At 68.7% G+C, this 226248-nt stretch carries 202 protein-coding genes and 1 other RNA gene (2 of these 203 cut by a window edge); 87 read left to right on the top strand and 116 right to left on the bottom strand.

Features of this window, described 5'->3' with window-relative positions; translation table 11 throughout:
- The 3 genes from AC07Q9_RS02385 to AC07Q9_RS02375 form a co-directional block, all read right to left on the bottom strand.
- A protein-coding gene (locus AC07Q9_RS02385) for a putative 2-aminoethylphosphonate ABC transporter permease subunit (RefSeq protein WP_495307126.1) crosses the window boundary here: on the bottom strand, nt 1–1625 show its 5' portion. 100 nt of this gene lie to the left of the window's left edge; the window shows 1625 of its 1725 coding nt (coding positions 1–1625); it begins with the start codon at nt 1623–1625; its stop codon lies beyond the left edge, outside the window.
- Complete coding sequence (locus AC07Q9_RS02380; RefSeq protein WP_095744307.1) at nt 1622–2764, bottom strand: putative 2-aminoethylphosphonate ABC transporter ATP-binding protein; 1143 nt, start codon at nt 2762–2764, stop codon at nt 1622–1624. The genes AC07Q9_RS02385 and AC07Q9_RS02380 overlap by 4 nt, the downstream gene beginning before the upstream one ends.
- Nucleotides 2765–2841: 77 nt before the next feature.
- Nucleotides 2842–3879: a putative 2-aminoethylphosphonate ABC transporter substrate-binding protein gene (locus AC07Q9_RS02375; protein WP_159277872.1), complete on the bottom strand. Its 1038-nt coding sequence runs from the start codon at nt 3877–3879 to the stop codon at nt 2842–2844.
- Nucleotides 3880–4039: 160 nt separating this feature from the next.
- Here AC07Q9_RS02375 and AC07Q9_RS02370 point away from each other — a divergent pair, with 160 nt between their 5' ends.
- The 5 genes from AC07Q9_RS02370 to AC07Q9_RS02350 are packed head-to-tail and all read left to right on the top strand — an operon-like array spanning nt 4040 to nt 9457.
- A complete protein-coding gene (locus tag AC07Q9_RS02370) occupies nt 4040–4786 on the top strand; it encodes a phosphonate utilization associated transcriptional regulator (RefSeq protein ID WP_062468781.1) in 747 nt (248 codons plus the stop codon).
- 1 nt (nt 4787) lies between these two features.
- Nucleotides 4788–6014 (top strand): phosphonoacetate hydrolase, encoded by a 1227-nt coding sequence (phnA, locus tag AC07Q9_RS02365; protein WP_495307124.1) that lies wholly within the window; start codon nt 4788–4790, stop codon nt 6012–6014.
- Between the two features lie 21 nt (nt 6015–6035).
- Nucleotides 6036–7484: a phosphonoacetaldehyde dehydrogenase gene (gene phnY, locus AC07Q9_RS02360; protein ID WP_159274605.1), complete on the top strand. Its 1449-nt coding sequence runs from the start codon at nt 6036–6038 to the stop codon at nt 7482–7484.
- Nucleotides 7485–7486: 2 nt separating this feature from the next.
- A complete protein-coding gene (locus tag AC07Q9_RS02355) occupies nt 7487–8059 on the top strand; it encodes a phosphonate degradation HD-domain oxygenase (RefSeq protein WP_070063972.1) in 573 nt (190 codons plus the stop codon).
- Nucleotides 8060–8068: 9 nt separating this feature from the next.
- Nucleotides 8069–9457, top strand: a complete 1389-nt coding sequence (locus AC07Q9_RS02350) for an FAD-dependent oxidoreductase (RefSeq protein WP_495307122.1) — start codon at nt 8069–8071, stop codon at nt 9455–9457.
- Nucleotides 9458–9472: 15 nt separating this feature from the next.
- Here the strand turns inward: AC07Q9_RS02350 and AC07Q9_RS02345 are convergent, their stop codons facing one another.
- Complete coding sequence (locus tag AC07Q9_RS02345; protein ID WP_095744313.1) at nt 9473–10990, bottom strand: CoA-acylating methylmalonate-semialdehyde dehydrogenase; 1518 nt, start codon at nt 10988–10990, stop codon at nt 9473–9475.
- A 22-nt stretch (nt 10991–11012) separates the two neighbouring features.
- Nucleotides 11013–12368 (bottom strand): omega-aminotransferase AptA, encoded by a 1356-nt coding sequence (gene aptA, locus AC07Q9_RS02340; RefSeq protein ID WP_495307120.1) that lies wholly within the window; start codon nt 12366–12368, stop codon nt 11013–11015.
- Nucleotides 12369–12474: 106 nt separating this feature from the next.
- Between aptA and AC07Q9_RS02335 the strand changes: the two genes are divergently transcribed.
- A complete protein-coding gene (locus tag AC07Q9_RS02335) occupies nt 12475–13455 on the top strand; it encodes a LysR family transcriptional regulator (protein WP_062468761.1) in 981 nt (326 codons plus the stop codon).
- 20 nt (nt 13456–13475) lie between these two features.
- Nucleotides 13476–13934, top strand: coding sequence for a GNAT family N-acetyltransferase (locus AC07Q9_RS02330; protein WP_495307118.1), 459 nt, complete (start codon nt 13476–13478; stop codon nt 13932–13934).
- A 12-nt stretch (nt 13935–13946) separates the two neighbouring features.
- Here the strand turns inward: AC07Q9_RS02330 and AC07Q9_RS02325 are convergent, their stop codons facing one another.
- Entirely contained in the window at nt 13947–14711 is a 765-nt protein-coding gene (locus AC07Q9_RS02325) for a FadR/GntR family transcriptional regulator (protein WP_062468755.1), read from the bottom strand.
- 214 nt (nt 14712–14925) lie between these two features.
- Between AC07Q9_RS02325 and AC07Q9_RS02320 the strand changes: the two genes are divergently transcribed.
- The 9 genes from AC07Q9_RS02320 to AC07Q9_RS02280 all read left to right on the top strand — a co-directional run bounded on the left by AC07Q9_RS02320 (nt 14926) and on the right by AC07Q9_RS02280 (nt 23915).
- Nucleotides 14926–16131: an ABC transporter substrate-binding protein gene (locus AC07Q9_RS02320; RefSeq protein WP_159274611.1), complete on the top strand. Its 1206-nt coding sequence runs from the start codon at nt 14926–14928 to the stop codon at nt 16129–16131.
- Nucleotides 16132–16219: 88 nt separating this feature from the next.
- Nucleotides 16220–17080 carry a branched-chain amino acid ABC transporter permease gene (locus AC07Q9_RS02315; protein WP_062468750.1) on the top strand — a complete coding sequence of 287 codons (861 nt, stop codon included), beginning with the start codon at nt 16220–16222 and terminating at the stop codon, nt 17078–17080.
- Nucleotides 17081–17087: 7 nt separating this feature from the next.
- Nucleotides 17088–18047 (top strand): branched-chain amino acid ABC transporter permease, encoded by a 960-nt coding sequence (locus AC07Q9_RS02310; RefSeq protein WP_489062444.1) that lies wholly within the window; start codon nt 17088–17090, stop codon nt 18045–18047.
- Nucleotides 18044–18811: an ABC transporter ATP-binding protein gene (locus AC07Q9_RS02305; protein ID WP_495307115.1), complete on the top strand. Its 768-nt coding sequence runs from the start codon at nt 18044–18046 to the stop codon at nt 18809–18811. The genes AC07Q9_RS02310 and AC07Q9_RS02305 overlap by 4 nt, the downstream gene beginning before the upstream one ends.
- Nucleotides 18808–19515 carry an ABC transporter ATP-binding protein gene (locus AC07Q9_RS02300; protein WP_070063982.1) on the top strand — a complete coding sequence of 236 codons (708 nt, stop codon included), beginning with the start codon at nt 18808–18810 and terminating at the stop codon, nt 19513–19515. Before AC07Q9_RS02305 ends, AC07Q9_RS02300 begins: the two co-directional genes overlap by 4 nt.
- 27 nt (nt 19516–19542) lie before the next feature.
- Nucleotides 19543–20823 (top strand): Zn-dependent hydrolase, encoded by a 1281-nt coding sequence (locus AC07Q9_RS02295; protein WP_495307113.1) that lies wholly within the window; start codon nt 19543–19545, stop codon nt 20821–20823.
- Nucleotides 20820–21956, top strand: coding sequence for an ABC transporter substrate-binding protein (locus AC07Q9_RS02290; RefSeq protein WP_495307111.1), 1137 nt, complete (start codon nt 20820–20822; stop codon nt 21954–21956). Before AC07Q9_RS02295 ends, AC07Q9_RS02290 begins: the two co-directional genes overlap by 4 nt.
- Nucleotides 21953–23446: a M81 family metallopeptidase gene (locus AC07Q9_RS02285; protein WP_495307109.1), complete on the top strand. Its 1494-nt coding sequence runs from the start codon at nt 21953–21955 to the stop codon at nt 23444–23446. Before AC07Q9_RS02290 ends, AC07Q9_RS02285 begins: the two co-directional genes overlap by 4 nt.
- A 91-nt stretch (nt 23447–23537) precedes the next feature.
- Nucleotides 23538–23915: a nuclear transport factor 2 family protein gene (locus AC07Q9_RS02280; protein ID WP_159274618.1), complete on the top strand. Its 378-nt coding sequence runs from the start codon at nt 23538–23540 to the stop codon at nt 23913–23915.
- Nucleotides 23916–23928: 13 nt separating this feature from the next.
- On the opposite strand, the gene AC07Q9_RS02275 is transcribed toward AC07Q9_RS02280, so the two are convergent.
- Nucleotides 23929–25068: a helix-turn-helix domain-containing protein gene (locus AC07Q9_RS02275; protein ID WP_495308210.1), complete on the bottom strand. Its 1140-nt coding sequence runs from the start codon at nt 25066–25068 to the stop codon at nt 23929–23931.
- A gap of 190 nt (nt 25069–25258) precedes the next feature.
- On the opposite strand from AC07Q9_RS02275, the gene AC07Q9_RS02270 reads away from it, so the two are divergent.
- The 7 genes from AC07Q9_RS02270 to AC07Q9_RS02240 all read left to right on the top strand — a co-directional run bounded on the left by AC07Q9_RS02270 (nt 25259) and on the right by AC07Q9_RS02240 (nt 32908).
- Nucleotides 25259–25756: a (2Fe-2S)-binding protein gene (locus tag AC07Q9_RS02270; protein WP_495307107.1), complete on the top strand. Its 498-nt coding sequence runs from the start codon at nt 25259–25261 to the stop codon at nt 25754–25756.
- A 13-nt stretch (nt 25757–25769) separates the two neighbouring features.
- Nucleotides 25770–28154 carry a xanthine dehydrogenase family protein molybdopterin-binding subunit gene (locus AC07Q9_RS02265; RefSeq protein ID WP_495307105.1) on the top strand — a complete coding sequence of 795 codons (2385 nt, stop codon included), beginning with the start codon at nt 25770–25772 and terminating at the stop codon, nt 28152–28154.
- A gap of 34 nt (nt 28155–28188) precedes the next feature.
- A complete protein-coding gene (locus AC07Q9_RS02260; RefSeq protein ID WP_070063988.1) occupies nt 28189–28980 on the top strand; it encodes an FAD binding domain-containing protein in 792 nt (263 codons plus the stop codon).
- Nucleotides 28981–29044: 64 nt separating this feature from the next.
- On the top strand, nt 29045–29947 hold the full coding sequence (locus tag AC07Q9_RS02255) for an AAA family ATPase (protein WP_095744327.1): 903 nt from the start codon (nt 29045–29047) through the stop codon (nt 29945–29947).
- A 19-nt stretch (nt 29948–29966) separates the two neighbouring features.
- Entirely contained in the window at nt 29967–31181 is a 1215-nt protein-coding gene (locus AC07Q9_RS02250) for a vWA domain-containing protein (protein WP_495307102.1), read from the top strand.
- Between the two features lie 34 nt (nt 31182–31215).
- A complete protein-coding gene (locus tag AC07Q9_RS02245) occupies nt 31216–31869 on the top strand; it encodes an SRPBCC family protein (RefSeq protein WP_495307100.1) in 654 nt (217 codons plus the stop codon).
- A 16-nt stretch (nt 31870–31885) separates the two neighbouring features.
- Nucleotides 31886–32908: an XdhC family protein gene (locus AC07Q9_RS02240; protein WP_495305413.1), complete on the top strand. Its 1023-nt coding sequence runs from the start codon at nt 31886–31888 to the stop codon at nt 32906–32908.
- 20 nt (nt 32909–32928) lie between these two features.
- On the opposite strand, the gene AC07Q9_RS02235 is transcribed toward AC07Q9_RS02240, so the two are convergent.
- From AC07Q9_RS02235 to AC07Q9_RS02210, 6 genes are all read right to left on the bottom strand, one after another.
- A complete protein-coding gene (locus tag AC07Q9_RS02235) occupies nt 32929–33720 on the bottom strand; it encodes an ABC transporter ATP-binding protein (RefSeq protein ID WP_495307098.1) in 792 nt (263 codons plus the stop codon).
- 61 nt (nt 33721–33781) lie between these two features.
- A complete protein-coding gene (locus AC07Q9_RS02230; RefSeq protein ID WP_495307097.1) occupies nt 33782–34849 on the bottom strand; it encodes a dihydrodipicolinate synthase family protein in 1068 nt (355 codons plus the stop codon).
- Nucleotides 34850–34861: 12 nt separating this feature from the next.
- The gene (locus AC07Q9_RS02225; RefSeq protein WP_495307096.1) at nt 34862–35698 is read right to left on the bottom strand and encodes a GNAT family N-acetyltransferase; all 837 of its coding nucleotides are present in this window, start codon (nt 35696–35698) and stop codon (nt 34862–34864) included.
- A gap of 4 nt (nt 35699–35702) precedes the next feature.
- On the bottom strand, nt 35703–36752 hold the full coding sequence (locus tag AC07Q9_RS02220) for an NAD-dependent epimerase/dehydratase family protein (protein WP_495307095.1): 1050 nt from the start codon (nt 36750–36752) through the stop codon (nt 35703–35705).
- Nucleotides 36749–37561: an ABC transporter permease gene (locus AC07Q9_RS02215; protein ID WP_495307093.1), complete on the bottom strand. Its 813-nt coding sequence runs from the start codon at nt 37559–37561 to the stop codon at nt 36749–36751. Before AC07Q9_RS02215 ends, AC07Q9_RS02220 begins: the two co-directional genes overlap by 4 nt.
- Before the next feature lie 81 nt (nt 37562–37642).
- Nucleotides 37643–38332: a TetR family transcriptional regulator gene (locus AC07Q9_RS02210; protein WP_495307091.1), complete on the bottom strand. Its 690-nt coding sequence runs from the start codon at nt 38330–38332 to the stop codon at nt 37643–37645.
- 120 nt (nt 38333–38452) lie between these two features.
- Here AC07Q9_RS02210 and AC07Q9_RS02205 point away from each other — a divergent pair, with 120 nt between their 5' ends.
- Nucleotides 38453–39448 carry an ABC transporter substrate-binding protein gene (locus tag AC07Q9_RS02205; protein WP_167394993.1) on the top strand — a complete coding sequence of 332 codons (996 nt, stop codon included), beginning with the start codon at nt 38453–38455 and terminating at the stop codon, nt 39446–39448.
- Nucleotides 39449–39463: 15 nt separating this feature from the next.
- Here the strand turns inward: AC07Q9_RS02205 and mnhG are convergent, their stop codons facing one another.
- The 21 genes from mnhG to gyrA form a co-directional block, all read right to left on the bottom strand.
- Nucleotides 39464–39814 carry a monovalent cation/H(+) antiporter subunit G gene (gene mnhG / locus AC07Q9_RS02200; RefSeq protein ID WP_492677908.1) on the bottom strand — a complete coding sequence of 117 codons (351 nt, stop codon included), beginning with the start codon at nt 39812–39814 and terminating at the stop codon, nt 39464–39466.
- Complete coding sequence (locus AC07Q9_RS02195) at nt 39811–40089, bottom strand: K+/H+ antiporter subunit F (RefSeq protein ID WP_062468691.1); 279 nt, start codon at nt 40087–40089, stop codon at nt 39811–39813. Before AC07Q9_RS02195 ends, mnhG begins: the two co-directional genes overlap by 4 nt.
- Nucleotides 40086–40577, bottom strand: coding sequence for a Na+/H+ antiporter subunit E (locus AC07Q9_RS02190; protein ID WP_489062474.1), 492 nt, complete (start codon nt 40575–40577; stop codon nt 40086–40088). Before AC07Q9_RS02190 ends, AC07Q9_RS02195 begins: the two co-directional genes overlap by 4 nt.
- Nucleotides 40574–42280, bottom strand: coding sequence for a monovalent cation/H+ antiporter subunit D (locus tag AC07Q9_RS02185; RefSeq protein WP_495301408.1), 1707 nt, complete (start codon nt 42278–42280; stop codon nt 40574–40576). Before AC07Q9_RS02185 ends, AC07Q9_RS02190 begins: the two co-directional genes overlap by 4 nt.
- Complete coding sequence (locus AC07Q9_RS02180) at nt 42277–42627, bottom strand: Na+/H+ antiporter subunit C (RefSeq protein WP_139701839.1); 351 nt, start codon at nt 42625–42627, stop codon at nt 42277–42279. Before AC07Q9_RS02180 ends, AC07Q9_RS02185 begins: the two co-directional genes overlap by 4 nt.
- Nucleotides 42627–45593: a monovalent cation/H+ antiporter subunit A gene (locus AC07Q9_RS02175; protein ID WP_495307089.1), complete on the bottom strand. Its 2967-nt coding sequence runs from the start codon at nt 45591–45593 to the stop codon at nt 42627–42629. Before AC07Q9_RS02175 ends, AC07Q9_RS02180 begins: the two co-directional genes overlap by 1 nt.
- A gap of 76 nt (nt 45594–45669) precedes the next feature.
- Nucleotides 45670–46056 (bottom strand): fluoride efflux transporter CrcB, encoded by a 387-nt coding sequence (gene crcB / locus AC07Q9_RS02170; RefSeq protein WP_062468679.1) that lies wholly within the window; start codon nt 46054–46056, stop codon nt 45670–45672.
- Between the two features lie 25 nt (nt 46057–46081).
- Nucleotides 46082–47395, bottom strand: coding sequence for a TRAP transporter large permease (locus AC07Q9_RS02165; protein WP_495307086.1), 1314 nt, complete (start codon nt 47393–47395; stop codon nt 46082–46084).
- A gap of 28 nt (nt 47396–47423) precedes the next feature.
- Complete coding sequence (locus tag AC07Q9_RS02160) at nt 47424–47957, bottom strand: TRAP transporter small permease (RefSeq protein WP_492729291.1); 534 nt, start codon at nt 47955–47957, stop codon at nt 47424–47426.
- 3 nt (nt 47958–47960) lie between these two features.
- A complete protein-coding gene (locus AC07Q9_RS02155; protein WP_495299143.1) occupies nt 47961–48929 on the bottom strand; it encodes a TRAP transporter substrate-binding protein in 969 nt (322 codons plus the stop codon).
- A gap of 162 nt (nt 48930–49091) precedes the next feature.
- On the bottom strand, nt 49092–49424 hold the full coding sequence (locus tag AC07Q9_RS02150; protein WP_492681434.1) for a ComEA family DNA-binding protein: 333 nt from the start codon (nt 49422–49424) through the stop codon (nt 49092–49094).
- Between the two features lie 137 nt (nt 49425–49561).
- Nucleotides 49562–50740, bottom strand: a complete 1179-nt coding sequence (gene lapB, locus AC07Q9_RS02145; RefSeq protein ID WP_495307085.1) for a lipopolysaccharide assembly protein LapB — start codon at nt 50738–50740, stop codon at nt 49562–49564.
- Complete coding sequence (locus AC07Q9_RS02140) at nt 50730–51065, bottom strand: LapA family protein (RefSeq protein WP_495307084.1); 336 nt, start codon at nt 51063–51065, stop codon at nt 50730–50732. The genes lapB and AC07Q9_RS02140 overlap by 11 nt, the downstream gene beginning before the upstream one ends.
- Before the next feature lie 46 nt (nt 51066–51111).
- The gene (locus AC07Q9_RS02135) at nt 51112–51438 is read right to left on the bottom strand and encodes an integration host factor subunit beta (RefSeq protein WP_495307082.1); all 327 of its coding nucleotides are present in this window, start codon (nt 51436–51438) and stop codon (nt 51112–51114) included.
- Between the two features lie 80 nt (nt 51439–51518).
- Nucleotides 51519–53207: a 30S ribosomal protein S1 gene (gene rpsA, locus AC07Q9_RS02130; protein WP_062468664.1), complete on the bottom strand. Its 1689-nt coding sequence runs from the start codon at nt 53205–53207 to the stop codon at nt 51519–51521.
- A 232-nt stretch (nt 53208–53439) separates the two neighbouring features.
- Nucleotides 53440–55458, bottom strand: a complete 2019-nt coding sequence (locus tag AC07Q9_RS02125; protein ID WP_495307080.1) for a bifunctional 3-phosphoshikimate 1-carboxyvinyltransferase/cytidylate kinase — start codon at nt 55456–55458, stop codon at nt 53440–53442.
- Between the two features lies 1 nt (nt 55459).
- Nucleotides 55460–56353, bottom strand: a complete 894-nt coding sequence (locus AC07Q9_RS02120; protein ID WP_354347787.1) for a prephenate dehydrogenase — start codon at nt 56351–56353, stop codon at nt 55460–55462.
- Between the two features lie 18 nt (nt 56354–56371).
- Complete coding sequence (pheA, locus tag AC07Q9_RS02115) at nt 56372–57493, bottom strand: prephenate dehydratase (protein WP_495307078.1); 1122 nt, start codon at nt 57491–57493, stop codon at nt 56372–56374.
- A gap of 24 nt (nt 57494–57517) precedes the next feature.
- On the bottom strand, nt 57518–58648 hold the full coding sequence (gene serC / locus AC07Q9_RS02110; RefSeq protein ID WP_495307076.1) for a 3-phosphoserine/phosphohydroxythreonine transaminase: 1131 nt from the start codon (nt 58646–58648) through the stop codon (nt 57518–57520).
- 6 nt (nt 58649–58654) lie between these two features.
- The gene (locus AC07Q9_RS02105; protein ID WP_492681424.1) at nt 58655–59242 is read right to left on the bottom strand and encodes a DUF2059 domain-containing protein; all 588 of its coding nucleotides are present in this window, start codon (nt 59240–59242) and stop codon (nt 58655–58657) included.
- Nucleotides 59239–61884, bottom strand: coding sequence for a DNA gyrase subunit A (gene gyrA, locus AC07Q9_RS02100; protein ID WP_489057633.1), 2646 nt, complete (start codon nt 61882–61884; stop codon nt 59239–59241). Before gyrA ends, AC07Q9_RS02105 begins: the two co-directional genes overlap by 4 nt.
- Nucleotides 61885–62108: 224 nt before the next feature.
- Here gyrA and ompA point away from each other — a divergent pair, with 224 nt between their 5' ends.
- From ompA to ssrA, 4 genes are all read left to right on the top strand, one after another.
- Nucleotides 62109–62762, top strand: a complete 654-nt coding sequence (ompA, locus tag AC07Q9_RS02095; RefSeq protein ID WP_099795932.1) for an outer membrane protein OmpA — start codon at nt 62109–62111, stop codon at nt 62760–62762.
- Between the two features lie 129 nt (nt 62763–62891).
- Complete coding sequence (ubiG, locus tag AC07Q9_RS02090) at nt 62892–63620, top strand: bifunctional 2-polyprenyl-6-hydroxyphenol methylase/3-demethylubiquinol 3-O-methyltransferase UbiG (RefSeq protein WP_495299150.1); 729 nt, start codon at nt 62892–62894, stop codon at nt 63618–63620.
- Complete coding sequence (locus AC07Q9_RS02085; RefSeq protein ID WP_495307074.1) at nt 63617–64294, top strand: HAD family hydrolase; 678 nt, start codon at nt 63617–63619, stop codon at nt 64292–64294. The genes ubiG and AC07Q9_RS02085 overlap by 4 nt, the downstream gene beginning before the upstream one ends.
- A gap of 12 nt (nt 64295–64306) precedes the next feature.
- Nucleotides 64307–64693, top strand: a transfer-messenger RNA (tmRNA) gene (ssrA, locus tag AC07Q9_RS02080).
- A 152-nt stretch (nt 64694–64845) separates the two neighbouring features.
- Here the strand turns inward: ssrA and AC07Q9_RS02075 are convergent.
- Both AC07Q9_RS02075 and AC07Q9_RS02070 read right to left on the bottom strand, forming a co-directional pair.
- Entirely contained in the window at nt 64846–65820 is a 975-nt protein-coding gene (locus AC07Q9_RS02075) for a Bug family tripartite tricarboxylate transporter substrate binding protein (protein ID WP_495307073.1), read from the bottom strand.
- Between the two features lie 58 nt (nt 65821–65878).
- Complete coding sequence (locus tag AC07Q9_RS02070) at nt 65879–67198, bottom strand: arylsulfatase (RefSeq protein ID WP_495307072.1); 1320 nt, start codon at nt 67196–67198, stop codon at nt 65879–65881.
- 82 nt (nt 67199–67280) lie between these two features.
- On the opposite strand from AC07Q9_RS02070, the gene AC07Q9_RS02065 reads away from it, so the two are divergent.
- A complete protein-coding gene (locus AC07Q9_RS02065) occupies nt 67281–68231 on the top strand; it encodes a LysR family transcriptional regulator (protein WP_495307071.1) in 951 nt (316 codons plus the stop codon).
- Nucleotides 68232–68253: 22 nt separating this feature from the next.
- On the opposite strand, the gene AC07Q9_RS02060 is transcribed toward AC07Q9_RS02065, so the two are convergent.
- Complete coding sequence (locus tag AC07Q9_RS02060) at nt 68254–69471, bottom strand: MFS transporter (protein ID WP_495307070.1); 1218 nt, start codon at nt 69469–69471, stop codon at nt 68254–68256.
- A gap of 111 nt (nt 69472–69582) precedes the next feature.
- Between AC07Q9_RS02060 and AC07Q9_RS02055 the strand changes: the two genes are divergently transcribed.
- Nucleotides 69583–70521: a LysR family transcriptional regulator gene (locus tag AC07Q9_RS02055; protein WP_489057626.1), complete on the top strand. Its 939-nt coding sequence runs from the start codon at nt 69583–69585 to the stop codon at nt 70519–70521.
- Nucleotides 70522–70725: 204 nt separating this feature from the next.
- Here AC07Q9_RS02055 and AC07Q9_RS02050 read toward each other — a convergent pair whose 3' ends face one another.
- Both AC07Q9_RS02050 and AC07Q9_RS02045 read right to left on the bottom strand, forming a co-directional pair.
- Complete coding sequence (locus tag AC07Q9_RS02050) at nt 70726–71574, bottom strand: PhzF family phenazine biosynthesis protein (protein WP_495307069.1); 849 nt, start codon at nt 71572–71574, stop codon at nt 70726–70728.
- Between the two features lie 31 nt (nt 71575–71605).
- Nucleotides 71606–72235, bottom strand: a complete 630-nt coding sequence (locus AC07Q9_RS02045) for a LysE family translocator (protein WP_495307068.1) — start codon at nt 72233–72235, stop codon at nt 71606–71608.
- Between the two features lie 123 nt (nt 72236–72358).
- Here AC07Q9_RS02045 and AC07Q9_RS02040 point away from each other — a divergent pair, with 123 nt between their 5' ends.
- Nucleotides 72359–73705, top strand: coding sequence for an aminotransferase-like domain-containing protein (locus AC07Q9_RS02040; RefSeq protein ID WP_495307067.1), 1347 nt, complete (start codon nt 72359–72361; stop codon nt 73703–73705).
- Between the two features lie 13 nt (nt 73706–73718).
- On the opposite strand, the gene AC07Q9_RS02035 is transcribed toward AC07Q9_RS02040, so the two are convergent.
- Nucleotides 73719–75260 carry an amidase gene (locus AC07Q9_RS02035; protein ID WP_495307066.1) on the bottom strand — a complete coding sequence of 514 codons (1542 nt, stop codon included), beginning with the start codon at nt 75258–75260 and terminating at the stop codon, nt 73719–73721.
- Nucleotides 75261–75281: 21 nt separating this feature from the next.
- The gene (locus AC07Q9_RS02030) at nt 75282–76286 is read right to left on the bottom strand and encodes a Bug family tripartite tricarboxylate transporter substrate binding protein (protein ID WP_495307065.1); all 1005 of its coding nucleotides are present in this window, start codon (nt 76284–76286) and stop codon (nt 75282–75284) included.
- Nucleotides 76287–76503: 217 nt separating this feature from the next.
- Here AC07Q9_RS02030 and AC07Q9_RS02025 point away from each other — a divergent pair, with 217 nt between their 5' ends.
- Nucleotides 76504–77379, top strand: coding sequence for a LysR family transcriptional regulator (locus AC07Q9_RS02025; RefSeq protein ID WP_495308208.1), 876 nt, complete (start codon nt 76504–76506; stop codon nt 77377–77379).
- Between the two features lie 21 nt (nt 77380–77400).
- Here AC07Q9_RS02025 and AC07Q9_RS02020 read toward each other — a convergent pair whose 3' ends face one another.
- The 4 genes from AC07Q9_RS02020 to AC07Q9_RS02005 all read right to left on the bottom strand — a co-directional run bounded on the left by AC07Q9_RS02020 (nt 77401) and on the right by AC07Q9_RS02005 (nt 81525).
- The gene (locus AC07Q9_RS02020) at nt 77401–78423 is read right to left on the bottom strand and encodes a Bug family tripartite tricarboxylate transporter substrate binding protein (protein ID WP_495307064.1); all 1023 of its coding nucleotides are present in this window, start codon (nt 78421–78423) and stop codon (nt 77401–77403) included.
- Nucleotides 78424–78508: 85 nt separating this feature from the next.
- Nucleotides 78509–79192 (bottom strand): hypothetical protein, encoded by a 684-nt coding sequence (locus tag AC07Q9_RS02015; protein ID WP_495307063.1) that lies wholly within the window; start codon nt 79190–79192, stop codon nt 78509–78511.
- Between the two features lie 124 nt (nt 79193–79316).
- Nucleotides 79317–80165, bottom strand: a complete 849-nt coding sequence (locus AC07Q9_RS02010) for an acid phosphatase (protein WP_495307062.1) — start codon at nt 80163–80165, stop codon at nt 79317–79319.
- Between the two features lie 22 nt (nt 80166–80187).
- A complete protein-coding gene (locus tag AC07Q9_RS02005; RefSeq protein WP_495307061.1) occupies nt 80188–81525 on the bottom strand; it encodes a porin in 1338 nt (445 codons plus the stop codon).
- Between the two features lie 489 nt (nt 81526–82014).
- Between AC07Q9_RS02005 and AC07Q9_RS02000 the strand changes: the two genes are divergently transcribed.
- A complete protein-coding gene (locus AC07Q9_RS02000) occupies nt 82015–82647 on the top strand; it encodes a Crp/Fnr family transcriptional regulator (protein WP_495307060.1) in 633 nt (210 codons plus the stop codon).
- A gap of 207 nt (nt 82648–82854) precedes the next feature.
- On the opposite strand, the gene AC07Q9_RS01995 is transcribed toward AC07Q9_RS02000, so the two are convergent.
- The 11 genes from AC07Q9_RS01995 to AC07Q9_RS01945 form a co-directional block, all read right to left on the bottom strand.
- On the bottom strand, nt 82855–83850 hold the full coding sequence (locus AC07Q9_RS01995) for a Bug family tripartite tricarboxylate transporter substrate binding protein (protein WP_495307059.1): 996 nt from the start codon (nt 83848–83850) through the stop codon (nt 82855–82857).
- Between the two features lie 43 nt (nt 83851–83893).
- Nucleotides 83894–85225, bottom strand: coding sequence for a DUF1254 domain-containing protein (locus tag AC07Q9_RS01990; RefSeq protein ID WP_495307058.1), 1332 nt, complete (start codon nt 85223–85225; stop codon nt 83894–83896).
- The gene (locus tag AC07Q9_RS01985) at nt 85222–87582 is read right to left on the bottom strand and encodes an arylsulfatase (RefSeq protein ID WP_495307057.1); all 2361 of its coding nucleotides are present in this window, start codon (nt 87580–87582) and stop codon (nt 85222–85224) included. The genes AC07Q9_RS01990 and AC07Q9_RS01985 overlap by 4 nt, the downstream gene beginning before the upstream one ends.
- Before the next feature lie 55 nt (nt 87583–87637).
- The gene (locus AC07Q9_RS01980; protein ID WP_495307056.1) at nt 87638–88621 is read right to left on the bottom strand and encodes a Bug family tripartite tricarboxylate transporter substrate binding protein; all 984 of its coding nucleotides are present in this window, start codon (nt 88619–88621) and stop codon (nt 87638–87640) included.
- 244 nt (nt 88622–88865) lie between these two features.
- Nucleotides 88866–90017: an acyl-CoA dehydrogenase family protein gene (locus AC07Q9_RS01975; protein WP_495307055.1), complete on the bottom strand. Its 1152-nt coding sequence runs from the start codon at nt 90015–90017 to the stop codon at nt 88866–88868.
- Nucleotides 90018–90031: 14 nt separating this feature from the next.
- On the bottom strand, nt 90032–90823 hold the full coding sequence (locus tag AC07Q9_RS01970; protein ID WP_495307054.1) for an enoyl-CoA hydratase/isomerase family protein: 792 nt from the start codon (nt 90821–90823) through the stop codon (nt 90032–90034).
- A gap of 3 nt (nt 90824–90826) precedes the next feature.
- Nucleotides 90827–91657 (bottom strand): SDR family NAD(P)-dependent oxidoreductase, encoded by an 831-nt coding sequence (locus AC07Q9_RS01965; RefSeq protein WP_495307053.1) that lies wholly within the window; start codon nt 91655–91657, stop codon nt 90827–90829.
- 26 nt (nt 91658–91683) lie between these two features.
- Nucleotides 91684–92103, bottom strand: coding sequence for a MaoC/PaaZ C-terminal domain-containing protein (locus tag AC07Q9_RS01960; RefSeq protein WP_495307052.1), 420 nt, complete (start codon nt 92101–92103; stop codon nt 91684–91686).
- A 21-nt stretch (nt 92104–92124) separates the two neighbouring features.
- Nucleotides 92125–92565 (bottom strand): MaoC family dehydratase N-terminal domain-containing protein, encoded by a 441-nt coding sequence (locus tag AC07Q9_RS01955; protein WP_495307051.1) that lies wholly within the window; start codon nt 92563–92565, stop codon nt 92125–92127.
- Nucleotides 92566–92594: 29 nt separating this feature from the next.
- Complete coding sequence (locus AC07Q9_RS01950; protein ID WP_495307050.1) at nt 92595–93779, bottom strand: lipid-transfer protein; 1185 nt, start codon at nt 93777–93779, stop codon at nt 92595–92597.
- 43 nt (nt 93780–93822) lie between these two features.
- Nucleotides 93823–95394, bottom strand: coding sequence for a long-chain-fatty-acid--CoA ligase (locus tag AC07Q9_RS01945; RefSeq protein WP_495307049.1), 1572 nt, complete (start codon nt 95392–95394; stop codon nt 93823–93825).
- A gap of 224 nt (nt 95395–95618) precedes the next feature.
- Between AC07Q9_RS01945 and AC07Q9_RS01940 the strand changes: the two genes are divergently transcribed.
- On the top strand, nt 95619–96629 hold the full coding sequence (locus tag AC07Q9_RS01940) for an AraC family transcriptional regulator (protein WP_495307048.1): 1011 nt from the start codon (nt 95619–95621) through the stop codon (nt 96627–96629).
- A gap of 37 nt (nt 96630–96666) precedes the next feature.
- Here the strand turns inward: AC07Q9_RS01940 and AC07Q9_RS01935 are convergent, their stop codons facing one another.
- From AC07Q9_RS01935 to AC07Q9_RS01900, 8 genes are all read right to left on the bottom strand, one after another.
- Nucleotides 96667–97446 carry a LuxR C-terminal-related transcriptional regulator gene (locus AC07Q9_RS01935; RefSeq protein WP_495299181.1) on the bottom strand — a complete coding sequence of 260 codons (780 nt, stop codon included), beginning with the start codon at nt 97444–97446 and terminating at the stop codon, nt 96667–96669.
- A gap of 576 nt (nt 97447–98022) precedes the next feature.
- Complete coding sequence (locus tag AC07Q9_RS01930; RefSeq protein ID WP_489057603.1) at nt 98023–98712, bottom strand: response regulator; 690 nt, start codon at nt 98710–98712, stop codon at nt 98023–98025.
- A 35-nt stretch (nt 98713–98747) separates the two neighbouring features.
- Complete coding sequence (locus AC07Q9_RS01925) at nt 98748–100430, bottom strand: sensor histidine kinase (protein ID WP_495307047.1); 1683 nt, start codon at nt 100428–100430, stop codon at nt 98748–98750.
- Between the two features lie 374 nt (nt 100431–100804).
- Entirely contained in the window at nt 100805–101278 is a 474-nt protein-coding gene (locus tag AC07Q9_RS01920; RefSeq protein ID WP_495307046.1) for a hypothetical protein, read from the bottom strand.
- A 341-nt stretch (nt 101279–101619) separates the two neighbouring features.
- Nucleotides 101620–102957 carry a DUF5666 domain-containing protein gene (locus AC07Q9_RS01915; RefSeq protein WP_495307045.1) on the bottom strand — a complete coding sequence of 446 codons (1338 nt, stop codon included), beginning with the start codon at nt 102955–102957 and terminating at the stop codon, nt 101620–101622.
- Entirely contained in the window at nt 102954–103787 is an 834-nt protein-coding gene (locus AC07Q9_RS01910) for a DUF6502 family protein (RefSeq protein ID WP_492681352.1), read from the bottom strand. Before AC07Q9_RS01910 ends, AC07Q9_RS01915 begins: the two co-directional genes overlap by 4 nt.
- Before the next feature lie 292 nt (nt 103788–104079).
- A complete protein-coding gene (locus tag AC07Q9_RS01905) occupies nt 104080–104799 on the bottom strand; it encodes a FadR/GntR family transcriptional regulator (RefSeq protein WP_495307044.1) in 720 nt (239 codons plus the stop codon).
- Nucleotides 104800–104873: 74 nt separating this feature from the next.
- A complete protein-coding gene (locus AC07Q9_RS01900) occupies nt 104874–106199 on the bottom strand; it encodes an MFS transporter (RefSeq protein WP_489057597.1) in 1326 nt (441 codons plus the stop codon).
- A 185-nt stretch (nt 106200–106384) separates the two neighbouring features.
- On the opposite strand from AC07Q9_RS01900, the gene AC07Q9_RS01895 reads away from it, so the two are divergent.
- A complete protein-coding gene (locus AC07Q9_RS01895; RefSeq protein WP_495308206.1) occupies nt 106385–106942 on the top strand; it encodes an ureidoglycolate lyase in 558 nt (185 codons plus the stop codon).
- Between the two features lie 29 nt (nt 106943–106971).
- Here the strand turns inward: AC07Q9_RS01895 and AC07Q9_RS01890 are convergent, their stop codons facing one another.
- Entirely contained in the window at nt 106972–107178 is a 207-nt protein-coding gene (locus AC07Q9_RS01890) for a hypothetical protein (RefSeq protein WP_159277736.1), read from the bottom strand.
- A 145-nt stretch (nt 107179–107323) separates the two neighbouring features.
- On the opposite strand from AC07Q9_RS01890, the gene AC07Q9_RS01885 reads away from it, so the two are divergent.
- From AC07Q9_RS01885 to ntrC, 12 genes are all read left to right on the top strand, one after another.
- Nucleotides 107324–108919 (top strand): class I SAM-dependent methyltransferase, encoded by a 1596-nt coding sequence (locus tag AC07Q9_RS01885; RefSeq protein WP_495307043.1) that lies wholly within the window; start codon nt 107324–107326, stop codon nt 108917–108919.
- 56 nt (nt 108920–108975) lie between these two features.
- Entirely contained in the window at nt 108976–110712 is a 1737-nt protein-coding gene (gene ggt, locus AC07Q9_RS01880; RefSeq protein WP_495307042.1) for a gamma-glutamyltransferase, read from the top strand.
- A 61-nt stretch (nt 110713–110773) separates the two neighbouring features.
- Complete coding sequence (locus AC07Q9_RS01875) at nt 110774–111514, top strand: pseudouridine synthase (protein ID WP_495307041.1); 741 nt, start codon at nt 110774–110776, stop codon at nt 111512–111514.
- Between the two features lie 104 nt (nt 111515–111618).
- Entirely contained in the window at nt 111619–112638 is a 1020-nt protein-coding gene (locus AC07Q9_RS01870; protein WP_495307040.1) for a YncE family protein, read from the top strand.
- A complete protein-coding gene (locus tag AC07Q9_RS01865) occupies nt 112622–113452 on the top strand; it encodes a polysaccharide deacetylase family protein (protein ID WP_495307039.1) in 831 nt (276 codons plus the stop codon). The genes AC07Q9_RS01870 and AC07Q9_RS01865 overlap by 17 nt, the downstream gene beginning before the upstream one ends.
- Before the next feature lie 16 nt (nt 113453–113468).
- On the top strand, nt 113469–114443 hold the full coding sequence (locus AC07Q9_RS01860; protein WP_495307038.1) for a sterol desaturase family protein: 975 nt from the start codon (nt 113469–113471) through the stop codon (nt 114441–114443).
- A 62-nt stretch (nt 114444–114505) separates the two neighbouring features.
- Nucleotides 114506–115408 carry an EI24 domain-containing protein gene (locus AC07Q9_RS01855; RefSeq protein ID WP_495307037.1) on the top strand — a complete coding sequence of 301 codons (903 nt, stop codon included), beginning with the start codon at nt 114506–114508 and terminating at the stop codon, nt 115406–115408.
- On the top strand, nt 115405–116205 hold the full coding sequence (locus AC07Q9_RS01850) for a competence/damage-inducible protein A (protein ID WP_495307036.1): 801 nt from the start codon (nt 115405–115407) through the stop codon (nt 116203–116205). Before AC07Q9_RS01855 ends, AC07Q9_RS01850 begins: the two co-directional genes overlap by 4 nt.
- 147 nt (nt 116206–116352) lie before the next feature.
- Nucleotides 116353–117768, top strand: a complete 1416-nt coding sequence (gene glnA, locus AC07Q9_RS01845) for a type I glutamate--ammonia ligase (protein ID WP_062470904.1) — start codon at nt 116353–116355, stop codon at nt 117766–117768.
- Nucleotides 117769–117914: 146 nt separating this feature from the next.
- Nucleotides 117915–118442: a hypothetical protein gene (locus AC07Q9_RS01840; protein WP_495307035.1), complete on the top strand. Its 528-nt coding sequence runs from the start codon at nt 117915–117917 to the stop codon at nt 118440–118442.
- Between the two features lie 14 nt (nt 118443–118456).
- Nucleotides 118457–119536, top strand: a complete 1080-nt coding sequence (glnL, locus tag AC07Q9_RS01835; protein WP_495307034.1) for a nitrogen regulation protein NR(II) — start codon at nt 118457–118459, stop codon at nt 119534–119536.
- A 26-nt stretch (nt 119537–119562) separates the two neighbouring features.
- The gene (ntrC, locus tag AC07Q9_RS01830) at nt 119563–121083 is read left to right on the top strand and encodes a nitrogen regulation protein NR(I) (RefSeq protein WP_495307033.1); all 1521 of its coding nucleotides are present in this window, start codon (nt 119563–119565) and stop codon (nt 121081–121083) included.
- A gap of 156 nt (nt 121084–121239) precedes the next feature.
- Here the strand turns inward: ntrC and AC07Q9_RS01825 are convergent, their stop codons facing one another.
- From AC07Q9_RS01825 to AC07Q9_RS01750, 16 genes are all read right to left on the bottom strand, one after another.
- Nucleotides 121240–121770, bottom strand: coding sequence for a hypothetical protein (locus AC07Q9_RS01825; protein ID WP_492681330.1), 531 nt, complete (start codon nt 121768–121770; stop codon nt 121240–121242).
- Nucleotides 121771–121775: 5 nt separating this feature from the next.
- A complete protein-coding gene (xth, locus tag AC07Q9_RS01820) occupies nt 121776–122561 on the bottom strand; it encodes an exodeoxyribonuclease III (protein ID WP_489057586.1) in 786 nt (261 codons plus the stop codon).
- A gap of 223 nt (nt 122562–122784) precedes the next feature.
- Complete coding sequence (locus AC07Q9_RS01815; RefSeq protein ID WP_495307032.1) at nt 122785–124278, bottom strand: ABC transporter permease; 1494 nt, start codon at nt 124276–124278, stop codon at nt 122785–122787.
- A gap of 76 nt (nt 124279–124354) precedes the next feature.
- Nucleotides 124355–125185, bottom strand: a complete 831-nt coding sequence (locus tag AC07Q9_RS01810; RefSeq protein WP_495307031.1) for an ABC transporter substrate-binding protein — start codon at nt 125183–125185, stop codon at nt 124355–124357.
- A gap of 48 nt (nt 125186–125233) precedes the next feature.
- Nucleotides 125234–127153, bottom strand: a complete 1920-nt coding sequence (locus tag AC07Q9_RS01805; RefSeq protein WP_495307030.1) for a molybdopterin biosynthesis protein — start codon at nt 127151–127153, stop codon at nt 125234–125236.
- On the bottom strand, nt 127150–128403 hold the full coding sequence (locus AC07Q9_RS01800; RefSeq protein WP_495307029.1) for a molybdopterin molybdotransferase MoeA: 1254 nt from the start codon (nt 128401–128403) through the stop codon (nt 127150–127152). The genes AC07Q9_RS01805 and AC07Q9_RS01800 overlap by 4 nt, the downstream gene beginning before the upstream one ends.
- Before the next feature lie 149 nt (nt 128404–128552).
- Nucleotides 128553–128942 (bottom strand): hypothetical protein, encoded by a 390-nt coding sequence (locus AC07Q9_RS01795; protein ID WP_495307028.1) that lies wholly within the window; start codon nt 128940–128942, stop codon nt 128553–128555.
- Nucleotides 128939–130198 carry a formate dehydrogenase subunit gamma gene (locus AC07Q9_RS01790; RefSeq protein WP_495307027.1) on the bottom strand — a complete coding sequence of 420 codons (1260 nt, stop codon included), beginning with the start codon at nt 130196–130198 and terminating at the stop codon, nt 128939–128941. Before AC07Q9_RS01790 ends, AC07Q9_RS01795 begins: the two co-directional genes overlap by 4 nt.
- Before the next feature lie 12 nt (nt 130199–130210).
- Complete coding sequence (locus tag AC07Q9_RS01785) at nt 130211–130462, bottom strand: hypothetical protein (protein WP_082817975.1); 252 nt, start codon at nt 130460–130462, stop codon at nt 130211–130213.
- Nucleotides 130459–131079, bottom strand: a complete 621-nt coding sequence (fdh3B, locus tag AC07Q9_RS01780; protein WP_495307026.1) for a formate dehydrogenase FDH3 subunit beta — start codon at nt 131077–131079, stop codon at nt 130459–130461. The genes AC07Q9_RS01785 and fdh3B overlap by 4 nt, the downstream gene beginning before the upstream one ends.
- 9 nt (nt 131080–131088) lie before the next feature.
- Nucleotides 131089–134064: a formate dehydrogenase subunit alpha gene (locus AC07Q9_RS01775; RefSeq protein ID WP_495307025.1), complete on the bottom strand. Its 2976-nt coding sequence runs from the start codon at nt 134062–134064 to the stop codon at nt 131089–131091.
- Nucleotides 134065–134073: 9 nt separating this feature from the next.
- Nucleotides 134074–134301 (bottom strand): formate dehydrogenase, encoded by a 228-nt coding sequence (locus AC07Q9_RS01770; RefSeq protein WP_390345410.1) that lies wholly within the window; start codon nt 134299–134301, stop codon nt 134074–134076.
- A gap of 275 nt (nt 134302–134576) precedes the next feature.
- Nucleotides 134577–135194 carry a TorD/DmsD family molecular chaperone gene (locus AC07Q9_RS01765; protein ID WP_495307024.1) on the bottom strand — a complete coding sequence of 206 codons (618 nt, stop codon included), beginning with the start codon at nt 135192–135194 and terminating at the stop codon, nt 134577–134579.
- On the bottom strand, nt 135191–137269 hold the full coding sequence (locus tag AC07Q9_RS01760) for a 4Fe-4S dicluster domain-containing protein (RefSeq protein WP_495308204.1): 2079 nt from the start codon (nt 137267–137269) through the stop codon (nt 135191–135193). Before AC07Q9_RS01760 ends, AC07Q9_RS01765 begins: the two co-directional genes overlap by 4 nt.
- On the bottom strand, nt 137229–137861 hold the full coding sequence (locus AC07Q9_RS01755; RefSeq protein ID WP_495307023.1) for a DUF3306 domain-containing protein: 633 nt from the start codon (nt 137859–137861) through the stop codon (nt 137229–137231). The genes AC07Q9_RS01760 and AC07Q9_RS01755 overlap by 41 nt, the downstream gene beginning before the upstream one ends.
- Nucleotides 137854–138444, bottom strand: coding sequence for a DUF3305 domain-containing protein (locus AC07Q9_RS01750; protein ID WP_159277698.1), 591 nt, complete (start codon nt 138442–138444; stop codon nt 137854–137856). The genes AC07Q9_RS01755 and AC07Q9_RS01750 overlap by 8 nt, the downstream gene beginning before the upstream one ends.
- An 82-nt stretch (nt 138445–138526) precedes the next feature.
- Here AC07Q9_RS01750 and AC07Q9_RS01745 point away from each other — a divergent pair, with 82 nt between their 5' ends.
- Nucleotides 138527–139438, top strand: a complete 912-nt coding sequence (locus tag AC07Q9_RS01745; protein WP_369644133.1) for a formate dehydrogenase accessory sulfurtransferase FdhD — start codon at nt 138527–138529, stop codon at nt 139436–139438.
- A 13-nt stretch (nt 139439–139451) separates the two neighbouring features.
- Here the strand turns inward: AC07Q9_RS01745 and AC07Q9_RS01740 are convergent, their stop codons facing one another.
- Together AC07Q9_RS01740 and AC07Q9_RS01735 are read right to left on the bottom strand one after the other, a co-directional pair.
- Nucleotides 139452–140474 carry an alpha/beta fold hydrolase gene (locus AC07Q9_RS01740; protein ID WP_495307022.1) on the bottom strand — a complete coding sequence of 341 codons (1023 nt, stop codon included), beginning with the start codon at nt 140472–140474 and terminating at the stop codon, nt 139452–139454.
- A 369-nt stretch (nt 140475–140843) separates the two neighbouring features.
- Nucleotides 140844–141584: a response regulator gene (locus tag AC07Q9_RS01735; RefSeq protein WP_062470956.1), complete on the bottom strand. Its 741-nt coding sequence runs from the start codon at nt 141582–141584 to the stop codon at nt 140844–140846.
- A 193-nt stretch (nt 141585–141777) separates the two neighbouring features.
- Here AC07Q9_RS01735 and AC07Q9_RS01730 point away from each other — a divergent pair, with 193 nt between their 5' ends.
- Genes AC07Q9_RS01730 through AC07Q9_RS01720 form a run of 3 tightly spaced genes read left to right on the top strand, consistent with a single transcriptional unit; the run spans nt 141778 to nt 145414 of the window.
- The gene (locus AC07Q9_RS01730; RefSeq protein WP_307589588.1) at nt 141778–142197 is read left to right on the top strand and encodes an organic hydroperoxide resistance protein; all 420 of its coding nucleotides are present in this window, start codon (nt 141778–141780) and stop codon (nt 142195–142197) included.
- 52 nt (nt 142198–142249) lie between these two features.
- Entirely contained in the window at nt 142250–143614 is a 1365-nt protein-coding gene (locus AC07Q9_RS01725; RefSeq protein WP_495307021.1) for an ATP-binding protein, read from the top strand.
- 27 nt (nt 143615–143641) lie between these two features.
- Nucleotides 143642–145414, top strand: a complete 1773-nt coding sequence (locus tag AC07Q9_RS01720) for a cytochrome c biogenesis protein DipZ (protein ID WP_495307020.1) — start codon at nt 143642–143644, stop codon at nt 145412–145414.
- Between the two features lie 12 nt (nt 145415–145426).
- Here AC07Q9_RS01720 and AC07Q9_RS01715 read toward each other — a convergent pair whose 3' ends face one another.
- The 3 genes from AC07Q9_RS01715 to AC07Q9_RS01705 are packed head-to-tail and all read right to left on the bottom strand — an operon-like array spanning nt 145427 to nt 146107.
- Entirely contained in the window at nt 145427–145678 is a 252-nt protein-coding gene (locus AC07Q9_RS01715) for a general secretion pathway protein GspL (protein WP_095744491.1), read from the bottom strand.
- Between the two features lie 12 nt (nt 145679–145690).
- Nucleotides 145691–145936, bottom strand: coding sequence for a hypothetical protein (locus AC07Q9_RS01710; protein WP_062479607.1), 246 nt, complete (start codon nt 145934–145936; stop codon nt 145691–145693).
- Nucleotides 145937–145945: 9 nt separating this feature from the next.
- Entirely contained in the window at nt 145946–146107 is a 162-nt protein-coding gene (locus AC07Q9_RS01705) for a hypothetical protein (RefSeq protein WP_495307019.1), read from the bottom strand.
- Between the two features lie 204 nt (nt 146108–146311).
- On the opposite strand from AC07Q9_RS01705, the gene AC07Q9_RS01700 reads away from it, so the two are divergent.
- From AC07Q9_RS01700 to AC07Q9_RS01605, 20 genes are all read left to right on the top strand, one after another.
- Entirely contained in the window at nt 146312–147262 is a 951-nt protein-coding gene (locus AC07Q9_RS01700; RefSeq protein ID WP_062479604.1) for a LysR family transcriptional regulator, read from the top strand.
- 157 nt (nt 147263–147419) lie between these two features.
- Entirely contained in the window at nt 147420–147929 is a 510-nt protein-coding gene (locus tag AC07Q9_RS01695) for a cupin domain-containing protein (protein ID WP_495307018.1), read from the top strand.
- Between the two features lie 23 nt (nt 147930–147952).
- Nucleotides 147953–148960 carry a hydroxyquinol 1,2-dioxygenase gene (locus tag AC07Q9_RS01690; protein WP_070059783.1) on the top strand — a complete coding sequence of 336 codons (1008 nt, stop codon included), beginning with the start codon at nt 147953–147955 and terminating at the stop codon, nt 148958–148960.
- Between the two features lie 95 nt (nt 148961–149055).
- Nucleotides 149056–150519, top strand: a complete 1464-nt coding sequence (locus tag AC07Q9_RS01685) for an aldehyde dehydrogenase family protein (RefSeq protein WP_495308202.1) — start codon at nt 149056–149058, stop codon at nt 150517–150519.
- A gap of 38 nt (nt 150520–150557) precedes the next feature.
- Nucleotides 150558–151532: a tripartite tricarboxylate transporter substrate binding protein gene (locus tag AC07Q9_RS01680; protein ID WP_495307017.1), complete on the top strand. Its 975-nt coding sequence runs from the start codon at nt 150558–150560 to the stop codon at nt 151530–151532.
- A gap of 21 nt (nt 151533–151553) precedes the next feature.
- Complete coding sequence (locus AC07Q9_RS01675; RefSeq protein WP_495307016.1) at nt 151554–152621, top strand: maleylacetate reductase; 1068 nt, start codon at nt 151554–151556, stop codon at nt 152619–152621.
- Between the two features lie 48 nt (nt 152622–152669).
- Nucleotides 152670–153923 carry an ABC transporter substrate-binding protein gene (locus AC07Q9_RS01670; protein ID WP_495307015.1) on the top strand — a complete coding sequence of 418 codons (1254 nt, stop codon included), beginning with the start codon at nt 152670–152672 and terminating at the stop codon, nt 153921–153923.
- A gap of 12 nt (nt 153924–153935) precedes the next feature.
- Nucleotides 153936–154655, top strand: coding sequence for an ABC transporter ATP-binding protein (locus AC07Q9_RS01665; RefSeq protein ID WP_062479592.1), 720 nt, complete (start codon nt 153936–153938; stop codon nt 154653–154655).
- A complete protein-coding gene (locus AC07Q9_RS01660) occupies nt 154652–155368 on the top strand; it encodes an ABC transporter ATP-binding protein (RefSeq protein WP_139703647.1) in 717 nt (238 codons plus the stop codon). Before AC07Q9_RS01665 ends, AC07Q9_RS01660 begins: the two co-directional genes overlap by 4 nt.
- A complete protein-coding gene (locus AC07Q9_RS01655) occupies nt 155361–156221 on the top strand; it encodes a branched-chain amino acid ABC transporter permease (RefSeq protein WP_495307014.1) in 861 nt (286 codons plus the stop codon). The genes AC07Q9_RS01660 and AC07Q9_RS01655 overlap by 8 nt, the downstream gene beginning before the upstream one ends.
- 9 nt (nt 156222–156230) lie before the next feature.
- A complete protein-coding gene (locus AC07Q9_RS01650; protein ID WP_495307013.1) occupies nt 156231–157826 on the top strand; it encodes a sulfatase-like hydrolase/transferase in 1596 nt (531 codons plus the stop codon).
- 37 nt (nt 157827–157863) lie between these two features.
- Nucleotides 157864–158838: a Bug family tripartite tricarboxylate transporter substrate binding protein gene (locus AC07Q9_RS01645; protein ID WP_495307012.1), complete on the top strand. Its 975-nt coding sequence runs from the start codon at nt 157864–157866 to the stop codon at nt 158836–158838.
- Nucleotides 158839–158843: 5 nt separating this feature from the next.
- Nucleotides 158844–159881 (top strand): branched-chain amino acid ABC transporter permease, encoded by a 1038-nt coding sequence (locus AC07Q9_RS01640; RefSeq protein WP_495307011.1) that lies wholly within the window; start codon nt 158844–158846, stop codon nt 159879–159881.
- Nucleotides 159865–160728 carry an intradiol ring-cleavage dioxygenase gene (locus AC07Q9_RS01635; RefSeq protein ID WP_495307010.1) on the top strand — a complete coding sequence of 288 codons (864 nt, stop codon included), beginning with the start codon at nt 159865–159867 and terminating at the stop codon, nt 160726–160728. The genes AC07Q9_RS01640 and AC07Q9_RS01635 overlap by 17 nt, the downstream gene beginning before the upstream one ends.
- Nucleotides 160729–160797: 69 nt before the next feature.
- Nucleotides 160798–161031, top strand: a complete 234-nt coding sequence (locus AC07Q9_RS01630; RefSeq protein ID WP_495307009.1) for a hypothetical protein — start codon at nt 160798–160800, stop codon at nt 161029–161031.
- A 95-nt stretch (nt 161032–161126) separates the two neighbouring features.
- A complete protein-coding gene (locus tag AC07Q9_RS01625; protein ID WP_492681284.1) occupies nt 161127–161981 on the top strand; it encodes a response regulator transcription factor in 855 nt (284 codons plus the stop codon).
- A 911-nt stretch (nt 161982–162892) separates the two neighbouring features.
- Nucleotides 162893–163483, top strand: coding sequence for a hypothetical protein (locus AC07Q9_RS01620; RefSeq protein WP_495307008.1), 591 nt, complete (start codon nt 162893–162895; stop codon nt 163481–163483).
- A 180-nt stretch (nt 163484–163663) separates the two neighbouring features.
- Nucleotides 163664–166606 carry a hypothetical protein gene (locus AC07Q9_RS01615; RefSeq protein ID WP_495307007.1) on the top strand — a complete coding sequence of 981 codons (2943 nt, stop codon included), beginning with the start codon at nt 163664–163666 and terminating at the stop codon, nt 166604–166606.
- A gap of 186 nt (nt 166607–166792) precedes the next feature.
- Nucleotides 166793–174382: an OmpA family protein gene (locus AC07Q9_RS01610; RefSeq protein ID WP_495307006.1), complete on the top strand. Its 7590-nt coding sequence runs from the start codon at nt 166793–166795 to the stop codon at nt 174380–174382.
- A gap of 11 nt (nt 174383–174393) precedes the next feature.
- On the top strand, nt 174394–181563 hold the full coding sequence (locus tag AC07Q9_RS01605) for a prealbumin-like fold domain-containing protein (RefSeq protein WP_495307005.1): 7170 nt from the start codon (nt 174394–174396) through the stop codon (nt 181561–181563).
- Between the two features lie 25 nt (nt 181564–181588).
- On the opposite strand, the gene AC07Q9_RS01600 is transcribed toward AC07Q9_RS01605, so the two are convergent.
- On the bottom strand, nt 181589–182080 hold the full coding sequence (locus AC07Q9_RS01600) for a hypothetical protein (protein WP_495307004.1): 492 nt from the start codon (nt 182078–182080) through the stop codon (nt 181589–181591).
- Between the two features lie 214 nt (nt 182081–182294).
- Here AC07Q9_RS01600 and gdhA point away from each other — a divergent pair, with 214 nt between their 5' ends.
- A complete protein-coding gene (gdhA, locus tag AC07Q9_RS01595) occupies nt 182295–183638 on the top strand; it encodes an NADP-specific glutamate dehydrogenase (protein ID WP_492681272.1) in 1344 nt (447 codons plus the stop codon).
- 13 nt (nt 183639–183651) lie between these two features.
- On the opposite strand, the gene AC07Q9_RS01590 is transcribed toward gdhA, so the two are convergent.
- The gene (locus tag AC07Q9_RS01590; protein WP_095951069.1) at nt 183652–183891 is read right to left on the bottom strand and encodes a hypothetical protein; all 240 of its coding nucleotides are present in this window, start codon (nt 183889–183891) and stop codon (nt 183652–183654) included.
- Between the two features lie 55 nt (nt 183892–183946).
- Nucleotides 183947–184441 (bottom strand): MerR family transcriptional regulator, encoded by a 495-nt coding sequence (locus tag AC07Q9_RS01585; RefSeq protein WP_495307003.1) that lies wholly within the window; start codon nt 184439–184441, stop codon nt 183947–183949.
- A 69-nt stretch (nt 184442–184510) separates the two neighbouring features.
- Here AC07Q9_RS01585 and AC07Q9_RS01580 point away from each other — a divergent pair, with 69 nt between their 5' ends.
- Complete coding sequence (locus AC07Q9_RS01580) at nt 184511–185752, top strand: NADH:flavin oxidoreductase/NADH oxidase family protein (protein ID WP_495307002.1); 1242 nt, start codon at nt 184511–184513, stop codon at nt 185750–185752.
- 7 nt (nt 185753–185759) lie between these two features.
- On the opposite strand, the gene AC07Q9_RS01575 is transcribed toward AC07Q9_RS01580, so the two are convergent.
- The 3 genes from AC07Q9_RS01575 to AC07Q9_RS01565 are packed head-to-tail and all read right to left on the bottom strand — an operon-like array spanning nt 185760 to nt 188247.
- Nucleotides 185760–186887 carry a phosphatidate phosphatase App1 family protein gene (locus AC07Q9_RS01575; protein ID WP_495307001.1) on the bottom strand — a complete coding sequence of 376 codons (1128 nt, stop codon included), beginning with the start codon at nt 186885–186887 and terminating at the stop codon, nt 185760–185762.
- Nucleotides 186884–187402 (bottom strand): dihydrofolate reductase, encoded by a 519-nt coding sequence (locus tag AC07Q9_RS01570; protein WP_495308200.1) that lies wholly within the window; start codon nt 187400–187402, stop codon nt 186884–186886. The genes AC07Q9_RS01575 and AC07Q9_RS01570 overlap by 4 nt, the downstream gene beginning before the upstream one ends.
- 5 nt (nt 187403–187407) lie before the next feature.
- On the bottom strand, nt 187408–188247 hold the full coding sequence (locus AC07Q9_RS01565; RefSeq protein WP_095744526.1) for a thymidylate synthase: 840 nt from the start codon (nt 188245–188247) through the stop codon (nt 187408–187410).
- 36 nt (nt 188248–188283) lie between these two features.
- Here AC07Q9_RS01565 and nthA point away from each other — a divergent pair, with 36 nt between their 5' ends.
- The 3 genes from nthA to AC07Q9_RS01550 are packed head-to-tail and all read left to right on the top strand — an operon-like array spanning nt 188284 to nt 189961.
- Complete coding sequence (gene nthA, locus AC07Q9_RS01560) at nt 188284–188925, top strand: nitrile hydratase subunit alpha (protein WP_495307000.1); 642 nt, start codon at nt 188284–188286, stop codon at nt 188923–188925.
- A complete protein-coding gene (gene nthB / locus AC07Q9_RS01555) occupies nt 188922–189587 on the top strand; it encodes a nitrile hydratase subunit beta (protein WP_495306999.1) in 666 nt (221 codons plus the stop codon). The genes nthA and nthB overlap by 4 nt, the downstream gene beginning before the upstream one ends.
- Nucleotides 189584–189961 carry a nitrile hydratase accessory protein gene (locus AC07Q9_RS01550; protein ID WP_369632089.1) on the top strand — a complete coding sequence of 126 codons (378 nt, stop codon included), beginning with the start codon at nt 189584–189586 and terminating at the stop codon, nt 189959–189961. Before nthB ends, AC07Q9_RS01550 begins: the two co-directional genes overlap by 4 nt.
- Before the next feature lie 142 nt (nt 189962–190103).
- Here AC07Q9_RS01550 and AC07Q9_RS01545 read toward each other — a convergent pair whose 3' ends face one another.
- Together AC07Q9_RS01545 and AC07Q9_RS01540 are read right to left on the bottom strand one after the other, a co-directional pair.
- Nucleotides 190104–191531, bottom strand: coding sequence for an FAD-binding oxidoreductase (locus tag AC07Q9_RS01545; protein WP_495306998.1), 1428 nt, complete (start codon nt 191529–191531; stop codon nt 190104–190106).
- Nucleotides 191528–191944, bottom strand: coding sequence for a DUF2069 domain-containing protein (locus AC07Q9_RS01540; protein ID WP_062476618.1), 417 nt, complete (start codon nt 191942–191944; stop codon nt 191528–191530). The genes AC07Q9_RS01545 and AC07Q9_RS01540 overlap by 4 nt, the downstream gene beginning before the upstream one ends.
- 66 nt (nt 191945–192010) lie before the next feature.
- Between AC07Q9_RS01540 and AC07Q9_RS01535 the strand changes: the two genes are divergently transcribed.
- Nucleotides 192011–193222: a YihY family inner membrane protein gene (locus AC07Q9_RS01535; RefSeq protein WP_495306997.1), complete on the top strand. Its 1212-nt coding sequence runs from the start codon at nt 192011–192013 to the stop codon at nt 193220–193222.
- 22 nt (nt 193223–193244) lie between these two features.
- Here the strand turns inward: AC07Q9_RS01535 and AC07Q9_RS01530 are convergent, their stop codons facing one another.
- Nucleotides 193245–193595 (bottom strand): Mpo1-like protein, encoded by a 351-nt coding sequence (locus AC07Q9_RS01530; RefSeq protein WP_495306996.1) that lies wholly within the window; start codon nt 193593–193595, stop codon nt 193245–193247.
- A gap of 98 nt (nt 193596–193693) precedes the next feature.
- Between AC07Q9_RS01530 and AC07Q9_RS01525 the strand changes: the two genes are divergently transcribed.
- Both AC07Q9_RS01525 and AC07Q9_RS01520 read left to right on the top strand, forming a co-directional pair.
- On the top strand, nt 193694–194077 hold the full coding sequence (locus AC07Q9_RS01525; protein WP_062476624.1) for a thioredoxin family protein: 384 nt from the start codon (nt 193694–193696) through the stop codon (nt 194075–194077).
- A gap of 25 nt (nt 194078–194102) precedes the next feature.
- Nucleotides 194103–194768: an NAD-dependent epimerase/dehydratase family protein gene (locus tag AC07Q9_RS01520; protein WP_495306995.1), complete on the top strand. Its 666-nt coding sequence runs from the start codon at nt 194103–194105 to the stop codon at nt 194766–194768.
- A gap of 24 nt (nt 194769–194792) precedes the next feature.
- Here AC07Q9_RS01520 and AC07Q9_RS01515 read toward each other — a convergent pair whose 3' ends face one another.
- The 3 genes from AC07Q9_RS01515 to AC07Q9_RS01505 are packed head-to-tail and all read right to left on the bottom strand — an operon-like array spanning nt 194793 to nt 198373.
- On the bottom strand, nt 194793–195602 hold the full coding sequence (locus tag AC07Q9_RS01515) for an alpha/beta fold hydrolase (protein WP_495306994.1): 810 nt from the start codon (nt 195600–195602) through the stop codon (nt 194793–194795).
- Nucleotides 195603–195653: 51 nt separating this feature from the next.
- Nucleotides 195654–197060: a hypothetical protein gene (locus AC07Q9_RS01510; RefSeq protein WP_495306993.1), complete on the bottom strand. Its 1407-nt coding sequence runs from the start codon at nt 197058–197060 to the stop codon at nt 195654–195656.
- 8 nt (nt 197061–197068) lie between these two features.
- Nucleotides 197069–198373 (bottom strand): O-acetylhomoserine aminocarboxypropyltransferase, encoded by a 1305-nt coding sequence (locus tag AC07Q9_RS01505; RefSeq protein ID WP_495306992.1) that lies wholly within the window; start codon nt 198371–198373, stop codon nt 197069–197071.
- A 148-nt stretch (nt 198374–198521) separates the two neighbouring features.
- On the opposite strand from AC07Q9_RS01505, the gene AC07Q9_RS01500 reads away from it, so the two are divergent.
- Entirely contained in the window at nt 198522–198980 is a 459-nt protein-coding gene (locus AC07Q9_RS01500) for a CBS domain-containing protein (RefSeq protein ID WP_095744536.1), read from the top strand.
- A 145-nt stretch (nt 198981–199125) separates the two neighbouring features.
- Here the strand turns inward: AC07Q9_RS01500 and AC07Q9_RS01495 are convergent, their stop codons facing one another.
- Nucleotides 199126–200109 carry a Bug family tripartite tricarboxylate transporter substrate binding protein gene (locus AC07Q9_RS01495; RefSeq protein WP_495306991.1) on the bottom strand — a complete coding sequence of 328 codons (984 nt, stop codon included), beginning with the start codon at nt 200107–200109 and terminating at the stop codon, nt 199126–199128.
- Nucleotides 200110–200116: 7 nt separating this feature from the next.
- Nucleotides 200117–201223: an adenosine deaminase family protein gene (locus AC07Q9_RS01490; RefSeq protein WP_495306990.1), complete on the bottom strand. Its 1107-nt coding sequence runs from the start codon at nt 201221–201223 to the stop codon at nt 200117–200119.
- An 85-nt stretch (nt 201224–201308) separates the two neighbouring features.
- Between AC07Q9_RS01490 and AC07Q9_RS01485 the strand changes: the two genes are divergently transcribed.
- Entirely contained in the window at nt 201309–202211 is a 903-nt protein-coding gene (locus AC07Q9_RS01485; RefSeq protein ID WP_495306989.1) for a LysR family transcriptional regulator, read from the top strand.
- Here the strand turns inward: AC07Q9_RS01485 and AC07Q9_RS01480 are convergent.
- The 3 genes from AC07Q9_RS01480 to AC07Q9_RS01470 all read right to left on the bottom strand — a co-directional run bounded on the left by AC07Q9_RS01480 (nt 202208) and on the right by AC07Q9_RS01470 (nt 204532).
- Complete coding sequence (locus AC07Q9_RS01480) at nt 202208–202906, bottom strand: N-acetyltransferase (protein ID WP_495306988.1); 699 nt, start codon at nt 202904–202906, stop codon at nt 202208–202210. The two genes, AC07Q9_RS01485 and AC07Q9_RS01480, sit on opposite strands and share 4 nt — an antisense overlap.
- Nucleotides 202907–203106: 200 nt before the next feature.
- On the bottom strand, nt 203107–203232 hold the full coding sequence (locus AC07Q9_RS01475) for a hypothetical protein (protein WP_301179195.1): 126 nt from the start codon (nt 203230–203232) through the stop codon (nt 203107–203109).
- A 79-nt stretch (nt 203233–203311) separates the two neighbouring features.
- On the bottom strand, nt 203312–204532 hold the full coding sequence (locus tag AC07Q9_RS01470; RefSeq protein ID WP_495306987.1) for a polyhydroxyalkanoate depolymerase: 1221 nt from the start codon (nt 204530–204532) through the stop codon (nt 203312–203314).
- 91 nt (nt 204533–204623) lie between these two features.
- Between AC07Q9_RS01470 and AC07Q9_RS01465 the strand changes: the two genes are divergently transcribed.
- Nucleotides 204624–205280, top strand: a complete 657-nt coding sequence (locus AC07Q9_RS01465) for a glutathione S-transferase (RefSeq protein ID WP_095950606.1) — start codon at nt 204624–204626, stop codon at nt 205278–205280.
- Nucleotides 205281–205290: 10 nt separating this feature from the next.
- Here the strand turns inward: AC07Q9_RS01465 and AC07Q9_RS01460 are convergent, their stop codons facing one another.
- Nucleotides 205291–206118: a helix-turn-helix domain-containing protein gene (locus AC07Q9_RS01460; protein WP_495306986.1), complete on the bottom strand. Its 828-nt coding sequence runs from the start codon at nt 206116–206118 to the stop codon at nt 205291–205293.
- A 115-nt stretch (nt 206119–206233) separates the two neighbouring features.
- Between AC07Q9_RS01460 and AC07Q9_RS01455 the strand changes: the two genes are divergently transcribed.
- The 3 genes from AC07Q9_RS01455 to AC07Q9_RS01445 all read left to right on the top strand — a co-directional run bounded on the left by AC07Q9_RS01455 (nt 206234) and on the right by AC07Q9_RS01445 (nt 209299).
- Entirely contained in the window at nt 206234–207217 is a 984-nt protein-coding gene (locus tag AC07Q9_RS01455; protein WP_495306985.1) for a tripartite tricarboxylate transporter substrate binding protein, read from the top strand.
- A 31-nt stretch (nt 207218–207248) separates the two neighbouring features.
- The gene (locus tag AC07Q9_RS01450; protein WP_495306984.1) at nt 207249–208583 is read left to right on the top strand and encodes a Rieske 2Fe-2S domain-containing protein; all 1335 of its coding nucleotides are present in this window, start codon (nt 207249–207251) and stop codon (nt 208581–208583) included.
- An 83-nt stretch (nt 208584–208666) separates the two neighbouring features.
- A complete protein-coding gene (locus tag AC07Q9_RS01445) occupies nt 208667–209299 on the top strand; it encodes a phosphoribosyltransferase (protein WP_495306983.1) in 633 nt (210 codons plus the stop codon).
- Here the strand turns inward: AC07Q9_RS01445 and AC07Q9_RS01440 are convergent.
- From AC07Q9_RS01440 to AC07Q9_RS01415, 6 genes are all read right to left on the bottom strand, one after another.
- On the bottom strand, nt 209296–209643 hold the full coding sequence (locus tag AC07Q9_RS01440) for a DOPA 4,5-dioxygenase family protein (protein WP_495306982.1): 348 nt from the start codon (nt 209641–209643) through the stop codon (nt 209296–209298). The two genes, AC07Q9_RS01445 and AC07Q9_RS01440, sit on opposite strands and share 4 nt — an antisense overlap.
- Before the next feature lie 7 nt (nt 209644–209650).
- The gene (locus tag AC07Q9_RS01435) at nt 209651–210268 is read right to left on the bottom strand and encodes a DUF4166 domain-containing protein (protein WP_495306981.1); all 618 of its coding nucleotides are present in this window, start codon (nt 210266–210268) and stop codon (nt 209651–209653) included.
- Complete coding sequence (locus AC07Q9_RS01430; RefSeq protein ID WP_495306980.1) at nt 210265–211308, bottom strand: SRPBCC family protein; 1044 nt, start codon at nt 211306–211308, stop codon at nt 210265–210267. Before AC07Q9_RS01430 ends, AC07Q9_RS01435 begins: the two co-directional genes overlap by 4 nt.
- 30 nt (nt 211309–211338) lie before the next feature.
- Nucleotides 211339–212280 carry an SAM-dependent methyltransferase gene (locus AC07Q9_RS01425; protein ID WP_495306979.1) on the bottom strand — a complete coding sequence of 314 codons (942 nt, stop codon included), beginning with the start codon at nt 212278–212280 and terminating at the stop codon, nt 211339–211341.
- 49 nt (nt 212281–212329) lie between these two features.
- The gene (locus AC07Q9_RS01420) at nt 212330–212761 is read right to left on the bottom strand and encodes a thiol-disulfide oxidoreductase DCC family protein (RefSeq protein WP_495306978.1); all 432 of its coding nucleotides are present in this window, start codon (nt 212759–212761) and stop codon (nt 212330–212332) included.
- 68 nt (nt 212762–212829) lie between these two features.
- Complete coding sequence (locus AC07Q9_RS01415) at nt 212830–213432, bottom strand: GbsR/MarR family transcriptional regulator (protein ID WP_495306977.1); 603 nt, start codon at nt 213430–213432, stop codon at nt 212830–212832.
- 134 nt (nt 213433–213566) lie between these two features.
- Here AC07Q9_RS01415 and AC07Q9_RS01410 point away from each other — a divergent pair, with 134 nt between their 5' ends.
- Both AC07Q9_RS01410 and AC07Q9_RS01405 read left to right on the top strand, forming a co-directional pair.
- The gene (locus tag AC07Q9_RS01410; protein WP_495306976.1) at nt 213567–214661 is read left to right on the top strand and encodes a PA0069 family radical SAM protein; all 1095 of its coding nucleotides are present in this window, start codon (nt 213567–213569) and stop codon (nt 214659–214661) included.
- An 87-nt stretch (nt 214662–214748) separates the two neighbouring features.
- Nucleotides 214749–215255, top strand: a complete 507-nt coding sequence (locus tag AC07Q9_RS01405) for a gluconokinase (RefSeq protein WP_489057524.1) — start codon at nt 214749–214751, stop codon at nt 215253–215255.
- Nucleotides 215256–215263: 8 nt separating this feature from the next.
- On the opposite strand, the gene AC07Q9_RS01400 is transcribed toward AC07Q9_RS01405, so the two are convergent.
- The 6 genes from AC07Q9_RS01400 to gnd all read right to left on the bottom strand — a co-directional run.
- On the bottom strand, nt 215264–216061 hold the full coding sequence (locus AC07Q9_RS01400; RefSeq protein ID WP_492681200.1) for a YfaP family protein: 798 nt from the start codon (nt 216059–216061) through the stop codon (nt 215264–215266).
- Nucleotides 216058–217779 carry a DUF2300 domain-containing protein gene (locus AC07Q9_RS01395; protein WP_495306975.1) on the bottom strand — a complete coding sequence of 574 codons (1722 nt, stop codon included), beginning with the start codon at nt 217777–217779 and terminating at the stop codon, nt 216058–216060. Before AC07Q9_RS01395 ends, AC07Q9_RS01400 begins: the two co-directional genes overlap by 4 nt.
- Nucleotides 217780–217801: 22 nt before the next feature.
- The gene (locus tag AC07Q9_RS01390; protein ID WP_495306974.1) at nt 217802–222508 is read right to left on the bottom strand and encodes an MG2 domain-containing protein; all 4707 of its coding nucleotides are present in this window, start codon (nt 222506–222508) and stop codon (nt 217802–217804) included.
- 2 nt (nt 222509–222510) lie between these two features.
- The gene (locus AC07Q9_RS01385; protein WP_489057520.1) at nt 222511–223188 is read right to left on the bottom strand and encodes a DUF1175 family protein; all 678 of its coding nucleotides are present in this window, start codon (nt 223186–223188) and stop codon (nt 222511–222513) included.
- Nucleotides 223185–224837, bottom strand: a complete 1653-nt coding sequence (locus AC07Q9_RS01380) for a DUF2138 family protein (RefSeq protein WP_495306973.1) — start codon at nt 224835–224837, stop codon at nt 223185–223187. The genes AC07Q9_RS01385 and AC07Q9_RS01380 overlap by 4 nt, the downstream gene beginning before the upstream one ends.
- Nucleotides 224838–224974: 137 nt before the next feature.
- Nucleotides 224975–226248: the 3' portion of a decarboxylating NADP(+)-dependent phosphogluconate dehydrogenase gene (gene gnd / locus AC07Q9_RS01375; protein ID WP_495306972.1), read on the bottom strand. It continues 148 nt past the right edge of the window; the window shows 1274 of its 1422 coding nt (coding positions 149–1422); its start codon lies beyond the right edge, outside the window; it ends in the stop codon at nt 224975–224977.

Here is a 226248-nt window from a genome sequence, read left to right as displayed (position 1 = left end):
AGGCTGGCCAGCGCGGCCGCAGGGCCGATGTCGCCGGCGTCGTCCAGGTGCATGATCGCGACCGACGCCAGGATGGTCTCCGGCGTGTACAGGAAGATGGCGCACGACAGGCTGGCCATCGACACCACGAAGAAGTAGCGCCCGATGTCCAGGATGGCCGGCAGGCACACCGGCACCGTCACGCGCAGGAAGGTCTTGAAGAACGGCACCTTGAGCGACGCCGACACGGCCTCGAACTCGTTGTCGATCTGCTTGAGCGCCGTCACCGCCGTGAGGTGGCTCGAGGTGTAGTAGTGCACCACCATCGAGATGACCAGGATCGCCATCGTCTGGTACAAAAAGTTCAGCGGGTTGGACGGATGGTTGAAGAACATCACGTAGCCCAGGCCCAGCACCAGGCCCGGCACCGCCATCGACAGCACCGCCATCAGGTGCATGCCCTTGCGCATGAGGCCCAGGTTGCGCGTCTTCTCGATCAGGTAGGCGCCCACGAACACGATGAGCGAGCCGGCCACCGCGGTGACCATGGCCACCAGCAGGCTGTTGCCGTAGGCGGCGGCCATGTCGCTTTCCACCAGCACGAAGTGGTAGTGCTTGAGCGTGAACGACAGGTCGTACGGCCACAGCGAGATCGCCGAGGTGTAGATCGCCATGCCGATGGTGGCCAGCAGCAGGCTGCAGACCACGGTGCAGAACAGCGTGAGCAGCGCATCGGCCAGCTTGCGCGGCTTGGGCGTGTAGGGCACCGAGCGCGCCGTGAGCTGCGCCTTCAGCTTGCGCCGCACCACGTAGTCGATCACGAAGGAAATGATCGACGGAACGAGCAGCAGCATGCCCACCACCGCGCCGATGGAGAAGTTGTGCTGGCCCACGACCTGCTTGAACACGTCGACCGACAGCACGTTGAAGTTGCCGCCGATCACCTTGGGTGCGCCGAAGTCGCTCACCACGTAGGTGAAGACCACCGTGGCCGCGCTGATCAGGCCGTACTTGCACGAGGGCAGGGTGATCGTCATGAACTGGCGCAGGGGCCGCGTGCGCAGCGCGGTGGCCGCCTCGTACAGCCGGCCGTCGGCCAGCGACAGCGCGGTGACCAGGATCATCAGCGCGTGCGGAAAGGTGTTGTAGACCTCGGCCAGGATGATCCCGGGCGCGCCGTAGATCGAGGCGCCGCCCAGCAGGAACTTGAGTGCGCCCTGGTTGCCGAACCACTGCACGAACGAGATGGCCGACAGCAGCGAGGGCGCGAGCAGCGGAATGAGCGCGATGAGGCGGAACACCGCCTTCAGCGGCGCCGGCATGCGGCTGCGCGTGAGCGCGTAGGCGAACACGAAGGCCGTGGGCACCGAGATCATCACCACCGCGGCCGACACCCAGATCGAATTCCAGGCCGCGCGCAGCAGGCTCGGCGTCTGGAAGTAGGTGATGAAGTGGGCCAGGCCGACGAAGCGGCCGTTCTTGTCCTGCACCGCGTGGGCCAGGATGGTCAGCAGCGGCGCGATGAGAAACACGAACAGCATCGCCATCACCACGAACAGGATGGCGCGCGCGATGGTCTCGTCGCGGCTCCAGCGCAGCGCAGGGCGTGCAGCGAGCACAGGCCGGGGGTGTGCCAGCGTGTTCATGGCTTCGACGTGCGCGCGGCAAAGGCGCGGATGCGGTTGGCACGCAGGGCGATGTCGATCGTGTTGCCTTCGCGGATGTCCAGGTCGTGCAGCTGGTTCAGCGAGAAGTGCAGGCCCAGCGTCTGGCCGTGCAGCGCGTCGGCCGTCACTTCGGCAATGCACAGGCCGCCCAGGAACTCGACCTTCGTGACCTTGGCCTGCAGGCGGTTCGGCGTGTCCTCGCGCAGGTGTTCCACCGCGCGGTCTTCGGGCCGCAGGTACAGGTTGACCGCGTCGCCGGGCTCGAAGGCGCCGTCGCAGGCGTCGCACTGCAGCTCCATGTCGCCGACCTGGAAGCGCTGGTTGCCCAGCGCCATCGCGCGCAGCACGTTGACCTTGCCCACGAAGTCGGCCACGAAGGGCGTGGCCGGCTGCTCGTAGATTTCCATCGGCGTGCCGACCTGCTCGATCACGCCGTGGTTCATCACCACGATGCGGTCGGCCATCGAGAGCGCCTCTTCCTGGTCGTGCGTGACCATGATGGTCGTGATGCCGACCTGCTTCTGCAGCCGGCGGATCTCGCCGCGCAGGCGGATGCGCTCCAGCGCGTCGAGCGCCGACAGCGGCTCGTCCAGCAGCAGCAGGCCGGGCCGCGTGGCCAGCGCGCGGGCCAGGGCCACGCGTTGCTGCTGGCCGCCCGAGAGCTGGCTCGGGTACTTGGCACCCGAGGTCGGCAGGCCGACCAGCTTCAGCAGCTCGTCGACGCGCGCCTTGATCTCGCCCCGCTTCGCACGGCTGTTGACGAGGCCGTAGCCCACGTTCTCGGCGATCGACAGGTTGGGAAAGAGCGCATACGACTGGAACACGATGCCGTAGTCGCGCTTGTCCGGCGAGAGCCACGAGACGTCCTTGCCGTTCTGCAGGATCTGCCCGGCGGTCTGCGTCTCCAGGCCCGCGATGATGCGCAGCAGCGTGGTCTTGCCGCAGCCCGAGGGGCCGAGAAAGCACAGCATCTCGCCCGGGTTCACGCGCAGGTGCACGTCGCGCAGCGCGCTGAAGGTCTCGAAGTCCTTGCGAACGCCGACGATCTCGAGGGCCGCGGGCGGGGCCGAGGTGGGAGTCAACTGGCTGGCGATGAAGCGGGTGTCGGTCATGTCCATTTTTCGCACTCGTCGTTGGAGGGCGTCACCAGCTGCGGCGGCACCCTTGAATTGAAAACCGGGGGATGCCGTCGGGCTTACTTGGGCTCAGCCTTGCCTTCGTAGCGCTTGCTCCATTCCGCGAGGATGCGTTCGCGGTTTTTCGCAGCCCAGTTCAGGTCGTTCTTGGCCAGCAGCTTCTCGTAGTTGTCCGGAATGCCTTCCAGCTTGGAGACCACGCCCGGGTAGGCCACCACGGCCCACCAGCGCGCGCTGATCTGGTTGGCTTCCTTGCTCGCCATCCAGTCGGCAAAGCGCTTGCCTTGCGCCAGCTTCGTGCTGGTCTTCATGAGGCTGGTGGCCTCGATGTCCCAGCCCAGGCCTTCCTTGGGGAAGATCAGGTCGACCGGTGCGCCCGACTTCTTCACCTGGTGCGCGCGGAACTCGAACGAGATGCCGATGGGGAACTCGCCCGCGCCCGCCTGCTTGCAGGGCTTGGAGCCCGAGTGCACGTACTGCGCGATGTTCTGGTGCAGCGCGTCCATGTACTTCCAGCCTTCGGCGTCGCCCATGTTCTGCAGCCAGTACGACACGTCGAGGTAGCCGGTGCCGCTGGAGGCGGGGTGCGGCATCGAGATCGTGCCCTTGTAGACGGGCTTGGTCAGGTCCTTCCAGCTCTCGGGCTTGGGCAGGCCGAGCTTCTTGGCCTCGACCGTGTTGAAGCAGATGGTGGCGGCCCACACGTCCATGCCGACCCAGGCGGGCGGGCGCGCGGCGTCGGAGTAGGCGGGGTTCAGCTCCTTGAAGCCCTTGGGCTCATAAGGAAGCAGCATGCCTTCCTGCTGCAGCAGCGCCAGGCTGCTGGCGGCCAGGCCGGCCACCACGTCGGCCTGCGGGTTGGCTTTTTCGGCCAGCAGCTTGGCGGTGACGATGCCGGTGGAGTCGCGCACCCACTTCACCTCGATGTCGGGGTTGGCCTTCTCGAACGCGTCCTTGTAGAGCTTCATGGCGTCGGTCTCGAGCGCCGTGTAGACCAGGAGCGGCGTCTTTTGCGCCCACGCACTGCCGGACATGAGGCCGAGGGCCGCAACACACAGGGCGGCCGTGAGACGGCGCGTGCTTTGTTTCATCGTCATCTGTTTCTCCTGAAAGGCTGGCTGTCACTGAAGAAGGGTGAGGGCTGGCGCCGGCGCGAGTGTGGGCAACGCCATCCGGTGTTTGCAATGTAGGTTGCTGATTGATGACTGTCAATAAAAAATTGTTGACAGTTGACGATCATTCGGGAAAATACGCCCCATGGTCACCAGCAATCACTCCGCCGCCCTCGCGTTCCTCCAGTCCAGCTCGTTGCCGATGCTGATGCAGGAAGAAATCGAGCGTTTGATCATGACGGGCGAGCTCCCCGTGGGCAGCCGCATCAACGAGAGCGAGCTCTCGCAGCGCTTCAACACCAGCCGCGGCCCGATCCGCGAGGCGTTGCGTGCCCTGGAAGAAGCCGGCCTCGTGCGCAACGAGAAGAACCGCGGTGTCTTCGTGCGCGAGATCGCGTTCGAGGAAGCCGACGAGATCTACGAACTGCGCGAGGCGCTGGAAGAAATCATCGGCCGGCGCGTGGCGCTGGCCATCCAGCCCGACGCCGTGGAGCGCCTGCGCGCCATGGTCGACGCCATGCGCTCGGCGGCCCAGGCACAGGACGTGGAGCAGTACGCGCAGCTCAACCTGCAGTTCCACGAGATCCTGCTCGACACCGCCGGCAGCAAGAAGCTCACCGAAACCTACAAGCGGCTCGTCAAGGAGCTGCACCTTTTCAGAATGCGCGCGCTCGACAGCGGCGGCGGCCTGCGGGTCTCGGCCGACGAGCACAGCCACATCGTCGACGCCATTGCCAGCGGCAACCCCGACACGGCAGGGCGCGCACTGCGTGAACACGTGGCCGGCAGCCGCGCACGCATGCACAAGGCCTTCGGCCGCATCGACGGCGATGCGGCCACTTCCAGCAACACCACCGCTACCCCGAACCACCCACCCCAAAAGGAAGTCTGAAATGACACCGGAGACACTTGAAGTCAATGCCAGGAGCTATCGCTGGATGGCGCGTCCGATCGTGGTCGTGTGCGTGGACGGCTGCGAGCCGGCGTACCTCGACGCGGCCATTGCGGCCGGCGTGGCGCCCTACATCGCCCGCATGCGCAAGGACGGAGCCGACCTGCTCGCCGACTGCGTCGTGCCCTCGTTCACCAACCCCAACAACCTGTCGATCGTGACCGGCGCGCCGCCCGCGGTGCACGGCATCTGCGGCAACTACTTCTTCGACCGCGAGCTGGGCCAGGAAGTGATGATGAACGACCCCAAGTACCTGCGCGCCGGCACGGTGCTCGCGGCCTTCGCCGACGCGGGCGCCAAGCTCGCGGTGGTCACGGCCAAGGACAAGCTGCGCAAGCTGCTGGGCCACAAGATGAAGGGCATCTGCTTCTCGTCCGAGAAGTCGGACCAGGTGACGATGGAAGAGAACGGCATCGACAACGTGCTCGACATGGTCGGCATGCCGGTGCCTTCGGTGTACAGCGCCGAACTCTCGGAGTTCGTGTTCGCGGCCGGTGTGAAGCTGATGGAGTCGCAGCGCCCCGACCTGATGTACCTGTCGACCACCGACTACGTGCAGCACAAGGCGGCGCCGGGCAGCCCCGCCGCCAACGCTTTCTACAAGATGATGGACGGCTACCTCGCGCAGCTCGATGCGCTGGGCGCCACCATCGTGCTCACGGCCGACCACGGCATGAACGACAAGCACGGCGCGGACGGCTCGCCGAACGTGATCTACCTGCAGGACGTGCTCGATGGCTGGTACGGCCCCGACCGCGCGCGCGTGATCCTGCCGATCACCGACCCGTATGTGGTGCACCACGGCGCGCTCGGCTCCTTCGCCACGGTGTACGCCCCCGACGAAGCCGGCGTGCCGGGCTGGATCGAACGCATCAAGGGCATCCCGGGCATGGAACTCGTGCTCTCGCGCAAGGAAGCCGCGCAGCGCTTCGAGCTGCCGCCGGACCGCATCGGCGACATCGTGGTGGTGAGCGAGCAAAGCACCGTCATCGGCACGGCCGCTAGCCGTCACGACCTCTCGGCACTCGAAGTGCCGTTGCGCTCGCACGGCGGCGTGTCCGAACAGAAGGTGCCGCTGATCTGCAACCGCCCGGTCGAAGGCATCGCCCCCGGCCGCCGGCTGCGCAACTTCGATGCGTTCGACCTCGCCCTGAACCACGCACGCTGAAGCCACACGGAGCAAGCACCCATGAGCCAAGCCATCCTGAAGCCAGGCACCGTCCACCGCGAAGCGCTGCGCATCGCGGGCGAGAAAGTCCACCGCGACCGCACCATCGAGGTCACCTACCCGTACACCGGCGAGGTGATCGCCACCGTGCCCAAGGCCACGCTGGACGACGTGCGCCATGCCCTGCGCATCGCCCGCGACTACAAGCCCACGCTCACGCGCTACGAGCGCTACAAGATCCTCATGCGCGCCGGCGAGATCATCGCCTCGCGCCTGGACGAGATGTCGCGCACCATCACGCTCGAGTCGGGCCTGTCGCGCAAGGACTCGCTGTACGAAGTGGGCCGCGCCTCCGACGTGCTGCTGTTCGCCGCCAACCAGGCGCTGGTGGACGACGGCCAGGTGTTCTCCTGCGACCTCACGCACCACGGCAAGAGCCGCAAGGTCTACACGATGCGCGAGCCCTTGCTGGGCGCCATCACCGCCATCACGCCGTTCAACCACCCGCTGAACCAGGTGATCCACAAGGTGGCGCCGGCCATTGCGACCAACAACCGCATCGTCTTGAAGCCCAGCGAGAAGACGCCGCTCACGGCCTTCCTGCTGGCCGACATCCTGTACGAAGCCGGCCTGCCGCCGCAGATGCTGTCGGTGCTCACGGGCGACCCGAAGGAGATCGCCGACGAGCTGCTGACCAATGCCGACGTCGACCTCGTCACCTTCACCGGCGGTGTGCCCATCGGCAAGTACATCGCGGGCAAGGCCACCTACAAGCGCCAGATTTTGGAGCTGGGCGGCAACGACCCGATCATCGTGATGGAAGACGCGGACATTGAAGAAGCGGCGACGCTGGCTGCCAATGGTTCTTACAAGAATTCGGGCCAGCGCTGCACGGCGGTGAAGCGCATGCTGGTGCATGAAGCGGTGGCTGATCGCTTTGTCGAGTTGCTGGTCGAGAAGACCCGCGCCCTGAAGTACGGCGACCCGATGGACCCCGACACCGACATGGGCACCGTGATCGATGAGGCAGCTGCGAAGCAGTTCGAAGCCGTCGTCAACGAAGCCATCGCGGCCGGTGCGAAGCTGCTCTACGGCAACGAACGCCGCGGCGCGCTGTACTCTCCGACGGTGCTCGACCACGTCGATCCCGAGATGACCGTCGCCAAGCACGAGACCTTCGGCCCCGTGTCGCCCGTGATCCGCTTCAGGAACATCGACGAGGCGATCCGCATCTCCAACGGCACGGCCTATGGTTTGTCGTCGTCGATCTGCACCAACCGCCTGGACTACATCACGCGCTTCATCCGCGAGCTGAACGTGGGCAGTGTCAACGTGCGCGAGGTGCCGGGCTACCGGCTGGAGCTCACGCCCTTCGGCGGCATCAAGGACTCGGGCCTGGGCTACAAGGAAGGCGTGCTCGAGGCCATGAAGAGCTTCACTAACACCAAGACCTACTCGCTGCCCTGGTAACCATGAGCCTCAGCATCCCCGACATCGTCGGCCTCTTCGAGACCAAGGGCCACGCGCAGTACGACGGCGAGCCGGTCACGCAACTGGAGCACGCGCTGCAGTCCGCGCACCTGGCCGAGCAGGAGGGGGCGGACAGCGCGCTGATCGCCGCCGCCCTGCTGCACGACCTGGGCCACCTGCTGCACGACTTCGGCGGCACGCCGACGCAGCAGGGCTTGGACGACCTGCACCAGTACCGCTGCCTGCCGTTCCTGCGCGCTCTGTTCGGCCCGGCCACGCTGGAGCCGATCCGGCTGCATGTGGACGCCAAGCGCTTCCTGTGCGCGCGCGTGCCGGGCTACCTGGAGGCGCTGTCGCCCGATTCGAAGCGCAGCCTGCAACTGCAGGGCGGCGTCTTCGACGAGGCACAGGCCAAGGCCTTCGAGACGCTGCCGTATGCAATGGACGCAGTGCGCCTGCGGCAGTGGGACGACACGGCCAAGCTGGCCGATGCCGACATGCCCGGCCTCGCGCACTTCGTGCGCCACCTCGAGATCAGTTCCGCCGAACACCGGCAAGCCCTCACCACCGCTTAAGGCACACGGATGCGCCCCTTCTGGATCGAACAAGCGCTCTTCAACGATGGCGATCTGGCACCGGCGCTGCAAGGAGAAACCAGCGCCGACGTCTGCATCGTCGGCGGCGGCTTCACCGGCCTGTGGACGGCCATCCAGGCCAAGCTGCAGGCGCCCGCGCTCGACATCGTCATTCTCGAAAGCGACCTGTGCGGAGCCGGCGCCAGCGGGCGCAACGGCGGTTGCCTGCTCACCTGGTCGGCCAAGTTCCTGACCCTGCGACGCTTGTTCGGCGAAGACGAGGCGGTGCGCCTCGTGAAGGCGTCGGAAGCGGCGGTGGGGCACATCGCCGACTTCTGCGCGGCGCACGGCATCGACGCCGAACTGCGGCGCGACGGCACGCTCTACACCGCGACCTCGCAGGCGCAGATCGGCACGCTCGATCCGATGATGCAGGCGCTGGAGGCGCGCGGCATCCACTCGTACCACGCGCTGCCGCCCGACGAGGTGGCACGGCGCTCGGGCTCGGCGCGCAACCTGGCCGGCGTGTACTCGCCGATCGCCGCCACCGTGCACCCGGGCAAGCTGGTGCGCGGGCTGCGGCGCGTGGCGCTGGCCATGGGCATCCGCATCCACGAGCGCACGCCGATGCTCGACTTCAGCACCGACCAGCCCGTGCTGGTGCACACGCCCACCGGGCGCGTGCGTGCGAAGAAACTGGTGCTCGCGATGAACGCGTGGATGGCCAGCCGCTTCCCGCAGTTCGAGCGGACCATCGCCATCGTGTCGAGCGACATGATCATCACCGAGCGCTGCCCCGAGCTGCTGCAGCAGATCGGGGTGACCGACGGCGTGTCGGTGCTCGACTCGCGCACCTTCGTGTACTACTACCGCAGCACGGTCGACGGCCGCATCATGTTGGGCAAGGGCGGCAACACCTTCGCGTGGGGTGGGCGCATGGCCAAGGTGTTCGACGAGCGCTCGCCCTACGAGGGCGAGCTCACGCAGGCCCTGCATTCCTTCTTCCCGGCATTGCGCGACACGCCGATCACCGCGAGCTGGAACGGCCCGTCCGACCGTTCGGTGACGGGCTTTCCGTTCTTCGGCAAGCTCGATGGGGCGCCGCACATCTATTACGGTTTCGGCTACTCGGGCAATGGGGTGGGGCCGACCTACATGGGTGGGCAGATCCTGTCGTCGCTGGTGCTCGACCAGGACAACGCATGGACGCGCAGCCCGATCACGGGCGGGCCGCTGGGCTACTTCCCGCCGGAGCCCATGCGCTATGTGGGCTCGATCGTCGTGCGCAACGCGATCCGCCGCAAGGAACGCGCTGAGGATGAGGACCGCCAGCCATGGCTGGTGGACCGCATGCTCAGCAAGCTCGCGAACGCCGCAGGAAAAGCCGACAAGGCCTGACCTGCGGACATTGCATCAACGGTTCGAGGGGAACGAGAACATCGTGCCCTCACGCACGCCGGCCGAGGGCCAGCGCTGCGTGACGGTCTTGCGCTTGGTGTAGAAGCGCACGGCGTCGGGGCCGTAGGCGTGCAGGTCGCCGAACAGCGAGCGCTTCCAGCCGCCGAACGAGTGGTACGCCACGGGCACCGGCAGCGGCACGTTGATGCCGACCATGCCGACCTGGATGTTGTCGCTGAACCAGCGCGCGGCCTCACCGTCGCGCGTGAAGATGCAGGTGCCGTTGCCGTACTCGTGCGCGTCGATCAGGTCCATCGCCTCTTGCAGCGTCTTCACGCGCACCACGCCGAGCACCGGGCCGAAGATCTCTTCCTGGTAGATCGTCATGCCAGGCTTGACGTGGTCGAACAGGCAGGCGCCCAGGTAGTAGCCGCCTTCGTGGCCTTCGACCTGGATGCCGCGGCCGTCGACCACCAGCTTGGCGCCGGCGGCCACGCCCGCGTCGACGAAGGCCTTGACCTTCTCGAAGTGCGGCTGGGTGACCAGCGGGCCCATGTCGTTGCCGTTGTCGGTGCCGGGGCCGACCTTCATCTTGGCGATCTCGACCTTCAGGCCTTCGACCACCGCGTCGGCCGTGGCGTCGCCCACGGCCACCACCAGCGGGATCGCCATGCAGCGCTCGCCGCACGAGCCGTAGGCCGCGCCCATGAGCGCGCTCACGGCGTTGCCGATGTCGGCGTCGGGCATCACCACTGCGTGGTTCTTGGCGCCGCCCAGCGCCTGCACGCGCTTGCCGTGGGCCGTGCCCGTGGTGTAGATGTATTCGGCGATGGGCGTGGAGCCCACGAAGCTCACGGCCTTCACGCGGCGGTCGGTCAGCAGCGTGTCGACCGCTTCCTTGTCGCCGTTGACCACGTTCAGCACGCCCGGCGGGAGGCCGGCCTGCAGCGCGAGTTCGGCCATGAACAGCGTGGAGGAGGGCGTGCGCTCCGAGGGCTTGAGCACGAAGGTGTTGCCGCAGGCCACGGCCATCGGCCACATCCACAGCGGCACCATGACCGGGAAGTTGAACGGCGTGATGCCAGCCGCCACGCCCATGGCCTGGAACTCGCTCCACGAGTCGATCGACGGGCCCACGTTCTTGCTGTGCTCGCCCTTGAGCAGCTCGGGCACGTAGCTGGCGTACTCGACGTTCTCGATGCCGCGCTGCAGCTCGCCGTGCGCGTCGGCCAGCACCTTGCCGTGCTCGGCGGTGATGAGGGCGGCGATGGTGTCGGCGTTTTCCTCGAGCAGCGTCTTCAGGCGGCTCATCACGCGGGCGCGCTTGAGCGGCGGCGTGTTGCGCCAGGCCGGGAAGGCGGCCTGGGCCGAGGCGATGGCCTGCTCGACCGTGAGCTTGTCGGCGAGCGCGACGCTCTTGGCCGACAGGCCGGTGGCGGGGTCGAACACCGGCTGCACGCGGCTGCCGCCGCCGACGTGCTTGCCGTCGATGAAGTGGCCGATGGTGGCGGTGACGTTCTTGTCGTGTTGCATGTCTGGATGTCTCGAAAGGGGATCAGTTGGTTTCGGCGAGCGCGTCGGAAAGGGCGTTGACCATGCGGTCGATCTCGGCCTTCTCGGCGATGAACGGCGGTGCGAGCTGGATCGTGTCGCCGCCGTAGCGCACGTAGAAGCCCTTCTTCCAGCAGTTCATCGCGATCTCGTAGGGGCGGCGCGCGGGCTCGCCCGGCAGCGCGGCGATGGTGATGCCGGCGGCCAGGCCGTAGTTGCGGATGTCGGCCACGTGCTTGCTGCCCTTCAGGCTGTGCACGGCGTTCTCGAAGTGCGGGGCCAGCGTCTGCACGCGGCCGATCATGTCTTCCTTCTGGAGCACGTCGAGCGCGGCGATGCCGGCGGCGCAGGCCACGGGGTGCGCGCCGTAGGTGTAGCCGTGCGGGAACTCGAGCATGTACTCGGGGCCGCCGGCGGCCATGAAGGTGTCGTAGATGTCCTTGTTGGCCACCACGGCGCCCAGTGGCTGCGCGCCGTTGGTGACCTGCTTGGCGATGTTCATGATGTCGGGCGTGACGCCGAAGGCATCGGCGCCCGTGAGCGCGCCGCAGCGGCCGAACCCGGTGATCACTTCGTCAAAAATCAGCAGGATGTTGTTCGCCGTGCAGATGTCGCGCAGGCGCTTCAGGTAGCCCTTGGGCGGAATCACCACGCCGGCCGAACCGGCAAAGGGCTCCACGATCACGGCCGCGATGGTCGAGGCGTCGTGCAGCGCGATCAGGTCGAGCAGGCGGTCGGCCAGCTCGGCGCCGCTTTCGGGCATGCCGCGCGAGAAGGCATTGCTGGCCAGCTGCGTGTGCGGCAGGTGGTCGGCCTCGACGCCCTGGCCGAACAGCTTGCGGTTGGCCGCGATGCCGCCCACCGAAATGCCGCCGTAGTTCACGCCGTGGTAGCCCTTCTCGCGGCCGATCAGGCGCGTCTTGCCGGCCTGGCCCTTGGTGCGCCAGTAGGCGCGCGCCATCTTCAGCGAGGTGTCGGCGGCTTCGGAGCCCGAGCCGGTGAAGAACACGTAGTCCAGGCCGGCGGGCGTCAGTTCCTTGATCTTGTTGGCCAGCTCGAACGAGAGCGGGTGGCCGAACTGGAAGGCGGGCGAGTAGTCGAGCTTGGCGATCTGGCGGCTCACCGCCTCGGTGATCTCGGGGCGGCCGTGGCCCAGGCCCGAGCACCACAGGCCCGACAGGCCGTCGAAGATCTTGCGGCCGTCGTTGTCGGTGAAGTAGGCGCCCTTGGCCTCCACGATGATCCGCGGATCGGCCTTGAAGTTGCGGTTGCCGGTGTAGGGCATCCAGTGCGCCTCGAGCCAGGCGGCGTCGGTGCGCGCGGTGGGCGTGGGTTCGATGGCGGGTGTGGCGAGGGTCATGGCGCATCCCGCGCAGGGCGGGCTCCGGGGGTGAAGGGATGCGCCGATTGTTCGCAACGCCTTCAGTGTGGAGAATGGCGCAATATCAATGTTCACTTGACGATCCATGCAAGTAAAGGCCAAGGCCTCGCCCGCCGACGAAACCGCTGCCCAGGGCACCCGCAACCGCGCCGTGCTGGGGCAGCTCAGCGACATGGACCTGCGCCTGCTCAAGGTGTTCAAGAGCGTGGTCGACTGCGGCGGCATGGCGGCGGCCGAGCTGGAGCTGAACATCGGCACCTCCACCGTGAGCCGCCACGTGAAAGACCTCGAAACCCGCCTGGGCCTCGTGCTGTGCCGGCGCGGCCGTGCAGGCTTTGCGCTCACGGCCGAGGGCCAGCGCGTGTACGACGAGACGCTGCGCCTGCTGGCCTCGGTCGACGCCTTTCGCGGCAGCATCGACGACATCCACAACCGCATGGGCGGGCAGCTCGACGTGGCGCTGTTCGACAAGACCGCGACCAACCCGAAGGCGCGCATCGGCGAGGCCATTGCGCGCTTCACCGAGATCGCGCCCGAAGTGAACCTGGCGGTGCACGTGGGCTCGATCAACGCCATCGAGCAGGGCGTGCTGGAGGGCAACTTCCAGATCGGCATCATCCCGGCGCACCGCAGCTCGAAGAGCCTGGTGTATGCCGACCTGTTCGACGAGACCATGCTGCTGTACTGCGGCCAGGGGCATCCGCTGTTCGACAGCCCGCACGGCAAGCTCACGTGGTCGAAGCTGGGCGAGCACCATTTCGCGGGGCTGGGGTATCACTCGCCGAACATGGAGCTGAGCCACCGGGCGAGGTTGTCGCGCAAGGCGACGGGGTTTGACCAGGAGGCGATTGCGACGCTGATCCTGTCGGGGCGCTTTCTTGGGTTCTTGCCCGACCACTACGCGCAGGTGTTCGAGCAGCGCGGGTTGATGAAGGCGGTGCTGCCGGCGCGCTTCAACTATGCGTGCCGGTTCGTGAGCCTGCTGCGGCGGTCGCCGAAGCCTTCGCGGGCGGTGCTGGCGTTTCAGGCGTGCCTGGAGCAGGCGCATGGCGGTGCGAAGATCTGAAGGCACTGAAACCACCCCGGATGACCGAAACACCACTGCGTATTCGCCCTGCACTTGCGTCGGAACACCGGGCACTCGAAGACTTGCAGCGGCGTGCATCGCTCGCGAACCCCGGCGATCGCGAGGCGATTCAGTCCGACCCGGACGCCATCGAACTGCCTCTGGCCCAGATCGTCGATGGCCGGGTGTTCGTGGCAGAGATCCATGGCGTGACGGCGGGATTCGCTGTCGTGCTGCCCAACGACGACGGCAGCGCCGAACTCGATGGATTGTTCGTCGAGCCCGAGGCATGGCGTCGCGGCATCGGCAAGGCATTGGTCGCGCACTGTCTCGAGCTTTCCCGGCGCCAGGGCGCGTCGGCGCTCCAGGTCACCGGCAATCCACACGCCGGGTCGTTCTACCTTCGATGCGGATTCGAGGCGAACGGCACTGTCGCCGTGCGTTTCGGCAGGGCCGAGCGGTTCCGCAAGGTCTTCTAGACCTTTGTGGTGCTATCGCTGTCCGCTGGGCAGCAACAAATGCTTCGCCCCGATGTGCGCTTCCATCTCATGCATGTGGTGCTCCGCATCCACCATGTGCTCCACCATCAACCGCCGCACCTCGTCCGCATCTTCCTTGCGGTAGGCCGCCAGCAGCTGCGTGTGGTAGTCCACGTTGGTCTCGCCGAAGTGGTGGTGATCCAGCGCCTTTTTGTAGACGACGAGGTCGCGCAGCAGGTCGTTGAGAAAGCGGCACATGAAGGACAGCACCGGATTGGGGCAGGCCTCGGCCAGCATCGTGTGGAAGGCCAGCTCGGCCTCGCGCTGGGTGCGCAGCTCGTCTTCGTTGGTGGGCTCGACGGTGCACAGGCGCACGTTGTCTTCGAGCCGCGCGAACTGCTCGGGCGTGAGCCGCCCGACCACGCTCACGGCCAGTTCGGGCTCCAGCGCCTTGCGCAGCTGGTAGATGTGGTGGCCGTCCAGGTGGTGAAAGTGCAGGAAGTTGCGCAGCGGCTCCGACGCATGGTCGACCGACACCTGCTGCAGGTACGCGCCGCCGCCGGGGCCGGTGCGGATCGAGATCAGCCCGCGCACTTCGAGCGCCTTCAGCGCCTCGCGCACCGTGCTCTTCGAATAGCCGAAGAGCTCGATCAGTTCCTTCTCGTTCGGTAGCCGGTCGCCGGGCTGCTTGCGCTCGGCAACGATCCATCGCTTGACGTCTTCGACGATGACGTCCGAGAGCTTTTGCCGCTTCGGAGGGTTGTGCCCCACTCTCATCAAAACGCTCCATCCATGCACATCGGGAGATGCGCGGGATGCGCAACAGCGCGCGATCTTAACGGCGTCATCGGCAGGGTCGGGTTGGGTTTGGGCACGGGGCTTGCTAACGGGTTTTTACCAACATATTAATCCTATTTATCCGCTTAAATTGCCGGCGATCGCAGGCACTGTGTTTTCTTCCCCACTTCCCACACCACGACCGGAGAACCCCATGCAACGCAGACAACTCCTTCAGCTGGCCGCCCTGTCGGCCGCCCCGGCCTCGCTCCTGATGAGCCGCTCGGCCATCGCCCAGGCCACCGACGTGATCCGCTTCGGTGCACCGGTGCCCATGTCGGGTGCCTTCGCAGCCAACGGCAAGTTCGCCGACCTGGGCACCAAGCTGGCGATCGAGCAGTACGGCAAGGTGCTGAACCGTCCGCTGGCCTACACGCTGCTGGACACCGAAGGCAAGCCGGCCACCGCCGTGCGCAAGGTGCAGGAGGCCTCGCAGCAGCAGGGCGCGAAATTCTTCGCGGGCGGCATCCTGTCGTCGGAAGCACTGGCCATGGGCAAGGAGGCCGAGAAGGCCGGCGGCCTGTTCATCACCACCGCGGGCGCCGACGAGATCACGGGCAAGGACTGCAATCCCGCCACCTTCCGCTGGTCGGTGCCCACCTTCGGTGCGATCGAGCAGACGGTGCGCCCGCTGATCGCGTCCATGCCCAAGGCCAAGCGCTGGTACACGATCACGCCGCAGTACGTGTTCGGCGACGGCCTCCTGAGCGCGGCCAAGACCATCTTCCAGGAGAAGGGCATCGAGCACGTGGGCAACAGCTACCACTCGCTCAACGACAAGGAGTTCAGCGGCTATCTCACCAACGCGATGGCCGCCAAGCCCGACGTGCTGCTGCTGCTGAACTTCGGCGCGCAGTCGTCGGCCGCGCTGCGCCAGGCGGTGAGCTTCGGCATGCACAAGAACATGACGATCCTCATGGCCTGGGCTTCGGGCCTGGAGCAGTTCGACGAACTGGGCGCCGACCTGTGCGACGGCGTCTACTTCGGTGCGCAGTACTGGCACACGGTCGACACGCCGCTCAACAAGGACCTGGTGAAGCGCACCGCCGACAAGCTGAAGATCGTGCCCAACTACAGCCTGGCGGGTTCGTACATCTGCACCAAGATCCTCATCGACGGCATCGTGAAAGCCGGCACGGTCGACCAGAAGGCCGTGATCGCGGCGCTCGAAGGCATGAAGTTCGACGGCCTCACGGGCGTGGAAGAAATCCGCAAGGCCGACCACCAGGTCATCAAGGACTACTACCTGCTCAAGGGCAAGGCGAAGTCGAAGATGGCCAACCCGGCCGACTACGTGGACGTGGTCAGTTCCGGCAAGTCGTTCCTGCCCGTCGACAAGACCGGCTGCAAGCTGGCCTGACGCCGCCCGGCTTCGCGCCGCGCCCGCGCCGTTTTTGGGCGCGGGCAGGGCGCGTGCCGCCTGCACGTTTGCCACCCCCACGACACCTATGTCCGTCTACCTGCTCCAGACCATCAACGGAATCGGCATCGGCATGCTGTATTTCCTGCTGGCCGTTGGCTTGTCCATCGTGTTCGGCCTGCTGCGCTTCGTGAACTTCGCGCACGGCGCTTTCTACCTGCTGGGCGCCTACCTGTGCTTCCAGGCCATGCAGTGGGGGCTCAACTTCTGGGCCGCGCTCGTGCTGGTGCCGCTGTTCGTCGGCGCGCTCGGCTGGCTGGCCGAGAAGCTGCTGCTGCGCCGCGTGTACGCCAAGCCGCACGAGTTCCACATCCTCGTGACCGTGGGCCTGGCGCTCGCGGTGCAGGAGATCGTCATCGTGTTCTGGGGCCCGCTGGGCAACAGCGTGCCCACGCCCGACCTGCTGCAGGGCGTGGTGATGTGGGGCAGCTTCATCTACCCGAAGTACCGGCTCTTCGTGATCGGCTTCACCGCCGTGCTCGCGGTGGGGTTGTGGTGGGTGCTCGAAGGCACGCGCCTGGGCAGCGCGGTGCGCGCGGGCAGCGAATCGACCGAGATGGTCTCGCTGCTGGGCATCAACGTGTTCCGCGTGTTCAGCCTGGTGTTCGCGCTCGGCGCGGCCACGGCGGCGCTGGCCGGCGTGCTGGCCGCGCCCATCCGCGGGGCCGAGCCCTTCATGGGCGTCGAGGCGCTGGGCGTGGCCTTCGTGGTCGTGGTGATCGGCGGGCTCGGCAGCTTCAGCGGGGCGCTGGTCGGCGGCGTGCTGATCGGCATCGTGCAAAGCCTCATGAGCACCATCTGGCCGCCGGGGGCGAGCCTGATGATCTACATCGCGATGGGCGCCGTGCTGCTGCTGCGCCCGCATGGCCTGCTCGGCCGCAGAGGATGAACGCGCCATGCCAAAGAAATACACCTTCCTGCTGGCGCTGATCGTCGCGCTCGCGCTGCCGCTGTGCATGCGCTCGGGCTCGCTCGCGAGCGAAGTGCTCATCTACGCGCTCGCGGCCCTGGGCTGCAACCTGCTGCTGGGCTACACGGGGTTGCTCTCGTTCGGCCAGGGCATCTTCTTCGGGCTGGGCAGCTACACCATCGCGATCCTGCTCACGCGGCTGCAACTGCCGATGCCACTCGCCTTGCTCGCCGCCATCGGCATGGGCGCGCTGGGCGCAGCGGTGGTCGGCTGGGTCGCCATCCGCCAGCGCGGCACCTACTTCGTGATGCTCACGCTGGCCTTTGCGCAGATGTTCTATTTCATCGCCTACACGGCCTCGGGGCTCACGGGCGGCGACAACGGCCTGCTCGACGTGCCGCGTCCGGCCTTCATGGACACGCCGTGGAAGTACTACGCCTTCGTGGCGGTGATCTTCCTGGCCGCGTTCGCGCTGCTGCTCAAGGTGACCGACTCGGTCTTCGGCCGCACGCTGCTCGCCATCCGCGACAACGAGGACCGCGCCGCCGCCGTGGGCTACGACCTGAAGCGCTTCAAGCTGCTGGCCTTCGTGATCTCGGGCGCCGTCACCGGCCTGGCCGGCGGCCTGCACGCCATGATGACCGGCATCGCGCCGTTGTCGAACGCCGAGTACCACACGAGCGAGATGATCCTGGTCATCACCGTGATCGGCGGCACCGGCAACCTCTTTGCCTCGGTGCTCGGCTCGGCCTTCTACGTGCTGCTGGCCGACTGGCTTTCCACGCTGTGGCCGCGCTGGCTGCTGCTGTTGGGCCTGCTGCTGATCGGCGTGAGCATCGGCATGCAACGCGGCCTGTGGGGCCTGGGCGAAAGCGCCTGGCGCAGGGTGTTCCGCAAGACGGCTGCTGCCGCCGAAGCGCCGCTGGCACAGGGAGAAAAAGCATGAGCGACATCCTCATCGAAGCCATCGGCGTCACCAAGCACTACGGCAAGTTCGCCGCGCTCGGCGGGGTCGACCTGAAGATCAAGCGCAACACCGTGCACTCGGTGATCGGACCCAACGGCGCGGGCAAGACCACGCTGTTCCACATGCTCACGGGCACCGGCACCACCACGGGCGGGCGCATCCTGTTCGACGGCCACGACGTGACGCGCGAGCCCGACCACCAGCGCGTGCAGCGCGGCATGGCGCGCTCGTTCCAGGTCACGAGCCTGTTCCCCAGTCTGTCGGTGCGCGAGAACCTGCGCGTGGCGGCGCAGGGCATCGCGCCGCGCCAGGCCATGAACTGCTGGCGCGCCCCCATCGGCGAGCGCGCCTGCGCCGACACGGTGGCCGAGGTGCTCGCGCGCGTCGGCCTCGAGCGACTGGCCGACACGCCTGCCAGCGTGCTCTCGCACGGCCAGCAGCGCCGCCTCGAAGTGGGCATGGCGCTGGCCGCAAAGCCCAAGGCCATCTTCCTGGACGAGCCGACCTCGGGCATGGGCATCGACGACCTCGACGACATGAAGCAGCTCATCCGCGGCCTGCGCGACGCACACACCGTGGTGTTGATCGAGCACAACATGAACATCGTGATGGACATCTCCGACACCGTGACCGTCATGCAACTGGGCCGCGTGCTGGCCGAGGGGCTGCCGGGCGACATCCGGTCCGACGCGCGCGTGCGCACGGCGTACCTGGGCAACATGATCACCGGAGGCAAGGCATGAGCAACATCCTCGAAGTCGAAGGCCTGCACGCGCACTACGGCAAGAGCCATGTGCTGCAGGGCGTGTCGCTCACGGTGGGCGAGGCCGAACTCGTCACGCTGCTGGGCCGCAACGGCGCGGGCAAGTCGACCACGCTCAAGAGCATTGCCGGCGCCGTCACGCCCACGAAAGGGCGCGTGCGCTTCCAGGGGGCGGACATCGCGGGCCAGCCGCCGCACCGCATCGCCACGCGCGGCGTGTGCCTGGTGCCCGAGCACCGCGGCATCTTCAAGCTGCTCACGGTGGAAGAGAACCTGCTGCTCGGCCTGCGGCGCGATTCGCCCTGGCAGCTGGCCGACATCTACCGCATCTTTCCGCGCCTGAAGGAGCGCCGGCGCAACGGCGGCGGGCAGCTGTCGGGCGGCGAGCAGCAGATGCTGGCCATCGGCCGCGCGCTCATGAACCACCCGCGCCTGCTGATCCTCGACGAGCCCGTGGAAGGCCTGGCGCCGGTGATCGTGGAAGAGATCGTCGCGCAGCTCAAGACCATCAAGGCCGCGGGCGTCGCCATCCTGCTGGTCGAGCAGAACCTCGAGGTCTGCGTGCAGCTGGCCGACCGCCACTACATCGTGGAGCAGGGCGTGATCGTGCACGAGGCCGGCAACGCCGCCTTCATGGCCGACCACGACGTGAAAGACAGATACCTCGGCGTCGGGCTCGCCTGACCTCGCCATCCATTCGTCGCAAAAACCATGAACACAACGAACGAACTTTCCACCGCAACGGACGTGCGCGCCCTGCGCGTGAACGGCCAGCGCCTCTGGGACTCGCTGATGCAGCTGGCGCAGCTCGGCGCCACCGAGAAGGGCGGCGTGTGTCGCATCGCGCTCACCGACCTGGACCGCCAGGGCCGCGACCTCTTCACGCGCTGGGCGCGCGAGGCCGGCTGCGAGGTGCGCGTGGACGCCATCGGCAACATCTTCGCGCGCCGCGCGGGCCGCAACAACGCGCTGCCCCCCATCACCACCGGCAGCCACATCGACACGCAGCCCACGGGCGGCAAGTTCGACGGCAACTACGGCGTGCTCGCGGGGCTCGAAGTGATCCGAAGCCTGAACGACGCCGGCATCGCCACCGAAGCGCCGGTCGAGGTGGCGGTGTGGACCAACGAGGAAGGCTCGCGCTTCGTGCCCGTGATGATGGGCTCGGGCGTGTTCGCCGGCGCCTTCACGCTGGAGCACGCACTCGCGCAGCGCGACACCGAGGGCGTGAGCGTGGCGGATGCGCTCTCGGCCATCGGCTACGCGGGCGCCGTGCCCGCCTCGGCGGCGGCGTCGCCGGTCGGCGCCTACTTCGAGGCGCACATCGAACAGGGCCCGGTGCTCGAAGCCAACGAACGCGTCATCGGCGTGGTCGAGGGCGCGCTGGGCCAGCGCTGGTACGACGTGGTGGTGCAGGGCATGGAAGCCCACGCCGGCCCCACGCCGATGGAGCTGCGCAAGGATGCGCTGCTGGCCGCCGCCGAACTCGTGGTCGAGGTGAACCGCATCGCGCTCGCGCATGCGCCGCACGGGCGCGGCACGGTCGGCTGGATCGACAACTACCCGAACTCGCGCAACGTGATCCCGGGCCGCGTGAAGCTCAGCGTCGACCTGCGTGCGGCCGACGACGTGGTGCTGTCGGCCATGGACGCGGCACTGAAAGAAGCCGTGCAGCGCATCGCCACCAAGGGCAAGGTCGAGGCGACGGCCGAGCAGGTCGTGTACTTCCCGCCGCAGCCGTTCACGCCCGCGCTGGTGTCGGCCGTGCGCGAGGCTGCGCAGGACCAGGGCATGACGTGGATGAATGTGATCAGCGGCGCCGGCCACGACGCGGTGTACCTCGCGCGCGTGTGCCCCGCGGCGATGATCTTCGTGCCCTGCCTGGACGGCATCAGCCACAACGAGATCGAGGACGCGCAGCCCGACCACCTTGAGGCCGGCTGCAACGTGCTGCTGCAGGCGATGCTGCAGAGCGCGGGAGTGGCCACGTGAAGGCGGCGCTTCGCCGCATCGGCCTGCACTGCGTGCTGGCGATGGGCATGGTCGCGACGTCGGCGGCGGCCCTGGCGGCTGGAGAGCCGATCCTGGTCGGCCAGTCCGCGGTGCTCACGGGCCCGTTCACGCCGAACAGCCTCGCGTTCATGGAAGGCCAGACGTTGTTCCTCGACCAGTTGAACAAGGCGGGCGGCGTCGGTGGCCGGCCCGTCAAGATGATCACCTACGACGACGCCTACATCCCCGAGAAGGCCGCGGCCAATGCCGAGAAGCTGCTCGGCACGGACCGCGTCGTCTGCCTGTTCGGAACCATGGGCACGGGCATCGGCGCGGCCATGGTGCCGGTGGCGGCGAAGTACGACAGCTTCATCTTCGGCGGGCTGACCGGCGCGGCGGTGCTGCGCGGGCCGAAGGTGCCGATCTTCCACGTGCGGGAGTCGTATGCCGACGAGGTCTCGCGCGTGATGAACCACCTGACGACCGTGGGCCTGACGCGCATCGCCATCGTCTCCAGCGATGACGCCTACGGCAAGGGCATCGAGAAGGACGCGGTGGCCGCGCTCGAGAAGAACAAGCGGCCGGCCCTGCTGTCGCTGCGTTTCGATCCGAAGGAAAAAGACCATCCCGCCATCGCGCAGCAGGTCATCGCGAGCGGGGCACAGGCGGTGTACGTCATCGCGGCCGGAACGCCGGCCATCAACATCATCCGCTCGCTGGTGGCCGCGCCCATCCATCCGCAGATCTACACGAACTCGGTGGCGAGCTCGTTCCTTCTGTACAAGGAACTCGGCGACAAGAGCCGCGGCATCGTGCTGTCGCAGGTGGTGCCGCCGTTCTGGAAGACACGCTTTCCCATCGTCGATGAATACCAGCGCGCGAGGAAGGCGGCGGGCAGCGAAGGCGAAGGCTCCTACCTGGGGCTGGAGGGCTACATCACGGCCAAGGCCTTTGCGGAATCGCTGCAGCGCGTGAAGGGGCCGATCACCACCGAATCGCTGCGCCGCAGCATCGAGAACTCGCCGCCCATGAACCTGAATGGCTTCACGGTCGCGTTCCGTCCCGACAACCGCAACGGCTCCAGCTTCGGTGACATCACCATGCTGGGCAGCGCCGGAAAGTTTGCCCAATGAAAGTCCTGATCGCCCGTCTCAACCACGAGACCAACACCTTCTCGCCCGTGCCCACGCCGCTCGCGGCCTTCGGGCCCGACGGCCCGACCTTCGGGGCGCAGGCCTACACCGACAACAAGGGCATGCGCACCGCGATGTCGGCCTTCATCGACCTGGCCGAAGCGGCCGGTGCGCAGCTCGTCACGCCGGTGTCGGCCTCGGCCAACCCGAGCGGGCCGGTCGATGCACAGGCCTACACCACGCTCACGCAATGCATCGTCGATGCGGCGCCGGGCTGCGACGCGATCCTGCTCGACCTGCACGGCGCGATGGTGGCGCAGAACAGCACCGACGGCGAAGGCGACCTGCTGGTGCGCCTGCGCGCCGTGGCGCCCGGCGTGCCGATCGGCGTGGCGCTGGACCTGCATGCCAACGTGACACCCGCGATGGTGGAGAACGCCGACGTGATCGTCGGCTTCAAGACCTACCCGCACGTCGACATGTACGAGACCGGCGAGCACGCCGGCCGCCTGCTGTTCGACCTGCTGGCCAAGCGCAGCCAGCCGCACATGCGCTGGCGCCAGCTGCCGCTGATGGCGCACACGCTGCGCAGCGCCTCGTTCACGGGCGCGATGCAGCGGGCCATCGAGGCGGCGCGCGCGGCGGAGGAGTCCGAGTCGCTGGCGGTGTCGATCCTGGCGGGCTTCTCGCTGTCGGACATCACGGCGCCGTGCATGAGCGTGATCGCGGTCGATGCGCAATCGCCCGAACGCGCGCAGGCCACGGCCGACCGCATCGCGGCGCAGATGTGGGCCGAGCGCGAAGCTTTCATCTACCGCAGCGAGCCGCTGGCCGCGTCGGTCGCGCGCGCGAAGCTCATCGCCGGCGGTGCCACGCGCCCGGTGCTGTTGCTCGACCATGGCGACAACTGCATGTCGGGCGGCAGCTGCGACACGATGGACGTGCTGCAGGAGGCGCTGGCGCAGGGCCTGGACGGCATCGGCGTCGGGCCGCTGTGCGACCCCGAGGCGGTGGCCGCGCTGGTCGCGGCGGGCGAGGGTGCCGAGGTGACGGTGGCGCTGGGCAACAAGGTGTCGCTGGAAGGCATCGGCCTGAAGAAGACGCCCGTGCGGATGACCGGCATGGTGCGAACCATCAGCGACGGCGAGTACGTGATCACCGGCCCCACCTACACCGGCCAGCGCAGCAGCATGGGGCGCACCGTGCTGTTCGACATCGGCGCGGCGCGCATCGTCGTCACCGAGCGCACGCAGGAGCCGTGGGACATCGGCGTGTTCGAGTGCGCCGGGCTCGACCCGCGCACCGAGCGCTTCCTGCTGCTGAAGTCGCGCATGTACTGCCGGCCGGTGTTCGAGCCGCTGTCGGCGGCGCTGGTGGAGTGCGACAGCCCCGGCGTGACCAGCTCCGACTACAGCCTGTTCCCGTTCAGCCAGGTGCGCCGGCCGGTGTTTCCGCTCGATGCGAACGCGGCGATGGACGCGCCGGCATAACCTGCCACGTCATCGACGCGCGGCGCGTGCCCCGCGACCATTCCTTCACCCCGCGCTGTTGCGGGTCGAACCCTCGAAAGGAACAGTCGCCATGAACACCGCCGCCCACGACGCCCATGCCATCGCCACGGGCTACATCGCCGTCTGGAACGAGACCGACGCTGCGCGCCGCGCCGCACTGATCGAAGCCAGCTGGACCGCCGACGCCCGCTATGTCGACCCCATGGCGCAGGCCAGCGGCCGCGAGCAGATCAGCGCGCTGGTCGGCGCGGTGCACCAGCGCTACCCGGGCTTTCGCTTCCACCTGCTGGGCAAGGCCGAGGCGCACGGCGACAACCTGCGCTTCTCGTGGACCCTGGGCCCGAGCGGTGCCGACGACCTGATCCAGGGCACCGACTTCGCGCAGGTCGACGCAGGCAAGCTGCGCGTGGTGACGGGCTTTCTCGACAAGGTGCCCGTGGGCGCGTGATGAAGCAGGCGGGTCAGTCGCCCGCCGGCCGGCCGCGCCAGAGCTTGCGGTAGACCGTGGCGCGGCTGATGCCCAGCGTGCGCGCCGCCTCGGCCACATTGCCGCGTGCGTCGCTCACCGCCTTGCGGATCAGCGCGGTTTCCACGTCGCGCAGGCGGGGGCGGCCGTCGGTCGCGGCGCCGGGTACGTCGCCGTGCTCGCTGCCGCCGCGCTGGGCCCGCACCTGCACGCGCAGGCCCGACCACAGCGGCACCTCGAGCGTGGCGTCGCCGCGCCGGGCAGCGTCGAACATCATGTGCAGCGGCAGCGCGAACAGGTCGTTGAAATGCAGGCCGCCCGGATGGCAGGCCAGCGGCTGGTGCAGCATCTGTCGGGCGGCCGCGTTGGCGCCGGTGACGTGGCCGGCGGCGTCGATGCACAGAAGGCCTTCGGTGGTCTCGCTGCTCGGACAACCGGGCCAGAGCAGCCGCAGCAGCAGCTCGCAGGGCTCGCGCTGCACCAGCAGGTTCTCGATGCTGCGCGCCGACAGGGTGGCCAGGTGGCGCAGCTCGGGCCGCTCGACCACCTGCACCCCTGTGAGGTCGAGCATGCCGATGCAGTCGCCCCGGGGGCCGAAGAGCGGGGCGCCGGCGCAGCTGTACACACTGGTGTCGTCAAAGAAGTGTTCACCCCGGTGCAGCCACACCGATTCCTGCTCGGCCAGCGCCGTGCCGATCGCGCTGGTGCCGATGGCGTTTTCGGACAGGTCGACGCCGATGCGCCCGATGTCGCGCGCGTAGCGGGCGGCCGGGTCGGTGCCGTCGGGCAGGGTACCCACGTCGACCACGATGCCGCGGGCGTCGGTCAGGATGGCGAAATAGCGGGTGTCGGCAATGGCGCGCGAGAGCCTTTCGATCACCGGACGCGCCGCCGTGACCAGGGCCCGATTGCATTCCGTGACCTCGCGGCTGGCGGTGCGGCTCACGGGCTCGAAGCTCACGCGCTGCTGGGGCCGGCGGCCGGCCTCGAGGCAGCGCTGCCACGAGCGGGTGATGCCCGGATCGACCCGCGCACCGGTGCGCGGACGCGGGCCGTCGCCTTCGATCAGGTCGCGGCGCGCCTGCGCAATGGCCAACGAACGCTCGACGGGAGGTGGGGCGGCGGAAGCGGACATCATCATGTGGATTCTTCTTCGCGCGGGGAGGGCGGGCGGCTTTTCCGGGCTCGCGGGACGACAAGCTGTTTCATTTTGAGAATTTCCAGCGGTCTGTGCAAGTGTCAAGGGTTTTGCCTAGGATAGTGCGAAAGGGTGGCATCCAAGATGCCTCGCAGAACCAGCCATCACCTTCCATGGAGACAGCCACATGCAGGTCGCTTTCACGGTCAACGGCCGCCCGGTCACGGTCGACGCCCCACCGAACACCTTCCTTGTGCACGCGATCCGCGAGCACCTCCACCTCACCGGAACCCACGTCGGCTGCGACACCGCCCAGTGCGGCGCCTGCACGGTCCACCTGAACGGCCGCGCGGTCAAGTCGTGCAACATCCTGGTCGCGCAGGCGGCCGGCGCCGATGTCACCACCATCGAGGGCATCGCCGAGGCCGACGGCACCATGCACCCCATGCAGGCGGCCTTCAAGGAGTGCCACGGCCTGCAGTGCGGTTTCTGCACCCCGGGCATGGTCATGAGCGCCATCGACCTGTGCACCCACCACCCCAAATCGAGCGAATCGGAAATCCGCGAGCTGCTCGAGGGCAACCTGTGCCGTTGCACGGGCTACCAGAACATCGTGAAGGCCGTGAAGATGGGCGGCGAGGCCATGGCCTCGGGCACCCCGGTCAAGACCACCGTCGCAGCCTGAAGGGAGCCGCATCATGGGTGCTTCCGACTTCTCCAACCTGCCGCACATCGGCGAGGCCCTGCGGCGCAAGGAAGACTATCGCTTCCTGACCGGCGCGGGCAACTACACCGACGACATCACGCTGGCCAACCAGAGCCATGCGGTCTTCGTGCGCTCGCCGCACGCGCACGCCGTCATCAAGTCCATCGACATCACCGAGGCCTCGAAGATGCCCGGCGTGGTCGGCATCTTCAGCGGCAAGGACATCGAAGGAAAGATGGGCGGGCTGCCCTGCGGCTGGCTCATCAACAACCCCGACGGCACCCCCATGAAGGAGCCGATGCACCCGATCCTGGCGATCAAGAAGGTGCGCTACGTGGGCGACCACGTCGCCATGGTGGTGGCCGAGACGGTCGAGCAGGCCAAGAACGCGGCCGAAGCCGTGGTGGTCGACTACGACGTGCTGCCCGCGCTGGTGAGCGTGGCCGACGCCGCCAAGAAGACCGGCAGCACCACGCTGCACGACGAAGCGCCCGACAACCAGTGCTACAAGTGGGTGCTGGGCGACAAGGCGGCGGTCGACAACGTGTTCACCACGGCGGCGCACGTCACCAAGCTCGACCTCGTCAACAACCGCCTGATTCCCAACCCGATCGAGCCGCGCGTGGCCATCGGCAGCTACAGCCGCGGCACCGACGACTACACACTCTACGTCTCGAACCAGAACCCGCACGTCGAGCGCCTGCTGATGACGGCCTTCGTGCTGGGCCTGCCCGAGCACAAGGTGCGCGTGATCGCGCCCGACGTGGGCGGCGGCTTCGGCTCCAAGATCTTCCTGTACGCCGAAGACGTGTGCCTGACCTGGGCGGCCAAGCAGCTCAACCGCAACATCAAGTGGACGGCGGAACGCTCGGAGTGCTTCCTGTCCGATGCGCACGGCCGCGACCACGTGAGCCACGCCGAGATGGCGATGGACAAGGACGGCAAGTTCCTGGCCATGCGCGTGCACACCGACGCCAACCTCGGCGCCTACCTGTCGACCTTCTCGACCGCGGTGCCGACCATCCTGTACGCCACGCTGCTGGCGGGCCAGTACACCACCCCGCAGATCTACGTCGAGGTCGATGCCTGGTTCACCAACACCTCGCCGGTGGATGCGTACCGCGGGGCCGGGCGGCCCGAGGCCACCTACCTGCTGGAGCGCCTCGTGTCGCGCTGCGCCTGGGAAATGAACCTGGGCCAGGACGAGATCCGCAAGCGCAACTTCATCACCAGCTTCCCGTACCAGACGCCCGTGGCGCTGCAGTACGACACCGGCGACTTCCATGCCTGCATGGACAAGGCGCGGGTGCTGGCCGAGGTCGACGGCTACGCCGCGCGCAAGGCGGCGACCGAGGCCAAGGGCAAGCTGCGCGGCATGGGCTATTCGAGCTACATCGAGGCCTGCGGCATCGCGCCGTCGAACATCGCGGGGGCGCTCGGCGCGCGCGCGGGCCTGTTCGAGTGCGGCGAGATCCGCGTGCACCCGACCGGCAGCGTGACGGTGTTCACCGGCTCGCACAGCCACGGGCAAGGCCATGAAACCACCTTCGCGCAGGTCGTGGCCGCACGCCTGGGCATTCCGGTCGAGAACGTCGACGTGGTGCACGGCGACACCGGCCGCGTGCCCTTCGGCATGGGCACCTACGGCTCGCGCTCCATCTCGGTGGGCGGCGCGGCCATCATGAAGGCGCTCGACAAGATCGAGACCAAGGCCAAGAAGATCGCCGCGCACCTCATGGAGGCGAGCGACGCCGACATCGAGTTCGCCAACGGCGAGTTCACGGTCAAGGGCACCGACAAGAAGATCCCGTTCGGCCAGGTGGCGCTCACGGCCTACGTGCCGCACAACTACCCGCTCGACAAGCTCGAGCCCGGCCTGAACGAAACCGCCTTCTACGACCCGACCAACTTCACCTTCCCGGGCGGCACCTACATCTGCGAGGTCGAGATCGACAAAGAGACCGGCGAAGTCAAGGTCGACCGCTTCACCGCGGTGGACGACTTCGGCACCATCATCAACCCGATGATCGTCGAGGGCCAGGTGCACGGCGGGCTGGTGCAGGGCATCGGCCAGGCGCTGCTCGAGAACTGCGTCTACGACAACGAAACCGGCCAGCTGCTCACCGGCAGCTTCATGGACTACGCCATGCCGCGCGCTGGCGACTTCCCGCAGTTCAAGCTCGACACCGTCTGCACCCCCTGCACCCACAACCCGCTGGGCACCAAGGGCTGCGGCGAGGCGGGCGCCATCGGGTCGCCGCCGGCTGTCATCAACGCCGTGCTCGACGCGCTGGCGCCGCTGGGCGTCAAGGATTTCGACATGCCCGCTTCGTCCAGCCGCGTCTGGGAAGCGATGCAGGCCGCCGCCAAGCCCTGAACGACACAAGAAATAACAGAGAAGGAATCACCCCATGTATGCCTTCACACTCGAACGGCCCGCCAGCGTGGCAGATGCCACCCGGTTGATCGCCGCGGGCGGCAAGCCACTGGCCGGCGGACAGACCCTGCTGGCCTCGATGAAGTTGCGGCTGTCGGCGCCTGAACAGCTCGTCGACCTCAGCGGCATCAAGGAACTCACCGGCATCAAGAAGGATGGCGGCGCGATCACCGTCGGCGCCATGTCGCGCCACCTCGACGTGGCGAACAACGCCGACGTGAAGGCCGCGTACCCCGCGCTGGCCGATCTCGCGTCGCGCATCGGCGACCGGCAGGTGCGCGCGATGGGCACGGTCGGCGGCTCGGTGGCCAACAACGACCCGGCGGCGTGCTACCCGAGCGCGGTGCTGGCCTCGGGCGCGACCATCGTCACCTCGAAGCGTGAGATCGCGGCCGACGACTTCTTCCAGGGCCTGTTCACCACAGCGCTCGAAGAAGACGAACTGATCGTCGCCATCCGCTTCCCGATCCCGAAGCGTGCGGTGTACGAGAAGCTGCGCCAGAAGGCCTCGAACTTCCCGCTGGTCGGCATCTTCCTGGCGCAGTACGACAGCGGCGTGCGCGTGGCCGTCACCGGCGCGGGCAACGGCGTGTTCCGCCATGCCGGGCTCGAGGACGCGCTCAACAAGAGCTTCACCGCCGCGGCAGCTGCCGCCGTGAAGATCGACGCGAGCGACCTCAACAGCGACCTGCATGCCTCGGCCGCCTACCGCGCGAACCTGATCAGCGTGCTGACGCAGCGCGCCGTGACCAAAGCACTCGGCTGAAGCAGCCCAGCGCCGCCGCCCACCGGAAGGCGCGACAGCCTCGCGTCTTCCGCTACGCTTGCCCATGATCTTCCCGACCATCGACGCCCTTTCCGACGGCTTGCGGCAGGCCGGCTACTTTGCCGACCGCCGCCTGGCCACCGCGGTGTTCCTCGCGCTCAAGCTGCAGCGCCCGCTGCTGCTCGAAGGCGAACCCGGCGTCGGCAAGACCGAGCTGGCCAAGGCGCTGTCGACGGCCCTGAACCGCGAGCTGCTGCGCCTGCAGTGCTACGACGGCATGGAGCAGCGCGAGGCGCTCTATGAATGGAACTACGCTGCGCAGCTGCTGCACATGCGCGCGGCCGAAGCCACGGGGGCTGCACGCGACGTGGAGGCCGAGGTCTACCAGCCGCACTACCTGATCCGCCGCCCGCTGCTGCAGGCGCTGCAGACGCCGGCCCCCGGCTCGGTGCTGTTGATCGACGAGGTCGACCGCGCCGACGAGCCCTTCGAAGCCTTCCTGCTCGAGTACCTGGGCGAGTACCAGGTCAGCATTCCCGAGCTGGGCACCGTGCGCGCCGTGGTGCCGCCGGTCACCTTGCTCACCAGCAACCGCACGCGCGAGCTCAACGACGCCGTGAAGCGGCGCTGCCTCTACCACTGGCTCGACTACCCCGAGCGCGAGCGCGAGCTCGCCATCGTGCGTGCGCAGGTGCCGCAGGCCGGCGAGGCACTGTCGGCGCAGGTGGCGGCCTTTGTCGCGCGGCTGCGCTCGGCACCGTTCGTCAACGCCTTCCAGCGCGCGCCCGGCATCGCCGAAAGCGTGGAGTGGGCGCGGGCGCTCATCGCGCTCGACACCGTCGAACTCGACCCCGAAGTGGTCGTCGACACCGCCGGCATCCTCTTCAAGCAGCGCGACGACGTGGCGGCGCTGACGCACGAGCTGGCCTCCGACCTGCTGAGGCCCGAGGAACCGCTCGCGAGCTGAGCGAGGCCGAGGCACCTACATGGCCGGCATCCAGCAACTCGGCGACGTCCGCAGCGGCAAGCTGGCAGGCAACATCGCCGCCTTCGGCCGCGCATTGCGCCGCGCCGGCGTGCGCACCGACGCCATGCGCATCGCACTCGCGACCGAGGCGGTCACACTGGTCGGTGTCGAAGACAAGCTCGACCTGGGCGCCGCGATGGAAGCCGTGATGGTCAGCCGCGAGCAGGACCGCCTGGTGTTCCGCGAACTTTTCGACGCGTGGTTCCGCGACCCCGAGCTGGCCAACAAGCTGCTCGCCCAGATGCTGCCCAGCGCCGAAGGCAAGGCCGAGCCCTCCAAACGCCGCCCGCGCGTGCGCGAGGCGCTGAGCCCGCCGCGCGATGCCGTGAAGCCCGCAGCACCGACCAAGCCCGACGAGGAAATCAAGTTCGACGCCGCCATGACGGCCAGCGACCGCCAGCGGCTGCAGCATGCGGACTTCAACGCGCTCGGCGCGGCCGAGTACCGGCTGGTCGAGAGGCTCGCGCGCGACATCACGCTGCCGGTGCCCCGGCTGCCCACGCGCCGCCTGCGCCCGGCCGGCGACGCAGGCAGCGCCCACGCCCGCATGCACTGGCCCGGCGTGCTGCACGAGGCGGCCCGCACCGGCGGCGAGATCCTGCGTCTGCCCCGGCTGGCACGGCGTGAACAGCCCTTGCCGCTCCTGGTGCTGGTCGACGTGTCGGGCTCGATGGAACGCTACGCGCGCCTGCTGCTGGCCTTCCTGCATGCCGCCACGCGGCGGGCCGGCCGGCGCGACGTGTTCGCCTTCGGCACGCGGCTGACCGACCTCACGCCGGCCTTCCGGCTGGCCGACACCGACGCCATGCTGGAGGCCGCCAGCCTGGCCATCGACGACTTCGCGGGCGGCACGCGGCTGGGCGGTTCACTGGCCGAGTTGCGCCAGTCGCATGCGCGCCGGCTCATCGGCCGCCGCACGCTGGTGCTGGTGATCAGCGACGGCCTCGACACGGGCGAGCCCGCGCAGCTCGAGACCGAGCTGCAGTGGCTGAAGCGCCATTCGCGCCGCCTGCTGTGGCTCAACCCGCTGCTGCGCTTCGAGGGCTACGCCCCTCTGGCGCGTGGGGCTGCCGTGCTGCACCGCCATGCGGACGCGATGCTGGCGGTCCACAATCTGAATGCACTCGAACAGCTGGCCGCCAGCCTGGCCGCGCTGATGCGCGCCAGTCGCTAGGACCGGACTCAGGAAGGAACAAAGGAAACCCACCATGGAAATGCTCGGAAACCGCCGCCTCGGCGTCACCCAACAACAGGCCTGGGACGCGCTCAACGATCCCGAGACGCTCAAGAAGTGCATCCCCGGCTGCGACAAGTTCGAGCTCACGGGCGACAACACCTACAGCGTGGCGCTGGCCGTGAAGATCGGCCCGGTGTCGGCCAAGTTCAGCGGCAAGGTGATGCTGTCGGACATCGTCGCGCCCGACGGTTACAAGCTCACCTTCGAGGGGCAGGGCGGCGTGGCGGGATTTGCCAAGGGCTCGTCGAGCGTGTCGCTCAAGCCGGTGGCCGTGGCCGACAGCGCACCCATCGCAGAGGGCGCACCTGCTGCCGAAGCCGCCCCCGTGGCTGCGACATCCGCCGGCTGCGAACTCGACTACACCGTGCAGGCCCAGGTCGGCGGCAAGATCGCCCAGCTCGGCCAGCGCCTGATCGACGGCGCGGCGAAGTCCACCGCCGACGATTTCTTCAAGCGCTTCGAGGCCGAGATGCAAAGCCGCTACGGCCCGCCGCCCGCACCGCCCGCGGAAGCGGCGGCCGAGGCGCCCGCCGAGAAGGCCGGCGTGATGTCGGGCCTCATGAAGAAGATGGGCTTCGGCAAGAAGGACAGCGAAGACGCCGCCACCCCGGGCGACGCCGCCTGACGCACAAGGTCCTGCCATGGAAAACCTCGACGTCATGGTGCTGCGCACGCTGCGCGACTGGCGGCGTGCCGGCAAGCGCGCGCTGCTGACCACCGTGGTGCGCACCTGGGGCTCGTCGCCGCGGCCCGTGGGCTCGATCATGGCGCTGGCCGAGGACGGCGCCGTGGTCGGCTCGGTCTCGGGCGGCTGCATCGAGGACGACCTCATCGCGCGCTACAGCCATGCCCACGGCAAGGGCGAAGACGTGCCGTTGGGCGCGCCGCCCGCGCTCGTCAAGTACGGCATCACGGCCGACGAGGCGCACCGCTTCGGGCTGCCCTGCGGCGGCACGCTCGAGCTGCTGCTCGAATACGCGCCGGACGCCGATGCGCTCGACACGCTGGTCGCCGAACTCGAACGCGGCAAGCTCATGCGCCGCACGGTGACGCTGGCCACCGGCGCGGTGCGGCTGGCCGAGGCGACCGCGCCCGACGAGCTCACGGTGAACGACACCGAGCTCACCAACACCTTCGGCCCCGAGTACCGCATGCTGCTCATCGGCGCCGGCCAGCTCGCCGAGTACCTGGCGACCATGGCCAAGTTCAGCGGCTTCGCCGTGACGTTGTGCGACCCGCGCGCCGAGTACCGCACCGCGTGGACGCTGTCCGGCGTGACGATCACCACCGAGATGCCCGACGACGCCGTGCTGGCCTTCAAGCCCGATCGCCGCAGCTGCGTGGTCGCGCTCACGCACGATCCCAAGCTGGACGACCTCGCGCTGCTTGAAGCGTTGCAGAGCGAGGCCTTCTATGTGGGCGCCATCGGTTCGCGCCGCAACGCCGATGCGCGGCGCGACCGCATGATCGAGCACTTCGACCAGACGGCCGCATCGCTCGCGCGCCTGCGCGGGCCCATCGGCATCTTCATCGGCAGCAAGACGCCGCCCGAGATCGCGGTGAGCGTGATGGCGGAAATTTTGGCGGTGAAGAACGCGGTGACCTTGCCGCGCGAAGTGGAAGTGGCGCGCGCCAAGGAAATCCAGCAGCTGCAACCGAGCTGAACCGACCTGCTGCGCGGGGCTCAGTCCACGCCCAGCAGGTCGTAGATGCGGCGCACGTACTCGCCGAACTCGGGGCTGGTCTTCACGTGCAGCTTGCGCGGCTCGGGCAGGTCGATGCGAAAGAAGTCGGCCATGCGCGCCGGCCCCGCCGTGAGCACCGCGCAGTGCGAGCCCAGGAACACCGCCTCCTGGATGCTGTGCGTGACCACGATGAAGGTCTTGCGGCTGCGCTCCCAGATGCGCAGCATCTCCAGGTTCATCTTCTCGCGCGTGAGCGCATCGAGTGCGCCGAAGGGCTCGTCCATGAGCACCAGCTTCGGGTCGTGGATGAGCGCGCGTGCGATGGCCGCGCGCTGCTGCATGCCGCCCGAGAGTTCGTAGGGCAGCTTGTCGGCAAAGCCGGTGAGACCGACCATGTCGAGCAGTTCATGCGCGCGCGCCTTGGCGGCCTTGCGGTCCAGCCCGAGGATGTCGGCGGGCAGCAGCACGTTCTCGAGAATCGTGCGCCACTTCAGCAACAGCGGCTGTTGGAACACCATGCCGACGTCGCGGCCCGGGTTGAAGCCCGCGCCGCCGGGGCCGCCGATCTCGAGCGTGCCGCCGTCGTGGCCGTGCAGGCCCGACAGGATCTTCAGCAGCGTCGACTTGCCGCAGCCCGAGGGACCGACCAGTGAGATCATGTCGCCCGCATGCACGTCCATCGTGACGTCGGAGACGGCGAGGAACTCCTCGTTGCGCTTGCGGTAGACCTTGCGCAGCTGCCGCATGCGGATCAGCGGCACCGACTCCTGCGGTTGCAGCACGGCGCTCATTGGAAGACCTCCGTGCTTCGCACTGCGGTGCGAGCTTGCTTGGGGCGGCCCGGCGCGGCGCTCATGCGAGCCACCGCGCCAGGTTGTCGCGCACGAAGGCGTCGTCGGACAGGTCGCCGTGCTGGCGGTAGACGCGGTCGATCTCCGCCGACTGTCCGTGGCCGAGGCCTTCTTCCGGGTCGAGGCACCAGATGCCTTCGAGCAGGCCCTGGCGCCGCAGCACCTCGTGGCAGCCCGCGATGCAGCCGTGGAAGTTGTTCGCCACGTCGAAGAAGGCGGCGTTGCAGTCGGTCACGCGCGAATCGAGTGCGAGCAGGGCGGGGCTCAGCGCACCGCCACTGGCGGCCAGCTCGGCCTTGATCTGCTGCAGCTGGTGCACCGCGCTCGACGTCCACACCGACCAGTGGCCCAGCAGGCCGCCACGGAAGCGCACCTGCACGGGCGCGCCGTCGCGCATCACGGCAAAGGGCAGCGCGAGGTCGAGCACGATGTGGTCGTCGTTGCCGGTGTAGAGGAACACGCGCTCCTCGGCGCGCGCATCGACCAGCCCGCGCACCACGTCGATGCTGCGGTAGCGGTTGAAGGGCGCGACCTTGATCGCCAGCGCATTGGGAATGAGCGCGAAGCGGCGCCAGAAGTCGCTCGACAGGATCGGGCCGCCGACCACCGTCTGCAGGTAGAAGCCGATCAGCGGAATCTCCTGCGCCACCGCCTCGCAGTGGGCGATGAGCGCGTCTTCCGACGAACCGGCCAGCGCCGCGAGGCTCAGCAGCCCCGCGTGATAGCCCAGCGAGACGGCGGTGCGCGCCTCGGCCTGCGCCTGCGCGGTCGGGCCGCACAGGCCGGCGATCATCGCCATCGGGCGGTCGTTCCACGCCATGCGGTCCTGCATCGCGGCCTCGAGCACGGTGGCGTACAGGCCGCGCTCGCGGATCGCGAATTGCGTGGTGTGCACGCCCACCGCGAGGCCGCCCACGCCGGCATCGACGTAGTAGCGCGTGAGCGCGCGCTGGCGCTGGCGGTCGAACTGGCGGTCGGCGTCGAGCGCGAGCGGGTGCGCCGGGATGACGGTGCCTTGCGACAGCAGCGCAAGCACGTCGGCGGGAAGGTCGGAGCGGTTCAGTGGCATGGGCGAAGGTCCTCAGGCGAACTCGGGGCCGGCGATGGCGTGGATGAAGGCGGGGTGTCCGGTGGGCGGCTGCGCGCCCTCGCGCGTGGCCAGTGCCATGCGCGTGAAGCTGCGTTGGGGCGTGAAACCAGCGGTGCGCAGCGCAGCGGTCATGGCCTTGCGGTCGTCGGGCACGTCGATGTAGATGCGGCCGTCGAGGCCGCGTGCCGTCTGTGTCAGCAGCGCGGCGGCTGTGGCCTCGTCAGACGACAGCAGCGGCCCGATGTGGTGCGCGGTGCGGCCCGCGCGCACGAGGCCGAAGCCCAGGCCGTTGCGCACGCAGCGGCTGTCCTCGCGCCCGAGCAGGTCGGCGAGCACGGCGGGGCGCGCGAAGCCCAGCGCCTGCGCGTCGAGCGCGGCGAGGCTGTCGAGGGCTGGCTTGTCGGTGGCGAGCGATGCGGTGGCGGGCGCGGCCTCGCGCTGCCAGCGCGTGAGCCGCCACAGCGGCGTGAAGCCGAAGCTCGCATAGAGCGGCTCGCCCTGCGGCGTGGCGTCGAGCATCGCGACGAGGCCGGCGGTCTTCACCTGGTCGAGGCAGCGCGCGAACACTGCGCGGCCCAGGCCCTGACCGCGCGCGGCAGGCATCACGAGGATCATGCTGATCCACGCCACGCCTTCCATCGGCAGCACCGCGCCGTTCGCGATGAGCTGGCCCTCGCCGTCACGCACGCCATGCACCGTGCCGAGCCGCTCGAACAGCCGCCAGTCGTGCGCGGTCTGGTTCCAGCCGCTCGCGGCGACCAGCGCGTCGAGCATCGGGGCGATGCCGGGCGTGATCGACGACAGGGCTTCGACGGCAGGCATGGTCATGGGCTCAGTACTTGCCGTCGCGCGATTCGAATTTCGTGGGCTTGCCGTACTGGCGTTGCTCGCGCGAGATCCAGTCGGCCACCCAGCGGATCTGCTGTGCCAGCGGCACGCGCGGGTAGCCGAACAGGCGCTCGGCTTCGCCGGTGTTCATCAGCCAGGCAGTGGGCGCCTCTTGTCCGGCGATCGTCACGGGCTTGCCGAACTGGCGCGCGAACTCTTCAGCAAGCCAGCGGATCGATGTGGTCTCGGGCCCGCTCACGTTCAGCGGCGAGGTCGGCACGGTGGCCGCCGCGAGGCAGCGCAGTGCCTGTGCGTTCGCGTCGCCCTGCCAGATCACGTTGACGTGGCCCATGGTCACGTCGACCGGCTCGCCGCGCCATACCTTGAGCGCCACGTCGGCCAGCACGCCGTAGCGCAGGTCGATGGCGTAGCTCAGGCGGAAGAGGCGCCCGGGCGTGCTGTGGCGCTGCGAGAAGTACTCGAACATGCGCTCGCGGCCCACGCACGAGTTGGCGTACTCGCCGGGCGGGTTGGGTGCGTCGCTCTCGCTCGCGCCCTGGCTGGTCACGGGCACGAAGGGGTACACACAGGCGGTCGAGAAGGCGACGATGCGCGAGGCGTGGAAGTGCTCGGCCACCAGCGCCGGCACGTGCGCGTTCATGGCCCAGGTCAGCGGGTTGTCGGCGTCGGCGCCGAACTTGCGCCCGGCCATGAAGACCACGTTGGCGCACGGCGGCAGCGCGGTGATGGCGGCGCGGTCGAGCAGGTCGCAGGCGAGGGTCTCGATGCCGTGCGCCTCGAGCGCTTCGCGCACGCCGGCTTCGCTGAAGCGGGCGACGGCGATCACGCGGCGACCGGGCATCGCGTTCTTGGCGAGGCGGGCCAGCGTGGGGCCCATCTTGCCGCCCACGCCGAGGATCATCAGGTCGCCGTCGAGGCGGGCCATGTCGCGCACGAGGTCGCGCGAGGGCGTGGCCAGGTAGTCTTCGAGCGCGGCTTCGCTCTCGAAGCGCTCGGGAAAGGGCAGGTCGTCGAGGACAGGCGTGGAGGTCATTGGATTCTTGCGTCCTGGGTAATGAAGAGGCGCTCCAGCAGAAGCACCAGCAGATAGAGCAGCACGCCCAGGCCCGTGATGAGCAGCACGGCCATGAAGACCGCGGGCGTGTCCAGCGAGGCCTGGACCTGGATCATCAGATAGCCCAGGCCGCGTTCCGAGGCGATGAACTCGCCTACCACCGCGCCCGCCACGGCGAGGATGGTGGCGACCTTCATGCCCGAGAACACGTACGGCAGCGAGCCCGGCAGCTGGATGTAGCGAAACAGCTGCCAGCGCGAACCCTTGAGCGCGCGCACGAGGTCGAGCAGCTCGGGCTCGGTCTCGTTCAGGCCGCGGATGGTGGTCAGCAGGATCGGGAAGAAGCACAGGCTGAACGTGATGAGGATGTTCGGCCCGATGCCGTAGCTGAACCACACGATCACCAGCGGCCCCATCGCCACCTTCGGAATCATGTTGAGCGTGACCAGCAGCGGGAACGCCAGCAGCATCAGCCGCTTGCTGGTGATGAAGAGCAGCGCGCAAAGAATGCCGAGCACCAGCCCGAGCGCGTAGCCGCCGAACACTTCGAGCGCGGTGACGCCGGTGTTCTTGAGCCAGCTGTAGTTCGGGTTGGCCAGCGTGGCCAGCACCTTGGAAGGCGCCGGCAGGATGAAGGGCTGGATCGCGAAGACCCGCACCGCGAGCTCCCACAGCACGATGCCCGCCAGGTGCACCGCGACCACCAGGGCCCAGCGCTGCCACTGCGGTCGCTCGCCCGACAGGGGGGCGGAAGCGGGGGGCGCCAGCGCGCCGTCGGGAGCCGTCATGTCTATTCCTGGGTCAGGGGAAGCAATGCGGCGAATCATAGGAGTCGCCACGACCCGAGTCAACCAACTAGTTGATAAATTTTATGTGGCGTCCGGGTCGGGCCGCAGCGCGTTGAGCGCGAACTCGATCACGTGCCGGCGGCGCTGCAGCAGCGCGCCGCGCGCGTCCAGCGGCTTGCCGAAGATGGCCGACAGCGTGTGGTTGTTGGAGAAGAAGAAATACGAAATGCCGGCGATCGAGATGTAGAGGTTGATCGCGTCGAAGTCGGGCCGGAACACGCCCGCCGCCACGCCGCGCTTGAGCGTGGCTTCGAGCATCTCGATGAAGGGCGAGTGCATCTTCTGCAGCCGCTCCGACTCGCGCAGGTGCGCGCCGTGGTTGCGGTTCTCGTCGGCCAGCAGCGCGATGAATTCGGGGTGCTCGGCCAGGTAGTCGAACGAGAAGGCCACCAGCTGCTTCATGGCTTCCAGCGGCTCGAGTTCGTCGAGCGTGAGCTTCTGTTCCTTCTCGCGGATCTCGGCATAGACCGATTCGAGCGCCACCAGGTACAGCCCCTGCTTGCTGTCGAAGTAGTGGTACACGAGCTGCTTGTTGACCCCGGCGTTGGCGGCGATCTCGTCGACGCGCGCGCCCGCGAAGCCCTTGGTGGCGAACTCGGCCACCGCGGCAGAGATGAGTGCCTGCTTGGCGGCGACGGGGTCGCGCTCGCGTTTCGTGGCGACGGCGGTGCGGGCGGGGGTGGCGGGGCTCGCGGGCTTGGTGGCGGTCATGGTGTTCTTGATTCTCCCGGCAGGGGCAACGCAGTCTGGATGATCTGGATTGCTTGTCAACCAAACAGTTGGTAATATAAATTTCAGGACCTGTTTTTACCTTCTTTTGGAGTGATCCGCATGAAAAAGCTGTTGTCGGCCGCCGGCGCCACCGCCTTGCTCATGGCCTCGGCCCCCGCCGCGTTCGCGGCCGATGCCATGAGCCTGATGCTCAACTGGACACCCACGGCCGATCATGCGCCGATCTATTTCGCGAAGGCCAAGGGCTGGTACACCGAGGCGGGCATCGACCTGAACATCGAGGCCGGCAAGGGCTCGGCCGTCTCGGCGCAGCGCGTGGGCACCGGCGGCAGCGACCTGGGCATTTCCGACCTGCCCACCACGATCCAGGCCAAGGGCAAGGGCGCCGACGTGAAGGCCGTGATGGTCATCTACGCCAACAGCCCGCAGGGCTTCTACTGGCTCAAGTCCTCGGGCATCAACGGGCCCAAGGACTTCGCGGGCCGCAAGATCGGCAACCCACCGGGTGACGCCGCGCGCCTCATGTGGCCGGCCTTCGCCAAGAAGGTGGGGCTCGACCCGGCCAGCGTGACCTTCGTCAACGTGAGCCCGCAGGCCAAGGTGGCGGCGCTGAAGAGCAAGTCGGTCGACATCATCAGCGACTTCTACAACGAGCACGACCTGAAGGCGCGCGAGTTCGGCGCCGACCTGGGCTTTCAGCCGTGGCGCGACGCGGGCGTGAACGTGTACGGCAACTCGCTGATCGTGAACGGCCCGTACCTCGCGAAGAACCCCGGCCAGGTGAAGAAGTTCGTGGCCGTGACGCAGCGTGCCTACGACGCCTGCGTGAAGAGCTTCGAGCCCTGCCTGCAGGCGCTGCAGGCCAGCGTGAGCGGCCTCACGCCCGACAACCAGCGCGACCAGTGGAATCGCATCAAGCAGTTGATGCGCGACGACACCACGACGAAGGTGGCACTCGGCGCCTTCGACGGTGCGCGCGTGAAGGCCGACTACGAGCTCGTGTCCTCGCTGATCGGAATCGACAAGGCCTACGACCCCGCGACGCTCTTTACCAACGAGTTCCTCGACAAGGGCGTGCGCATGGCGCCCAACTGATGGGAAGAAGCCGCTTCAGCGCGACTCGGAGGAGGGCGGCACTTTCGTGTTGCCCTTCTGCCGTTCGCGGAAGAGGGCAGCACGCATCAGGAAGATGGTGGTGATCGGCGCCGTCAGCACGATGAACAGCACGATCAGCATCGCGTGCAGGAACAGGCTGAAGCCCTGCACCGAGAAGTAGGCGATGGTGGCCACCGTCAGGCACCACGCGCCCACCGTGGCGCCCAGCGTGGGCGCATGGATGCGGCGGAAGAAGGTGGGCAGGCGCACCAGGCCGAAGGAGCCGATGGCCGCGAAGGCCGCGCCGAGCACCGCGAATATGGCAGTAATGATCTCGGCCCAAAGAGGAAGTGCGGTGCCGCTCATTCGATGACCTCCCCGCGCAGCAGGAACTTGGCGATCGAGGTCGATCCCACGAAGCCGAACAGCGCCACCAGCATCGCCGCCTCGAAGTACACGCTGCTCGCGTAGTTGATGCCCAGCACCAGCATCATCAGCATGCCGTTGATGTAGAGGCAGTCCAGCGCCATCACGCGGTCCTGCGCGGACGGGCCGGCCAGCAGGCGAAAGAGCGCGCACAGCATCGCCACGGCCAGCAGGAAGAGCGCGGCCTTCAGGGCCCAGAAGAGAACAGGCGTCATGATTCGAAAATCTCCATCAGCGGACGTTCGTAGCGGGTCTTGATCAGGGCGATGAAGGCCGCGTCGTCCTCGAGGTCGAACACGTGGATCAGCAGCGTGGTGCGATCGAACGAGACTTCGCCCCAGGCGGTGCCGGGCGTGAGGCACATGATCATCGCGAGCACGGCGAGGCCGTTGGGGTCGCGCATGTCGAGCGGGATCTGCACGAAGTGCGACGAGATGTCGGCGGTGCGGTGCGTGAGCAGCAGCCGCGCCACGTCGTACGCCGACTTCAGCATGTCGAAGGTGACGAGGAACGACAGCCGCAGCGCCACGCCGGGCCGGCGCATGCGCACCCTGGCGGGCCGCAGGCCCTTGGTGATCAGCGGCACGGCAATGGCGAGCACCGCGGCCGACAGCAGCGTGGCCGCTTCGAGCGACTGGTTGAGCAGCAGCCAGATGACGAACAGCGCGAACGACAGCGGTGGGGAAGGCATCAAGCGCTTCATGGCTTGGCCTCCTCTTTCTTCGCGGGCACCGGGTTAGGCTTCTGCTTGGCGCCGAGCACGGCCTCGCGGTACGCGGTGGGCGTGCGCAGGCCTCCGGCGGTGGCCTGGGCGTGCTGCATCACGGGCTCGGCCCAGACGGTGAGCGCGACGCAGGCTGCGAGCAGGGCCGCCACCGGCAGCACCTCGAGCGCGGGCAGCGAGGGCATGGTGGCGTGGGGCTGCGTCCAGAAATGGCGGATGCCGGTGCGGCTCAGTGCGATCAGCGAGAGAAAGCCCGAGACGATCAGCAGCCCGAGGAAGGTCCAGCCCACCGTGGTGACGACCTTGCTGTCGAGCAGGCCCGAGAGCATCGCGAACTTGCCGACAAAGCCCGACAGCGGCGGCAGACCCGCCAGCAGCAGCGTGCAGAGCATGAAGCTCAGGCCCAGGAAGGCCACGCCGGCGGGAATGGCACGGCCGTAGAGCGCCTGGGCATCGTCGTCGAGGTTCACGTCGTCGAGCGCGCGCAGGTCTTCGGCCAGGAAGGGCGCGTTGCCCGCCGCCTCGTGCGGCGCGACGCTCATGCCCGCGTTGCGCCAGCGCTCGATCATGTCGATCAGCAGGAAGAAGGCCGCCACCGCGAGCGTGGAACTCAGCATGTAGTAGAGCGCGCCTGCCCACACGGCCGGCTCGCCCAGCCCGATGGCGGCCAGCAGCGTGCCCGCCGACACCAGCACGCTGTAGCCCGCGAGGTTCGACAGCCGTTGCGTGCCGACGATGCCGATGGCGCCGACGAACAGCGTGGCCAGCCCGACGCTCACCAGCGCAGCCTGCCCGAAGGCGGCCGAGGCGCCGGTGTCGGGCGCGAACAGCACGGTCCACAGGCGCAGCACGGTGTACACGCCGAGCTTGGTGAGCAGCGCAAACACCGCGCCCACCGGCGACACGGCCGCGCTGTAGGCCGGCACCAGCCAGAAGTTGAGCGGCCACGCGCCCGCCTTGGCGAAGAACGCAGTGGCCAGGATGGCCGCCGCCGCATGCACGAGGCCGCGGTCGCCCGGCGCCAGCTCGGCAATGCGTGCGCCCAGGTCGGCCATGTTGAGCGTGCCGGTCACGCCGTACAGGATGGCCGCGCCGATCAGGAACAGCGACGAGGCCGCGAGGTTGATCGCGATGTAGTGCAGCCCGGCGCGCACGCGCAGCCGGCCCGAGCCGTGCAGCAGCAGGCCGTACGAGGCGGCCAGCATCACCTCGAAGAACACGAACAGGTTGAACAGGTCGCCCGTGAGGAAAGCGCCGTTCAGGCCCATGAGCTGCAGCTGCAGCAGCGGATGAAAGTGCACGCCCGCGCGGTCCCAGCGCGAGGTCGAATAGATCGAGGCCGCGAAGGCCACCACGCCCGTGAGCGCGACCATCATGGTCGAGAGCCGGTCGGCCACCAGCGTGATGCCGAAGGGCGCGCGCCAGTTGCCCGGCAGGTACACGCCGATGGAGCCCGGGCCGCCGCCGGTGTCGGCCGCGTTCACCCAGCGCAGCAGCGCGAGCGCGGCCAGCAGGCCCACCAGGCCCGAGACCACGCTGAGGAAGGACTTGGTGCGCCGGTGGTTCTCGTTCATCAGCAGCATCAGCGCCGCCGTGAGCATGGGCACGAGGATCGGCACCGCCACCAGGTGCGGCATGCTGAACTCGAGGAAGCGGTCGAGCAGGTGCAAGAGGTCGTTCATTCCACGGCCTCCCGCTCTTCACCGTCCACGTGGTCGGTGCCCGACAGGCCGCGCGAGGCGAGCATCACGACCAGGAACAGGGCGGTCATCGCAAAGCCGATCACGATGGCCGTGAGCACCAGCGCCTGCGGCATCGGATCGGCCGTGTTGGCCAGCGTGGCCTTGAAGCCTTCGAGCAGCACCGGCTCGCTGTCGACCTTGAGCCGGCCCATGCTGAAGATGAACAGGTTGACCGCGTACGAGATGAGCGTCAGGCCCATGATGACCTGGAAGGTCCGCGGGCGCAGCAGCAGGTACACGCCCGAGCCGGTGAGCACGCCGATGGCGATGGCCAGCACGATTTCCATCAGCGGGCCCCCCCGGTGGTGGCAGCCGCTTCTTCGGCTTCGGCGGCGGCGCGCGCCTGCGCTTCTTTCTCTTCTTGTTCGTCGGCCCAGCGATGGCTTCGGATGGACTGGTGGGCCAGCGCGGTCAGGATCAGCATGGTGGCGCCGAGCACCAGCGCGAACACGCCGATGTCGAAGAAGAGGGCGCTGGGCACGTGCATGTCGCCCAGCAGCGGCACGTGCACGTGCGCGGTGTGCGTGGTCAGGAACGGGTAGCCGAACACGATCGCGCCGCCGCCGGTGGCGAGCGCGAACAGCAGGCCGATGGCGATCCAGCGGCGCGGGTAGATGCGCAGGTGCTCTTCCACCCACTCGGTGCCCGAGACGATGAACTGCAGCACCAGCGCGACCGACATCACCAGCCCTGCGACAAAACCGCCGCCGGGCGCGTTGTGGCCGCGCATGAAGAAATACACCGAGACCAGCGCAGCCACCGGCAGCACCAGGCGCACCAGCACGGCCGGCACCATCAGGTAGCCGATGGCGGAGTCGGTGGCGCGGCGCGGGTTCAGCAGGTCGCTGCTGCCGTCGTCGACTTGCAGGCGCTGCTGGATGGGCAGCGCCATCGATTCGATGGCCGGGCGGAAGCGCCGCAGCAGCGCATACACGGTGAGCGCCACGATGCCCAGCACGGTGATCTCGCCGAAGGTGTCGAAGCCGCGGAAGTCGACCAGCATCACGTTGACCACGTTGGTGCCGCCGCCTTCGGTGAGCGCGCGTTCGAGGAAGAAGGGCGAGATGCTCTGCGGGAAGGTGCGCGTCATCAGGGCCCAGGCCAGCGCCGCCATGCCGCAGCCGGCGACGGTGGCCACCAGCAGGTCGCGCCCGCGCCGGCCCCAGGGCCGCAGCCGCATGCGCGCGGGCTGCACCACGTCCTTGCTGCGCATCGGCAGCCAGCGCAGGCCCAGCAGGATGAGCACGGTGGTCACGGCCTCGACCACCAGCTGCGTGAGCGCAAGGTCGGGTGCCGAGAACCAGATGTACGTGACGCACGAGACCAGCCCGGCGCCCGACGCCAGCATCAGCGCCGCGAGCCGGTGGAACTTGGCCTGCCACGCGGCGGCCACGGCGCAGGTGCAGCCGATGAGCCAGGTCATCGCGAACATCGGCGAGAAGGGCAGCAGCTCGCGCGTGCCGCGGTCGGCCGGCGTGGCCCACAGCGACGCCGCGGCGCCCGCCACGGCCACCACCACCAGCCACAACAGCTGCCACTGCAGGCGCCGTGTGCCGAACAGGCGACGGCTGCGCCGGCCGGTTTCGCTCAGCAGTGCGATCAGGTGTTCGAAGATGACCTGCCCGTCGAAGCGGTGCAGCAGCGGCGTGTGCTCCAGGCGCCCGCTGCCCAGCGGGCGGCGCAGCAGCAGGTAGAGCACGGCGCCGCCTGCCAGTGCGACGAAGCTCATCATCAGCGGCAGGTTGAAACCGTGCCACACGGCCAGGCTGTAGGCGGGCAGCGTGCCGCCGACCACCGGCGTGGCCGCCGCCGCGAGCATCGGGCCGACCGACCAGGCCGGCGCCACGCCCACCACCAGGCACACCAGCACCAGCAGCTCGACCGGCACGCGCATCCAGTGCGGCGGCTCGTGCGGGGGCTTGGGCACGTCGGGGCCGCAGGGCGGGCCGAAGAACACGTCGAACACGAAGCGCGCCGAGTACGCCACGCTGAAGATGCCCGCGAGGGTGGCGATGACCGGCAGGCTGAAGTCGATCCAGGGCGTGGCCTGGATGAAGACGGTCTCGGCGAAGAACATTTCCTTCGAGAGAAAGCCGTTGAGCAGCGGCACGCCGGCCATCGAGGCGCTGGCGATGATGGCCAGCGTGCCGGTGATGGGCATGAGCCGCATCAGGCCGCTGAGCTTGCGGATGTCGCGCGTGCCGGTCTCGTGGTCGATGATGCCGGCCGCCATGAACAGCGAGGCCTTGAAGGTCGCGTGGTTCATCACATGGAAGACTGCCGCCACCGCCGCCAGCGGGCTGTTCAGGCCCAGCAGCAGCGTGATGAGGCCCAGGTGCGAGATGGTCGAGTAGGCCAGCAGCGCCTTCAGGTCGCGCTGGAACATGGCCGCGAAGCCACCCAGCAGCAGCGTGATCGCGCCTGCGCCGCCGACCATCCAGAACCACTGCTCGGTGCCCGAGAGCACGGGCCACAGCCGCGCCATCAGGAACACGCCCAGCTTCACCATGGTGGCCGAGTGCAGGTAGGCCGACACCGGCGTGGGCGCGGCCATGGCGCGCGGCAGCCAGAAGTGGAACGGGAACTGCGCGCTCTTGGTGAACGCGCCGAGCAGGATCAGCACCAGCGCCACCGGGTACAGCGCGTGCGCGCGGATGATGTCGCCCGAGGCCAGCACGATGTCGAGCTCGTAGCTGCCGACGATGCGGCCCAGCACCAGCACGCCGGCCAAGAGGCACAGCCCGCCGGCACCGGTGACGGTGAGCGCCATGCGCGCCCCGCGCCGCGCGTCGCGCCGGTGGTGCCAGTAGCCGATGAGCAGGAAGGAGAAGAGGCTGGTGAGCTCCCAGAACAGCACCATCTGGATGAGGTTGCCCGAGAGCACCACGCCCATCATCGCGCCCATGAACGCGAGGAAGAACGAGAAGAAGCGCGGCACCGGGTCGGAGGCCGACATGTAGTAGCGCGCATAGAGCACCACCAGCGCGCCGATGCCCAGCACCAGCATGCAGAACAGCCACGCGAAGCCGTCGAGGCGGAACACGAGGTTCAGGCCGAGGGCGGGCAGCCACTCGATCTCCTGGCGCAGCACGTTGCCGTGTGCGATCTGCGGAAAGAGCCAGGCGACCTGGATGGCACAGCCCAATGCGACGAGCCCTGCAAGGGTCGACTCCCGGTTGCGCGCGTTGGACGGCATCAACGCGGCCAGCACGCTGGCAAGAAAGGGGAGTGCGACGAGAAGGGCGAGGGGCATTGGGGTCGATTCTATCGACCGACCCTCTGGAGAACCCCTGTCTATAACCGCAGGAGGTCGAGCAGTTTTTTCGCTGTCACGAAGCCAGCACGAGCTGCACGCTGCGAATGCCCAGCCAGGTCAGCACCAGCGAGCCGCACAGGTGCAGCAGGCCGGTGCCCAGCGCCAGCAAGGGGCGTCCGCCGAGCAGCAGCGCGACCACTTCGGCCGAGAAGCTCGAGAAGGTCGTCAGGCCGCCGAGGAAGCCGGTGATGAGCAGCAGCCGCCACACCGGGTCGAGCTGCGGCAGCGCCTGGAAGACGGCCACGGCCACGCCCACGAGGTAGCCGCCCACGAGGTTGGCGGCCAGCGTGCCGTAGGGCACGGGGCCGCCGGTGTTGAGCCACAGGCCCAGGCCCCAGCGGGCGAGGGCGCCGCACGAGGCGCCCACGCAGATCGCTAGTACCGGCAGCAGAGGAGGCATCCGTTCCCTTGTCGTCGTCGCACTGTCATTTCTCCTTGCCCATCACCAGATCGGGCAGGATCGTGACGATACTCGGGAACAGCGTGATCAGCGCGATGCACAGCACGAGGCAGAAGAAGAACGGAATGGCCGCCTTGGCGATCACGTTGCTGTCCTTGCCGGTCATGTTCTGCAGCACGAACAGGTTGAAGCCCACGGGCGGCGTGACCTCGGCGATCTCGACCAGCAGCACGATGAAGATGCCGAACCAGACCAGGTCGAAGCCCGCCTTCTGGATCATCGGCAGCACCACCGCGCTGGTCAGCACGATCATCGAGATGCCGTCCAGGGCCGTGCCCAGCACCAGGTACACCACCACCAGCGCACCGATCAGCGCATAGGGCGACAGCTGCATGCTGTCGACCCACTCGGCCAGCTCGCGCGGGATGCCGGTGAAGGCCATGGTCTTGGTGAGGAAGGCGGCGCCGGCCAGGATGAACATGATCATGCAGCTGGTGCGCGTGGCGCCCATGATCCCGTCCTTGAAGTTCTTCCAGGTCAGGCTCTTGCCGTAGGCCGCGATGGCCAGTGAGCCGAGCACCCCGAAGGCCGCGCACTCGGTGGCCGTGGCCCAGCCGGCCACCAGCACCCAGACGATGAACACAATCAGCAGCGCGCAGGGAATGAGGTTGCCCGAGAGCCGGATCTTCTGCATGAAGGTGGTGGGCGGGTCGGCCGGCGGCACCTTGTCCGGATGGCGCAGGCTCCACCATGCGATGTAGCCCGAGAACAGCAGCATCAACAAGAAGCCCGGCAGGAAGCCGGCCAGGAAGATGCGGATGATCGAGGCGTCGGCCGCCACGGCATACACCACCATCGTGATCGACGGCGGGATCAGGATGCCCAGTGTGCCGGCCGTGGCCAGCGAGCCGATGGCCAGCTTCTCGTCGTAGCCGCGGCGCTTGAGTTCGGGCAGCGCCACCTTGGCGATGGTCGCGCAGGTGGCGGCCGACGAGCCCGAGACCGAGCCGAACACGCCGCAGCCGAGGATGGTGGTGTGCATGAGCCGGCCGGGCACGCGGTTCAGCCACGGCCTCAAGCCTTCGAACATCTCCTCGCTGAGCTTGGTTCTGAAGAGGATCTCGCCCATCCAGATGAACAGCGGCAGCGCCGCCAGCTCCCAGCTGGCATTGCTTTCCCAGAAGGCCGAGAACAGGTTCTTGCCGGGCAGGGTGTTGGTGAAGAAGGCCTGGCCGACCCAGCCGACGATGGCCAGGGTCATGGCGATCCAGACGCCACCGGCGAGCAGCAACAGCATGATGCCGAGCAGCAGCGCGCCCATCAAAAGGGTTTCGAGCATCGGGTGTCTTGGTTGTTGTCGTTGTCGTTCAGACGTCGGAGGAGAAGTCGCCCGCTGCGTGGCGCTCCTCGACGGCGCGCTGGTAGCTGGGTTTTTCGCCGCGCACCACGCCGACGAGCTCGTCGACCATGGCGATCAGCAGCAGCCAGCAGCCGATCACGAAGCTCGACTGTGGAATCCAGATCGGGATCACGAGCAGGCCCGTGGCCATCTCCTTGAACTCGTAGCTCTCGTAGGTGAAGCTGGTGGCCCAGTAGGTCAGGTAGGCCACCGACACGGCGGCGACCAGCAGGCAGGCCACGTCGAGCACGCGCCGCACCTTGGGCGGCACGGCATCGAGCAGCAGCGTCACGCGCACGAAGTCGCCGTGGCGGAAGGCGTGCGCCATCGCAAAGAAGGCCGCGGCCGCGCACAGCCAGGCCACCGCGTCGTTGAGCCCGCTCACGTGCCAGTTCATCTGCCGGCCCACGCCCGCCACGATCATCAGCACGAAGATCAGGAACACGCAGAAAGCGCCCAGCGCGCCTGCACCGTCATACAGGCGGTCGAGGAAGCGGCGCACGGCTTACTTCTTCTTGTAGGTGTCGACGATGGAAGCACCGTCTGCACCAGCGGCCTTGAGCCAGTCGGCCTGCATGATGCCGCCGACCTGGCGCATGTCGGTGTCCAACTTGGGCGAGGGCTTGTGGATCTTCATGCCGCGCTCAGCCAGCAGGCGCTTGTACTCGTCGTTCTTCTCCTGCGCCACTTTCCAGCCACGTGCCTCGGCGTCGGCCGCAGCCTTGGTCACGGCGGCCTTGCCGGCGGCGTCGAGTGCATCGAAAGCCTTGGCGTTCACGAGGATCGCGTTCTTCGGAATCCAGGCCTGCGTGTCGTAGAAGTTCTTGATGTGTTCGAAGGTCTTGGTGTCGTAGCCGGTGGAGCCCGAGCTCATGTAGCTCTCGATCACGCCGGTGGCCATCGCCGCACTCAGCTCGGCCTGCTGGATCTGCACCGGCTGCGCGCCGATGAGTTCGGCGATCTTGGCCGTGGCCGGGCTGTAGGCGCGCCACTTGATGCCGCGCAGGTCGGCCACCGAGCCGATCTCCTTCTTGGTGTAGATGCCCTGCGGCGCCCAGGGCACCACGAACAGCACCTTGATGCCTTGCGCGGCCAGCAGCTTGTCCATCGCGGGCTTGGAGGCGTCGTAGAGCTTGCGGGCCTCGGGGTACGTGGTGGCCAGGAAGGGCACGCCGTCCAGTGCGTAGATCGGGTTTTCGTTGGCGTAGTTGGCCAGCAGGATCTCGCCGGCCTGGGCCTGGCCGCTTTGCACGGCGCGCTTGATCTCGGGCGCCTTGAACAGCGACGCGTTGGCGTGCACCGTGATCTTCAGCTTGCCGCCGGTGGCCGCGTCCACGTCTTTGGCGAACTGCGTGATGTTCTCGGTGTGGTAGTTGGTCGCGGGGTAGGCGGTGGGCAGGTCCCACTTGGCTTGCGCAAAGGCGGCGGCGCCAAGGGTGAGGCCCGCCAGGGCAATGCCGAACTTGTGATTCATGGACGCGCTCCGGAATGTAGTCAAAGCTGAATGAAAGAAAAGCATACGTGCAAATTCCGGGCCATTCGCTGAGGCATTTCCCTGCCATGTGGTGTCGATGCGGCACCAGCTGCGGGCATGAAAAAACCGCCTCGAGGGCGGTTTCTTTGGTTCAGGGCGAGGTCACTGCTTGGCGGGTTTCGCCTCAGCCACCTTGGCGGCCTTGCCTGCCTTGGCCGGTGCCGCCGCGCCGTTGAAGCTCTGGCCGTTGACCGTCAGGCCTTCGGCCGACAGCTTGGCCGCGCTCTTTTCCTTCACGCCCTTCACGCGCTGCATGAGGTCGGGCCAGTCCTTGAACTCGCCTTCCTTGCGGGCGTCGAGGATGCGCTTGGACAGCGAGGGGCCGACGCCCTTGAGGCCGTCGAGGTCGGCCGCGCTGCCCTTGTTGGCGTCGACGGCAGCGAACGAGACAGCCGCGAAGCACATGGCGAGCGTGGCGATGATTTTCTTGAACATGGTGAAAACTCCCTCTTCAATTGTTGGTATGGCTAAGCCGACAGGAATATTGGCTTCGGCTCAACGAGAGGGCGCGCGCGGCAGTTGACGTGAAGACGGGGCCCTGGGCCCCGTGTGACGATTGTTCCGAACCGTGGTCAGAGTTCTTCCACGCGCCGCGGAGGGTAGCTGTCCCAAGCCTGGCAGCCAGGGCAGTGCCAGAAGTACTGGTGCGCCTCGAAGCCGCAGGCCGCGCAGCGGTAGCGCATGAGCGGGCGGGTGGCCTGGTCGAGCGCGCGTTGCACCTGCGGATGGAACTGCTCGTGCTCGAAGCGCTCGCCGGCGAGCCAGCGCGACGCCGCCACGAGCGAAGGCTGGTGCGCGAGGTGGGCGATGTAGCTGTCGCGCGGCGTGGGGGCTTCGGTGGGCGTGTCCGAGGGCGTGGCGTCGGGTGTGCCGCCGAGCGCGATCATCGCTTCGAGCACGTCGATCGACGGCGACTCGGCATAGCGTCGTTGCAGCAATGCCAGCGCCTCGCCTTCGCGCTGCGCGGCCACGGCGGCCTTCTGCAGCGACGCGGCGTACAACGGCAGCGCCAGCGGCGCCGTGTCGCTGAGGCCTTCAAGCGTGTCGAAGGCCGCGGCGGCTTCGCCGTTGCGCAGCTGCAAGGTGGCGGTGTCGATGGCCGGGCGCGGTGCCTGCGGCGCCAGCGCGCGGGCCTGCGTGAGCAGGTCGGCGGCGCCCTGCAGGTCGCCGGTCGCGACGCGTTCGTTGGCCTGCTCGCACAGGTGGTGGGCGCGGCGCGTGCTGTAGCTGGCCTGGTCGGACTCGTCGAGCTTCTGCGCCACGTCGGCGGCCTGCGCCCATTCGCGCGAGCGTTCGTAGATGGCCAGCAGCGCGAGCCGGGCCTCGTTCTCGTAGCGCGTGCCTTCGAGCTTCTGCAGCGCCGCTTCGGCGCGGTCGAGCAGGCCGGCGCGCAGGAAGTCTTGCGCCAGCGCGTGCTGTGCGCGCTCGCGGTCGGCACGGCTCAGGTCGCCACGGCCCAGCAGGTGCTCGTGCACGCGCACGGCGCGCTGGTACTCGCCGCGGCGGCGGAACAGGTTGCCGAGCGCGAAGTGCAGCTCCTGTGTGTCGGGGTCGTTCTGCACGGCCTCGATGAAGGCGTCGATGGCCTGGTCCTGCTGCTCGTTGAGCAGGAAGTTCAGGCCGCGAAAGTAGGCCTTGGGCGCCTGCCGGTTCTCGAGCTTGAGCTGGCGGATGTCGAAGCGCGATGCGAGCCAGCCCAGCACGAAGGCGACGGGCAGGCCGATCAGCAGCCAGCTGGGATCAAAGTCCATGTTGACGTACGGCGGGAAGGTCGGTGGCGGAGATGGACGGCGTTGCCGCGGAGGCGGTCGCAGTGGCCAGCGGTGCGGGGGAGGGGGCTTCGGTGGTCGCGGGCATTTGCGCCGCGGCGGCACGGTGTTTCCACCAGCCGGGCAGCATGCCCAGCGCACCGACCACGAGCCCGCCGGCAAAGGCCGCGAGCACGACGAGCACCAGCGGCGCGCGCCAGTGGGTTCCGAAGAAGAAGTAGACGGTCGCGTCGTGCTGGTTGTTCAGCGCGAAGGCGAAGAGCGTAAAAAAAATGGCTGCCTTGAGCAGCCACAGGAGGTACTTCATAGCTGTTCCCGTTGCCGAGAGCATTCTACGTTTGCATTCATTTGCATCAGGCCTTGCGGCCGGCGACTTCCTTGCCTGCATCGAGCTCGGCGGTCTTCGCGTCGACGGCTTCGCGCAGTGCCTTGCCCGGCTTGAAGTGCGGCACGCGCTTCTCGGGGATCTGCACGCTCTCGCCCGAACGCGGGTTGCGGCCGATGCGCGGCGGACGGCGGTTGACCGAGAAGCTGCCGAAGCCGCGGATCTCGATGCGGTGGCCGCGCACCAGCGCGTCGCTCATCGCGTCCAGGATGGTCTTGACGGCGTATTCGGCATCGCGGTGCGTGAGCTGCGCGAAACGGGCGGCGAGTTCTTCGACGAGGTCTGAGCGGGTCATAGGCCAAACATAAACGAAAAACGTGGACGAAAAAAAAGACAGAGCGGCCCCGGGGGCCTGCCTCTGTCTTCGGACTCAGCTTACTTGTTGTCGCTGTTGTCGAGCTTGGCGCGCAGCAGGGCGCCCAGGCTGGTCGTGCCCGCGTTTTCGCGTGCCGACTGCTGGCTCAGGCTGGCCATGGCGCCTTGTTCGTCGACCATGTCCTTCTGCTTGATCGACAGCTGGATGTTGCGGGTCTTGCGATCCACATTCACCACGATGGCCGTGACTTCGTCGCCTTCCTTGAGCACGTTGCGGGCATCTTCGACGCGGTCGCGCGAGATTTCCGAAGCACGCAGGTAGCCGATGATGTCTTCGCCGAGGTCGATTTCAGCGCCGCGGGCGTCCACGGTCTTGACCTTGCCGGTCACGATCTGGCCCTTGTCGTTCACGGTGGTGAACGTGGTGAACGGATCGCTGTCGAGCTGCTTGATGCCCAGCGAGATGCGTTCGCGGTCGACGTCGACAGCCAGCACGATCGCTTCGACTTCCTGGCCCTTCTTGTAGTTGCGAACGGCGGTTTCGCCGGTTTCGTTCCACGAGAGGTCCGAGAGGTGCACCAGGCCGTCGATGCCGGCAGCCAGACCCACGAACACGCCGAAGTCGGTGATCGACTTGATCGGGCCCTTGACGCGGTCGCCACGCTTGGTGTTTTGCGCGAACTCTTGCCACGGGTTGGCCTTGCACTGCTTCATGCCCAGGCTGATGCGGCGCTTGTCTTCGTCGATTTCCAGGACCATGACTTCGACTTCGTCGCCCAGCGAGACGATCTTGTTCGGAGCGATGTTCTTGTTGGTCCAGTCCATTTCGGAGACGTGCACCAGGCCTTCGATGCCGGGTTCGAGTTCGACGAACGCGCCGTAGTCGGCGATGTTCGTGACCTTGCCGAACAGGCGGGTCGATTGCGGGTAGCGGCGCGAAACGCCCATCCACGGGTCGTCACCCATTTGCTTGAGACCCAGCGAGACACGGTTCTTTTCGGTGTCGAACTTGAGGATCTTGGCGGTGATTTCCTGGCCGGCCTGAACGACTTCGCTCGGGTGGCGGACACGGCGCCATGCCATGTCGGTGATGTGCAGCAGGCCGTCGATGCCGCCGAGGTCCACGAACGCACCGTATTCGGTGATGTTCTTGACCACGCCGCGCACGACTGCGCCTTCCTTCAGGGTTTCCATCAGCTTGGCGCGCTCTTCGCCCATGCTGGCTTCGACCACGGCACGGCGCGACAGCACGACGTTGTTGCGCTTGCGATCGAGCTTGATGACCTTGAATTCGAGGGTCTTGTTTTCGTACGGGGTCAGGTCCTTGATCGGACGCGTGTCGATCAGCGAGCCCGGCAGGAACGCGCGGATGCCGTTGACCAGAACGGTCAGACCGCCCTTGACCTTGCCGCTGGTGGTGCCGGTGACGAAGTCGCCCGATTCCAGGGCCTTCTCCAGGGCGAGCCACGAAGCCAGACGCTTGGCGGTGTCGCGCGAGAGGATGGTGTCGCCGTAGCCGTTTTCAACGCTGCCGATGGCAACGGAAACGAAATCGCCGGCCTGGACTTCGAGTTCGCCCTTGTCGTTCTTGAACTCTTCGATCGGCACATACGCTTCGGACTTCAGACCGGCGTTGACGACGACGTGGTTGTGTTCGACGCGCACGACTTCGGCCGTGATGACCTCGCCGCTGCGCATTTCGGAACGCTTCAGGGACTCTTCGAATAGGTCGGCAAAAGATTCAGACATTTATGGTTCCTTCCGTCAGGCAGGGTTGGCAGGCGCTCTTGCGAAATTGCGTGCGGCTGCTGGAGGTCTGTAGACGGCGGTTAGGTTGTGGGCGTGAGCCCGGTTGGTTGAACAACCAGCAGGCCGGTGCGCTGTCGCGCGGAAGGAGCCTGCTGGAGCGGTAGACGCCACCCGGAACACCCGGGAGACGCAAGCCTTTCAAGCGGACTTGAAAGGCTGCACTTCAAACCGCTCAAGCGGACTTGAACGGTTGAACCTGCTGCCACCAGTTCAACACCGTGTCGATCGAGTGTTCGATGGACAGCTGGGAGTTGTCGAGGTGGCGAGCGTCCTGCGCCGGCTTCAGAGGTGCAACGCTGCGGGAAGAGTCCCGGGCGTCACGTGCTTCCAAGTCGGAGCGAAGACTGTCGAGTGTAGTCGAAATACCCTTTGAAATCAACTGCTTATGCCGCCGTTCGGCGCGCTGGGCGGCACCCGCCGTGAGGAACACCTTGAGCGCCGCGTCGGGGAAGATCACGGTGCCCATGTCGCGCCCGTCGGCCACCAGGCCGGGCAGGCGGCGAAAGCGGTGCTGCAGGTCTTGCAGCGCCTCGCGCACGGCCGGCAGCGCGGAAACGCGGGAGGCGTCCATGCCGGCGGCTTCGGTGCGGATGTCGTCGCTGACGTCTTCGCCGGCCAGCAGCACCTTGCCCTCGGTGAACTGCAGGGGCAGGGCGGCGGCGAGGGCGGCAATCTGCGCTTCGTTCGCGGCCGTGGCCTCCAGGCCGGCGCGGCGCGCGGCAAGCCCGGTCACGCGGTACAGCGAGCCCGAATCGAGGTAGTGGTAGCCCAGCAGGCGCGCCACTTCGGCGGCCAGCGTGCCCTTGCCCGAGGCGGTCGGGCCGTCGATGCAGATCACGGGCACATCGGCGGCCTCGGCCACCGAGAACAGGGTCTCGAAGTAGTCGGGGAAGGTCTTGGCGACGCAGTGCGGCTCAAGGATGCGCACCGGCACGCCGGCCGGGTTGAAGGCTGCGAGCGAAAAGCACATGGCGACCCGGTGGTCGTCATAGGTGCGGATGCTGGCAGGCTGCCAGCCAGCGGCGGGCAGGGGGTGGACGCGGATGAAATCGGGCCCGGCCTCGACCGTGGCGCCGAGCTTTTGCAGCTCGTTCGCCATGGCGTCGATGCGGTCGGTTTCCTTCACGCGCCAGCTCGCAATGTTGCGCAGCGTGCTGGGGCCGTCGGCGTACAGCGCCATGACGGCCAGCGTCATGGCGGCGTCGGGGATGTGGTTCGCGTCGAGATCGATGGCCTTGAGCGGCCAGGCACCGCGGCGGATTTCGAGCCAGTTCGGGCCGCTGTCGACCAGCGCGCCCATCTGTTGGGCAGCGTCGATGAAGCGGATGTCGCCCTGGATCGAGGCCGCGCCGACGCCTTCGATGCGGATGCCGTTCTGGCCTGAAACGCCCGTTGCGATGGCGCCGAGCGCTATGAAATAGCTAGCAGAAGAGGCGTCCGCCTCGACGTGGATCTCGCCCGGCGAGCTGTAGCGGCTGCCGGCGGGGATGGTGAAGCGCTCCCAGCCGTCGCGCTGCACCGTGATGCCGAAGCGCGCCAGCAGGTTCAGCGTGATCTCGATGTAGGGCTTGGAAATCAGTTCGCCGACGACCTCGATCACGATGTCGTGGGCTGCTGCGAGCGGCAGCGCCAGCAGCAGGGCGGTCAGGAACTGGCTCGACACGTCGCCGCGCACGCGGATCGGCGCGCCGAGCGCCAGTTCGTCGTGCGACACGGGGTGGATGCGCAGCGGCGGGTAGCCGGGGTTGCCGAGGTAGTCGATGCGGCAGCCCAGCTGCGTGAGCGCGTCGACCAGGTCGCCGATCGGGCGCTCGTGCATGCGCGGCACGCCGCTGAGCTCGAACTCGCCGCCGAGCAGCGACAGCGCCGCGGTCAGCGGACGCATGGCCGTGCCGGCGTTGCCCAGAAAGAGCGGCAGCAGCGTCGCGCCCAGCGAGGGCGGCAGCTGGCCGCCGAGGCCGGTGATGCGCAGTGAACTGCCGGCCGGCTCGATGCCGCAGCCCAGCGCGCGCAGGGCGTCGAGCATCACGCGCGTGTCGTCGGAGTCGAGCAGGTCGTGGATCGTGGTGGTGCCGCTGGCGAGCGCGGCCAGCAGCAGCACGCGGTTGGAGATGCTCTTGGAGCCCGGCAGCCGGACCGTGCCGGCGGCGCCCGCGAGGGGAGGGAGGTCGAGGAAAGCGGTCGAGAACATGTCAGCTGTCCTGCTGGGCCAGAGCGTCGGTGCTCGAATTCGGCCGCCAGGCGGCGCGCGCCTTGCTGGCGGCGGCGATGGATTGCTCCAGGCCTTGCAGGTCGCCGGCGGTCATCAGCGTCTCGAGGTCTTCCAGCGCCTTGCGGAAGGCCTGCGACTGTTGCAGCACCTGCTCGCGGTTGGCGAGCAGCACGTCGCGCCACATGACGGGGTCGCTGGCGGCGATGCGCGAGAAGTCGCGAAAGCCCGGTCCTGCCAAGCTCAGGAAGCGGTCGCCCTGCGGCTGGCCGGTGAGCGCGTTGGTGTAGGCAAAGGCCAGCAGGTGCGGCAGGTGGCTCACGGCGGCGAAGGCGGCGTCGTGCTCTTCGTGCGTCATGGTGACGACGTTGGCACCGATGCCGCTCCACACCTGCGAGGCGCGCTGCACGTTCGAGCGCAGCGTGGTCTTGACGGGGGTCAGCACGACCTGGCGGCCGGTGAACAGCGACGCTTCGGCGTGCTCGATGCCGGAGACTTCCTTGCCGGCGATCGGATGCGCCGGCACGAAGTTCGCGAATTGCTTTTGCAGGCCGTTGCGCGCGGCCTCGATCACGTCGCCCTTGGTCGAGCCGACGTCCATCACCAGCGTGTCGGCCGAAATGCCGTGGCGGATGGCCTTGAAGGTGGCTTCCGAGGCGGCCACCGGCACGGCCAGCAGCACGAGGTCGGCACCCGACACCGCCAGCAGCGCCGACGGCGCCGCCACGTCGATCACGCCGAGCTGGCGCGCCCGCTCGGTGGTGGAGGGCGACTTGCTGTAGCCGACCACGCGTTTCACCAGCTTCGCGCGCTTGAGCGCGAGTGCAAAGGAGCCGCCCATGAGGCCGCAGCCGATCAATCCCAGTTGCTCGAACATCGCGTCGGTCCGTTCGGCTCAGGCTTTGATCGGGTAGGCGCCGAGCACCTTGTAGAAGGCGCAGAGGCCGCGCAGTTCGGCCAGCGCCGCCGCCACGTTGGGCTGCGAGGGGTGGCCGTCGAGGTCGATGTAGAAGTAGTACTCCCACTGGCCGGTGCGCGCGGGGCGCGACTCGAAGCGCGTCATCGACACGTTGTTGGCCTTCAGGGGCACCAGCAGGTCGTGCACCGCGCCGGGGCGGTTCGGCACCGAGACGATGAGGCTCGTGCAGTCCTTGCCCGAGGCCGGCGGCATGGCCAGTGTCTGCGGCAGGCAGATCACCGAGAAGCGGGTGCGGTTGTACGAATCGTCCTGGATGGCGTGCGCCACGATGTGCAGGCCGAAGCGCGTGGCGGCGCGTTCGCCGGCCAGCGCGGCCCAGGCCGGGTTGGTGGCGGCGAGCCGTGCGCCTTCGGCGTTGCTCGACACGGCGCGCCGCTCGGCGTTGGGCAGGTGCTTGGACAGCCAGGTCTGGCACTGCGCCAGCGCCTGCGGGTGGGCCAGCACGGCCTCGACGCCTTCGAGCGAATTGCTGCTGCGCATCAGGTGGTGGCGCACCAGCAGGCTGACTTCGCCGACCACATGGGTGGGCGAGTGCAGGAACAGGTCGAGCGAACGCGTGACCACGCCTTCGGTCGAGTTCTCGACGCCGACCACGCCGTACTGGGCGCTGCCCGCGGCGGTGGCGTGGAACACCTCGTCGAAGCTGGCGCAGTAGATCAGGTCGGCGGCGCCGCCGAAGTACTCGATGGCGGCCTGTTCGCAGAAGGTGCCTTCGGGGCCGAGCACGGCCACGCGTTGGGGCGATTCGAGTGCCAGGCAGGCCGACATGATCTCGCGCCAGATGGCCGCGACATGGAGGTCCTTGAGCGGACCGCCATTGCTGCTTTGCATCTTGTTGATGACCGCTGCGACGCGGTCGGGGCGGAAGAAGGGCGTGCCTTCGCGCTTCTTGACCTCGCCGACCAGCTCGGCCACATGGGCGCGCTCATTGAGCAGGCTCAGGAGTCGTTGGTCGAGCGAGTCGATCTGCACGCGCAGATCGGCCAGGCTTTCGGAATTGTCGGGGGAGGAGGGTGGTGTGGGGGCAGAGGCGGTCATCGGTGCGAGCAACAGGGCATGCGCCTACGCATGCGATCGCTCGAATTCTCTCATGTAGGCCACCAAGGCCTGCACCCCTGCCAGCGGCATGGCGTTGTAGATGCTCGCGCGCATGCCACCGACCGACTTGTGGCCCTTGAGCTGCAGCAGCCCGGCTTCGCGCGCACCGGCCAGGAAGGCTTCGTTGCGGCCCTCATCAGCCAGGAAGAACGGCACATTCATGCGCGAACGGCAGCTTGCATCGATGCGGTTGGCGTAGAAGTCGGAGCCGTCGATGAAGTCGTACAGCAGCGTGGCCTTCTCGACATTGCGCTGCTCCATGGCGGCGATGCCGGTGAGCTCGCCTTCCGTTTGCTGCAGCAGCCACTGGAACGTGAGCCCCGCCATGTAGATGCCCCAGGTCGGCGGCGTGTTGTACATGGAGTGGTTGTCGGCCACGGTCTTGTAGTTGAACGCGCTCGGGCAGATCTCGAGTGCGTGGCCCAGCAGGTCGTCGCGCACGACCACGATGGTCAGGCCGGCGGGGCCGAGGTTCTTCTGGGCGCCGCCGAAGGCCAGGCCGACGCGGCTCCAGTCGACGCTGCGCGAGGCGACGTGGGAAGAAAAATCGATGACCAGCGGCGCCTTGCTACCGAGCGCGGCCAGGTCGGGGAGTTGCTGGAACTCGATCCCGTTGATGGTCTCGTTGCTGCACACGTGCACATACGAGGCATCAGAGGACAGCTGCCAGTTCGCGGGGTCGGGCAGCTTGGTGTGCTGGTTGTCCGCGTTGCTCGCGGCCACGCGGGCGGTGCAGTAGCGCTGCGCTTCCTTGTGCGACTTGGCGCTCCAGCTGCCGGTGACGACGAAGTCGGCGGCGGCGCCGCGCGACAGGTTCAGCGGCACGATGGCGTTCTCACCGAGACCGCCACCCTGCATGAACAGGATGTGAAAGTGCGAGGGGATGGCCAGCAGCGTGCGGATGTCGGCTTCGGCCTGGGTGCAGATGGCACCGAATTCCTTGCCGCGATGGCTCATCTCCATCACGCTCATGCCGCTGCCCTGCCAATCGAGCATCTCGGAAGCGGCGCGCTGCAGCACCGCCTCCGGCATGGCAGCCGGACCGGCCGAAAAGTTGTAGGGGCGCTTGCCGGCCGGCGTCTGCTGCTGGGTCACGTTGCTTTACTTCTTGGCGGGAGCCTTGGCGGCGGGCGCCTTGGCGGGAGCTGCTGCGCCGTCGGTCGGAGCACCGAGGGCCTTGGCGACGTTGGTGTCGAGTGCGCGCATCTTGGGTTCGATGGTGGCGCGGGTTTCGGTCACCAGCTTTTCCGTCAGAGCGGTCTGCATCTTCGGGTTCAGTTCCTGGTACTTCTTGCTCAGGGGCGAGTTGATCCAGGCCAGCAGTTGCTTGAGTTCGTCTTCGCTGAAGTTCTGCTCGAGGATGGGGGTGAGTGCGCCCGGAGCAATTTGAATGGCCTTGTCGCGCACGAGCGGGTAGGACTCGTCGAAGTACTTCTTCAGTTCGGCGTCAGCGGCCTTGGCGGCGGATTCGCGCTTGGCTTCGGGCACCTGGGTCTGCAGGTACTGCGAGCCGGCTTGCGCGATGGGGGCGCTCGATTGCTCGATCAGGCCGCGTGCCAGCGATTCGATGCCGGGGCGCTGGATCTCGATGAACTGCTTGATCAGCGTGGCCTTGTCCTGGGCCATGGCGGCCATGGACGATCCGGCGAGAGCTGCGGTCAGGAGTGCGAGCTTGAGTTGTTTTTTCACTGAGGATTCTCCGTTGAAGATGTGGAAGTGTCGTCTGCGTCCGGCTCGCTTTCGCCGACCGCGTCGTTTTCGACGATGCGTTGAAGCCCGCTGAGTTTGGCGCCTTCGTCGAGCCCGATCAGCGTGACGCCTTGCGTCGCCCGACCCAGTTCGCGAATCTCGGCCACCCGGGTGCGCACGAGCACACCCTTGTCGGTGATGAGCATGATCTCATCGTCCGCATGAACGAGCGTGGCGGCAACGACCTTGCCGTTGCGCTCACTCTGTTGAATCGCGATCATGCCTTTGGTTCCGCGGCCATGACGCGTGTATTCGGTAATGCTTGTGCGTTTTCCGTAACCATTTTCGGTGGCCGTGAGCACGCTCTGCTGTTCATCCTCGGCCACCAGCATGGCGATCACGCCCTGGCCCGGCTCCAGCGACATGCCGCGCACGCCGCGGGCGTTGCGGCCCAGCGGGCGGACGTCTTCTTCGTCGAAGCGCACGGCCTTGCCGTTATCGCTGAAGAGCATCACGTCGTGCTTGCCGTCGGTGAGCGCCGCGCCGATGAGGTAGTCGCCTTCATCGAGGTTCACGGCAATGATGCCGCCCTTGCGCGGGTTGCTGAATTCGTCGAGCGCCGTCTTCTTGACCGTGCCCATCGAGGTTGCCATGAACACGTACTGGTCGGCCGGGAAGTTGCGCTTCTCGCCGGTGAGGGCGAGGGCGACGTTGATCTTCTCGCCTTCCTGCAGCGGGAACATGTTGACGATGGGGCGTCCGCGCGAGCCGCGCGAACCTGCCGGCACTTCCCACACCTTGAGCCAGTACAGGCGGCCGCGGTTCGAGAAGCACAGGATGTAGTCGTGCGTGTTGGCGATGAAGAGCTGGTCGATCCAGTCGTCTTCCTTCGTCGCCGTGGCTTGCTTGCCGCGGCCGCCGCGTTTTTGTGCGCGGTATTCGCCCAGCGGCTGGCTCTTGATGTAGCCGCTGTGCGAGAGCGTGACGACCATGTCGGTCGGTGTGATCAGGTCTTCGGTCGAGAGGTCGTACGCGCTGTGCTCGACCAGGCTGCGGCGGGCGCCGACCTTCGATTGGCCGAACTCCTGCTTGATCTCACCGAGCTCGTCGCCAATGATGATCGAGACGCGTTCGGGCTTGGCCAGGATGTCGAGCAGGTCGTCGATCTCGGCCATGACGTCCTTGTACTCGGCGACGATCTTGTCCTGCTCGAGGCCGGTCAGGCGCTGCAGGCGCATCTGCAGGATTTCTTGCGCTTGCGTTTCCGACAGGCGATACAGGCCGTCGCCGCCCATGCCGTACTCGCGCTCGAGGCCTTCGGGGCGGTAGTCGTCGGCGTTGATCACGCCGCCGTCGGCGCGCGAACGCGTGAGCATCTCGCGCACCAGCTTGCTGTCCCAGGCGCGGGTCATGAGCTCGGCCTTGGCGACCGGCGGGGTGGGCGACTCACGGATGATGCGGATGAACTCGTCGATGTTGGCCAGCGCCACCGCCAGGCCTTCGAGCACGTGGCCGCGTTCGCGGGCCTTGCGCAGCGTGAAGACGGTGCGGCGCGTGACCACTTCGCGGCGGTGCTGCAGAAAGACCTCGATCAGGTCCTTCAGGTTGCACAGCTTGGGCTGGCCGTCGACCAGCGCCACCATGTTGATGCCGAAGGTGTCCTGCAGCTGCGTCTGCTTGTAGAGGTTGTTCAGCACGACCTCGGGTACTTCGCCGCGCTTGAGCTCGATCACCAGGCGCATGCCCGACTTGTCGGACTCGTCCTGGATGTGGCTGATGCCCTCGATCTTCTTCTCGTGCACCAGCTCGGCCATGCGCTCCTGCAGCGTCTTCTTGTTGACCTGGTAAGGGAGCTCGTCAACGATGATCGCCTGGCGCTGGCCGCGATCGATGTCCTCGAAGTGGCACTTGGCGCGCATCACGACCTTGCCGCGGCCGGTGCGGTAGCCGTCCTTCACGCCATTGATGCCGTAGATGATGCCAGCGGTGGGGAAGTCGGGCGCCGGCACGATTTCCATCAGTTCGTCGATGGTGGCCTGCGGATTGCGCAGCAGATACAGGCACGCATCCACCACTTCATTCAGGTTGTGCGGCGGGATATTGGTGGCCATGCCGACCGCAATACCGCCGGAGCCATTGACCAGCAAATTCGGCAGCTGGCTGGGTAAAACTTTCGGTTCTTTTTCGGAGCCGTCGTAATTGTCCTGAAAGTCGACAGTTTCCTTGTCGATATCGGCCAGCATTTCGTGCGCAATTTTGGCCAGCCGGATTTCCGTATAACGCATTGCCGCTGCGTTGTCGCCGTCGACCGACCCGAAGTTGCCCTGGCCGTCGACCAGCATGTGGCGCATGGAGAAGTCCTGAGCCAGCCGGACGATGGTGTCGTAAACCGACTGGTCGCCGTGCGGGTGGTACTTACCGATCACGTCACCGACGATACGGGCCGACTTCTTGTACGGACGGTTCCAGTCGTTGTTGAGCTCGTGCATCGCGTACAGCACGCGCCGGTGCACCGGCTTGAGGCCGTCGCGGGCGTCGGGAAGCGCCCGGCCAACGATCACGCTCATGGCGTAATCGAGGTAGCTGCTGCGCATTTCCTCTTCGAGACTGATGGGCAGGGTTTCTTTGGCGAAGGAGGTCATGAGCTAGAGGCTGGCGGCAGGAAGGCGAAATTTTACGCTGTGAGGGGTGTCGCACCGCCGCAACACAAGGGCTCTATTCCGCCTCCGTCCTACGCTTCGGGGGCGTCCAGCGGCCTGTTTGCCAAAGACCCTATGGCACAATCGTCTCAACGTTTTGGGTGGTGGTCACTTAAAGCGTCCTTGATTCGCAGCGCGGCTGCGGCTTTTTCCCCAAGAGGAGAACCATGAAGAAACTGAATAAAGTGGCGATGATGTTTGCAGTCGCTGCGCTCGCCACTGCCGCCGGCGCGCAGACCCGTGTCACCGCTGCGAACGGCGGTCCTACGATCGACAACTGGCAAAACGGCACCGGCGAACTGGTCTGGAAGAACGGCACGAACGAACTGTGCTGGCGCGATGCCAACTGGACGCCCGCAACGGCTGCTGCCGGTTGCGACGGCGCTCTGGTTCCGGCTGGCCCCGCTGCTGTGGCGCCTACCGCTCCTGGCGTGGCTCCCGTGGCTCCCCCGGCTCAAGTCGCTGCTTCGAAGGTCACCTTCGCTGCTGACGCCTTCTTCGACTTCGACAAGTCGGTTCTGAAGCCCGAAGGTCGCGCCAAGCTGACCGACCTGGTCGAGAAGATCCGTGGCGTGAACCTCGAAGTCATCATCGCTGTGGGTCACACCGACTCCATCGGTACCGACGCTTACAACCAGCGTCTGTCGGTGCGTCGCGCCGAAGCCGTCAAGGCCTTCCTGGTCTCGAAGGGCATCGAACGCAACCGCGTCTACACCGAAGGCAAGGGCGAGAAGCAGCCAGTGGCTGACAACCGCACCAAGGAAGGCCGCGCCAAGAACCGTCGCGTGGAAATCGAAGTGGTTGGCACCCGCGCCAACTGATCGATCGATTCCATCGACGAATGAAAACCCCGCCTCGGCGGGGTTTTTTTATGCCCGCCGAATTTGCAGCCGAGCCTGACGCAGGCCCATTGCTTTCGAGTCGGGCTTTGCTCGCTTCATAATTGCCCTATGACAGAAAACGTGAATGCAGACCCGGCCGAACTGGCCAAGTTTTCGGAGCTTGCACACCGGTGGTGGGATTTGGAGAGCGAATTCCGCCCGCTGCACGAAATCAATCCATTGAGACTCGAATGGATTGACGGTATTGCGCCTATTTCGGGCCAACGTGTGGTCGATATCGGCTGTGGCGGCGGCATCCTGGCCGATTCGATGGCGCGCAAGGGCGCCGACGTGCTGGGCATCGACCTCGCGACCAAGGCGCTCAAGGTGGCCCAACTGCACGCCCTCGAAGCGGGGACGCGCGGCGTCAAGTACCGCGAAGTCAGTGCTGAGGCGCTGGCGGCCGAGCAGCCCGGCAGCTTCGATGTTGTCACCTGCATGGAAATGCTGGAGCACGTGCCCGACCCGGCGTCGGTGATCCAGGCCTGCGCCACCCTCGTGAAACCGGGCGGCTGGGTGTTCTTCTCGACCATCAACCGCAACCTGAAGGCCTTCATGCTGGCGATCGTGGGTGCCGAGTATGTCCTGGGCATGCTGCCGCGCGGCACGCACGAGTACCCCAAGCTGATCCGCCCCAGCGAGCTGGCCAGCTACTGCCGCGCTGCGAGCCTGGACCTGCGTCACACCCGGGGCATGGAACACAACCCGCTGACCCGGCGCTACTGGCTCAGCGCCGACACCAGCGTGAATTACCTGTTCGCGACCCAGAAGCCGGCGCTGCCGGAGGCGCAAGGATGATGAAGATCGGGAACGCGACCACGCAGGCCATCCTGTTCGACCTCGACGGCACGCTGATCGACAGCGCGCCCGACCTCGGTGCAGCCGCCGACCAGATGCGCACCGACCGCGGCCTGGAGCCTTACCCGCTGGAGCGCTACCGCCCGATGGCTGGCGCCGGCGCGCGCGGCATGCTCGGCATCGCATTCGGCATCACACCCGATGCGCCCGAGTTCGATGCGCTGCGCGAGGAGTTCTACGTCGCCTACGAGCGCCGCATGCTGCTCAACACCCTGGTGTTCGACGGCGTGGCGCCGCTGATCGAGGCGATCCGCGAGCGCGGCCTGCGCTGGGGCGTGGTCACCAACAAGTCGGCCCGCTTCACCGACCCGCTGACCGGCGCGATGCCGCTCTTCGCGAGCGCGGGTGCGATCGTGAGCGGCGATACCACGCCGTTCGCCAAGCCGCATCCCGAGCCGCTGTATGAGGCGGCGCGCCGCCTTGGCGTGGCATGCGAGGCCTGCATCTACGTGGGCGACGACGAGCGCGACATCATCGCGGGCCGCGCTGCGGGCATGGGAACCGTGGCCGCGACCTACGGCTACATGGGTTCGCAGGCCGATGCGGCGCTCTGGGAGGCCGATGCTTCAATCTCTTCACCCCTTGAGCTCTTGAAGTTACTCAATAGCGCCTAAAATGGGTCGCTTGGGGCTGCACTGGTTTCGACGTGGGTTCGGAGTCGCAGCGGGGCATGTCGAGCTGAATGCGCTCGTAAAACAGATTCAAACAAACTAACTGCAAACGACGAACGTTTCGCACTCGCTGCTTAATTGCCAGTGAGCTTTGCAACAGCAGGCCGATGGGCTGGGCAAGGGGGTGACAGAGCAATCTGAATCCTCCCGGCTGCAAAGATAATTACATGGGCTGGCTCCGATCCGGGTACCTTGGGTCGGGGCGAGAAAATAGGGTGCTGGCGTCCGGTTTAGCGTGTGACTGCGCGACTCCGGAAGCGAGACTTAAATCAGATCACTACACATGTAGAACTGCGCGATGAAGGCTTGCGGACGGGGGTTCAAATCCCCCCAGCTCCACCACACAACGACTTAGGGCGTTCACTGAAGTTCAGTGAACGCCCTTTTTCATTGGCCGGGCGACTGTTGCTTGTGCTTCGCCGCCTCACTCGGGATGGCGGCGTCTGGATGACGACCCCTGCGTTCCCGTCGATGGGGTTCACTCCACACGCTAGCTAGTCGATCGCGATCTTGTTCTTCTTCACGAGGTCTGCCCAGCGCCGCATGTCGGTGCTGATGTAGTCGGCGGTCTGCTTCGCGCTGTGGGCTTCGGGAAACATGCCGACGTTCTCGAAGCCCTTCATGACCTCCGGGTCCTTCAGGGCTTGTGCCACCGCTTCGTTGAGGCGATCGCTTCGCTCTGCCGGAAGGCCCGAGCGCGCAGCGAGGACGAACCACTGGCTGGCTTCGAAGTTGGCGATACCCGCTTCCCTGAGTGTCGGCACCTCGGGCAAGGAGGCGGAGCGGGTCGCCGTGGAGACCCCATACGCCTTGAGCTTGCCGGACTTGATGTGCGGCAGCACGGGCGTGATGCCCAGTACTGCCAGTGGGATCTGTCCACCGATCACGTCGGTCACCGCCTGGTTGCCGCCCTTGTAGGGCACATGCGTCATCGTCACGCCTGTCAGTGCCTGGATGAGTTCTCCGGTCAGGTGCTGGCCGGTGCCGTTGCCGGAGGAGCCGTAGCTGTACTTGTCCGGGTGGGCGGATGCGTCTGCGAGCAAGGCCGTGAGGTCCTTGGGCGCATCGGGCCGTGCCGGCCCCACGAGGACGGTGGAGCCTCTGGCGAGCATGGCGATGGCGCTCATCTCCTTGCCGATCTGCGGCATCGGGATGCTCGTGAGCACCGGGCCGGGAACCGTCACCAGGGTGTAGCCGTCGGCGGGCTGGGTTGCCACATACCGCAGCGCGAGCGAGCCCGTGGCGCCGGGCTTGTTGTCGACCACGATGGGCTGGCCGAGCGTCGCCTCCAGCTTGCGGGCGACAAGGCGCGTGACGACATCGACGCTGCCCCCGGGTGGGTAGCCCACGACCCAGGTGATCGCTCGCGAGGGGTACTTCTCTTGCGCGAGCGTCGCAGAAGACGCCAGCGCCGTGAGTGCGCAGAAGATCAGAAAGAGGCCTCGGCGGCCGCCTGGATGCTGGGACATGGGGTGAGCCTTCTGGGACGGTGGGGAGATGCGCGAGCGCGTCAGGGATTCCGCGGCCTCAGTCCGGCGCGCCCGGCGCCGTGTGAGGATGTGCTGCCGCACTCTGATGGAAGGCGCGGACCATCCGCTGGATCGGCCCCAGGACCCACGTGTTGTAGACGAGCACATCCGACTCCTCCTTGGGGTCGCGCGTGGTGTTGAAGAGATAGGGCGACTCGAGCTTGCCCTTGCCTTCGTTCACCTCGGGCTCCCAGTAGAAATGCAGCTTCCAGTCGCGCCACTTCACTGCGCGCAGCTCGTTCTTGATATGGAAGAGAAAGCCCTCGCGCAAGGACTTCTGTTCGCCGAGGAAAAAGGGCATTTGGTCCATGCCGTCGATCGGCCTGTCCTCGGGAATGCGGGCGCCACCCGCGCGTGCCAGCGTGGAGAAGAGGTCGGTGACGTGCACGATCTCGTTGCTCACCCGACCTGCAGCGATCTTGCCTGGCCAGCGCACGATGCACGGCACGCGCAGGCTGCCTTCCATGGCCGTGTGATAGGTGCCGCGCCAGGGACCGGCCGTGCCGCGGTACGGAGCGCGGAACTCGGGGCCGTTGTCGCTCGCGAAGATGAAGAGGGTGTCTTCTGCGATGCCGAGGCGCTCGATCTCGTCGATGACCTGTCCCACGCGGTGGTCCATCTCGATCATGGAATCGGCGAAATCGCCATGGCCGGTGCGGCCCGCGAAATCGCGGTGAGGCAGGGTGGGAAAGTGCAGGTGCGTGAGCGGCAGGTAGAGGAAGAACGGCTTCTGTGCCGCGTGGTTGCGCTGGATGAATTCCAAGGACCGGTTCGTCAGCGTCTCGTCGATGCGCCGGCGCGAATCCAGGTTGTATTCCTCCACGTTTTCCGAGGGCGCGCCGGCACGGCCCTGCATGATGTACGGGATGTCCGCCACGCTTGGGTCGTAGCCGACGCTGGTCGTGAACTGGCTCTCGTCCGTGGTGCGCGGGATGCCGTACCACTCGTCGAATCCCCGGTCGCTCGGGAAACGGCCTTGAACATCGCCCAGGTGCCATTTGCCGTAGTGCGCCGTCGCATAACCCTGTGCCGAGAGCAATTGCGCCAGGGTGATCTCGCGGCGTGCCAAGCCCTGGGGCAGGCCGGGCGGCACCGACTGCAGGCAGCCCGTGCGGATCGGGTGCCGCCCGCTCATCAGCGCGGAGCGCGTCGGCACGCAATCGCTCTCGACATTGAAGTTCTGCAGCAGAAGGCCTTGGCTGGCGAGCGCGTCGATGCGTGGCGTGGGCGCGCCCCGCAGCGCTCCGCCGCCGTAGCAGCCGAGCTCGCCCCAGCCGAGGTTGTCGGCCAGGATGAGAACGATGTTGGGTGGGTTCATGGAGGGACTCATTGCGACTGCAGTCTAGGAACGGCTAGGATTCGGGTGTTTCCATTTGGGAAGTTTTCGTTAACTTTTATTCATGTCCTTCTCGGCACGTGACCTCGACTACTTCCTGGAAGTGGCGCGCCATGGGCAGCTGGCCCGCGCGGCAACCAGCCTGACGGTGACGGCCGCGGCGCTTTCCAAGGCGATCCGCAGGCTGGAGGACGAGATGGGGCTCGGTCTCTTCGAGCGCTCGGGCCACGGCATGACGCTCACGCCCTTCGGCGTCGCGTTCCGCGAACGTGCGCAACGCATGAAGTCCGAGCACGACGAGGCGCTTCGCCATGCGGGCGACGTCCGCGCAGGACGTGCCGGGCTCATCCGCGTGGGCGCGACGCTGGCGGTTCTGGATGCCGTGCTCTCACCGGCGCTTGCGGCGCTGCAGCCCCGTCGCCCGGGCATGCACGTGCGCCTGGAGGTGGCGTCCTCGGACGAGTTGATCGACTGGACGCGCCAGGGCCTGCTCGATGTCGCCGTGATTCCGACCTACGAGTCCATGCCGCACGGCCTGGTGCATGAGGATCTGCTGACCGATGCGCTCGTCGCCGTGGCGCGCGTGGGGCATCCGGTCTTCGCGCGTCGCCGTCTCACGATGGGCGATCTGTCGAAATTTTCCTGGGTGCTGCCGTCCGTTCATTCGGCTGCACGCGCGAAGCTGGACGAGGTATTTCGCTCTGCGGGTGCGACGCCGCCGCAAGGCGCGATCGAGGTGCACTTCAATGCGTCCTGGTCGCTGCCGGTGCTTGCCGCGACCGATCTGATCGGCATCGTTCCGGTCTCCGTGCTCGCACTGCCCCATGCGCGTGGCGTCAAGGTGATTCCCGTCGAGGCGCTGTCGATCCCGAGGCGCATCTCGCTTTTTTCGCGTCCGAGTACTTATCGCTCCCCGCTCCTCGAGGAGTTCGTGCAGGCGCTCAAGGCACTGGCGCCGGCGCGCGCTGGCACGGCGAAGCAACGCGGCGCGCAAGGACCGGCTGGCCCTCGCTGAGGCCGTCGTCCACCTGGCGCGACTACGTTGCCTGGCGCGGCCAGAGCCGCACCGCCAGCGCGGCGGCGGCCGTGGCGGTCGCCAGCACCGTCACGCCGGCCCAGCCCCACGCGGCGAGCATCAGCGCGCCCAGCGCCGAGCCGGCCGCCATGCCGATGAACATGCTGGTGAACAGCACGGCGTTGAGCCGGCTGCGCGCACCGGGCTCGATGCCGTAGACGATCGTCTGGTGGGCGATCAGCGCCGCCTGCATGCCCAGGTCGAAGCCGACCGCTGCGAGCGCCAGCAACCACAGCTGCGCATGCGGTGTCATCAGCGGTGCCAGCCCCATGGCCGCGAACGACACCAGCGCCAGCCCCGTGCCCAGGCGCGTCACCAGCTCCGGTCCGCGCCGGTCGGCCAGCCGCCCGGCCAGCGGCGCCGCCAGCGCGCCCGCCGCGCCGGCCAGGCCGAAGGCGCCTGCCGCCGCGCTGCCCAGGTGGAAGGGCGCGCCGTGCAGCATCACCGCCAGCGTCGACCAGAAGGCGCTGAATCCCACGGCCAGCAGTGCCTGGGCCAGCGCCGCGCGGCGCAGCGTGCCGTGGCGCGACCACAGCGTGCCCAGCGAGCCGAGCAGGGCGCCGTAGGCCAGGTGCGTCGTCGGCCGAAAGCGCGGCAGCCCGCGCCAGGCCGCGGCGCCGATGAGCGCGATGCTGGCCGCGGCCGCGATGAACATCGCGCGCCAGCCGAAGTGCTCGGCCACGAAGCCGCTCACCACGCGCGACAGCAGGATGCCCAGCAGCAGCCCCGTCATCACCGTGCCGACCGTCTTGCCGCGCGTGGCGTCGGGCGCCAGCGTGGCGGCGGCGGGCACGAGGTCCTGCGCCATCGTGGCCGCCAGCCCGATCGCGAGGCTGGCCGCGAGCAGCACGCCGATCGACGGTGCGGCGCCGGCCACCAGCAGCGCGGCGCACAGCGCCGCCGCCTTGATCAGCACGATGCGGCGCCGGTCGAAGCGGTCGCCCAGCGGCGCCAGCAGCAGGATGCCCAGCGCATAGCCCAGCAGCGTGAGCGTGGGAATGAAGCCCACCGCACGGGTGGAGGCGCCGATGTCGGCGCCCAGCACCCCGAGCATCGGCTGCACGTAGTAGAGCGACGCCACCGACAGGCCGGCGCCGGCGGCCAGCAGCAGGATCAGCGAGGCGGGCAGGTCGTGGCCCGGCGCGGCGGCCGGCACATGCGTAGTTTGAATGGAAGACATGGTGTTAACCCTCGATTATCGAAGCAAGGGTTGGAATGTGCCCGTTGGAGTCTTGGCTTGGTAGTCCCGTGGATCGCACAATGCCCATACGCCAAACGCATGAACAAGGCCATGTCAACTTCACCTGCCGTCGACCGCATCGAGCTGATGCAGACCTTTCTTCACATCGTCGAGGCCGGCAGCCTGTCGGCCGCCGCGCTGCAGATGGGCGCCACCCAGCCCACCGTGAGCCGTCGCCTGCAGGCGCTGGAGCGCTCGCTGGGCGTGCGGCTGCTGCGCCGCTCCACGCACGCCATGAAGCTCACGGAAGACGGCGAGCGTTGCTACGAGCGGGCCCGGGAGCTGATCGCCGACTGGCACGCCTTCGAAGCCGACCTGCGCGGCGTCGGCGACGAGCCCGAGGGCACGCTGCGCGTGGTCGCGCCGCATGCGCTGGGCCAGCTGTTGCTGGTCGGTCCGCTGGCCGAGTACTTGCGCGCCTATCCGCGCGTGTCCGTCGAATGGCTGCTGAACGACCGTCGGCCCGACTTCATCGCCGAAGGCGTCGACTGCGCGATCCAGGTCGGCGAGATGACCGACGCGATGGCCGTGGCGGTCAAGGTCTCGGAGGTCCCGCGCGTGGTGGTCGCCGCGCCCTCGCTGCTGGAGGGCCGCTCACCGCCCGCGCACGCGGCGGAACTGGCCGAGCTGCCGTGGCTTGCGCTGCGCACCTTCTATCGCAACGAGGTGCTGCTCACGCACCGGCCGACCGGCGAGATCGCGCGCGTGCCGATCCGTCCGCGCATGAGCACCGACAGCCTCTATGCGCTGCAAAGCGCGGCGCGCATGGGCCTGGGTGCCTGCCTGGGTTCGGCCTGGCTGCTGAACGAGGACATCGCCGCCGGACGGCTGGTGCAGCTGGTGCCGCAATGGCATGTGGCGCCGCTGCCGGTCTACCTGACCTACCCGCACACGCGCTTCCAGCCGGCGCGCCTGCGCCGCTTCATCGAGATGATGCGGCTTGCGTTGGCCGACCCGACGGGCCGGGTCTGGGAGGCGCGCGTGGCCTGAGCGAGGCCGGGTCGCGCGACGGCGGACAGTAGGGTGCGGGCATTTCTTGGGCGATGAAAGGTGACAGCGGTCGGCATCGAGGCATTTCCCTGAGCTACTTTTTTCTTCCCCTTGCCTCTACCAGCGCCGAACCGCTGTCGAAACGCAGTGTGCGCAACGCAGGTGAAGTCAGAGTGAAGTCTGTGCAGGCCTTGCGTGAACGGATCAGAGGCCGTCCAGTTCGCCCTTGACGTGCGTGCGCGTGTCGCCGCCGACCCAGACCTGGCCGGCGTCGTCGCGGGTCAGGTGGATGCGGCCCTGCCGGCCAAGGCGGGTCCCCTGTGCAGCGACATAGTCGTCCTGTGCCACGCCCGTGGCGAAGAGCCACTGCGCGAGCGAGGCATTGAGGCTGCCCGTGACGGGGTCTTCGACGATGGCGCCCAGATGGTCGGTGAAGAAGGCGCGCACTTCGAAGGCCGCATCGCCGCCCGCGGCATGAGGGCCGACCACGCCGACGTCGATGCGGGTGGGCCAGCGCCGGGCCGGCTCCAGGGACAGCACCTTGTCGGCCGACGCCAGCCGGATTCCCAGCCAGCCAGGGCCGTTGTCGATCCAGGCGGCGTCCTGGATGTCGTCGGCTTCGATGCCCAGCAGCCGTCGTGCATCGTCGAGTTCGATCGGGGTAGGCGCGCCCGAGCGGATCAGCGGCGGCGCGGCGAACGCAAGCCGTCCCTGGTCGCGCCGGATCTGGACCAGCCCCGCGCCGCACTCCTGCGTGATCACCGTGGCTTGTTGTCTGGGCGCGCCCGGGCCCGAGAGCCAGGCGTGGCAACTGCCGAGCGTGGGGTGCCCTGCGAAAGGCATTTCCCGGTCCAGCGTGAAGATCCTCACGCGGTAGTCCGCCTCCGGGTGCGTGGGTGCGAAGACAAACGCGGTTTCCGAGAGGTTGAACCAGCGCGTCAGCTGCTGCATGTCGTGCGTGGCGAGGGCGTCGGCGCCGGTGACGACCGCCAGCGGATTGCCCGAGAGCGGGCCGGCGCCGAAGACGTCGACCATGTGGACGGTGATGCTCATGCGTTCGGTCTTTCGCAGGGATTCATTGGATTCAGTTCTGCGAGGCCAGCAGCTTGAGCCCCGCGGCCGCGAACACTGCCGAGAGCACGCCTTCGATCCAGCGTCGCAGCCTCGCATACAGCGCAATCATCGACGCGGTGGAAAAGACGATCGCGTAGCCGCCGAACACCAGGATGCCGAGGCACACGCAACCGCCCACGATCGCCGGCAACCCACCGGCGGGCGTGTCCTGGCGCACGCCGAGCGAGATGATCGCGATCCACGACATGATCGCCTTCGGGTTGCCGATGTGCATGAGCACGCCCTGGCGGTAGAGGGTGCGGTAGCGCAATGCGCCGCGTTCCGCGCTGTTCTTCACCGCGTCGGTGCCGGGTCGCATGGCGGACCGGCCCGCGCGAAAAGCCAGGTACAGCAGGTAGAGGCCGCCGGCGATCTTGAGCACGACGAGTGCCTGCGCATACGCGGTCAGGACCGCGGAAACGCCGGTCGCCGCCAGGATCGCCCAGAAGAGCGAGCCCGTGACAACGCCGGCCGCAAGCGCGAGCGCAGGGCGGCGGCCGTCACGCATCGCGGTGCCCATGATGGCCATGTTGCTCGGCCCCGGACTGGCGGTGGCGATGAGGTACGTCCCGTAGACGAGTGCGATCTGGCTGACGGCCATGCGGGTGCTCCAAAACCAAGGGTGTCTTCGGCGGCCTGCCTTTCGGCGGCCGAGGAGTGAAAGTTACACTATTGGAATATTCAAAAAGTGTCACGTGACACTTTTATTTGCGAGGCCGCGCACATGCTCCTTCGATCCTCCTGGACGCCCCGTCTGGCAAGCAACGGCACGAATGCCACCGAGCGCGTGGTGTCGGCCCTGGCCGACGACATCGTCGAGGGGCGGCTCGCGGGCGGCGATCGGCTGCCTGCGCATCGGGACCTGGCGAAGACGCTGCAGATCGGCCTGGGCACCGTGACGAAGGCCTATGCGCTCCTGGAGCGCAGGGGCCTCACGCGCAGCGTCAAGGGCCGGGGCACCTTCGTGGCGATCCACCAGGCGCACGGCGACCGGCAGATCGATCTGTCGTCGAATGCGCCGCCGGCCGCGCTCGGTGCGCGCGTGCTGGCGCGCACGCTGACGGGCATCGCGCGCAAGATCGACGCGGATCACTTCAACCTGTACGCACCGCCCGGCGGGCACCTGGAACATCGCCGCGTTCTCGCCCGCTGGCTCGAAACGATCGGCCTGGCCGTCGACCCGTCACAGCTGGTGCTGACCAGTAGCGCACGCCAGGCGCTGTCGCTGGCCTTCGACCTGGTGTGCGGGCGGCAAGGCGTGCTGCTCACCGAACGGATCACCTACCCCGGCGCCCTCGCGCTGGCCCGGCGCAAGGGGTATCGCATCCAGGGCGTCGAGATGGACGCGGAAGGGATGGTGCCGCAGGCGCTCGCACAGGCGCTCGACGGTGCGGCGTCCGCCGGTGGCACGGCGGTCTACCTCACCCCGACGCTGCACAACCCGACGACGGCCACGATGAGCGCGAAGCGACGGCGGGCCATCGTGGCGGTGTGCCGCCGCGCGGGCGCTTGGATCATCGAGGACGGCGTGTATGCGGCGGCCTCCGACGGCTTGCCCCAGCTGGCCACATTGGCGCCCGACATCGTGTTGCATGTGAACGGGCTCTCCAAGTCGCTCGGCCCGGGATTGCAGGTCGGCGTGCTGGCACTGCCGCCCGAGCTGTGCGGCCCGGCGCAGGCGCTGCTGCAGGACGTGCCCATGGCGCCGTCGGCGTTCTCCTGCGCGGTGGTCGACGAATGGCTGGCCACCGGCGTGGTCGCCTCGGTCCAGCGCGATCTGCGCCACGAGGCCCGGCGCCGTTCCCGGCTGGCCGTCTCGCTGCTCGCTGCCAGCGAACTGGTCTGGCATCCCGATGCCTACAACGTCTGGCTGCCGATGCGGCGCGATGCCGCCGAGGGCGTCGTGGCCGCGGCGGCGCAAGCCGGCGTGAAGCTCACCCCGCCGCAGACCTTGATGGCGAACCCGAAGGACAAGGCGAGCGGCCTGCGGATCTGCCTGGGCGGCCCCGGCTTCGACGAGCTGACCGGGGCCCTGGCCCTCCTGGCCACCTTGCTGAAGCGAAGCGCCTGACGCGGCGCGAACCTCAGACCACCGGTGCCGGGGCGCCGTCGGTGGGCACGCTGGCGTGCCGGTCGTCGGGCGGCGCGGTCACGATCGAGTCGAGGGCGGGCTCGGCCTTGCGAAGGCGTGCGAGATCGGGCCGCGGCCGGCGCAGCCGCGGGTCGGGCGCGAAGGCCTGCTCCATCGCCTGCGCGGCCGACAGCAGCGCGAGGTCGCCGCGAAAACGCCCCACCACCTGCAGGCCGAAGGGCATGCCGCGCTCGTCGGTGCCGCACGGCAGGCTGATCGCAGGGTGGGTGGTCAGCGTCACGACGTAGGTCAGTGCGAGCCAGCGGTAGTAGTTCTCCTGTTGGCGGCCGTCGATCTGCAGCGCGTGCGACTGCGTCCAGGCAAAGGGCGACACCGGTGTCGTGGGCGAGAGCACCAGGTCGTAGTTCTCGAACACCTTCTGGAAGCGCTGGAGGATGCGCGTCTGTTCCGTCTGCGCCCAGGCCGCGTCCGGCAGGCTCATGCGCGCGCCCATCTCGTAGTTGCTGCGCGGGTTCGGGCCCAGGCTCTCGGGGGCGCGTTCGTAGGCTTCGCGCATGCCGGCGACGAAGGCCTCCGCACGCAGCACGTCGAAGCAACGGTGCACCTCGCCCAGGTCGAAGCGCACCTCGTCGCAACTCGCAAAGAGCCCGCGCATGGCGGCCATGCGGTCGTGCATCGTCCGGCGGATCGACGGGTCGACATCGCACAGGCCGAAGTCGGTGGTCCAGGCCACGCGCAGGCGCGACAGGTCCAGCGGTGCCGGCCGCGCGAAGGCCGCCGCATCCAGCGGATAGCTCAAGGGATCGCCCGGATGCGGGCCCGCCGTGGCTGCGAGCTGGAGGCAGGCGTCGGCCACATCGCGGCCCATCGGACCGACCACCGAGATCGGCGACCAGCCCAGGCTCTTGCGCACGCTGGGCACGATGCCCGGCGACGGCCGCAGGCCCACCACGCCGCACTTGGCGGCCGGGATGCGCAGCGACCCGCCGGTGTCGGAGCCGGTGCACACCGGCAGCATGTCCAGCGCCAGCGCCGCGGCCGAACCGCCCGACGAGCCGCCGGCGTTGAGGTTGGGGTCGAAGGGATTGCCCGTGGCCCCCCAGACCGGATTGCGGCTGTTGGCGCCGGCGCCCATCTCGGGCACGTTGGTCTTGCCCACCACGATCGCGCCGGCGGCGCGCAGGCGGCGCACCAGCTCGATGTCGTTCGACGGCACATGGTTGCGCAAGGCGGGCGTACCCATGGTGGACAGCAGTCCCGCCGTCGGCTCGAGGTCCTTCACGCCCAGCGGCAGGCCGTGCAGCAGGCCCAGCGGCTCGCCGTTCTTCACGGCCCGCTCCGCGGCGCGGGCCTCGGCACGGGCGCGCTCGTAGCAGGTGGCGGTCACGGCGTTGACGAAGGGGTTGAGCTGTTCGATGCGCGCGATGCAGGCTTCGAGAAGTTCGACCGGCGAGAGGGCGCGCGTGCCGATCAGCCGTCGCAGTTCCACGGCGGAGAGTTCGACGAGCTCGGAGGAAGAAGAAGTTTGGGTCATGGCTTTCGGAATGTGCCGCACTCAGTCGGCCTGGATGTTGGCGCGCCGGGCGACGGCGCGCATGAGCGGCAGTTCGCGTTCGATCTGCGCGAGCGAGGCGGCGGCGCCGGCGAAGGCCGGCTCCGCGCCCTGGGCCTGCAGGGCCGCCTGGGCCTGGGGCGTGGCGACGATCTTGGCGAGCGTCTTCTCCAGCCGCTCGCGCACCGGCGCGGGAGTGCCCTTCGGCGCCACGACCATGATCCAGGTGTCGGCATCGACCTCGGGGTAGCCCGCCTCGGCGAAGGTCGGGACCTGCGGCAACTGCGAGGAGCGCTGCCGGGTGGTCACGGCGATCGCCTTGACCTTGCCGCCCTTGAGCTGCGGAATGGCGGCGGTGACGGTGTCCACCGAGAACGGCACCTGGCCGCCGATCAGGTCCGTCATGGCCGGTGCGCTGCCCCGGTAGGGCACGTGCATGATCTTCGCGCCCACCGCCTGCAGGATGATCTCGCCGGTGAAGTGCGAGGACGTGCCCGTGCCGAAAGAGGCGTACGAGTACTTGTCGGGCGCCGCGCGCACCGCGCTGGCGAACTCCTTGACGTTGCCGATGGGCACGTTCTTGTTGGCCAGCAGGATCAGCGGAATGCGCGCGACGATCGCGACCGGCTCGAAGCTGCCCAGGGCGTCGTAGGGCAGGTTCGGGCGGATCGCCGGGTTCATCGTGAGGGTCGAGCCCGAGCCGAGCAGCAGCGTGTAGCCGTCGGGCGATGCCTTGGCCACGAACGCGGCGCCGACCGCCGTGCCGGCACCGGGGCGGTTGTCGATGAGCACCGGCTGCCCCAACTCCTCCGACAGGCGCTGGCCGACCAGGCGTCCCACCGTGTCCGCGCTGCCGCCGGGCGGGTACGGCACCACCAGCGTGACGGGGCGCGTCGGGTAGGCCGACTGCGCCATTGCGGGCAGGGCCGTGCCGAGGCAGGCGGCCAGGCCCGCGAGGACGGCACAGCACCAGCGCCGCTGCGGCGCTTGCGAACGGGGAGCGTTCATTGACAGGGTCCTTCCGTAGAGCGAAGAGAAGAGGGGGAGGGGAAATGCTGGGGCACGCCCTGCGGTGTAGCAAGCACAATGATTGGAAGGTTGCGTTGCTGCTGGCGCAACGCAGACCACGTCGATGAAATCTCCCACTTCCAAGCCTTCAGCCTCCGCCCGCACCGGGGCGCGCACCGAACGCCCGATCAACCAGCGCGTGCTCCAGGAGGAGTCGATGCGCTACTTCCTGGAGGTGGCGCGCGTCGGCTCGGTCACCGAGGCGGCCGTGCGGCTGAACGTGGCGCCGTCGGCCGTGAGCCGCCAGATCGGCCGCATCGAACGCGAACTCGACACCCTCCTGTTCGAGCGCCGCGCCCGCGGCATGGCGCTCAACTCAGCCGGCGAGTTGCTGGCGGCGCACGCGCGCCGGGCCTGGCTCGACATCGAGCGCGTGACCGACGACATCCTCGCGCTGCGCGGCCTGCGCAAGGGCGAGGTGCGCGTGGCCGCGACCGAGGGCTTCGCCTACGAGTTCCTGCCGGCCCTGGTGGCTGCGTTCCAGGCGCGCTGTCCCGGCATCCGCTTCTCGCTCGACATGTGCGTGCAGCGCGAGGTGGCGCGCCGCGTGCGCGAAGGCCTGGTCGACCTCGGCGTGACGGTGAGCCTGGGCTCGGAGCACGGCCTGGACGTCGAGATCCGGCACCGCTCGCCCGTGTGCGCCGTGATGGCGCCTTCGCATCCGCTGGCCGAGCGGCGGCAGGTGTCGCTGGCGCAGGTGGTGCACTACCCGCTTGCGCTGCCGGCACCCACGTCGACGCTGCGCCAGCTGCTCAACATCAGCTGCGCCCGCCAGCGCCTGCCGCTCGAGGCGGCACTGACCAGCGATCACCTCTACCCGCTGGTGCACTACGCGGCGCATGGCCAGGCCGTGACCTTCTGCGGCGAGCTCGCGCTGCGCCAGCAGCTCGAGAACGGCACGATCGTGGCGCGTGCCTTGCGCGACCGCGAGATGAACGAGCGGCATTTCGAGGTGCAGAGCATGGCCGGTCGGCGCCTGCCCGATGCGGCGCGCGCTTTCGTCGAGCACCTGCGCGAAGTGCTCAGCGCCTGATGCGCGGCGCGCCGCCGAAGCTCAGTCGGCCGTGATGTTGTTCGCCTTCACGACGGCGCCCCACATCTTGTACTGGTCGCGGGTCATCGCGCCGAGCTGCTCGGGCGAGCCGCCACCGGGCTCGTCCCCGCGATCGACGATGCTCTTGACGACGGTCGGCTCCTTCAGTGCCGCGTTCATCGCGCTGTTGGCCTTCTTCACGACCTCGGGACTCAACCCGGGCGGCCCGTACAGGCCGATGAAGGAGATGATGCTGAAGTCCTTGATGCCGCTTTCCGCGGCGGTGGGCACATTCGGCAGCATCGGCGAACGCTTGTCGCCGGTCACCAGCAGAGGCCGCAGCTGACCCGACTTCACGAACGGCGCGACGACGGAGGTGGCGTCGAACATGGCGTCGAGGCGGCCGGCCATCAGGTCGACCATCGCCGGACTGCTGCCCTTGTAGGGCACATGGTTCATCGCCGGGTTGCCCAGGCGCTCGCGCAGCAGTTCCATGGTGACGTGGATCAGCGAGCCTGCGCCCCCCGTTCCGTAGTCGATGCCCTTGCCGCTCTTGGCGCGCGACTTCACCTCTTCGGCGAACTGCGCGTAGGTCTTGATCGGCGACGTGGCGGGCACCACCAGGACCAGCGGCGACTGCAGCATGATGCCGATGGGGGTCATCTTTTGCGGATCGACGATGCCGAGCTTGGTGTACACGTGCGGCATGATCGTCATCGAGCCGTTGCCCACCAGCAGCTTGTGGCCGTCCGGCGGCGCCTTCATGAGTTCGACGGACGCGATGTTGCCGTTCACGCCGGCCTTGTTGTCGATGACCACGGGCTGGCCGAGCGCGCCCTGCATGCCGTTCGTCAGCACGCGGCCGGCGAAGTCGGTCTGCCCGCCGGGCGGGAAGCCGATCAGCAGCGTGATCGATTTGCTGGGCCAGGCCGTCTGCGCCCACGCGGGGCTTGCCCCGAAGGCGCCCAGGCCGAGTGCCGCGGCACCCAGGCAAAGAAGCAGGCGGCGCGGCGCTGCACGAAGGGGCCGGGTGGCTTGGATCATGGAGTCCTCCGATGGGTCGTCTGTGGCACATCGCAGCGCGCCCGCCCGTGGATCGACGCACGGGCCGGGGCGCTGCCCCGCAGGTTCAGTTCGCAGCGAAGCAGTACATCAGGCCGGCACTGCCGCTTTGCTTGAGCTGGTCGATGCTGCAGCCCCGCGTGCCGTGCGACGCGTTCCACGAGGCGTTGGCGACCGGGTCGGGGTTGGTGCCCTTCTTGTCGTGGTGGCCGACGATGGCCGAGCCGTCGACGCTGCGCGTCCAGTTGCCGCAGGTGGTGTCCTTGCCGGCGGCGGCCGGTGCGAGCGTGCCGTCGGGGCGCGAGCCGGTGAGGATGTCGTGCTGGTTGACCGGGTCGCCGAAGCCGGAGACCACCTCGCCCTTTTCGGTCAGCGAGGTGTCCTTGCCGAGCTTGGCGTTCGCGCTGTGCAGGTCGGCCACGCTGGTGGCCACGACCACGCCCTTGGCGTTGCGCCACGGCCCGGTGCCGATGCGGTCGCGTGCGTTGACGGCGGGCTGGCCGCCCGCTTCGGCGGCGCTCAGGTAGGCACGCCAGGTCTTGCCGCCCGCACCGGCGCTCGCGGCCAGCGCCTGGCACTGGCGGTCCGCGCCGGCCAGGCCGCCGAGGTCGCCGCCCTTGCCGGGATTGGCACTCGTGATGAAGAAGCTCATCGGGTTGGCGTCCTTGCCCGAAGACATGGCGCCGCATGCAGCGAGGAGCGCGACCGCCGAGGCCGCGGCACCCCATGACAGAACGGAACGATGGCGCATGCGAGGTCTCCTTGGAGTGGTTGGGAGTTGGCGAGGCTACCCGCTTCGCACACGCCGCGTTCCCCTCGACAACCCGCAGACACGCTGGCCGTCGGCGAGGCGTTCGAGGGGGCGCGGCGCGTGCTCAGGGAGCCAGCGCCGCGGAGCCCGCGATCGCGTTCGCCTCGGCCGCGCAGTCGGCCGCGGGCGGGGCGCTGTCGGGTCGGCTGCGCGCCTGCGCGATCTCGTTCTTCGCCGCGTTCATCTGCGCCGTGAAGACCGGGTTGGCATGCAGCCGGCTCACGGTGGCTGCGCCGATCAGGCGTCCCGCCTCGATGTCGCTGCGCCAGTGCACGCCGCAGATGCCGCGGCTTTGCGCGAAGGCACGGCCCCGCTGCAGCAGCGCGTCCGCGCGCTCCGGAGCGATCTCCGTCAGCACCAGCGCCCAGGCCCATCCCAGTGCCGAGTGCCCGGAAGGGTAGGAGCCGTCCTTGGCCAGGTGCGCCTCTTCCTTCGGTGTGCAGCTCGCGGCCTTCAGCGCCACGAAGGGCCGCGTGCGCTGGTACTTCTCCTTGGCCTTGTACGTGGCGCCGCCGGCATCGGCGAGCGTGCGACGCAGCAGCATGTTCAGGTGTGGCGTCTGCTGCTCGGAGATGCGCACGCCCAGCGCGCACGAGAAGGTGGCCGCCGCCTCAGGAAAACGCAGGTTGGCATCGCGCACCGCGAGCGCGCCGCGCGGCGTGCCTTGCAGCGCTGTGAGACTGCGAAAGGTGGCGACGTCGGCGGCCAGCGCGGCCGAGCCCGCCTCGGGCGGCGGTGGCAGCAGCGCGAGGCTGTCGGGCATGTCGGCCTGCGCCAGGTAGCCCTTGAGGTAGCCGGAGCCGGGGCGCGTCTCTCCGACATCGGCGGGCGAGGTGGTCGGCGCAGGCGTTGTGGTGCATCCGCCCACGAGCAGGGCCGCCATGAGCAGCGGCGGGAGGTGTTTTGGAACCATCGGTGTGTCTCCTCGCGCCCGCTCAGAACGCGTGGCGGATGCCGAAGTCGTAGCCCATCGACGAGCGCGGCGCCCAGCCCGAGGCCTGCGCGGAGCCGCCCGTGAGGTAGGCGGCCGAGCCGCCGGTGATGGCGCCCATCACGCCGGGGTTGTTCCAGCCGTCCTTGATGCGGATGCGCGACACCGAGGCATACAGCGCGGTGCGCTTCGAGAGGTTGTGCACGTAACCCAGCGAGATCTGGTTGGCCGTGGTGTCGCGGTTGCCGTTCAGGCCCCACAGCAGGCTGTTCAGATCGGTCGCGGCCGGTGCGCCGTTCTTGTACTTCACCGAGGCGTACGACGCGCGGATCAGGCCCGGGCCCACGGGCACGGTCACGCCCAGCAGGTAGCCGTTGTACTTGTCCTTGCGCGTCGTGGTGTTCATGAAGGGGAGCGCCAGGCCCGGCACGTTCTGCAATGCGCCGGTCTCGTTCTTGTCCTGCACGCGCGACACTTCCGCGAACAGCTTGGCAGGGCCGAAGTTGTACGACGCGCCCAGGTTCAGCGCGTTGATCTTGCGGTCCTGCGTGGCGGTCGCGATGCCGAGCGCGTTGAGCGTGGTGCTGTCGGCGGCCGTGCTCTGGCTGTAGGCGATGGCCATGTCGAGCGGGCCGCTGGCGTAGCCCACGCGGCCACCGACATAACGGCCCTTGGCCGACGGCGTGCCGGGCTGGTCGCTGCGCTTCGTGTTTTCGTGCAGCGTGTACTGCACCTGGCCGTAGACGCCACCGAGGTCCGGCGGCAGGAAGTAGCTGATCGAGTTGCCGGTGCGGATGTAGTTGTCGGTCGAGGCCACCACGGAGCCGGGGCCGGCGATGGCGGCGATGCGGCTGTTGATGTTGGCGATGAGGTTGGTGCCGACGCCGTTGGTGCCGAAGGGATCGAAGACGGTGTCGTTCCAGAAGGTCGCGGCGTAGTCGCGGCCCAGGCGCAGCTCGCCAAAGGGGCTCGACAGGCTCAGGGTCGAGCGGCGGTTGAAGTTGGTGATGCCCTTGGCGCCGTCGTCGTTCGTGATGCCCGACTCGAGCCAGAAGCTCGCGGCCAGGCCACCACCCAGGTCTTCCGTGCCGCGAAAGCCGACGCGGCTGCCTGCATAGCCCGAGTTGGACATCGCGGTCTGGCTCGTCTTCGAGCCACCCGCTGCGCTGGCCGGCGGCAATGCGAAGGGGTTGGGGCTGTGGTATGTGCTCTTCGACGTGTAGCGGCTGATGCCGACGTCGACGATGCCGAACACCGTGACGGACGATTGCGCCGATGCGGTACCGGCAGTACCAACGGTCGCGACGAGGGCGATGGCGGACAGGGCGTGATGTTTCTTCATGGCAGGTCTTGCGTTGCGTGCTTCTTCAGGGATGAACGAGGCCGCTGGTGCGCATTGCTGCGTTCCAGGGCTCGGGTGTTCCGAAGGGCGGATGCCCTTCGGGGACTTCGGGAAAAAGGAGTGCGGCCTCTAGGCGCGCGCAGGCGCTGGCAGCGCCTTGCTTCGCATCACCGCATTCGCATCGCGAGGAGCGTGCGGCGTCGCATCAGTGACGCGAAGAACCATGTCAACGAACGCTTCATGGCGCGGAGAAACAGCGGTGTGCGCGAAGGCAGGGAGCGTGTGTGTCTCACTTAGGGAGTTCCTCGTTGTTCTTTGACTGGCCAGTCCTATGATAGGAATCGCTGCTCTTCGAATCCGTCAACCAGGCAACAGTTTTTGCTGAGTCATCACATGGAATACCCTCAACCCGTATCGCAGAGCACAAGGGAACAGATCGAGCGCGGGCTGTGTGCGTGTTCGGTGTTTCTCGATTGGCCGGAAGACCGGTTGCGCGAGTTGGCGAGCGCCGCGCGCGCCAGGCACTACCGGCGCCGCACGCCGCTCGTGGGTCGCGGCAACCACCAGCGAGAGGTGTTCGTGGTCGTGTCGGGCTCGATCGAGATCGCGGCCACGAACGCGGCCGGCGACAAGTACATCCTCTCGGTGCTCGGGGCCGGCCAGATCACGCGCATGGTGCACCTCATCGACGACCTGCAGCCGGTCTTCGCCTTCGAGGCGCGCGCCGATTCGCACATCATCCACATCCCCGGTGCCACCATGCGGCGCATCCTCGATGCAGAGCCGGTGCTGTGGCGAAGCATCGCTCAGACCATGCTGCGGCGCTATCGGATGAGCGCCGAGGTCCTGCAGGACCAGGTGCTGGGCTCCGTGCGTCGCCGCACCGCGATCACGCTGATCAACATGGTGTATCGCTACGGCGACGAGAGCGGAAGCCCGTGCGACACCGAGCTGCGCATCTCGCAGACCGACCTGGCGAACATGCTGGGCGTGTCGCGGCAGACCATCGGCAAGGAGCTGGCGCAGCTGAAGGACGAGGGCGTGCTCGGCTGCAACGAGGGCTATCGCCTGATCACCGTGGTCGACCTGCCCAAGCTGCACCGCATCACTGCGGAAGACTGAAGAACGCGCTGCCTCCGTGCGCCACCGAGGTGACGCGGTCCGCGATGTCTTCGGCAGTCATGCGTGTCTTGCGCAGGTACGCGATGCTCGGAAAGCCCTGCGGCATCTGTTCCGCATGGCAACGACCGCGGCGATGTGCTGCGGGGTCTGCACCCGGGGTTCGAAATCGGGACGCGGGTGATGCACGGGTCTCGAGAAGCGGAGCCATCAATCCAGCGTGACGCCCGTGGCACGCGTGAGCTTCAGCGACACGGGCAGGAACGCCTTGTACGCCGCCGAGGCTTCGGCCGGCGTGTTGCCGATGGGCTCGGCGCCCATGTCCTCGATGCGGCGCTGCACCTCGGGCTGCTTCACCACCGCGGCGACTTCGCGGCTGAGCTTCTCGACGATGGCGTCGGGCGTCTTGGCCGGCACCAGCAGCGAGGTCGGCGCCATGAGCATGAACATGTCGTCCTTGTAACCCTGCTCGGCGAAGGTCGGCACCGTGGGCGCGGCCTTGGCACGCTGCGCGCCCGGCACGGCGATCGCGCGCAGCTTGCCGGCCGCGACGTAGGGCTGGAAGGTGCTGATGGAACCCACGGTCATCTGGATCACGCCGCTGAGCAGGTCGACCGCCATCGGGCTTTCGCCCTTGTAGGCCACGTGCAGGGTCTGGGTGCCGTAGGTCTTGTCCATGAAGACCTGCATCTGGTGCGGCTGCACGCCAGGGCCCCAGGAGCCCATCGCGTACTTGCCGGGCGCCTTGCGCACGGCCTCGACGAGGCTCTTGAAATCCTGCGCCGGCACCGAGGGGTGCACGACCATGATGGTGCGCGTGCTCGCGATGTCCGACACATGGCGCAGGTCGGTGCGCGGGTCGTAGGGCAGCTTCTTGTACAGCGCCAGGTTCGCGGCGATCGGGCCCGGCACCGACAGCAGCACGGTGTAGCCGTCGGGCGCGCTCTTGGCCACGTAGTCGGTGCCGATGATGCCGCCGGCGCCGCTGCGGTTCTCCACCAGCACGGGCTGCTTCAGCCGCTTGGCGAGCCCGTCGCCGACCAGTCGCGCGAGCGCGTCGGCCGAACCGCCGGCCTGGTACTGGACGATGATGCGGATCGGCTTGCTCGGGTAGTCGGCCTGCGCCAGGGCGGCACCGGCCGCCAGGTGGAGCCCGACGATGCACAGGCCGGGCGCGCGCAGCGCGCGGAAGCGGGAACGGGTCATGAAGTGAGTGCCTTTCGGGTGGGGGACGATGCAGTCGGTGCGGTCAGGGCAGGCGCTTCAGCGCAGGCGGTGCCCAGCGCCCGTCGAGCACCGGCGCCTGAGGCATGTACAGGCGCAGGTTCATGCTGAAAGGGCCGGCGGGCGCGGGCAGCCAGTTCGGGGCTTTGTCGGGGCCCGGCGACGCGTGCTGGATGTACAGGTCCAGCGAACCGTCGGCGTTGAAGGCGAGCGCGTCGCGGTCGCCGATGGCGTAGCGGTTCAGCGCGTTGTCGACGAAGAACTGGTCGGGGCCGTACAGCGTCAGCGACCAGAACGCATCGGCCGGCGGCAGCTCGTGCGCATCGAAGTGCAGCACATAGCGCGCAGTGCCCGCCAGCGGCTGGCCCTCGCTGTCGCAGACCGAGCGCGGGTACATCGCCTCTTCGCGCGGCAGGGCGCCCAGGCCTGCGTAGGCGACGAAGGCGCGTGCCAGGTAGTCGTTGCCGTAGACGCCCACGTTGCTGCCGAGGCTCCAGCCGTTGCGCACCATGCGCATCGCCGGTGCGCGCTCGAGCATGCGCCGGTAGGCATCGGGCGCGGCGCGCGTCAGAGCGCGTTGCACGGCCTCGGGTGCGGCGGCCAGTGCGAAGCTGCGGCCGGGGACCAAGCCGATGCGCTCCATGCGCAGCAGCAATGCTCCATCGGTGGCATGCGGCGGGTTGCGCTGGAGCAGTTCGGCGAAGAGCGCGAAGAAGTCGCCGGCGCCGAGCGCGGCCACCTGCTCGACGGGCGGGCGCATGTCCACCGCCGGGTCGACGTGGCCGGCGGGTGGGGCATGGGGCTTGCCCCAGGCCGACAGCGGCACGGCCTCGAAGCCGGCCTGCAGCGTGTGCACGCGGGCGTAGTCGGTCGCGCCGTTGGTCTGGATGCGCCCGACGATCCAGCCCACGTCCGTGGGGCTCACGATGGCGCGCACGCCCTCGGGCAGCGTGCCTTTCCAGCGCGGGCCGACGAGCGCGAAGTGGCCGCCGCCGTTGCCGTTGGTGCGCGTGCCCAGCGTGGCGAACACGTCGGTCCACAGGTCGTAGAACGGAATGACGTGGTAGCGATCGCCCATGTCCGGCAGCGTCAGCACCAGCGGCTCTTCGCCGACGTCGTACCAGATGTTGGAGTACAGCGTGTCGGCGTTGGGACGCACCACGTCCTTGAAGCCGGCGTCGGGGTAGGTGGGCACGTGCACGAAGCGGTTCATCGGCCCGCGCACGCGCGCGCCGTCGGGCTGCGCGACGTTGGTGGCCACGCGGCGCGTCAGCTCCATCACCACCATCGGATAGGCATAGGTGTAGGCCTCGATGCCGATGGCGTAGGCGTCTGCTTCAGTGATCAACGTGCTCACGACTGGGCCTCCGCATAGCGCAGCCAGACGTCGTGGATCTGCCCGTCGAAGCCGAACGGCGCACGCTCGAAGTACTCGGCCGCCACCGGCGAGCCCAGGTCGCAGCCGACGTCGAAGGTCTCGCAGGCGGAGAAGATGGCCGTCACCGTGACGCCGATGTCGCACGCCGCCACCTGCACGCCGTCGACGCGCAGCACGGCGTGCGCGGGCCGCTGGGGAGCCGTGCCGTCGCTCATCGTGAACTCGACATCGATCGCATGGCGTCCGGCGGCAATGCGTTCGGGCGAGCGCGCCTTGAAGCGGTACATGCCGAGCATGTTGTACTCGTAGGCCAGGTGGCCGTCGTCCAGGTACAGGCAGATGCCGCCGTTGAAGCCGCCCAGCGCGAACAGCACGCCGCTCGCGCGCTCGCCCAGCGTGGCATCGACGGTGGCCGTGTGGCTGCGCGTCTTGATGTTGGGCGCGCAGTTCTCCGGAATGCGCGTGATGTCGCCGCTGAAATGCCACGAGGTATGCCGGGGCGCGATGCGGTGCTGCGGCTTCAGCGTCAGGTGGTAGATCGCGCCCAGCGGATAGACGTGGTTGATGCCCGCCTGCACGGCGAACATCTCCTTCATCTGCGCCAGCTTGGCCGGCTGCGCCTGCGCCAGGTCGTGCGCCTGCGCGTAGTCCTGTGCGACGTGGTACAGCTCCCAGACGTCGTTGTCCGGGTCCCAGGTGGCCAGCCCGGGCGCGGCGCCCGCGACCCAGGGAATGCGCGGGCCGAACACGCCCGCGGTCCAGCCGTCGTGGTGCACCATGCGGCTGCCCGCCACCTCGAAGTACTGCACGCCCTTGCGGCCCTCGGCCAGCGGATGGGCGAAGGTGTAGGCCATCGAGATGCCGTCCAGCGAATCCTGCCGCACGCCGTTGAGCTCGACCGGCGGCGTGATGCCCAAGATGTCGTAGAGCGTGGGCGCGATGTCGTTGACGTGGTGGAACTGCGAGCGCGGCGTGGTGTCAGGCCGGATGCCGCGCGGCCACGACACGACCAGCGGCGTGCGCGTGCCGCCGAAGTGCGCGGCGATCAGCTTGGTGCTCTGGAACGGCGTGGAGCCGGCCCAGGCCCAGCCGGCGTGGTACATGTTGTCGGTCTTGCGCCCGCCCAGTGCGTCGAGGCCGCCCAGGCCTTCCAGCATTTCGAGGTGCTGCGAGATCTTGGTGGAGATGCGGTTCTGCGCCAGCAGCTCGACCACGGTGCCGTTCTGTCCTTCGGCGCTGCCGCCGTTGTCGCTGAACACGAAGAACACCAGCGTGTTGTCGCGCAGCCCGAGCTGCTCCAGCTCGTCGACGACCTTGCCGATCTGCGCATCGGTGTGCTCCAGGAAGCCCGCGTAGACCTCCATCAGCCGGCGCTGGAACGGGCGCTCGGCCTCGGGAATGCTGTCCCAGCTGGCGAGCGTCTCGGGCCTTGGCGTGAGCTCGGCGGTCTCGGGGATCCAGCCCATCTCCTTCTGGCGCGCGAAGGCGCGTTCGCGGTAGGCGTCCCAGCCGTCGTCGAACCTGCCCTTGTACTTGTCGGTCCATTCCTTGAAGACGTGGTGCGGGCCGTGCACCGCGCCGGGCGCCCAGTACATCAGGAAGGGCTTGTCGGGCGTGATGGCGCGGTGGCGGCGCAGCCAGCCGCAGGCCTTGTCGGCCATGTCCTCGCTCAGGTGGTAGCCCTCGTCGCGCGGCGGCTCGATGAGCGTGGTGTTCTCGACCAGGCGCGGCTCGTACTGCGAGCTCTCGCCGCCCAGGAAGCCGTAGAAGTGGTTGAAGCCGTGGCCGGTGGGCCAGCGGTCGAAGGGGCCCATCTGCGTGGTCAGGTTGGCCGGCGTGTTGTGCCACTTGCCGAACGCGGCCGTGTTGTAGCCCCAGGCCCCGAGCACCTCGGCCATCGTGCCGGCGCTCTTGGGAATGACGCCCACGTAGCCGTCCCAGTCGGTGGCGTATTCGGAGATGTGGCCGTAGCCCACGCGGTGCGCGTTGCGCCCCGTCAGCAGCGACGCGCGCGTGGGCGAGCACACGCCGCAGTTGTGGAAGGCGTTGTAGGTGATGCCGCTGCCGGCCAGCCGCGTCAGCGTGGGCGTGTGGATCTCGCCGCCGAAGGTGTCGGGGTGCGCGAAGCCGGCGTCGTCGAGCATCACGATCAGCACGTTCGGTGCGTCGTCGCGCAGGTGCGGCACCGCCTTGCGCCGCGCGTGCGTGGACTCCGACAGCTTGCGCCCCGCGATGCTGGCGCTGGGCGGCGCATCGAAGGGCAGGTGGCTGCCCTGTCCGGGCAGGGTGTTGAAGCCGCCGAGGGGGGCGGAGGGGTTGGATTTTTCTTGTGTCATGGGGGCTCTGTTTGACGCGCGGGGGCAGGGCCCCGGCGTCGTGGTGGATCGGGCGTCAGTCCAGCGTGACGCCGATGGACTTGACCAGGGCGCTCCAGTCCTGCAGGTCCTGGCGCAGGACTTCCTTGAACTGCTCGGGCGTGGGGCGCGGCAGGTCGGTGAAGTTGAGTTCGCGCAGGCGCTGGGTCACGGCCGGGTCCTGCAGGGCGCGGTAGATCTCTTCGTTCAGGCGCTTGACGATGGCGGGCGGCGTCTTGGCCGGCACGAAGAAGCCGTACCAGGTGTAGTTCTTGAACGGGAACCCGGCCTGCGTCATCGTGGGCACGTCGGGCAGCATCGGCAGGCGGTCGGGGCCGCTGTAGGCCAGGGCCTTGACCCGGCCGGCCTTCACCACCTCGATGGTGGACGAGATGTCGGCGAAGCCGGCGTCCACCTGGCCGCCCATGAGGTCCTGCACGCAGGGGCTGCTGCCCTTGTAGGGCACGTGCAGCAGCGAGATGCCGGCCTGCTTCTTCAGGCTTTCCATCGTGAGGTGGCCGCCCGAGCCGTTGCCCCACGAGCAGTAGTTCAGCTTGTCGGGGTTGGCCTTGGCATGGGTGACGAAGTCCTTGAGCGTGTTCGGCGGCAGGTCCTTGCGCACCAGCAGCAGGTTGCCGCCGCGGCCCACCTGCGCGACGGGCGCGAAGTCCTTGAGCGGCTCGTAGGGCAGCTTCTTGTAGAGCGCCGGGTTGATCACCATCGTGGCGGCGTAGGTGAACAGCACGCGCGTGCCGTCGGCCGGCCCCTTGGCGACGTAGTCGACGCCCAGGATGCCGTTGGCGCCGGCGCGGTTGTCGACGATCACGCTCTGCTTGAAGGCCTTGCCCAGCACGTCGGCGAACAGCCGCGCGATGAGGTCGGTGCCGCCGGCGGGCGGCGTGGGCACGACGATGGTGACCGGCTTGCTGGGGTAGCCAGCGCCGTCTTGCGCCGTGGCCGCGCCGGCGAGGGAGAGAAGGGCCAGCACGGTGAGTGCCGGCCGCAGCAATATCCTGTTCACGGAAATGTCTCCTTGGGAATGGGTCGCGCAGGCCCCGCGCCTCTGGGCGCGTCCCCGTTGCTACACGGGGAGGGACTGCATCTCCATGCTAGGAAACAGCGGCCATCGATTCCGTCAACCAGCCGACAGATTCGTTGACGCCGGCTCGGGGAATACCCTCTGGCTCAGCCGGAGGCGGGCTGCATGTCGACCGGCGAGGGCGCGTTGTCGTTCCGTGGCCGCGCGCACCCTCGACGCGGCGCTGTCATGCGCCGAGCTTGCGCGCGATCAGGTCCTTCATGATCTCGCTGGTGCCGCCGTAGATGCGCTGCACGCGCGCATCGGCATACATGCGTGCGATCGGGTACTCGACCATGTAGCCATAGCCACCGAAGAGTTGCAGGCATTCGTCCAGGACCTTGCCCTGTTGCTCGGTGCACCACAGCTTGGCCATGTAGGCGGCTTCCTGGTCGAGCGTGCCGTCGACCATGCGCTGGATGCAGTCGTTGACGAAGGTGCGCACGACGTGCGCGATGGTCGCGCATTCGGCGAGCTTGAAGCGCGTGTTCTGGAAGTCGAACACCGTCTGCCCGAAGGCCTTGCGCTGCTGCGTGTAGTCCACCGCCAGCTCCACCGCGCGCTCGATCACCGCGGCGGCCGGCACGCACAGGAACAGGCGTTCGTACGACAACTGGCTCATGAGCTGGATGAAGCCGTCGCCCTCCTTGCCGCCGAGCAGATGGTCGGCCGGAACGCGCACGCCGTCGAAGAAGATTTCGGCCGTATCCGATGCATGCTGCCCCAGCTTTTCGAGCCGCCGGCCCACGCGAAAGCCGGGCAGGTCTTCGGTCTCCAGCACGATGAGCGACACGCCGCGGCTGCCCACCTCGCCGGTGCGCACCGCCACCACCAGCAGGTTCCCCGAGAAGCCGTTGGTGATGAAGGTCTTGGCGCCGTCGATCACGTAGTGATCGCCTTCGCGCCGCGCGCGCGTGCGCAGCGCCTTCAGGTCCGAGCCGCAGCCGGGTTCGGTGAGCGCGATGCCGGCGAACAGCTCGCCGCTGGCGAGCTTCGGCAGCCAGCGCTGCTTCTGCGCCTCGGTGCCGTAGTCGAGGATGTAGTGCGCGGCCAGGTTGTGCACGCCGGTGTTGGCGGGAAACTCGGCCTTGGCCAGTTCGTCCTGCACCACCATCTGGTAGGCCAGCGATGCACCGGCGCCGCCATAGGCCTCGTCGATCTCGGGCAGCAGGAAACCCATCTGCCCGAACGGGCGCCAGACCTCGCGCGGAATGAAGCCCTGGCGGCGCCAGCCTTCGAGATGCGGCGACAGTTCGGCGGCGATGTAGCGGCGTGCCTGTTCGCGAAAGGCATCGATGTCTTCGTCCATCCAGCGATGGCGGTAGAGCTGAGGCAGCATGGTTCTCCCAAGGGTCAGTCTGGCTTGGCACGCGCAAGGAAGCGTGCACAGGCGTTGTTGAAAAATTCACCGGCCACATGCCGGCGCTGGGCCGTGCATTCGTCGCTCAGTTGCCGGGCCAGCGTGTTGTCGCTCGCCGCGTCGATCAGTTGTCGGGTGTCGCGCAAGGCTGCGGCCGATGCATGGCCCAGCCGCCTGGCGATCGCTCGGGCTTCTTCGAGCAGCACGGCATCGTCGACGCAGCGCCAGATGAGCCCCCATTGCTCGGCCTTCGCCGCGTCGATGCGTTCGCCGAGCAGCGCCATGCCGAGCGCGCGGCTGCGCCCGAGCAGCCGGGGCAGCGACCAGGTCGCGCCCAGGTCGGGCACGGCGCCCAGTTGCGGCACCTGCGGCACCAGGAAGTAGGTCGAGCGCGCCGCGATCACGACGTCGGCCGCCAGCGCGATGCCCACGCCAGCGCCCACGCACGGACCGTTGACGGCGGCCACCACCGGCACCGCGCAATCGGCGATGGCCTGCGTGATGGGGTTGCCCACCTCTTCCATGCCGCGGCCGATCTCTTCCTGCGCATGGGCCGGGCCACCGGCGAGCACTTCGCCGAAGTAGCCGATGTCGCCCCCGCCGGAAAAGGCGCGGCCCGCGCCCGTCAGCACGATCGCGCGCACGCGGTCGTCCGCCGCGCATTCGCGCAGCGCCGCCAGCAGCGCTTCGAGCAGCGGCGGCCCCAGGGCATTGAGGGCTTGCGCCCGATCGAGCGTGAGCGTCGCAATGCCCTCGTGCACCTCGCTGCGGACAGCCGCGGTCATCGCTCAGAACCCCGTCAGGCCGCCGCTGCACACCAGCGTCTGGCCGCTGATGTAGTCGGACTCGGGCACGCACAGCAGATACACGGCACCCGCGGCCTCTTCGGGTGTGCCGCCGCGTCCGAGCGGAATGCCGCGCTCCATCGCGGCCATCAGGTCGGGGTTGACGCCTACCTTGATGTCGCGGCCGTCGATGTGGGCCGTGCCGCCCTCGGCGGCGTTGCCGGTCAGGCGGGTCTTGATGAGGCCGTAGGCCACGCAGTTGACCGTGACGTTCATGCGGCCCCATTCCTTGGCCAGCGTCTGCGTCATGCCGACGATGCCGGCCTTGCCCGCCGCGTAGTTGGTCTGGCCCGCGTTGCCGAACAGGCCCGCCATCGACGAGATGTTGACCACCTTGCGCACCACGCGCTGCCCGGCTTCGGTCTCGGCCTTGCCGAGTGCCCGGATCACCGGCTGTGCGGCACGCAGGATGCGAAACGGCGCCGTCAGATGCACGTCGATCATGGCGTACCACTGCTCGTCGGTCATCTTCTGCACCACGTTGTCCCAGGTGTAGCCGGCGTTGTTGATGAGGATGTCCAGGCCCTTGAATTCGCTCACGGCCGTGCCGACGAAGCGTTCGGCGAAGTCGGGCGCCGCGACGTTGCCGACACAGGCCACGGCCTGGCCGCCGGCCTCGCGGATGGCCTGCACGGCCTCTTGCGCAGGTTCGGCGTCGAGGTCGTTGACGACGATGCGAGCGCCTTCCGACGCGAGCTTGAGCGCGATGGAGCGGCCGATGCCGCGGCCCGAGCCGGTGATGAGGGCGACCTTGCCTTCGAGTTTGCGTGTCATGGTGTTCTTTCGGAAGGTGTGGGTTGTCAGGGCAGGGAGACGAAGGCTTCGCCGACGATCTTGGTCTGGCCGAACTGGTTGGTGCTTTGCAGCTCGATGCGCACGCCGCGTTCGCCGTTGCGCTCGGTCTTCTGCGCGATGCGTCCGCTGCAGCGCATGGCGTTGCCCAGGTGCGTGATGCCCTGGAAGCGCGCCTCGAAGTGGCGCAGGCGGCTTTGCGGCGCCCACTGCGTGAGCACGCGGCCGAGCCAGGCCATGCCCAGCATGCCCTGCGCGAACACGTCGGGCATGCCCGAGCGGCGCGCCATGTCGGTGTCGATGTGGATCGGGTTGTGGTCGCCCGAGGCGCCGGCAAAGAGCGCGAGCGCAGTGCGGTCCACGGCCGGCAACTGCACGGCCGGCAGTTCGTCGCCGACCTGGACGGTGTCGAAGGTGGGTGAAGTCATGGGCTTCTTTCTTTCATTCATTCAGTTGCGGCAAACGATGACCGTGCGCAGCTCGGCCACGAGCTCGTCGCGCTGGTTGGTGGCGCGCGAGGTCTTCACCACGAATTCGAGCGCGCCGTTCTTCTTGTCGTAGATGTCGCTGATGGTGGAGCGCACCGTCACCGTGTCGCCGACGCAGGCCGGGCGGTGGTAGCTGAAGCTCTGCTCGCCGTGCAGCAGCTTGGCCAGCGGGATCTGCAGATCGATCAGCAACTGGTCCGATGCACCCGAGTCCAGCTCGGCCGCGAACAGGAAGGTGGGCGGCGCGGGCAGGTCGGGGTAGCCGGCATCGCGCGCGGCGGCGTCGTCGGTGTAGACCGGGTCGGTCTCGCCGATGGCCTTGGCGAAGAACTGCAGCCGGCTGCGCTCGATCGGCAGCACCGAGGCGGGCAGTTCGTGGCCGATCCATTTCTTGTCGATCATGAGAGGGTCTCCTTGGGTTGTTGTGTCGTTCAGACGCGCTCGTAGAGCGTGACCACGCAGGCGCCGCCCAACCCGAGGTTGTGCTGCAGCGCGAGGCGCGCACCTTCGACCTGCCGCTTCTCGGCGGTGCCGCGCAACTGCTGGACCAGTTCCGTGCACTGGGCAAGGCCGGTGGCGCCCAGCGGATGGCCCTTGGACAGCAGGCCGCCCGAAGGGTTGGTCACGACCTTGCCGCCGTAGGTGTTGTCGCCATCGACCACGAACTTCTCCGCGCCACCGACCGGGCAAAGGCCCAGCGCTTCGTAGCTGATGAGTTCGTTGTGCGCGAAGCAGTCGTGCAGCTCGACCACGTCGATGTCCTGCGGGCCGACGCCTGCGGCTTCGTAGACCTTCTGCGCCGCCTCCTGCGCCATGCTGAAGCCGACCACTTCGCGCATGTCGCGCGCCTCGAAGCTCACGGGGCGGTCGGTGGTCATCGCCTGCGCCTTGATGCGCACGCTGCGGTTCAGCCCATGGCGCTGCGCGAACTCGGCCGAGCAGACGATGGCCGCGGCCGCGCCGCAGGTGGGCGGGCAGGCCATCAGGCGGGTCATCACGCCGGGCCACATCACGGGGGTGGCCAGCACTTCGTCTTCGGTCACCACGTTGCGGAACAGGGCCAGCGGGTTGTTCGCGGCATGGCGGCTGGCCTTGGCGCGGATCTTCGCGAAGGTCGAGAGCTGGGTGCCGTACTGCTGCATGTGCGCCAGGCCCGCGCCGCCGAAGTAGCGCAGCGCCAGGGGAATGTCGATGCCGCCGACCAGTTCGTCGGTGGCCTTGTCGAAGCGCGCGAAGGGGCTGGGCTTGTCGCTGAACACCGAGCCCAGCGCGCCCGGGCTCATCTGCTCGAAGCCGAGCGCGAGCACGCAGTCGGCCGCGCCGCTGGCCACGGCCTGGCGCGCCAGGAACAGGGCGGTCGAGCCGGTCGAGCAGTTGTTGTTGACGTTGACCACGGGAATGCCGGTCATGCCCACTTCATAGAGCGCGCTCTGGCCTGCGGTCGAATCGGCATAGACGTAGCCCACATAGGCCTGCTGCACCAGCTCGTAGCCGATGCCGGCGTCGCGCAGTGCGCGCCGCGTGGCGTCGGCGGCCATCGCCTGGTAGGGCGCGCTGGCACCCGGCTTGGTGAAAGGGATCATGCCGACCCCGGTGACGAAGACATCGCGGCTCATGGAATTTCCTGAGGGTTGAGAGAAAAAGGAGAAGGGCGACAGGTCAGGCGACGTTGCGCTGACGGCCTTGCCAGAAGGGTTCGCGCAGCTGGGTCTTGAGCACCTTGCCCGCGCCGGACATCGGCAGTGCCTCGACGAAGGCCACGCTGCGCGGGCACTTGTAGCCCGCGATCAGCGTCTTGCAGTGGGCGATGATTTCTTCGCCGAGGGCACTGTGCTGTGGCTTGAGGATCAGCACCGCGTGCACGCTCTCGCCCCATTCGTCGCTGGGAATGCCGATCACCGCGCAGGCGGCCACAGCCGGGTGCTGGGTGATGGCGTTCTCGACCTCTGCCGAATAGACGTTCTCGCCGCCGCTGATGATCATGTCCTTGATGCGGTCGACCACGAAGATGTAGCCGCCATCGTCCATCCAGGCGCCATCGCCGGTGTGCATCCAGCCGTCGCGCACGGCGGCGGCCGTCTGCTCCGGCTTGTCCCAGTAACCCTGCATGACGTTGGGTCCGCGCACCGCGACTTCGCCCACCGTGCCGCGCGGCACTTCGACGCCGGCCGGGTCGACGATGCGCACTTCCATGCAGACGCTCGCGCGCCCCGCGGAACGATGCCGGCCCAGGCGGTGGCCCTCGGCCGTGTACGAACTGGGCGGATTGATCGTGGCCAGCGGCGCCAGCTCCGTCATGCCGTAGCCCTGCACGAAGTCCACGTGGGGAAGGGCGGCCATCGCGCGTTCCAGCACAGCCTCCTGCATCGGCGAGGCGCCGTAGAAGATGCACTGCAGGCTGGCGAGGTCGCGCGGCTCCTTCATCGCCGGGTGGTCGACCAGCATCTGGATCATCGTGGGGACCAGCAGCGTGTTGGTCACGCGGTCGCGCTCGATCGCATCGAGCACGCTCTGCGGACTGAACATCGGGATGATCGTGTGCGTGTTGCCGGCGGGCCAGTGCGGCATGGCCAGGCCCATGTCGCCCAGGTGGAACATCGGTGCGGCATGCAGGTAGTTGCCGCCGGACGGTGCCAGGCCTTCGGCCTGCATCGCCATGGCCGAGCTGCACAGGTTGGTGTGGCTGAGCATCACGCCCTTGGGAAAGCCCGTGGTGCCGCCGGTGTAGAAGATGCCGGCCAGGTCTTCGTCGCGGCGAACCGCATCGGGAACGGGCGAGGTTGCGGCCAGCAGCGTCTCGTAGCCGTGCATGCCGGGCGGCAGTTCACCGTCGTCCTGGCCGCTGCTGCAATAGATGACTTCGCGCAGGCTCCTGGATTCGCCGCGCATCTTCTCGACCATCGGGCGGAAGGCCTCGTCGACCAGCAGGATGGTCGAACCCGAGTCTTCCAGCGAATAGAGAATCTCGGCGGCCGACCAGCGGATGTTGCAGGGATTCAGCACGCCGCCGCCCCAGGGCACGGCCATCTGGTATTCGAGGTAGCGGTCGGAGTTGAGCGCCAGCATCGCCACGCGGTCGCCCGGCTTCATGCCCAGCTGCTGCAGGGCGCCCGCGAGGCGGGCGACGCGCTCCACGAACGCGCGGAAGGTGCGGGTGCGGCCGGCAAAACGCACGGCCACCTTGTCGGGAATCTGCTGCACGGCGCGGTGCAGCGACTGGGTCATGTACATGGCGTTTGTCTCTCTTTGGTTCTTGGTCTGGGTTTCGCAGACCCTGGCCTGCGTGGCCCATGTTAGGAACCGATCGCCCTCGGCACGATGCCGTTTTGCGTTGTTCGGATGGCAGAACATCGCAATCTGCGCGGCACGCGATCGGGCGACGCGGCGCTTGCACGAGAGGCACGCGCCGGTGCACAGTCGGCCCGGCAATATCCACGCGACGCGGCCTGCCTTCGATGCTTCATCCTCCCCAAACGGTTTCCATCGGCTTCGTGCACGGCATCCTGTCCGGCGTGCATGCGCGCGGCCAGCCGCTCGAGCCTTTCCTGGTCGAGGCCGGCATCGCGCCCGGCCTGCTCGGGCAGTCGGACGCGCGCGTGACGACGCAGCAGTACGCGAGGCTGTTCCGCGTGCTGACCGAGCGCCTGGACGACGACTTCATCGGGCTGCTGAGCCGCCCGCTGCGGCGCGGGAGCTTCGCGCTGATCGCGCGTTCGGCCCTCGGCGCGCCCACGCTGCAGGTGGCGCTTCGCCGTGCGGCGCGCACCTTTCGCCTGCTGCAGGACGACGTGGTGCTGGAGCTGGTGTGCCGGGCCGACCTCGCGGGCGTGGTGGTGCGCTTCACCGAACCCGCTGCCACGCCGACGGTCTTCCTGCAGGAGGTGCTGCTGCGCACCGCGTGGCGCCTCTTGGCGTGGATCGTGGGCGGCCAGCTGCCCGTGGTGCGCTTCGACTTCGCGTTCGGGCCGCCCGCGCATGCCGGCGGCTACGGCAAGATTTTTCCGGCGCCGCAGCAGTTCGATTGCGAGCTGTCGGCGTTCTGGTTCGACGCGGCACGCCTGAAGGACGTGGTGCGCCGCGACGAAGCCGCGCTGCATGTCTTCCTGGCCGATGCGCAGGCCCACATGATCGTTCCCCGGCGCACCGACGAGGGAATCGGCGCGCGCGTGCGCAGCCACCTGCAGCACGCGCAGCCCGCATGGCCGGACCTCGTGGCGACGGCCGCCGCGCTGCATGTGACGGTCTCCACGCTGCAGCGGCGGCTGGCGCTGGAGGGCACCTCGTTCCAGGCGCTGAAGGACGAGCTGCGCCGCGACACGGCCATCCAGCGGCTGAGCACGAGCACCGTGCCGCTGGCGGAGCTGGCCGACGAGCTCGGGTTTGCCAACAGCTCCGCCTTCCAGCGCGCGTTCAAGTGCTGGACGGGCAGCGCGCCGGGCCTCTATCGCCGAAGCGGCGGTTTGTGATTCACGGACAGGTTGCAGCGCACGGCATCGCCGCCGCTCAGATGAGGCCCGTGTGAACGGCGTAGTTCACCGCCTGGGCGCGCGAGTGCACGTGCAGCTTCTTGTAGATGCTCTTGATGTGCACGTTGACCGTCTGGCCGGTGATGCCGAGCTTGGCGCCGATCTCCGCAGAGACGTAGCCCGACGCCACGAAGCGAAGCACCTCGCTCTCGCGCGGCGTCAGCGTCATGTCGCGCGAGGGCGGTCTGGGCGGCGGTGACGGCGGCGCGTCGCCGGCGAAGGGCTCGTGGAGCTGGTAGTTCAGGCGGTGCAGCAGGCGCCGCGCGAGCCGCGGCGTGATGACGGCGCCGCCGTTCACCACGTGCAGCACCGCATCGGCAAAGCTTTGCAGCCAGGCGTTCTTCAGCAGGTAGCCCATGGCGCCCAGCTCGAAGGCACGCAGCACGTGGGCATCGTCCTCGAGCGTGGAGATCACGATGATCTCGCTGTTGCGGTGCAGGCGGCGTGCCTCGGCGATCAGCTCGAAGCTCATCTCGTCGCCCAGCTGCAGCTCGAGCATCAGCACGTCGAAGGTGTGCGTGGCCAGCAGCTTGCGCCCGTCGCGAACGTTGTCGGCCTGGCCTTCGAGCTGGATGCGCAGGTCGGACAGCAGCTCCTGGGCGATCACCCGGCGCATGTACTCGTCGTCGTCGACGAGCAGCACGCGCACCGGCGAGTTCTCCTGGCCGATCAGGAAGTCGGGCCACAGCCTCGCGGCGGGCGCGCAGACGCCGACGGTGGCCTTTTCGCCGGAGCTGATGAGCTTGGGGTCAAGCATGTGCCTGCCCCGGTTGGCATGAGCGAGGGCTGCCGGTCACGGCGAGCGCGGGCCGGGCGACGAAACAGTCGCGCAGCGGGGGCTCCGGTGCAGCCAGCCCCATCGGCGACGAAGCGGTTGGGGGGGCCATACATGGATCGAAAGAAGGTGAAGAACAAATGCCAGATTGAAGGTCTATTCAGTGGATTCGATTTGAAACAGGGCTCATGCCATCGTATGAATTTGACAGGGCGGCAGGGAAGATCGTTTGCCTCAGTTTTTGGAAAGACATGGGTCTTTCAAAATGGAACTACCTGAATCGTGACGTTCGACATACCCATTCCACTGGTCTTTGACCGTGGATCGAAGCTTCGGTGAAGTTACCCATGGTGGATGGCTGTCCTGGCTGAATAAATCAAGCTCCGGCCTTTTTGCATTTCAAGCGGTTCATTGCCTGGAATTCTTCAATTGAATTGAAATTCGATGGATTGAAACGGCAGGAAATACGCATTCGCACGCCACGTGATCGCTGCCAATGGAGATCGCAAAAGCAGGGAAATCAGGGAAATGGCCGAGGCCGGCGCAGCCGGGTGCGCTTCAGTGCGCCACGGCGTCGAGGTGGTGCTTGACGGCGTAGATGTACAGCTCGAGCCGGTTTGCCACGCCGAGCTTCTGGTAGATCGACGTGAGGTGGTTGCGCAGCGTGTGTTCGGTGACGAAGGTCTGCTCGGCCAGGGTCTTGTTGGACGCGCCGCTGCCGCGCGCCACGGTGCGGACGATGTCGCGCTCCTTCTGGGTCAGGCTGGCCTGCCGGACCGACTCGGGGTCGGCTTTCGGCGGTTTCTTCACCGAGGTGAGTTCCGAGAGCACGCGACCCATGGTGGGGGCGTCGACGCAGAGTTCGCCGTGGTGCACGCGCTCGATGGCATCGAGCACCTGCTCGGCCGAGGCGTCCTTGCGCATCACGCCGCGCGCGCCGCGCAGCACCGCGAGGTCCAGCGTGCGCTGCTCGCGTTCGCCGGTCAGCACGACGACGCGCGAGACCTCGTTCGACAGCAGCTGCGGCAGGATGTCCAGGGCGCAGTGGCCGTCCAGGTCGAGGTCGAGCACGATGACATCGGGGGCCAGGTTCTGCGTGTGCGCCACGGCTTCTTCGCAGCAACTGGCGGTGGCGACCACCTTCATGCGCGGCTGTTCGCCGTCGATCAGCCGGGACAGGCCCCACAGCATGGTCTGGTGGTCGTCCACCAGCAGGACGCCGATGGGATGGGCTTCTTCGGTGTGCATGAGGGGCTCCTGGGGATGTGGTCGCGCGTTGTCTCTCAGATGGGGATCTCGATCAGCACCTCGGTGCCGCCGCCCCGGCACCGGCTGACCTGCGCGCGGCCGCCGAGCGCCGCTGCGCGGTCGCTGAGGGAGCGTGGCCGGAAGGGCGCGAAGTTCTCTTCGCCGCCTTCGTTCTCGATGCGCAGGTGCAAGCAGCCATTGCGGCAGCCGATGCGCACGCTGCCGCGGCGGGCCTGCGTGTGCTTGCAGATGTTGTTCAGGCCTTCGCCCACCATCTGCAGGACCTCCGCGGTCATGCGGTCGTCAAGACGCACGTGGCCTTCGACGTTCACCGAAATCTCGATGCCGTAGAGCCCCTGGATGCGGGCGGCCTGGCCGTACAGCTGGGGCAGCACGAGGCCGCACGAACTTTCAGCGCCGTCCTTGACCGCGCCGGCGAAGCGCCGCAGGTCGGCGATCACGCCGTTCGCCATTTCGGCGAGCTTGTCGAGGTCCTCGAGCAGCGGGTTGTCCGCGGTGGCCTTCTTGCGCAGGGCGCACAGGCCCATGCGCAGTCCGATGTAGGGCTGCACGGCCGTGTCGTGCAGGTCCAGCGAGATCTTCAGGCGCTCGGTCGCGGCCGCTTCCGAGGCCATGCGGTCGAGCACCTCGATGGTCTCGATGACCGGGAAGATCTGTTCCATGAGGTGCGCGAGGAACAGCGCATCGGACTTGCTGAAGTGGCCGTTGCGCGAAGAGATGAACACGCGCCCCTCGCCCAGGCGCAGCGGCAGCGCGGCGCTGATGAACGCGCGGGCCTCGAGCATGGCGGCCACGGCGGCACTGCGCTGGGCACCGTCGCGGCCTTCGGGGCGCCAGCCGATCGTGCCGGGGCCGTGCATGTGGCTGCGCGCAAAGAAGTGGTTCAACGGCCAGGGCAGGCGGTTGCTCAGCACGGTGTGCGGATGCTCCAGCGCCATCAGTGGCGACTCGGCGATGCCGCCGAGCGTCTCGACGCCGACGTGCTCGCAGGTGTCGTCCTTGCGCAGCGTGCGCAGGGTCCAGTTGCCGGTGGCGGTGTCCCGCGTCATGAGGATGCAGTGGCTGGCCTTGAAGAAGGCCAGCGTCTTTTCCATCGTGCGGGCGATGGTGCGGCCCGCGCCGAAGCGCGGGTTCGACAGCTGGCTGATGTCGCCCAAGAGGGCCAGGCGCCGCTGCAGGATGAGCTTGGAGCCGCCCCAGTGCACGATCATGTGCCCCAGCGCCAGCAGGAAGGTCGTGCGCATCAACAGCTGCGGCGCGTCGTCGCCCGTGCTCGTGCCCAGCCCGCAGGCGGCGAACGACGCGACCGAGACGATGGTCACGCGGGCGCCTTCCTCGAAGCCCCAGCGGAACGAGGAGGTCAGGATGGCGAAGAAATAGAACAGGAAGAACAGGCTCTGCACGCCGCCCGTCACGAAGACGATCAGCGTGAACCACAGCACGTCAGACCAGTGGACCGCCTTGCCCTGGAGATGGCGCCAGCCCACCTGCGTGCAGGCGTGCACCAGCACGCTGTGCAGGAGGTATCCGCACAAGGCCAGCCAGACCGCGCTGTCCACCGGCTGCCGGGCCGGCCCCGCATCGACCGCCATGGCCAGCACCGCCGAGATCGACAGCACCAGCCGCATGCGGGCGGCCATGAGGGCGTCCGTCGACAGGCTGTTGTCGAGATTCGGGGCGGAGACGGGGGCGCGCATGGCAAGGCATCCTTCGCATGAACTGTTTCATGCACGGCTGGGGCTGAAATGCAGCTGTAACCGCGTGGCGTTCATTTCTTCTTGCCGATGACGTGGTGTATGTGAAGGTTTCACATTACTGCTTTGGTACTCGAAAGGAGCCTCGCAGGCGATCTGTGACGTATGTTTCACATGGTTTCATTTGTGTGGTTGGCAGGCTTTTTCCATCGCCGCACGAGGCGCTTTCCGTCGGCCGAGGGACGCCGCACGGCAAACGGGTACCCGTTTCATGGAGGTATGGGGGAGGGGAACGCGAGAGGCGGTGTTGGTGTGCGCCGGACGCACTCCTCCATCGGCGCGTCAGGACTGGCGCGCAGCGCGACCCGGACCCGGATTCAGTGTCGCCGTGGCACCAGCGCCGTCCGCCCCAGGGGCGTGACCCGCAACACGGTGGCCTGGCGCAACTTCTGCCGTGCGCGGCAGATCGGGGGGAGCGTGGCCTCCACCATGCCAGCGGCTTCCAGGACCGCCACGGAGTTGATCTCCGACGGGTCCTCGGTGTGCAGGGGAAAGGTCGAGTTGCCGATCCTGCGCAGGTAATCGAGCGGCATGACGGTCCATGGGGCGTGTTCCTCATGAACCGAAGCACCGCTGCGGCCACACAGCGTGGCGATCTCCGCATGCCCCTCGTCCGTGATGGCGAAGACCTGGGCGCTTTCGTAGCGCTGGTAACCGAAGCTGTCGACGTGGAACTCGGCTTCGATGAGCCCGGTCGCCACGAGCACCGATGCGTGCCGGATGTCCGCGTCCATGGTGAGCGTGACCGGAAAGCGCTTGTTCAGCAGCTGAAGAAGAAGGGCGAGCGGCATGGCGTGCTCCTTGCAATGTCAGCGGCACCGGCCCGCCCGGCGGCGAACAGGCATCCGGTGCGCAGCCCCGCAAGGGGTGGCAACAACCGTTGCACTGAGTTCGCACGGACAGACACGAAAGTCACCGATGTAAGAAATGTGATTTTTTCACTTTAGTCCTTTTCTAGTACTTTCGCCATCAATTTGGCGATAGATGGCCAAAGGTGTTATCCGGCCCGCGTGCACGCAAGCCCGCCGCGATGCGGTGTCGAAGGGGATGTGATGTGAAAGTCCCGGCATCGCCCGCCGCCAGGGCGGGGCGGGTGATGCGGCCGGGCGGCGGGGCGCCGCGCCGCTTCAGGTCAGGGGTTGAAGGTCACCCGCTGGGCGATGAGAACGCCGTCGACCACCCGGTCTCCGACGACGGCCACGCGCTGGCCGTTGGCCAGGTTCGCGGCGGTGCCGTTCTCGAACGTGGTACCCGGCCCGCTGGCGTTCACCGGCTGGCCCCGGACCCGGAAATAGGCCGGCGACTGGTAGCCGCCGATGGCGCCGATGACCGTGAAGGAGGCCGGTCCGCCCGTGCCCGGCACATGGCGGATGCGCAGCTTCTTGACGACCAGCACCCCGCCGGACATGAAGCCGTCAACCTCGACCTTCACGCCGTTGCCGAGCGAGCCGACGGGGCCGCCCGTGATCTGCCCGTTGGTGGCGTCCACCGGCGTGCCCAGCACCTTGAAGGCGCCGCGCGAGACGAAGTCGGTGATGTCCCCCGCCAGTTGCAGGGCGATGCCGTTGCTCACCGGTATCGCGTACCAGCCTTCCACCTGGGTCGCCGTGAGCCCGTTGCCGGTCGGCGCGGCCGTGCTGCGGGCGCGCACGATGACGCCGTTGGCCAGCGACGCCGCGTCGATGCCCACGAAGCTGGCGCCGCCATAGCTGACCGTCAGCTGGCCGAGCGTGAAGGTCTGGCTCATCACGTTGAGGTTCTGGATGGCGCCCGTCACCAGCGGGGCGGTCAGCGTGGGGGCCGCCAGCACGCGGGTGGCGCGCAGCGTGCCCGGCGCGCCGGGCAGGCCCCACACCTGGACGAGGCTGCCGTCGGTCACGCTGGCGAGCCCGCTCGCGTCGCCCCAGACCGTGGCCGCATCGATGCTCACGCCGATGCCCATGACGACGAAGGTGCCGGCCTTCACGTCGATGCGCGAGGCGGCGCCGCGCAGTTCGGCCCCCGACACGACCTGCGTCGCGATGCCGCGGGTGAAGTCGGGGTCGACCTTGCCGGCGACCCGCGCGCTCATGCCGATCTGCAGTTCGGTGGCGTCCTCGATCGTGAAGGTGGCCGTGTCGGTGTTGTAGCGCAGGCCGTTCAGGATGATGCTGCCCAGGCCGTCCGCGGCGCCGATGCCGGCGGCGTCCGCCGTCACGCCGGTGCCGCCCGAGCCGACACCGTCGGGGTTGCCGTTGCTGGCGGTGTCGCCGGAGCCGGGGCTGCCCGTGCCGGACCCGGTCCCATTTCCGCCTGCGCCCGTGCCGTTGCCGCTCGGGCTGTCACCGCCGATCGCGGTGCCTGTGCCCAGCCCCAGGTTCCCCGCCGAGCCACCGCCCCCACCACCGCCTCCGCAGGACATCAACAGGGCTGTGAGGCCGGCGCAGAACAGGCCCAGCAGGAGCCGGCGGGGTGTTTGGATCGTGCTCATGAGGGGCGCTCGCTTTCAGAGGACGTGGGCGGGGGCGGAGCGCCCTCGTCTTCGTAGTACGTGTAGATGCCGACACGGATTCGTCCCTTGGCGCGGGCCGGCGCGCGGCTGACCGCGTGCGCCATTTCCTGCGCGAGCTCGTGGTGCATGGCGGACCAGCGGTCGCGCACCAGGCGGTGGATCTGTTCGCAATCGTTCAGCGAGAGCCCGCGCGCGTACACCGCGCGCTCGAGCATGCGAGGCTGCTCGCCCAGCGTGTTGGCGACGGCCGCCAGCAGGTGGTCCCGGCCGTTGTCGCCCAGGAAGGCCAGCATGGATTGCAGGTCCTGCACGGGCACGAAACCGTCGACGGTGAGTTCGGCCATGCCTTCGTTCTCGGTCACCATGTTCAACCGGATCAGCTCGTCGAGGATGGTGCGGTGGTGAACGTTGCCGCGGCTGCTCAGGCGCGCAACCGCCTCGAAGGACGCTGCCGTGTGGCCCGACGTGACGGGCAGGCGCCGGAACGAAGCGTCTTCGGTCAGCATCTGCAGCCACAGCGTGAAGGTCTTGGCAGCGGCCGACAGTTCGGTGTGGGGCAGGGGGTCGACGGTGGCGCGGACCTTGGCGGTCACGGCCTTGCGGTTCAGGCCGGTGGTGACGGACAGCTGGCTCAGGTTGGGCTTGGGAACGCCCTGGCTGCGCCAGGAATGCTGGGCTTCCTCGATCAGCAGGTCGCGCAGCAACTCCTCCAGGTGGGGATGCTTGACCCCCATCGCGAGGGCGAGCCTGACCACGGGTCGAAGGATGCGTGAGCAGGCCGCCAGGGCCCAGTCCAGCCGTTGTTCCATGCCGCTGCGTGTTGTCCTGAAAGTGCAATGCCGACAGGATCGGAGGCGGCGCCTCCGACCACCATCAACGCGCCATTGTCCTGCGCACGGCGCCAGAGTGAAAGCTTTGGACTGCGCTTTGACGGCCAGTGAGCCAAAGTTGCAGTGTCCGGGCGCCGGGCGGCCGTCCGACGGGTGATGCCAAGGCCGATCGGCCGACGGGCTGGCCAGGCTGGCTATGTCGGACTGCGACGTGCCCGCAGCGAGCGGATCGAGGGGCTGCGCATCGCCTTCGACACGCGGGCCTGAAGCGTCAGGCGGCCGCCGAAGCCGCCTCGAGCCCCGTCGGAAAGTGCACCCCCGCGCGCTGCGCGGCCTGCACGATGTGCTGCGTCATCGCCTGCTGCGCCAGCGCCGGGTTGCCTTGCGCCAGCGCCTCGATGATCGCCATGTGCTCGTCGTAGGTCGCATGGCGCGCGCCGCGCTTGTAGAAGGGCAGGCGCTGGCTCTCCTGCATCACCTCGGCGCTGTTGCGCAGGATCTCGGCGATGGCCTGGTTGCCCGCGATGCCGATGATCTGCATGTGGAAGTCGAAGTCGAGCTGCGTGGCCTGCGTGAAATCGCCGGCGTCGATGCACGCACGCATGGCCTGCGCATTGGCGCGCAGCGCGGTCAGGTCGTCCGCCTCGATGACCAGGCAGGCCAGCCGCGCGGTGAAGTTCTCGACCGCGAAGCGCAGCTGGTACACGTCCTGCAGCGAATGCGAGGTGGCGAACTTCCAGGCCGGGGAGGCCGCCGGCGCTTGTTGTCCGCCGTCCTCGGCCACGTACATGCCCTTGCCGGGGCGCGGAATGACGAGGCCCGTGCCCTGCAGCGTCGACAGCGCCTCGCGCAGCGAGGTGCGGCTGATGCCGAGCTGCTCGGCCAGGTCGCGCTGCGAAGGCAGCAGCCCGCCGGCCGCGTAGGTGCCGTCCGCAATCCGCTGCTGGATCAGTCGGGCGGCGGTGGCGGCAACGGCGGGGGAGGCGAGCATGGGCGGTTTTCGGTGCGAAGTGCGGCAGTGGCGAGGGCTGGAAATCTTACTGTGGCCGCACCCCGGGGCCTTCCCTACTTGTTGACCAGCTTGGCCGGCACCGTCCAGGTGAGGAAGGCGCCGAACAGCAGCACGCCGGCCAGAACAAACAGGGCGATGTCGGTGCTCTTCGTGGCGTCCTTGATCAGGCCGATCATGTAGGGGCTCACGAAGCCCGCCAGGTTGGCAAAGGAGTTGATGAGCGCAATGCCGGCTGCTGCGCCCGCGCTCGACAAAATGGCCGTCGGCAGGCTCCAGAACAGCGGCGACGTCGCCAGGCTGCCGCCCGCGGCCAGGGCCAGCGCGGCCAGCGAGAGGTACACGTTGTTGCTGAAGATCGCGCTCAGCGTGAGGCCCAGCGCGCCGCAGCAGAAGGGCACGATCAAATGCCAGCGGCGCTCGCGCATGCGGTCGGAGCTGCGGCTCACCAGCAGCATCGAGACGATGGCCACGGCAAAGGGAATGGCCGTGAGCAGCCCGATGTTCAGCGCGCCCGACACGCCCGACTGGCGCACCAGCGTGGGCAGCCAGAAGGTCAGGCCGTACTGGCCCATCACCGTGCAAAAGCAGATCAGCGCCATCTTCACGATGCGGCGGTCGGCGAACAGTGCGCGCAGCGTCATGTGGCTGGTGCCGCCCTTGGTGGCGTTCTCGGCGGCGATGTTGCGTGCGAGCACGGCCTTTTCTTCCGCGGTGAGCCAGCGTGCGCCCTGGATACTGTTGTCGAGGTACACGATGACGAGCAGGCCGATCACCAGCGAAGGCAGCGCCTCGATGAGGAACAGCCACTGCCAGCCGCGCAGCCCGCCCATGCCGTGCATGGCGTCCATGATCAGGCCCGACAGCGGCCCGCCCAGCACGCCCGACACCGGAATCGCGCACATGAACACCGCCACCATCTTGGCGCGGCGGTGCGAGGGAAACCAGTAGGTGAGGTACAGGATCATCCCCGGGTAGAAGCCGGCCTCGGCCGCCCCGAGCAGGAAGCGCAGCACGTAGAACTGCGTGGGCGTGGTCACGAACATCATCGCGGCCGAGATCAGGCTCCACGTGATCATGATGCGCGAGATGGTGGCCTTGGCGCCGATGCGGTGCATCAGCAGGTTGCTCGGCACCTCGAAGAAGAAGTAGCCGATGAAGAACAGGCCCGCGCCCAGCCCGTACATCGTTTCGCTGAACTGCAGGTCGCTGAGCATGTTCAGCTTGGCGAAGCCGACGTTCACGCGGTCCAGGTAGGCGGCCACGTAGCAAAGCATGAGGAACGGCATGAGTCGCCATGCCACTTTCTTGTAGAGCGCGTTCTCCGCTGCAGCAGAGGTGGTGGCCGGCTGCAGCGGCGCATGAAGGGTGGTGGTTGACATGGCGGTCCTCGAAGGCGTCGATGGGGTTGGTTAACTGGTATTACCGGTATGATTTAACGCGACCGAGACCTTAAGGCCTCACACGTCATTGGACACTAGCGATTTCCCTGACGCCGGGAGATTGACGGACTGGATGTGTCGCAAGGATACTGGTAATACCAGTTGGACCAAAAGCCGAGGAGTTTCTGTTGACGATTGCCAGCCCCACTTTCCTGCCCCCGGCGCCGGGCACGCCCACCGCGCTCGCGCTCGTCGCGCAGCCGATGACACGCGAGGCCTTCGCCGCGTTCGGCGATGTCATCGAGAGCGCGCACGCCCGGTCGATGCCGATCAACGCGGGCATGACCACGCGCTTTCACGACCTGGCGCGCGTGGACCCGGGCCCCGGCGACAGCCGCGTGCTGGTGAACATCTTCGAGACCCGGCCCTACGCGATGCCGTTGCAGGTGGGCATGCTGGAGCGCCACCCGCTGGGCAGCCAGGCCTTCGTGCCGATGGACGGCAGCCGTTTTCTCGTGGTGGTGGCGCCGGCGGGCGACACGGTGCGCGTGGAAGACATCCGCGCCTTCGTCACCGACGGGCGGCAGGGCGTGAACTATGCGCGCGGCGTCTGGCACCACCCGCTGGTGGTCACGCAGCAGCCGGCGAGCTTCGTGGTGATCGACCGCGGCGGGGCCGGGCCGAACTGCGATGAAATCTTTGTGCCGCCGGCGTGCGTGGTGCGCGTCAGCCTGCCAGGCTGAGTGCGCTCAGTTTCGCGTGATGCCGCGGCTCACTGGCACTGGAACAGCACGCCCGATTCGGCCGGCGCCTTGCCGAGCCACTTCGGGTCCTGCCCCTTGGCACTGCAGTAGTCCGAGGCCTGGGTGTAGGTCATGGCACGCAGCACACCGTCGCGGAAGGGAACGATCTGGTTGGGCGGCGTCGAGCAGCCGGCAATGACCAAAGCCAGGGGAAACAGTGTGATGCGCCAGTTCATCGGGCCATTCTAAAGAGGTCGCGAAAGCGCACGAGTCCGCGCCGAGGGGAGGGCGGGCCGACCCGCGCCGGCTTCTTTTTGCGAGGGCACGGGGCTATAGTCTGCGAGCACTGCTGCAGCCCCTTCCGATCCCCAAAGGACGTTCGTGCCGGACTCTCTGACTTCCACGCTCACCAGTTACTACGATGCGGTGCCCTACGACTCGCACCCGTTCCCCCAGTCCGCCGTGGAGCACCTGGAAGCCCTGGCCTTCCTGTTCGGACTCGACGCGCCGCCGCCGCACAAGGCGCGCGTGCTCGAGCTGGGCTGCGCCGCCGGCGGCAACCTGATTCCGTTCGCGGTGCGCCATCCGCAGGCGCGCGCGGTGGGCGTGGACCTGTCGCGCGTGCAGGTGGCCCAGGGCGCCGCGGCGCTCGACCAGGCGGGGCTGTCGAACATCGAGCTCAAGGCCTTCAACATCGCCGACATCGACGCCTCGTTCGGCCTCTTCGACTACATCGTCTGCCACGGCGTCTACAGCTGGGTGCCGGGGCCGGTGCAGGACGCGATCCTGCGCGTGTGCGCCGAGAACCTGGCGCCCAACGGCGTGGTCTACGTGAGCTACAACGTGTACCCGGGCTGGAAGGCGCGCGAGATCGTGCGCGACGCGATGATCCTGCGCGGCGGCCCGCGCGACACGCCCGAAGAAAAGCTCTCCTACGCGCGCGGCATGCTCGAGTTTCTCGAGCAGTCGGCCCGGGCCGACAGCGTGCTCAAGAAGACGCTCGAAGAGACGATGCCGATCGTGCGAAATTCCGGCAACTACTACCTGCTGCACGAGTTCCTCGAGCCCTGCAACGAGCCCTGCTATTTCAAGGAGTTCGTCGCGCGTGCCGAGGCGCGCGGGCTGGCCTACCTGTGCGACGCCGAGCCCTCGACCATGTTCGTGCAGAACTACGGCGAGAAGGTGCGCGATCCGTTGCTGCGCGAATGCGGCGGCAGCCAGGTGATGATGGAGCAGTACCTCGACTTCCTCGTCAACCGCACCTTCCGCCAGACGCTGCTGGTGAAGCAGGGCAATGCCGCGAACATCCGCTACCGGCTCGAGGTTCCCCGCCTGCGCGCGCTGGAGTTCGCCGGCGTTTTCCGCGTCGACGGTGGTGAGGCGCTCACCATCGACACCCGCGAGCAGCCCTGCACCGCGCTGCGCGACCTGAAGGTCACGTTGCGGCTGCCCGCGCACAAGGCGGTGGCGCAGGCGCTCGACGCGAGCTATCCGTGCTCGATGTCGACCGAGGCCCTGCTGGCCGCTGTCGTGACGCTCACCGGCGAGCCGCGTGCGGCCGTCGAGCCCATCGTGCTGGCCATGCTCGAAGAGCTGCTGATTCTGGGCGCGCTGCGCATCCGGCGCACGCCGGTGTCGGCGGCCGTTTCGGTGTCCGCACTGCCGCAGGTGCTGGCGCCCGTGCGGCGCGCGCTGGCCGGCGTGCCCGCGTCGCAAGCGACGGCCGTGCTCTGCAATCAGTGGCATGAGCCGGTGTCGCTCTCGGTGCTCGAGCGCAGCTTGGTGCCGCTGCTCGACGGGGCGCACTCGCACGAGGCGCTGGCCGCTTTCCTGCTCGACGAGGTGCGCGCCGAACGCCTGCGCTTCCTCAAGGACGACCAGCCGCTGACCGATCCGTCGGCGCTCCACGCTTTCGCGCAAGAGCAGGTCGCGCAGGCGCTGCAGGGCCTGCGGCGAAAAGCATTGCTCACGGCCTGACGGCCCACCACTCACCCTCCCTTATTCTTCATCCAACGCACAGAGGAGACTTTTCCATGCAGCACTTCAAGTGGACCCCCACCCTGCGCGCCGCCGTCGCGGCCGCGCTCACCCTGGCGGCGGCCGGCGGCGCGCAGGCCGCGTCGCAGGCGCCGGTCGCGGCCGAGCACGGCATGGTCGTGAGCGCGCAGCACCTGGCCAGCAAGGTCGGCGTCGATGTGCTCAAGCGCGGCGGCAACGCGGTCGATGCGGCCGTGGCCGTGGGCTATGCGCTGGCGGTGGTGTACCCGGCCGCCGGCAACCTGGGCGGCGGCGGCTTCATGACCGTGCAGCTGGCCGACGGCCGCAAGACCTTCCTCGACTTCCGCGAGAAGGCCCCGCTGGCCGCCACGGCCAACATGTACCTCGACAAGGACGGCAACGTCGTCAAGGGCCTGAGCACGAACGGCCACCTCGCCGTGGGCGTGCCGGGCTCGGTGTCGGGCATGGAATACGCGCGCGAGAAGTACGGCACGATGAAGCGCGCCGACCTCATCGCCCCGTCGGTCCAGCTGGCCGACAAGGGCTTCGCGCTGGAGCAGGGCGACATCGACATGCTGCTTACGGCCACCAACGACTTCAAGAAAGACCCGGTCTCCGGCGCGATCTTCCTGAACAAGGGCGAGCCCTTCGCGGTCGGCCAGAAGCTGGTGCAGAAAGACCTGGCCAAGACGCTGCGCGAAATCAGTGCCAAGGGCACCGACGGCTTCTACAAGGGCTGGGTCGGCAAGGCCATCGTGGCATCGAGCCAGGCCGGCAAGGGCATCATCACGCAGGCCGACCTCGACCAGTACAAGACGCGCGAACTCGCGCCGGTCGAGTGCGACTACCGCGGCTACCGCGTCGTGTCGGCGCCCCCGCCGAGCTCGGGCGGCGTGATCATCTGCGAGATGCTCAACATCCTGGAGGGCTATCCGCTCAAGGACCTGGGCTTCCGTTCGGCGGAGTCGGTGCACTACCAGATCGAAGCCATGCGCCACGCCTACGTGGACCGCAACAGCTACCTGGGCGACCCCGACTTCGTGAAGAACCCGCTCGACCGCCTGCTCGACAAGGGCTACGCCGCCAAGATCCGCGCCGCCATCGACCCCAAGAAGGCCGGCGTCTCCAAGGACATCAAGCCCGGCGTGGCGCCGCATGAAGGCAGCAACACCACCCACTACTCGATCACCGACAAGTGGGGCAATGCCGTTTCGGTCACCTACACGCTGAACGACTGGTTCGGCGCCAAGGTCACGGCCGACAAGACCGGCGTGCTGCTGAACAACGAGATGGACGACTTCACCTCGAAGGTCGGCGTGCCCAACATGTACGGCCTGGTGCAGGGCGAGGCCAATGCCATCGCCCCCGGCAAGCGCCCGCTGAGCTCGATGAGCCCGACCATCGTCTCCAAGGACGGCAAGCCGGTGTTCGTGGTCGGCACGCCGGGCGGCAGCCGCATCATCACGGCCGTGCTGCACACCATCCTGAACGTGGTCGACTACGGCATGAACGTGCAGGAAGCGGTCGATGCGCCGCGCTTCCACCAGCAATGGCTGCCCGACGTGACCAACGTCGAGACCTTCGCGATCAGCCCCGACACCCGCAAGATCCTGACCGACATGGGCCACAACCTGGGCGTGCCGCAACCGGCCAACCACCTGGCGGCGATCATCGTCGGCGCGTCCTCGCTGGGCGGCAAGCCGGTGGGTGCCAACCGCTTCTACGGCGCCAACGACCCGCGCCGCAACACGGGCCTCGCAGCGGGCTACTGAACCTGCGGCACACTTGAAGGCGGTCGTGCCCCTGTCGGCACGGCCGCTTTTTTCATTTTTCATGCACCTGCAAGACATCCTCTATACCCAGGGCTTCGGCACCCGCCGCGTGTGCGCGGGCCTGGTCCAGCAAGGCCACGTGAGCATTGCCGGCGCGGCCGTGACCGACCCCTTCGCCGACCTCGACCCCGAAGGCCTGCTGTTCACCGTGCAGGGCACCGAGTGGGCCTGCCACGAGAAGGCCTACCTGATGCTGCACAAGCCGGCCGGCACCGAGTGCTCGCAGAAGCCTTCGACCTACCCGAGCATCTACACGCTGCTGCCGTCGCCGCTGCGCCTGCGGCCCAACAAGGGCGCCGTGCAGGGCGTGCAGGCCATCGGCCGGCTCGACCAGGACACGACCGGCCTGCTGCTGCTGACCGACGACGGCCAGTTCATCCACAAGATGGGCTCGCCCAAGCACCATGTGCCCAAGGTCTACGAGGTGACGGCCAAGCACCCGATCGACGAGGTGCAGATCGCCAAGCTGCTGGCCGGCGTGGTGCTCGACGACGATCCGAAGCCCGTGCGCGCGGCCGCCTGCGAATCGGACAGCCCGCTGCACCTGCGGCTCACGCTCACCGAAGGCAAATACCACCAGGTCAAGCGCATGCTGGCCGCGGTCGGCAACCGGGTCGAGGGCCTGCACCGCTCGCGCATCGGCGGCCTGGCGCTGCCGGACGACCTGGCGCCGGGGCAATGGCGCTGGCTCACGGCCGAGCAGGTGGCCCAGTTGCGCGCGCCCGTTCCCCGGGCCGCTTGACACAGGTCAAGGCGCGGGGCGCAACAGCGGCGCCGGGGCGCCTGCGGTCAGCTGTTTGTTGCTTTCGACCGTTAAGATTGTTAAATCTCTCCCGGAACTTTCCCTTGCGACTTCCTGCCCGCCCGAACGGCCGCCTCGCGGCCTTCCTGCTGTCCTGCCTGACAGCCCTGGTGACCCTCCCCGCCGCGGCGGCCCCGCCGGCCGCTCCACCGGCCCCTCCACCGGTTTTTGTGCTCAATTCGCTCGACGCCAGCGTGAGCGTGATCAACCCGGTCGACTGGACCGAGAAGCAGCGCATTCCCACCGGCAAGGAGCCGCACCACATCTACATGACGCCCGACGAGAAGTCGGTCATCGTGGCCAATTCGGCGGGCGATTCACTCACCTTCCTGGACCCACGCACGGCCGAGGTGCAGCGCGTGGTGTACGGCATCATCGATCCCTACCAGCTGCAGTTCTCGCGCGACATGAAGTGGTTCGTCACGGCGGCCAACCGCCTGAACCACGTCGACGTGTACCGCTGGGACGGCAAGGACCTGAAGCTGGCCAAGCGCATCGCCACCGGCAAGACGCCCAGCCACATCTGGATCGACAACACCAGCACCGTGGCCTACGTCACCATGCAGGACAGCGACGAGCTGATCGCGGTCGACCTGCCGACGCAGACCGTGCGCTGGCGCCTGGCCACCGGCGCCATGCCGGCCGACATCTTCGGCGCCCACAACGACAAGACGCTGCTCGTGGGCCTCACCGGCAGCGACGGCGTGCAGGTGTTCGACGTGGCCGGCGCCCAGCCCAAGCTGGTCGGCAAGATCCCCACCGGCAAGGGCGCCCACGCCTTCCGCTCGGCCGGCGACGGCAAGACCGTGTTCGTGAGCAACCGGGTGGCCAACACCATCAGTCGCATCGACCTGACCACGCTGAAGGTCGTCGCCACCTACAACGTGCCCGGCGGCCCTGACTGCATGGACGTGTCGGCCGACGGCAAGACGCTGTATGTGACCTCGCGCTGGGCCAAGAAGCTCACGGTGGTCGATCTGGCAAGCCAGAAGGTCGTGCGGCAGATCAACGTCGGCCGCTCGCCGCACGGCGTCTGGACCCTCGACCATGCCAAGCGCATCTGAGCGCGTGCGCGGCTTGCGCACTGCCGGGGTGGCCTTCGCCGTCGCGGCGCTGGCCTGCGCCACCGTGCCGGCGGCCGGAGCGCAAGAAGCTGCGGCCTGCGACAAGCCGATCTACCTGACGCTGGACACCGGCCACATGGGCATCGCCCCGCTTGTGGCTGACGTGCTCAAGCGCCAGGACGTGCGCGTCACCTTCTTCGCCGCCGCCGAGCGCACCCAGACCGACGGCGACAGCCTGGACGACCACTGGGCGCCGTGGTGGAAGGCGAGGGCGGCCGAGGGCCACGAGTTCGGCTCGCACACCTACGACCACGCCTACTGGCGCGGCGACGTCAAGGGCACGCCACCCGGCTTTCGCATCAAACCGTCGGCCGGCCCGCAGACTGGCAAGGAGTCGGTCTGGAGCGCGGCTGACTACTGCGCCGACATCCGCAAGTCGTCCGACCGGCTGGCCGCCATCACCGGCAAGAAGCCGCTGCCGCTGTACCGCGCGCCGGGTGGCAAGACCTCGCCTGCGCTGCTGGCGGCCGCCAAGGATTGCGGCTATGCGCACGTGGGCTGGTCGCCTGCCGGCTTCCTGGGCGACGAGCTGCCGAGCGAGACGTTCAGCAACCAGAAGCTGCTGGCCCAGGCGCTCGCGGGCATCCGCCCCGGCGACATCCTGCTGGCGCACCTGGGCATCTGGTCGCGCAAGGACCCGTGGGCGCCCGCCAACCTGGAGCCGCTCATCGTCGGCCTGAAGGCCAAGGGCTTCTGCTTTCGCACCCTGCGCCAGCACCCGGACTACCGCGCCTGGATCGCCTCCCACCCTTGAATCCTGAGTTTTCGCCGTGATCGACTGGTTGACCGACGTTTTTTCCGCCATGCAGGGCTGGCTCTTCGAGACCGCCGTGCAGCCGCTGGTGTACGCCATCGGCCTGGGCGGCTGGGCCGAGGACGCCTTCGACGCCACCGGCTGGCTGCTGGTCGGCGTGATCCAGATCCTGGTGCTGCTGGCCGTCATCGGCCCGCTGCAGCGCTGGCGCGCGGTCGAGCCTGTGACCGACCGCCGCGCCATCCGCACCGACGTGATCTACACGCTGATCCACCGGTTGGGCCTGTTCCGGCTGGCGCTGTTCTTCGTGCTGCAGCCCGTGTTCGACGACCTGCTCGGCAGCCTGCGCATGGCGGGGTGGGGCACCTTCCACCTGGACGAGGCCTGGCCCGGCGTGACCGACGTGCCGTGGGTGGCCTTTGCCATCTACCTTGTCGTGCTCGACTTTGTCGGCTACTGGATTCACCGGGGCCAGCACCAGTTCAACTGGTGGTGGAGCCTGCATTCGCTGCACCACTCGCAGCGCCAGATGACGATGTGGAGCGACGACCGCAACCACCTGCTCGACGACGTCATCCACGACACGCTCATCGTCATTGTGGCGCAGCTGATCGGCGTGGCGCCGGGCCAGTTCATCGCCGTCGTGGCCTTCACCCAGCTCAGCGAGAGTCTGCAGCACGCCAACCTGCGGCTGAGCTTCGGGGCGATCGGCGAGCGGCTGTGGGTCAGCCCGCGCTTTCACCGGCTGCACCACAGCATCGGGCTGGGCCATGAGTCGCACGGCCGGAGCACGCTCGGCGGCCACAACTTCGGCGTGCTGCTGCCCTGGTGGGACATGCTCTTTCGCACCGCCAACTTCGAGAACCGCTACGACCCGACCGGCATCCGCGACCAGGTCGAGCCCGGCGCCGACGGCCGCCCGCGCGACTACGGCCAGGGCTTCTGGTCGCAGCAGTGGCTGGGGCTGAAGCGGCTGTTCGGCCGCGCCTGATTCCGCCGCCAACGCAGGGCCGGCGGCTGGCGGGCCGGGGCCTTGCGCTATCCTCGAACCTCATGCGCCTGCTCCTCGACTCCTTCTGGCGCGCGGTGGCGTATTGCATGCTCCCGCGCGTGATCGTGCTGTCGCTCCTGCCATTGGCGCTCATGGTGCTGCTGGCCGCGGGGCTCGGTTACTTCTACTGGGACGCGGCCGTCGCCTGGACGCGCGAGGCCCTCGACGCCTGGCCGTTGCTGTCCAGCTTCTGGGCCTGGATCGGGCGCCTGTTCTCGGCTGACGTCACGGCCGCGCTGGCGCCGTTGGTGGTGGTGTTCGGCGTCACGCCGCTGATCGTGGTGCTGTCGCTGCTGATCGTGGCCGGCTTCATGGCGCCGGCGCTCACCAAGCTCGCGGCCGAACGGCGCTTTCCGACGCTCGAACAGAAGAAGGGCGCCTCCTTCTTCGGCAGCGTGCTGCGCTCGCTCGGCGCCACGGTGCTGGCGCTGATCGCCCTGGTGGTGTCGATGCCGCTGTGGCTCATTCCGCCGCTGGTGCTGATCCTGCCGCCGCTGATCTGGGGCTGGCTCACCTACCGGGTGATGAGCTTCGACGCGCTGGCCGAGCACGCCAGCCCTGAAGAACGCGCCACGCTGCTGCGCACCCACCGGCTGCCGCTGCTGTGCATCGGCGTGCTGTGCGGCTACCTGGGTGCCGCGCCGAGCATCGTCTGGGCCTCGGGCCTGCTGTTCGCCGCCGCCTTCTTCGTGCTTGTGCCGATCGCCATCTGGATCTACACGCTGGTCTTTGCCTTCTCCGCGCTCTGGTTCGCGCACTACTGCCTCGACGCCCTGGCTCAGCTGCGCGCCCAGCGCGCGGCGCTGCAGCCCGCGGCCGGCAGCGGCGACGCGCAACAGGTGCTCGAGGCGGCCGAAACCACCGAGGCCAACAAGGCCGCTCTCTCTCAATGGGGTTCACCATGACACGCGCATTCGGTCTCATCGTCGTCGGCGACGAGATCCTTTCCGGCAAGCGGGCCGACAAGCACATGGCCAAGGTCATCGAGCTGCTGGCCGCGCGCGGCCTGCAGCTGGGCTGGGCCGAATACGTGGGCGACGAGCCCACGCGGATCACCGCGGCGCTCATGCGCGCCTTCGCCTCGGGCGACATCGTGTTCTCGACCGGCGGCATCGGCGCCACGCCCGACGACCACACCCGCCAGTGCGCCGCCCAGGCCCTGCGCGTGCCGCTGGCGCTGCACCCCGAGGCCGAAGTGCTGATCCGCGAGCGCATGCAGGACACGGCCAAGGAGCAGGGCGTGCCCTACGAGCCCGACCGGCCCGACAACATCCACCGCCTGAACATGGGCGTGTTTCCGCAGGGCGCGTCCATCATCCGCAACCCGTACAACAAGATCCCGGGGTTCAGCGTCGAGCACGTGCATTTCGTGCCGGGCTTCCCGGTCATGGCCTGGCCGATGATCGAGTCGGTGCTCGACAGCCGCTATGCCGATCTGTTCACCCGCAACGCCATCGCCGAGAAGTCCGTGATCGTTTTCGGTGCGATGGAAGCCACCCTCACGCCCCTGATGCAGGCCATCGAGCAGGCCCACGCCGGCATCAAGGTGTTCAGCCTCCCCAGCGTGGATCACCCCCAGTACGGGCGCCACATCGAGCTGGGCGTCAAGGGCGACCCCGCGAAGCTCGATGCCGCCTATGGCCAGCTCATCGAAGGCCTGCACACTTTCGATGCAAAGCTTGGCCCCGAATTGGTGCGTTAATTCGGATTGCACCAGTTTGGTGATTATTTCCTTTTCCGGCAGCCCCTGGGCCGTCACCCGGGCCTCATCCGGCGGGGTGACAATGGCACAGAAACTGCATCCTCCCGTCCCTGTATTCCTAACCACCATCCAACTCAGGAGAAACTGATGGCAAAGACCGTCGCCGATGTACTCAAGCTCGTCAAGGAAAACGAGGTCAAGTTCGTCGACTTGCGCTTCACCGACACCCGCGGCAAGGAACAGCACGTCACCGTGCCTGTGTCGCACTTCGATGAAGACAAATTCACCTCGGGCCACGCGTTCGACGGTTCGTCCATCGCCGGTTGGAAGGGCATCGAAGCCTCGGACATGCAGCTCATGCCCGACCCGAACACCGCCAACATCGACCCGTTCTTCGAAGAAACGACGCTGATCCTGACCTGCGACGTGATCGACCCGGCCGACGGCAAGGCCTACGAGCGCGACCCGCGTTCGCTCGCCAAGCGCGCCGAGGCGTACATGAAGGCGTCCGGCCTGGGCGACACCGCCTACTTCGGACCGGAACCCGAATTCTTCGTGTTCGACGGCGTGCGCTGGAAGAACGACATGTCGGGCTGCTTCGTGAAGATCGAGTCCGAAGAAGCCTCGTGGAACACCGACAAGGAGTTCGAGCACGGCAACAGCGGCCACCGTCCCGCAGTCAAGGGCGGCTACTTCCCGGTGCCCCCGGTCGACAGCTTCCAGGACATGCGCTCCGAAATGAGCCTGGTGCTCGAATCGCTGGGCATCCCGGTCGAAGTGCATCACCATGAAGTGGCCAACGCCGGCCAGCTCGAAATCGGCACCCGCTTCAGCACGCTGGTGCAGCGCGCCGACTGGGTCCAACTGCAGAAGTATGTGATCCACAACGTGGCCCACGCCTACGGCAAGACCGCCACCTTCATGCCCAAGCCCATCGTCGGCGACAACGGTTCCGGCATGCACGTGCACCAGTCGGTCTGGAAGGACGGCAAGAACCTGTTCGCCGGCGACGGCTACGCAGGCCTGTCGGACTTCGCACTGCACTACATCGGCGGCATCATCAAGCACGCCCGTGCCCTGAACGCCATCACGAACCCCGGCACCAACAGCTACAAGCGCCTGGTGCCCGGCTTCGAAGCCCCGGTGAAGCTGGCCTACTCGGCCAAGAACCGCTCGGCCTCGATCCGCATCCCGTTCGTGGCCAACCCGAAGGGCCGCCGCGTCGAAGCGCGCTTCCCCGATCCGCTGATGAACCCGTACCTGGGCTTTGCCGCGCTGCTGATGGCCGGCCTGGACGGCGTGGAAAACAAGATCCATCCGGGCGAAGCCGCCAGCAAGGACCTGTACCACCTGCCGCCGGAAGAAGACGCGCTGATCCCGACCGTCTGCCACAGCCTGGACCAGGCCCTGGAGCACCTGGACAAGGACCGTGCGTTCCTGACCAAGGGCGGCGTGTTCACCGACTCGTACATCGACGCGTACATCGACCTCAAGATGCAGGAAGTCACGCGCTTCCGCATGGCGACGCACCCCGTCGAATTCGACATGTACTACTCGCTGTAAAAAGCGCCACAGCAAGCCCGCCCCGGCGGGCAAGTAAGACAAAAGGACGGCCCCGGCCGTCCTTTTTCCTTGGTGCGGAACATCCCATCGTGAGAGGGCCCGAATTGCATCAAAATGCGCGTTTGTCGCGCCCTCTCCGGAATCAAATGAAGACTGTCTCCCTGATTTTCCTGGCCGCCGCCTCGTTCGCCACCGCCACGGCGGCGCTCGCGCAAGAGCGCGTCTGGCGCTGCGGCAACGAGTACACCAACAACGCGACCGTGGCCCAGCAAAAGGGCTGCAAGATCATGGAAGGCGGCAACGTCACCGTCGTGCAGGGCACGAAGCCTTCGGGCGGCGGTGGTGGCAGCGCGTCGTCGTCGGGCTCGGGCGGTTCGGCCGCGCGCGCTCCGGCGGGCAGCCCGCGCGTCGAAGGCGTCGACCAGCGCGCGCGTGACGGCGAGGCGCGTTCGGTGCTCGAAGCCGAGCTGCGCAAGGCCGAGGCTCGCCAGACCGAGCTCAAGAAGGAATACAACAACGGCGAGCCCGAGAAGCAGGGCAGCGAAGGCCGCAACTACCAGAAGTACCTCGACCGCGTGGCCGAGATGAAGGCCGAACTCGCGCGCAACGAGAGCGACATCGCCGGCATCCGCCGCGAAATCGGCCGCCTGCCCGGCAAGCCGCAACCGCAGTAAGCGGCGCGCAGTCCATGGTGTTCGGGAAGAAGGCGACTGGCGCCAATCCGCGCTTTCGTGCCTTCGACCTGCTGTCCACGCTGATCGCGGTGGTCAACGGCGACGGCTCGGTGCTGTTCGCCAATGCAGGCCTCGAAGACGCGCTGGGTACCTCGCGGCGCACGCTCGAGGGCTCGCAGTTCGGCGCCTGCTTCCATGAGCCGCAGGTGCTGCGCACCGCGCTCGACGGCGCCAGCAGCAACGACTTCGCCACGCTGCGCTATGAGGCCTTCCTGCGGCGCGTGAACCATGAGCTGATGCCCGTGCAGGTCACGCTCGCGCACGGCGACAAGAAGGGCGAACTCATCATCGAGATGTCGCCGCTGGAGCAGCAGGTGCGCCAGGACCGCGAGGAGCGCCTCATTGACCAGGCGCAGGCCAACAAGGAGCTCATCCGCAACCTCGCGCACGAGATCAAGAACCCGCTGGGCGGCATTCGTGGCGCGGCACAGCTGCTGCAGATGGAGGTCGAGTCGCGCGACCTCATCGAGTACACCCAGGTCATCATCCACGAGGCCGACCGGCTGCAGACGCTGGTCGACCGGCTGCTGGCGCCGCACCGGCGACCGCACGTGGTGGGCGACGTGAACATCCACGAGGTGTGCGAGCGCGTGCGCTCGGTCATCCTGGCGGAGTTTCCGCGCGACCTGCACATCGAGCGCGACTTCGACGTCTCCATTCCCGAGTTCCGCGGCGACCGCGAGCAGCTCATCCAGGCCACCCTCAACATCGCGCACAACGCGGCGCAGGCCCTGGCCGAGCGCCGCGCGGCGGGCGACGCGCAGATCACTTTCAAGACCCGCGTGGCCCGACAGGTGATCTTCAACAAGCAGTGGTATCGATTGGCACTGGAATTGCATGTCATCGACAATGGACCGGGTGTGCCGGACACGATCAAGGACCGCATCTTCTATCCGCTCGTTTCGGGCAGGGAAGGCGGGACCGGGCTGGGGTTGACGCTTGCGCAAACTTTTGTGCAACAGCATCACGGCGTGATCGAGTGCGACAGCGTCCCGGGCCGAACCGATTTCAAGATATTGATTCCGCTGCCCTAGGGCAGCCCCGGCAACAGAGGAGATGCATGAAGCCGATCTGGATAGTTGATGACGACCAATCGATACGCTTCGTGCTCGAGAAGGCACTGCTGCGCGAAGACATGCCCACGCGCAGCTTCACGAACACACGCGAAGTGCTGGCCGCACTCGAACAGGCCGAAGGCGACGAGCAGCAGGGCCCGCAGGTCCTGGTGAGCGACATCCGCATGCCGGGCGGCTCGGGGCTCGACCTGCTCGACAAGATCAAGGCCAAGCACCCCGGCCTGCCGGTCATCATCATGACCGCCTTCTCCGACCTCGACAGCGCGGTCTCGGCCTTCCAGGGCGGCGCCTTCGAGTACCTGCCCAAGCCCTTCGACCTGCCGCGCGCCGTGGAACTCATCCGCCGCGCCGTCGACGAAAGCCAGCGCGAAGAGGTGTCCGAAGAGCGCATGGTCGCCGCGCCCGAGATGCTCGGCCAGGCGCCCGCGATGCAGGACGTGTTCCGTGCCATCGGCCGGCTGTCGCAGAGCAACGTCACGGTGCTCATCACCGGCGAATCGGGCTCGGGCAAGGAACTGGTGGCGCGCGCGCTGCACAAGCACTCGCCGCGCGCCAACGGCCCCTTCGTGGCGATCAACACCGCCGCCATTCCCAAGGACCTGCTCGAGAGCGAACTCTTCGGCCACGAGCGCGGCGCCTTCACCGGCGCGCAGACCATGCGCCGCGGCCGCTTCGAGCAGGCCGAGGGCGGCACGCTGTTCCTCGACGAAATCGGCGACATGCCCTTCGACCTGCAGACGCGCCTCTTGCGCGTGCTCAGCGACGGCCACTTCTACCGCGTGGGCGGCCACAACTCGGTCAAGGCCAACGTGCGCGTCATCGCCGCCACCCACCAGGACCTCGAGCAGCGCGTGAAGCTCGGCGGTTTCCGCGAAGACTTGTTCCACCGCCTCAACGTGATCCGCCTGCGCCTGCCGGCGCTGCGCGAACGCGGCGAAGACGTGCCCGCGCTCACGCGGCACTTCCTGCAGCAGAGCGCGCGCCAGCTCGGCGTCGAGCCCAAGCGCATCTCCGACGCGGCACTTGCCAAGCTCGCGACCTTCAGCTTCCCGGGCAACGTGCGCCAGCTCGAGAACATCTGCCACTGGCTAACGGTGATGGCGCCCGCGCAACTGATCGAATCGAAAGACCTGCCGCCCGAAGTGATGGCGGTCAGTGGGGCGGACGTGCATGCGGCGGTGGCCGAGGTGGCGGCGCCCGTGCAGGCTGCAGCGCCGTTGGCCGTCGAGCGCGACGCGTCCGCGCCGGTAGTCGCGGCCCCCGAGGCGGTGTCAGGCGCATCGACGGGCCCCAGCGCCTGGGAAAGCGGCCTCGAAGCCGAGGCCCAGGCGCTGCTTGCGGCAGGCCGCACCGATGTGTGGGACGTGCTCACGCGCCGCTTCGAATCGCGGCTCATCCTCACCGCGCTGGCCAACACGCGCGGCCGGCGCATCGAGGCGGCCCAGAAGCTGGGCATCGGGCGCAACACCATCACCCGGAAAATCCAGGAACTCGGTATCGAATGAAAAGGCCCTCTACGGGCCTTTTTTACGACCTGCCTACGCGCACTCGAACCCTTCCAGGGATACCGCGGAACCGGCTTTGCCGGGCCGCCGGTATCGCCCCCTGCAAGGGGGTTGGCGTAGCGACACGAAGTGCGCGCAGCCTGGGGGTGTACCAAGTTATCGGCTGCGTTGGCCGAGGGTGAGCGAATCGAGCTGGAACTTGCCGCTCTTGTCCCAGAGCCAGGTGTCGACATACGTGTGGCCGCCCAGCTTGCCGGGGCTCGGCAAGGGCGAGGTCGCCTTGATCAGGTCCGCGATCATCGGCGGCACCTCGGGCGCATGGCTGGGCACGCGGCTGAAGGTCACGTTGTTGACCTTGCCGTTCGCATCGATGTCGGTTTCGACCACCACCACCGCATACACCAGCGGCGGGATCTTGCCCTTGTAGATGCGGTCGGCATACGCCTTGTAGATGTGGCGCGCGCCGGTCTTGCGGTAGGTGCGGATGGCGGGCGTCTGCGCGGTGATGAGCCGCACGGTCGGCACGTCGCGACTGCCTTCGGCGGCGGTTTCGCCGCTGGGCGACGGGGTGCCCGTGCCGCTTTCCGATCCGCCGCCCGGCTTGAGCACCGAGCAGGCGGCCAACGCGAGCGCCGCGGCGGCGATCGCGGCGGAACGGGCCAGGCGTGCGGCGATCGGCGTCGTCATGGCCGTCAGGCGTCCGCGCCGAGTTCGAGTACCACCGGGGCGTGGTCGCTCGGCTTTTCCCACTTGCGCGGCACGCGGTCGATGACGCAGCCCTTCACGCGCGGCAGCAGCGGCTCGCTCACGAGGATGTGGTCGATGCGCAGGCCCCGGTTCTTCTGGTAGCCCAGCATGCGGTAGTCCCACCACGAGAAGCTCTTTTCGGGCTGTTCGAACATGCGGAAGCTGTCGGTCAGGCCCAGGCCCAGCAGCGCCTTGAAGTGGTCGCGCTCTTCGGTCGTGTGGTGGATCGTTTCCTTCAGGCCCACGGGGTCGAAGCTGTCGCGGTCCTCGGGCGTGACGTTGAAGTCGCCCAGCAGCACGAGGTTCGGGTGCGCCGCGAGTTCACGCGCAATGTAGGCGTGCAGCGCGTCGAGCCACTTCATCTTGTAGGCGAACTTCTCGCTGCCCGGTTCCTGGCCGTTCACGAAGTAGCCGTTCACCACGCGCAGCGGGCCCGAGGGCGTGTCGAGGGTGGCCGCGATCACGCGCGACTGCTCGTCGGTGAAACCGTCGATGTTCTTCACCACGTCGCGCAGCGGCGAGAGGCTGAGGATGGCGACGCCGTTGTAGGTCTTCTGCCCGAACACCGCCGCCTCGTAGCCGGCCGACTTCAGCACCTCGAGCGGAAACTTGTCGTCGGTCATCTTGAGCTCCTGCAGGCACAGCACATCGACCGGGTTGGCGATGAGCCAGTCGAGCACATGCTGCAGGCGCGCGGTGAGGGAGTTGACGTTCCAGGTGGCTATTTTCATGAGGGCTCTGCGTGGTCGGTTGTCGGGTGGCGGCCGTGCGTTCGCAGCCGGTCGGTGAGGTCTCTGTGCAGGCGAAAGAAGTGGCCGCGCCCAGACCCGGAAGAAAGGAATGTCGGCAGCAAAACCGCGACAGTGATTTCCATCGCGGTATTTTGCCTCGCTGGATCGGGATGCCGTGTAAGCGAAGGCGAGGGGCGCGGAACCGCCGACCCGCCCGCCGGCGCTAGGGCTGAAGGTACCAGCCCAGCTCGCCCTGCAGGAACTGGGCGGCCTCGGGCGGCAGATCGTCCGAATCGAAGAAGCTCGCCACGGGCCGCTCGACCACGATGTGCCCCGCGTGAAGATACGCCACGCGCGTGGCCAGGCGCTTGGCCTGCCCGAGGTTGTGCGTGCTCATCACGATCGTCACGCCGCTGTGGGCGACCTCTTCGATGAGGGCCTCGATCTCGTTCTTGGCGCCGGGGTCCAGGCTGGCCGTGGGCTCGTCCAGGAACAGGATGTCCGGCTGCAGCGCCCAGGCGCGCGCCAGGCCCAGGCGCTGCTGCTGGCCGCCCGACAGCGAACGCGCCGAGCGCTCGGCATGTTCGAGCAGGCCCACGCGCGCCAGCGCCAGGCCGCAGCGCTCGCCGCGCTCGGCGGCCGGCACGCCCGCCAGCCACAGGCCCACCCACACATTGCGCCACACCGAGAGGCTCAGCAGAAAGGGGCGCTGGAACAGCATGGCCGCGCGCGGCAGGCGGCCTTCGGGTCGCAGCGGCAGGCGCTCGCAGCGCCCTTCGCAGGGCAGCAGGCCGTGCAGCAGCCGCAGCAGCGTGGTCTTGCCCGAGCCGTTGGCGCCCACGAGCACGAGCCGGTCGCCCCGGTGCAGGGTCAGCGAGGCCTCGTCCAATGCGACCAGCGCGCCGAAGCGCACCGTGGCGCGCTCGAGCCGGATCAGCGGCACCGTGCCCACCGCGGCCGGCGTGTGCGGGGCGGGCGTACGGCGCACCGCGTGCGGCCTCGCCGGCGGGGCAGTGCTCAGCGGGCGCGTGGCCAGCCATTGCAGCAGCCCGATGGCGCCGTTGACCGCGCCGACCACCGCCAGCAGCACGATGCCCAGCGCCAGGGCCAGCGCGAGGTCGCCCTTGCTGGTCTCCAGCGCGATGGTGGTGGTCATCACGCGCGTGACGCCGGCGATGTTGCCGCCGACGATCATCACGGCCCCCACCTCGGCGATGGCCCGCGCGAAGGCCGTGAGCAGCACGGTGGCCACGCCCATCCGGTCGTGCACCAGCATCAGCAATGCGGTGGCGAGCGGCCCGGCGCCCAGCGAGCGCAGCTGGTCGCCGCCGTCGGCCAGCGCCGCCATCACGAGCCGGCGCGACAGCGCGGCGATCAGCGGCGTGACGAGCACGCTCTGCGCCACCACCATCGCCGACGGCGTGAACAGGATGCCCAGTTCGCCCAGCGGCCCCGAGCGCGAGAGCAGCAGGTACACCAGCAGGCCCACGACCACGGCGGGCAGGGCGAGCAGCGTGTTCACCAGCCACACGGCCAGCACATGCCCCGGGAACCGCGCCACCGCGAGCCAGGCGCCCAGCAGCAGGCCGAACAGCGCGCCGATCACACAGGCCGTGGCGCTCACCTGCAGCGAGAGCGCCGTGATGCGCAAGAGTTCGGGGTCGGCGCCGATGATGAGGTGCCAGGCCAGCGCCCAGCCTTCGGTCACGGTGTTCATCGGGAGACGGCTTTCATCGCCAGCGCGAGGCGGTGTGCATCGCGCGGCCCGGCCCCGTCATCGACCGGCGCGCCGTTCACTGGCCCGCGTTCGGGAAGAAGAGCTGTTCGCCGCCGATCTTGTACGCGGCGATGGCGGCCTGCCCGTCGCGCGACACGACCCAGTCGGAGAAGGCTTGCGCCAGGTCCTTCTTCACGTGCGGGTGTTTGGCCGGGTTCACGACGATCACGCCGTACTGGTTGAACAGCTGCTTGTCGCCCTCGACCACGATGCCCAGGTCGGCGCGGTTCTTGAAGTTGAGCCAGGTGCCGCGGTCGGACAGCACATAGGCATTGGTCGACGCCGCGATGTTGAGCGCCTGGCCCATGCCGCAGCCGCATTCCTTGTAGCCGGCCGGCTTGGCGGCGGCCAGGTCGATGCCGGCGAGCTTCCACTGGCGCAGTTCGGCCGCATGCGTGCCGCTCTTGTCGCCGCGCGAAACGAAGGCGCCGCCCGTGGTGCCCAGCCGCTTGAGGGCCGCCGCGATGTCGTTGCCGCGCACGCCGGCCGGGTCGGACTTGGGCCCGATCAGCACGAAGTCGTTGTACATGACCGGGCGGCGCGGCAGGCCGAAGCCTTCGGCGACGAACTTCTCTTCGGCGGGCTGGTCGTGCACGAACAGCGCGTCGGCGTCGCCGCGGCGCGCCATGTCCAGCGCCTGGCCCGTGCCCACCGCCACCACGCGCACCTCGGTGCCCGATGCTTTCGTGAACTGCGGCAGCAGGTGCTTGAACAGGCCCGACTGTTCCGTCGAGGTGGTCGAGGCCAGCACGATGAACTTGTCCTGTGCATGCGCCATCGGCGCGAGCAGCGCACCAGCAAGTGCACTGATGAGAGCGAGAAGGGTGAAGCGTCTGCGCGAAGCCATCGTCATCGTGTCAGTCCTCGAGAGTGAAAGAAAGAAGCGCTCTTGCCATCAGGCGGCGGCATCGACGCGAAAGCCCAGCCGGCCCAGCGCCTCGCGCGCCGCGGCCGATTGCAGCAACGCAATGAAGGCCTGCACCGGCGCGCGCCCAAGCCGTGCCTGGGGCACCACGAAGTCGTAGCGCTCCTCCTGCACGGGAATGAAGCCCAGCCCGTACTGCCGCGCGACCGTGTCGATGGCCAGGCCCCAGTCGGCGCGCTGCTGCGCCACGGCCACGGCCACCGCGTTGTGCGACTTGGTCTGCACGCCGTAGCCGGGCGGTTGCGCGCCGCCGAGCAGGCGGTCGATGAGGATGCGCGTGCCGCTGCCGGCGTTGCGGTTGACCATGGTGCAGCCGGGCTGCGCGGTCGCGGCGGCGATGGCCGCGGCGGCGTCCAGGCCCTCGAAGCGCGTGTCGCCGGGGCGATGGACCACGCCCTGCATGCGGCCGTAGCCCGTCACCAGTTCGAGGCCCGGCGTGAGCAGCGGCCGGTTGTAGACACCCGTCGCCGGGTCCATCAGGTGGATGCCGGCCACGTCGCATTCGCCGCGCCGGGCGGCCATCAGCCCGCCGGTGCTGCCCACGTTCATGGCCTTGATGCGGATGCCCTGGCGCATCAGCTCGCCGGCCAGCCAGTCCAGGCCCACGCAATGGCTGCCGATGAAGATCAGGTCGGCGGCGTCCAGCCCCTGGCCCAGCAGCTGCACCTGCACGGGCGCGCCGGCATCGACGATCTCGGTGTGCTGGCCGATGGTGATGAAGCCGTCGGCGCTGCTGAAGGTGGTGACCGAGCCCGAGCCCTTGCCCATCGGGTAGGCGGCCACGCCGTCGTCGGTGGGCACCAGGCCCACCAGCAAATACTCGGTGCGACCGCGCTCGGAGTTCACGCGCATCGGCAGCGTGGCCGCCACGTGCGCGTGCCGCTGCGGCGGCCGGCCCGCGAAGGCGCGGATCACGGGCGCCAGGAACTCGTGGAAGGTGAAGACCGCCGAGGTCGGAAAGCCCGGCAGGATCACGACCGGCTTGCCGCCCGTGACCGCCAGGCACACCGGCTTGCCGGGCTTGAGCGCCACGCCGTGCGCCACCACGCCCGGGTCGCCGAGGGCGGCCACCACGCGGTACGACAGGTCGCCTTCGCCCTTGGACGTGCCGCCCGAGAAGACGACGGCATCGCATGCCAGCCCGCGTGCGAGCGCGGCCGACAGCAGGGCCTCGTCGTCGGGGATCACGCCCAGGCGCACCGGCTCGCCGCCCAGTTCCTCGACCGCGGCGCCGATGATGGCGGCGTTGGAGTCGTACACCGCGCCCGTGGGCAGCGGCGCACCGGGCGCGACGATCTCGTTGCCGGTGGAGAAGATGGCCACGCGCGGCTTGCGCCACACGCCGACCTCGGCCAGGCCCAGCGCCGCGAGCACGCCGATCTCGCGCGAGCTCAGCACCTGGCCGGCGCGCAGCACGGTTTCGCCGCGCGCGATGTCGGTGCCGGCGTAGCTGACGTTCTCGCCGGCCGTGGCGGCGCGGCGCACCTGCACGTTGCCGTCGTCGAGGTCGGTGTGCTCCACCATCACCACCGCGTCGGCGCCGCGCGGCAGCATGCCGCCGGTGGCGATCGCCGTGGCGTGGCCGGGCGTCACTTCGCGCTGCGGCACGATGCCGGGCGCGAGCGTCTCGCCCACGAGGGCCAGCGCGCGGACCTGTTCTTCCATCGCGCCCCAGGTGTCGGCGGCCTGCACGGCAAAGCCGTCGACGTTGGAGCGGTCGAAGCCGGGCACGTCGATGGCGGCGACCGCGTCGTCGGCAAGCACCCGGCCCAGCGCCGCGTGCAACGGAACGGTCTCGCGGCCCAGCGGCGCGAGGCTCAGGTGTTCGCGGAAGCGGCGCTCGGCCTCGTCCCGCGTGACGACATCGAGAAATTGCGATTGGGCTTTCACAGGCACTCGTACAGATGAACAGTGACGTCGGTCCCGGGCCCGAAGCCTTCGCTTTCGGCGGGGGCGATCACGAAGCCGTCGGCGCGCGTGGTCGAGCTCAGTACCGAGGCGCCCGAGAGCGCGAGCGGCTCCACGCCGTCGGCGCCGATCTTCACGCGCACGTAGTCGACGCGCCCCACCTGCGAGACGATCTTGCGCGCCACGGTGGCGCGCGTGCGCGGGTAGGGCCAGTCGGCGGACCGGCCGCCGAGCAGTCGGATCGCACGCCCGGCAAAGAAGTCGTAGGCGCACAGGCAGGAGACCGGGTTGCCCGGCAGCAGGAACACCAGCGTGTCGCCGATGCGCCCCATGCCGGCCGGGCTGGAAGGCCGCATCGCGATACCGTGGATCGCCAGCTCGCCGAGTTCGGCCAGCAGGCGCGGCGCGTGGTCCTCGGCGCCCACGCTGGAGCCGCCGGAAATGAGCACCACGTCGGCGCCGGGCGCGGCCAGTGCCTGCGCGATGATTTGCGGGTCGTCGCCCAGGCGCTGGTGCGACTCGAGCAGGCCGCCGTCGCGCGCCACGAGGCCGCGCAAGGTCACGGAGTTGGCGTCGTAGATCTCGCTCGGGCCCTTGGGCGTGCCGGGCGCGCGCACCTCGTTGCCGGTGACGAGCAGCCGCACGCGCGGCCGGCGCACCACCTGCAACTGGGCCAGGCCGAGCGAAGCCGCCAGCCCTGCATCCTGCGGACGCAGGCGGCGACCCGCGGCCAGCGCGGTGCTGCCGCGCGCGATGTCTTCGCCGACATGGCCCACATGCTGGCCCGGTGCGACGGCGCGCGTGATGGCCAGTCGCCCGTCCTGCTCGCTCGCGTACTCGGCGGGCACCACGGCATCGAGCCCGCGCGGCACCGGGGCGCCGGTCATGATGCGGATGGCGGCGCCCGCGGGCACCTCGCCTTCGAAGGGGCGGCCGGGCCAGGCGTGGCCCGCGATCGGAAACTCGAGCGGGTTGTATTCGCCGGCCCCCGTGGTCTCGCCGCCGCGCAGCGCATAGCCGTCCATGGCCGCGCGGTCGAACTCGGGCACCGCGATGGGCGCGATCACCTCCTGCAGCAGCACCCGCCCCGTGGCCTCGTCGACGGCCACGGATTCGCCGGGCAGCAGGGGCGTATGGGCATCGATCCAGGCGAGGGCGGTGGGCACCTCGGCGCGCTGCGTGAAGCCGCGCATACGCACATCGGTCGAGGCAGTTCGTTCGGGTGTGGGCATCGGGGCCAGTATAGAAGTTGGAGGTCGCCGGCGTGGTCGGGCATGGCACCCGACAGCCATGCACAAGAGCGGCCGTGCCGGACCTTGCCGGCGGGCCATTTGCGGTCGTTTTTTTGGCCGCGTCCGCGCAGATGCGCGGCGCCGACGGCTTACTTCGCGGGTGCGGGATTCGTCTGCGCCGAGGTCTGATTCGAACTCGGCGGCGACGCGGCCGTGGGGGCCGGGGAGTGGGCGCCCGATGCCTCGATGGGCTTGGTTTCAACCTTGGGGGCAGCGGCGTAAGGCCCCGGGTCCACGCAGGGCGGCGTGGCCACCGCGGCCGGTGCCGGCTTGCCGGCGGCCTGCGCGCTCGCACGGTACTTGGCGGCGACCTGGTCCTGTGACTTGCACAGCAGGTAGCCGTCGGTCTTGGCGCTCCACGCGGTGCGGGCCGCGGCCTCGGCGGCCTTGGCCTGCGCTTCCGGCGTGGGCGGGGGGAGCTTGGCGACAGCGGAGGTCGCAGCGAGTGCGCACAGGAGAAGGGTCAGCGTGTGCTTCATGCGGAGGTTCCTTGCTGCGCCGTCGAAGGCCGTGCGGGCTCGGGTGCGCCGGCGGGTTGCGAGCGCTGCGCGGGGATCTTGCCGGCCTGGATGTCGTCGTACCAGAGCTTGTGGTGCTCGCGCGCCCAGGCCTCGTCGACATAGCCTTCGCGCATCGCCTTGTAGGCGCCGTCCATGCCCAGCGTGCCGATGTAGATGTGGCCCATGATCATCGCCATCATGAGCAGCGTGGCCACCGCGTGCACCATGTGCGCGACCTGCATCTCGCCGCGCGTGTAGACGAAGCCGGGCAGCAGCTTGTCCAGGAACAGGCCCGAGGCGATGACGATGCTGCCCAGGAACAGCACGCCGCCCCAGAACACCGCCTTCTCGCCGGCGTTGAAGCGATGCGACGCGGGCTCCTTGCCGCCGAACAGGCCACCGCCGTGCCGCAGCCAGGTGAAGTCGTCCTTGCTCGGCCAGTTGCTGCGGATGAAGGTGAAGATCATGAACAGCGTGGTCACCACGAACAGCGGCCCCACGAAGTTGTGCACCGTCTTGAGCACGTAGGCGAGCCAGCCGAACAGCGTGCTGCCCAGCACCGGCAGCAGGAAGAACTTGCCGAAGGCCATCACGATGCCCGAGATCGCGAGCGTGACGAAGGCCAGCGCGTTCGACCAGTGCGTGGCGCGCTCGAAGGGCGTGAAGCGCTCGATCTTGCGGCCGGTTTCGGTGCCGTGCAGGCGGATCGGCCCGCGCGTGAAATAGAAGATGGCCAGCGCCAGCAGCGTCACGAAGAGCAGAGCCGCGCCGTACGGAATGATCCAGTCGTTGCGCACCTGCCGCCAGGCCTCGCCTGCGTTGGTGAAGCGCGAACCCGGGTACTGCACGAAGCGCTGGATCAGGTTGCCGGCCTCGGGCGCCTGGCTCACCGGCAGGCTGCTGTAGCCGGTGACGCCGCCGCTCACCTGGCGCCACATCGGCGCGTTGTTGCCGGGTTGGACCTTGTTGCGCTCGCCGTTGGTCTGGTTGAGGTAGTTGGGGTCGGCGCTGGCCTCGGGCTTGACGTCGAAGATGTTCTGGCTGCGGATGCCGCCCTCGGCCTTCGGTGCTGTAGCCGCGGCTGCGGCAGGCGAAGAAGCAGGGGCGGGCGCCGCGGTCACGGCGCCGCTCGCGGCCGGGGTGGCCTCCTGGGCCGGCGCCACCGCCGCCCAGCCCAGGAGCGCGGTCGCCAGCAGCGCGTGGAACGCGTGCCTGGTGCGAATGGTGACGCTCATGCGGCCTCCGGTTCAGTTTTCTCGGGTGTACTCGTTCTGGCCGTTGGAGCGCGTCTTGATCTGCTGCTCCCAGGCCGTCTTGTCGCCCACCTTCCAGCCGGGCGCGGTGAAGGCGGTGCCGGTGTTGGCCTGCGTGCCCGTGCCGCTCCAGGGCACCGCGTCGTGCTTGACGCCCTCGGCGTTCGTCTGCGGCTTCTCGCTGCAGGCCGCCAGCAGCATCGCGCCCGAGGCGAGCGCGACGAGCATCACGACCGCGCGCTTCACTTGGTGCCTCCGGTGGGCGGCGTGCCGGCCTGTTGCGAGCCGTAGGCCGTGCCCCAGCCCCAGACCTCGGCGCCCGTGCCGCGGTGCACGACGCGGGTGCGGAAGATGTCGGCCACCATGTCGCCGTCGCCGGCCAAGAGCGCCTTGGTCGAGCACATCTCGGCGCAGGCCGGCAGCTTGCCTTCGGCCAGGCGGTTGCGGCCGTACTTCTCGAACTCGGCTTCGGAGCCGTTGGCTTCGGGGCCGCCGGCGCAGAAGGTGCACTTGTCCATCTTGCCGCGCGCACCGAAGGTGCCCTGCGAGGGGAACTGCGGCGCGCCGAACGGGCAGGCGTACGAGCAGTAGCCGCAGCCGATGCACACGTCCTTGTCGTGCAGCACCACGCCTTCCTCGGTGCGGTAGAAGCATTGCACGGGGCACACGGCCATGCAGGGCGCGTCGGAGCAGTGCATGCAGGCCACCGAGATCGATTTCTCGCCCGGCAGGCCGTCGTTGAGCGTGACCACGCGGCGGCGGTTCACGCCCCAGGGCACCTCGTTCTCGTTCTTGCAGGCCGTGACGCAGCCGTTGCACTCGATGCAGCGCTCGGAATCGCAGACGAACTTCATTCTTGCCATGGTGATTCCTTATGCTTTCTCGATGTTGCAGACCGTGGTCTTGGTCTCTTGCATCATGGTGACGCTGTCGTAGCCGTAGGTGGTGGCCGTGTTGATGGCCTCGCCGCGCACGATGGGCGCCGCGCCCTTCGGGTAGTAGGCCAGCAGGTCTTCGCCCTGCCAGCGGCCCGAGAAGTGGAAGGGCATGAACACCGTGTCGGGCCCCACGCGCTCGGTCACCAGGGCCTGCACGTTGAGCTTGGCGCCCGTGGGCGTGTGCACCCAGGCGCGCTCGCCGTTGCGGATGTTCTTCTCGGCCGCCACCTTCGGGTTGATCTCGATGAACATCTCCTGCTGCAGCTCGGCCAGCCAGGGGTTGGAGCGGGTTTCCTCGCCGCCGCCCTCGTACTCCACGAGCCGTCCCGAGGTCATGATGTAGGGGAACTTCTCGGCGATCTTGTCGGCGATGTTCTTCTGCTGCACCGTCTTGTAGAGCGTGGGCAGGCGCCAGAAGGCCATCTTGTCGTCGTGGGTCGGGTACTTGGCGACCAGGTCGGGGCGCGTGCCGTAGAGCGGCTCGCGGTGCTGCGGAATCGCGTCGGGGAAGTTCCACACCACCGCGCGCGCCTTGGCGTTGCCGAAGGGGTGGCAGCCGTGGTTCTTCATGAACACGCGGATCATGCCGCCCGAGCTGTCGGTCTTCCAGTTCTTGCCTTCGGCCTTGGGCTTCTCGGCCTCGGTGAGTTCGTCCCACCAGCCCAGCTTCTTGAGCAGCAGGTGGTCGAGCTCGGGGTAGCCGGTGGTGATGTCGGCGCCCAGCGAGTGGGAGCCGTCCTCGGCCAGCAGGTTCTTGCCGTTGCGCTCCACGCCGAAGTTCGCGCGGAAGTTGCCGCCGCCGTCCATCACGTGCTTGGACGGGTCATACAGGTTCGGCGAGCCGGGGTGCTTGAGCTCGGGCGTGCCGTAGCAGGGCCAGGGCAGGCCGTAGTAGTCGCCCGAGATGTCGTAGCCGTTGACCTTGTCCTTGACCGAGCCCTTGGCCCGCAGCGTGCGCACGTCGAAGGCGGCCATGTTGCGCATGTGCGCCTGCAGCCGCTCGGGGCTCTGGCCCGAGTAGCCGACGGCCCAGCAGCACTTGTTGATCTCGCGCAGGATGTCGTCGGGCACGGGCTCGTCCATGCCCTTGACCTTCTGCATCTTGTAGTTTTTGCTCAGCTCCTTGCCGAAGCCCAGGCGGTCGGCGAACTGCTGCATGATCATGTGGTCGGTGCGGCTTTCCCACAGCGGCTCGATGACCTTCTCGCGCCACTGGATCGAGCGGTTCGACGCCGTCACCGAGCCGCTGGTCTCGAACTGCGTGCACGCGGGCAGCAGGTACACGGCGCGGTTCGCGTTGGCGTCCTCGGGCCGGCCCGGCATCGCGGCCATGGCGGCCGTGGCCGAGGGGTACGGGTCGACCACGACCAGCAGGTCGAGCTTGTCCATGGCCCGCTTCATCTCGAGGCCGCGCGTCTGCGAGTTGGGCGCATGGCCCCAGTAGAAGACGCCGCGCAGGTTCGAGTCCTGGTCGATGAGCTCGTTCTTCTCGAGCACGCCGTCGATCCAGCGCGACACCGTGATGCCGGGCTTGCTCATCATGGCGGGCGAGGCGAAGCGGCCCTTGATCCATTCGAAGTCCACGCCCCAGGTGGCGGCGAAGTGCTTCCACGAGCCTTCGACCAGGCCGTAGTAGCCCGGCAGCGAATCGGGGTTGGGGCCGACGTCGGTCGCGCCCTGCACGTTGTCGTGGCCGCGGAAGATGTTGGTGCCGCCGCCCGAGGTGCCCACGTTGCCCAGCGCCAGCTGCAGGATGCACGAGGCCCGCACGATGGCGTTGCCGATGCTGTGCTGCGTCTGGCCCATGCACCACACCACGGTGCCGGGGCGGTGCTCGTGCAGCATGGTCGCGACCTTCAACACCTGCGCCTCGTTCACGCCGCAGGCCTCCTCGACCTTGTCGGGCGTCCACTTGCTCGTGACTTCCGCGCGCACTTCTTCCATGCCGTAGACGCGATCGTTGAGGTAGCGCTTGTCTTCCCAGCCGTTCTTGAAGATGTGGTGCAGGATGCCGAACAGGAACGCGATGTCCGAGCCCGAGCGGATGCGCACGTACTCGTGGGCCTTGGCCGCCGTGCGCGTGAAGCGCGGGTCGACCACGATCATCTTGCAGCCGTTTTCCTTGGCATGCAGCATGTGCAGCATGCTCACGGGGTGCGCCTCGGCCGCGTTGGAGCCGATGTACATCGCGATCTTCGCGTTGCGCATGTCGTTGTACGAATTGGTCATGGCGCCGTAGCCCCATGTGTTCGCCACGCCCGCGACCGTGGTCGAGTGGCAGATGCGTGCCTGGTGGTCGCAGTTGTTGCTGCCGAAGAAGCTCACGAACTTGCGCAGCAGGTAGGCCTGCTCGTTGCTGTGCTTGCTCGAGCCGATCCAGTAGATCGCGTCGGGGCCGCTGGCCTTGGTGAGTTCCTTGAGCTTGGCGGTGATCTCGTCGAGTGCGGTGTCCCAGCTGATGCGCTCGTACTTGCCGTTCACGAGCTTCATCGGGTAGCGCAGGCGGTACTCGCCGTGGCCGTGCTCGCGCAGTGCCGCGCCCTTGGCGCAGTGCGCGCCGAGGTTGATGGGCGAGTCGAACACCGGCTCCTGGCGCACCCACACGCCGTTCTCGACCACCGCGTCGGACGCGCAGCCGACCGAGCAGTGCGAGCACACGGTGCGCTTCACTTCGATCTTGCCGGCGCCGATGGCCGTGGGCCGGCCGTCGGCGGCCTTGGCCTTCTGGATCAGCGTGAGCTGGCTGGCCGCCAGGCCCACGCCGACGCCCAGGCCGGAGCGCCGCAGGAAGGCGCGTCGGTCCATGGTCGGCAGGGCGTTCGCGAGGCCGCGCCGCAGACTGTGAACGAAGGGCGACGCGTCGGAGGCCCGCGGGCTCGCGGTGCCTGGGGATTTTCTGGTCAGAAGCACGGGGTCTCCTCAGGCTGACGTGGTGGCGTAGTAACGCTTGACGTGTTCGCTCAGGGAATAGCCGCCGCCGTTTTCGGGCGGGGGCGGCAGGGAAGGCGTGGCGGCGGCGACGGGCGTTTCGGTCGCCACCTTCGGCAGCGCGGTGACGGCCACCGCGGCGGCGCCGGCGGTGGCGGCACCGAGAAAGAATCCGCGACGGGAGGCCGGCTTGATGCCGGTGTTTTGGCTGTCCTGCATGTTGACTCCAGGAGTGGCTGGGCGCGACGAGCAAGGGAAACCCGGTCGGCCTTGTGGATACTAGACCAGCAACAAGGTGTGAGCAACCCGAATACCCCTCGCATTCGTTCGCCTCAGAAGGTGTGAATGAATCCGGCGTGGCCGAGCAGCCCGCCCAGGCGCGCGCCCTCAAGGCGCAAAGCGCAGCCATAGCTCGGGCTATGGCGAGCATTTGCAACGCAGAGGGGGCGCGCCTGGGCGGGATGAGCGGACATGGCGGGTTCGTTCACACCTTCTCAGTCCAGCATGTCGAAGGCCTGCGCCTCGACGTCGCCGAACGCGCGCGTGAAGGCGGCGAGCGCCGCGTAGAACCGCGCCTGCGGATGCTGCAACACAGCATCGCACAAGGCGGGCAGCCAGGGCTGGATGTGTCTGGAGAACATCGCCTGCTGCTGCGTGAGGTTGGCCACCGCCACGTCCTCGCCAGCGATCAGGTAGCGCATGACCTCGAACAGGCAGGCGATGTGGTCCTCGGTTTCGTTGGTGGCCTCGGTGCGCGCCAGGCCCAGCTTGTCGAGGTCGTGGCGCAGCTGCACGAGCGGCTTGTCGTTGAGAAAGCCGCTCAGGTAGTGCGAGCCGAACAGGAACACCTCGGGCTTGCCGATGCCGCCGAAGAGCGCGTCGTATTCCTCGTGCGCGGCGGCGGCGGGGGTGTCGCGCGCGATGCCGACCAGCTGGCGCCACGGTTCTTCCAGAAAGGCGCCCGCGGCCGGCGCTTCGGTGGGCGCGACCTGGAAGGCTTCCAGCAATTCGGCGTCGGGCGCGGCGTACCACAGGCGCGCGAGCAGGCCGTAGAGCTCGGCCCGGGCCACCTCCTCGTCGAGCGCGGACGTGGCGGGAAAGGTCTGGCTCATAGCGGGGCGATCTTCACTTCGTTGGTGGCGCTGTACAGGTCGATGACGCGGCAGTCGCTGCACATCTTGAGGCGCTCCAGCGCTTCGCCCTGGAACATGGCGTGCCCGGCCAGCTTGCCGAGCATGGCCTCGATGGCTTTTTGCGTGCCGAAGGGCTTGCTGCAGCGGATGCAGGCCCAGGGCTTGGCCTCGTTCAGCAGCACCTGCTGCTTGCGCTCGGGCGCGGCCAGCAGGCGCGGCACGAGCGAGACGGCGTCCTCGGGGCAGGTGATTTCACACAGGCCGCACTGCACGCAGTTCTTCTCGATGAAGCGCAGCTGCGGCGCGCTCTGGCTGTCCAGCAGCGCGCCCGACGGGCAGGCGCTGACGCAGGCCAGGCACAGCGTGCACTTGTCCTTGTCGACCGCGACGGCGCCCAGCGGCGATCCCGTCGGCAACGCGAAGGCCAGTGGGGCCTCGGCGGGTGCCTGCAGGGCCGGGGCCGCGCCCATCAGGTGGTCCAGCGCCATCTCGAGCCGGTCGCGCTTGTCGGCGCCGACGGCGAAGCGGGCGGCCGTGGCCGGCACGCGCTGCGTGGTCGTGCGCAGGCCGGCCAGCGCAGCGTCCAGCGCGGCGGGCGAATCGGCCTCGATCACGTGGAAGTGCGTGCCGGTGTAACCCAGGCCGAGCAGCAGCGTCTGCGCGACGTCCCGCTGCTGCTTGAGCGCCGCGAGGTACTGCGGCGCCTCTTCACCGGTGCACAGCACCGCGACCTGCGAGGCGCCGAAGGCGACCGCGCTCAGCCACAGGTCGATGCCGGTGCTCGCCGCATGAAAGAGGTCGACCGGCATCACGCGCGCCGGCACGCCGTGGGCCTTGCCCAGCTGCGCCTGCCGCCCGAGCTGTTCGAGCAGCGCCTGGCCGCCTTCCTGGCTGTGCAGCAGCAGCGCCGCATCGCGCCCGCCCGCCGCGGCATAGGTGCCGAGCAGCTTGCGCAGCTTCAGGCCCTGGTCGGGCGCGCGCGGGTAGGTGTAGCCCAGCGCGCCCGTCGGGCACACCGTGGTGCAGGCGCCGCAGCCGACGCACAGGTTCGGGTTGACCACGATGCGCTGGCGCTGCGGGTCGCTGCTCACCGCATGGGCCGAGCACACCTCGACGCAGGCGTTGCAGCCGACCACCTCGTTGCGGCTGTGGGCGCACAGCTTCTGCTTGTAGTCGAAGAACTTGGGCTTCTCGAATTCGCCCACCAGCTCGCGCAGGCGCAGCAAGGTCTGCAGGCCCTCGGCCTGCGCGACGCCGCCGGGCAGGTGGAAGTAGCCCTGCGGCGGCGCGTGCCAGTCGATCTGCGGCGCGGCGCCGAGGTCGAGCACGAGGTCGAAGGCCGCGTCGAGCGCCTGCGGCTCGCGGCTGAAGTTGATGGCGCCGGCCACGCTGCAGGCGCGTTCGCAGTCGCGGTGCGAGGTGCAGCGCGCGTTGTCGATCTGGTAGTCCAGCCCGATGGCCTGCTCGGGGCAGGCGACCACGCAGGCGTTGCAGCGGGTGCACAGGTCGAGGTCGATCGCGTTGTCGCGCGTCCAGCGCAGCGTGAAGGCGCCGAGCCAGCCGGTGAGCGCATCGATGCGCCCGGCGATCACCGGCCAGCGGCGCGCCTGGGCGCCACCGTCTGCACCGGGGCCTTGCGCGAGCAGGGTGACGTCGAGCGTGTCGCCGACCAGCGCCGCGGCGCGCTCGGCCGCGTCGAGCGGGCCGATGATCAGCAGCCGGCCCTGGCTGGTGTAGGTCACGGTCGAGACGGGGTCGGGTTCGGGCAGGCTGGCGGCGGCCAGCAGCGCGGCGATCTTCGGCATCGCGCTTTTCGCGTCGCGGCTCCAGCCGCCCGTCTCGCGGATGTTGATGAAGCGGATCGGCGAGGTGGCGTTGGGCGTCTGCGTGGCGAGTTCGCCGAACAGCCGTTTTTCCTGGGTGCAGGCGACCACGACGTCGTCGCCGGACTGGATGGCGCGCTGGAAGGAGGTCGCCTCGCGGCGGCACAGCGACGAATGCAGCGGGAGGGTTTCAGCCAGTGCCGCGCCGAGCGTCTTCGGCTCGAGCGGCATCGTCTGGTTGCAGTCGCAAATCAGCGTGGTGGTCATCGGTTTCTTGGCTGGCGGGTTGCAGCGTGGCAACCGGCGGGCTGGGAAGCGTTGCGGGATCCTGGGACTGTGCCACGTCCGTCGCCTCGGTGGCGTCGGGGGTTTCAGGGGGAATGTCTTCGGCCTCTTCGGGGTCTTCGTCGAAGAGCTTGAGGAACTTGGCGCTGGCCATCTGGCGCAGCACGCTCTCGGGCACGGGGGTGGACTGGGAGTAGTCGTCGACGTAGGTGTCGAGGCCGTCCATCACGTTGAAATGCGGATCGGCAAAGAGCTTGCGGAAGGCCGCGTTCTTGACCTCGGGCGCGACCTCCTTCGTGAGGAAGGGCTTGAAGTCGGAGCCGATGTCCAGCGCATCTACATCTGCGAGCGTCAACGGCGGCGCGGTGTCCTGCTCGCCTTCGGCGACGGGGGCGGTGGCTTCGGCGAGAGGGGCGGGCACTGGCGTCGGCACCGCAACGGGTTCCACGGCCGGCAGGGTCTTTTCTTCCACGACGGCCTCGGCCGCGCGCACCTCCTGCTTGCGGCGCGACCAGCGTCCCAGGAAACCTTCAGACATCGCCCGCGCCCCGTCCGCGCTTCTTCTCGGTCGTCACGCTCGCGGCGTTGCCGAAACGGTCGACCAGCGAGCGGAAGCTCTCGGGCCGGCGGCGCCGCTTGGGCTCGACCACGTAGTGCTCGTCGACGAAGGCGCGCACCCAGTCGACCACCTCCGCCGGCGCCGGCACCTGTTCCACGGTTTCCTGCGCATCGAGCCAGCGGCCGGCCTCGTAGTAGCTGAGCGTGACCACGACCGGACGCGGAATGGGCAGCGGCGCGAGCGTGGGCTCTTCGTCCATGCGCCACAGAACGAACCAGCACGGCGTCGGCGTGATCGCGTTGAGGTGGTAGCCCTCGGCCTCGTCGCGGTACAGCTCGACCTTGAAGCCGGGGTGCAGCCAGTGCTGCTCGCCGTCGTCGTCGCGCAGGAGGCGCGGCTCGGTGCCGAAGCCGGGTTCGTCGGGCAGCACGCTGTCGAGCGTCCAGCGCCAGGGCTGCCAGTGGCTCGAGGGGCCGTGCAGGCGTTCGCGGCGCATGACCACCGCGACGTCGAGCGTCGGGCGGCCCGTGGGCGCGGTCGCGGGAGTGTCCGAAGAAGGCATGAACGAACCATAGCCGATGGCGCGCCCGTCTGCGAGCAGTACCCCTTCGCGCTCCGCTCGCAGCGGTGGCGTAGGATTCCGCATGGCCCCACGTGAAGACGACGCAGAAGACGAGACACCGCTGGCTTTCGATGCGGTTCCGCTGCCCCGGCGCGCCGGCGCGCCGCGCCTGAACCCGGCGCGCGGCCCGCTGCTGCGCCGCATCGAGATCGTCGACCAGCACGGCGAACGCCGCGACATCGACATCCCGGCGGAGCGGCCGTTGACCGTCTTCGTCGACAAGCGCGAACTCGTGACGCTGATGACCCTGGGCGCGGCGCCCGAGCTGCTGGTGCTGGGCTACCTGCTCAACCAGGACCTGGTGCGGCGCGCCGACGAGGTCGAGAGCATCGACGTCGACTGGAGCGTGGAGGCGGCCGCCGTGAAGACCCACCGCGGCATCGCGAACCTCGCCGAGAAAACCGCGCACCGGGTCGTGACCACGGGCTGCGGACAAGGCACCGTCTTCGGCGACGCCATGGCGCAGATCGGCGCCGTGCGGCTGCCGGCGGCGCAGTCGGCGCGCATCGCGCAGGGCACGCTGGCGCGCATCCTCGAACAGATGAAATCGCGCAACAGCGTGCACCGGCACGCCGGGTCGGTGCACGGGTGCGCGCTGTTCCGTGGCACCGAGATGCTGGTGTTCGCGGAAGACGTCGGACGGCACAACGCCATCGACACCATCGCCGGATGGATGGCGGTGCACGGCGTCGACGGCGGCGACAAGGTCTTCTACACCACGGGCCGCCTGACCAGCGAGATGGTGATGAAGTCGGCCCACATGGGCGTGCCGATCGTCGTCTCGCGCAACGGCGTCACCGCGATGGGGCACGAGCTGGCCACCCAGCTCGGCATGACCTTGTTCGGCCGCGCGGCCAACCGCCACTTCCTGTGCTACTGCGGGTTCGAGCGCTTCGACGCCGAGCCGCTGGCGCAGGCGCTTACCGCCGACTGAGGGACTGCGCGGCTTAGCCGCGCGCCACGTCGATCACCGCCTTCGCAAACGCCTCGGGCGCCTCCTGCGGCAGGTTGTGGCCGATGCCGCCGCTGACCAGCCGGTGCTCGTAGCGCCCCGAGAACTTCTTCGCATACGCGCTGGGCTCCGGGTGCGGTGCGCCGTTGGCGTCGCCCTCGAGCGTGATGGTCGGCACGCCGATCACCGGCGCCTGGGCCAGCCGGTTCTCCAGCGCCTGGTACTTCGCCTCGCCCTCGGCCAGGCCGAGGCGCCAGCGGTAGTTGTGCACCGTGATCGCCACGTGGTCGGGGTTCTCGAAGGCGACGGCGCTGCGCTCGAAGGTGGCGGCGTCGAAGTTCCACTTCGGCGAGGCGAGCTGCCAGATGAGCCTGGCGAAGTCGTGGCGGTTCTTCTCGTAGCCCGCGCGGCCGCGCTCGGTCGCGAAGTAGTACTGGTACCACCACTGCAGCTCGGCCTGCGGCGGCAGCGGCGCCTTGCCGGCCTCCTGGCTGCCGATGAGGTAGCCGCTGACCGACACCAGCGCCTTCACGCGCTCGGGCCACAGCGCGGCCATGATGCACGCGGTGCGCGCGCCCCAGTCGCAGCCGGCCACGGTGGCGACCGGGATCTTCAGCGCGTCCATCAGCGCAATGATGTCGACGGCCACCGCCGACTGCTGCCCGTTGCGTGGCGTGTCGGCCGACAGGAAGCGGGTGCTGCCGTAGCCGCGCAGGTACGGCACGATCACGCGAAAGCCCGCGGCGGCCAGTTGCGGTGCGACGTCGACGAACATGTGGATGTCGTAGGGCCAGCCGTGCAGAAGGATCACCGGCGCGCCGTCGGCCGGGCCGGCTTCGTAATACCCGATGCGCAGGCTGCCGGCGTCGACGCTCCTGAGGGGTTCGAGGCGACGGGCGCCGGCTGTGCTGGCGGATTGGGCGAAGGCGGGAACGATCGACGTCAGCTGCGTGGCGGCGAGGCCGAGTGCGGCCTTGCCGAGGAACGCACGGCGTGGCAGCGAGGGGGAGGCGGTCATGGAAATCTCCTGGGATGCGAAGGGGGGACGGCGCGATTGTTCGGGGGGAAACCCACCTGCTGATCGGCTTGTGTATGCCTCTGTATCCGCGCCGGTTCCGGCCACACTAAATTTCAAACGCAGGCGCGCAAGACCGCTTCAACGAAACGTGGTGTGTCGATGTCGGGCCGGGATACACAGGCATACGCAATGCCCGTTGCGCGGTGCGCGGGCGGCCAACAATCCGCCCGTCATCCACTCATCGCCTGAAGGAAATCCCCATGACGCGCCCTCGCGGATTCAAGAAGCTCTGGTTCGCACTGCTGTTCTTCGCGGGTGGGTTCGCGCACGAGGTGCGTCACCCGACGCAGTGCCAGAGCGTGGCGTCGGTCAGTCTCTCGCTTCGACCGCCGAAGCGAGCACGTAGCCTTCGCTGCGCACGGTCTTGATGTAGCGCGGCTCGCGCGCGTCGTCGCGCAGGCGCTGGCGCAGCCGGCTCACGAGCAGGTCGATGGAGCGCTCGAAAAGCTCGGCTTCGCGGCCCTGCGTCAGGCTCAGCAGCTGGTCGCGGCTGAGCACCTTCTGCGGGTGGTCCAGGAACACGCGCAGCAGCCGGTACTCGGCGCCGCTCAGCGCCACCATCACGCCGGCGTCGTCGATCAGGTGGCGCGCCACCGTGTCGACCTGCCACTCGCCGAACCCCAGCTTCTGCGAAGGCTCGACGGTGCCCATGTTGGGCGGCAGCATGCGCGTGCGGCGCATCACGGCGCGGATGCGCGCCAGCAGCTCACGCGCGGAAAAGGGCTTGGCCAGGTAGTCGTCGGCGCCCATCTCCAGGCCCAGGATGCGGTCGGCTTCCTCGCTGCGCGCGGTCAGCATGAGGATGGGCGTGGCCTTGTACTTGCCGGTGCGCAGGTCGCGGCACAGCGTGAGCCCGTCTTCGCCGGGCAGCATCAGGTCCAGGATGATCAGGTCGAAGGGCCCCGACGCCTCGAGCGCGGCGCGCATGTGGCGCCCCGTGGGCACCGCGACCACGCGCAGGCCGTTCTTCACCAGGTAGGTGGTGAGCAGTTCGCGGATGTCCCGGTCGTCGTCGACGATGAGGATGTGGTCGGAGGTCTTGGGCGTCATGGCAGGGGAGGCATTGGCGGCACGGCGCCGCAGCCGCAATGTAGCGTTCCGGCGGCGCGCCGGGGGTGGCCGTGGAAACGTAGTGTGTGGATGTGCGGGCCAGATACACAGGCATACAGAAGGCGATCCGGCAGGGGGTGGGCGGCCCAACAATCCGTGCGTTCTCCAACCACCCTGCATTCAAGGAACCCCCATGACCCGCATCGACAAAGTCCTCTACACCGGCAAGACCCGCACCTCCTCGGGGGGCCGCGACGGCGAGGCGCGCAGCTCCGATGGCCGCCTGGACATCAAGCTCTCGTCGCCCGGCAGCGCCGGCACCGGCACCAACCCCGAGCAGCTGTTCGCGGCCGGCTGGTCGGCCTGCTTCATCGGCGCGATGGGCAAGGCGGCCGGCAAGATGAAGGTCGCGCTGCCACCCGACCTGGCCGTGGATGCCGAGGTCGACCTGGGCACCGCCGGCGGCGAATACTTCCTGCAGGCGCGCCTGAACGTGAGCCTGCCGGGCCTGGACCGCGAGGTGGCGCAGGCCCTCACCGAGGCCGCGCACCAGACCTGCCCCTATTCCAAGGCGACCCGAGGCAACATCGACGTTGCCATCCACCTGGTGTGAGCCCGCTGCGCTGATGACGCGTCGCCACGCCGCCTGACTGAAGAAGCTGTCCATGTCCACTTCCGCGAATCCCGTTGCGAATCCGACCGGTACCGCGCCGCGCTGGCGCCGGCTGCTGCCCGGCTCGCTGTTCTCCCGCGTGACGCTGATCATCGTGGTGGGCCTGGCGATCGCGCAGCTGCTCACCTTCGCGGCGATCCGCTACGAGCGGAACATGGCGCTTCGCGAGCTGATGATGATCGGCATCGAGCGCGACATCGCGAGCTCGGTCGCCATCCTCGATCGGCTCCCCGCGGCGGAACGGGCCGGCTGGCTCGACCGGCTGGAACGGCGCAACTACCGCTTCGTGCTGGGCGGCAGCGCGCAGGGCGGCGCGCCCCGCTCGGAGGCTTCGCAGCAGTTTGCCGCGGCCATCGTCGATGCGATGCGCCCGTTCCCGGTCGTCAAGGTCGGCGAGGTGGCCTGGCCGCCCGAGGGCCTGCAGATCGAGGTGCGGCTGGGCGACGGCTCATCCGTGGTCGTGCACGCCATGCGCGTGGGCATGCCGGTGTCGGGCTGGGTGATGTGGCTGCTGGTGGGCCAGCTGCTGGTGCTGGCCGTGTGCGCCTGGGTCGCGGTGCGGCTGGTGACGCGGCCGCTCGCGCAGCTGTCCGCGGCGGCCGACCAGCTCGGCCCTGATCTGAAAGGCCGCACGCTGGTGGAAGAGGGCCCGACCGAAGTGGCGCACGCGGCGCGCGCCTTCAACGCCATGCAGCAGCGCATCGCGGGCTACATGGCGGAGCGCGTCGAAATCCTGGCGGCCATCTCGCACGACCTGCAGACGCCCATCACGCGGATGCGCCTGCGCACCGAGCTGATGGACGACACGCACGACCGCGAGAAATTCCGCCAGGACCTGGACGCGATGAACGCACTGGTGCGCGAAGGCGTGACCTATGCGCGCACGCTGCACGGCGCCACCGAGCCGCCGCTGCGCATCGACGCCGACGCGCTGTTCGAGAGCATGGTGGCCGACTACGAAGACGTGGGCCAGCAGGTGCGGCTCGACGGCCGGGCCGGCGCGCCGATCGTGAGCCGCCCGAACGCGCTGCGTCGCATCCTGATGAACCTGATCGACAACGCGCTGAAGTTCGGCTCCGACGTGACGCTGCGCGTGCAGGCCGAAAACGAGGGTGGCCGCCTCGTGGTGAGCGTGCTCGACAACGGCCCGGGCATTCCCCCCGACGAGCTCGACGCGGTGCTCAAGCCCTTCTACCGCGTCGAAAGCTCGCGCAACCGCAGCACCGGCGGCACCGGCCTGGGCCTGGCCATCGCGCACCAGCTGGCCATGGCCATGGGCGCCGAGCTCACGCTGCACAACCGCCCCGAAGGCGGGCTGGAGGCGCGGCTGGCGTTGGCCGCCGCGCCCGCTCGCTGAACCCGACCCCCCATCTTTCACATCCCCATGCTCATCCTCTTCATCGCCTACCTGGGCGGGGTGCTCACGATCCTGAGCCCCTGCATCCTGCCGGTGCTGCCCTTCGTATTCGCGCGCGCCGACCGGCCGTTCCGCTCGCACGGCCTGCCGATGCTCGTGGGCATGGCGCTGGCCTTCGCCGTGGTCGCCACGCTGGCGGCGGTGGGCGGCGGCTGGATCGTCACGCTCAACGAATACGGGCGCTACGCGGCGATGGCCTTGCTCGCGCTGTTCGGTGCGACGCTGCTGCTCCCGCGCGTGGCCGAGCGGCTGAGTCGGCCGCTGGTGGCGCTGGGTCTGCGCATGTCCCGCACGTCTGATGAGCCGCAGGCCTCGGTGTTCTCGCCGCTGTGGCTGGGCGTGGGCACGGGCCTGCTCTGGGCACCGTGCGCGGGGCCGATCCTCGGGCTGATCCTGACGGGCGCGGCGCTCCACGGCGCGAGCGTCGGCACCTCGCTGCTGCTGCTCGCCTACGCGGCCGGCGCGTGCACGTCGCTTGCGGTGGCGCTGCTGTCCGGCGGCCGGCTGCTGTCGGTGCTGAAGCGCACGCTGCCGACCGGCGACGGGGTGCGGCGCATCGCCGGCGCCGCCGTGCTGGCCGGCGTGGGCGCCATCGCGCTGGGGCTGGACACCGGCTGGCTCGCGCGCCTGTCGCTGGACACCACGTCGACGCTCGAGCAGGCGCTGGTGGACATGCTGCGCAAGGACACACCGCAGGCGCAACGTGCAGACGCCGGCTTCGTGCGCGTCTCGGACACCCGCCCGGCCCCCGTGCCCGCGCGTGACCTCCGTGTCGAGGGCCGCCTGCCTTCGCTGGCGGGCGCGACCGAGTGGATCAACTCGGCGCCGCTCACGCCCGAGGCCTTGCGCGGCAAGGTGGTGCTCGTCGACTTCTGGACCTACTCGTGCATCAACTGCCTGCGCACGCTGCCCTACGTGCGCGCCTGGGCCGACAAGTACAGGGATGCGGGCCTGGTCGTCCTCGGCGTGCATGCGCCGGAGTTCGCGTTCGAGAAGAACCCGGCCAACGTGCGCAAGGCCGTGAAAGACCTGGGCATCGGGTTCCCGGTGGCGCTGGACAACGACTTTTCGATCTGGCGCGGCTTCGACAACCAGGCCTGGCCGGCGTTCTATTTCGTCGATGCGCAGGGGCGCATCCGCCATCACCAGTTCGGCGAGAACCGCTACGACAAGGCCGAGCAGGTGATCCAGCAACTGCTGGCCGAGGCCGGGCAGGCGCAGGTCGCGGCCGGGCTGGTGGCGCCGCTGGGGCAGGGCACCCAGGCCGCGCCCGGCGCCGAGCCGGCGCAGTCCGGCGAAACCTACCTGGGCCATGCGCGTGCGCACGGCTTCGCGTCGCCCGGCGGCATCGCGCGCGACCGAGCGAAGGCCTACGAGCCCGTGGCTTCCTCGCTGCGCACCAACCAGTGGTCGCTGGGCGGCGACTGGACAGTGGAGGGCGAGCGTGCCGTGCTGAACCAGGCCAATGGCCGCATCGCCTACCGCTTCAAGGCGCGCGACCTGCACCTCGTGCTCGGCCCGATGGCCGACGGCAAGCCGGTGCGTTTCACGGTGCGGGTGGACGGCCAGCCGCCGCTGGCGGACCACGGCGCCGACACCGACGCGCAGGGCCACGGCGTGGTCGATGCGCAGAAGTTGTACCAGCTGGTGCGGCAGTCGGCGGGCAGCGGCAAGGAGCGGCTGTTCGAGATCGAGTTTCTCGACGCCGGAGCGCAGGCCTACGCGTTTACCTTCGGTTGAGCGGCGCCCCGGTCAGGGCGTGAGGCCCGCCGCGTTGACGGCCCGACAGGTGTCGACCTCCTGTCGCGTGGGCAGCACGAAGCAGCGGGCGTCGGCCTCGCGCGCGACGGCTTCGCGCAGCTGGCGTTCCTGCGCGGTTTCCACCTGCAGTTCGACCAGCCACTTCATGAGCAGCGCCATCACGATCAGCAGCACCACGGAGGCTGCCAGCAGGGTCGTGCGCCAGCTGTGGACGCGGAAGACGGAAGCGTTGGAAGTACTCATGGCGTGCGGCCTTCAGCTCGACAGCTGCGGAAAGATCCAGATGCTCATGCCGAGCACCACGCCCGCGCCCAGCGACATGGCTGCCGCTGTCGCGAACAGGCAGGCCACGAGCAGGCTCGGCACGACCACCGACATGCTCAGGAACGCGATGGCGACGAGCACGTAGGCCAGCACGGGCAGCAGGGCGATGTAGGCGGGCCGCGCGGTGCCGGTCGGCAGTTCGTCGGGCGTCATGTCACGCAGGAACGGGTTCAGCATGGCGGGCGATCAGCAGTTGCCCTTCTTGGCCTGGCCCGGCGGGCAGAAGTTGCCGCCCTTCTGGGCCGGCGCGGGCTCGGCGCGCGGCGGCGGCGCCTGGTGGTGCACGCAGGCGCTCATGAGGACGGATGCCGCCAGCGCGAGCATCACGGTGATCGTGGATTTGGTCATGGGAACTCCCTGCTTCGATTTCTTGTGCACCCGGGGTGCTTCGGGGCAGGACAATAGTTGCCGTATTAACAATCTCACAGGGAAATGCTCACATTTGTGGGCGAATTGAGAAGGGTGCGGTCAATCTCCGAGCGGGATTGCGCAGTACTTCACACCCGTGCGGCCGACCGGCCGCCGCCGCGCAACCGCTACATTGCATGCCCCATGGACCGCCTCGAGAACATAGAGACCTTCGTGCGGGTCGCACAGACCCAGAGCTTTGCCGAGGCCGCGCGCCAGCTGCGGGTGTCGAAATCGGTGGTGACCAGCCGCGTGAAGCAGCTCGAGGACCACGTCGGCGCGCCGCTGTTCCACCGCAGCACGCGCGTGGTCCGGCTCAGCGACGTGGGGCAGGCCTTCCTGCGCGACTGCGTCGAGCTGGTCGGGCGGGCCAACGACATCATGGACCAGATGCGCGACGCCAAGGACGGGCCCACCGGCACGCTGCGCGTGCATGCGCTCACGGGTTTCGTGCTGGGGCATTTCGCGACGCTGCTGCGCGCCTTCCAGGTGAGCTTTCCGGACATCCACCTGGAGCTCATCGTGAGCGACGCGGTGGTCGACCCGGTGAAGGCGGGCGTCGATTGCGCGCTGCAGATTTTTCCGGCGGCGTCGACCGAGCTGGTGTCGCGCCCGCTGTTCCCGGTGCGCCGCGTGTTCTGCGCCACGCCCGAGTACCTGCGCGCGCACGGCCGGCCCGCGAGCCCGCGCGAACTGCACAAGCACACGCTCGGCCTGTACTCGGGCTACCCCACGCGCGACCGCTGGACCTTCCATCATGCGGGCGAGCAGGTCACGCTGTACATGAGCGCGGCGCTGCTCACCAACAGCGTCCACCTGCTGCGCGAGTACGCCATGGAGCACGCCGGCATCGTCTGCCTGCCGACGCTGGTGGCCGGCGAGGCGATCCTGCGCGGCGACCTGGAGGTGGTGCTGCCGGCGCACCAGCTGTCGTCGTTCTCGCTGAGCGCGGTGTACGCGGGCACCTCGCGCAATGCCTTCAAGCTGCGCCTGTTCATCGAGCACCTGACCCAGGCGTTCTCGAAGGTGCCGCCATGGGACGCCGCCATGATCGAACGCGGCCTGCTGCCGCCGGGGCTGATCTGGGACGCCTGACGCGAGCGCGGCCCGTTCCGGGGTAAACCCTGTGCATTGAACGGATTTGCCGAACAATGCGGCCCGCGTTTCGGGCCTACCGCTCGCGCCCCCCGTTTCCTACAGTGCACACATCGCAGCCACCACGCTGCATCGTCCGGCACCTCAGGAGACACCCATGACCGTCGCATACCAGACCCGCTTCGGGTCCCTCAAGCACTTCGAGAAAGGCCACGTCGAGCCCATCGACGACGACGTGCGCCACTACGCGTTCTCCAACTGCTTCGAGATCGCCAGCATCAGCGCACCGTACGAGAAGGTCGTGTTCGGCCAGAACCAGATCTACGTGCTGGAAACGCTGCGCGCCGAAGGCACCTCGCCCTGGTTCACTTGCGCGCACGACGAGTTCGCGCTCGTGATGGACGGCGAGGTCGAAGTGCACCTCGTGCAGCTCGATGCGGCCCAGGCCGTGGCCGACACCGAGAAGAACGGCGCCGTGCGGGTGAAGGGCGAACCCCAGGGCAAGAAGATGGGCTGGATGAAGCTCTCGCGTGGCCACCAGGGCCTGCTGCCCAAGAACACGGCCTACCAGTTCCGCGTGGCCGGCGACCCCAGCGTGATCGTGCTGCAGACCTGCAAAGGCGACCTCTCCATCGAGAAGTGGGCCGACATCTGCCAGACGCACTGAACAAGCCATCCAGGAGCCACACCATGAACGCACCCGCAGAACTCGCCAAGGTCATCGCATCGCAGCCCGATGCCACGCTCGGCTACAAGGATTTCTCGCTCGGCAGCTTCGGCTTCCGCCGGGACGAGTACTTCGCCCACATCACCTGGAAGACCCGCGACGGGCGTCCCATGAGCCACACCATGGACGCCGGCAACTACCTGCGTGCGCTGATGCGCGACGTGGCCTGGGGCTTCTTCTACGGCTGGGTCAACTTCGACAACGTGTTCGGCACCATCAACCACTACGACTCGGTCGACCTGTATGCCGGCAGTTTCAACGGCACCATGAAGGACGCGGGCATCGACCTGCTCGAGAACTTCCCTACGGCGCAGATCCGCGCCACCTTCGAGGCCATGCTCGACGACTGGACCAACGAGGCCTTCGACCCCTTCGCCGCGCCGCAGGAAACCGGCTCGCCCTACGGCCGCAAGAGCGGCAACAACACGGCCAAGATCACCCGGGCGCGCGAGCTGGCCAAGCGCTGCGTGGGCCTGAAGGGCGACCTCGACCTGCGCAGCGACGCGCGCGGCGCGCCCGTCAACCGCGCCTTCGCCGACGTGCCGCAGGGCCAGCCCGAGCTGCACCCCGAGCCGGGCTTCGAGAACGAGGTGCACGCCTTCAACCTCTTCGGCTTCCTGAGCCGCTCGCAGGTCACGTGGAACCCGAGCTTCACCTCGGTGGTGAAGCACAGCTACATGTGCCCGACGACCGAGGAGCACATCCTGCCGATCATCCACGGCAACGACCGCGTCGAGTGGTTCTTCCAGATGACCGACGAGATCCACTGGGACTGCGGCGACAAGAACACCGGCAAGCCCATGGCCCGCGTGATCATGAAGGCCGGCGACATGGCCGCCATGCCCGCCTACTGCCGCCACCAGGGCTTCAGCCCCAAGCGCTCGATGCTGCTGGTGTGGGAGAACGGCTCGCCCAGCCTGGTCTACGAGATCCAGAAGGGCGAGTCGCCCGAGATCCCGGTCGAGTTCTGACCGGCCGGCCCGCCGCCGCCTCTTTCTTCCCGCCACCCATCCATCCAGCCCTCCCCGCGCGGGGAGGGCGAGGAGAACCCATGCCTGCTCTTTCCATCCGCCACCAGCTTTTCATCGACGGCCGTTTCGTCGACGCCGCATCCGGCGAGACGCTCGCCACGCTGAATCCGCACGACAACACGCCCATCGCCCAGGTCGCGCTGGCCGGCAAGGCCGACGTCGACAAGGCCGTGGCCGCCGCGAAGCGCGCATTCCCCAAGTGGAGCCGCATGGCCGCCGCTGACCGCGGGCGCATCCTGCTGAAGCTGGCCGATCTCATCGAGGCCAACGGCGAAGAGCTCGCGCGGCTCGAATCGCTGGACACCGGCCACCCGATCCGCGACTCGCGCCGGCTCGACGTGCCGCGCACCGCCGCGTGCTTTCGCTACTTCGGCGGCATGGCCGACAAGTTCCAGGGCGAGACCATTCCGGTGGAAGAGGGCTTTCTCAACTACACGCTGCGCGAGCCGGTCGGCATCGTCGGCCAGGTGGTGCCGTGGAACTTCCCGCTGATGTTCACGAGCTGGAAGATGGCGCCCGCGCTCGCGGCCGGCAACTGCATCGTGATGAAGCCGGCCGAGATCACGCCGCTCACCTCGCTGCGCATCGCCGAGCTGATGGCCGAGGCCGGCGTGCCGCCCGGCGTGGTCAACATGCTGCCGGGCCTGGGCAGCGTGGCGGGCCAGTACATCGCCGAGCACCCCGAGATCGCCAAGATCGCCTTCACCGGCAGCACCGCCACCGGCCGGCGCATCGTGCAGGCCAGCGCGGGCAACCTGAAGAAGGTGCAGCTCGAGCTCGGCGGCAAGGGCCCCAACATCGTGTTCGAGGACGCCAACCTGCAGGCCGCCGTGAACGGCAGCGCCTGGGCCATCTTCCACAACCAGGGCCAGGCCTGCATCGCGGGTTCGCGGCTGATGCTGCACGAGAAGATCGCCGACGCCTTCCTCGAGCAGTTCATTCCGCTCGCGCAGTCGATCCGCCTGGGCAACCCGCTCGACGAGGCCACCGAGATGGGCCCGCTCACGAGCGCCCAGCACCGCGACCGCGTGCTGAGCTATGTCGAGGTCGCGAAGGCGCAGGGCGGCGAGGTGCTGGCGGGCGGCGGCGCGCCCGGCGGTGATCTGGCGCAGGGCTGCTATGTGCAGCCGACCGTGGTGCGCGCCCGCTCGTACCAGGACCGCGTGGCGCAGGAAGAGGTGTTCGGCCCCTTCGTCACCGTGCTCACCTTCAAGACCGACGAAGAGGCGATGCAGATCGCCAACGGCACCGACTACGGCCTGGGCAGCGGCCTGTGGACCCGCGACCTGCAGCGCGCCCACAAGGTGGCGCGCGACCTGCACGCCGGCATGGTCTGGATCAACAGCTACAAGCGCGTGAACCCCGGCTCGCCCTTCGGCGGTGTGGGCCAGAGCGGCTACGGCCGCGAGATGGGCTTCGACGCGATGCGCGAGTACACGCAGGTGAAAAGCGTGTGGGTCAACGTCGACGCGCAGATCCCGCCGCACTTCGTGCGCTGACGTTTTCCTTTTTCTTCCCAACCCGACGGGCGCACACGATGTCTTTCCCGATCCTTTCCCGGGCCCTGGTCGCCTGCACGCTGCTGTGGGGCATGGCCGCGCAGGCCCAGGCGCCGGCCTGGCCGACCAAGCCGGTGCGGCTGGTCGTCGGCTTTCCGCCGGGCGGCATCGTCGACACCGTCGCGCGCCAGTTGCAGCCGCGCCTGCAGGCTGCGCTCGGCCAGACCGTGATCGTGGACAACCGCAGCGGCGCCGGCGGCACGCTGGCGGGCGCCGAGGTGGCCCGCGCGGCGCCCGACGGCCACACGCTGCTGATGGTGTTCGACAGCTACGCGACCTACCCGCTGGTCTATCCGAAGCTGAGTTTCGACATCGCCAAAGACCTGCAGCCCGTGACACAGGTGGCGAGCAATCCGCTGGTGCTGGTGGTCAACCCGAAGGTCGAGGCCAAGGACTTCGTGCGCTTCGTCGGCCTGCTCAAGGCGCAGCCGGGGCGCCTGAACTACGCCAGCGTCGGACCGGGCTCGAGCAACCACCTCACGGCCGAGTACTTCAAGGCCGTGAGCGGCACCTTCGTCACGCACATCCCTTACCGCGGTGGGGGTCCGGCCCAGCAGGACCTGCTGGGCGGGCAGGTCGAGATGATGTTCCTCTCGGCCGTGCTGGCCCAGCCGCATGTCAACGCGGGCCGGCTGCGCGCCCTGGCCCAGACCGGCGCGCAGCGCGTGGCCGCCTATGCCGACGTGCCGACCGTGGCCGAGAGCGGCTACCCCGGCTTCGAGGTGAACTCCTGGGTCGGCCTGCTGGCCCCGGCTGGCACGCCGCGCGCCGTGGTCGACCGGCTGCAGGCCGAGGTGCGCAAGGTCGTGACCGAGCCCGCGTTCCAGCAGCGGCTGCGCGAACAGGGCTTGACCGGCATCGCCAACACGCCCGAGCAGTTCGCCGCCGTGCTGCGCACCGAGCAGGACAAGTGGACCCGGCTGGTGCGCGAGCGCCGCCTGAGCCTCGAATAGCCAGACAGAAAGGAGCGCGCCATGCACGACTTCATCCACACCACCCATCCGCAGCGCGTGGTGTTCGGCGCCGGTTCGCTGCGCCACCTGGCGCGCGAGATCGATGCGCTGGGCGCGAAGAAGGCGCTGGTGCTGTGCACGCCCGAGCAGCGCCCGCAGGCCGAGCGCGTGGCGGCCTCGCTCGGCGCGCAGGCGGCCGGCCTGTTCGACCGCGCCGTGATGCACGTGCCCGTGGAAACGGCGCGCGAGGCGCGCGACCTGGCGCGCCGGCTCGGTGCCGACTGCGCCGTGGCGCTGGGCGGCGGCTCCACCACGGGGCTGGGCAAGGCCATCGCGCTGGAGTCGGGGTTGCCGATCGTCGCCATTCCGACCACCTACGCGGGCAGCGAGATGACGCCGATCTACGGCCTCACCGAGAACGGCCTGAAGAAGACCGGCAAGGACCCGCGCGTGCTGCCGCGCACCGTGATCTACGACCCCGAGCTGTCGCGCACGCTGCCCGTGGGCCTGAGCGTGACCAGCGGCATCAACGCCATCGCGCACGCGGCCGAAGGCCTGTACGCGCAGGACAGCAACCCGGTGATGGACCTGATGGCCGAGGAGGGCATCGCGGCACTCGCCCGTGCACTGCCGGCGATCCGCGTGCAGCCCGACGACCTGGCCGCCCGTTCCGACGCGCTGTACGGCGCCTGGCTCTGCGGCGGCGTGCTCGGCGCGGTCGGCATGGCCCTGCACCACAAGCTGTGCCACACGCTGGGCGGCAGCTTCAACCTGCCGCACGCCGAGGTGCACACGGTGGTGCTGCCGCATGCGCTCGCGTTCAACGCGCAGGCCGCGCCGCGTGCCATGGCGCGCATCGCGCGCGCGCTCGGCGGCGTGTCGGCGCCGGCGGCGGTCTTTGCGCTGGCGCGCGACAACGGCGCGCCGGTGGCGCTGAAGGACATCGGCATGCGTGCCGCCGACCTCGACCGCGCGGCCGACATCGCCGTCGCCAACCCGTACTGGAACCCGCGGCCCTTCGGCCCGGCCGAGCGCGACGCGATCCGCGCGCTGCTGCAACGCGCCTACGACGGCGAGCCGCCGGGCTAGGCACGGCGCAGGCATCGAAGACACACACGAACAACGAAGGAGACAGCCATGACATTCAACCGCAGACAGTTCACGCAGGCCGCCGCTGCGCTCGCCGCCACGGGCGCCGCGCCGCGGGTGTTCGCCGCCGACACGCTCAAGATCGGCTATGTGTCGCCGCAGACCGGGCCGCTCGCGCCCTTCGGCGAGGCCGACAAGTGGGTGATCGAGCAGATGAAGGCCGCCTTCAAGGACGGCATCAGCGTGGGCGGCAAGAAGTACGTCGTGCAGATCGTGCTCAAGGACAGCCAGTCGAACCCCAACCGCGCGGGCGAGGTGGCCAACGACCTGATCCTGAAAGACAAGGTCGCACTGGTGCTCACGGCCGGCACGCCCGAGACCGCCAACCCGGTGAGCGATGCCTGCGAACTCAACGAGGTGCCGTGCATCTCCAGCGTGGTGCCGTGGCAGCCCTGGTTCTTCGGCCGCAAGGGCGATCCGGCCAAGGGCTTCAACTGGACCTACCACCTGTTCTGGGGGCTCGAAGATGTCATCGCCACCTTCACCAACGGCTGGAAGACCGTGGCCACCAACAAGAAGGTCGGCGGCCTGTTCCCCAACGACGGCGACGGCAATGCCTGGGGCGACAAGGAGCTGGGCTTTCCCAAGCCGCTCGCGCAGATGAGCTTCACGCTCACCGACCCCGGCCGCTTCCAGAACGGCACGCAAGATTTCAGCGCGCAGATCGCGGCCTTCAAGCGCGACAACGTCGAGATCGTCACCGGCGTGGTGATCCCGCCCGACGCCAAGACCTTCCTCACGCAGGCGCGCCAGCAGGGCTTCAAGCCCAAGGTGATCACGCTCGGCAAGGCGCTGCTGTTCCCGGGCGCCATCGAGGCCCTGGGCGAGCTGGGCGAGGGCCTCTCGACCGAGGTGTGGTGGAGCCCGTCGCACCCCTTCAGCTCCAGCCTCACGCAGCAAAGCGCCAAGGCGCTGGCCGAGGCTTACGAGGCCGGCACGAAGAAGCAGTGGACGCAGCCCATCGGCTTCGCGCATGCGCTGTTCGAGGTGGCGGCGAACGCGCTGTCGCGATCGAAGTCGCTGAAGGCCGGCGATGTGCGCGATGCCGTGGCCGCGACCTCGATCAACTCCGTGGTCGGCCCCGTGAAATGGGGCGGGCAGGGCCTGTTCAAGAACGTCAGCAAGACGCCGCTGGTGCTCGGCCAGTGGGGCAAGGGCAAGCAGCGCAAGGTGGAGCTGACGCTGGTGAACAACGAGGCCGCGAAGGCGATCCCCACCGGCGGCGCGCTGCGCCTGCTCTGAGTGACGGCTGCCATGACGCTGCTGGCCTTGCACGGCGTGAGCAAGTCCTACGGGGCGCTCAAGGTCACCGACGGCATCACGCTGGCGGTGGCCGAGGGCGAGACGCTGGGCATCCTCGGGCCCAACGGCGCGGGCAAGACCACGCTGTTCAACCTGATCTCGGGCGACGCGCGCGTCGACGCCGGCCGCGTGGAATACGCGGGCCGCGACGTGACGCGGCTGCGCCCGCACCAGCGCTGCCGCGCCGGCATCGGCCGCAGCTACCAGGTGCCGCAGCCCTTCGGCCACATGAGCGTGTTCGAGAACCTCGTCACCGCCGCCTGCTTCGGCGGCCAGCAGGCCGAGCGCGAGGCCTGGGAGACGGCGCACGAGGTGCTGGCCCAGACCGGCCTGGCGCCGCACGCCAACAAGCCGGCCGGCGGGCTCACGCTGCTCGACCGCAAGCGGCTGGAGCTGGCGCGCGCGCTCGCGACCAAGCCGCGCCTGCTGCTGCTCGACGAGATCGCGGGCGGGCTCACCGAGCCCGAGGCGGCGGTGCTGGTGGCGGAACTGAAGCGCATCAAGGCGCGCGGCGTGACCATGATCTGGATCGAGCACGTCGTGCATGCGCTGCTGTCGCTGGCCGACCGGCTGTTCGTCATCAACTTCGGGCAGCAGCTGGCCGAAGGCGCGCCGCGCGCGGTGATGAACGACCCCGAGGTGCGGCGCGTGTACATGGGGATCGAGGCATGAGCGCGCTGCTAGACACCCACGGCCTGCAGGCTTTCTACGGCGATGCGCAGGCGCTGTTCGGCATCGACTTCACGCTGTCGGCGGGCGAGCTGGTGGCGGTCATCGGCGCCAACGGCGCGGGCAAGTCGACCTTTCTGAAAAGCCTCACGGGGCTGCTGCGCGCGCCGTCCGACGCGATCCGCTTCAAGGGCGAACCCATCGGCGGCCTGCCGCCCGGCGAGATCGTGCGGCGCGGCCTGGCGATGGTGCCGGAAGGCCGGCGCCTGTTCCCGAGCCTGAGCGTGGAAGAGAACCTGCTGATGGGCGCCACGCCGCGCCGCGCGGGGCCGTGGAACCTGCAGCGCCTGTACGGCCTGTTCCCCATCCTGGCCGAGAAGCGTCGCCAGCCCGCCACCTCGCTGTCGGGCGGGCAGCAGCAGATGGTGGCGCTGGGCCGCGCGCTCATGAGCAACCCCGAGCTGCTGCTGTGCGACGAGCTCTCGCTCGGCCTGGCGCCGGTCGTCATCCGCGAGATCTACGCGGCCATGCCGGCCATCACGGGGGAGGGCATGACGGTCGTGATCGTGGAGCAGGACGTGCGCATGGCGCGGCAGGTGTCGCAGCGCGTGTACTGCTTCCAGGACGGGCGCGTGTCGCTCACGGGGCGCTCGGACGAACTCACGCCCGAGCAGATCTCGCAGGCTTATTTCGGCATCGAGGAGCACCATGCTTGAAACCCTGCTCCAGGGCGTGCTGCTCGGCGGCCTCTACACGCTGTTCGCGCTCGGCCAGTCGCTGATGTTCGGCGTGATGCGGCTGACCAACACGGCGCAGGGCGACTTCATCATCCTGGGCGCCTTCGCGGTGATCGCCGGTGTCTCGATGACCGGCGCATCCGTGCCGTGGGCGGTGGTGCTCGCGGTGCTGCCGCTGGCCTTCGGCTTCGGTTACCTGCTGCAGCGCCACGTGCTCAACGGCACGCTGGGCAAGGACCCGCTTCCTTCGCTGGTCGTGACCTTCGGCCTGTCGATCGTGATCCAGAACCTGCTGCTGGAGCTGTTCTCGGCCGACCCGCGCGCCATCGAGATCGGCGCGCTGGCCACCGCCTCGGTGCCGCTGGGCGACACGCTGGCGCTGGGGGCGCTGCCGCTGGTGATCCTGGCGGTCGCGGTGGCGGCCACGGGCGCGATGCAGTGGATGTTCACGCGCACGCCGCTGGGCCGCACCTTCCGCGCGGTGTCCGACGACCGCGAGATCGCCGAGCTGATGGGCCTGAAGGCCAAGCAGGTGTATGCGCTGGCCACGGGCATCGCCTTCGTGCTGATCGCCATCGCCGGCGCGCTGCAGGGCATGCGCACCACGGTGTCGCCGTCGGACGGCCCGCTGCTGCTGCTCTTCGCCTTCGAGGCCGTGATCATCGGCGGCATGGGCTCGTTCTGGGGCACGCTGGCCGGCGCCATGATCCTGGGCATCGCGCAGCAGATCGGCTTTCGCATCGATCCGGGCTGGGGCATCTGGTTCGGCCATCTCGTGTTCCTCGCGGTGCTGGTGCTGCGGCCGCAGGGACTGTTCCCCAAGACACGCTGACCTGCTGACATGACCGACAAGACCTCCCCCGCGCCGCTCAGGCACGTGCTGTTCATCATGTGCGACCAGCTGCGCGCCGACCACCTCTCGTGCTACGGCCACCCGCGCCTGCAGACCCCGCACATCGATGCGCTGGCCGCGCGCGGCGTGCGCTTCAGCCATGCCTATGCGCAGGGCGCGGTCTGCGGCGCCTCGCGCATGTCGACCTACACCGGCCGCTATGTCAGCAGCCACGGGACGATGTGGAACTTCGTGCCGCTGTCGGTGGGGCAGAAGACGCTGGGCGACCACCTGCGCCCGCACGGCGTGCGCTGCGCGCTGGTCGGCAAGACGCACGTCGAGGCCGACACCGAGGGCGCCCACCGCCTGGGCATCGACCCGACGCAGGGCGCGGGCCGGCTCGCGATGGAAGGCGGCTTCGAGCCCTATGCGCGCGACGACGGCATCTGGCCGCCGGGCTTCAAGGTCACGGGCAATGCCTACTGCGACTGGCTGCGCGCGCAAGGCTACGAATCGGACAACCCCTGGCATGACTTCGCCAACTCGGGCCGCGGCCCCGACGGCGAGATCCTGAGCGGCTGGCAGATGCGCTGGGCCGACCGGCCCGCGCACATCGCCGGCGCGCACAGCGAAACGCCCTACACGACCGACCGTGCGATCGACTTCATGCGCGAGGCCGGCGACGCGCCCTGGGTGCTGCACCTGTCGTACATCAAGCCGCACTGGCCCTACGTGGCGCCCGCGCCGTACCACGCGATGTACGGGCCCGAGGACATGTTGCCGGTGGTGCGCAGCGAGGCCGAGCGCGTCGACGCCCACCCGGTGGTCCAGGGCTTCCGGCGCGAAACCGTGAGCCGCAACTTCAGCCGCGACGAGGTGCGCAACACCGTGGTGCCGACCTACATGGGTCTCGTGAAGCAGGTCGACGACCAGCTCGGCCGGCTCTTCGCCTTCATGGCCGAACAGGGGCTGGACCGCGACACGCTGGTGGTCTTCACCAGCGACCACGGCGACTACCTGGGCGACCACTGGCTGGGCGAGAAGGAGCTGTTCCACGACCCGATCGTGAAGGTGCCGCTGATCGTGGTCGATCCGCGCGCCGAGGCCGATGCACGCCGCGGCACGGTGAGCGACGCGCTGGTCGAATGCATCGACCTCGTGCCGACGATGCTCGATGCGCTGGGCCTGCCGCAGCCGGCCGAATGGCTCGAAGGGCAGTCGCTGCGCCCGCTGCTGCACGGCCACGCCGGCGCGGCCGGCAAGGACCTGGTGGTGTGCGAGAACAGCTTCGCCTTTCGTGACGAGGTGCGCCTGCCGCTGGCCCAGCCCGTCGAGCGCTGCCACATGACGATGCTGCGCACGCGCCGCTGGAAGTTCGTGCACTTCGAAGACCTGCCGCCGCAGCTGTTCGACATGCAGGCCGACCCGGACGAACTGGTCGACCTCGGCCGCGACCCGGCCTTCGCCGCGGTGCGCGAGCGGATGCTGGGCCTGCTGTTCGACTGGCTGCGCCAGCGGCGGCGCTTTCCCACGGTGGCGCCCGAAGACATCGCGCGCTGGAACGAACGCGAGCTGGCGGCCGGCATCCTCATCGGCGCCTGGTAGGCGAGCGCGCACCCCATTTCAAAAAAGGAGACATCCCATGAACGCCTTTCGCCGACCTCTCGCGGCCTGCATTGCGGCAGCCGCCGTGCTCGCCACCCTCGCACCCAGCCACGCCGCCGACACCTGGCCCACCAAGCCCGTGCGGCTGGTGGTGGCCTTCCCGGCCGGTGCGCCGGGCGACATCGTCTCGCGGCTGATGCAGCCGACCCTGCAGAAGGCGCTGGGCCAGCCCGTGGTGGTCGACAACAAGCCGGGCGCGGGCGGCAACATCGGCATGCAGGAGGTGGCGCGCGCCACCGACGGCCACACGGTCCTGGTCGGGCCCGACACCATGCTGACCATCAACCCGCACCTGTACCGCAAGCTCGCCATCCGCCCGATGGAAGACCTGGTGCCCGTGACCCAGCTGGCCGCGTTCAGCCAGGAGCTGGTGTGCTTTCCCGGCGCCGGCATCAAGACCCTGCCCGAGCTGCTGGCCGCGGCCAAGGCCAAGCCCATGAGCTACGCCTCGGGCGGTCCCGGCGTGCCCGGCCACATGGCGATGGAGATGCTGCTGGCCGACGCCGGCGTGCAGATGCAGCACGTGCCCTACCGCGGCCCGAGCCCGGCCATGCAGGACGTGATGGGCGGCATGGTGCCCTGCGGCTTCCTGGCCTCGCCGACGGTCGGTCCGATCATCCGCGACGGCAAGCTGGTGGCCATCGCCGTGTCGGGCAGCAAGCGCCTGGGCAGCCAGCCCACGGTGCCGACCGTGGCGCAGGCGGGCATCCAGGGCTACGACGCCAGCTTCGCCGAGATGATGGCCATGCCGCGCGCCACGCCGCCGGCCGTGGTGGCGCGGCTGCAGGCCGAGGTGGCGAAGGCGCTGGCCGCGCCCGAGCTGCGCGAGCGGCTGGCCACCATGGACCTCGAGGTGGTGGCCAACACGCCCGAAGAAGCCGCGCGCCGCCTGCGCGCCGAGCACCAGCGCTGGGGCCAGGTGGCCGCGCGCGTGCAGCTGCAGCTGGACTGAGCGCGATGGCCTCCGTCGTCGTCACCATCGACACCGGCAGCAGCCGCCGCGCGGGCTGGACCGCCGCCGCGCTGGTGGCGGTGGCCGCCACGCTGCCTTTCTGGGGCGAGCCCAGCTGGATGCGCGAGTTCGTCGAGATCGCCTGCTACTTCATCTTCGCGATGATGTGGAACCTGCTGGCCGGCTACGGCGGCATGGTCAGCATCGGGCAGCAGGCCTTCTTCGGCTTCGGCGGCTACGTGATGCTGATGCTCGGCAACTTCGCGGGCGTGAATCCGTTCGTGGCGATTCCGCTGGGGGCGCTGGCCGCCGCGCTGATCGCGGTGCCGGTGTCCTTCGTGGCGTTCCGGCTGTCGGGCGGCTACTTCGCCATCGGCACCTGGGTGATCGCCGAGGTGTTCCGGCTCAGCTTCGCCAACGTGTCGGCGGTGGGTGGCGGCTCGGGCACCACGCTCACGGCGCTGCGCGGCATCGAGCGCGCCACGCGCGAGAGCGTCACCTACTGGATGGCGCTGGGCTGCGTGGTGGCGGCGGTGTCGCTGGTCTATCTGTTTTTGCGCAGCCGTTTCGGGCTGGCGCTGCTGGCGATCCGCGACAACGAGACGGCCGCCGAATCGCAGGGCATCCCGGTGGCGCGCATGAAGCTCGCGGTGTACGTGGTGGCGGCCTTCGGCGCCGGGCTGGCGGGCGCGCTGTACTTCGTGGGCAACCTGCGCATCAGCCCCGACGCGGCCTTCGCGCCGAACTGGACCGCCTTCGCGATCTTCATGGTCGTGATCGGCGGCATCGGCCGCATCGAGGGGCCGCTGGTGGGTGCGCTCGTGTTCTGGGCGCTGAACAAGTTCCTGAGCGACTACGGTACCTGGTACCTGCTCGGGCTCGGGCTGCTGGCCATCGTGGCCACGATCTTCTTCAAGCAGGGGCTGTGGGGCTGGGCGCAGCAGCGCTGGGCCTGGTCCCTGTTCCCGACGCAGCGGCGCCTGGCGGCGTCGCACGCGCCTTCTTCCCCCCTGGAGCCCGACGCCCATGCGCAACATCGATGAACACACCATCACCGCCGCCGTGCTCGAGCGCATGGCCGGCTGCGAGGACGCGCGGCTGAAGGAGGTGCTGTCGGCGCTGGTGCGCCACCTGCACGACTTCGCGCGCGAAGTGCGGCTCACCGAGGCCGAGTGGGCCGCCGGCATCGACTTCCTCACCGCCACGGGCCAGAAGTGCGACGCGCAGCGCCAGGAGTTCATCCTGCTGTCGGACACGCTGGGCCTGTCGATGCTCACGGTGGCGATGAACCACGCCAAGAGCCCGCAGGCCACCGAGGCCACCGTGTTCGGCCCCTTCCACGTGGCCGGCGCGCCGCAGCTGCCGCTGGGCAGCGACATCGCGGCCGGCGCGGTGGGCGAGCCGCTGTTCGTGCAGGCCGCCGTGCGCGGGCGCGACGGCGAGCCCGTGGCCGATGCGGTGGTCGACGTGTGGGAGGCCGATGCCGAAGGCTTCTACGACGTGCAGCGGCCCGGCGGCCCCATGCAGGGGCGGGCGGTGCTGCGCACGGACGCGCAAGGGCGGCTGTGGTTTCGCGGCGTGGCGCCGGTGGCCTATCCGATTCCCACCGACGGGCCGGTGGGCGCGATGCTGCGCGCGACCCGGCGCCATCCGTGGCGGCCCGCGCACGTGCACTTCATGGTGCAGGCGCCGGGCTACGAGACGCTGATCACGCACGTCTTCCGCGAAGGCGATCCGTACCTCGACAGCGACGCGGTGTTCGGCGTGCGCAGCTCGCTCATCGGCGACTTCGCGGCGCATGCGCCGGGCCGCGCACCCGACGGCAGCGTGCAAGAGGGGCCGTTCCACACGCTGGACTTCGCGTTCGTGCTCGAGCCGGCAGAGGGCTGAGGGCCCGCGAACCGTTTCGGCGTTTCGGCGCCTCTATGGCAGGTGTCCATCCCCAAGGAGCCCTGCACCATGTGTCCTGTTTCCATCACCTGGCATCTGCTTCGCGGCGCGGGAGCGCTCGTGCTCATCGCGCTGGCCGTGCTGCTGTCGTCCGCGCATCCCTGGATCGCGCCACCGGCCCTGGTCGGCGCCTTGCTGCTGCTGCGCGGCTGCCCGATGTGCTGGCTCGTCGGGCTGCTCGAAAGGCTGTCCGCGCGCAAGGCCGCCCCTGCGTCCGAGGCCACTTCCCAGAGGGGTTCGTGAGCGATCGGCCTTTGCGGAATGGAAGGCTGATCCGGGATTCCATCCGCCCGGGTCGAGGGAGTGACGCCCCATTAGTGTGAGTTTGTTTGCACTGCATGACAAAAGAACAGGGCCACCTGTTTCCGTTGGTCAATACCGGCACTTTTCCCTATCGACTGTTGATAAACGTTAATACATTCCACTCCATTGTGAGAGGCGAGTGGGGAGCGATGAAAAGGGAGCCGATGGTGGACAGGGTGGAACAGAAAAACGGTCGTGTGGTGGTGCTGACGGATTCCGGCGAAGAGATCGACTGGCTGCGCAGCCGGTTGAAGGACGCCGGCTTCAGCCCGTTTTGTGTCGTCAACGAGGAAGACCTGCTGGAGGCTGCCTCGATGCCGGGCGTCGGGCTGTTCCTGCTGATGGGCGAGGTGCTGGAGCGCGCGTTGCCGGAGGTGCTGTTCGGCATCAGCGCGAGCCGCGCGGCCTCGGCGCCGGTGATTGCCCTGGCCCGGTCGCGCGCCGTGCTGGAAACGCCGCGCGTCTCGGTGTTCGATGTCGACGATTTCATGGTGAGCCCGTGGAACGCGCAGGACGTCGTGGCACGGGTGTCGGCGCTGTGCGGCAAGAAGTCGACGCGCAGAAACACGAAGCCGCACGGCCTCTACGGCTTTCAGCTCGTGCGCAGCCGCCTGGCTGTCGAGTACGCGAGCAAGGAAGCGATCCTGACGCCGAGCGAATTCGAAATCGCACGGGTGCTGGTGCGCTATCTCGACACGCCCGTGTCGAGGCAGCAATTGCCCCAGGGCCCCCGCCGGAATGAAGAGCACGGGGCCAGCCGCTCGCTGGACGCGCTGGTGTCCCGGGTGCGCAGGAAGCTGGAGTCGATCGTGGGCGATGAATTCCGGGTGCGCTCGCTCTACGGGGTGGGCTACACGCTGGAGCGCGCACACAACCGACGCGCAGGGTGAGGGCGCGCGGGCGACGCCCCGCGGCATTCCACAGGGCGGCGCAAGGCCGCCAAAAAACGATGCCTGCCGATCCGCTTTCGAATTGAAACCGGGCATCGACAGATCAACGAACGAATTTCGGTGAAGTGAGCCGGGTTGGAATGGCTTGAATTGAATTCAAGCCAATGGCGCAGCTGTGCCCGTTGAAATATGGAATTGGCTTTTAAAAACTCAATTTGGCCTTGGAGGCACCTCGCCTGGATGCCATCGATGCGCGAACACCGGAATGCGCGTGCACCTCGATGTGCAGTGGCTATTTACAAATTCAGCGAATTTGTAAATTAAGTTTCGAAGCAGTGCGGCCAGGCGCTGAAGCAGCCCGTCGACGCACCAGTTCCGCCGAAATCGTTCTGCAAGAGCGCCTTCGCCCGGCTGTTGCAGGTGTGAAATTATTCAAACGCATCAACCACTTGGAGGCGATCCACCTGTGAAATTGATCACAGGTGAATTGCAGCTTTGTTCACGATCCATGCGCTCGTCCAAATTGAGCCAATGTTCACACTTGTTAACTTTGGTGGGACTGTCGTGAAATTTTCCCGAAACCCATCGCGCTTGCAAGAGGTGGATCACCGAGGTTCGATTGATTTTGTAAACATCTAGAAAATAATATGAACGTGGTAAATGGCTCATGGAAGCGGCTGAAAAAGTGCTCGCATGCATGAGGTTTGGAACGGGCATCGGAAGCGGCTGAAGTGCCGCCTCCGATGCGATGTGTCAGTGGTGTGCTGCAAGTGGCTGGGAAATGGCTTCGACGCCAATTCGCAAGGCCACAGGTCAAGTCAGTTGATCTTCGTGTTGCCTCGGTCTGGCTTTGAAGTTGTTTTTAGGAGTTGTCTATGTCTATCGGAAGTTCATCTCAATTGAATTCGTTCATGTCGCCGGTCGTCCGGCTGACCGTTCGCCTGGGCCTGGGGCTCGGCGTGGCCATGACCCTGGGGCTGGGCGGCCTGGCCGCCGCGCAGGGCACGAAGGCCGCGCCCGCGCCCACCGAGGCAGCGCAGAAGAAGACCGTGGCGGTCGTGCTGACGCAGGCCAAGGTGGTCAAGGACGCACAGGGCAAGGAGCAGCTGGTGGCGGCCGATTCGGTCAAGCCGGGCGACGTGCTCGAGTACACGGCGACCTACACCAACCACACGGGCAAGAACGTCACGGGTCTCGTGGCCAACCTGCCGATCCCCGAAGGTCTGGAGTACCTGCCCAAGACCGCCAAGCCGGGTGCGACGCTGGTCAAGGTCGCGACCAAGGACGGCGCTTTCGCTGCCGAGCCGCTGGCGCGCACCGTCAACGGCAAGTCGGAGCCGGTTCCGTACAACGAATACCGCTCGCTGCGCTGGACGCTGGGCCAGCTGCCCGCCAACGGCTCGGCTGCGGTGACCGCGCGCGCCAAGGTCGAAGCGGTCGTGCCGCCCGCGCCGGTGGCTGCTGCGGGCGAAGCGCAGAAGGTGGCGCGCGTCGCACCCTGAGTTCGCGGCGCTGACGACGGTCGCGGGCGGCGCTGAGCCGCGCTGACGGCCGCTTCTCTCTTTCTTTCCAAAACCCCGTTGGTTTTTCCATTGCCGGTTTCCGTTCGCGGAAATCCCCGGCCGGGGTGAGTTCGTCCTTTTTTTGACCTTTTTTGACCCCAACCCCGAGGAGAAACCCAAGTGACCCCTACCTTGTCTGCCCGTCGCACCGGCCCAGCGCCGCGCGCGCTCTGGGCGGGCGCAGCAGCTTTGACGCTGAGCTTCCTGTTTGGAAGTTCCGGTGCCCTGGCTGCGGCTCCACCCGCCAACACCATCATCGGTAACCAGGCTTCGGCCACTTACCTGGACCCGAACGGCGCCAGCCAACTGGCCACCTCCAACCTCGTGCAGACGACGGTGCAGCAGGTCGGCTCGTTCAACCTGGACACCTACACCTCCGTGACGACCAACGTGGTCAACACGAAGACCGGCGCCGCGGGCACGACCGTGTACGCACCGCACGTGCTGACCAACACCGGCAACGGCTCCGACACCTTCACGTTCACCGTGACCGCACCGGCCAGCCCGAACGGCTTCACCAAGGTCGAAGTGTTCGCCGACGCGAATGCCGACGGCGTGCCCGACAGCACGACCGCGCTGTGCTCGGTCGTTCCGGGTGCTGTCTGTAATGTTCCGGCCCAGACCGTGGCAGGCAACAACGGCACGTTCCCGTTCGTCGTCGCGTACTCGATCCCGAGCACCGCTTCGTCGGGCACCTTCACCTCGCCGGTGGCCGCGACCATCACGGCCACCGCAGGCACGCCGGCGCTGTACGCCGCCGGCAACCTGACGGCAGCCGACGTCGACAACGTGAACCTCACGGACAAGGCGGCCTTCAATGCCACCAAGAGCCTGAGCGTTCCGTCGGTCGCCTGGTCGGCCAATGGCGGCACCTGGCCCGCGGCTTCGACGAGCGGTCCGCGCTCGGTCACCGGTTGCGCTGCCACCGTGGCAGGCGCGACCACGCCGGCCGCAGGCTGCGTCTACACCACCTACACGTTGAAGTTCAACAACACGGGTGGTGCAGCTGGCCGGTTCGCCTTGACGGACACGCTGCCTGCCGGCTTCACGTACGTCCCCGGTTCCGCGGTCTGGAGCAACGCCCCTGGCGTCGCGCTCACGGATGCGGCAGCGGGCGACACGGCCGGGATCGATTTCAGCGCCGCTGGAAACGACCTGACCGTCGTCGTGAACACGCTGCAGCCGAACGTCACGCAGACGGTGAGCTTCGTGGTGATGGTCAATGACACGGCGGCCATCGGCACGTCGACCACGACCAACACGGCCAAGTACAACCCTGTCGACGCACCGGGTGCGACCTCCACGACCCCTGGCACGACGGGTTCGCCGACCAACCCGGCGAGCTACAACGTCATCGGCACCTTCGGCATCATCCTGGGTTCGGCTGACGCCACCGCCAGCCCGACGGCCTCGAAGGACACCGGTGCGGGCAACCCCAACACGAGCGTGGCCGACACCACGACCGTCGCCAGTGCAGGGGCCGGCACCACGGTGAAGTTCAAGCAGACCGCGTTCAACACGGGCAATGCCACGGACGTCGTGAACCTCACGGTGGCTGCGGGCAGCACGTTCCCGGCCGGCACGACCTTCAAGTTCTTTGCCGCCGACGGCGTCACGCCGTTGATCGACAACAACAGCGACGGCGTGCCCGACACCGGTCCGATCGCGGCCAACGGCAGCGTTCAGTTCGTGCTGGCGGCCACGCTGCCGGCCTCGGCAGCGCCGGGCACGGGCGGCACGGCGATCGTCACCGGTACCTCGACGGGCGATGCCACGAAGACGGAATCGACGCGCGACACGCTGACGAACGTGACGGGTGTGCTGGTCGACCTGACCAACAGCACCGGCGGTAGCAACGACCCGCTCAAGGGTGACCTGGGCACCGGTCCGAGCGCACAGCCGACGACCGTGAACTCGACGCCTGCGGGCACGGGCACGATCTTCACGCTGTTCGTGAAGAACAACGACTCGACGGCCAACACCTACAGCCTGGCGGCCAGCCAGAGCAACAGCTTCCCGGGCAGCCTGCCTGCGGGCTGGACCGTCAAGTTCGTGGCGGCAGGTACGACCTGCACGGGCGCAGCGGTCACCACCTTGGCTGTCGCCGGCAACGCGCAAGCGCCGGTCGATGCCTGCGTGACGCCGCCTGCCTCGCAGACGCCGGTCACCGGCCAGGCGATCTACTTCCAGGTGCGTTCCACCATCGCGACCTCCACGGGCGTGGTGGCGATCGACACGAAGCTGGACGCAGTGACCGTGACCACGGCCAACACCTTCGGCGCGACCCTCACGCCGAACAACAACGGCCAGGTCGCTCCCGGCGGTTCGGTGGTGTATGCCCACACGGTGACCATCACCGGCGCGCAAAGCTGCGGTACCAAGTACAACGTCACGGCCACGCTGCCTGCAGCCGACGTGACGGCGGGCTGGACCACGGCGCTGTACGTCGACGTGAACGGCGACGGCCAGATCGACGGCGGCGACACGCTGGTGACGAACGGCACGGTCACGCCGACCGCACCGGCCACCGGCACCGCGCTGGACAGCGGCAAGACGCAGAAGCTGCTCGTCAAGGTGTTCGCACCGGGCGGCGCCACGGCAGGCGCCACCGACACCGCCACGGTGACGGTGACCTTCCCTGACGTCGCAGCCTGCGGTTCGCCGACGGCCACCGACATCACCACGGTCATCACCGGCCAGATGCGCCTCGTGAAGACGCAGGCGCTGGACGTGAACTGCGATGGCACCGAGGTCCCGTCCTCGTCGGCCCCGCTGGTCGCCAAGCCGGGCGAGTGCCTCGTGTACCGCGTCGTCGCGACCAATGAAGGCTCCGCTCCGGTGACCAACATGTCGATCAACGACGCCGTGCCGGCCTACACCACCTTCACGGGTGCGACGCAACCTCCGGCGCCCACGCGGTGCACGTCGACCGGTGTGACGCCTGCCTTCGTGCCGGCGAACTACACCTCGACCGCCACCACGGTCGCTTGCGGCAGCGCAGCCAACACGGTCGCACCTGGCGGCACCGCCACGCTGCTGTTCTCCGTGAAGGTCAACAACTGAGCTTCACCTGAGTGAAGCGGAGCCGATGGGCACAAGCCCATCGGCTCCTTCGCACAAGGCATGCGAAAGCCTGTGCGTTTTTCCTTTGCGCCTTCTCTCTCTTCCTCTGTCGAGGCGAGGGCGCAAACGAAAAAGTTCTTTCGTTTCTTCTGATCCCCACGCGGTGATCGATCAAGGGTTCGCGGCATGCTGTTCACTTTCAATCCCAGGAGCACACACCGGCCATCGTGGCGCGGATGGGCTGCCGCGCTCGCCGCTGGCGCGGCGCTGCTGCTGGGTGGTGCCGTGCAGGAAGCGAACGCCGCACCGGCCCCCGCCGGCATCGTGATCCGCAGCATCGCCACGGGCACCTACGTGCCCAACGGCCTGGCGCAGACCGAGACCATCTCGTCCAACGAAGTGATCGCCACGGTGCTGCCTGTTGAGGCCTTGGTGCTCACGCAGGATCAGTCGCTGTCGCGCCCGCCCGCCAGCATCGTCACGCTGAGCCACCTGCTCACCAACACCGGCAACGTCGCCTCCACCTACACGCTGGCGCTGGCCAACAACGCCGGCGGCTGCGCGGCCGACACGCTCGATCTGTCGGCGCTTCGCGTGGTGCGCGACAGCAACAACAACGGCGTGGTCGATGCGGCCGATCCGGTGGTGCAACTCAACGCGGCGGGTGCCCTCGCGCTCAAGCCCGGCGAGACCGCTGCACTGCTGGTGCAGGGCACCATCCCCACCGCTGCGACCGGCGTGGCCTGCGTGGGCCTCACGGCCACCACCGCGCTGCAAGGCCTCACCGCCATCAACCGCGACACCGTCACCGTCGGCAACGCCGCCGCGCTGCAGCTGGTCAAGTCGGCCAGCTACCCCGGCAACGTCATCCCTGGCCAGACGCGCATCGACTTCTCGGTCTCGGGCACCAACATCGGCGCGCAGGACGCGCAGCCTTCCAACGTCATCGCGCCCACCAACACGCCGCTGCTGGTCAACGGCGCGCCTTCCGCATTGGTCCTCGTGCGCGACCCCGTGCCCGTCGGCACCCAGTACGTGCCCGGCACGCTGCGCACCACCGCCGCCAACGCCGTCAAGCTGTACCGCCTGGCCAACGATCCGGCGTTCAGCTACCGCACCGCCGAAGACGCCTCGGCCGTCGAAGTGGCCATCGGCATCTCCACCCCCGTGGCGCGCAACGTGTCCATCGCGATGCAGTTCGCCGTCAAGGTCAACGCCGACCAGGTCGGCGAGATCCGCAACACCGCGCACAGCACCTACAACGACGGCACGGGCCCGGCCACCGTGCCTTCGAACACCATCGTCATCAGCTCCACCCAGGCGCGCATCGGCGTGGCCAAGGCCGCGTCCACCCCGCGTGTGAACCGCAGCGCCGACGGAAAGACCGACGGCACCGCCACCGTGCGCTTCAGCGTCAACGTGCGCAACTACGGCACGTCATGGCTGTACGGCGTGCAGGCCGCCGACGTGATGGAAGGTGCAGGCGCCACGCAGTTCGGCACCTACACGGCAGCCGCCGTGCCCGGCGCGAACCAGTACACCATCGTGCCCGGCTCGATCGTGATCGCGCCCGCACCCAGCGGCGGTACGGTGGCAGCAGCGAACCCCGCCTTCAAGGGCACCGCCGCCGCCTCGAACCTGCTGGCCGACGGCGCCGTGCTGCCCGTGGGCGCGCAACTGACGGTGCAGTTCGATGCCCGCATCAACTTCACCGGCCGCACCGGCACCTTGTTCAACACCGTCAAGGCCTCGGGCGCCCTCAATGCCGGCGGCCCGGCGGTGGCCCTGGACGACTCCGTCAACGGCGACAACCCCGACGCCGACGGCGACGGCAACCCCAACAACGACACCTCGCCCACGCCGGTGTCGACCCAGCTGCCCACGCTCACGCTGACCAAGCAGGCCTCCATCGCCCGACGCGTGTCGCCCGGCGTCTACGAGCTGGACTACACCTTCAAGGTCACCAACACCGGCGCCGTCGCCGCACCCAACGTGCGCGTGATCGACAACCTGAACTGCACCTTCGACATGGACAAGTCGAGCGGGCAGGTCGCCTCGTGGGAACTGCTGGGCCCGCCCAAGGCCGCCAACGGCAACCTCAACGCCGCCACCGGCTTCACCGGCCGCGCCACCTGCAACCGCACCACGCAGGACAGCGCCGACCCGTTCCAGCTGCCCACCGAAGTGGCGCTGAGCCTGACCGACGGCGCCCGCGCGCTGGCCCCGGGCCAGAGCGAGCAGATCCGCCTGAGCGTGCGCATCACCGAGAAGCCCGCCGCCATCGGCGGGCGCGTCTCGCTCACCAACAAGGCCTGGGCCGCCGCCTTCGAGCAGAACACCGTCAACGTCACGCCCACGATGCTGCTGGCCGCCACCGCCACCTCGGTGCAGTCGCTGCTGGTCGATCCGCAAGGCACGGTCTACAACGCATTGACGCGCCAACCCGTGGCCGGCGCGCTGGTCACCTACACGCGCCAGTCGTGCAGCAGCGGCACGGCCGGCCCCATCACCGCGGCCGAGATCTACGGCGCCGATTCGGGCACCTACACGCTCAACCCCAACGGCAGCATCTCGATGACCACGGGCGCCGACGGCGCCTACCAGTTCTACCTGCAGACGCCGCCTGTGACGGGCCTGTGCACGTACGCGCTGTCGGTCACGCCACCCGCAGGCAGCGGCTACGTGTACCCCTCGCAGCTGATCCCCGTGACCGGTGGCTCCTTCACCAGCTGCGGCGCCGTCGTGCCCAGCGCCGTGCCCCCGAAGGATGCCGACCCGACCAGCTATTACTTCCAGGTGCAGGCTGGCGCGAAGCCCGACGGCACGCCGTGCGACGCCGTGCACAACCACATCCCGCTCGACCCGGGCAACATCCTGGGCCTGGTGCTGCGCAAGGACGGCAGCAAGCGCCAGGTCGAGTTCGGCGACTTCATCGACTACGCGCTCACCGTCACCAACAAGACCGGCTTCCCCGTCACCGGCGTGACCTTCAACGACACGCTGCCCCCGGGCTTCGCCTACGTGGCCAACAGCGTGCGCCTGAACGGGCAAGTGGTGCCCAACCCCGCCGGCGGCGCCGGCCCGGGCCTGATCTTCAATTACCCCACGCTGGTGGTGGCCCCCGACCAGTCGGCCATGGTGCGCTACCGTGTGCGCATCGGCGTGGGCGCGCCCACCAACGGCGACGCCATCAACCGCGCACGCGCCACCTCGGGCCCCATCCAGTCGAACCTGGCCAACTGGACCGTGCGCGTGACGGGCGGCGTGTTCTCCGACGACGCCTTCGCCTTCGGCAAGGTGTACCTCGATTGCAAGCGCGACGGCAAGCAAGAGGGCGCCGACGAGATCGGCGTGCCTGGCGTGCGCCTGTACATGGAAGACGGCACCCACGTCGTCACCGACATCGAAGGCAAGTGGAGCCTGTACGGTCTCAAGCCCGTCACGCACGTGCTGCGCCTGGACCAGACCACGCTGCCGCTGGGCGCCAAGCTCGAAGTGCTCGACAACCGCAACTCGGGCACCCCCGAGAGCCGCTTCGTCGATCTGAAGAAGGGCGAGTTCCACAAGGCCAACTTCATCATCACGAACTGCGACGAGAAGAGCGTCATTGCCGACGTGGCCGCACGCCGCGCCGCCATTGCCGCGCGCCCCGACACCGAGGCCGAAGCCCAGGTGCGCCTGCGCCTGGACCCCGAAGGCAAGGTCGTGCCCGTGGGCGACGTGCGCGGCCTGCCCGCCACCGGCCAGGCCCTGGCCAGCGGCAGCACCGGCGCGGTGCAACCTACCTCGGCGCCGCTGATCGCGTTGCCCGTGGCGCCGGCCAACGCCAGCAGCTTCGTCAGCGGCGGTGGCGGCAACATGGGCGGCACGCTGGGCGTGCAGCCCGCGATCCCCACCGGCAGCCTGTTCTCGCCACTGAACGGCGTGCCCACCTCGGGCCTGCCGTCGTCGACCACCAGCGGCTCGGCCACCGGCGTCGGCGCGCAAGCCATGCGCCCCATCGGCACCGGCGGCGCGATGCTCGAACCGCGCACCAACCCGCTGCTGCCCCAGGCAGTTCCGAGTCCCATCGAACTCGAGACCCTGCTGCCCCAGCTGGAGAACAACACGCTGGGCTTCATCGGCCTGAAGGACCGCGACACCGTCGCCGGCCAGTCGATCAACGTGCGCGTCAAGGGCACCGCCGGCACCTCGTTGCGCCTGAGCGTGAACGGCACCGCGCTGGAAGAACGCCGCGTCGGCAAGAAGACGCAGCTGGCGTCCAAGAACATCGCCGCCTGGGAATACATCGGCGTCGCCCTGCGCCCCGGCACCAACACCCTCAAGCTCGAAGCCGTGGACGGCTTCGGCAACGTGCGCGGCAGCGCCGACGAGATCACCGTCGTCGCCCCCGACAAGCTCGGCGCCATCGAGGTCGACCTGCCCGAGGTGGCCCGCGCCGACCTGCGCACCCCCGTCGTCGTCAAGGTGCGCCTGATCGACGCGGCCGGTGTGCCCGTGACCGCCCGCACCCAGCTCACCCTGGAGACCGACCGTGGCCGCTGGCTCGCCGAAGACCTGAACCCGACCGAACCCGGCACGCAGGTCTTCATGGATGGCGGCGCGGCCGAGTTCCAGCTGATGCCCCCGGGCGAACCCGGCGATGCGCGCCTGCGTGTGAGCGCCGGCACCTTCGTCAAGGAAGTGCGCCTGGCGCTGCTGCCCGAGATGCGCCCCATGATCGGCGTGGGCATCGTCGAAGGCGTGCTCGACTTCACCAAGCGCGGCAAGCTGCCCATCGGCGCCATGCCTGCCGGCGCCGCCTTCGAGGCGGAACTCTCGGGCCTGAAGGACGAAGGCACCAACAGCCGCGCCAGCGGTCGCGCCGCCTTCTTCTTCAAGGGCACCGTCAAGGGCGAGTACCTGCTCACGGCCGCCTACGACTCCGACAAGACCCGCAAGGACCGCCTGTTCCGCGACATCCGCCCCGACGAGTTCTATCCGATCTACGGCGACTCCGCGGTCAAGGGCTTCGACGCCCAGAGCACGCAGAAACTCTACGTGCGCATCGACAAGAACCGCTCCTACCTGCTGTACGGCGACTTCACCACCGCCAGCAGCACCGAGGTGCGCAACCTCAGCCAGAGCAACCGTTCGCTCACGGGCCTGAAGCACGTGTACGAGGACGAGAACGTGCGCGCCACCAGCTATGTCTCGCGCACCGCGCAGACCCAGCAGGTGGAGGAGTTCCGCGCGCTGGGCACCTCGGGTCCGTACTACCTGAGCGCCAGCAACGGCGAGTTCGTGGACAACAGCGAGCAGATCGAGATCGTGGTGCGCGACCGCAACCAGCCCAACATCGTGCTGCAGCGCACGGCCGTGGCGCGCTTCGTGGACTACACGGTGGAGCCGCTCACGCGCCGCATCCTGTTCACGCACGCCATCGCCTCCATCGACGCGAACCTGAACCCGCAGTCGATCCGCGTGACCTACGAAGTGGACTCGGGCGGCCCCAAGTTCACCGTGGCCGGCACCGACGTGCAGGTCAAGGTCAGCGAGAACCTGCAGCTGGGCGTGGTGGCCTCCACCGACCAGAACCCGCAGAACAAGCGCAACCTGCAGGCGCTCACGGGCGTGGCGCGCATCGGCCAGAACACCAGCGTGGCGGGCGAGCTGGTCAAGACCGACTCCGACGACAAGGGCCACGGCCACGGCGCGCGCGTGGAAGCGCGCTACCAGGACGAGAAGCTGGCCGTGGTGGCCCTGGCGGCCAAGACCAGCAAGGGCTTCGACAACCCCGGCGCGAGCTTCTCTGCCGGCCACACCGAAGCCTCGGCGCGCGCCGAGTACCGCGTCGACCCGACCCTGGCCGTGCGCGGCGAGGTGCTCTACAGCAAGGACGCAACCCAGGTCGACGAGCGCAAGGGCGCGACGGTGAGCGTGCAGAAGAAGCTCAGCGACAAGACCGTCGCCGAGGTGGGCCTGCGCCACGGCCAGAGCAACAACGCGCTGGGTTCGAGCTCGGGCTTCGACTACGGCCAGATCTCCACCTACAACGGCCAGATGGGCAGCAGCATCGGCGCCAACAGCGTGACCACGCTGGGCGCGGCCGCCGCTGCAGCCGGCGTGGACACGCAGAGCCAGACGACCGTGCGCGGTCGCCTGTCGACCGAGGTGCCCGGCGTGGCCGGTGCGCAGGTGTTCGTGGAAGGCGAGCAGGACCTGAAGGACGGCAAGCGCCACGTGCTGGCTGTCGGCGGCAACTACGCCATCACCGACAAGACGCGCGTGTACGGCCGCTACGAGCTGATCTCCACGCTCAACGGCCCCTACGAGCTGGACAGCACGCAGCGCAACAACACCGGCATCGTCGGCATCGAGAGCAACTACATGGAAGGCGGTCGCGTGTACAACGAGTACCGCATCGCCGACGGCGCCGAAGGGCGCGGCGTGCAGGCGGCCATCGGGGTGCGCAACACCTTCAAGGTCAACGAGCAGATCCGCGTGACCGGGGGCATCGAGCACACGCGCGACATGAGCGGCTACAGCAACAGCAAGAACACCGGCACGGGCTATGCCGGCGGGCTGGGCGAATCGACCGCCATCACCAGCGGCATCGAATACATCACCGACCGGATCAAGGCCAGCGGCGTGTACGAAGCGCGCCGCGGCGACGACGCGAACACGCGCCTGTTCAGCGCCGGCTTCGGCTTCAAGCTCGATCCGTCCTGGAGCCTGCTGGCGCGCAGCATCGTGAGCGACAGCGAAGGCCAGGGCGCCAACGCGGGCAACGAGCGCCACCTGCAGCGCCACCAGATCGGCATCGCGTACCGGCCGGTGGACGACGACACCTGGAACGCGCTGGCACGCTACGAGCGCCGTTCGGAGCGCGTGGTGGGCGCGGGCAACGCCGCCGGCGCGCTGCAGGGCAGCAGCGTCTTCGGCGCCGACAACGGTGCCAGCCTGCCGGGCAAGACCAGCGCGGACATCGTCTCGGCGCACGTCAACTACAACCCCGAGCCGGGCAAGGCGGTGATGGCGCGCTACGCCTTCAAGCTCAGCCGCGCCGACGACGGCACGCTGGCCAGCAAGTACTGGGCGCACCTGGTGCAGGCGCGCTACACGCAGGACATCAACCAGGACTGGGACTTCGGCGTGCAGGCCGGCCTGCTGTACGGCAAGGGCGGCGCGCTGCAGAAGACCTTCGGCGTCGAGGTGGGCTACCAGGTGCAGAAGAACATGTGGGTGTCGGCGGGCTACAACTTCGTGGGCCTGAGCGACCGCGACCTGACGGCCAACGAGTACACGAGCAAGGGCGCCTATGTGCGGCTGCGCTTCAAGTTCGACGAGACGCACCTGGGGTTTGCTTCGGCGGGCGCCGATGCGAACGTGGCCAAGGCACAGAAGGCCGAGAAGGTGGCTGCGGATGCGCCGGAAGTGGCGCCGCTGCCGATGCGCACGGTGCTGCAGGCCGAGGCGCTGTTCGAGCCCGCCAAGTCCTTCATCAAGCCGCAGGCGCACGACACGCTGAACACGCTGGCCGCGCAGATCAAGGCGACCGAGGCGCAGGTGGTGATCCACATCAGCCACTCGGACGCGCAAGGCAGTGCCGACGACCGCATGCAGCTGGTCGCGCAGCGGACCAACGCGGTGCGCAGCTACCTGATCGGGCGCGGCGTCGACGTGCTGCGCCTGCGCACCGACACCAAAGAAGACACGCCGCCTGTCGCGGGCGATGACAGCAGCGCCAAGAGCCGCTGGGTCGTGATCGCTGCGGCCACGCAAGAAACCCGCTGAACGAGACCATGATGCAAAGCAGAACGAGAAACGAAGCGGGCGGGATGGCGCGGCTCGGCGGGGTGTTGAAGGGCGTGCTTGCCGCGACGGCCTTGTGGCTGTTTGCCATGCCGGGTGCGCAGGCGGCAGTCGCTGCGTGCACGCCGCAGTCGGGCTACAACACCTGCGTGGCGTTCACCTACTCGGGTTCGGCGCAGACCTTCACGGTGCCCGCAGGCGTGTCTTCGGTGCGCGCCACGATGTGGGGCGGTGGTGGTGGCGGCTCACTGGCGGCAGGCGGCAACTCGGCCAACGGGGGCGCCGGCGGCTTCGCCGACGGCACCGTGTCGGTCACGCCCGGCACCGCCATGGCGGTGACGGTGGGGCAGGGCGGGCAGAACGGTGGCACCGGCTCGACCTATGGCCGCGGCGGTGGTGGTGGCACTGGCGCGAACGCGGGCGTCGCCGGCTCTTCCGGCGGCGGCATGAGTGCACTGTGGAGCGGCAGCACGGAATTTTCGGCAGCCGCCGCACGACTGATCGCAGGCGGCGGTGGCGGCAGCGCGTTCTGGACCGACGTCGGCAGCCCGGTGTCGGGCGGCGGCGGTGGTGTCAACGGTGGCTCGTCCTCCGGCACGGGCGGACGAGGCGGTACCCAGGCCGCCGGCGGCGCGCGCGGCACCCCGAGTGCGGGGACCGTCGCAGCCACCTGTCCGGCTGGCACCGACGGCAGTGCCTTGCAGGGCGGCACCGGATGCTCGGCGGTCGGTGGCACCCCCGTCCAGTACGAGGGCGGCGGCGGTGGCGGCGGTGGCTGGTTCGGCGGCGGCGGCGGCATGGCCCAGTGCAGCAATACGCCCAATCCCGTCTCGGCCGGCTGTTCCTATAACGGACCGGGCGGCGGCGGCTCGGGCTTCATCGGCACGGGGGTCACCGGCGGTGTGCTCACTGCAGGGGCCGACGGGAGCTACTCGGCGACTTCCAATCCGGGCAACACGAGTGCGCCCTACCAGTCGGGTGTCGGCGTGGGCGGGTCGCGCAGTTCGTTGACTGGGGACACCGGCGGCAACGGCCTCGTGGTGATCCAGTTCAACGTGGTCAGGCTGCAACTCGCGAAGGCCTGGTCGGCCGGCAGCAACACCGGCGACGTGGCGAGCATTGCCGCCTCCACGGGCGGTACCAACTTCTTCGGCGCCAGCAACACCTCGGCCTTCACCTCGACGGCGTCCACTGCCGCTTCCAGCTCCGTCGTGGGCGTGAACATCGGCAACGTCATCACGCTGCCCGCGGAAACGCTGACCACCGGCACGCTCGCGAACTACAACACCGTGCTGTCGTGCACCGTGAACAGCGGCGCGATGGCCAGCACGCTCAGCGGCACCAACGGACAGGTATCGAACACGCTGACGATCGCCCTCGGCGACATCGGCAAGGACATCGTCTGTACCTACACCAACACGCGCAAGACCGCGACCTTGCAGCTGGCCAAGTCGTGGAACCCCATCAGCGTGACGGGCAACGTGGCGAACATCGGCGCCACCACGGGCGGCGCGGCCAACACCGCGGCGTTCTCGTCGACGGCGCCGACGGCCAACACCAGCGCGACCGTGACCGTGGCGGCCGGCAACACGATCACCTTCCCCGCGGAAACCATGAACGGCGGCGTGCTGCCGAACTACACGACCGTGCTGTCGTGTACCGCCGGTGGCGGCGCGACGGCCAACACGCTGAGCGGCACCAACGGCCAGGCGACCAACACGCTGGCGATCGGACCGGGCGACGCGGGCAAGGCCATCGTCTGTACCTACACCAACACGCCGAAGACCTCGACGCTGCAGCTGGTCAAGTCGTGGGGCGCCAACAGCTTCACGGGCAACGTGGCGAGCATTCCGGCCTCCACGGGCGGCACCAACAACACCACGGCCTTCACGGCCACGGCCCCCACGGGCGCGAACAGCGGCACCGCCGTGACCGTGGCCACGGGCAACACGATCACGCTGCCGGCCGAGACGATGTCGCCGGGCACGCTGGCGAACTACAACACCGTGCTGGCCTGTACGGCCGGCGGCGGCGCTACGGCCAATGCGCTCAGTGGCACCAACGGACAGAACAGCAACACGCTGCTGGTCGGCGCGGGCGATGCGGGCAAGGCCATCGTCTGTACCTACACCAACACGCCGAAGACGGCCACGCTGCAGATCGCCAAGGCCTGGGGCGCGAACAGCATCGCCGGCAACGTGGCGAGCCTGGGCGCGAGCACGGGCGGCGCGAACAACACCGCCGCCTTCACGGCGACGGCGCCCACGGGCGCCAACAGCGGCACGGCCGTGACCGTGGTCGCCGGCAACACCCTCACCTTCCCCGCGGAAACGATGACGACGGGGACGCTGGCGAACTACAACACGGTGCTGGCCTGTACGGCCGGTGGCGGCGCCACGGCCAACGCGCTCAGCGGCACCGACGGGCAGGCCACCAACACCCTGCTGGTCGGCCCGGCCGATGCGGGCAAGGCGATCCTGTGTACCTACACCAACACGCCGAAGACGGCCACGCTGCAGATCGCCAAGGCCTGGGGCGCCGGCGCCATCAGCGGCAACGTCGCGAGCATCGGCGCGAGCACGGGCGGCGCGAGCAACACCTCGGCGTTCACGGCGACCGCGCCCACGGCGGGCAACAGCGGCGCCGCAGTGAACGTGGTGGCGGGCAACACCATCACGCTGCCCGCCGAGACGATGCCCACGGGCTCGCTCGCGAGCTACAACACGGTGCTGTCGTGTACCGCCAATGGCGGGCCCACGGCCAATGCGCCCAGCAGCACCAACGGCCAGAACAGCAACACGCTGCTGATCGGCGCGACCGACGCGGGCAAGGCCATCGTCTGTACCTACACCAACACCGGCAAGCCCGCGACCCTGACCCTCGCCAAGCGTTCGCTCGGCGGTGTGGCCGGCTTCGACTTCACGGGCACCAACGGCGTGGCGGCGCACACCATCACCACCACCGTGGCCGGCACGGCCGTCAACGGGCCGCTGCAGACGCTGACCGCGACGGGCACGGCGACCACCTTCACCGAAACCTACACACCGGCCGCGGGCGTGCCCGACTACGTGATCACCGACGTCAGCTGCACGGGCATGGGCAGCGGCGGCACGGTGACGCGCGGGACCGCGCAGAACACGAACCAGTTCACGCTGAATGCCGCGGCGACGGTGGCGGGCTCGAACATCGTCTGTACCGTCACCAACGCCAAGGCGCCGACGGTGCAGCTGCGCAAGAAGTGGGTCAACGCGCTGGTCAACGACGCCTTCACGTTGACCGCCTCGGGCACGGTGCACCCGAACCACAACATCGGCTACGCCTTCAACCTGCAGGCCACGGCCAACACGCCCAACGAAACCGACACCGGCGGCGCGGCGCGCGTGGCGGTGGGCGACACCGTGACCCTGGGCGAGACGCCCTTCGGCACCAACGCCGGCTCGTACACCGCCAGCGCCTGGAGTTGCACCGGCGGCGGATCGCTCAGCGGCAACCTGCTGACCCTGGGCAACGCCGATGCGGGCCTGCCGATCATTTGCGAGATCACCAACACCGCGAAGACGGCGACCGTCACGCTGGCCAAGACCTGGTCGGGCGCGATCGTCAACGACGCCGTGAACATCAGCGGCACGGGCCTCACCACGCTGGCCTCGGTGGCCAACACGGCCGCCGAAACCGACACCGGCACCGCGCAGGCCGTGCCCGTGGGCAGCGTCATCACGCTGGCCGAGAGCTTCACCACCGGCAGCGCCGCCAACTACACGAGCGCACTGAGCTGCACCGGCACCAGCGGCCTGTCGGGCAACACGCTGACGGTGGGCGCGGCCGACACGGCCATCGTCTGTACCTACGCCAACACGCGCAAGACGGCGGCGGTGACGCTGTCCAAGAGCTGGAGCGGCGCCATCGCCGGCGACAAGGTCAACCTGACGGTCAGCGGCAGCGCCGCCGAAGTGACGGGCGCGACCGCCGGCACATCGACCGCGCCGGCCAGCACCACCAACGCCACGGCCACCGCGGCCAGCGGCGCCACGGTGACGCTGGCCGAGGCCTTCACCACCGGCAACGCCGCCAACTACACCACCACGCTGGCCTGTACCAAGGTGTCGGACGGCAGCACGGTGACGGTGAGCGGCAGCGGCCTGAGCCGCACCTTCACCATGCCGTCGGACAGCGCGGTGAACTGCGCCTACACCAACACGCGCAGGACCGCGACGCTGCAACTGGCCAAGGCCTGGAGCGCCGGCAGCACCACCGGCAACGTGGCGAGCATCGGCGCGACCACCGGCGGCGCGAACAACACCGCCGCGTTCACGGCGACGGCGCCGACGGCGGGCACCAGCGGCACCGCGGTGTCGGTGGCCGCGGGCGACACGCTCACCTTCCCGGCCGAGACGATGACCACGGGCACGCTGGCCAACTACACCACCGTGCTGTCGTGTACCGCCGACGGCGGCGCCACGGCCAACACGCTGAGCGGCACCAACGGCCAGGCCAGCAACACGCTGGTGGTCGCTGCGGGCGACGCGGGCAAGGCCATCGTCTGTACCTACACCAACACGCCGAAGACGGCCACGCTGCAGATCGCCAAGACCTGGGGCGCGAACAGCATCGCCGGCAACGTCGCGAGCATCGGTGCGAGCGCGGGCGGATCGAGCAACACCACGGCCTTCACCGCGACGGCGCCCACGGGCGCCAACAGCGGCACGGCCGTGACCGTGCAGGCCGGCAACACGATCACGCTGCCGGCCGAGACGATGGCGCCGGGCACGCTCGCCAACTACACCACGGTGCTGGCCTGTACGGCCGGCGGCGGCGCCACGGCCAATGCGCTCAGCGGCACCGACGGGCAGAACAGCAACACGCTGCTGGTCGGCGCGGGCGACGCGGGCAAGGCCATCGTCTGTACCTACACCAACACGCCCAAGACCGTCACCGTGCAGCTGCGCAAGGCCTGGAGCGCGGACAGCACGAACGGCGACGTGGCCAGCATCGGCGCCACCTCGGGCGGCAGCAGCAACACGACGGCGTTCACCGCGACCGCACCCACCGCCGGCAACAGCGGCACGGCGGTGTCGATGGTCGTCGGCGGCACGCTCACGCTGCCGGCCGAGACGATGACCACCGGCTCGCTCGCGAACTACAGCACCGTGCTCGCGTGTACCGCCGACGGCGGTGCGACGACCAACCCGCTGAGCGGCACCAACGGCCAGGCGAGCAACACGCTGGCGATTGCCGCGGCCGACGCCGGCAAGGCCATCGTCTGTACCTACACCAACGCGAAGAAGACGGTCACCCTGCAGGTGCGCAAGGCCTGGGGCGCGAACAGCGAGGCGGGCAACGTCGCCAGCATCGGCGTGACCACGGGCGCAACCAACAACACGGCCGCGTTCACCGCGACCGCGCCCACGGCCGGCAACAGCGGCGCGGCGGTGGTGGCGGCCGTGGGCAACACCATCACGTTCCCGGCGGAAACGATGCCCACCGGCACGCTGGCCAACTACACGACCGTGCTGTCGTGTACCGCCGACGGCGGCGCCACGGCCAACGCCCTGAGCGGCACCAACGGCCAGGCCAGCAACACGCTGGTGATCGGCGCGGGCGACGCCGGCAAGGCCATCGTCTGTACCTACAGCAACAACCGCCTGCCGACGGTGCAGATCCGCAAACAGGCGCTGGGCGGCACGGGCACCTTCGCGTTCAGCGGCACCAACGGCTTCGGTTCGGACAGCATCAACGTCTCGGTGTCGGGCTCGACGGTGGTGGGCACCATCAAGACGCTCACCACCGCCAACACGCAGACGGTGCTGACCGAAGTCGCGGCCTCGATGCCCGGCGGCTTCGCGTTCTCGGGCGCGACCTGCACGGGCCTGGCGGGCGGGGCGACGGCGGCCGTCGACCTGGTGGCGGGCACCGTCACGCTGCCTGCGGCCGGGCTGACGAACGGCACGGCGGTGGTCTGTACCTTCACCAACACGCTCGCGGCCATCGTGAGCGGCCGTGTGTTCCTGGACAACGGCGTGGGCAGCGGCACGGCCAACGACGGCATCGTCAACGGCGGCGAGGGCCCGCTGTCGGGCGTGAGCGTGCGGCTGACCAACTGCGGCGCCACCGTGTACGCGAGCGCGCTCACGGACGCATCGGGTGCCTACAGCCTGAGCGTGCCGGCCGGCACGGCCACGGGCTCGGCGATGTGCGTGGAAGAAACCAACCCCGGCACGCGCGTGTCGACCGGCGCCTCGGTGGGCAACGTCGCGCTGCCCTCGGGCTCGGCCGTGGCCGCGGCCGGTGGCACCTACACCTACACGCGCACCGGCACGCCGGATCGCATCGCCTTCAGCTGGAACGGCACGGGCCACGCCAACCTGAACTTCGGCGACGTCGACAACAGCGCCTTCGCGACCGACGGCGCCAAGACCGGCCTGCCGGGCAGCACCGTGACCTACGCCCACACCTTCACGGCCGGCACGGCAGGGCAGGTGCGCTTCAGCGTGGCGAGCGAGACGGCCACGCCGGCCATCACCGGCTGGACGACGAAGGTCTTCGCGGACGTGGGTTGCACCGGCAGCCTGCAGGCCGGCGCGGCGCAGCTGTACCCGCCGAGCGCGGCGGCCACGCCCGTGGCCTTCGCGGGCAAGGTCTGCGTGATCGTGCAGGAGTTCATTCCCGCCACGGCGCCGCTGGGCTCGAACAACAGGGCGACGATCCGCGCCGACTTCACCTATATCAACGCCAGCCCGTCGCTCAGCGGCAGCTTCACGCTGGACGACCTCACGACGGTGTCGGGCGTGGCGCTCGAGCTGAAGAAGGAAGTGCGCAACATCACGCAAAGCGGCACCTTCGGCGTGAACAACCAGGCCAAGTCGGGCGAGACGCTCGAGTACCGCATCACCTACACGAACAACGGCGACGCGCCGATCCGCAGCATGGTCGTGAACGACATGACGCCGGGCTACACCACCTTCGTGAGCGCGACCACGGGCACCACGCCGGCGTCGCTCACGGGCTGCGTGAAGAACACGCCGGCGAATGCACCGCCTGCGGGCGCGGTGGCCTGCGCCACGGTTCAGCCTGTGGGCGGCACGGGCGCGATCGACTGGCGTTTCACCGGCACGGTCGAGCCGGGCGGCACGGGCTTCGTGTTGTTCCAGGTGAAGGTCGACTGAGCACCGACCCCGGCACCGGGCCCGGTCAGAACTCGCGGTAGTCCCGGATGCGCGCGCGTGCGAGTTGCTGCGCTGCTGCAACGGCCGCCGGATCGGCCGCCGCCGCATCGGGCAGCCAGTGGAAGGCGTCCGGGCCGTGGCACAGCAGCAGGCCGTCCTTGAAGCGGCGGGCCTTGGTGTAGGCCTCCCAGCCGTGGCGTGCCTCGCTGTGGCGGCCCCGTGCGTGGGAGCCGTTCTCCGACAGCGAGAAGTCGATCTCGTCGTCGTAGAACGGGCTTTGCCTGAAGCGATGAAGGGCCAGCCGCGCGATGGCCGGTGCGCTCAGCAGCAGCGCGATGCCGACCGCGAACACAGCCGCCAGGGCAGGGATGCCTTCGCAGGCGCTCACGATCAGGGCCACGGCAAACAAGAGGGCCAAGGGCCACTTGAATCGGACCCACCAGCGCTGCTGCAAATTGCGCAGAAAGCCGGTGAACAAATGGTCCTCCGAGAACTGAAAGCGGTACGTGATCTGCATCTGTCCATTCTGATGTCGGCGCACGGAGCGGGATTCTGACGATTTCTCCAGTCGCCGATGCGCCCCGGCAATGTTTCAAGTTGGGGCGTTGCCACACCAGACACCCCAAACGACGCACCTTCTGAGGGCTTTTCGCCTCAATCTGGTTCTCCAATCCGGCAAAATGCAGGATTCGCATAAGGTTATGCACCGTTTTGGAAAACAGAGGATTGGAATGAAGCACGCATCCGCCGGGGGGTTCCTCGCACACGTCGCACAACGCAACCCCGGACAGCCCGAGTACCTGCAGGCCGTGACCGAGGTCATGGAAAGCCTCTGGCCCTACATCGAGAAACACCCCAAGTACACGAGCCACAGCCTGCTGGAGCGGCTGGTCGAGCCCGAGCGCGTGATCATGTTCCGCGTGTCCTGGGTGGACGACCACGGCGAGGTGCAGGTCAACCGCGGTTTCCGCATCCAGCACAGCCTGGCCATCGGCCCCTACAAGGGCGGCATGCGCTTCCACCCCTCGGTGAACCTGTCGATCCTCAAGTTCCTGGCCTTCGAGCAGACCTTCAAGAACGCGCTGACCACGCTGCCCATGGGCGGCGGCAAGGGCGGCGCCGACTTCGACCCCAAGGGCAAGAGCCAGGGTGAGGTGATGCGCTTCTGCCAGGCGCTGGTGACCGAGCTGTTCCGCCACGTGGGCTCCGACACCGACGTGCCGGCCGGCGACGTGGGCGTGGGCGGGCGCGAGGTCGGCTTCATGGCCGGCATGGTCAAGAAGCTCACCAACCGCGCCGACTGCGTGTTCACCGGCAAGGGCCTGAGCTTCGGCGGTTCGCTGATCCGCCCTGAAGCCACCGGCTACGGCAACGTCTACTTCGCGCAGGAAATGCTCAAGCGCAAGGGCCGCAGCTTCGACGGCCTGCGCGTGAGCGTCTCGGGCGCGGGCAACGTGGCGCAGTACACCATCGAGAAGGCCATGGCGCTGGGCGCCAAGGTGGTCACCGTGTCCGATTCGAGCGGCACCGTGGTCGACGAGGAAGGCTTCACGCCCGAGAAGCTGGCCGTGCTGATGGACGTGAAGAACCACCTCTACGGCCGCGTGAGCGACTACGCCGAGCGCACCGGCACCCGCTTCGTGGCCGGCGCCACGCCGTGGCACGTGCCGGTCGACGTGGCGCTGCCCAGCGCCACGCAGAACGAGCTCAACGAGGAAGACGCGCGCACGCTGGTGAAGAACGGCGTGGTGTGCGTGGCCGAAGGCGCCAACATGCCCTCGACCATGGAAGCCGTGAAGGTGCTCGAAGGCCACGGCGTGTTGTACGCGCCGGGCAAGGCCAGCAACGCGGGCGGCGTGGCCACGTCGGGCCTGGAGATGAGCCAGAACGCGGCGCGCCTGTCATGGACGCGCGACGAGGTCGATGCGCGCCTGCTGCAGATCATGCAGGGCATCCACGAGTCGTGCCTGCACTACGGTTCGCGTGCCGACGGCAGCGTGAGCTACGTCGATGGCGCGAACATCGCCGGCTTCGTGCGCGTGGCCGATGCGATGCTGGCGCAGGGCGTGGTCTGACGATTCAGGTTCGTCAGAGTTCGATGAACGAAGAGGTCGCCTTGTTCAGGGCCAGGCGGCCCTTCGCGGTGATCGATTCCACCTGGGCCAGCTGATGGATCGCGCGCTCGTCGGGCGCGTGCTCCGACGGCGGAATGAAGGCAGTCACGAGGTCGGCGGCACGCAGCACGCGCAGCCTGTCGATGTCTGCGGGCGTGTGGAGGACGTATGGCAATTTCTGCTCGGCGAGGGTCCGAAGAAATTCCATGGACATGGGTCGTCTCCTTGTGTTGAGGGGAGGGCGGTTCGGACATTGTGCGCACAAACAATTAGCGCTGTCTAAACCCTGCGCCGCGCATGCCTTTCGAGGCGTGTACCGAAGTTTCCAGTTCTTTCGGCGGGCGCGAAGGACGTGCCACTTTGTTTCTGGTCGTAGCCATGCTTTCGGCCAGCGTGGCGGGGTCCATGCATTCGCCGGCGGCCCAGGTCTGGCGCAAGGTGGTGCGCAGGTCGGTCAGGTCGCGCCGCTGCGCGCGCAGGCCGGCCATGAGCTGGTCGATTTCGCGCACGCGGCCGTCGAGTCGTTCGAGCAGGTCGTCCCCCGAGAAGACCTCGCAGCCTGAGAAGGCGCTGCGCAGGCTGTCCAGCGAGAAGCCGAGGTTCTGCGCGATCTGGATCAGCTGCAGCCGCTTGAGCGCGGCCTCGGTGTAGACGCGGTACCCATTGGCGCCGCGCTCGGGTGCGGGCAGCAGGCCGCTTTGCTCGTAGAAGCGGATGGCCGAGGGCGCCATGCCGGTCTTGTCTGCCAGTTCACCGATCTTCATATCGCTTGACCTTCAAGTTGGCTTGAATCTTAGCATCGGGTTTTTCCACTCCAGCACCCGGTCCTCATCGTGAACTCCTCGCCGCTTTTCCTGCCGCTGACCCTGCCCAACGGGAGCGTCCTGCCCAACCGCCTGGCCAAGGCCGCCATGGAGGAAAACATGGCCGATGCCGGGCAGTTGCCGGGCGCGGCGTTGCACGACCTGTACCGCGTCTGGGCACAGGGCGGGGCGGGCCTGATCCTCACGGGCAACGTGATGATCGACGGCCGCGCGCTCACCGGCCCGGGCGGTGTCGTGCTCGAAGCCGGCACGCCGCTCGAGCGCTTCGCCGAATGGGCCGCGGCCGCGCGCAGCGGCGGCGCGCAGGTGTGGATGCAGATCAACCATCCGGGCCGCCAGGTTCAGATCAACATGGGCGGCACGGCCTGGGCGCCGTCGTCGGTGGCGCTCGACCTGGGCAAGCACAGCAAGCTTTTTGTGCAGCCCCGGGCCATGAGCGAGGCGGAGATCGCCGAGACCGTCGACCGCTTCGCCGCCACGGCGCAGGCCGCCGAGCGCGCGGGCTTCACCGGCGTGCAGGTGCATGCGGCGCACGGCTACCTGCTTTCGCAGTTTTTGTCGCCGCTGACCAACCAGCGCACCGATGCCTGGGGCGGCAGCCTGGAGAACCGCGCGCGCTTTCTGCTCGACGTGGTACGTGCCGTGCGGGCCCGCGTGGCGCGCGGCTTCGCCGTGGCCGTGAAGCTCAACTCCGCCGACTTCCAGCGCGGCGGCTTCTCGGAGAACGATGCGAAGCAGGTCATCCGCTGGCTCAACGACGAGGCCGTGGACCTGGTCGAACTGTCGGGCGGCAGCTACGAGAGTCCGGCGATGCAGGGCCGCACTGCCGACGGCCGCACGCTGGCGCGCGAGGCCTACTTCCTGGAGTTCGCCCGGGAGCTGGCCGCCGAGGCGCGCATGCCGGTCATGACCACGGGCGGCATCGTGCGCCGCGCCGTCGCCGAACGGGTGCTGGGCGAGGGCGTCGCCGTGGTGGGCATGGCCACCGCGCTGGCCGTGGCGCCCGACCTGCCCGCACGCTGGCGCGCGGGCGAAGACGCGGCGGCGCAGAGCCCGCAGGTCGACTGGAAGGACCAGGTCATGGCCGCGCTGGCGCGCATGGCGCTGGTGAAGCGCCGGCTGCGCACGCTGCGCCCGGGCCGCAACAGCGCGCCCGCGCATTCGCCGTTCCTGACCCTGGTGCTCGACCAGCTGCGCACGAAGCGGCTGACGAAGCGTTACCGGCGCTGGCTGGGCGCGCGCGCGGCGTGAACCACCGCTATCGATTGGCCGGTTGAATGGGCCAGGCGGTGGTGTCGGGCCGCAGCAGGTGCCAGACCACGGGCGCGATGCCTTCGAAGGTGGCGCGGTAGCGATCGGACAGCCGGTTCTCGTCGGTCACGTCGCGGATCACGATGCCGTCGATGCGCTGCGGATGCGCGCGGAACACCTGCGCATAGATCTCGGGGTCGGCCTCGCCCGAATCGCCCACGAGCAGGAAGCGGCGCTGCGGAAATTCGGCCAGCAGCCGCTCGATCACGCCGAGCTTGTGCGCACGCGATTCCTCGCCGCTGGGGATCAGCGTGCGCCACGTCGTGCTCTCGCGCAGGTGCATGCTGCCGGCGGGAAAGTCGGCGTCGCGAATGAAGTCGGTGAGCGCGGGGTACAGCTGGATCGGGCTGCCCGAGAGGTAGTGAAAGCGCGTGCCGGGCGCCTGCGCCAGCGTGCGGTAGTGCGCCGCCATGCCCGGCGTGGCCTCGAAGCGGCGCGCGAAGGTGTTCAGCAGCATCTCGCGCCGGTCGCGCACCTGCGTGCGCTTGATGGTGTCGTCGATGTCCGAGATGACCGACACGCCCTGCGCCGGCACGATCTGCGCACGGCCGCGAAAGCGCGGCAGCAGTTCGCCCGGGCCGGTCACGCCGTGGAACGGTAGCCACTCCTGCGACGCCGGGATGTGCGCGGCCTCGATGACCGCGCGCAGGTTGCTGCGACCGTCGGCGCCCGTGGGCGGCATCGTGAGGCGCGTGGCCGAGCCGTCGAAGACGACGTCGATCACCTTGTCTTCTTCCGACTCGGCATGGAACAGCGCGGTGCGCTGGCTGAAGCGCAGCCGTGCGGCCGGCGTGAGCTTCTTCAGGTTCATGCCGAGGTAGCGCGCGAGCGCGGCGTCCAGGCCCCAGCGGTGCTCGCGCTCGAACACCCAGGCATGCACGTCGACCTCGAGCCGGCCATCGGCCGTGGGGCGCGCGGTGCCGGGCATGAAGAGCGCTTCCTCGTCCGACTCCAGCGGCCCGGCAGCCTGCAGGGCCTGCAGCGGCGCGAGGCCGGCGAAGAGGGCAGCACCGGCCAGCACGGTGCGACGCGACAGTTGTGGCGAGGTACCGGGCGGGCGGTGCTTGGTCGTCATGCAGTGATGCGTTCGTAGGTCACGAAGCTGAAGGGCAGGCCATCCTTGGCCGAGACGTGCGACGCGCGCTGCGTCTCGCGCCACACGGCGGCGTCGAGCACGGGGGCGTGCGCGTCGCCTTCGTAGTCGCGGGCGATCTCGGTGACCACGGCGCGCTGGGCCAGCGGCTCGGCTTCGGCGTAGATCTGTGCGCCGCCGATCACCCAGGCATCGGGCAGCTTCAGCGTTTCGCACAGCGCGATCGCCTCCTGCACACTGCCTGCACGCTGCGCGCCATCGGCGGCCCAGTCGGCCTGCCGCGTGATCACGATGTTCTGGCGGCCCGGCAACGGGCGAAAGCGCGGCGGCAGTGAGTCCCAGGTCTTGCGGCCCATGATCACCGGCGCGCCCAGCGTCTGCTGCTTGAAGTGCGCCATGTCCTCCGGCAGGTGCCAGGGGATGGTGTTGTTCGCGCCGATCACGCCATTGGCGGCGCGCGCGAAGATCAGGTGGATGCGGGGCGTGGCGGCGCTCATCGCGTTCACACCGCCACCGGCGCCTTGATCGGATCGCCGTGCTTGTAGTCCAGCACTTCGAAGTCTTCGTACTGGTAGTCGAAGATCGAATCCGGCTTGCGCTTGATATTCAGCGTGGGGTAGGGGAAGGGCGTGCGGCTGAGCTGCAGCTTCACCTGCTCGGCGTGGTTGCTGTAGATGTGGCAGTCGCCGCCGGTCCAGATGAAGTCGCCCACGTCGAGGTCGCACTGCTGCGCGACCATGTGCGTGAGCAGCGCGTAGCTGGCGATGTTGAAGGGAACGCCCAGGAAGATGTCGGCGCTGCGCTGGTAGAGCTGGCAGCTGAGCTTGCCGCGCTCGCCCTCGGCCTGCGGCGGTGCCACGTAGAACTGGAAGAAGGCATGGCAGGGCATGAGCGCCATCTTCGACAGCTCGGCCACGTTCCAGGCGCTCACGATGATGCGGCGCGAGTCGGGGTTGCTCTTCAGGGTCTTGATGACGTCGGAGATCTGGTCGATGTGCCCGCCGTCGGGCGTGGGCCAGCTGCGCCACTGCACGCCGTACACGGGGCCCAGGTCGCCGTCTTCGCGCGCCCATTCGTCCCAGATGGTGACGCCGCGCTCCTTGAGCCAGTTGTTGTTGCTCGAACCAGTCAGGAACCACAGCAGTTCCTGGATGATGGACTTCAGGTGCACCTTCTTCGTGGTCACCAGCGGAAATCCTTCGTTCAGGTCGAAGCGCATCTGGTGGCCGAACACGCTCTTGGTGCCCGTGCCCGTGCGGTCGCTCTTGAACACGCCGTGCGTGTCGACGTGGCGCATGAAATCTTCGTACTGGGAGCGGACGGGGCGGGCAGGGAGGGTCATGTTGGGAATTTTACGGGGCGGCGCTAGCATCGGCCGATGACCGGCCATGACCACTCCCACGACCATTCCCACGACCACAGCAGCGAACTCGGCGAGATGGACCTGCGCGTGCGCGCCCTCGAAAGCGTGCTCACGCAAAAAGGCTACATCGACCCCGCCGCGCTCGACGCGCTGATCGACACCTACCAGACCCGCATCGGCCCGCGCAACGGCGCACGGGTGGTGGCGCGGGCCTGGGTCGACCGGACATTCCATGACTGGCTGATGACCGACGCCACGGCGGCCATCGCCTCGCTGGGCTACACCGGCCGACAAGGCGAGCACATGGTCGCGGTAGCCAACACCGACGACCAGCACCACATGGTCGTCTGCACCCTGTGCAGCTGCTACCCCTGGCCCGTGCTCGGCCTGCCGCCCACCTGGTACAAGAGCGCGCCCTACCGCTCGCGCGCGGTGAAAGACCCGCGCGGCGTGCTGGCCGATTTCGGCACCACCTTGCCCGAGGCCACGCGCATCCGCGTCTGGGACTCGACCGCCGAAGTGCGCTACCTCGTGATCCCGCAGCGCCCGGCGGGCACCGAGGGCTGGAGCGAAGACGAACTCGCCGCGCTGGTCTCGCGCGATTCGATGATCGGCACGCGCGTGGTCGAGGCGCCTTCGGCAAGGAGCGCGACATGACCTACGCGACCCACGCCGACCTTGGCGGGCAACCTGGCTTCGGCCCCGTCACGCCCGAGCCCGAAGGCGAGCTGTTCCACGGCGCGTGGGAGCCGCGCGCGCTGGCGCTCACGCTGGCCATGGGCGCCACCGGCTCCTGGAACATCGACACCAGCCGCGCCGCGCGCGAAACGCTGCCCGATTACCGCGACCTGAGCTACTACCAGATCTGGCTCGGCGCGCTGGAGCAGCTGATGCTGCAACGCGGCCAGGTCTTCGCGGACGAGATCGAATCCGGGCAGATGCACCATCTGGCCGCGCCGGTCGCCCGCGTGCTGCAGGCCGCGAACGTGCCCGCCGTGCTCGCCAAGGGCTCCGGCACCGAGCGCCCCGCATCGGCGCCCGCGCGTTTTGCGGTCGGCCAGGCCGTGCGCATGCACCTCGGGCGCGTCGACCACCACACGCGCCTGCCGGGCTATGTGCAGGGCAAGCGCGGCACGATCGAGCACATCCACGGCGCGCACGTGTTCGCCGATGCGAATGCGCAGGGTCTGGGCGAGCAGGCGCAATGGCTCTACACCGTGGTCTTCGACGAAACCGAGCTGTGGGGCGACGGCGCGCCGCGCCAGAACCTCGCGGTGTCGGTCGATGCGTGGGAGAGCTACCTGGAGCCCGCGGCATGAAGGCGAACGACATGCCGCCGCTCGCACTCGCTCCGGGCATGCCGCGCGATGCCGACGGACCGGTGTTCAGGGAGCCGTGGGAGGCGCAGGCCTTCGCGATGACGCTCGCGCTGCACGAACGCGGGCTGTTCAGCTGGGTCGAATGGGCCGAGGCGCTGGCCACCCAGATCAGCGCCGCGCAGGCCGCGGGCGACCCGGACACGGGCGACACCTACTACCGCCACTGGCTCGCCGCGCTCGAAAACCTCGTGGCGCGCAAGGGCGCGAGTTCCGGCGACGAACTGGCCCGCTATCGCCATGCGTGGGACCACGCGGCAGAGCGCACGCCGCATGGGCAGCCGATCGCGCTGCGCGGCGAAGACTTTCCGGGCTGAGTGTTGGGTGTTGCTCCTTCCCCCGCTGGGGGAAGGTTGGGATGGGGGCAAGCGGCGCTAGTTCGGCGCGGTGCTTCATCGAGCGCCGCTTGCCCCCACCCCGGCCCTCCCCCGGGAGGGGAGGGAGAAATACCCCGGGGCCTTAGACGCGAATCACGCGCCCAGGATTCAGGATGTTCTTCGGATCGAGCCCGCGCTTGATCGCCCGCATCATCTCCAGCGCCACCGGCGACTTGTGCTTCTCAAGCTTGTCGACCTTGAGCGAGCCCACGCCATGCTCGGCCGAGAACGAGCCGCCGAACTGCTCGACCGCGTCGTAGACCAGCGTGTTGATGCGTTCTTCCTCGTTCTTCAAAAACGCCTTGGTGTCGATGTTCTCGGGCGCCTGCACGTTGTAGTGCAGGTTGCCGTCGCCCAGGTGGCCGAAATTCACGAGCCGCACGCCGGCGATCTCGCGCTTGAGCAGCGCGTCGGTCGCTTCCACGAAGGCGGGAATGCGCGACACGGGGATCGAGATGTCGTGCTTGATGTTCAGCCCCTCTTCGGCCTGCGCGAGCGGAATGTTCTCGCGGATGTGCCAGAGCTGGTGCGCCTGCGTGAGGTTCTCGGCCACCACCGCGTCGGTCACGCAGCCGTCTTCGAAGGCGGTTTCGAGCAGCGCCTCGAAGCGCGCGCGGGCGTGGTCCTCGGACTCGCTGTCGGAGTTCTCGAGCAGCACGCAATACGGCACGGCCTCGTCATGGATGAAGGGCACGCGCAGCTGCGGCATGTGCTTGTCGACCAGGCTGAGCGCAAACTTGCCCATCACCTCGAAGCCCGTGAGGCCCGAGCCCAGGTGCTTGTGCGCCAGGCCCAGCAGCGTGACTGCGTGGTCGAGCGAGGGCACGGCCGCCCAGGCCGTGAGCTGCGCGGCGGGCAGCGGGTACAGCTTCATGGTCGCGGCGGTGATGACGCCCAGCGTGCCTTCGCTGCCGACGATCAGGTCGCGCAGGTCGTAGCCCGTGTTGTCCTTGCGCAGGCCGCTCGTGCCTTCCCAGATCTCGCCTTGCGGCGTGACCACTTCCAGGCCCAGGCACAGGTCGCGCGTGTTGCCGTAGCGCACGACCTGCGTGCCGCCCGCGTTGGTCGCCAGGTTGCCGCCGATGGTGCAGCTGCCCTCGGCCGCCAGGCTCAGGGGGAACAGGTAGCCGGCTTTCTCGGCGGTTTCTTGCAGCGTCTGCAGGATGCAGCCGGCCTCGACGGTCATCGTGAGGTTGGCGGCGTCGATGTTGCGGATCGCGTTCAGTCGCTGCAGGCTCAGCACCACCTGCGTGCCGCTGTCGTCGGGAATGGAGCCGACCGCCAGGCCGGTGTTGCCGCCCTGCGGAATGACGGCGGTGCCGGCCGCGGCGCAGGCCTTGACCACGTCGGCCACCTGCTGCGCATTGGCCGGGCGCACCACGGCGAGCGACTTGCCGCGCGCGCGCTTGCGCCAGTCCTGCTCGTAGGCGGTGAGGTCGCCCTCGTTGAGCACGTGCGAGGCGCCGACGATGGCGCGCAGCTGGTCGATGAGAGAAGAAGAGGTGGTCATTGGGCGGAAGCCTCCAGGGGACGGGCAGCGGCAGCGGCGGCCTTGGCGTGGCGCAGGCGAAGGCGCACATGCCACGCGCAGGCCGCGAAGAGCACGAGGCACAGCAGCACCTCGACGAGCGCGAGGACCTGCCCCACGCCGTTGGTGTCGCTCCAGGCACGCACCACGCCTTCGGTGAAGTAGAGCCAGATCATCAGGCTGACCCAGCGGTAGGTGTACATGCGGTTCTTGTAGAGCCCCGCGAGCGGAATGACGAGCGGCAGCACCTTGAGCGCGAGCAGCGAGCCGCCCGGGCGCAGCGGCGCCAGCCACAGCTCCCAGGCCAGGCCCAGCACGATCAGGCCGACGAGGCTGCCCACGGCGGCCCATCGGGTGGCGCGGACGGAAGAGGGCGGGAGTGGGGTGTCGGACACGGTGGCGGCGAAAGAGGAAGAGGGGGCGCACCGGGGTGTGGAGCGCCTCTGGAAAGAGCGGATGGCATGATACCGGGCATGAATCGTCGGCAGCTTTGGAGGGATCTTTCGCGCTTTCCTTGGCGCAACACCGCAGCGGTACTGGGCGAGCGTTTCCGCGAAGATCGCCTCGGCCTCACGGCCAGCAGCCTGACCTTCACCACCACCATCGCCATGGTGCCGTTCTTCACGGTGGCGCTGGCCCTCTTCACCGTGTTCCCGATGTTCGCCACCATGCAGGGCCGCCTGCAGCGCTGGCTGATCGAGAGCCTGATTCCCGACAACATCGCGCGCCAGGTGCTGGGCTACCTGAACCAATTCGCGAGCAAGGCCAGCGGGCTGGGCATCGCGGGCCTGGTGGTGCTGCTGATCACCGCCATCGCGCTGATCCTCACGATCGACAAGACGCTCAACAACATCTGGCGCGTGCGCACGCCGCGGCCGCTCGCGCAGCGGGTGCTGATCTACTGGGCCACCATCACGCTCGGGCCGCTGATCCTTGCGGTGAGCCTGTCGACCACCTCGTACGTGTTCGCCGCCTCGCGCGACGTGGTGGGCGGAGGCATCGTCAAGCTGGCCTTCGACACCCTGGAATTCCTGCTGCTCGCGGCCGGCATGGCCGCGCTGTACCACTACGTGCCGAACACCACGGTGCGCTGGTCGCACGCCTGGGCCGGTGGCATCTTCGTGGCGGCCGCCATCGAGATCGCCAAGCGCGTGCTGGGCTACTACCTGAGCCTGGTGCCGACCTACTCGGTGCTGTACGGCGCCTTCGCCACCTTCCCGATCCTGCTGGTGTGGATCTACGTGGCCTGGGTGATCGTGCTGCTGGGCGCCGTCATCGCGGCCTACCTGCCGAGCCTGCTGACCGGCGTGGCGCGTCGCGGCGGCGCGGCGGGCTGGCCGATGCAGCTCGCGATGGAAGTGCTGCAGCACCTGGCGCGCGCGCAGGCCACGCCGGCCAAGGGCATGGGCGCGAGCGAACTGCTGACGCGCATGCGGGTCGACGGGCTGCAATTGGCGCCCGTGCTCGACACGCTGGTGCGGCTGGACTGGATCGCGCCGCTGGCCGAGGAGCCCGCCAACCAGGACCCGCGCTACGTGCTGCTGGCCGACCCGTCGACGCCCATCGAGCCGCTGCTGCGCGAGCTGCTGATGCCGCGCGCCGAACCGCTCGAAGACCTGTGGCAGAAGGGCCCGCTGCGCACGCTGCGGCTGGGCGACGTGCTATTGATCTAGGAGCGCCCTGGCGTTCGGGCCGTCAGATCTTGACCCGCCCCGCCCAGATGTCCCGGTACATCGCCCAGTCGCCCATGAAGGAATACAGCGGGCGCTTGAACGAGGCCGGCTTGTTCTTCTCGAAGCCGAAGTGCCCGACCCAGGCGAAACCGTAGCCCGCCACGAGCCCGGCCAGCAGCCACCACGGATTGAGCGTGACCACCAGGGCCGCGAGGCACAGCAGCGAGATCGTCGAGCCCGTGAAGTGCAGACGCCGGCAGGTGACGTTGGCGTGCTCGGTCAGGTAGAAGGGATAGAACTCGGCAAAGCTGGTGAAGCGGCGCGGATCGACCGTGGCCGGCGTGTCCTGTGCGGCAGGGGTGGAGGTGTTCATCGTGGGTCTCCTGCGCCCCGCAGGGGCTTTGTTGATAATAGCCACGACCCCGCGGCCGCACCACCCGGGTTCGCCATCCCACCTTCGCCGTATCCACCTTGAGCGCTGTTCCCGTCGTCCCCGTCGATTCTTCCGCCGATGCCAACGCGTTGTGGGTCGTCTGCCTGTGCGCCGAATGGTGCGGCACCTGCCGCGACTACCGGCCGCTGCTGGTCGATCTGGCAAAGGCGCACCCGCAGTTCCGCTTCGCCTGGGTCGACATCGAAGACCACGCCGAGATCGCCGACGCCTTCGACGTCGAGACCTTCCCGACCCTGCTGGTGGCGGGTGCTGACGGCACGCGTTTTCTCGGCCCGCTGCTGCCGCACATCGAAACGCTGTCGCGCCTGCTCGGCGCGCTGCAACCGCCGCAGCCTTCCAGCCTCGACGTCGACCTGCTGCTGGCCGTGCTCGAGAAAAAGCCCGCGGCCTTCGCGGTCTGACTGACCCCTTCGGAGCCTCCCTCCCATGAACATCCTGATCTTTGGCGCCACCGGCATGGTGGGGCAGGGCGTGCTGCGCGAGTGCCTGCTGGCGCCCGACGTGGAACGCGTGGTCGCCGTGGGACGCAGCGCCACCGGGCAGCAGCATCCCAAGCTGCAGGACCTGGTGCACAAGGACATGTTCGACTACCGCGCCATCGAGCCGCAGCTGACGGGCTTCGATGCCTGCTTCTTCTGCCTGGGCGTGTCGTCGGTCGGCATGAAGGAGCCCGAGTACAAGCGCATCACCTACGACCTGACGATGGCGGCGGCCACCGTGCTGGCGCGGCTCAACCCGGGCATGACCTTCACCTACGTGACGGGCGCCGGCACCGACAGCAGCGAGCGCGGCGAACGCATGTGGGCGCGCGTGAAGGGCGCGACCGAGAACGCGCTGATGCGCCTGCCGTTTCGCGCGTCCTACATGTTCCGGCCCGGCATGATCCAGCCGCTGCACGGCGTGCGCTCGAAGACGCCGCTGTACGACGCCGCGATCGTCGTGCTCAAGCCCGTGCTCGGGCTGGCCCACCGCTGGTGGCCCGACCGCGTGACCACCACCGAGAAGGTGGGCCGCGCGATGCTCGCGGTGGCGCGCCGGGGCGCACGCAAGGTGCTGCTCGACCCGGCGGACATCAACGCGCTGGGCAGCTAGGCCGCCTGGCGCTCTTCGCAGTTTTCAGCCCGCGACGAAGTCGCGCAGCGCGAACAGCACCTCGTCCGGCGCCTCGCTCATCAGCGCGTGGCCGGCATGCACCGTCACCACCTTGGCGTTGCGCGCCTTGCCCACCAGCGCCTTCGTGGCGCGCGGCGGCGTCATCTGGTCGGCGTCGCCGAGCAGGAACAGCACGGGGCACTGCACCTTCTCCATCGCGGCTTCGCCGTTGGCGTAGTCGTTGCAGGCCTTGAAGCCGATGTGGAACACGTTGGCCTCGCGGTTGCTCGCGAGCACGCGGCGCATCAGCGCGCGCGAGCTGCCGTACAGCCATGTGCCCGGGCCGAGCGACGAAGGCGGCGGCGCCAGCAGCGAGTGCGAGAAGGTGTTGACCATGGCAATGGCGCGCTGCGGATCACTCACCGAGCTTTCGAGCAGCGCGGGCGACACCACCATCGGGTAGGCCGTGCCGACCATCGCGAGCTGCGTGATGCGTTCGGGCGCGCGTGCCGCGGTTTCGAGCGCGATCAGCGAGCCGAAGCTGTGGCCGATGAGCGCGGCCTTGTGCACGCCTGCCGCATCGAGCAGCGCGATGACGAACTGCGCCGCGTCTTCCACGCTGGCCGGTGGCGCGCCGGCGCTCTTGCAGTGGCCCGGCAGGTCGACCGCCAGCACGTTCCAGCCGTGGTTGGCGAACCAGCGGCTTTGCAGGATCCACACGCTGTGGTCGTTGAGCACGCCGTGGATGAACACCACCGTGGGCTTGGCCGCATCGAAGGGTTTGCCGGCGGTGTAGCAGTAGGTGTCGTGGCCGTTGACTTGAAGGATGCTCATGGCGTCTCTTTCTGGGGTCTTGTGTGTCTTGTGTTCGTGTGAGGTGGCGGATCAGCGCGTCGACGCGGCCCGGGCGTGAGGGGGCAGCGCCCAGTCGCGGACCGCGCTCGGCAGGATCTCGCCCGTCTCGTGCTTGAAATGCATCAGCGTGCCATCGAGTTCGAGGTCCGAGCCCTCTCGCAGCAGGAAGCCCAGGTAGTCGCCGCCGTCGTCTTGCGCGACGAGCAGCGCACGCGCGGCTTCGGGGTGGCTGGCCACCCAGTCGCCGTCGTCGCCGATGTCGTCCAGCATGCGCAGGCGCTCGCGCGGGAACCAGTGCCACTGGCGAGGGTCTTGCGCGCCGGGATCGCTGTCGTCGCGGTCTTCGTCGCTTTCGTCTCCGTCATCGGGCTCCACATGCGTGGGCAGGCCGGTGCGCAGCAACTCGGCATAGGCCGCGGGCAGCACCAGTTGCGCGACGTCGATCGGCTGCTCGGTCAGCGCCTGCTGCCGGGCCCGGAGCGCGGCAAAGATCCGCACGGAGCGAGCGCTGGGGTCGGCGTCTGGTGAGCTGGTGATCCGCGACAGCAGTGCGGCGCGCTGCGCACGGAACGCCGGGTCTTGCATCTCGGCGGGCCGGGCGAAGGCCGAGCGCCATTCCTTGCCGAAGCGCATGCCGGTGAAACCGCCGCTCGCCAGTGCCTGCCGCAGGTCGTCGCTGACCAGCGGGGCGCTTTCATCGGGCAGCCAGAGCAGGTCCAGCGGCTGGAGATGCACGGGCCAATGGGCCGAGGCCATGTCGAGCACCGCCCGCCCATGGCGGGACACGCCGGTGGGCTGGAAGGCTTCGGCCATGACATGCGCCCCATGTTCGAGCGCGCGCCCCGGCGCGACGTAGCCGGGCGTGCGGGGCAGCTCTAGCTCGAATTCGGTCGCGGCCTGCGCGACCTGGGCCGCCGTCTCGAAGCTGCCTGCCGCGAAGACGCGGTGATGGCGGGGTCGGTCTTTCTGCAGCCGCACGGTGATGCGCAGCGCGGTGCGCGCCAGGTCCAGGCTGTCGAGCCACTGTCCGTCGCCGAGCCAGTGCATCAGCCGGTACTCGGCGCGCTGGTCACCGAAGCGTGCGTGGTGGTACGCGGGAAAGCGGGCCTGGACGTCGTAGGCGCGGTGGGCCGGCAGCTTGAATTGCGTCAACAGCGCGTGCAGCCTGAGGCTGACGAGCAGGCATTTCGCGTGCGGCGAGCCGTCGCCCGACCAGTTGGCCAGGTCGGGAAATCGCGGCGGATGGCCCCAGCCCTGCGACATCTCGATGCGCTGCGGCGCGGCCCAGAAATGCGCGCGGCCGATCGCAGGCGCGTCGCCGTAGCCGCCGTAGGTCTCGCGGTCGTGCGTGCCGTCGGGGTGCGCGGCGAAGAAATGCGGCGCGACGCCGAGTGCGTCCGGGCCCTTGAGCCATTCGAAGAACGGTGTCGGCTCCATCGGCGCGGTCAGGCTTTTTCCGCCGCCTTCAGCGCGCGCTTCAAATCGTCGATCAGGTCGGCCGGATCTTCCAGGCCGATCGACAGGCGGATGGTGCCCTGCGAAATGCCCGCGCCCGCCAGTGCCTCGTCGGTCATGCGGAAGTGCGTGGTGCTGGCCGGGTGGATCACCAGGCTGCGGCAGTCGCCCACGTTGGCCAGGTGGCTGAACAGCTTGAGCGCTTCGATGAAGGCCTTGCCCTGTGCGCGGCTGCCCTTGATGTCGAAGCTGAACACCGCGCCCGCGCCGCGCGCGCCGTGGCGCAGCAGCTTCTGCGCGAGCGCATGGCTCGGGTGCGATTCGATCAGCGGATGCCCCACGCGCGACACGAACGGGTGCGTGGACAGGAACTCGACCACCTTCTGCGTGTTGTCGATGTGCCGCTCCATGCGCAGCGGCAGCGTCTCGATGCCCTGCAGGATCAGCCACGCCGTGTGCGGGCTCATCGAGGCGCCGAAGTCGCGCAGGCCTTCGCGGCGTGCGCGCAGCAGGAAGGCGCCCACGGTGCTTTCCTCGCTGAACACCATGTTGTGGAAGCCGTCGTAGGCCTGCGTGAGCTCGGCGAACTTGCCCGACTTCTCCCAGTCGAAGCTGCCGCCGTCGACCACCACGCCGCCGATGACGGTGCCGTGGCCCGACAGGAACTTGGTGGCCGAGTGGTAGACCAGGTCGGCGCCCCAATCGAAGGGCTTGATGAGGTAGGGCGAGGTGAGGGTGGAGTCGACCAGCAGCGGCACGCCGGCTGCGTGGGCGATGTCGCTCACGGCGGGAATGTCGAGCACATCGAGGCCCGGGTTGCCCACGGTTTCGCCGAAGAAGAGCTTGGTCTCGGGGCGCACCGCGGCGCGCCAGCCATCGAGGTCGCCGGGCTTCACGAAGGTGGTCTCGATGCCGAAGCGGCGCATCGTGTAGTGCAGCAGGTTCTGCGAGCCGCCGTACAGCGCCGTGCTGGCGACGATGTGCGAGCCCGCGCCCATCAGCGTGGCGATCGACAGGTGCAGCGCCGCCTGGCCGCTGGCCGTGGCGATGGCGCCGATGCCGCCTTCGAGCGCCGACACGCGCTGCTCCAGCACCGCGTTGGTCGGGTTGCTGATGCGCGAATACACGTGGCCCGCGCGTTCCAGGTTGAACAGCGCGGCGGCGTGGTCGCTGGATTCGAAGACGAAGGAGGTCGTCAGGTGGATGGGGACGGCCCGCGCGCCGGTGGTGGGGTCGGGGGCGGCGCCGGCGTGCAGCGCGAGGGTGTCGAAACCGGGGTCGGAATAACCGGGCATGAAGGCCTTTCTGTTGTCTCTTCGCAATGCCCCGTGACGCCGGCAATGCTTGCACAGGCGACAGGGGCGTTCGGGTCGGCGTCGATTGTGGGCTATATTCAAATCGGCACGACGCCGAGAACGACGAATCCCCGAGAGGAGCACCACCATGAAAGTCAGCGACATTCTTCGCGTCAAGGGCAACACGCTCTTCACCATCACGCCGGACGACCCGCTGGCCGAAGCCGCCCAGACCATGGCGGACAAGGACATCGGTTCACTGGTGGTCATGGAGCACGGCGACCTGGTCGGCATGCTCACCTTCCGTGAAGTGATCGTGGCGGTCGTCAACAACGGCGGCCAGGTCGGGACCACGCTGGTGCGCAAGGCCATGGACGACGCGCCCGTCACCTGCACGCTCGAAACCGACCTCGACGAAATCCGTCGCATCATGCTGGAGCGCCACGCGCGCTACATGCCCGTGATGGACAAGCGCATGCTCATGGGCGTCATCAGCTTCTACGACGTGGCCAAGGCCGTGGTCGACGCGCAGAACTTCGAGAACAAGATGCTCAAGGCCTACATCCGCGACTGGCCGGAAGACGAGAGCAACGAAAAGGCCGGCTGAGCCTTTTCAGCCAGCCACTGACCGACTCGCCGTCGGGCCCCTTCAAGCGAACACCGAGGAACCGGCTTTGCCGGGCCTCAGGTGTTGCCCCCGGTAGGGGGTTGGCGAAGCGACACGAAGTGCGCGCAGCCTGGGGGCGAGCTTCTTACTCCTTGATGTTGGCGGTCTCGACGATCTTCTTGTTGCGTGCGTACTCCGACTGCACGAACTTCCCGAACGCCTCCGGCGTTCCGCTGCCCGGCAATGCGCCTTGCTCCGCCAGCTTGGCGCGCACGCCTTCCTCCTGCAGCACCGCATTCAGTTCCTGGTTGAGCCGTGCCACCACGGCCGGCGGCGTTTTCGCGGGCGCGAAGATGCCGGTCCAGCTCACCATGTCGTAGCCCTTGAGTCCGGGCATCTCGTTGAAGGTGGGCACCTGCGCGAGCGCCGGCAGGCGTTGGCTGCCGGTGATGCCCAGGGCCTTCAGGCGCTTGCCGTTCACGTGCGGGATGGCGCTGGTGCTCACCAGCATCGCGAGGTCGACCTGGTCGCCGATCACGTCGGTGGCGATCTGCGCGCCGCCGCGGTAGGGCACGTGCGTCACGAAGATGCCGCTGCGTTCCTTGAGCAGTTCCATCGCCAGCTGCAGCACGGTGCCCACGCCCGAGGTGGCGTAGTTGTAGTGGCCCGGCTGGGCCTTGGCGAGCTTCACGAAGTCGGCGTAGCTGCGCACGTCCAGGCCGGGGCGCGCCACCAGCACCATCGGCGCGGTGTTGAGCAGGCCGACGGGCGCCAGGTCTTTCAGCGGATCGAAGCGGAAGGCCGAGGGGTTGACCAGCCGGCCGATGGCGATGGCGCTGTCGGGGCCGACCACCAGCGTGTAGCCGTCGGGCGCCGCGCTCACGGCCTTGGCCACGCCGATGGCGCCGCCCGCGCCGCTCACGTTGTCGATCACGACCGACTGCTTGAGCCGTTCGCCCAGGCGCTGCGCCACGAGGCGGGCGTTGACGTCCACGCTGCCGCCGGCCGTGAAGGGCACGATCAGCGTGAGGGGCTTGGCAGCAGGCCAGGCGGGCTGGGCGAATGCACCCGTGGGCAGGGCGGCGCAGAGTGCGGCGGCAGCAAGGATCAGGCGGCGGTTCGTGGTCATGGCAGGGTCATCCGGGGAAGGGGGTGGCGGAAGGCGTGGGTTCGGAAGGCAGGCGGGCGCGCAGCGCGTCGAAGTCGGCGCTCCATTCGGCGCGCCACTGGCGGCGCTGCGTGTCGTCGATCCAGGCGCCGTCCAGGCCGTTGTGCATGAAGCCGCGCAGGTCGTCCAGGCCGAAGCCGAAGTCGCGCACCATCATCAGCCAGGCGCCCGTGGGCGTGACCTGGTGCAGCGTCGGGTCGTCGGTGTTCGGGTGGATGCGCAGGCCCAGGCCGGGCATGCGGCGGATGGGGTGGTCCAGGGCCCAGCGCTCGGGCGGCAGCGTGCGCAGGTAGTAGGAGTTGGTCGGGACCACGGTGAAGATCACGCCGCGCTCGGCGCACTGGCGCGCGAAGTCGGGCTGGTCGACCACCGTGTAGCCGTGGTCGATGCGGTCGACCTGCAGCAGCTCGAGCGCGGTGCGCACATTGGTCCAGGGCATGCCGAACTCGCCGGCGTGCGCGGTGGTCTTGAGGCCGGCCTTCTTTGCCTCGGCGTACGCGCGGGCGAAGAGCTCGGGCGGCCGGTCGTTCTCGCGGTAGTCGATGCCGATGCCGATCACCTCGTCGCAGCGGTGCGACTTGACCCACTCGACCATCTCCACCGCCGCTTCGGCGCTGGCCTCGCGGTCGATGGCGGCAATGAGCCGGCCGGTGATGCCGAACGCCTGCTGCGCATCGTGGATCGCGCGGACGATGGCGCCCTGCGCGAGCGGGTAGGCAATGCCCGAGCCGTGCACCGTGCCGGTCGGGTTCCAGAAGAACTCGGCGTAGCGCACCTGGTGCGAAGCCGCGTCCTGCAGGTATTCGAGCGTGAGCTGGTGCAGATCGTCGGCGCTGCGCACCAGTTGGGCGTCGAGCGCGCGCAGCACGCGCAGCACGCCCACGGGCTTTTCGCCGCGCGTGTAGAAGCCGTCGATTTCCGCGTCGGCCAGCGGCGCGCCGGCGCGCCGGTTGAGCTGGCGGAAGGTGTCGTGGCGCACGGTGCCGAAGAGGTGGCAGTGCAGCTCCACCTTGGGAATGGCGCGCAGCATCGCTTCGAGCGCGAAAGGAACAGGTGCAGGCGCGGCAAGGGTCATGCGGCGCAGTCTAGGCAGTGCGTGCTCATAAGGAAAATTTTGAATTTCTATAATTTGATTCATTGAATCGATAACCAGGACGCCCATGGCCGCCTTGCCCCTGCGTGCGCTCACGCTGCGCCAGCTGCAGTGTTTCTCGGTGCTGGTCGAGGAAGGGCACTTCGGCCGCGCGGCGCGCCGGCTCGCCATCACGCAGCCCGCGCTGAGCAACGCGATCAAGCAGATGGAAAAGCTGCTCGGCGCCGAGCTGCTGACCCGCTCCACCCACCGGCTCGAACTCACGCCCGTCGGCGCCGAGGTGCTGGCGCGCACCGATTTCCTGGTCCACACCTTCGAGGTGGCGCTGCGCGACATCGAGAGCACGGTGCAGCGCGGCCGGGCCTACGTGCGCGTGGGCGTGATCCCCTCGGCCAGCGCGCGCGTCGCGGCAGCGGCGGCCGGCTTCCTGCAGCAGCGCGCCGAGGTGGAGCTGGCCTGGCGCGACGCGCCCTCCACGGTGCTGCTGGCCGAGCTGCGCAGCGGCCAGCTCGACATGGCCGTGGCCGCGATCACCGAGCCGCCCGGTGGCCTGGCATGCATCGACCTGTTCCGCGACCCGCTGGTGCTGGTGGTGCGCAGCGACCACGCGCTGGCGGCGGCCAGCGAGGCGCGCTGGGAGGCCATCGGCAGCGAGCGCCTCGTGCTGTTCGAAAGCGGCAGCATGCCGGCGCTGGGCGACCCGGCGCGCGCGCAGTTCGCGCAGGGCGCCCAGCCGTACCGCGTGAGCTATTCCGAAACGCTCTACGCGCTGGTGCGCAGCGGGCAGGCGCTGGGGCTGATGCCGCAGCTGTACACCTCGTCGCTGCGCGACCCCGAGCTGGCCGTGGTGCCGCTGTCGGCGCCGCGCATCGAGCGGCGCGTGGTGCTGGCCTACCTGCCGGGGCCGATGCGCAACGTGGCGGCGCAGGAACTCATCGGGTTTTTGCGCGAGCGGTTGCCGCAGGCCTAGGCAGTCTCCAGCATCGCCATGCGCGTTTCGCTGCTGAAGCGCTCCAGCGTCCAGCCTTCGCCGAGCATGAACATGCGCGTGTGCAGCTGCGACAGCGTGTCGCCGTCTACTTCGTCGCCGAGGTAGCTCAGCCGTTTCTCGCGCAGGTCGACGAAGCCCGTCGTGTAGTCACGCCCCAGGCGCAGCCACAGCGCGTGCGCGCCCGGCGACTGGCGCGCGCCGCTCATCAGGCACATGCCGCTGCCCAGCGCCCAGCGGTACACGGCCGTGGCCAGCCCGCGCCGCTGGTAGGCGGGGTCGTACTGCGAATGCGGCGCGCGGATGTGGCGGTCGGCGCGGCGGTCGAGCTCGATCAGGCGGTTGAACACGGTGTAGCCGACCAGCCGCTGGTGGCGCACGTCCTCGATGTACACGTAGGTCTCGCCATCGGCCTCGCGAAAGCGCGCGCGCAGGTCGGGGTCGTCCAGGCGCAGCGCGGACAGGTCCTGCACCCGGTCGCCCATGGCACGCATGCGGTCGTACACGGGCGTCAGCGGCTCGCTCGGGCGGCCCTTCTTCGGATCGACGTCGATGCGCAGCTCGGCCGGCCGCAGCAGGCGGCGGCGCAGCGCGTCGAACGACGGCCATGCGGGCCAGGGCGGCAGGGCAGGCGAAGGCGAAAAAGAGACGGAAGGGGAGCAGGCAAGAGCCACCACGGGGAAATCCTCACGACGAAACACGACGGCGAAGCGGGCGAGGTCCTTCCGCGCGGCACGGGGCCGGAGGCGGGAAGAAGGTCGGACGCTGGGGAAGTGGTGCGTCGCCCGGGCCGATCAGGGCCAGGACGCGCGACCGCGCGGGGCGGGTGCCCGACGGTCGATGTGCGCTGAAGAAAAAAGGAGGCTGACCGCCGGGCTCAGGGATGTGCGAGGGTCTGCTGCGACCTCGCCGTCATCGCCGCGGGTGCGCGCACGCGCGCGTCGCCCGGGGCCGCAGAGGCCGCCGCGCGATCGAAACCGGGGATGAAAACCATGACGTTCATAGGGTCGATTGTAGGAAGCCGGGGGTGTTCGGGCAACCAAAGCCCCCGCGGTCTCTGCCAGATTGAATGCGGGTTGCGCTCAGTGCAGTTCGTTGGCCGCGTGGATCGTCTCGCGCACGCGCGGGTAGATCTGCGTGTTCCATTTGCTGCCGCTGAACACGCCGTAGTGCCCCACGCCGGCCTGCAGATGGTGTGTCTTGAGGTAGGGGCGGATGCTGCTGCACAGGTCTTGGGCGGCCACGGTCTGGCCGACCGCGCAGATGTCGTCGCGCTCGCCTTCCACCGTGAGCAGCGCGGTGCGCCGGATCGCCGCGGGGTTCACGGTGCGCCCGGCCACGGTGAGCGCGCCGCGCGGCAGGTCGTAGGTCTGGAACACGCGCTCCACGGTCTCCAGGTAGAACTCGGCCGGCAGGTCGTTCACCGCCAGGTACTCGTCGTAGAACTCGGCGATGGTGCGGGCCTTGTCGAGTTCGCCCTCGACCAGCAGGCGCTCCATGTCCTCGAACTGCTTCTTGTGGCGCTCGGGGTTCATGCTCATGAAGGCCGTGAGCTGCAGGAAGCCCGGGTACACGCGCCGCATCGCGCCCGCATGCGGCCACGGCACGTGGCTGATGAGGTTGCGGCGGAACCACTCGATGGGCTTGCTGGTCGCGAGCACGTTCACGCCGGTCGGGTTGACGCGGCAATCGACCGGTCCCGCCATCAGCGTGAGGCTGCGCGGCGTGGCCGGGTGGTCGTCTTCCGCCATGAGCGCGGTCGCGGCCAGCGCGGCCACGCAGGGCTGGCACACGGCCACCATGTGCGCGCCCGGGCCCACGGCCTCGACAAAGCGCATCAGCTGCAGCGTGTAGTCGTCCAGCCCGAAGCGGCCCTGCCACAGCGGCACGTCGCGCGCGTTGTGCCAGTCGGTCAGGTACACGTCGTGGTCGCGCAGCAGGGTGCGCACGGTTTCGCGCAGCAGCGTGGCGAAATGGCCCGACAGTGGTGCGACCAGCAGCACGCGCGGGTGCACCGCTTCGGTGTGTGCCTTGCGAAAGTGCAACAGCGTCCCGAAAGGCGAGACCAGCGCGGCCTCTTCGTGCACGGGCACGTCGGCGCCGTCGACCACCACGCTGTCGATGCCGTAGGCCGGCCGCGTGTGGGTGAGCCGCATGCGCGAGAAGACCTCGCAGCGCGCGGCCATGCGCCGCAGCGCGGTGCGCTCGGTGCCGTCCTGCCAGAGGGCGCGGCCCAGGTACTGCGCGGTGAGCCGCCATGGCGAGAGCAGGTCGGCCTGGTTCTGGTAAGCGCGGTACAGCATGCACGGGCTGCAGGCAAGTTGCGGGCCAGCAAGCACGGCCACTCGTGGCACGGCGCTTGCACACAGCACGCATCGTCCAAGGAGTGTCGCGATGGCCAAACCCGTTCTCACGATCAGCAGCAAGAACTACGGCGCCTGGGCGCTGCGCGGCTGGCTGATGTGCAGGCTCGCGGGGCTGGACTTCAGCGAGAAGGTCATCCCGCCCGACGATCCGGCCATGAAGGCCGAGATGCTGCTGCTGTCGTCGTCGATGCTGGTGCCCTCGCTGCAGCACGGCGGCATCAAGGTGTGGGACACGCTGGCCATCGGCGAGTACCTCAACGAGATCAAGCCCAAGGCCGGCCTGCTGCCCGCCGACGCCGCGGCGCGTGCGCACTGCCGCGCCATCTGCGGCGAGATGCACTCGGGCTTTGCCTCGATGCGCGGCGCGCTGCCGATGAACATCAAGGCCCGCTTCAAGAACTTCAAGGTGTGGTCGCGCGCGCAGGGCGACATCGACCGCATCGTCGCCATCTGGCGCGAGTGCCTCAAGGCCTACGGCGGCCCGTTCCTCTTCGGCAAGCAGCCCGGCATGGCCGACGCGATGTACGCGCCCGTGGTCACGCGCTTCCTGAGCTACGACGTGGCGCTGGACAGCGTGTGCGCCGCGTACTGCAAGCGCGTGATGGAACTGCCCGCCGTGAAGGAATGGGTGGCCGCCGCGCTGCAGGAGCCCGACGAGATCGACGAACTCGACGCGGAGTTCTGACGCCGCTTCTTCACGCGCTCGCGGGCGGCAGGCCGAGGCCGTCTTGTTGTAGTCGGCGCTCGATGCTCTGCGCGGCCTGCTGCAGGTCGCCCAGGTGCGCGGTCACGATCTCGCGCTCGCTCTTCACCGCCGGCAGCCATGCGCAGCTGAGGCAGCCAACCACCTGCTCGCCCAGCCGCACCGGCACCGACACCGCGCCGAAGCGGTCGGGCGAATCGAGGCTGGTGGAGGTGGGGTCGCGCGCGGCGTAGCCCTGGTCGCGTGCGTGCGCCACCATGCGACGGATGCTGTCGGGGCGCCGCGCGCCGCGGTCGAAATCGTTCGGTGAACGCGCCAGTGCGGCAACGATTTCTCGCCGTTCGTCTTCGGGGCAGAACGCGAGGTAGCAACGCCCGAGCGACGACAACAGCATCGGCGGACGAAAGCCCAGCGCGCGGTAGTTCACCGCCAGGCCGTTGCGCGGCCGGTCGGTGTCGAGGATGAGCATCGCCGTGCCGTCGCGCACGCCCAGGTCGATCGGCCACGGCACCAGCCGCTGCAGCGTGGCGCGCGGCGACGCGGCCAACGCCGTGAGCCGCGTGCGCCACGCTGCTGCGGCCCCTGACTGGCCGGTGGCCGAAGTGGGCACGTAGCGCTTCTCCAACTCGTTGCGCTCCACCCAGCCGGCCTGCTGCAGCGTCTTCAGGATGCGCAGCAGCGTGGCCTTCGACAGGCCGGTCTGCCGGTGCAGCTCCTGCAGCGTGACGGCCGACGAACGCTGGATGGCCAGCATCACGTCGAGCCCGCGGCGCAGGGCATCGATCGACTTCACGCTGTGCGCACCGCGGGTGTCCGACATGCCGCCTCCAAAGAAAAAAGGTTCACTCAGTGAAACTATATCTTCTGGCCGCGCGGCGCGATTCCTACAGTCCGACGACCCCCCCACGTCGTCTCACCGAGAAGGAAAACGCAAGATGTTCCACCAACGAAACATGGTCCGTGCTGCTGCAGGAGCCATTCTTTTGCTGTGCGCCGCGACAGCGGCGCTGGCGCAATCGTGGCCCGCGAAGCCGGTCACCCTGGTCGTCGCCTACCCGGCCGGCGGCGACACCGACGCCATCGCGCGCACCTACGCCGAGAAGCTCGCGCAGCGCCTGGGCCAGCCGGTGCTGGTCGACAACCGCCCCGGCGCGAGCGGCATGATCGGCAACGCCTGGGTCGCGAAGGCGCCGGCCGACGGCTACACGCTGCTCTTCACGCCCAGCACCTTCCCCATCGCGCAGCACGTGCTCAAGGCCGGCCCCGGCGTGGCGCACGACGTGGTGAAAGACTTCACCCCCATCGTCAAGACCGGCAACATCCCGGTGCTGATGGTCACGGCGCCCACGAGCGGCATCCAGACCGTGGCGCAGCTGGTGGCCGGCGCCAAGGCCGGCAAGGCCTTCACCTACGGCACGCCGGGCGCGGGCTCGCCGATGCACATCGCGGGCGAGCTCTTCAACAAGGACGCCGGTGTGGCCATTGCACACGCGCCGTACCGCGGCGTGGCGCCGGTGGTCAACGACACGCTGGGCGGCCACGTGAGCGTGGGCTGGATCACGCCCGGCGCGGTGGCGGCCCACATCGCCGCCGGCAAGCTGGTGCCGCTGGCCGTGGCCGAGCGCCAGCGCACGAAGCTCATGCCCAACGTGCCCACCTTCCTGGAGCTGGGCTACCGCGACATGGACGTGAGCGCCTGGATGGGCCTGCTCGGCCCGAAGGCCCTGCCGGCCGAGGTCGTGCAGACGCTCAACCGCCACGTCAACGAGATTTTGAAGATGCCCGACGTGCAGGCCCGCATGGCCGCGCTGGGCATCGAGCCCGTGGGCGGCGAACCGGCCGTGCTGGCCCGCCAGATCGCCGACGACGACCAGCGCTTCGGCCGGCTGGTGCGCGAGTTCGGCATCCGCGCCGACTGACCCTACACACCCGCAGACAAGGAGACGATGCATGTTGAGCGAAGAAAAGAACCGCCTGCTGACCGAAGTCGGTCCGGGCAAGCCCATGGGCGACTACCTGCGCCGCTACTGGCACCCGATCGCCGGTGCCAGCGAGTTCGACGACAAGGCCGTGAAGCCGCTGCGCATCCTCGGCGAGGACCTCGTGCTCTACAAGGACCTGAGCGGCAACTACGGCCTCGTCGACCGCCGCTGCCCGCACCGCAACGCCGACATGTCGTACGGCTACGTGGAGAAGTGCGGCCTGCGCTGCAGCTACCACGGCTGGCAGTACGACACCAGCGGCCAGTGCATCCACCAGCCTTTTGAAGAAACGCTGGACCCCGACGCGCGCATGCGAAAGAACACGAAGATCAAGGCCTACCCCGTGCAGGAAAAGGCCGGCCTGCTGTGGGCCTACATGGGCCCGCAGCCCGCACCGCTGCTGCCCGATTGGGAACTCTTCAACTGCAAGAACGGTTTCGCGCAGGCCGTGTTCGCCGAGATTCCCTGCAACTGGTTCCAGTGCCAGGAGAACTCCATCGACCCCGTGCATTTCGAGTGGACGCACAACAACTGGACCACGCGCCTGCAGGGCGACGAAGGCCCCTACGTGCCCACGCACCTCAAGCTGGCGTTCGAAGAGTTCGAGCACGGCTTCGTCTACAAGCGCCTGCGCGGCGGCGAGCGCGAAGACAACGTGATGTGGACCACCGGCCGCGTCACGCTGTGGCCCAACGGCTTCTTCCTGGGCCACCACTTCGAATGGCGCGTGCCCATCGACGACCACCACACGCTGAGCGTGCTGTGGGTGCTCAGCCGCGTGCCGACTGAACAGGAGCCGTATGTGCAGGAACGCATTCCCTCGTGGTACGGCCCCATCAAGGACCCGGCCACGGGCCGCTGGATCACCAGCCACGTCGCCAACCAGGACTTCGTGGTCTGGGTGGGGCAGGGCACCGTGACCGACCGCACGCGCGAGAAGCTGGGCCAGAGCGACAAGGGCATCGTGATGATGCGCCGGCGCTTTTTCGAAGAACTCGAGTCGATGCAGTCCGACCCGTCGCACGAACCCAAAGGCCTGATCCGCGACCCCGGGAAGAACCGCGACGTGTTCCTGCCCTCGGCCTGCCGCGACGAGATGCTGCACGGCCTGCCGCGCGAGGAGCTGGCCGCGCATCCGCTGCTGGGGCCGTACCTGAAGGACTTCTTCGGGCAGGCCGGGCAGCCTGACGATGTGCGCGTAGCCTACGAGGCGGCCATCGGCCAGAAGGTGGAGGGTGCGCGCTTCTTCAAGGTGCATGGCGGCGCGTCGGACACCGAGGTGGAAACGCAAGAGGCTGCATAACGCACGCCGCGATACGGGTCTTTGCGCCGGGGCTCGCCTCGATGCGCACAGCGTGTGAACATCCCGTGTCGGGAGCACACGCCGTGAAGTTTCGTGATCGCGCACAGGCCGGCCGCCAACTCGCTGCCTTGCTGCAGCGGCGCGGCGGTTTTGCGGATGCCGTGGTGCTGGCACTGCCGCGCGGCGGCGTGCCGGTGGCCTTCGAGGTGGCCCGCGCACTGCGCTTGCCGCTCGACGTGCTGGTGGTGCGCAAGCTGGGCCTGCCCGCACAGCCCGAATACGCCTTCGGCGCGCTCGCGGGTGACGGCGTGCCCGAGATCGACGAACACCTGGTGCGCACGCTGGACCTGCGGCCGTCGGAGATCGATGCCGTGGTCCGTGCTGAACTCGCCGAGTTGGCGCGTCGCACGCAGGTCTATCGCGGCGATCGCCCGGCGTTCGATGTGCAAGGCCGCACGGTGCTCGTCATCGACGACGGACTCGCCACCGGTGCCACCATGCGCGCCGCGGTTCGCGGGCTGCGGCGGCAGAGCGCCGGCAGCGTCATCGCCGCCGTGCCCGTGGCGTCGCCCGAGGCCTGCGAGGCCTTGCAGCGCGAAGCCGACGACGTGCTGTGCGTGCGCTGCCCCACGGTGTTTCGGGCGGTCGGTGCCTGGTATGAAGATTTCTCGCAGACGACGGATGAAGAGGTCTGCGCGCTGCTGGCGCAGGCCTAGCGCCTGAACATCCGCAGATCGAGCGCGCTCTCTTCGCCCAGCCACATCGCATGCGCCGTGTGGTCCGCGAAGTCGTCGCCGGTCACGCCGTGCACGAAGATGTCCAGGCCGTTGCGGTTGGCGTCGAGCCAGCCGATGACTTCGTCGAACTCGGCGGCGTCGAAGGCCAGCTGGCAGCTCCAGTGCGGGTGCGGGCCGACGAGGCGTTCGTGCACGCGGCCTACCACCACCATCAGCTCGTGGCCGGCGCGCTCGCTGAGCTCACGCGCCTGCGCCAGTGTGGCGGGGGCGAAGTAGATGTGGGCGTGGTACTGGGCGTAGAGGTTTTCAGGGCGGCGCGGCATGGTGGGCTCATTGTGAACCGAGGCGGAAGCGTCCGCTGTAGCGAAACACGTCGCCGAACCAGCGGTGGCGCAGCAGCATCTTCATGGTGAAGTGGTCGGGGTCGGACGGATCGGGCCGCTCCTCGACGTAGGCGGTGCCCAGAAAGAGGCCCAGCGGCAGCGGAATGCGCAGCCCCGCGAGGCGCCAGATGTAGCCCCGGTCGCGGAACACCAGCGCGCCGTCTTCCGCGCTCACCGCCAGGCGCATGCCGATGCCGAAGCGCACGTATTCGATCACCTCGCTGCCTTGCGCCGCGTCATGTTCCATGTGCGAGCGGAAATGGAAAGGCGGCCTGCCCGGGAAGTGGAAGACACGGTCCCAGTAGAGGTGGGCGTTGCCGGGGTGGCAGCGGTAGTGCACCTCGATCGGCACCTGGGTACCCTGGTGCGGAACCAGCGCGCCGAACAGCCGGCCGAAGGGCATCAGCAGCGCGGCCCAGGGAGCGTGCCAGACCTCGCTCATGGTGCCGCGCACGCACACGTAGTCGTCGGAGAACGGCGCCATCGTGTAGTGGCGGCGGATGACGTCGCCGAGCCGGTCCCACGCGGGGCCGAGCGCCTGCTGGAAGACGGGTGGCGCGCTCATCCCGCCACCGCCCCGGTGGCTTCGCTGCGCGCCTTGTAGAAGCGCAGGATGTTCTCGGAGGCGTCGCCCAGCAGGAACTGCATGACCGGGTCCGCATACCAGTTGAAGCGCGTGCTCAGCCGCCATGACACCGCGACGCGCAGCTCGGTGCCACCGTCGCGCGGGGTCAGGGTGTAGGTGGTGTCGCGCAGGTCGAAGTACTGGCCGCCGATCATCACGTGGTCGTCGAGCGCACCGGCGGGGAAGGAGTCGGGCGTGAAGCGAAAGCGCCACTTCAGCAGGCGATCGGGCTGCCACTCGGTGACGACCTCTTCGAAGTGCACGTTCTTCTGCCACTGCACCTGGCGCACGCGGCCCTCGGGCGTGTCGACGGTCACGCCCGACACCGGCATCGGCACGCCGACACGGTAGGCCCACGCATCGCCGACTTCGCTGGGGCGGATGTCGCGCGCGGCGTTGAGTTCGTGCCACACGCGCTCGGCCGGCGCTGCGATGAAGAGCGTGCGCGAGGTGTTCGAGAACTGGTCCGGGTTGGGCCATTGCGGCTCGATGCCGCCGAGCAGCAGCGGCACCAGGGCAAAGCTGTACAGCGCGGGCTTGGGCCAGTTGGTGATGCGGCACACGATGCCCATGGCCAGTCCGCCGACGCTGCCCATCACCGCGAACAGCGGCACGATGAAGGCGGCGCAGATGATGCCTTCGATGAACACCATCAGCGTGCCGCCGACGAACAGCGCGGTGGCCACCCACGGCGCCCAGAGGTAGTAGCCCCAGCTGCGTCGCTCGATGCGCTCGGCCATGTACACCGTGACCGCGCCGCACGCCGCGGGCGCGAAATAGACGAAGGAGCCCAGCATGGCCGAGAAGGGCTCGCCGGGGCCGCCGCCGAAGACGATGCGCAGCACGAACGCGATCGCCGCGCCGGCGAACATGGGCCAGAACCAGCCGAACGGCATGCCGCCGCGCACGGGCTTCTTGGCCGGCACGTCGTCGGTGGCAGGCAGGTCGGCGAGTTTGCTTTCTTCGGGCTCGGTGCGCATGGAAATCTCTTCTCCTCTTTTTGTGATGTCTCAGCTGGCGCTGCGCCGGGCCGTCACCATGGCGTAGTCGAAGTCGCGCCAGAACATGCCCAGCGCGAGCGCGCAGTAGCTGGCCACGATGTGCTTGCGGCGCCAGGGGCTGAGCCTGCCGCGCGCCTTCCACAGTTCGGCCAGCGTGAAGCGCGTGGCCAGCACGGGGATGTGCAGCGCGCTCGGCGCCACGCGCCAGCGCAGCGAGGTGAACGCGATGTCCTCGAAGCCGTGCGCGCGCAGCGCGGCCGTGAAGTCGTCGCGCACCGCCAGCGTGGGCACGGCCCAGCTGTCGGCCCACAGGCGGTGCAGCCAGCCCGCGAGGCGGCCCGGCCGGCGGCGCAGCAGGAAGCCGTCGACCACCACCAGCCGCGCGCCGGGCTTGAGCAGCCGCGCGGCCTCGCGCACGAAGTCGGCCTTGGCGGTGCCTTCGGCGTAGCAGGCGCTTTCGAGCGCCCAGGCGCCGTCGGCCTGGGCGGCGGGCAGGCCGGTGCGGGTGTAGTCGGCCTCGACGTGCGCGACGCGGTCGGCCACGCCGGCACGGGCGTCGAGCCGCGCGGCGATGCCGTTCTGTACCGGCACGTTGGTCACGGTGACGGCATGCAGCGCGGGGTCGTCGCCGACCAGCGTGCGCGAGGTGGCGCCGGCGCCGCAGCCCAGGTCGAGCACGCAGCGCGGGCCGGGGGTGGCCGTGTCGAGCCGCAGTGCGCGGCCGACGGTGCGGTTCATCTCGATCAGCATGCCCTCGCGCCGCAGCGGGTTCAGGCCCAGGCGCCAGAAGCCGAAGTGCATGTTGTAGCTGGGGCTCCAGGCGCGGTAGTCGTCGGCGACCTCGGTGAAATAGTCCTGCGTGTCCTCGCGGCTCACGTGGCCTTCGACGGCAGGCGGCGCAGGCCGCGCGGTGCCGGGCAGGCGGAAGTCGGGCTGGAAGACGTCGTGCATCGAAAACTCCTTCAGGCGTGAGCGGGTGGTGTGTGACAGCGTGAGTTTTTTAGAGCTTGCAGTGGTCGTCGGCACAAGTGGCCGGCGCGATCGCACCGTGCCCCGCGAGCCGCAGGACCAGCCAGCGCGGCAGCCGGTAGCGGTTGCGGGCCAGCACCGCGTAGGCGCGATCGGCCAGCCGGCCGACCACCGGCAGGTCGAGCACCGCGCCGCCGGCCGGCAGGCCCACTGCGGCGCGGCAGGCGCGGATGGCGTCGACGCCCACGCGCAGCCGGCCTGCGGCATCGACCGCGTGCAGCGAACGCATCAGCGCCTCGCGCGGTGCCGGGCCGCTTGCGAAACCGGCGGGCGAGCAGTCGATCAGGCGCAGCCGCTTCGCGGCGTCGCGCGCCTGCATGGCGCCCATCTCGGCCGTGCACAGCGGGCAGGTGGCGTCGAAATAGACGGTGAGCGGGTAGGTGGCGGGGGCGAAGCGGGTCATGGTGCTTTTGGTTCTCGATATTTCAGTCAAAACAGAAATAAGAAGGCAAAAAAAAGGCTCAGCCTTTCTCAGATCATGGGCAGGCTGGCGTGGTGCGCGTCGGGGTCGTCGCCCTTGCCTGCGCCAGGAGGGGCGGGGGGCGGTGCGCTGTCGCCGCGCACGAACTTCTGCACGCTGGCGCCGAGCGTGAGCACCTTGTCGAGTGTGCCGGGCGACAGCCGCAGCATTTCGTCGGCCCAGGTGGCGAGCTTGGTCATGAGGTCCATGGTGGAGCGGATGCGGTCCTGCGCATCGGGCGGCTCCTTCTGGAAGTCGGGGCTGGCGACGATCTCGCGCAGCACGCGGATGGTGGGGTCGAACTCGCGCTCCTTGCGCTCGCGCACCACGGTGCGAAACAGCTCCCACACGTCGACGCTGGTTTCGAAGTAGTCGCGCCGGTCGCCCAGCGTGTGGGTGACGCGCACGAGGTTCCAGGCCTGCAGTTCCTTCAGGCTGTTGCTGACGTTGGAGCGGGCCACGCCCAGCGTTTCAGACAGCTCTTCGGCGTGCATCGGCTTGCCGTGCGCGAAGAGCAGAGCGTGGAGCTGCGAGACCGTGCGGTTCACGCCCCACATGGAGCCCATCTCGCCCCAGTGCAGGACGAACTTGCGTTGAATGTCGGTGAGTTCCATGGCGTCGAGTTTAGGAATTCCTGAATTTCTGTCAAGACAGAAACAAAAAACGCTGCACGTCGGCGGCAAAAGTGAAATACTGTATGAATAGACAGTTATTTGCCTTGTTTCCTGTTTCCTTCCAAGGACTCGCCATGCCCGCCGCCCAGGTTCCCATCCACATCATCAAGGGCCGAGGCGCGGCCACGCGGCTCGCGCACCGGTTCTCCAAAGACGAACGCAACGCCTTCGACGACGGCTGGGGCACGCTGGAAGAAGGCGAGGCCGAGGCCGCCGGGCTGTTGCCGCTGGCCACCGAGGTGCGCTTCGAAGACGTGAAGTCGGTGCTCAGCAGCAACGAGTCGCCCGACATCCCGTTCGACCGTTCGCTCAACCCGTACCGCGGCTGCGAGCACGGCTGCATCTACTGCTTTGCGCGGCCCACGCACAGCTACCTGAACCTCTCGCCCGGCCTCGACTTCGAGACCAAGCTCATCGCCAAGCGCAACCTCGTCGAGGTGCTGCGCGCCGAACTCGGGCGCAAGGGCTACCGCCCCAGCAACCTCGCCATCGGCACCGCGACCGACTGCTACCAGCCCATCGAGCGCGAGCTGCGGCTCACGCGCGGCGTGATCGAGCTGCTGAGCGAGGTGCGGCATCCGTTCGCGCTCATCACCAAGTCGAGCGCCGTCGAGCGCGACCTCGACCTGATCGCGCCCATGGCCGCCGACCGGCTCGCGGCCGTGTACGTCACGATCACCACGCTCGACGGCGAGCTGGCGCGCAAGCTCGAGCCGCGCGCCGCCGCGCCGCACCGGCGGCTGCGCACCATCCGCACCCTGGCCGAGGCCGGCGTGCCGGTGGGCGTGAGCGTGGCGCCGCAGATTCCGTTCATCACCGAGGACATGGAGCAGGTGCTCGAAGCCGCCTGGGAGGCCGGCGCGCGCAGCGCCTTCTACACCGTGGTGCGCCTGCCGTGGGAGGTGGCGCCGCTCTTCAAGGAATGGCTCGAGCTGCACTATCCGCAGCGCGCCGAGCGCGTGATGGCGCGCATCCACGAGATGCGCGGCGGCAAGGACTACGACGCCGACTTCGCCACGCGCATGAAGGGCAGCGGCCTGTGGGCCGACCTGATCCACCAGCGCTTCCAGAAGGCGACGCACCGGTTGGGCCTCAACCGCGAGCGGATCGCGCTCGACACCGGCGCGTTCCGCCCGCCCGGCGCCGCGGGGCAGGGCAGCCTGTTCTGAACAGGGCGCAGACGCGGTAGATTCGTGGCCGTGCCGGCCTCGGCACGCATTCGGCATCGGCTGCTTCAAACAAGGTCAAGGGCGCGCATGAACAGGGTCTGGCTCGTGGTGATGGGGGTTTCGGGCTGCGGCAAGTCCAGCATGGGCGCGGCGCTGGCCACGGCGTTCGGGTTGCCGCTGATCGAGGGCGACGACCACCACCCGCCGGCCAACGTCGACAAGATGAGCCGCGGCATCGCGCTCACCGACGCCGACCGCACCGGCTGGCTGGCCACCTTGGGCCGCGCCCTGGCCGACGCGCCGCAGGGCGCCGTGATGACCTGCTCCGCGCTCAAGCGCAGCTACCGCGACCAGCTGCGCGCCGCCGCGCCGGGCCTGCGCTTCGTGTTCATGCAGATCGACCGCGCCGAAGCCGAGCGCCGCGTGGCCGCGCGCGCGGGCGCTGGCCTGCACATGTTCCCGGCCAGCCTTGTGGCCAACCAGTTCGCCACGCTCGAATCGCCGGTCGGCGAGGCGGGCGTGCTGGCGGTGGATGCGACGGTGCCGCTGGGAGTGCTGGTCGGGCAGACGACGGACTGGCTGGCCGCGGGCTGAACTCCCGTTCAGGGAACGAGGAATGAATGCACCAGCGTCAGCTCGCCGGGCTTGCGCAGCGGCACGCGAAAGACCTGCTGCTTTTCCTTGGGCGTGCCCTCGTCCTGCAGGATCGCCACCTGCGCGGTCGTGACCTCCTCGCGCTGTTCGCCCGCGCCGAAGTAGTTCACGAACACGTGGTACGCCCCCTGCACCGGGCTGGGCGTGGCGAAGATCTCGGGGCCGAAGCCGGTCGTCACGTCCACGTCCAGCGCGCCGCCGTTCGGAGCCACGCGGGCGCCGTAGAACACATGCTGGCCGTCGGGCGAGACCACGTGCAGGTCGAGGTCGGTGCTGTCGCTGTCCCAGCTGAGCACGACACGCAGCTTCACGGGCACGCGGCTGGCCTGCGTCTCGTAGAACTGGGAGCGCGCTACCTCGCCGTTGGGCGAGCGCACTTCCACGCCGTGGCTGCCGCTGCCGAACGACCAGGGCCGCGCGAAGTTGCCCTTCTCGTCGGTCAGCAGCGGAATGGCGATGCCGTCCACGATGAGGCGCGCGGGCGTGCGCGGGGCGGTGTCTTTGGTCTTGGGCGTGGCCGCGATGCGGCCACGGATCAGCGAGGCCTCGGAGCGCCCGTTGGCGTTCACGCTGCTGGCCGGGTAATGCACTTCCTGCACGAAGTCCTGCTGCCGGGCCGGGGCGTTGCGCCAGCCGCCGCGCGGCGTGTCGAGCGTGGTCTGGGCGTGTGCTGCGACGCCTGCAAGGCAAGAGAGCAGGCCGATGGCCGCGAAGGCGGCGCGGTGCGCCAGAAAAGAGTGGTTCATGAGTCTGCCAGTTGCTGCGCAAGCCGTTCGATGAAGGTTTCGTCCTGTCCGTGCGGATGGTCGCGGAAGGCCAGGTGCAGGTATTCGTGGATGAGCGAGACGCGGCCTTCGCGGGTGTGCCACTCGCGCACCCGGATCACCAGCCGCCGCTGGTCGGAATGGGGCACGCCCATGGCGAGCTGGCACACGCGCAGCGTGTCGTCCACGGGCTGGAAGCCGGTCTCGGCGCGCAGCACGCGGCGCCAGCGCTGCTGGCGTTCGGCCAGCCATTGCTGCGCCTGCGGCAGGGGCGTGCAGTCGGCCTCGGCCCGGAACGATGCCAGGCTGCCGCGCGGGTACGCCGTGCGCAGGATGGCCGCAAAGGGTTGCCCCTGGCGCCCCGCGGCGACCGCGGCCTGCCACGACATCACGCCGGGCGAGGCCTGGTCGCCGTGGTAGCGCACCGCCTGTCCGTCGACCACCAGGCCCTCGGTGAAAGCGGCCACGGCACGCGCCGACGCGCTCGGCGGGTTGGGGCTCACGCGCTGCGTGCGGCTGTCGTCGGCGATCTGGCGGCAGCCGCCGGTTTCGGTGGCGTTCTGCAGCACGTAGGTGCGCGCCGCCACGGCGAGGGCGCGGGCGGCTTCGGTTTCGCGTGCATCGCCTTCGCGATCGAGCACGCGCGCCACGTAGTCTTCCAGCGGCAGGCGCGCGGCAATGCGCGGGCCGTCCGCGCCGTAGCGCAGCACCTGGGCCGGCACGGCTTCCATCACCAGCTGCGAACCGTTCTGGAACGCGATGCGGTAGCGCCCGCGCAACGGGCCGGCCGGTGCGGCGGTGGTGTTGCCGGCAACCGCGCGCTGCACGCTGGTGATCGGGTAGCGCTGAAAAAAATCGACCGCGATGCAGGGCTGCGCGCTGACGGCCGCGCCGTCCGGCGCGGGCGTGGCCAGGCCATGGGCGGCCCACTGTGCGGCCATCCATGTCGCGTCGGCGCGCAGCGCGCTGCGGCTGGTGCCGGCATCGCCGAACCAGAAGGGCGTGCCGTCGGCCAGCCAGCCCGCGGCGCCGCCGACGGGCTGTGTGCCTTCGCGCCATGACCAGGTCTTCAGGCGCGGCCCGCCGCCGAGCGCGGCGAGCACCTCGTCGTCGCGCACCGTGACGGGCTGCAGGGCCTGGCGCGCGGCCGTGCGTGCGGACGCGGGCACCTGCCGCAGCGCGGCCAGCAGCTCGGACACCGGCACCCGCGTGTCGGGCTGCATCGCGTCCAGGCGCAGCAGCCACGCGGGGGCGTCGTGGTCGCGCCAGAAGCGTGCCCAGCCGGCGGCGTCGATGCCGAGTCGCGCGGGTTCGAAGTAGGGGCCGCAGGATTGGGCCAGCGCCTGCGCGCGCCCGATGCTGGCGCCGGGGTCACAGCAGTACTCGTCGTCGGTGCGGCGCTGCGCGCTGGCGCAGCGGTAGGTCGGCTCCTGCGTGGCGTTGACGCTCAGGTAGCTGTAGACGAAGAGCTTCCACACGCTGCCCAGCGGGGCCTGCAAGGTGTCCGATGCGGGAAGGCGCGCAGTCGTGCCTTGCGGCGTGCGTTCGAGCGCGACCATGCCTTCGTCGGTGAGCCACGCGAGACGCGGTTGAACCTTGGAGGGTGCCGCCGCGAGAGCGGGCTGGGCCAGCGCGGCGGCAAGCGCGATCGCACCCACGCCAGTCGCAGCCAGTCGCGAGAACACCCGTGCCGCTTTCATGAAGGCCTTGCCGTTCGCGTCTTCAGCGCACTTCGACGCCGGCCCAGCGGCCGTTGCCTTCGAAGGCCTTGGCTTCGGGCTCGTACATGCGCTGCAGGCGCGCCGGCGGCAGCTTGAAGGTGCCGCGCTGCGAGAAACGGACCAGGTGGCGCACGGTCAGCGGCGTGCCCGCCACCAGCGTGTCCAGCGGCACGGCGTAGCCCTGCGCGGTGGCCTGGCTCTGTGCACGCTCCATCGGCTGCAGCTTGCCGGCGCTGTCGGCCATGTCGATGCCCCAGGTGCTTTCTTCCACGGCCGCGCCCGGCGGCAGCGCGGCCTCCACGAGGCTCCAGCGCATGGCTTTGGGGGCCGTGACGGTGAGCTGGTCGAGGTAGAGCGCGTTGGTGTCCAGCGGCGTGCCGGGCTTCACGGCTTCGAGCTTCACCGTGATGCGGCCGTCGCTGACCACGGGGGCCGGCGCCGGTGCGGGCTGGCCCGGCGCGGCGGCGGCCGGCGGCTCCGGTGCGGGGCGCGGCTGCGTGACCACGCGCCACAGCGTGCGCTCGACCTTCGCGTCGAGCGCGGGCGCCTGCGCTTCGTTGCTCTCGTAGCTCACGAAGGCCCAGGCCGCCTTCTGCCCGGCGGGCAGCTCTAGCGTGGCCGGTGCGGCGGCGCCGGGGGGCAGGCGCCAGCTCGTGCCGGTGCCGTCGGTGGCGCGCACCCAGGGCGCGCCGAGGGAGGGCGTATCGGTGGCGGTGAGCCGGCTGCCGCCGAGCGCGCGGTGCAGCCACAGCAGCGTCTGTGCGCGGTCGATGGAGGGCGTGTCGGCGCGGATCTGGCCCAGCACCGCCGCGGCCTTGTCGGCGCTCGCGCGTTGCGTGGCCATCAGCAGCGCCTGCACCAGCGGTGCATCGACGCCGGCCAGGCGCGTGGCGGCTTCGTCGGCGGCGGCACGCGCCTTGGCGCTGGCGACCGTCGGGCCGGCGGTCTGCACGGCCAGCACGAGCGCCATGTCGCGGGTGTCCGGGGCGTTGGGCAGCGTGGCGTCCACCATCGCGAGGCTGCCGCGGCGCTGCGCCAGCTGCGCGGCATCGCTGGCCGGCAGTGCGGCCAGCTGGTCGGCGAGGCCGCCGGCCATCGAGCCCACGGGCAGGCCCATCTCCTGCATCCACGACAGCGCCAGCGCGCGCTGCAGCGGCGGCAGCTTCTGGCCGTCCTTGGCGTAGACGTCGAGCAGGCGCTGCCAGTTCGAGGTCGGCAGCGTCACGCGCAGCGCCTGGGTGGCGCGCCAGTCGGCGTAATAGGCGTAGGCGGTCAGGAAGGCATCGTTGGGCATGCCGTGTCCCCACCAGCCGAACTGTGCCTGCGGGCCGGCCATCTGCGCGATCGAGAGCCGCGCCGTGGCCAGGCGCTGCATCAGCGCCGGCGCCATCGGCTGCTGCGCCGTCGACAGCGATTGCAGCGCGAGCGACAGCGGCAACATGCGGCTGGCGGTCTGCTCCACGCTGCCGCGCGGGGTGTCGATGAGGGCGTCGATCTGCTGGCTGAAGGCGCCGGCCGCGGCGTCCTGTGCGAGCGAGACGCGCACGCGCGACGCGTCGGCGGGCAGGGCCAGCGGTGCGCTGCCCGCCGCGAGATCGAGCGCCTTGTCGCGCGGCGCGCGCCACGCCACCGGGAGGCGGCGCACGGGCACGTCGAGCGTGTCGACCACGCGGGCGTCCTGGCGCAGCGTGACGCTGACCGCGCCCGACTTGTCCGCGTCGCCGGCGGTCAACGGCAGGGCGATGAAGTTGACGCCGGGGCGCACGGTGACGGTGTCCTTGCGCTCCACGCCCGCGCCGCTGGCGCTCCACTCGACCTTGGCTTCGCGCCCGGTCTGGTTGAACAGGGCCAGCGAGGCCTGCGCCTTGTCGCCCTGGCGCTGCCAGTCGGGGCTGGTCCACTTGGCGTAGAAGGCCTTGTCCGAGCGCACCCAGCCCACCTGCTGGCCCACCGCGCCGCCGGCGCTCATGGCGCGGCCGGTGATGCGCCAGCGCGTGAGCGAGTCGGGCATCGTGAAGCTGAAACGCGTGTGGCCCGAAGCATCGGTCGCCAGTCGCGGCTCCCAGGCAGCGGTGTCGATGTTGTCGCGGCGCGGGCGCTCCAGCACTTTCACCGCGCGGTCGTTGACCTGGCGCGCGCCCGGCAGCGTGCCCAGCTTGCTGGTCGCCAGGTCGTAGCCGATGAAGGACAGGCTGGCGCTGGTGCGCACGTTGTTGCGGCGCGGGTGATAGAAGAAGTCGCCGATGGCCGGCGCGATCTCGGGCTGCAGCACGTAGATCATTTCGTCGACCACGCCCACCGCCAGGTCGGTGGCCACGGGCTTGCCCGCCAGCGTGGCGCTCACGTCGATGGTGACGGTGTCGCCGGGCGCATACACCGCCTTGTCGGGCGTGAAGGCCAGCGCGATGCGCTCCTGCTCGACCATGATCCCCTGGTTCTGGAACACGTAGTCGCCGTTCTTCACGTAGGCCACCGACAGCGTCATGTTGGGGCTCATGACATCGCGCACGGGCAGCGTGAACTTCCACTGCGTGGGGGCGAGGCGCTCGCTCTGGATCCAGTCGGTGTTTTTGCCCATCAGCGCGGTGGCTTCGACGCGGTCGCGCTCCAGCGTGAGCAGGGCGTTGTCCACCGGCTCGGGAAAGCTCACCAGCACCTGGGCCGTGTCGCCCGCGCGGTAGCTCGTGCGGTCGAGCACCATGCCGACGCTGCCGGCGGGCGCCTTCACGCCGTCGCCGCTCACCCAGTGGCTGGCCGCGCCGACGATGCGGCCCTTGTCGTCCAGCAGCGAGAGCGTGTAGCTGCCCGGCGTCGAGAAGCTGACCGACAGCGTGTCGCCGGCCGGCAGGGGGCCGGACTGCTTCGTGCGGTCTTCGAGGCGCACCCATTGCCAGGTGGCGGGGCGCGCGGGCGTGGCGGGTGTATCGGCTGCTGCCGTGGCACCGGCGCGCTGGCTGGCCGCGAGCTTGAAGCCCACCGCCTGTCCCGGCTGGGAGAACTGGCGGTCGGCCGCGAGGCGGAACGAGGCCGCGCCGCGCTCCACCAGAATTTCGCGCGAGGTGCGCACGCGGTAGGCCGCGCCGTCGGTGGCCAGGGCAGTGAGCAGGTAGCGGCTGGGCTCGGTGGCCGCGGGCAGCGAGAACTTCGCGATGCCGTCGCCGTCGGTTTCCAGCTCGGCCTGCTGCAGCTTCACCGGGAACTGGCCGGCGTAGTCGAGTTCGCCGTTCACCATGGCCAGCTTCTGCGAGCGCGCCGTGAGGCTCACGCGCGCACGCGCCACCGGCTTGCCGTCGGGGTAGTTCAGCTGCAGCTTGCCGCCGACGGCCTCGCCGGTCTTGAAGTCGGCCTTCTCGGGCAGCAGCACGATGTCGAAATGCGGCTTCTGGTAGTCGGCCACGCGAAAGGCCGCGGTGTAGGTGTCGCCGCCCATGGCCAGGCGCAGCTCGTAGCCGCCGGCCACGGCGTTGTCGGGCAACGGAAAGCGCGCGTCCGCGCCCTTGGTGCCGGAGAAGGCGAGCTTCTGCGCATGCACCACCTGGCCGGCCGGGTCGAGCACGGCGAGCGCCAGGTCGGCGTCTTTCAGGGCGACGGATTCGCGCGCGCTGCGGAACTCGCGCCCGCTCACCTTCACGTTCACCCAGTCGCCCGGGCGGTACAGCGGTCGGTCGGTCACGGTGTAGACCTTGGCGTTGTAGATCTCGCTGTCGTAGTAGAAGTTTTCGGAGATGAAGACGCCGCCTGCGGGGTCCTGGCCGAACACGTAGGTCTGCTCGGGCGATTGGCGCTCGAGCTTCACCAGGCCCTGGGCATCGGCCTCGCCGCTCTTGAGCACGCCGACGCCGTCGGTCCAGACCACCTTGGTGCCCGCCACCGGCGCACCGGCCGCGCGCTGGGCCGCCCACACCAGCATCTGGTCGCCCGAGACCTTGGTGACGGCCACGGTGTCCGACACGAACAGCAGCGTGGTCGCGCGGAACTGGCCGCTGATGGCTTCCACCAGGTACAGCCCCGGCGCGCGCTTGCCCACCGGCACGAACACGTTGCCTTGCGAGGCGTTGATGAATTCGCTGCTGGAGCCTTCCAGCTTCACGCCCTTGGGCAGGCCGATCGGCTGGGCCTTGTGCACCGGGTAGCGAAAGCGCTCCACCACCGGCAGGCCCGGGATCGGGCGGAACTGCCGGGGCTCCTCGAAGACCGAGGGCTGCTTGAGCTTGGCGGGTGTCTTCAGTTCGGGCGCCTGCTGCGTCACGGCGCGGCGCGCGTTGGCCGAGAACATCTGCTGCCAGGCCAGGCGCGCCTTGACGACCCAGCTGTCCCACAGGTGGGTGAGCGTGTTGGCCAGGCCTTCGTCGGCGGCGCGCGCACCCACCTGCACGCGGTGCAGGTTCTTCTGCTTCTGCAGGAAGGCGAGGGCGTCGGGAATCCTGTAGACCAGCACGTCCACGCCGCCCACCTGTTCGAGCGCCGAGGGCTGGTTCACCTCCACGCGCACGCGGGCCGTCTGGTCGCTGGCGAAGGTGGCGTCGGAGAGCAGGAAGAAGGGCTCGCCGGTGTAGGCCGAGCGGCTGTTCTCCAGCGGCTGGGGGGGTGGCTCGTCGGCGGCGTTCGTCGTCAGCGGCTGCATCGCCGTGAGCGCGGTGGTCGCCGCGAGCGCCAGCGGAACAAGACGCCGCCACAGGGGCCACGGGGACGGGACAGGTGTGTGCATGGTCATCGTGCGAGAAAGGCGAGCCGGTAGACACCGGCGAAATTGGGGTTGTCGTCGGTGGGGCGCCAGCGCGTGTCGCTCCAGCCGAGCAGCTGGGTGGCGCGCACGGCGCGCAGGCCGTTGTCGCCGGGCAGCACGCGGCCCGTGTGATAGGCGATGTAGTTGCCCATCCACACCATGAGGTGCTGCTCGTCGCCCTGGTCGTAGAACAGCATGTCGCCCAGCAGCGCCTGTTGCAGCTGGCGCGTGACGAAGCGCGTGTTCTCCTGCACCAGCTCGAGCGCGCCGACGTAGGCGTCGCGCGTGCCGTCGGCGCGCCGCCAGGTGTTGCGCAGCGGCGTGGCGGCGGCCGGGTCGATGTCGGGTGGCAGGCGGCGCGCGAGCAAACCGTTGGCGCGGCGCCAGGCCACGTCGTGTTCGCGCAGCGACTCGGCCACCGAGAAGCGCACCAGCCCCGCGCAGTCGCGGTGCGTCCAGCGCGGCGTGGGGCCGCGCTCGATCTGCTCGTGGATCAGCAGCGTCATCCAGTCGCGAAAGTGTGCGGACTGTTCTCGGTTGAGCGCGGGTGTATCGGCTGCCAGGACGGGCAGCGCCGGCATCGCGGACGCCAGCGCCAGCGCCGCGCCACGGCCGAGTGCCGTCCGGCGATCGATGCCGGCGGTGAGGGCGCGGTGCGTCACTTGGACTGCGGCGCCGCCGACATCGCCTGCCACTCGACCGGCACCCAGCCGTTGCCGTCGCCTGCGCCCTGCGCCACGGCCCGTGCCGGCGGCAGCTTGCGCAGCGCGTTCAGGCGCGGCACCAGGTGCTGCTGGGCCGCCTGGCGCAGGATCTCCTGGTCGGCGGGCAGCACGGCCATGGCTTCGCGTTGCAGCAGGTCGGCGATCTGCGTGGGTGCGCCGACCACCAGCGTGGTGCCGCCACCTGCCGGCGGCAGCGTGTCGGCCACGCCCGGGTAGCGCTTGGCCTGGGTGTTCAGCGCCAGCTCGACCAGCTTGTCGTCGGGCGAGAACGCGATCCAGCGACCTTGCCGGGCCAGGGTGGGCCGGTAGGCCTTGTCGTCGCCGTCGGCATACGGCCCCCAGGGGCCGGTCACCTGGCTTTGCCACTGGCCGACGCCGGGTTTGGCCGCCGGGTCGGTGCGCGTGGCGTCGGTCGAGATCAGCCACTGCGCCAGGCCGGCGAGCGTGGCATCGGTCTCGGGGCCGGCCGATGCCTTCATCTGCGCGACGAACAGCGGCGTGTGCAGTTGCGAGCGGGCATACCAGCAGACGGCGGCGGGGCCGTCGAACTGCGCGGCCAGGGCCTTCATCGCCTCGGCGTCCGGCGCCGCCGGGGCGTCTTTCATCAGCGGGACCATCTGCGCCCATTCGACCGGCAGCATGGCGCAGGCCGCGGGGTTGGCCGGCAGGGCGGACCACAGCTCGCGGTCGCCCGGTGCGGCGGGCAGGGTGCCGGCTGCCTTCACGCGCACGGCCGTGCGCAGCGCGGCGCCGTTGGGTGCGACGTCGAAGCGAACGGCCTGCACGCCCGGAAAGAAATGCTGGTAGCCGAAGGACAGCAACCGGGCATCGGCCACGATCGCCGAGCTGCCCGGCGCGGCGGCGCCTTCTTCACCGAGCCCGAAGCCGCGGCGCCAGGCCGATTGCGAACGGGTGTCGCCCGACAGCAGGCCTTCGACCACTTCCAGGGCCGGTCCGCTGGCCTGGCTTTCGTTGTTGAACAGCAGACCCGGGTCGCTCAGCACCACCACGCGGTTGCCCTGCGACAGCAGCACCAGCGTGCGGCGCGGCGACAGCGCCAGCGCGTAGGCATTCACGTCATGGCCGTTGGCGCGCAGCGTGCCGATGATGCTCAGCTGCGAGTCCTTGGCGGCGATGCCCGCCAGGCCCTGCAGGGCGGTGGCCACTGCGCCGCGGGTCATGGTCAGCGCCCAGTAGCGCGGGGCGCCCTTGGCATCGGGCCACCAGGCCATTTCGGCGGGCTCGTCCAGGGCCGTGGCCAGCAGCTGGTCGGTCCAGGTGGTGTCGCGCTCGTACGCGATGCGCTTGATCGCGCCGCGCAGGCTCAGCCGGTCTTCCTGGTCTTCGTAGTAGAAGGCGAAATCTTCGGTGAGCACGTCGCGCACCACCGGTGCCTGCACGATGTCGCGCGGCAGGCGCGAGAGCGCGGGGGTGGCGATGTAGGCATACGGTGCCGACAGGTCCACGTTGAGGGCGTTGATGTCGCCGTCGAAATGCGAGCGCCGCATCTTGACGAAGGCCACACCCGCACCCACCAGCACGATGGCCGCGACGCCCGCGACCATCCATTTTTTTCTTGTGTCCATGAATCCCTACCCTGCATGAAGGCAGCGCCGCCCCCCGGCGGCGCATGGCCTTGATTCTGGCAGGGTCCATGGGGGCATCCCATGAAGTCCGGGTGAAGTCGCCGTGAAGCGACGCCACCGCGGTCAACGCCGCGCGTTCAGCCGATGACTTCGGGCCAGTCGGTGTGGAAGAACTGGCCTTCGGGCTTGTCGACCCGTTCGTACGTGTGCGCCCCGAAGAAGTCGCGCTGCGCCTGCAGCAGGTTCGCGCTCAGGCGTGCCGTGCGATAGCTGTCGTAGTAGGCCAGCGAGGCGCTGAAGGCCGGCACCGGAATGCCGTTGCTCACTGCCAGCGCCACCACCTCGCGCCAGTTCTGCTGCGTGCGGTTCAGCAGGTCCTGGAAGAACGGGTCGAGCATCAGGTTGCCCAGCGCCGGGTCGGTGCGGAAGGCGTCGGTGATGCGGTTCAAAAAGCGCGCGCGGATGATGCAGCCACCGCGCCAGATCGAGGCGATGCCGCCCAGGTCGAGCTTCCAGCCCTTCTTTTCGCCCATCGTCTGGATCAGGTCGAAGCCCTGCGTGTAGCTGATGACCTTCGAGGCATAGAGCGCGTCATGCACCTTGGCCACCAGCGCCTTTTTCTCCAGCGACAGTGCGATCTTCGGCCCCTGCAGCAGCTGGCTCGCCGCCACGCGCTGCTCCTTCTGCGACGACAGCACGCGCGCCTCGACCGCGGCGTTGATGGTGCTGATGACCACCGCGTTCTCGGCCGCGTTCAGCAGCGTCCACTGGCCCGTGCCTTTCTGGCCGGCCTTGTCGAGGATGAGGTCGACGATCGGCTGGCCGGTTTCCGGGTCTTTCTGTTCGAGCGCCTTGGCGGTGATCTGGATCAGGTAGCTCTGCAGCTCGCCGTCGTTCCATTCGTTGAAGATGGCGGCCATCTCGTCGGTCGTGAAGCCTGCGGCCTTGAACAGGCTGTAGGCCTCGCAGATCAGCTGCATGTCGCCGTACTCGATGCCGTTGTGCACCATCTTCACGTAGTGGCCCGCGCCGCCCGGGCCGATGTGGATCACGCAGGGCTCACCGTCCACCTTGGCCGCGATGCTCTCGAAGATCGGCTTCATCACCTCCCAGGTCGAGAGCGGCCCGCCCGGCATGATCGACGGCCCCTTGCGCGCGCCTTCCTCGCCGCCCGACACGCCCGCGCCGATGAAGCGCAGGCCCTTGCTGCTCAGGTAGGCGTCGCGGCGCTCGGTGTCGGTGTACAGGCTGTTGCCGCCGTCGATGACGATGTCATCCTTGTCGAGCAGCGGAATGAGTTGTTCGATCACCTGGTCGACCGGCGCGCCGGCCTTCACCATGATCTGGATCTTGCGGGGCTTGGCCAGGCTCTGGACGAACTCCTCGAGCGTCTTCGCGCCCACCAGCTTCT

The sequence above is a fragment of the Variovorax sp. GW821-FHT09A10 genome (assembly GCF_059418385.1).
This window is presented reverse-complemented; position numbering and strand designations above follow the sequence as displayed.

Coding starts and splice junctions, on each gene's coding strand:
- AC07Q9_RS02210 (WP_495307091.1), bottom strand. CDS start 38,332: ATGACCGCCACCAAGCCCGCGAGCCCCGCCACCCCCGCCCGCACCGCC.
- ntrC (WP_495307033.1), top strand. CDS start 119,563: ATGAAGCCGATCTGGATAGTTGATGACGACCAATCGATACGCTTCGTG.
- AC07Q9_RS01850 (WP_495307036.1), top strand. CDS start 115,405: ATGACACGCGCATTCGGTCTCATCGTCGTCGGCGACGAGATCCTTTCC.
- nthA (WP_495307000.1), top strand. CDS start 188,284: ATGACCGGCCATGACCACTCCCACGACCATTCCCACGACCACAGCAGC.
- AC07Q9_RS01765 (WP_495307024.1), bottom strand. CDS start 135,194: ATGAGCCAGACCTTTCCCGCCACGTCCGCGCTCGACGAGGAGGTGGCC.
- AC07Q9_RS01610 (WP_495307006.1), top strand. CDS start 166,793: ATGCTGTTCACTTTCAATCCCAGGAGCACACACCGGCCATCGTGGCGC.
- AC07Q9_RS01420 (WP_495306978.1), bottom strand. CDS start 212,761: ATGACCCGCTTCGCCCCCGCCACCTACCCGCTCACCGTCTATTTCGAC.
- AC07Q9_RS02300 (WP_070063982.1), top strand. CDS start 18,808: ATGAGCAACATCCTCGAAGTCGAAGGCCTGCACGCGCACTACGGCAAG.
- AC07Q9_RS02350 (WP_495307122.1), top strand. CDS start 8,069: ATGCGCCCCTTCTGGATCGAACAAGCGCTCTTCAACGATGGCGATCTG.
- ggt (WP_495307042.1), top strand. CDS start 108,976: ATGCAGCACTTCAAGTGGACCCCCACCCTGCGCGCCGCCGTCGCGGCC.
- AC07Q9_RS01995 (WP_495307059.1), bottom strand. CDS start 83,850: ATGACCCGTTCCCGCTTCCGCGCGCTGCGCGCGCCCGGCCTGTGCATC.
- AC07Q9_RS02320 (WP_159274611.1), top strand. CDS start 14,926: ATGCAACGCAGACAACTCCTTCAGCTGGCCGCCCTGTCGGCCGCCCCG.
- AC07Q9_RS02245 (WP_495307100.1), top strand. CDS start 31,216: ATGGAAATGCTCGGAAACCGCCGCCTCGGCGTCACCCAACAACAGGCC.
- AC07Q9_RS02150 (WP_492681434.1), bottom strand. CDS start 49,424: ATGTTCAAGAAAATCATCGCCACGCTCGCCATGTGCTTCGCGGCTGTC.
- AC07Q9_RS01625 (WP_492681284.1), top strand. CDS start 161,127: ATGACAAAAGAACAGGGCCACCTGTTTCCGTTGGTCAATACCGGCACT.
- AC07Q9_RS01940 (WP_495307048.1), top strand. CDS start 95,619: ATGCTTCATCCTCCCCAAACGGTTTCCATCGGCTTCGTGCACGGCATC.
- AC07Q9_RS02055 (WP_489057626.1), top strand. CDS start 69,583: ATGTCAACTTCACCTGCCGTCGACCGCATCGAGCTGATGCAGACCTTT.
- AC07Q9_RS02060 (WP_495307070.1), bottom strand. CDS start 69,471: ATGTCTTCCATTCAAACTACGCATGTGCCGGCCGCCGCGCCGGGCCAC.
- AC07Q9_RS02045 (WP_495307068.1), bottom strand. CDS start 72,235: ATGGCCGTCAGCCAGATCGCACTCGTCTACGGGACGTACCTCATCGCC.
- AC07Q9_RS02310 (WP_489062444.1), top strand. CDS start 17,088: ATGCCAAAGAAATACACCTTCCTGCTGGCGCTGATCGTCGCGCTCGCG.
- AC07Q9_RS02215 (WP_495307093.1), bottom strand. CDS start 37,561: ATGACGGCTCCCGACGGCGCGCTGGCGCCCCCCGCTTCCGCCCCCCTG.
- AC07Q9_RS01640 (WP_495307011.1), top strand. CDS start 158,844: ATGGCCTCCGTCGTCGTCACCATCGACACCGGCAGCAGCCGCCGCGCG.
- AC07Q9_RS01400 (WP_492681200.1), bottom strand. CDS start 216,061: ATGAACCACTCTTTTCTGGCGCACCGCGCCGCCTTCGCGGCCATCGGC.
- AC07Q9_RS01825 (WP_492681330.1), bottom strand. CDS start 121,770: ATGACGACGCCGATCGCCGCACGCCTGGCCCGTTCCGCCGCGATCGCC.
- AC07Q9_RS01705 (WP_495307019.1), bottom strand. CDS start 146,107: ATGACCAAATCCACGATCACCGTGATGCTCGCGCTGGCGGCATCCGTC.
- AC07Q9_RS01855 (WP_495307037.1), top strand. CDS start 114,506: ATGCGCCTGCTCCTCGACTCCTTCTGGCGCGCGGTGGCGTATTGCATG.
- AC07Q9_RS02185 (WP_495301408.1), bottom strand. CDS start 42,280: ATGAACGACCTCTTGCACCTGCTCGACCGCTTCCTCGAGTTCAGCATG.
- AC07Q9_RS01520 (WP_495306995.1), top strand. CDS start 194,103: ATGAACATCCTGATCTTTGGCGCCACCGGCATGGTGGGGCAGGGCGTG.
- AC07Q9_RS02125 (WP_495307080.1), bottom strand. CDS start 55,458: ATGTTCTCGACCGCTTTCCTCGACCTCCCTCCCCTCGCGGGCGCCGCC.
- glnA (WP_062470904.1), top strand. CDS start 116,353: ATGGCAAAGACCGTCGCCGATGTACTCAAGCTCGTCAAGGAAAACGAG.
- AC07Q9_RS02155 (WP_495299143.1), bottom strand. CDS start 48,929: ATGAATCACAAGTTCGGCATTGCCCTGGCGGGCCTCACCCTTGGCGCC.
- AC07Q9_RS02250 (WP_495307102.1), top strand. CDS start 29,967: ATGGCCGGCATCCAGCAACTCGGCGACGTCCGCAGCGGCAAGCTGGCA.
- AC07Q9_RS01675 (WP_495307016.1), top strand. CDS start 151,554: ATGCACGACTTCATCCACACCACCCATCCGCAGCGCGTGGTGTTCGGC.
- AC07Q9_RS01550 (WP_369632089.1), top strand. CDS start 189,584: ATGAAGGCGAACGACATGCCGCCGCTCGCACTCGCTCCGGGCATGCCG.
- AC07Q9_RS01460 (WP_495306986.1), bottom strand. CDS start 206,118: ATGTCGGACACCCGCGGTGCGCACAGCGTGAAGTCGATCGATGCCCTG.
- AC07Q9_RS02275 (WP_495308210.1), bottom strand. CDS start 25,068: ATGTCCGCTTCCGCCGCCCCACCTCCCGTCGAGCGTTCGTTGGCCATT.
- AC07Q9_RS02345 (WP_095744313.1), bottom strand. CDS start 10,990: ATGCAACACGACAAGAACGTCACCGCCACCATCGGCCACTTCATCGAC.
- AC07Q9_RS01425 (WP_495306979.1), bottom strand. CDS start 212,280: ATGCACGACGTCTTCCAGCCCGACTTCCGCCTGCCCGGCACCGCGCGG.
- AC07Q9_RS02270 (WP_495307107.1), top strand. CDS start 25,259: ATGCAGGTCGCTTTCACGGTCAACGGCCGCCCGGTCACGGTCGACGCC.
- phnY (WP_159274605.1), top strand. CDS start 6,036: ATGAGCCAAGCCATCCTGAAGCCAGGCACCGTCCACCGCGAAGCGCTG.
- AC07Q9_RS01690 (WP_070059783.1), top strand. CDS start 147,953: ATGAACGCACCCGCAGAACTCGCCAAGGTCATCGCATCGCAGCCCGAT.
- AC07Q9_RS01795 (WP_495307028.1), bottom strand. CDS start 128,942: ATGAAGCACACGCTGACCCTTCTCCTGTGCGCACTCGCTGCGACCTCC.
- AC07Q9_RS02065 (WP_495307071.1), top strand. CDS start 67,281: ATGTCCTTCTCGGCACGTGACCTCGACTACTTCCTGGAAGTGGCGCGC.
- AC07Q9_RS01750 (WP_159277698.1), bottom strand. CDS start 138,444: ATGCCTTCTTCGGACACTCCCGCGACCGCGCCCACGGGCCGCCCGACG.
- AC07Q9_RS02305 (WP_495307115.1), top strand. CDS start 18,044: ATGAGCGACATCCTCATCGAAGCCATCGGCGTCACCAAGCACTACGGC.
- AC07Q9_RS01585 (WP_495307003.1), bottom strand. CDS start 184,441: ATGAAGATCGGTGAACTGGCAGACAAGACCGGCATGGCGCCCTCGGCC.
- AC07Q9_RS01530 (WP_495306996.1), bottom strand. CDS start 193,595: ATGAACACCTCCACCCCTGCCGCACAGGACACGCCGGCCACGGTCGAT.
- AC07Q9_RS02315 (WP_062468750.1), top strand. CDS start 16,220: ATGTCCGTCTACCTGCTCCAGACCATCAACGGAATCGGCATCGGCATG.
- nthB (WP_495306999.1), top strand. CDS start 188,922: ATGACCTACGCGACCCACGCCGACCTTGGCGGGCAACCTGGCTTCGGC.
- AC07Q9_RS01935 (WP_495299181.1), bottom strand. CDS start 97,446: ATGCTTGACCCCAAGCTCATCAGCTCCGGCGAAAAGGCCACCGTCGGC.
- AC07Q9_RS01600 (WP_495307004.1), bottom strand. CDS start 182,080: ATGCAGATCACGTACCGCTTTCAGTTCTCGGAGGACCATTTGTTCACC.
- aptA (WP_495307120.1), bottom strand. CDS start 12,368: ATGACCCTCGCCACACCCGCCATCGAACCCACGCCCACCGCGCGCACC.
- AC07Q9_RS01475 (WP_301179195.1), bottom strand. CDS start 203,232: ATGAACGTCATGGTTTTCATCCCCGGTTTCGATCGCGCGGCGGCCTCT.
- AC07Q9_RS01485 (WP_495306989.1), top strand. CDS start 201,309: ATGGCCGCCTTGCCCCTGCGTGCGCTCACGCTGCGCCAGCTGCAGTGT.
- AC07Q9_RS01875 (WP_495307041.1), top strand. CDS start 110,774: ATGCACCTGCAAGACATCCTCTATACCCAGGGCTTCGGCACCCGCCGC.
- AC07Q9_RS01665 (WP_062479592.1), top strand. CDS start 153,936: ATGACGCTGCTGGCCTTGCACGGCGTGAGCAAGTCCTACGGGGCGCTC.
- AC07Q9_RS02140 (WP_495307084.1), bottom strand. CDS start 51,065: ATGAAGTACCTCCTGTGGCTGCTCAAGGCAGCCATTTTTTTTACGCTC.
- AC07Q9_RS01620 (WP_495307008.1), top strand. CDS start 162,893: ATGTCGCCGGTCGTCCGGCTGACCGTTCGCCTGGGCCTGGGGCTCGGC.
- AC07Q9_RS02005 (WP_495307061.1), bottom strand. CDS start 81,525: ATGAAGAAACATCACGCCCTGTCCGCCATCGCCCTCGTCGCGACCGTT.
- AC07Q9_RS01405 (WP_489057524.1), top strand. CDS start 214,749: ATGAACAGGGTCTGGCTCGTGGTGATGGGGGTTTCGGGCTGCGGCAAG.
- gyrA (WP_489057633.1), bottom strand. CDS start 61,884: ATGACCTCCTTCGCCAAAGAAACCCTGCCCATCAGTCTCGAAGAGGAA.
- AC07Q9_RS02120 (WP_354347787.1), bottom strand. CDS start 56,353: ATGTTCGAGCAACTGGGATTGATCGGCTGCGGCCTCATGGGCGGCTCC.
- AC07Q9_RS02230 (WP_495307097.1), bottom strand. CDS start 34,849: ATGCCACTGAACCGCTCCGACCTTCCCGCCGACGTGCTTGCGCTGCTG.
- crcB (WP_062468679.1), bottom strand. CDS start 46,056: ATGCCTCCTCTGCTGCCGGTACTAGCGATCTGCGTGGGCGCCTCGTGC.
- gdhA (WP_492681272.1), top strand. CDS start 182,295: ATGAAGCACGCATCCGCCGGGGGGTTCCTCGCACACGTCGCACAACGC.
- AC07Q9_RS01745 (WP_369644133.1), top strand. CDS start 138,527: ATGGCCCCACGTGAAGACGACGCAGAAGACGAGACACCGCTGGCTTTC.
- AC07Q9_RS01570 (WP_495308200.1), bottom strand. CDS start 187,402: ATGAGCGCCGCCACGCCCCGCATCCACCTGATCTTCGCGCGCGCCGCC.
- fdh3B (WP_495307026.1), bottom strand. CDS start 131,079: ATGGCAAGAATGAAGTTCGTCTGCGATTCCGAGCGCTGCATCGAGTGC.
- AC07Q9_RS01390 (WP_495306974.1), bottom strand. CDS start 222,508: ATGCACACACCTGTCCCGTCCCCGTGGCCCCTGTGGCGGCGTCTTGTT.
- AC07Q9_RS01655 (WP_495307014.1), top strand. CDS start 155,361: ATGCTTGAAACCCTGCTCCAGGGCGTGCTGCTCGGCGGCCTCTACACG.
- AC07Q9_RS01635 (WP_495307010.1), top strand. CDS start 159,865: ATGCGCAACATCGATGAACACACCATCACCGCCGCCGTGCTCGAGCGC.
- AC07Q9_RS02020 (WP_495307064.1), bottom strand. CDS start 78,423: ATGATCCAAGCCACCCGGCCCCTTCGTGCAGCGCCGCGCCGCCTGCTT.
- AC07Q9_RS01660 (WP_139703647.1), top strand. CDS start 154,652: ATGAGCGCGCTGCTAGACACCCACGGCCTGCAGGCTTTCTACGGCGAT.
- AC07Q9_RS01965 (WP_495307053.1), bottom strand. CDS start 91,657: ATGACACGCAAACTCGAAGGCAAGGTCGCCCTCATCACCGGCTCGGGC.
- AC07Q9_RS01975 (WP_495307055.1), bottom strand. CDS start 90,017: ATGCTGCCTCAGCTCTACCGCCATCGCTGGATGGACGAAGACATCGAT.
- AC07Q9_RS01740 (WP_495307022.1), bottom strand. CDS start 140,474: ATGACCGCCTCCCCCTCGCTGCCACGCCGTGCGTTCCTCGGCAAGGCC.
- ompA (WP_099795932.1), top strand. CDS start 62,109: ATGAAGAAACTGAATAAAGTGGCGATGATGTTTGCAGTCGCTGCGCTC.
- AC07Q9_RS02335 (WP_062468761.1), top strand. CDS start 12,475: ATGCAAGTAAAGGCCAAGGCCTCGCCCGCCGACGAAACCGCTGCCCAG.
- AC07Q9_RS01710 (WP_062479607.1), bottom strand. CDS start 145,936: ATGCTGAACCCGTTCCTGCGTGACATGACGCCCGACGAACTGCCGACC.
- AC07Q9_RS01735 (WP_062470956.1), bottom strand. CDS start 141,584: ATGACGCCCAAGACCTCCGACCACATCCTCATCGTCGACGACGACCGG.
- AC07Q9_RS01755 (WP_495307023.1), bottom strand. CDS start 137,861: ATGTCTGAAGGTTTCCTGGGACGCTGGTCGCGCCGCAAGCAGGAGGTG.
- glnL (WP_495307034.1), top strand. CDS start 118,457: ATGGTGTTCGGGAAGAAGGCGACTGGCGCCAATCCGCGCTTTCGTGCC.
- AC07Q9_RS02010 (WP_495307062.1), bottom strand. CDS start 80,165: ATGGTTCCAAAACACCTCCCGCCGCTGCTCATGGCGGCCCTGCTCGTG.
- AC07Q9_RS01840 (WP_495307035.1), top strand. CDS start 117,915: ATGAAGACTGTCTCCCTGATTTTCCTGGCCGCCGCCTCGTTCGCCACC.
- AC07Q9_RS01650 (WP_495307013.1), top strand. CDS start 156,231: ATGACCGACAAGACCTCCCCCGCGCCGCTCAGGCACGTGCTGTTCATC.
- AC07Q9_RS01430 (WP_495306980.1), bottom strand. CDS start 211,308: ATGCGCACCGAGCCCGAAGAAAGCAAACTCGCCGACCTGCCTGCCACC.
- AC07Q9_RS01680 (WP_495307017.1), top strand. CDS start 150,558: ATGTCTTTCCCGATCCTTTCCCGGGCCCTGGTCGCCTGCACGCTGCTG.
- AC07Q9_RS02325 (WP_062468755.1), bottom strand. CDS start 14,711: ATGAGAGTGGGGCACAACCCTCCGAAGCGGCAAAAGCTCTCGGACGTC.
- AC07Q9_RS01985 (WP_495307057.1), bottom strand. CDS start 87,582: ATGACACAAGAAAAATCCAACCCCTCCGCCCCCCTCGGCGGCTTCAAC.
- AC07Q9_RS01415 (WP_495306977.1), bottom strand. CDS start 213,432: ATGGAACTCACCGACATTCAACGCAAGTTCGTCCTGCACTGGGGCGAG.
- AC07Q9_RS01565 (WP_095744526.1), bottom strand. CDS start 188,247: ATGACCCTCCCTGCCCGCCCCGTCCGCTCCCAGTACGAAGATTTCATG.
- AC07Q9_RS01715 (WP_095744491.1), bottom strand. CDS start 145,678: ATGAGTACTTCCAACGCTTCCGTCTTCCGCGTCCACAGCTGGCGCACG.
- AC07Q9_RS02035 (WP_495307066.1), bottom strand. CDS start 75,260: ATGACCCAAACTTCTTCTTCCTCCGAGCTCGTCGAACTCTCCGCCGTG.
- AC07Q9_RS01590 (WP_095951069.1), bottom strand. CDS start 183,891: ATGTCCATGGAATTTCTTCGGACCCTCGCCGAGCAGAAATTGCCATAC.
- AC07Q9_RS02235 (WP_495307098.1), bottom strand. CDS start 33,720: ATGAGCGCCGTGCTGCAACCGCAGGAGTCGGTGCCGCTGATCCGCATG.
- AC07Q9_RS02025 (WP_495308208.1), top strand. CDS start 76,504: ATGCGCTACTTCCTGGAGGTGGCGCGCGTCGGCTCGGTCACCGAGGCG.
- AC07Q9_RS01545 (WP_495306998.1), bottom strand. CDS start 191,531: ATGACCACCTCTTCTTCTCTCATCGACCAGCTGCGCGCCATCGTCGGC.
- ubiG (WP_495299150.1), top strand. CDS start 62,892: ATGACAGAAAACGTGAATGCAGACCCGGCCGAACTGGCCAAGTTTTCG.
- AC07Q9_RS01950 (WP_495307050.1), bottom strand. CDS start 93,779: ATGAGCCGCGATGTCTTCGTCACCGGGGTCGGCATGATCCCTTTCACC.
- pheA (WP_495307078.1), bottom strand. CDS start 57,493: ATGACCGCCTCTGCCCCCACACCACCCTCCTCCCCCGACAATTCCGAA.
- AC07Q9_RS01720 (WP_495307020.1), top strand. CDS start 143,642: ATGCTCATCCTCTTCATCGCCTACCTGGGCGGGGTGCTCACGATCCTG.
- AC07Q9_RS02220 (WP_495307095.1), bottom strand. CDS start 36,752: ATGACCTCCACGCCTGTCCTCGACGACCTGCCCTTTCCCGAGCGCTTC.
- AC07Q9_RS01435 (WP_495306981.1), bottom strand. CDS start 210,268: ATGAGCGCGCCACCCGTCTTCCAGCAGGCGCTCGGCCCCGCGTGGGAC.
- AC07Q9_RS02255 (WP_095744327.1), top strand. CDS start 29,045: ATGATCTTCCCGACCATCGACGCCCTTTCCGACGGCTTGCGGCAGGCC.
- AC07Q9_RS01930 (WP_489057603.1), bottom strand. CDS start 98,712: ATGCACACCGAAGAAGCCCATCCCATCGGCGTCCTGCTGGTGGACGAC.
- AC07Q9_RS01865 (WP_495307039.1), top strand. CDS start 112,622: ATGCCAAGCGCATCTGAGCGCGTGCGCGGCTTGCGCACTGCCGGGGTG.
- AC07Q9_RS02165 (WP_495307086.1), bottom strand. CDS start 47,395: ATGCTCGAAACCCTTTTGATGGGCGCGCTGCTGCTCGGCATCATGCTG.
- AC07Q9_RS01800 (WP_495307029.1), bottom strand. CDS start 128,403: ATGCCCACACCCGAACGAACTGCCTCGACCGATGTGCGTATGCGCGGC.
- AC07Q9_RS02330 (WP_495307118.1), top strand. CDS start 13,476: ATGACCGAAACACCACTGCGTATTCGCCCTGCACTTGCGTCGGAACAC.
- AC07Q9_RS01955 (WP_495307051.1), bottom strand. CDS start 92,565: ATGATCGACAAGAAATGGATCGGCCACGAACTGCCCGCCTCGGTGCTG.
- phnA (WP_495307124.1), top strand. CDS start 4,788: ATGACACCGGAGACACTTGAAGTCAATGCCAGGAGCTATCGCTGGATG.
- AC07Q9_RS01500 (WP_095744536.1), top strand. CDS start 198,522: ATGAAAGTCAGCGACATTCTTCGCGTCAAGGGCAACACGCTCTTCACC.
- AC07Q9_RS01535 (WP_495306997.1), top strand. CDS start 192,011: ATGATACCGGGCATGAATCGTCGGCAGCTTTGGAGGGATCTTTCGCGC.
- AC07Q9_RS01960 (WP_495307052.1), bottom strand. CDS start 92,103: ATGACTTCACCCACCTTCGACACCGTCCAGGTCGGCGACGAACTGCCG.
- AC07Q9_RS01410 (WP_495306976.1), top strand. CDS start 213,567: ATGCCCGCCGCCCAGGTTCCCATCCACATCATCAAGGGCCGAGGCGCG.
- AC07Q9_RS02205 (WP_167394993.1), top strand. CDS start 38,453: ATGAAAAAGCTGTTGTCGGCCGCCGGCGCCACCGCCTTGCTCATGGCC.
- AC07Q9_RS01630 (WP_495307009.1), top strand. CDS start 160,798: ATGTGTCCTGTTTCCATCACCTGGCATCTGCTTCGCGGCGCGGGAGCG.
- AC07Q9_RS02040 (WP_495307067.1), top strand. CDS start 72,359: ATGCTCCTTCGATCCTCCTGGACGCCCCGTCTGGCAAGCAACGGCACG.
- AC07Q9_RS02050 (WP_495307069.1), bottom strand. CDS start 71,574: ATGAGCATCACCGTCCACATGGTCGACGTCTTCGGCGCCGGCCCGCTC.
- AC07Q9_RS01470 (WP_495306987.1), bottom strand. CDS start 204,532: ATGCTGTACCGCGCTTACCAGAACCAGGCCGACCTGCTCTCGCCATGG.
- AC07Q9_RS02285 (WP_495307109.1), top strand. CDS start 21,953: ATGAAAGTCCTGATCGCCCGTCTCAACCACGAGACCAACACCTTCTCG.
- mnhG (WP_492677908.1), bottom strand. CDS start 39,814: ATGAGCGGCACCGCACTTCCTCTTTGGGCCGAGATCATTACTGCCATA.
- AC07Q9_RS01455 (WP_495306985.1), top strand. CDS start 206,234: ATGTTCCACCAACGAAACATGGTCCGTGCTGCTGCAGGAGCCATTCTT.
- AC07Q9_RS01440 (WP_495306982.1), bottom strand. CDS start 209,643: ATGCCGCGCCGCCCTGAAAACCTCTACGCCCAGTACCACGCCCACATC.
- AC07Q9_RS01695 (WP_495307018.1), top strand. CDS start 147,420: ATGACCGTCGCATACCAGACCCGCTTCGGGTCCCTCAAGCACTTCGAG.
- AC07Q9_RS02265 (WP_495307105.1), top strand. CDS start 25,770: ATGGGTGCTTCCGACTTCTCCAACCTGCCGCACATCGGCGAGGCCCTG.
- AC07Q9_RS02075 (WP_495307073.1), bottom strand. CDS start 65,820: ATGTCCCAGCATCCAGGCGGCCGCCGAGGCCTCTTTCTGATCTTCTGC.
- AC07Q9_RS01490 (WP_495306990.1), bottom strand. CDS start 201,223: ATGACCCTTGCCGCGCCTGCACCTGTTCCTTTCGCGCTCGAAGCGATG.
- AC07Q9_RS02260 (WP_070063988.1), top strand. CDS start 28,189: ATGTATGCCTTCACACTCGAACGGCCCGCCAGCGTGGCAGATGCCACC.
- AC07Q9_RS02370 (WP_062468781.1), top strand. CDS start 4,040: ATGGTCACCAGCAATCACTCCGCCGCCCTCGCGTTCCTCCAGTCCAGC.
- AC07Q9_RS02030 (WP_495307065.1), bottom strand. CDS start 76,286: ATGAACGCTCCCCGTTCGCAAGCGCCGCAGCGGCGCTGGTGCTGTGCC.
- AC07Q9_RS01900 (WP_489057597.1), bottom strand. CDS start 106,199: ATGTCAACCACCACCCTTCATGCGCCGCTGCAGCCGGCCACCACCTCT.
- AC07Q9_RS02375 (WP_159277872.1), bottom strand. CDS start 3,879: ATGACGATGAAACAAAGCACGCGCCGTCTCACGGCCGCCCTGTGTGTT.
- AC07Q9_RS02240 (WP_495305413.1), top strand. CDS start 31,886: ATGGAAAACCTCGACGTCATGGTGCTGCGCACGCTGCGCGACTGGCGG.
- AC07Q9_RS01910 (WP_492681352.1), bottom strand. CDS start 103,787: ATGGAACAACGGCTGGACTGGGCCCTGGCGGCCTGCTCACGCATCCTT.
- AC07Q9_RS01815 (WP_495307032.1), bottom strand. CDS start 124,278: ATGAACACCGTGACCGAAGGCTGGGCGCTGGCCTGGCACCTCATCATC.
- AC07Q9_RS01505 (WP_495306992.1), bottom strand. CDS start 198,373: ATGCCCGGTTATTCCGACCCCGGTTTCGACACCCTCGCGCTGCACGCC.
- AC07Q9_RS01925 (WP_495307047.1), bottom strand. CDS start 100,430: ATGCGCGCCCCCGTCTCCGCCCCGAATCTCGACAACAGCCTGTCGACG.
- AC07Q9_RS01915 (WP_495307045.1), bottom strand. CDS start 102,957: ATGAGCACGATCCAAACACCCCGCCGGCTCCTGCTGGGCCTGTTCTGC.
- AC07Q9_RS01605 (WP_495307005.1), top strand. CDS start 174,394: ATGCAAAGCAGAACGAGAAACGAAGCGGGCGGGATGGCGCGGCTCGGC.
- AC07Q9_RS02085 (WP_495307074.1), top strand. CDS start 63,617: ATGATGAAGATCGGGAACGCGACCACGCAGGCCATCCTGTTCGACCTC.
- AC07Q9_RS01495 (WP_495306991.1), bottom strand. CDS start 200,109: ATGACCACGAACCGCCGCCTGATCCTTGCTGCCGCCGCACTCTGCGCC.
- AC07Q9_RS02195 (WP_062468691.1), bottom strand. CDS start 40,089: ATGACGCCTGTTCTCTTCTGGGCCCTGAAGGCCGCGCTCTTCCTGCTG.
- AC07Q9_RS02180 (WP_139701839.1), bottom strand. CDS start 42,627: ATGGAAATCGTGCTGGCCATCGCCATCGGCGTGCTCACCGGCTCGGGC.
- AC07Q9_RS01575 (WP_495307001.1), bottom strand. CDS start 186,887: ATGACGACCAAGCACCGCCCGCCCGGTACCTCGCCACAACTGTCGCGT.
- AC07Q9_RS01760 (WP_495308204.1), bottom strand. CDS start 137,269: ATGCCGCTCGAGCCGAAGACGCTCGGCGCGGCACTGGCTGAAACCCTC.
- AC07Q9_RS02135 (WP_495307082.1), bottom strand. CDS start 51,438: ATGACCCGCTCAGACCTCGTCGAAGAACTCGCCGCCCGTTTCGCGCAG.
- AC07Q9_RS01970 (WP_495307054.1), bottom strand. CDS start 90,823: ATGACCGCGGCTGTCCGCAGCGAGGTGCACGAGGGCATTGCGACGCTC.
- AC07Q9_RS02015 (WP_495307063.1), bottom strand. CDS start 79,192: ATGCGCCATCGTTCCGTTCTGTCATGGGGTGCCGCGGCCTCGGCGGTC.
- AC07Q9_RS01905 (WP_495307044.1), bottom strand. CDS start 104,799: ATGCTCGCCTCCCCCGCCGTTGCCGCCACCGCCGCCCGACTGATCCAG.
- AC07Q9_RS02175 (WP_495307089.1), bottom strand. CDS start 45,593: ATGCCCCTCGCCCTTCTCGTCGCACTCCCCTTTCTTGCCAGCGTGCTG.
- AC07Q9_RS02380 (WP_095744307.1), bottom strand. CDS start 2,764: ATGGACATGACCGACACCCGCTTCATCGCCAGCCAGTTGACTCCCACC.
- AC07Q9_RS01790 (WP_495307027.1), bottom strand. CDS start 130,198: ATGAGCGTCACCATTCGCACCAGGCACGCGTTCCACGCGCTGCTGGCG.
- AC07Q9_RS01945 (WP_495307049.1), bottom strand. CDS start 95,394: ATGTACATGACCCAGTCGCTGCACCGCGCCGTGCAGCAGATTCCCGAC.
- rpsA (WP_062468664.1), bottom strand. CDS start 53,207: ATGTCTGAATCTTTTGCCGACCTATTCGAAGAGTCCCTGAAGCGTTCC.
- AC07Q9_RS02190 (WP_489062474.1), bottom strand. CDS start 40,577: ATGAAGCGCTTGATGCCTTCCCCACCGCTGTCGTTCGCGCTGTTCGTC.
- AC07Q9_RS01920 (WP_495307046.1), bottom strand. CDS start 101,278: ATGCCGCTCGCCCTTCTTCTTCAGCTGCTGAACAAGCGCTTTCCGGTC.
- lapB (WP_495307085.1), bottom strand. CDS start 50,740: ATGGACTTTGATCCCAGCTGGCTGCTGATCGGCCTGCCCGTCGCCTTC.
- AC07Q9_RS01450 (WP_495306984.1), top strand. CDS start 207,249: ATGTTGAGCGAAGAAAAGAACCGCCTGCTGACCGAAGTCGGTCCGGGC.
- AC07Q9_RS01380 (WP_495306973.1), bottom strand. CDS start 224,837: ATGGACACAAGAAAAAAATGGATGGTCGCGGGCGTCGCGGCCATCGTG.
- AC07Q9_RS01395 (WP_495306975.1), bottom strand. CDS start 217,779: ATGAAAGCGGCACGGGTGTTCTCGCGACTGGCTGCGACTGGCGTGGGT.
- AC07Q9_RS02070 (WP_495307072.1), bottom strand. CDS start 67,198: ATGAACCCACCCAACATCGTTCTCATCCTGGCCGACAACCTCGGCTGG.
- AC07Q9_RS01700 (WP_062479604.1), top strand. CDS start 146,312: ATGGACCGCCTCGAGAACATAGAGACCTTCGTGCGGGTCGCACAGACC.
- AC07Q9_RS01725 (WP_495307021.1), top strand. CDS start 142,250: ATGTCCACTTCCGCGAATCCCGTTGCGAATCCGACCGGTACCGCGCCG.
- AC07Q9_RS01510 (WP_495306993.1), bottom strand. CDS start 197,060: ATGGAGCCGACACCGTTCTTCGAATGGCTCAAGGGCCCGGACGCACTC.
- AC07Q9_RS01810 (WP_495307031.1), bottom strand. CDS start 125,185: ATGGCTTCGCGCAGACGCTTCACCCTTCTCGCTCTCATCAGTGCACTT.
- AC07Q9_RS01890 (WP_159277736.1), bottom strand. CDS start 107,178: ATGAACTGGCGCATCACACTGTTTCCCCTGGCTTTGGTCATTGCCGGC.
- AC07Q9_RS01670 (WP_495307015.1), top strand. CDS start 152,670: ATGACATTCAACCGCAGACAGTTCACGCAGGCCGCCGCTGCGCTCGCC.
- AC07Q9_RS01730 (WP_307589588.1), top strand. CDS start 141,778: ATGACCCGCATCGACAAAGTCCTCTACACCGGCAAGACCCGCACCTCC.
- AC07Q9_RS02295 (WP_495307113.1), top strand. CDS start 19,543: ATGAACACAACGAACGAACTTTCCACCGCAACGGACGTGCGCGCCCTG.
- AC07Q9_RS01465 (WP_095950606.1), top strand. CDS start 204,624: ATGGCCAAACCCGTTCTCACGATCAGCAGCAAGAACTACGGCGCCTGG.
- AC07Q9_RS02225 (WP_495307096.1), bottom strand. CDS start 35,698: ATGACCATGCCTGCCGTCGAAGCCCTGTCGTCGATCACGCCCGGCATC.
- xth (WP_489057586.1), bottom strand. CDS start 122,561: ATGAAAATAGCCACCTGGAACGTCAACTCCCTCACCGCGCGCCTGCAG.
- AC07Q9_RS02355 (WP_070063972.1), top strand. CDS start 7,487: ATGAGCCTCAGCATCCCCGACATCGTCGGCCTCTTCGAGACCAAGGGC.
- AC07Q9_RS02280 (WP_159274618.1), top strand. CDS start 23,538: ATGAACACCGCCGCCCACGACGCCCATGCCATCGCCACGGGCTACATC.
- AC07Q9_RS01645 (WP_495307012.1), top strand. CDS start 157,864: ATGAACGCCTTTCGCCGACCTCTCGCGGCCTGCATTGCGGCAGCCGCC.
- AC07Q9_RS01770 (WP_390345410.1), bottom strand. CDS start 134,301: ATGCAGGACAGCCAAAACACCGGCATCAAGCCGGCCTCCCGTCGCGGA.
- AC07Q9_RS01515 (WP_495306994.1), bottom strand. CDS start 195,602: ATGAGCATCCTTCAAGTCAACGGCCACGACACCTACTGCTACACCGCC.